Raw genomic sequence first — 230686 nt, 5'->3', positions numbered from 1 at the left:
CAGTTGACAATAATCCCCAAATTCGCTAAAATCTTCATCATGGAGGAAAGCATTTAAAGTCACATAAACTTTAGCCCCCCGTTCATGGGCAAATGTGACACCCCTCTGTAATTCTTCGGGGCTAAAATTATCAGCCCTAGCTCGCAATCCATAATTTTGACCGCCTAGATAGACAGCATCTGCGCCATAGGTAATGGCAACTTGTAATCTTTCTAAATTCTTGGCTGGGGCTAATAGTTCTGGTTTCCACATAATCAAAAAACTGCTTAACTAACTGGTGTCTGATTAACTTCTAAAATCTCTCTAACGGTTCGCCCATCTCCTTGAAATCCAAAATACCATAAAGCTGTCGCTGCTTCCGCCCTGGTGACAGTTTTTTGCGGTTGAAATAGGGTAGTAAACCCAAACACTCGCCGAATATTAGCATTATCTCCGTTATCAAAATCTGCTAAAATCGCCCTGATGGCATTACTATTAATTTTGGAGGCATCCTGAAATCCCCAACGTTGTTCAACGGCATCTACAGTCCCTTGGGGTAAGCCTTGGCGGATATCTAAGGGGACTTTCCAAAGGATTAAATACTCGCGGGTTAAGGGGGCATCTGGGCGGAATTGAACGGCGGTAGTATCCCCAGATAAAGAACTAGGAATTAAGCCAGCTTCAGCTAATCCTTGAATTTCGGAATAATAGGGATGATTAGCGGGAACATCGGTAAATACAGGTTGACTACTAGAAATGGCTAAACGAATTTGTCTACCTGGAATATCAGCATAAATTTTATTGTTAGCTTGGACTAAAGCGCGGGCAAATTCTCCCCTGGTAATAGCTTGGTTAGGATTAGGAAAATTTTGCTCAAAAACACCTAGTTTGGCGACATCCATAGCAAACTGTTTTAATTCCTGGGGAATGTCGCCAGTTGTAGAAGGGGTGGGGGTAGGGGTGGGAGTAGTTTCAGGTTCTGGGGTAGGACTTGAAGTTGCGGCTGTAGGGTCAGGAGACTCTGGAGACTCGGAAGGGGTAGGTTGGGGTTGAGAGGCGATCGCTTCTGGGTCGCGAGAATAATCTATAGAAAACTTAGTTTTTCCCTCTAATACTTGGTCTAATTTCAGGTTAATTGTTACCTGTAAATCCTGTTTGGTCGCCACCAACAAACCATCACTTTCTTGGTCAGCATTGCTAACTATTTCCCAGCCATCTGATGCCAATCTATTTTGGTAGTAGGTTCTGACTAAATCAATGGGGTCGGTGGTTCGCCAAACTGTTGAGGTTTTTTGTGTATCGCTGGCGGCGAGGGTGACATCTTGTAAGTTGGAACCGGGATAAATGGCGATTTCCTGGGGGAAATTTTCGGGTAATTTCAGAAAATCATCGGGGGGTGAAATCGGTTGATTTTCGGTGGCAGCCGATTCCTGAAAAGGGGGATTTTCTTGGAGTTGTGAATCTGCTTCTAAAGATTGTTGTAAGGAGTCTCCTAGGGTACTGTTGGCACAACTACTTAATAGGGCAGTTATGCCGATGATGGGGATAAGTTTGATTAAATATTGGCTGATAATTTTCACGATTTTTGGTTCTAAATGGGTTGATAATTACTCAAAAAATGGCTGATAATTTAATTGGGAACAGTTACGGGAACCCCATTTTGTTTGGGGCTAAGTCCTAGAATAAAGGGAACTGCTTTTTTTACCCATTCCTGTGGGGAAGTAAAAGCTACTGCATCTTCCCCATAGCAAATTTCTAACATATCTGTGTGAATAATTCCCGGACTCATGGGAATGGCTGCTAACCCTGGGGGAAGTTCCTGGGCGAGGGCTTGGGTTAAACCTTCGATCGCCCATTTTGAGGTACAATAGGGGGCTACCTGGGGAGAAGTAGATCGCCCCCAACCGGAACTCAGATTAATGATGATACCGGTACCCCGTTTCATCATGGCGGGGACTAGATAGCGGATCACATTTGCTACTCCTTTAATATTGACATCAATTACCTGATTAAATTCATGGGGTGGCACTTCCCACAGGGGCGCAAGTGGATTAATTATAGCGGCGTTATTAATGACTATATCGGGGGCTGGATAATTTTTAAATAGGTGATTAATCCAATTTTCTACGGCTTGAGGTTCTTCGACATTAACTACTTGAAAATTATGGGGTTTTCCATATTTTTGGGTCAGCAGGTCTATGGGTTCCCGGGAACGGGCGCAACCAATAACGGTATGTCCTAAATCAATAAAACTCTCGGTCAAAACTCTACCTAAACCTCGACTTACTCCAGTAATTAAAATAATCTTACTCATCATTAACTCCTATTTAGCCATTAATTAGTGTAACAGATAATCGTTTAAATTGCCATAATAAACTCTATCAATTTGTCAATATGTTCTGGTTCATGGGTTGCCATTAAGGAAATCCGCAGCCTGCTGGTGGTGACGGTGGGGGGGCGAATGGCGGGGGCAAAAATTCCCTGCTGTTGTAATTTTTGGGCTACCTGTAAAGCGATCGCTGCATTTTTTAGGGGGTAGCATAAAATGGGGGAAGTAAAACTGGTAAAGCCGGAAAAATTGGGATTTTCAGAATTATCAATATTCTTTAATTTTGCCTGAATATTTGCCACATTTTCCCATAGTTTGGCGCGTCGTTGGGGTTCTTGTTGGACAATTTGAATTGCTGTTAAAGCGGCTGCTGTATCGGCTGGAGTTAAACCCGTTGTATAAATCCAACTAGGGGCGCGGTTTCGCAAAAAATCAATGGCTGTGGCTGAACCTGCTACATAACCTCCCAAACTTCCTAAAGCCTTACTTAGGGTTCCCATTTGTAACAGGGGAGTCCCGGTCAAATGGAAGTATTCGACACAACCCGCGCCATTTTTTCCAAAGACTCCGGTAGCGTGGGCTTCATCGACTAATAACATACTATCAAACTCTTGGGCGAGTTCTACTAATTGTGGTAGGGGGGATAAATCACCGTCCATACTAAACAGAGTGTCGGTAATAATTAGACCTCTGCGGTGTTGGTGGCGATGATTTTTTAACAGGTTGGTTAGGTGATTAATGTCGCTGTGGGGATAGTTAAAAACGGTCGCGCCGCTGAGTTTTGCCCCCATTTTTAAACTGGAGTGGTTATACTCATCAGATAGAATGATATCTCGCTGATTAACGAGGGCGCTAATAGTGCCAATATTAGCTAAATAACCGGAACTAAAAACTATGGCATCTTCAGTATTTTTGAGGTTGGCGATCGCCAATTCTAGCTGTCTGTGCAATTCCCGATGTCCGGTTAAAAGTCGCGAGCCAGTGGTTCCTGTCCCCCACTCACGGGTCGCATTCATGGCGGCTTCTATTAAACGTTTATCCCCTGCTAAACCCAAGTAATCATTACTGGCAAAATTGAGCATTTCTCGCCCATTTACAGTAATGATAGGACCGGGAAGACTAGCAATGGGTGTAACGGAACGATACCAATTAGCCTGGTGAATGGTATTGAGCGATCGCTGCATCCACCCATAAGCATCTTTAACCATAACTCGTTTTTTTAATCGGGGAAATTCATCAATGTTCAGAGGGGTTAATAGTATCGATATCCGCACTATTTCCGCGCACGGAAGGCAGTCTTTCCACTAATCCCATATCAAAGGCAATATCTGGCAACTCCCCCACCATATATTGTCCGGCTTGCCAAATGCGATTAGGGGTAAAACACATCTGGCGCAGTTCCACCACTTCCGTGGGTTCAAACATTTCCCTACACATTCTTCTTTCTAGTCCCATTCTTCTATAATCTCCTCTTTTTTGATTCGATGACGGGCGTGTTTTAGGTCATTACTATTAATCATTTTACCACAGTGGGGGCATATAAATGTAGTGACTTGATATTTTTGGGCTTTTCTTTCCTCAATGACCTCCGCAAAGCCAGAGGCGATAATACCTGCGGGAAGTGCAATAATACCAATACCAGTGATGGCGAGAACCGCCCCCAATAATCTCCCCCAGGGGGTAATGGGATAAACATCACCATAGCCAACGGTGGTCAATGTGACTACCGCCCACCACATGGCTAAAGGAATATTAGCAAACTGTTCTGGTTGGGCTTCATTTTCCAAAAAATAGATGATACTCCCGGAGAAAAATAACATAATTAGTACCATACCCAGAGTCATAATTAACTCTTCTTTTTTATTGTTTAAGACACTTTTAATCATGTTAAATGATTGGAGATATCGAGTCAGTTTAAAAAACCGCAAAAATCGAATCAAACGAAATAAACGCGCCGCCCTCATATCGGGAATCATCATCGGCAAGAAAAAGGGTAAAACTGCGATTAAATCAATTAAAGCCAAAGGGGTAAACATATATTTAATTCGTCCCCATAATGGATGCTTGTAATGTTCATCTATGGTACAAGACCACAGCCTTAAAAGATATTCGATGGTAAAGGACGCAATGGAAAAATATTCAAAGTTTTGGAATAAAACATAATATCTTTGTCTAAAATTAGCGACAGTAGCCAAAGAAACTGCGATGACATTGAGGACGATTAAAGTAATAATAAAAAAATCAAAAATTTTACTAAATGAATCATGGATAGTCCAGACTTCTAAAATGAGGAAAAGTCGTCTTTTGAATTTTGGTAGCATTATTCATAAACCCAGCTAATGTGATAACTTTATTATAAAACACGAAAAGTGGCGATCGCGTAATGATTACCCGATCGCCACTTTCACAATTGTCAACTTAGGGAATAGCCCCAGTCTTACCGACTCAAGTTAGCATCCTGTAGTTCCCCAGGACGCACCGCGATTTGTTCCGTAGCATTTCCTCGTCTAACTTCCAGTCTTAAAGGCTTCCCAATTTGGGCTTTTTCGACAACCTTCTGTAGCTGGTCTGCTTCAGTAATGGATTTACCATCAATTTTAGTCACCACATCACCGCGACGTAAACCGGCGTTGGCGGCTGGACTGTCAGGAATAACCTGAACTACCAAAACTCCATCAATTTCAGGAATCATCACCATGGAGTTAGGATCACTATTAAATTCCTGAGCTAATTCTGGTGTTAAAGTAATCATCCGAATACCAATAAAAGGATGAGGGATTCTTTCACCCCTGGCTAAATTGTCTTTAATAGCCTTAGCGGTATCAATAGGAATGGCAAAACCAATCCCTTGACCATCAGCGCGAATGGCTGTATTTATGCCAATTACTTCCCCTTGTTCATTTAACAAAGGTCCCCCAGAATTACCAGGGTTAATAGCCGCATCTGTTTGGATAAATTCTAGGCGTTTATCAGGGATTCCTACCTGAGAACTAGGGCGGTTTAAAGTGCTAACAATTCCTAAAGTCACGGTATTATCTAATCCGAGGGGATTACCAACAGCGATCGCCCAATCTCCTACCTGTACTTCCGCCGAATTTCCCAACTTAGCCACTGGTAAATTATTACCATTAATCTTAACCACCGCTAAGTCAGAAGGTTCATCAGCGCCTTTAACTTCTCCTTGAAATTGGCGACCATCTCGCAGGGTGACGGTAACTTTATCCGCACCTCGGACAACATGGGCGTTAGTTAAAATCATCCCATTACTGTCCACAATAAAACCCGAACCTTGTCCCCGTTGTTGATATTCCCGGGGAAATTGTGGCATATCTTCCCCAAAGAAACGCCGGAAAAATGGATCATCAAAAAAAGGTTGAGGAATATTAGTAGAAACAGTCCTTTCTGTATCCAATCGCACTACCGCCGGACCCACACGATTGACAGCATCGGAGACAAAATTTCCGACCCTTTGGGGGACACGCGCCACCGTTTCCGGTGGCGTATTTGATGCCATTACTACTTCCTGCTTAATGGTCGCCTGGGCTACAGGGGTTAACCAATCAGGAAACAATCGCAGGAATCCTAAAGTTAACCCTACACTCAACACAATGGCGATCGCATAACCGCCAAACTGACCAAAATTAGATCCTTTTTTGTCTTGCATTAACCAGTCTCCCAACAAGCATTTGATTATATTTTAGATTGCCGGCCACAAAATATCACTAGCTGTTTTAAACCAGCCATTCACCTTGCGCCATAACCTTTCTGGTCTATCATCTACCACCTCAGAGGCGATAGTTTCCACATCTATAACTGTGGCATTTTCCCAATCATCCCGTTCAAAATTCCGAATCGGACGGGTATAAGATGCCATATTTTCCGATTCAATTAATTTCCTTTTCACCCAGTCACGAACTTCTCCGGTTTGATTGATTACCAAATTTTCCCAGGTAGTTTGAGAGTTCATAGCTTCTCCTTTTAGTGAGTGGTTATACATCTTACTTAATTAAGCCAATTTTCTAGATTTTTGCGAGGGTTAAAACTGCTGATTTGTTGTAGTTCTTGGTATAGTTGTCGTTGGCGATCGCTTAAAGTTTTCGGTGCTACCACCTTGAGCCGCACAATCTGATCACCTTGTCCCCCTTTAGGAATCGGCCAACCCTTACCTCGCAGCCGCAGAGACTGTCCCGATGCCACCCCTGGGGGAACCTTCATTGTCACCTTACCCGAAGGGGTAGGAACCTGAATTTCCGCCCCTAAAACCGCCTCCTCTGGAGTAATTCCCACCTCACAAATTAAATCATTTCCATCAAACTGAAAAAACGGATGTGGTTCCAGTTCAACAGTCAAATATAAATCCCCTCTTTTTCCAGAAGTCGGACTAACTCCCCCCTTTCCTTTTAAGCGAATCCGACTATCAGGCTTCGCGCCTGGGGGAATTTTAACCTTAATTGTTTCTCCATCCAAGTTAAATTTCTTTTCCACCCCCTTAAAAGCCTCCGAAAAAGTCAGAGGCAATGTGGCCGTAAAATCGCGGGGCGGGACTTGTTCATAACCCCTACTACCGCCGCCAAAAAAGTCACCAAACTCATCAAAACCACTATAACCGCCACCATTGGGATAGCCGTAGGGCTGGCGAGGATTACCGCCAAACCTGCCTAGTAACTCATTAATAAAGTCATCAAAATTACCATATTGGTCAAAGTCAAAATCACCTACCCCTCCCGGTGGTGGTCCCGCACTAGAAGGGTCCCAATATTTCCCAAATTGATCATACTTCTGTCGTTTATCGCGATCGCCAAGAACCTCGTATGCTTCATTAATATCCTTAAATCTTTGTTCCGCAGTGCGATCGTTAGGATTCACATCAGGGTGATATTTCCGCGCTAAGTTCCGGTAGGCTTTTTTGATCTCCTGTTGACTGGCATTCTTATCCACCCCCAAAATCCCATAATAATCTTTATAGTTCATTTTAGATGACATCAGCAAGCACCTCCTTCTTAGCTTATCTACAAGATAACAAAATTGGGAATTGGGTTCAAAGCCAGATCACCTTTACTTCCCCATTCCCAACTATATTAACTCTTATATTAGCAGTCTAGTTGCTGGTTTGGTGGGTTCAGAGTACATATCAGCCAGCCAGATCAGCATTCACTTCACCTACATTGTAACTGATTTAAGCCAGATTGACCTTAACCACCCGATTTTTTTCTTCCTCAGCTTTAGGGAGAGTCAGGCTAAGAATGCCATCTTTATATTCTCCATGAACATTAGTATTTTGGACCCGAATTGGTAGAGGAATCACCCGGCGGAATTTACCATAGCGAAACTCACTGCGGGTTACTCCTTTTTCTTCCGTGTGTCTTTCTAATTTCCGTTCCCCACTGATAGCAATAGAATCCGCTGTTACCTGTACATCAATATCTTCGCGATTCATTCCGGGAACTTCTAATTTCAGATGTAAGGCTTCCGGCGTTTCCTCAAGTTCCGCTGGTGGTACAAATGCCGAACCCACATCTTCCGAAGTAGTAGTCAAGCTATCAAACAAGTGATTCATTTGACGTTGCAGAGTGTCAATTTCCCGGAAAGGTTCCCAACCAAAACGAACGAGTGCCATAATCTTTGCTCCTGTTTTATATCTTGGTTTACTGGAGGTTATCTCTTACCTCTTGTCTTACAGAATAGTCAATTTATCTTAGTTGTGGATTCGGTTTTAAACACTGAGAATATGGCAATAACCGAACTGCTTTAGTTTCCCTTTATGGTACGTTAAACCGTACCTTAATGGTCGTGAAAAGTGAACCCACCCCCATCATTCATTAATCCAGATATTACCCCTGTCTCAGTCTGATTTCCGACTTGCCTTGCCTTTTCCCCTCCAGCAGCGTTATATTTAGACAATCCACACTCTGAGGGTACTGAGGGTACTATGAAAATTTGGGTCAACGAACAGCTAGATCCCAATGGTATTGTCTATTCTTGCATTGCTTGTTGTGACGAAACTCAAGCTATGGAATGTCATGAGTCTTTCCAAAACAATCTCACCGAAACTCAAAAGCAAATGGGTTGGGTCGCCAAACTCCGCACTGTCGAGTCTTGGGATGATGTCCCTGTTAGCGCCTTAAAACTCAATTAGCACCCCCATCAAATTAAAATCCAGCCCCAAAGTACCGGGCTGGATTATCTAAATATTCTCCGTGATACTTCCTACAAACCCATTAACCTAGTCAGTCTTTTCAAAGTCTAGGGAAGCCGAATTCATGCAGTAACGCTTTCCTGTCGGTCTTGGTCCATCCTCAAAAACATGACCTAGGTGAGCATCACACTTAGCACAGAGTACCTCTACCCGGCGCATAAACAAACTATTATCCTGTTCATATCGGACACTATTTTCGGAAACCGGTTCCCAAAAACTTGGCCATCCCGTACCGGAATCATATTTGGTTTCTGAGGTGAATAACTCATTACCACAGCAAACACAACGATAAACACCCTTTTCTTTGTTATCGTAATATATGCCAGTAAAAGCGCGTTCAGTCCCCTTTTTCCGGGTGACTTTGAACTGTTCTGGTGTTAGCTGTTGCTTCCACTCTGCCTCAGTTTTTTGTACTTTCTCAACCATAAATGAGTCACTCCGATTTGTGTTCTCCCAAAGCCTAACTTAAAGCCTAACTTAAAACCTAATTCAACGCCAGCCATTTTTGAGCATTCAGGCGCTGAACCACCCCAAACACCAGCAAATCTAAAGTAATCCGGCGCTCATCTCCCAAAAATCCCTCGATCGCCGATGGTTGAGTACCATTAGCCGCCCAGGAAAAAAACTTTGGACCCTTAATATCTTCTTGGGGAAAGTAGATATTAAACTTCCGTGCGCCACCTTCCCAGCTTCCCGTCACCTGCCAACAATCTTCTGCAATTTGTAGGCTAGGCGGAAACTTAGCCTTGACTAATACCACATCGAGATCTGTAATTCCCTGTTCCTCCAGGGCTTTCTTAACCGCCGGAATATAATGATTTTCGATAAACTCTGGAAACGGCTTATCCTCCACTGCGGGGGGTTTCTCCTTTTTCGCCTTGGCGGCCGGTTTTTTCTTTTCTTCTTCTGACATCGATAGTTCCTGAGTTACAATTCACCCAAACGTATTCTATCGCTATTCGATCGCGATCGCCTTCCCACAACAAACCTCCCCACCTTCCACAACAGTCAATTTCCCCACCCTCAAATAATCACATCAGTTTTGCTAATCTATGCCCCTCCATCTATTTAATATTCCAAAGATTGTTAAGAATTAATACATTTTTATTGCTAATCTCTCGCAAAAAGTTGACGAGATTCTGGGGGTTATGGTATCCTCAGATAAATCGCATCCAAGGGTTTCCTGTGTCTTGATGCCAAAATAGAGGCTACAACCCTGATTATATCGTCGCCTAAATTATTCTCTCACCACAAGTTAAAATTCACGATGCACGAGTTTTGAAGCCAAAAGCGATCGCCATTTTCTGAGATGTTGACAAAATCGACATTATGTGCATAGGATGCAATTTTCCGCAGTGAGGGAATTTAAAGGATGTTAGCGAGTGCGATACTAATCCTAGTGATGGGTTTTTTTGCTGGGGAACTTGCCCGCCGATTAGGTGCGCCGCCTCTAATTGGGATGATTGGGATTGGCATGATCATGGGTAAGGAATTTGGCAACTTAATTAGTCCAGAAGTCCTAGGGGCTGCCGATGATCTGCGACTGGTAGCCGTAATGATCATTTTAATGAAAGCAGGTCTAGGACTCGATCGCTCTAAACTAGCGCAACAAGGAACAGTCGCCCTCCGGCTAGGATTTTTCCCCGCAGCCATAGAAGCCTTAGTAGTAGCGATCGCCTCAATGTTCCTATTCAATTTTGACTTCATGACAGGTCTACTATTAGGCTGCGTAGTCGGCGCAGAGTCACCCGCCGTTATTGTCCCCGGAATGTTGCGCCTAAAAAGCCTAGGCTGGGGTGTGACCAAAGGCATTCCCGACGCGATTTTAACAGGTAGCGCCTTATCAGATGTCCTGCTATTATTAGTATTTAGCCTACTGCTAAACTTCCTGAGTTCAGGAAGTACAGAAGCCATTAACCTAGGGTTCATCAGCCTATCATCCTTACAAATTCTACCATTCCAAGTAATCCTAGAAATCGTCCTAGGATTAGTAGCCGGTTTCCTAGGCGCGCGATTATTAGTATTTGTATTAGTCAAGCAGACCTGGACGCGCAACGTAGTTCAAGACATAATCATCGTCGCCAGTTTAGGACTGTTTCTGGTAATTTTCAGCAACACCTTTCCCTACTACTCCGGCTATCTAGCCGTCATGGCGATGGGATTCTTTTTAATCGAATTTGATGCCCCCCTAGCGCGATTAATCCGCAATGGTTTTGATGTATTGTGGATAGTAGCGGAAATTGTTTTATTTGTAATCATGGGGGCTACCATTCAGTTACAGGTTTTAGGGGATGTTTTATTACCGGGTTTATTATTAATAGTAATTGGTCTGGTAATAGGTAGAGGAATAGGCTGGTATTTATCGACATTAGGGAGTAATTGGAATCGCCAAGAAAAGCTGTTTTTATTGCCGGGAAATATGGCAAAAGCCACCGTACAAGCGGCTATTGGTGCTTTACCTTTGGCGGCGGGAATTGAGGGCGGGGAAATAATTTTAGCGATCGCCGCCTTATCAATTCTAGTAACCGCCCCCTTGGGCGCTTGGTCTACCCAAGTATTTGCGCCGAAACTCTTAGAAAGGGGAGAAGTAGACCCCACCAAAGTAGCCGTTAAAGGTCATCCAGTTTTATTAGCTGCTGTAGACCCGTCACCCCTATCAACTTCCGTATTGCTAAAAGCCGCCGACCTAGCGCGGCGCAGCCATGGTAAAATCATCGTTTTATATGTAGATAATGTCGGAGACGAACCGGGAAGATTACAACTAGAAAAACAAGCGCACCAACTTCTAGCAGATATCCGCTTTGAATTTCTGGTATTATCAGGATTAGTACCGGAAACCATTGTCAAGACCGCCGCCAGTCGCGGGGTGACTGATGTAGTAATTGGTACCAAATCCATGAACGGTAAAAAGGTGATGGTTAACTCAGTCTCTCAAGCCGTTTTAGAGATAAGTACAATTCCGGTAATTACCGTATAAGGAAACCAGAGCAAGTAGAGACAAGGCGGGTGTCTTATCTCTACAATTGGGTAGTGTTAAATCTCAGCGTAAGCACGTTCAATTAAACGTCGCGCCAGAGTTTGAATACCGGTATGAGTGTAGTAGTTAGTGGTCATGTCGAGGAAAGCCGCCACATAATCCAACTTATCGTCAGCGATATCGACAAAACTCTGAAGGTTGCTAACCACCTTAGAAGGTGTCAAATCATGATCGCTGACAAAACCACTCATCCAACCTGTGACGGAATTAAAACTGTCCTGAACAAAATGCAGCTTTCCGTCTGGGTCTCCCCCAGGAATCATGGGATTAATCCGTTTAAAACCCTCACTTTTCTCCAATTCAGAGGGAGTCAAATTCTCAATAATACTCAACCCCTTTTGAATAAAATCGGGACCCAAAGGGATTAACCCATCCAAACAGACCAAAGCCGCCATACGCATGATAGACTCGCCGCCATAGTTAGCGAGAGAGGCGACAAAATCGCCGATACTATCCCCAGGAATGCCATTAATTTGGCAAAAGGCGACCAATTCAGTGACCACCTTTAAAGATAAATCGATCGCCTGTGCTTTATCAGCTTTGGGGGTCAAGTTCCCCAGGAAACCAAGAAAACTGACATTCTGGCTAATTTTATTAGCCAGCGCCGCCGTCCCTAAAGCCGTCCCCGCACTGTCAATAGTTTGATATAGCCAAAGTGCGCGCTGGTAGCCCTGAGATTTATCATTATAAAGCCAGAGGGCGCGTTCACTGATATCCTGAATCAGACCCGGATCATCCTCGCCAGTGATAGTTTTAACGGTATTTTCAAAACCTACCAAATTATCCCACTGACCAGGAACTGCAAAATCTAGCCCCCGCAACACCATTACAGTTATCCCACCAGTAGGGAGTTCATCAACCAATTCAATAATAGACTTACTCACAATTCAGACTCCTTGCTCCCAAAAACTTGACAGATTAACGCAATTGTGCTATACCAGAGAGATTAAAATTTTGTAGCCAGACTTCGCGATCGCTGGGAGTAAAAGACTCAGAACTAGATTGAACCTTAACCTGAAAGCGATCGCCTACCAGTAGCGCCGTAGTGTTTCTACCCTGAGTAACTGCGGGATATCCACCAATTCTCTGGGTAGACTCCTGAAACTTGCGGGCGGCGCTAGGGTTATTAGCCAAATCATTAATCGATAGCAGCGCCAGAGCATCACCACCGCGAGAAAGTTGCGCTTGAGCAAATCCCTCTTTTTCTTGGCGGAAAGTAACACTATAACCATCGGCACTCCTAGGGAAATATCGGTTAAACTGACCCCCAGGGAGAGGTTGAGCATCTGCGACCTGTTGAACCGCCCCGGTAGTACCAGTATCAGGTGTGCTAGTGGTTAGATCTCCGCAGCCGGAAACCAGCACCGATAAACTGAGGACAACCGCGCAGACTAACTTGGGAAAATAGTTAATTTTGATCATGGTTCCCCATTTGTGGAAGGACAGCGAATGGGACATTAGCCAAAAAGCTAATCTGATTTTATGCTATCGGTGAACTACACAGGCATTATCTGGCTTTCCTGACTCAATGATGATTAAGTGAACTTGTATCAAACGAGATATCGAGATTTTCTCATAGCAAGCTAAAATCTACGGTTTAACTTCTATGGTTATTGCAGCATGGTCAATCTCACACCGAATCCAAGTTTTAGTGTCACCCTGCGCTTACAATTGCCCAATAGAGCGGGTAAGCTGGCCAGTGTTGTTCAGGCGATCGCCAATACTGGGGGCAATATGGGTCCGATTGATCTGATCGAACAAACTCTCCATACCACCGTCAGGGAGTTCACCGTTGATGCTTCGAGTACAGAACACGCCGAGGAAATTATCGAATCGGTCAAAAATCTGCCAGATTCAAAGCTGCTGGAAGTTTACGATCGCACTTTTAACCTACATCGCAGCGGCAAAATTAGCATTAATAGCAAAATTCCCCTCAAATCCCAAAGCGACCTAGCCATGGCTTATACTCCCGGTGTGGGTCGCATTTGTCGGGCGATCGCCGATGACCCGGAACAGGTCTACAACCTCACCATTAAACAAAATACCGTGGCTATTGTCACTGATGGTAGCGCCGTTTTGGGTCTGGGTAATTTGGGACCCGGAGGGGCTTTACCTGTCATGGAAGGTAAGGCTATGCTGTTCAAGGAATTTGCCGATATTGATGCGTTTCCCATCTGTCTGGATACTCAAGACCCTGATGCCATTGTGGAAACAGTCAAAAATATCGCCCCGGTGTTTGGTGGCATAAATTTAGAGGATATCGCCGCCCCTCGCTGTTTTGAGATTGAAGCGCGACTCCGAGAAATTCTCGATATTCCCATATTTCACGATGACCAGCATGGTACGGCTATTGTCAGTTTAGCTGCTTTAATCAATGCCCTGAAGTTGGTTAACAAACCCATAGAGGAGGTCAAGATTGTTTTAAATGGGGCCGGGGCTGCGGGAATTGCGATCGCCCGACTTCTCAAAAAAGCCGGGGCTACTCAAATTATGATGTGTGATTCTCGCGGCATTATCTCCAAAGGGCGATCGGACCTCACCCCCCAAAAACAAGAATTTGCTGTCGAGTTATCTGGAACTATTACTAATGCCATGAAAGGGGCTGATGTGTTTATGGGGATCAGTGTTCCCGGTGTGATCACCAGGGAAATGGTTAAATCTATGGCTAGTGATCCCATTGTATTTGCTATGGCTAACCCCATTCCCGAAATTCAGCCAGAATTAATCACTAATGATGTGGCGGTGATTGCTACCGGACGCAGTGATTATGCTAATCAAATTAATAATGTTTTGGCATTTCCTGGCATTTTCCGGGGCGCTTTGGACTGTCGGGCTTCCAGCCTCACTATGAGTATGTATTTGGAAGCGGCGGCGGCGATCGCTGCTTTGGTGACAGCTAATGAGTTGAGTCCTGAGAATATTGTGCCGTCCGTTTTTGATAAGCGTGTGGCGATCGCTGTAGCTGCAGCCGTCTCCCATACTGCGCGCCAAGAAGGAATTGCTCGCCGTTAGGGTTGAACTATTGGGGGAATTTTCCCCCACCCCTACTCACCATTCCCCAAATTGACATAAACAACCGCTCACAGGCTGGCCAACCTGTTTAATTTCATGATCAAAATGTCAACAACTACTCTATTATATTGGGCGGGGAGTTTTTTAGAGGCTCCACCTCTATGAGAAGGGGCGCAGATTTTAGCTCAATTATAATGTTGACAGGAGAAACTCAATCAATGGAGCAAAGAGGTGTAACAGTCTGGTTTACAGGCTTGAGTGGCGCGGGGAAAACCACCATTAGCCAAGCTGTAGCCGAAAAGCTGAAATCTCAGGGATACAAATTAGAAATTTTAGATGGGGATATAGTCCGCACTAACTTAACTAAAGGCTTAGGGTTTAGCAAAGAAGACCGCGATGAGAATATTCGCCGCATTGGCTTTGTTTCTCATTTATTAACTCGCAACGGTGTGATTGTATTTGTTTCCGCAATTTCTCCCTATCGAGAAATTCGTGAGGAAGTCCGTCAACGGATTGGTGATTTTGTCGAAGTCTTTGTTAATGCACCCTTAAATGTTTGTGAAGAAAGGGATGTGAAAGGACTGTATCAACGGGCTAGGGCTGGCGAAATTAAAGGCTTTACTGGTATTGATGACCCCTACGAACCTCCCCTAAATCCTGAGATTGAATGTCGCACCGACCTCGAAGAACTTTCGGAAAGTGTTGATAAGGTGATTCAAAGTTTACAAAAATTGGGTTATTTAGGAGCTTGAATAAATCACGATTATCAGGTAGGTAACAGAGACTAATCCGGCGCTGAGGGGAATTGATTAACTCTCCCCTAGCCGGAATCCTGATAGCTAACTTCTGGCTGCTGCTTTCCAATTAATCAGATAATTATCAATATATTAATAGTCAATTTGTGTCTATGAATGACTTATATATTTCTTGGTCGGAATATTACCAAAAAATCGAAGTTTTAGCAGCTAAAATATATCAATCTCAGTGGGAGTTTAATCAGATTATTTGTCTGGCTAGGGGAGGGCTACGAATTGGGGATATACTCTCCCGTATTTATGATGTACCCCTAGGGATTTTGGCGGCTTCTTCCTATGGGGGACCCGGTGGAAAAATTCGAGGAGAAATTCAGATCGCCCATCATCTTAGCATGACTACAGAAAATTTGGGCGATCGCATTTTGTTAGTAGATGATTTAGCTGATTCTGGGATTAGTCTTGAACGTTCAATTATTTGGTTAACAGAACACTACCCTGATGAAATTAAAAAAATTCGTACAGGAGTCATCTGGTATAAAAGTTCTTCTGGCTTTGTCCCCGATTATTATGTGGATTTTCTGAGTAATAATCCCTGGATTCATCAACCCTTTGAATATTACGAACAACTCCAGCCAGCGGATTTAGTCCACAAGGTGAATGGACTAGATTCTTAAACAAAATTAACGTTTAACGCCAAGGTATCAGATATTTGATACTCTATTAAGTTGTTAAACTGTACACTAAAGCAAACCACAGTTGAAAGCTAATGTCAGAGATTGAATCGAATCTCCAGATCTTGATGCGAACTTTGAGACGGAGACTGCATTTATCCCAAGAAGGGTTAGCCCAAAAGCTTGGGGTGTCTCGTGGTAGTGTCAATCGTTGGGAAAATGGTCGGGGTGAACCCTCTCAAGCCATTCTTAATAGTATTAAGCATCTATGGGAATCGGTATTTGATGAGGATGAATCCGAAGCCAGAACCTCTTACCTCAATAGTGTCCCCAAATTCCGACAGTCTGATGTGATGCGGATTTTAGGAGTATCTCACCAACGGGTTAGAACTTTGCGTATTCGCCAGACCTTAAAATTTTATTGGGATGAAGAAATGAATACTTGGGTAACATCAGACATCGAAATCAAACGTTATCTACGTCGCAAGGGAAAACGATTAAGATACAAGGGAATGTAGTAAGTCAAGCCCGATGTTTCCATGTTTGTAGTCCCAGACCATACGCCCAGAAACCTATCCCCGGGGCGGTGGGTTTTGGTCTGTTTACAGATACCTAAAGGGCTACAAGAAGCGATCGCCTCCTAGGGTAATGCCACTAGGATTGATTATAGCCTCAAATTCCGATAGTTCATCAACTCATAAGTATGCCTCAAAAAAGCTGGAAATTACTATTTATCTCCACCCCGGTCGGTCCCCTAGGTTCAGGATTAGGGGGGGGAGTCGAATTAACATTGTTGAATATGGCAAAAGCCTTAAACAGCCGAGGTCATGATATAACCGTTGTTGCGCCTTCTGGGTCAGTGTTAGAGTCCCTATCAGTTATAGAAATTTCGGGGAAACTACAACCGATCGCCCAAAATCAAGACCGAGATTCTCTGATTACCATACCGGAAAATTCTGTGTTAGGAAATATGTGGGAATATGGGCGACAGGTACAGACAAACTATCATGCAATTGTCAATTTTGCCTTTGATTGGCTACCATTTTATCTGACTCCTTTTTTCCCGACTCCGATCGCTCACTGGGTGAGTATGGGTTCCCTAATTTCCGCTTTAGATCAGATAGTTGTTGAGGTGATGAAACAGTTTCCGGGGACTGTCGGATTTTATAGCCATACCCAAGCCGCCACCTTTGGTTCAGACCTAGGCTATGCTTGTTTAGGAAGTGGCTTAGAAATGGATCGCTATCAGTTTTGTGATCAACCCCATCAACAACTAGCTTGGATGGGTCGTATTTCCCCAGAAAAAGGCTTAGAGGATGCGATCGCGGCGGCGGATCAAACAGGTATCCCACTGGCAATTTTTGGCAAAATTCAGGATGAGCAATATTGGCAAAATATCCTGAATACTTATCCGAATGCGCCCCTAAATTATCGGGGATTTTTGAATACAGATGAACTACAACAGGGTCTGCGTGAATGTCGAGGTTTATTAATGACTCATCGCTGGGTAGAAGCCTTTGGAAATGTCGCTATTGAAGCCTTAGCCTGTGGGGTTCCGGTGATTAGTTATCGACGGGGTGGACCCGCCGAAATTGTCCGAGATGGTGAAACGGGTTGGCTAGTCGAACCCGACAGCGTAACGGGTTTGGTCGATGCGATCGCCAAATTAGAGCAAATTGACCGCCGCCAATGTCGCGCTTTAGCCGAAAAGGAATATTCCTTAGCAGCTTTAGGCGATCGCTTAGAAAAATGGTTATCCGATGTGATCGCGCTTAAAAATTGAACTGAGGATGTATCCTAGGATTCAGTTTTTCCTGGACAGGTTTTCCCCCTTGTAAATGTTGGGTGGCGATCGCCTGAACATCCTCCGGTTGAACTCGATAGTACCAAGTCTCATCGGGAATTACCCGCACCGTCGGACCTATATTACACTGTCCTAGACAGCCACTAGCCTCCACCTTCACATTAGGGATATCTGCATCCTCAAAGGCTTTCAGAGTCCCCTCGGAACCATTCCGCAAGCAGGACTGATGCTGACAAACCAGGACACACCGAGATTGATCTGAAGTGGTTTGTGGTTGGGGTGGCTGGGTTTCTGGCATTTGGGAGGTTTTGCTAAAAATTTCCATACCCCCATTATGTACAAAACGCGATCGCAAAAGCCAGGGGATTACTGCTGAGAAGGTCTAACCTCCAAAACCCCCCTATCCGTAAATACCACCTCAAATACCACTGTTTTACCCGAAGTTTCCGCCGCCATAGCGTCAGATTCCACTAGAGTAGGTAGAGGAGTATTATCAACGTTTTCCGAAGCCTCAGAAGACTTAGGTTCAAATTCCGCGATCGCCCCCGTGGGAGTCACTGTCACCATGTAACTAACCGACGTAGGAACCGGGGTTCCTTTCACAGTCCAAGCCCGGTCAATTTTATCGTAAATAATATTATTCAATTCTTCAATATTGACCGTCTCAGGAACTGCCGCTACCTCGTTTCCTGTCGTCATCTCAGCCGTCGGAGTTGGGTCAGGAGTCAGAGCGGCTTCAGTTTCTGGGGACTCCGATACTTCTGTAGTTTCCGGTGTAGTTTCTGGAGTCGCAGTAGTAAGGTCCTCCGTAGTTTCTGGGGTCTGGGGTTCAGAAGCGATCGCATCAGGAGTTTCTGTTGTCTCCGTCGTCGTTGTCTCCTCTACCGTTGCGGGAGTCGTCGTCGCCGTTTCTGGTTCATCAGTAGTTGTCGCTGCTGTTGTTTCCTCTGGAGTCGTAGTCTCTGCTGTTTCTTCCACCACAGAGGTGGCGGGAGTAGTCACCACTTCCATAGTCACCTCTTCCGTAGCCACAGTTTCTTCTTCTGACTGACTTCCCGTTGTCGTAGCCGGGTCAGGACTAACCATCAGCGACCCCACCACCGCCATCATCACCACCGCAATTAGGGCTACAATAGACCCAGTTTTCACTGCCGGGGGTAGTTCCGAGGTAGTTGTCGAGTTATTGACATTTTGCTGAGGGATAAGTGGTTCATTTTCCGGGGTTTCCGGGGAATTATCTTTATGGGAATACATATTCAGACACCTCTGATGATATCAATGTAAATTCGCGCTATATTGTAGATGCTTTCCGTAGTCTTGCCAACCTCTGGCTGTCTTGCTTCAAATTAAACCAGGATTTTTAATACTTAAAAATATGGGTATTTTTGAAAGTAAGTGTGAGGCGATCGCCTCCATTTTATTAAAAAAGCGATCGCCAGCAACACCAAACCCCAAAACACAGATTAATTCTATAGTATCCCAGTCATCCTTAAAGTAACCGATTATACCAAAACCTAGCGTAGATTGAGAATTGCAGATGCCGCCGCCAGGCTTTCCTCATACAAAACATCTCGGCCCCAGCGTTGTAGCTGTTGCGCCATCAGATATTCTGCTTTTTGGTCTGTCACCGAAGTCACTTGTTCAGTCTGACACGACTGGGCGCTACCCCCCGCCTCCATACGCATACAGCCAGTAGTTTCCGAACAGAGAATAGTGCAGCAATTAGCCTTGGGATTAGTAGAAGTCAGGCGCAGACCCACCAAATCCCCCGGAATTTCCCCAGTATCTGCCATAGGAATAGCAGCCAGTTCCCCAATAATCTCCTGATTATCAGGACCACGGAACTTAACGTGCTTCAGGTCATAGTCTCCCCCCGACTCAGTAAACTCCACAGGTTCCCACTGCAAACGACTAGCAAACCAACCGAGGAACATCAAAGCCTGAGCCGCGTTACCCTTTTCATAGTCGAGAGTTATCTGGTCAATATCCCCAAGAGACATCCGACGTTCTGGGGGGTCAAAAGTAGCCGCCGCCAACTCCTGCCAAGGCGAGAGACGATGCCAATTCAAATCAGCAATGTAGGTTTCTTGGTCAACCAGTTCCTGCATTTTGAGTAATTCCGATTCAGGGTCGCTGAAATAACAGGAATCGACAATCACACAATTACTGCAACAGGACAAATGCTTAAACAATTCTTGTTCCGGGTTAGGGGTAGCCTTCCACCAGACAAACTTAGGCAAATCGGGAATTAATAACGATGTTACCAGATGACTAACCCTTTCCAAAGCCGCCTTAGTACCTCGGAGGGTGACATATTCACAACAGATCAAACCCTCTTCCTTGTTGTTTTGTAGGGGACAATAGGCAGAAACCTGGGCCGTAACTCCCGTATCTTCTCCCAAAGTCGGACAGAGGGTGATAATCCGACAGGGATTTTGGTTAGCAATAGTTTCGCTGATGCTAAATCCACGAGCATCAATATTTCTAATCACCCGCTGTGCTGGGGAAAGTTTAGCAAACTCAGTGCGTAGGTGTTCCAGGGTATCCGAATCTACCCGACCCGTAATCGGCAATTGATAAGCCTTTTGAGCATCACGAATAGCATCACGGGTCTCCGTACCATGAATACCATCGATCGCCCCTTTATAAAAGCCGAGACCCCCCAGGAGTTGCTGAAACTCCTCCGGTTCATAGATCACCATGCTAAAAGTAGCCGCCCTAGTAGCGATCGCCGCCGTTTTACCCTGACCGAAACTTTGACTAAGCCAGATGCTATTAAGTTCTGCCTCAATTTCACTCAGAGAAATATCCTTTGGTTTCTGGAGTGCAACAAGTGGTGTATTCATATTTAACTCAGTAGCTTATTGATTGAACGCGAACAAAAGTTATAGACAGACCCAAATATCAAAGCCTACGCCAACGGCGACCATCCCGGTTAAGCAATAGTTCCGCCTCCACAGGTTCCCAGGTTCCCGCCTCATAGAAAGGGATACTATCTGGCTTCGCCGGAGCATCCCAGGCTTCCAATACCGGAGTTAGAACCCGCCAGGACGCTTCCACCTCATCCCCTCGCGTAAATAGAGTTTGGTCTCCCAGCATACAGTCAATCAATAACCTAGCATAAGCATCAGTGCTAGGCTTACCAAAAGCCGTATCATAGCGGAAATCCATATCCACCGAGCGAGTTCTGAGGGAATTTCCCGGAGTTTTCACCTCAAACCGCATCGAAATCCCTTCATTCGGCTGAATTCGCAGCGCCAACACATTAGGATTAGCCTGTTTAGCAGCAGATTGGAACATTAAAAAAGGCACTTCCTTAAACTGAATAGCGATTTCCGTAACCTTCTTAGGCATTCGCTTACCAGTACGCAGGTAAAAAGGTACACCCTTCCAGCGCCAATTATCAACACTAAGTTTCAAAGCCGCATAGGTAGGCGTAGTAGACTCTGGTGATGCGCCATCTTCGTCACGATAGCCCGGAACCTGCTGACCATTCATCCATCCCTTGATATATTGTCCTCGGACTGCTGCTGCTTCTAGGTTATTAAAATCTGCCAGACGGGTAGCTTGTACCACCTTAACCTTTTCCGTGCGGATACTATCAGCATCCAAAGAGTTAGGGGGTTCCATAGCCGTGAGCGAGAACAACTGCATCAAATGGTTTTGTACCATATCCCGCAGCGCCCCAGCCGTTTCATAATATCCCGCTCGTCCTTCCAAGCCTACAGTTTCCGCCACCGTTATTTGTACATGATCAACAAACTGACGATTCCACAACGGTTCAAAAATAGCGTTAGCGAACCGAAACACCATCAAATTCTGTACTGTTTCCTTACCGAGGTAGTGGTCAATACGGTAAACTTGCTCCTCAGTGCAGACATTACGCACCACCCGGTTAAGGACTTGCGCCGAACCCAGGTCACGACCAAAAGGCTTTTCAATAACTAGGCGTTGCTTTTTGGGGTCTTCCAACATTCCGGCTTGTCCCAGTTGTTGAGCTGCTTCTCCAAAAAATCTAGGAGCCACCGATAGATAAAATACCCTATTTCCACGGGTTAGGCGTTTCGAGTCTAATTCAGCCAAAAGGGATTTTAGCTTTTGGTAGCTTTCCGGTTCGTCCATATTACCGGAACAGTAGTATAAGCCTTGGGCGAAGTTATGCCATATTTTTTCCGATTGTAGCCCGCCGCCAAATTCTTCAATACCCTGTCGAAGATGCTCACGAAAATAGTCATCAGTCCAGTCTCGGCGTGCTACCCCAACAATGGTTAATTCTGGGGGTAACTTACGTTCGAGGTGCATTTGATAAATGGCGGGAACTAGCTTACGCTGGGTTAAATCGCCGGAAGCCCCGAAAATTACTAAAATTTGGGGTTCGGGAATGCGGTCTTGTTGTAGACCAACGCGGAGGGGATTTTCTGAGAGTGTAACCATCTAGGCTGTCGTGAATAATTAAGTTAACAGAGGTTGCCGGATTTTATTATTGATCTAAGTTTCGGTTTCGCGACGTTTGCGATCGCTTATAAATGACTCCACTAAAGCTACATCCTCTTTACTACCAATAATCAGAGGTGTGCGTTGATGGAGTTTTTCGGGAACCACATTTAAGATATCCTGACTACCCGTACTAGCGCGACCCCCCGCCTGTTCCATTAAAAAGGCCATTGGTGCCGACTCATATAATAGGCGCAATTTACCATCAGGGTTTTTCACTGTTCCCGGGTATAGGAATACTCCTCCCTGACAGAGAATGCGGTGAATATCTCCCACCAAAGCCCCACTATAGCGGGCTGTGTAGCCATCATGGCGGTGAACATAACGGATATAGTCTCGGTAGCATTCCTCCCACTGCCAAAAATTACCTTCGTTCACACTGTAGACCGGACCATGTTCGGGAACTTGGATATTTTCCTGAGCCAGGATAAATTCCCCCAGACTGGGGTCTAAAGTAAAGGAATGAACCCCCCTACCAATTGAATAAACCAGGAGTGTGCTAGGACCATATAGGATGTATCCAGCAGCGATTTGTTTATGACCGTCTTGCAATAAGTCTAGGGCTTCTCCTTCTTCGTCGTAACCTTCCTGTTGACGGATCGCGAAGATGGAACCCACATTCATATTAACATCCAGGTTTGAGGAACCATCTAGGGGGTCATAAAGCAGAGTATAGCGTCCGATGGGGCAGTTTTCTGGGATGTAGTACGGTTTATCCATTTCTTCCGAAGCTAGGCGACACACTAAGCCGCTTTGTTTGAAGGTCGAGATAAAAACTGCATTGGAGAAAAAATCCATTTGTTTGACTTCTTCCCCCTGGATATTCACTTCTCCCGTAAATCCTAGGGTTCCTTCTACCAACCCCGCCCTTGACAGACGACGGGCGATCAGTTTCCCCGCTAGTCCAATGCGGTTCATCAGGGCGCTAATATCTTGAGCATCAGGACCGAAACTTTCGAGTTGCTGTAAAACGTGCCGCGATAGGGTTGTACAGTCGCGATCTAAGTAGTATCCTCTATCTGAGCCTAGGGGATCTGGCTGGATTTGACCGCTTGCTGTCTGTACCATAAGTTAAATTCTGCTCTATAAAACTTAAACAAAACCGGACATAGCCGGATATTGACGTTTATTTCTGGCTTCGTCCGGGACTGTCGGCAGCACCCCGTCCACAAGTGTAATCGTCTGAACCAGGCGATTTTTCTAAATTTCTACCGGCGTTCAAATCTCTATCAATCTTCAGGCCACAGTTTGGACATTCAAAAGTCCGACGGACTAGGGGCATTTTTTGACGATAACCGCAATTAGAACACAGTTGACTGGATGGATAAAATCTATCGGCAATAATCAACTTTGAACCATAACGTTCTGCCTTGTAACCTAGTTGCCGACGGAACTCATAAAATGAAGCATCAGCGATAGAACCCGCCAAACCATGATTTTTCAGCATACCTGACACATTCAAATCTTCAATGACTACTTGGCTGTGGTTTTTAGCCAAAAAAGTAGTTATTTTATGAATTGTGTCACGGCGAATATTAGCTACTCTTTGATGTAGCTTTTGAACTTTTAAGAGACATTTGGCCCAATTTTTTGAGCCTTTGACTTTGCGACTTAAATGACGTTGTAATCGAGCTAGTTTTTTGGTCGCTGCTTTATAAGCCTTGGGATTAGAGAATTGGGTCCCATCGGAGCAAGTCGCCAAATTGTTAATTCCTAGGTCAACCCCGATTCTCTCTCGGAATTTCGGTGTAATTTCTGGTGTGGTTTCTACAAAAAAGCTCATATACCAGTCACCTGCTTGGCGCGTTATAGTGACTTTCTTAACTAGACTGGGTGGTAGAGCCTCAAATGTAGAAACCCAGCCCACAAAAGGCAGCTTATGGCGAGTTCCTGACAACTTGAATGGTTTGCCGCCATTGTCAAGGGTAAAGCTATCATGGTAGCCTTTCTTCTTAAATTTAGGATAACTGCTTATTCCTTTGAAGAATCGCTTAAAGGCATCCCCTAGATTAATGAAGGCATATTGATCAACTTTAGAAGACAATTCAGACATCCAAGGATATTGAGGTTTTACATAATGAGTAAAAACCTTTTTGATGGAGTTGACGTGATAGCTGAGTCCCTCTTCATAAGCTAACATCCATAAGTGTAATCCCCAATTGAACACAAATCGAGCATACCCCGCGTGTTTGGCCATCAAGGTTCGATGACGGTCATTGAGTTTTAGTTTTGTCCGGAAAGCTTTGATTGGCACCATGATTTGATTTTACCATGAAGAATCCGACTTGATGAGTATGTCGTCAAGGAAATTTGGCATGGTCTGGGGTTTGACCGTATACTCATTATTGAGTTGCGAATCTTTTGAGGTATTGTACCTTATTGTCCTAAGATGTCAAGCAAATCTTGGATTAAATTCTGGCTCCCAACAGTTCCCTAAAATAGAAGCCAAGGCTAAAGTATCGATATGGACTCAGCCTGAACTCAACGGAGTTTCCGGTTCAGCCTTTAGGCAAACTTTAAGATCTCGATCGCTTATCCTGAATATTTGGATTAAACTGTTGAAAATTCCCTTATTCATGGTTTGCGGTTGTTTAGATGAAGTTAAAATTTACCCCGGTTTTGCTGTTGATCATGTTTGTGGTGGCTTTGGCGGTTCCTATGTTTTTGTCTACTGGGGGACTGGTGGTAGCCCAGGAAGTGGCTAATGTTACTTTAGAATTGCAGCCTACCTGTGGGGTTAGACCTACTACTAATGTGGCTGTGGCTTCTACCCAGGTGGGTCCCCCTATTGAACAACCAGCACCTTTGACGCGGTTTCGTCGTCCCTTAACTGCTCAAAGTTCCTCTGGCCATACTCCTCAAGAATATCAGGCGATCGCCAATCAGACTAACTACGGCCAACGGTTTGTCTATGATATTAATGGTCAACTGAACAATAATCAGCCAATTATTGTCCTCCACGAAACTGTTACCACCAGTCAAAATGCCATTAATTTTTTCCGTACCCGCCACACTTCCGAAGATAATCAGGCCAGTTACCATACCTTAATTACCCTCAATGGAGATATTGTTTATATTGTCCCTCCCGATTTAAGGGCTTTTGGTGCCGGAAATTCTGTGTTTGTTGGTAGTCGCGGTGAAGAAGCAGTCAGGACTCATCCTAAATATCCCGCTTCTGTCAATAATTTTGCTTATCATGTTTCCCTGGAAACACCACCAGATGGCATGAATAACGGTTCTAGCCACAGTGGATATACCATGGCTCAATATCAGTCTTTGGCTTGGTTAGTTTCGCGGACGGGGGTTCCTAATGACCGCATTACTACCCATCAAGCTGTTGATAGATCTGGTCATAGATCTGACCCCAGAAGTTTTAATTCACAGCTTTTTTATCAACTTCTCAATAATTATCCCAGAACCCAGGAAATTATCATTGGTTGTCGGGTTCCGGGTTATCAAGGATAATTGGGGTTTGATTGACTCTCAATAGTTAATGGTTGATTTGGCGGGTTAACTACCCGCTTTTTTTATTTCCTGATCTGTGGTTATTGTTGTTGGACTGAATAACCTTGGTCGCGCAACATTTGGACGATACCATCTTCTCCGACTAAATGACCAGCACCAACTACTACCAAATAGTTTTTATCATCTTGTAAAAAATTCTGTATTTCGGTCATCCATTTGAGGTGGCGATCGCGAAAAAGACGATTTCCCAACTCTGGATAATCTTTAAAGCCAGTAATTATCAAATCTTCTAAAGTCTGTTTATCTCCCGACTTCCAAGCCTGTAGCATTTCTTGAAATGAGTCTTCTAAGGTGTCAATTTCTTGGAGGGTTTGTCTTAGCATCTCATCCTGTTGTTCCCAGGACAGACTATCAAATATCTTGAGTTGATCCCTCATAGTTTCTAAACTCATGATGGTTTTGTCTTGGGCGATCGCTTGCTCAAAAAAGTATCTATCCACACCATAAAGCGGGTCAAAACCCAGATTTTGCAGTTGTAACGACATCAAAGACATCGACACAAACCACGGCTTAAAATTCGTAAATATTTGGATGGGATATTGCAACTTTTCCATGGTTTTTTGAACCAGATGATAAGTTTCATCACTGATTAGATCTAGCAAGGTTTTACCATCTGGCGGCGTAGCTATCTCTAGCATAATCGCTTGGCTTTCCAGACTTTCTAGGTCATTGATATTCAGTTCAAATACCACATTATCAGCCTGATTAAAAGCATCATTCATTACCTGGGGTAAAGGATAATCATCTGCACTCAAAACATGAATAGAACCCAACAAATAAACTTGATTTTGGGGAGTTTCTACAGACCAGAGGAAGTGTTTAGACTCCGCCGCGTGTAAATGTGTCACCTGGGAAACATAAATCACCACCAACGCAGTAATTAGACCCGTGGTTACTAATTTTCCCAAAGTAGTTAAAAACAGGGACTTGATGGATTTTGGCATAATTAACAAATTAATATGATTTCATGGTTATTATAAAGGTTGGTCGGGGTATCTGGTATAATTAGGGTATTTTTATATAGGGAGTGAGACACTCCCTAGGGATTTAGGGACTATTCCTCATAAGCCGCCTCGGTAACTTTCCCACGAAAGACAAAATATTGATAAATATTGTAAAACAACATGACCGGAATTAAAGCGCCGACAAAAATAATCATAACCACCATTGAACTGGGGTCAGCCGCAGCTTGATAAATGGTAATTGTTGGGGGGATAATATAGGGAAAAACGACCATTGCTAATCCCAAAAAAGTGAGGACAAAAATTAAAATTGTCCAGATAAATGGGGTTCTTTCTTCCTGACGGGTGATACTTCTTAGTAATAAGCCAATTAGCACTATTCCCAAAATCGGAATTAGTGAAAAGATATAAACTAGGGGTTGAGAAAATAAGCGATCGCGTGCTGATTCATAAAAAATCGGCGTTACCACAGTGATTAAAATCGCGCCAATTAAAGTAGTAATAGCCGCCAGTTTAGCCGTTTTATAGTGAGTTTTTTGTAACTCACCTTCAGTCTTCCAAATTAGATAGGTAGACCCAATCAAAACATATCCTTGAATCAAAGTTAATGCTACTACTATAGTCGGGAAACGTAACCAATCCCAAGTGGTGCCAATAAAATGACCGTTAGCATCAACCTTAATCCCTTCCAGAACCCCACCGAGGGCGAAACCTTGACCCAAAGCCGCCAAAAAACTACCCGCCCCAAAAGCAAAATTCCAGAATAACTTATTAGTCGCTTGTTCGCGAAATTCAAAGGCTACCGCCCTAAAAATTAAGCCAAAAATCATCACGAAAATCGGCACATATAGGGCGCTAAGAATAGTGCTATAAGCCAGAGGAAATGCGCCAAATAGACTACCCCCCATCAACACTAACCAAGTTTCATTAGCATCCCAAATATTACTAAGACTGGTCATCAGGATGCTGCGGCGTTTTTCGCTAGAGGAAGTGAGAGACAAAATTCCCACCCCCAAATCAAAGCCATCTAGCATCACATACAAAAACAGGAATAAAGCCAAAATTCCAAACCAGACTTGAGGGAGTAAATATTGCAAAGTTTCCATTAATTCTTCTCCGGGATGATGACTTGATGATGAGTGGGGCGATGTAGCGATCGCCCCTAATTTTCGGGTAAGATAAAACCAGAGTTAACCTTGAGTTTCTGCTGGTCTTTCGTCCGGGGAAAACTGACCGGGGCTAGTATCAAAAGCCGGGCGAACTCCACCGGGAATAGCCAACTCCAAATTCGGACCACGGCGAATAATTCGACTCCCAAAATAAATCGCCGCCACCAACAGCAAACTATAAACCACAGCAAAAGCCACCAAAGTAGTTAACACATTTTCCGGGGGTAAATTAGAAGCAGCATCAACGGTGCGAATTTCATTATAAACCGTCCAAGGTTGTCGTCCTACACAACGCACAGTCCAGCCAGCCTCAACCGCAATATAACCCAGAGGTGCAGAAATAATCCAACCCCACATTAACCAACCCTGTTGAGTAATATTGTCCGCTGAAAGTTTCCCCCGTAACCACTGAATAACGGTGACCGCCATGAGTCCAGCCAGAAAGAAACCAATAGCAATCATAATCCGAAAAGAGTAGTAAATCAAACCCAATAAACGCGGTCTATCTTCTGGTTTCCACTCTTTTAAACCCAAGACAGGTTCGGATAATTCTTTTTTAAATTCGAGAATATACCCTAAACCATTCGGGATAGTAATTTCCCAATCATTTTTTTGGGTCTGGGGGTTAGGAAAAGCCAACAAACTCCAATCAGCAGACTGTCCAGCGGGGATAGTTTCCCACTGCGCCTCCATAGCGGCTAATTTAGTAGGTTGGTAGTGATAAACTTGTTCGCCACTCAAATGTCCGATATAAAGCTGCATAGGTGCGACAGCGATAGTAGCTGCGATCGCAATTTTCAGAGATTTGGAGAAAAACTGATGATGCCGTTTTTTGAGGATATACCAAGCACTAATCCCACCAATCACAAATAGCGATGTTTCTAATGTTGCGAAGAACATATGCAGAAAGCTATTTAACATGAAGGGATTAAAGATAGCTTGAAAATAGTCAAGCACGATAAATTTACCCTCCACCATTTCCACTCCCGCCGGGGTTTGCAGCCAGGAATTAGCCGACAAAATCCAAAAGGTTGAAAGATTAGCGCCAAAAGCCACAAGAATCGTGGAAACAAAGTGAATAATAGGGTTGACGCGCTCCCAACCAAACACCATAATTCCCAAAAAAGCCGCTTCTAGCATAAACGCCCAGGAAGCCTCGAAGCCAATTACACTGCCAAAAAAGTTACCAATAGCCTCTGATAAAGGAGCCCAATTCGTGCCAAATTGAAACTCCATAGGAATGCCACTAGCGACACCTATTCCGAAGTTAAGGACGTAAAATTTAGACCAAAATCTGGCATGATAATAGTAGTCTGGGTTGCGAGTTTTTAGCCATAGTCCTTCAATAATAACTAGGTAGATACCTAGCCCGGTAGTAAGGACTGGCCACAACATATGAAAGATGGCTGTCAGTGCAAATTGCATTCGGGACAGTGCCACCGTGTTGGATAGAATATCCACGCTTTTCTCTCCGTTTTAACAATGTTATGGGATTATTCCCTACTACTTGAATAGGGGACGACTAGGAATGTCTAGTTGTGAATTATAGCTTGATAATTATGATTGATTATGCTGTCCTTGGCTGTAAGCAAGCCCAATTTGAGACTCTGGGGAATACCAAAAAGGTTGCTAGTCCAGGAAAAATGAGTTTGTTAATTTTTGTTAAGGCGGTGAGACCTAGGCGCTGGCCAATGTGGCTGAAAAACTCGACTGGCTGGGCTTTAGGGGGGCTATAGATTGATTGATTAGCAATTTTCAATAGTTTGGGAAAGGGTAAAATAAAAGAGGGTCGTTTTGGCAACATCTCCCGAAGCGTCCCCCCAAATCATTATTGTTTACCAGGTACTCCTAATGAGTAAAAAAACCGAAGCAGAAGCTATTATTCGCAATCACGTCCTTTGGTCAATGGGAGGTGGATTAATCCCTATCCCCATAGTGGATTTTATGGCAGTTACTGCTATTCAAATGGAAATGCTACAGGAACTTGCTAAACTGTATGGAGTCAACTATTCTGTTAGTACGGGAAAAGCATTTGTTTCGGCATTAACAGGTACAACTATTGCTCGTTTGGGTTCTAGTTTCATTAAGGCAATTCCGGGTATTGGTTCGTTAATTGGTGGGACTTCAATGGCTTTGACTTCTGGGGCTTCTACCTATGCGGTGGGACAGGTTGCTATTAACCATTTTTCTAGTGGTGGGTCTCTGAATAATTTTGCGGAAGAAGAGGTTAAATGGGCTTATGACTCGGCTTTTGAAAAGGGAAAAAACTATGTTTCTGACCTGGAAAAAGACAAGGCTGATGAGGCGGCTAATATCTATCAAACTTTAGAGAAATTGGGTCAATTGAAGCAGCAAGGTGTCTTGAGTGAGGAGGAATTTCAAGCGAAAAAACAAGAACTATTATCTCGGATTTAGGGAATATTGTATCTGGGTTAATTAACTGGCTGGTTAAATAATGACGGTTTCTGAAACCCGGTTTCTGGTCATGTTTCCCCCCTATTTTTCAGCATACGGGAGAAACTGGGTTTCTTAATTATCACGATGCACTACTATGGTCTAAAGATAGTCTAATTTTTACACTGATTTAGGAGTGCTATATAGTATGTTTTATCATATTCCTCAAGCTAAACTTACTACTTCGCCACAGGCGGTTTTAGAAATACTGAAGGAGTCTAAAGGTCTGGATCGCGCGCGCCATGAATGCACTGATTATGATGATTTACTGAAGAGGAATCGTTTGTCTGGTGAGTATTATAGGATTTTTAAAAACCAGACTAATGATATGCTGATGGGTGTGATTAGAAATTATTTGAGGGAAATTCAAGCGGCTGACAATGGGACTATTCCCAATTCTCCAGATGAGATACGGCGCGCAAAATTACAGTTATTTAATACAATTGTTGATGATATATATACCCAAATTAACAGGGTTCTGGATTTACAAAATCCTAATTATCTGGAAAGCCGAAAAGGTAGGGTTGAACAGGACATTAGGAAACTCTCGGGAAATATTAATGATGCGAAAAGATTGTTGGTTGAGTCTCTTTCCAAAAATCTCCAAAATATCAAAAGTTTGGAACAGCAAAAAAATATGATTGAATGCAGTATTCTCAGGCTAGAGATAGAGATAGATGATAGTGAAGGCTTTTATCATCATAACTATCAACTGCAACAATTATATGCAAGAAATCAAGGACGTAAACAAGGACTTAACCAGGAATTGACTAATTTACAACATCAGATAAATGTGATTAAAAAAAATTGCCAAGATTTAGACACACAGACTAATAATAAAATATATACATGGAACGAAAAAAGGCAGGATAAAATTCGGGAAAAACAGCAACTTTCGTTGGAAATTAGCGGGGAAATTCAAGAGGTTAAAAATCAGGTGATGAAGGGATTAAATGAACTACAAGAATTAGTGCAGCAAGAAGGTTCATTGGCTGGGAGAATCCCGAATAATTTACATGGCTTATTAGGGGATATAGGAATAAAATGGGGTGGTTGTTTAAGGGAATATGAGAATAGCAACCACCCTAGATAAAGTTGGGTTTAGTTGAACTTAAAGGCTTAATTTAAGCGCCGATTCCAATCTGTTTCAGCATCTACGATCGCCTGATCAACAGTTTTTCGATTTAACATGGCTGCTTGCAAATTGTTGTAAATAATGCTTTGCAATTCTTTGATGTCTTCTAGGGGGGGAATCAAAACTTGAGCGTTTGTCATCTGTTGGGCGCTAATTTTCCTGGCTTGGTCTTGGGGTGTGGCATCTGCGGGGATGTTTTGAAAGAAGGGATTTTCTAATGCTTCAATACTGGAAGGGATGACGTTTGAGGCTTTGGCAAAGTTTAATTGATTAGCACTATTAGTCACAAATAAGGCAAAATTTATGGCATCTTCTGGGTGGCGAGTATTTTGGGGTATAACTAGGTTCATGACAGCCACGGAGATTTTACCAGTTTCGCCGGTAATAGCGCTAGATGGTGCGGAAACTTTGGCGATATCAGGGGCATTTTCTGCGATCGCCCTAAAGAATTGAGGTCCGGTAGTCAATAGGGCAATTTCCCCAGCTTGATACAATTCGATCGCCCTTCGATGTCCCTGAGTTAAGACTTCTCTGGGTAACAGATCCCGTTGATATAAATCAACCCAATATTGAAAGGCGGCGCGACCTTCGGGAGTATTAAAAGCAGCCCTTCTATTATTATCAACCAACTGGACCCCCATCTGAACTAAGGACTGTAAAACTTGGGCGGAGTCGGTGGGTACAAAGGAAACAAATAGGGCATATTTTCCGGTTCTCTCGCGAATAGTTTGGGCAACTGTAGCGACTTCCTCATAGGTGGTGGGGGGATTTTCCAGACCGGCTTGATTGAGTAAATTCTGATTATAAATGACAATTTGGGTAGTCAAATACCAGGGAATGCCAAAGGTGCGATTCTGACAATTATCACCGTCGCAGGTTTGGATCATATTAGCTTCCCAGATATTGGGTAAATATAGCGATCGCACTTCTTCGGATAGGTGTTCATCCAAATTTAACCAAGCATCGCGACCCGCCAACATGGAGGCAAAATCGGGGTTTAAATTCACCAGGTCGGGCGCAGTTTGGGCGGACACCGCCGCCAAGATTTTACTCTCCATAGCTGACCAAGGTACATCTACCCAGCGAATTTTGACTTCGGGGTGATCATTTTCAAAGTTATCAATTAACTGATTAAAATAGTCATTAAACTGAGGTTGAAGCTGCATTGTCCAAAACTCCACCTGACGGCGATCGCTTTGATCAGCAGTTGGGGAGGCGCAACTAACCCCCCAAGTCAACAGCAAACCCAACAAAGCCCAACCTATAAACCGTTTCCAGGTCTTTGAACCCATATCATTTATATCAAGAATAAATAACCCAGTATACACTATTATTCAGATAACCATCTGCATCCAGCCATAGGGGGAAGGTGTCTGACCCTCCATTTCGGCTAGAGATAACCAGCCCAACTCCCAGAATCGAGATTTTCTGGAAGTTTCAAACATTTAACAGCCCTTTGGCATATACAATGCTAAATGGTAAATTTTAACAAAACCAATGAGGTCTGAAACTCTAAGTTTATGCTAACGCTAGTGATCATAAATACAGTTTGGGTAGTAGCTTCGGTGGTGTGGGTAGAATTAGTCCGAGACACCTACCACGCCCTCGCCCATGTTTGGCAACCCCTGTATCGCCTCCATTCTTGGCATCATCGGGTATTTCGTCCCGACTATAGCATTAAAAGTGAGGAGATTTATCGGAAAGCCCACTGGTATAATGATGTGCCAGAGGCGATGGTTATGTTAGTATTCAGTCTGGGGTTTTGGTTGGGTATCTATGGACTAACAGGAGATCCTCACTGGTTGACGCTGACGGGTTCAGTGTACACCCTCGGCTTTCTACTGCCTGCGATCGCTAGAGGTTCAGGAGTTCCCCACGCGGACACACTCACTGATTTAACCCACCTTCCGGGTCCTTTTTCTCAGCCACCGTCGCGGTTATTGGTGAACCAATCTTATCACTGGCGACACCATTTTGATAACCAAAATGCCTACTTTTGCGGAACTCTCACGGTTTTAGATAAAATTATGGGAACAGGACTTTCTCTAAAAGGTAAAACAGTGGCGGTGACTGGCGCTTCTGGGAGTTTAGGGCGCGCGCTACTTAAACACCTCCACAACTCTGGGGCGAAGGCGATCGCTTTATCATCAACTTCCCAAACTATCACCCTCACCATTGACCAGGAAGAATTACCCCTAAAAACTATCACCTGGCAAGTAGGAGAAGAGGAACAGTTAGCGAATCTGTTAGAAACCGTAGATATCCTGATTATCAATCATGGTATTAATGTACACGGGGAACGAACCCCAGAGGCGATCGGCAAATCCTACGAAATCAATACTTTCTCCAGTTGGCGACTCTTAGAATTGTTTTTAAAAACCGTTCGCACCAACACAGATATCGCCCGCAAGGAGGTCTGGGTCAATACTTCCGAGGCAGAAGTTAGCCCGGCCTTTAGTCCTCTTTATGAACTCAGTAAACGCACTTTAGGGGATTTAGTCACATTACGCCGCCTCGACTCTCCCTGTGTGATTCGCAAGCTGATTTTAGGGCCTTTTAAAAGTAATCTTAACCCCATTGGGGTGATGTCAGCCGACTGGGTAGCGAAGCAAATTATCAAACAAGCCAAGTCCAACGTGAGAACGATTATTGTCACCATTAACCCTATAACATTTGTGGCTATCCCGATTAAAGAGTTTTTGGTTTCTAGCTATTTCAGGTTATTTAGCAAATCTCAGCATACCTAGATCCATTTTATCATCAATCCAATGAGCTATCGTAATCCCGCGCCGACAGTAGATATCATCATCGAACTTATAGATAGGCGATCGCGACCGATTGTATTAATAGACCGAAAAAATCCCCCATTAGGCTGGGCTATTCCCGGAGGATTTGTAGACTACGGCGAGTCAGTAGAAACCGCAGCCACCAGAGAAGCCAAAGAAGAAACGGGGCTAGATGTCACCTTGATTCAACAGTTCCATGTTTACTCAGACCCTAACCGAGACCCTCGCCAACATACCCTAGCTGTGGTATTTATCGCTACAGCGAAGGGAGAACCCCAGGCGGCTGATGATGCCCAAAATTTAGACATCTTTGAGCCTTGGTGCATTCCACAGAATCTATGCTTTGACCACGATCGCATTTTACAAGACTATCTGCAATTTCGCCATTTTGGACTCCGACCCAGGCTAATGTGAGTCAGTAAACACCCAACTACCCCCAACTCGCTTCTTGTCAGAAAAAGAAAGTAAGAGACAGAGGTGGCCAACTAATATGGGGGTAATATCCACTTAATCAGCACTGGAATTGGGTTCTAAGCCCCACTGATACTTGAGAAAGTGCTGATACATATTCTCCCTAACCAACATTTGTTCGTAAAGATTAACCAAAAACTCCTGGGCTTGTTCCCGGCTCATTTGGTTTACCTGCATTCTAAATGAGGACAGGTTGAATTGTTGTTCCAAAGATAAGCTACTAGGTTCCATGATGACGTGAACTCCTTAAAAGTGGGTTTGGGTTAATTTTCTGGGGTGGCCACCCTTGTCCGGGCAATTATTACAAATTATAACAATTATTTGACAAAGTGCCTACCTTAATATACCCAAATCTTTGGATTTACCATAACAGATCTAACCCAAAAATTTGTCATCCACGATACGAGATGACTGGATAGTTGCGAAAAAACTATGGCTGTGGGGGGATAAGTGGCAATAATTAACCGAAACTGAGAGGGTCAACATCAATGGAGAAGCGAACAGAGGGGGGGCATTTTTCCGCCCAAGCAGCCAGAGAGGGAGGCGGGGTAGTCTGACCTGGGAGGAATTTTAATAAAATCTGCCAGCGGTATTGATTAGCAACACGCATAATGGGAGCGGGTGCGGGTCCCAACAGTTCGCAAGTTCCCGGAAGCAGATCAGAACTTAACTCTGAGGCGAGAAGGTGGGCGGTTTGTTCAACCTCGATCGCATTATAACCCCTTAACTGGAGTAAAATCAAGCCACCAGAGGGGGGATAATTAAGCTCTGAGCGGTGTTGTAGCTCGGTTTCGACAAAAGACTGATAAGCATGGTTTCGGACGGCTTCCACGACGGGATGTTCGGGGGTATAGGTTTGGAGAATTACCTGTCCGGGGTCGTTACCACGTCCCGCACGTCCGGCCACCTGTAGCAAAGTCTGAAAAGCACGTTCACTAGCGCGGTAGTCGGACAGGTGCAGAAGTCCATCAGCGGAGACAATACCCACCAGCCCTACAGAGTCTAAGTCTAAACCTTTGGTGAGCATTTGAGTACCAACTAATAAATCAGCCTCCCGGTTAGCAAACTGAGTTAAAAGAATTCTATGGGCATTTTTGGTGCGGGTGGTGTCACTGTCAAAACGGATAAACCGCAATTCTGGAAAAAGGCGGGTTAATTCCTGGGCGACTCGTTGGGTCCCACTGCCAAAATGTTTAAAATAGGGAGAGTCACACTGGGGACAGCGTTGGGGGTAGGATTGGGAATGGTTGCAGTAGTGACAGCGTAAGTATGGGATAGCTTCGGCGTGAATGTGGTGATAGGAGAGAGAAACATCACAACGGGGACATTCCATGACGTAGCCACAACTGCGACAGGAAACAAAGGTGCTATGTCCGCGACGGTGGATGAATAAAATGCCCTGTTGATTATTGTCTCGCAAAGAGGCGATCGCCAATTGTAGACTTCTACTGAAAATGGATCGATTCCCCTGCTTCAATTCCCGACGCATATCAACGACTTCTACCGGCGGCTGGGGGCGAGATAATACCCTTTCAGGTAAAGATAGATAATGAATGGATGGGTTATGATTGTGGCGATGATGCTGCCAAGTTTCCAAGGCGGGAGTGGCTGAACCCAAAATTAAGGGGCAGTTTTCCAGTTCCGCCCGCCACGCTGCCACAGTGCGAGCATGGTAGCATGGCTGCGGCTGGTCCTGTTTAAAGCTGCTGTCATGTTCTTCATCGAGAACAATTATGCCTAAATTGGGTAAAGGGGCAAAAATTGCCGATCGCGTTCCGATTACTACCTGGGGAGTACCTTGGATCATATTACGCCAGGTATCGTAGCGTTCACCTTCTGACAAACCACTATGATAGACAAACACCACCTCACCAAACCTCGCGCGAAAGCGATCGGTTAGTTGGGGAGTTAAGCCGATTTCCGGGACTAGGACTAGGGCTGATTTACCCTGGTCAATAATGGGGGCGATCGCCTGTAAATATACTTCAGTTTTGCCCGAACCTGTCACACCATGCAGCAGCAGTTGATGAAAACCAGATAACCCCAAAATTACGTCTAAGGCTTGTTGTTGGTGTTCCGTCAGAGATAAAGGCTGATCCGCTATTGTCGAAATACCCTGTTCCGTGCGTAGAATTTCGCGATCGCCAATTACTACACATCCCTTTTTCTCCAGAGTTTTGAGTAAGCTAGAACTGGTGTTGCAGGTTTGCAATAAATCAGTTACCCACATTTCCCCACCCCGCCGCCGCAAAATTTCCAGCACTTCCCGCTGACGGGTGGTTATGTCTATAAAGTCTAACTCTACCCAATCTATCACTAGGGTGATTGCTGGTCTGAGTTTAGGGCGCGGTGGTGTCGGCGGTTCGAGATAGCTTTCCACCCAACCCCGTTTGATCAGAGCCTGTAGTCCCCGAGAGCCTCCCTTAATTTGTCGTTGCAAATACTGCCAGGTATAGTCTCCCGTAGCTGACTGGCGCAAAAGTTGTAAAATCCTTTGGGCTTTCGGTTGCAAAAACTCTTCAGCACCGTCTGGAATAGCATTAGTAACTAAACGAATACGTCGCTGGCTACGGCGTAGGAGTCCGGGGGGGAGGGCAGTTCGGATCGCCTTAATTAGGGGGGTTTGATAATACTGGGCGACCTGTTGTAGTAATTGCCAATAATTGGGGGGGAAAAATCCCTTGACAGTGATATCTTCTACGGGACGCACTTTGATAGAGGTAGCCTTACCCGGTTCCCTCAGATTTTCTGGCAGTTCTGATGTTAACCTAATGGCGATCGCCCCTATCTGTTGAGCGCCAAAGGGGACACTGAGAATATCCCCCGGCATAATATCTAAGTGAGGCGGCACTTGGTAGGTATAAAGTTGTTCTATATCTTCCGTGTCTTCCGTCTGGCGGAGCGTGGGTATATCCACTAAAACCTCAACCAGTTGATGGTCACCATTACCGCCCAAATTTTCTGAACCGTAAGATAGACCACCTTCAGCCAGTTTTAGGGGAAGTGGGTCGCTTTTCGGAAATAACCTGCTGGAAACAGAGGGTGATTCGATTGCCCCCCCGTACAATACCACGGAAGATTTATGCATACAACCTACCAAAAAGTTATGAGGTGCTGAGAATATCTGCGATCGCCTGATGTTCTTCTGGGGGATCACCCACAGCCTGTCGAGCATCAGTAATCAGCCAATCCAAAGCCGCCGCCTGAACATCAATCGAAGCTCCCAGCTTATCCACACAGTAGCGACCAAACACCAATTTGTCTACCAGGCGCACCCCACGCCCCAACCGAGAATACTCGAAAATCACGCTATTACTCACATAGGAGTTGCTACATATTGAGCAACTCGGACCTATCATAGTCGGACCGATAATAGTTGCACCATCTTCAATGCGGGTCATACCACCGATATAGACCGGGCCTTCAATATGGACTTTATCCCAATTCACCGCCACATTTAGCCCAGTGTAAATCCCCGGAGCCACTTCTCTACCTGGGATAGGCACATTTTTCACCTCACCCAGTAACACACTGCGAATAGCCCGCCAGTAGTCGGGAACCTTCCCAATATCTACCCACTGAAAATCCATAGTAATCCCATAAAAGGGCGCGCCTATTTCCACCAAATGGGGGAACAGTTGGCTACCAATATCATACTCGCACCCAGACGGGATGTAGTCAAATATCTCTGGCTCAAAGATATAAATCCCCGTGTTAATGCTGGTGCTGAGAGCTTCTTCTACAGATGGTTTCTCCTGAAAAGCCCTAATCCTGTCCATTTCATCCGTAACCACCACCCCATAGCTGGAAACCTCATCTTTCGGTACAGATTTCATCACCACAGTAGCGATCGCACCTTTCTGTTTATGCCATTTTACCGCCTCACTCAGGTCTAAATCAATTAAGGCATCCCCGCACAACACCACAAACGTATCATCAAAAAATGGGTTAAAGTCCTGGATTTTTTTCATTCCTCCAGCAGACCCCAAAGCCTTACCTATCAGTTGACCATCTTCGATACTCCCCTCAAATGAGTAAGAAATCTCTACCCCAAACCGCTGACCATCACGAAAATAGTTCTCAATTTCATCCGCCAAATGGCTCACATTGACCATGATTTCCTTAAAACCATGGCGACGCAGCAAATCTACCAAAAACTCCATTACTGGCTTTTGGAGAATCGGAATTAATGGTTTCGGTATGGTGTAAGTAATAGGGCGAACACGAGTCCCCTTACCAGCAGCCAAAATCATCGCTTTCATATTCACACTCTACCCTCAGCTATTCTTATTCTTTAACACTCCCCGCCTACAAAGGCTAGGCTAGGGATTCTTCGTTGATCAGCCAGCGGGAGCTTAACCCCTGGCTAAATATCTTCCCTGTTTGCTTAATGGTTTTCCGTTCTACTTAGACAATGACCTGATCCACATTTAGTCTCGGTCAGCCCTCTGGTCCCGTTCACGTAAACCTCTTGGGAGCGTGGAAGCCCCGTGTCTTTAGACCGGGGAGGAAACGCGACAGGGGGACTTTAGTCCCCGTCAATCTTTCAAGCATAGGCGTAACCATCCTTCCTGTGAATGGGTTGGCAGTATTTGTGGCTGATGCCTGCCACCCTTCGAGAAGCGGTGGTAATATCAAAACTACCAGACGCACGGCAGAGAACCCGTCCTAGATATGAGCCAATTTTCTTCCCCGCTGTGACCAGTGCCGTCACCATGTCGCCAGTCTGAAAGCCTTTATGAATTTGCCTCCTGGAGCGGTGACGATTCGGGAATCCGTACTTATTCGTCCCGCACATCTGACGGGTTCCATGCCCCTTTGCTAAAATCAGCAACGGTTTTGAAGTCAGAACTTCGAGTGATTCGACTGGTCCAACACAGGCAGCATCAAGCCAGTGAGCTTTAGGTAGGTTGAGCCTCAGTCGATTGAACTTCGTTTGTCCGCCAGTTCCTGTGGTAACTGGGAGTCCTGTTGCTTTCAGAGCCTTGAACAAGGCCCATCGGGTCGAGTTAACGGCAGCCGCATCTTTAAGCGGCGATTTTACCTGCCTGAGAAGACGACTCAGGACATCAGGCTGGCCCGATAAAAAATCCCGAATGTCCCCATTGCCTTTGGCTTGATTGCATGAGTGGCAAGCCATCGTCAGGTTAGAAACCCGGTCAGAGCCACCCTTAGACCGAGGCTGGATATGCTCAACTTCAAGTGGTACATTTTGAGCCCCACAGTAAGCACAGGTTCTGCCCCACTTCTCCAACAGGTATTCCCTGACTTCGTAGCCTTGTAATGCTCCCTGCTGATACTCAACACCTGATATCTCAGGGTTTTCCATCAATTGCAGGTCGAACCGTACTAGCTCTTGAGCAATGCTGCCAACTGGGGCAAGTCTACGAAATCGGTGAACCCAGGTCATTAGAGTATCTACTCGATGCTGCCAGCTGGGAGCTAACCAACCTTCGGGACGAGTCCGATTCAAGAACCGAGCTGGTCGATATCGGGTCTTGCGGTTTCGTCGAGAACGTCGGAGTTGACGACGAGAGAGCAATGCTTCTTTAATCTGCTGTCCTCGGTGCTGCAACTCGGCAGCAAAGATAATATGATTCCCTTGCTTCAAGGCAATTCCAGTGACTTTAGAGCCTGGGTCTAATTTGAGTTCGAGGGGTTCAGGATTAGCGTCAACCTCCTTGTTTAGAATAATGGTGAATGGGTAGCGTCGAAATACCGATGCTTTCCCGGCTTTGAGCAGTGATCGTGCCATCCCTGGCTTGCACGGTGTCAGGGGCTTGCGGTTGGTATCTAAAACGAAAATATGGTTAGACATTGTTGCGTCTGTTCTGATTGCTCGTAACGTTTGCGCTTGCGCTAACGCGCACGCTGCGCGAACGCTAATGTTCAGAGTCGGTACTTTCCAAATCGCACTGTCTTAACCCCTTAGAACTGTTTAACGATTTGGTTCTAGGGCCTGGAACTAGCACGCATTCCAGGGTAGGAACTTTAACTCTTGCTCTGAACGTAGCCAGTTAAGGCTTAAGCTGGTCAGCTACCTGAAAGCGGGGGGCACGAAGCCCCCGTGCTTCAGCCGGGGGTGCTGACAGACACCATTAACCATAACTTAAAGACACTTACTTTCCCCTGGTGTATGAATATTCCACTACAGCTTTTACTAGCCTATCAATATTTCCCGATTTTACCCAAAACAGATTGACCCCCTACCTTCCCGGTTCCCTTTCCTGAGTTCTTATGCACCAAACCTAGTTTGTGCCAATATATATCACCAAGGACAGTAGCCCTGTACGGGCGGGTTTACCAATTATCTCGTCCATATAGCCAATAATCGGGAATTTTAATTTTTGCCCAGATAATATTTGGGGGGACGATAGAATCAGGGCGATCGCGTCTTTTTTTGCGTATAGACACAATAACCCCTTGGGTGCGATTTCTTCAATGATACCATAAGCCCTATAATATCGTCAACTTTTTGGCAGATATTTTGGCGAAAATTGCCACAATTGTTAACAGTCTTTGAAAAATCCCATCAATTAATCTGATTAACTCTCCTGCAAAGAAGTTCCGGTAGTGTTTGCTAAAGTTAGGGCATAATGAGCGATCGCCAAACTCAAGCGAGCTTGTTCTACGGGTGAGAGTTCATGCCATTGTTGGGAACCCACTTTTGTCAATATTGATTCTAGGGCGCGATTGTCATTTCCGCGCATAGCATTAACCATAGGACGAGCGAGAACCTGCAAATCTTCCGGGTCCCACTCAGGTAAAATTTGACTAACGCAAAATACAAGCTGTTCACCAAGACTCTGGAAAGTCTTATCCTGAGCAACTGCTTTAGATATTCCCCTAAGTATATTTTCAGGAATGCGAGATAGGAGACTTACCTCGCCATTAAGTGTTAATTTATCAACTAATAATTGATACAGAGAAATCCGCGGCCACCGATTTTCTATATGTTCAAAGAAGACTTGGGATCTTTGAGTTATATCATCGTCACTGAAACAGTCTGACAGAGACAAGTTTAGATCTGCCTCCTCAAAATAGCCATAAGATTCTGTTTGTTCATGGCTCCAGGGATAGGCAGAATTTTCCGAGTCATCTAACAGTAGTGACCAGAAATCCAATGCGGTCTCATCATTGTGGCAATTAAGTTTAGTCATTGAGTAACATCCTTTGTTGACAACATAATCCAAGGTTCGGGATAGCCGGATAATGGATAATTGTTCGGGATGGTATCCCGCACCCATAGCTACAAAACTGAGAGCAGCAATTCCGCAAGTTCTCTGAGGATAAGGATAGAGTGTTACGGGCTATCAATCAAAAATTCCCAAATGCGACCCTGGGAACTGCCAAATTTTAACTTAGTTCCCGATGAAAGTTGTACCTCTTGATGATGAATGCGGTGCCACTGCTGCTTCTGTTCCTCCCAAACTAGAGTACCGTAGCGAGAGAAATCTCGCAGAAAGTAGGTCGGCGGATTGGTGGGGGACCCGTTACCATTGCGACAGAAAATCTCGGCGTGTTGATTAGAAATCCATGATTCATGCCAAACAATATCATTTTGTTCCGATCGCCCTATCTGAACCCGTCCGGCTTCTATTAGCCAGCTTTTTGATGTGACTTCCTCAGTTGTTTGCTGGAGTTTCAGATAGGCGCGGGGGAGACAATATCCTAGCGCCGTGGGTGAGTTGGCGGGTAGTTGGGTGCGAATAGCGTCCTCGGTGGGGGCTAGGAAGCCATTAAACTCAGGGTGCATATATAATATGGGCAGAGTCCAAGCTGGCTGGTTGAATTTGTAGAGGGTCAGCAACTGTTGTCTGGCGATCGCTACAGCCCGATCAATGGGCATCCTTTCTGATAAGGCTCTAGCAAAGGTTTGAATAAAACTGAGGGCTTCGCTGTCCGTAATGGAGTCCCGCATTCCTAAAACCGCTGGGACTCCATGATGGATTAATACTTTAGCCAAGCTGCTGCTGGGAATGGTGGGAAGAGTGATGTTTTGTAGAGTCGATGATAATTCTATGGCTGGGACTGCACTCCAGCAGGCATTAAATACCGCTAGAGTGATACCACAGCGCACTAGAACTTGAGCTAATTCTGTACCATTAATGGTAGTTTGCTCTTGTAGAAATAGTAAACCACCATCAGGACCCGTCAAGCCATGACCTGCATAGAAGATCACGTTATAGGGTGTCTGACCTAGTTGTTGGGGGGTTTCTAGTTCGGTAATTAGTTGGGCTACACTGGGTTGGATTAGTGTTTTGATGAAACAGGGAAGGCGATCGCTTCTTGATGAGTCAGATCCTGGGTCGGTGGTGTTGGCTAAAACTTCCGCAATTTGTGAGGCTTCCTTTTCTAATTCCAGCCAATGGGAATTTGTGGCTGGTGGGGTTTGACATTGGGGGATGTCGTTATGACCTAAAACTAATAAGATGTTTAGGGCTTGGATTAAGGGGCGATCGCTTAATGGTTGGACATCACAGGTAGTGCGACTAAATAACAGCCTCGGACTTAGGGAGATGGCTGGTTGTCCCGCCTGTGATTGCATAATTTCCCATGGTAGGGGAATTAAATTGGGCGATCGCACATCTAATCGTATTCTCAGCGGACATTTTTGGCCTAGGGCTAGTCCTTGACAACGGTGGAAACTGCTTTGAATTGGTCCCTGAAACAGCCACTGCCATAAATCTATTCCCAATTGTTGCATTAGTCGGCTGCTGTAGCTGGGTTTGGTTTCCAGAGCGGCTGATAATGGTGGTAGACTAAATGGCGGGTCACTCATGGCTGGATCACTCACCGCTAGGGATAAGCTATCTGGGGAAAACATTTCTAACCAGGCTTGCCATAATTGTGAGAGGGATTCTGGCCATATACAGTCATGGTGGACATAATCGCTGGCATTGACAGAATTAAACACCCAGGTGGCGAAGTGGTTGCCTGTGGGTGAGTTCAAACGAGCGATCGCAATACTTAGGGTCGGACTGATACATTTACGCAACATTTATCCGGCTATTGCCTGACAATGCGACGATAGCACTATTACCCGTTAAGGTAACAGAGGCGGTATCCCGCAAAGCTTTTAGAAAGATTCCCAAAGCACCGTTCCAGTCCCTGGGTAGAGTGAACCCACACTCCGGACATCGGAACACTTTTGAGCCACCTAGCTGGGAATGCACATGACCACAGTGAGTACAGGTTTTGCTGGTGTATTCTTCCGTCACATCTACAACTGTGGTTCCAGTTATTTCCCCTTGATGTCTCAGGGTTAGTTTGAATCGATAATGCGCCCATGTCAGCATGGCTCGGGCAGTCTTAGACCTGATTAGACGCTTCACCTGACTGGCCATATCGGAAGTCTCGAAGGTGGGCAAAAAAATTAGGCTGTAGTTGTGAGTCAAGTAGTGAGCAATTTGTTTGTGGGCTTCATCAACTAGATTGCGGATTTTGGTTCTCATTCGTTGAGCCGCTTGCCTCATCCGTCGCCTTCTTGAACGACAGGGTTCCTTGGCGATTCGGCTCATCAAATCATCCAAATGTTGACATAGCCTAGTAATGCGTCCAATATCCCCGGAGCCCAATTCCAGAAACCGAGAGCCATCAAACCCGGTCATAAAAGTTCGGACGCCCGGGTCTAATGCAATTACGCCATTCGCTTCAGTTGGGGTAACGGCAACTGGTTCAGGGAAAATCGCCAACCATCGACCTTTGGTAAACACCAACTGAGTCCCTTGCCCGCAAGTTTTAGGGATGGGTTCGGAAACCATGAAAGTTAATCCTTTCGTTAGTCTTGGATACCAACTCCCTGAAGAGAAATTAGTATTATTGAACTTAATCCCTTGAGAGCTGTCACGACAACTTCTAAACCTGGCATCAGGACTAGCGGTCAAAGCCTGATAGGCATCAAAGATGGCATTTTGCCGAATGTGGCAGGGTGTTTCTTTGACCCATTCGGGTAAGTCACTCTGCATCACTTTATTGCGTAACTTTAACTTGCTTAGTCGTTTACCACTCCTAGATAATGCAATTGCTTGGTTGTAGCAATACCGACAAGCAGCCAGCCATTTACGCCAGACTTGATTTAGCCCTGGGCTGGGGTAAATCCGGATCTTCTTTGACCTGAGTTTTGTATTTACTCCGTCGGTATAATCGGGAACTGAAGCAGTGGAGGATGGCGAGGATGTCCTCAACCATTTCTGGTTCTGGACTGAGACTTGTCTCGTTGAGAACCATGAGTGAGCACCTGTTTTGCTCACAGAGCCATCGAAACAAGTCAAATCCAAACCTTGCCAGTCGGTCTTTATGGGCAACGACAACCATGCGGACATCTCCTGACAAGACTTGTCCCAGTAAGGCCAGCATTTTCTTTCCCTTTCCCTTGAAGTTGAGCCCGCCTCCGATTTCTGAGACGACTTCTGCTTCGGGGTAGAGGTTGGACAGTGCGGCCACCTGTCGGTTGAGGTCGGACTGCTGGGCGCGGCTACTAACTCTGGCATAGATAACGACTTTGCGTTTGTCACTGCCTGATATGGCAGCAGTATATCACTCAACGTTGTATCGTCGTTGCCCAGCGGGGGTTCTGATGGTGTCGATTGAGCCATTTTCGTCCCATCTGCGGAGTGTTCTTTCATGGACTCCAAGGATTTGGGCCGCTTCCTTGGGTTTGACATATCTGGCAATAGGTTTATCCTCAACCCTTCTCGCTTATTATACCGTATTGCCGTAAAATGTTAACCTAATTTGAGATTAAATCATGCTCTCATTCGGCGACATTGAAAATTGGCATTCCAACGAGATCACCCTGAACTTCAGAGTTGGTAGACTTAACAGTTTCGCCGAGTCTCATTTTACCATAAATCTGTCGCGAAATGTGTCGCGATCGCCTAAAATCTTAAAGGATTTCTTGACAACATCTTGGCCATAGCTGCCTCGATTGGGAACTAGGGGACATCCCTCATAGACTGAACATACTAAGAAAACACCCAAATCTAACTAAAAGTCAACGAGAAACAATTTCTCCCATTACAGCCTGGTTGCTACATACAGCCTTTGAGGACCAACCTCAACAGTTTCCGGTGAGAATTTGGCGTTCCACCTGAGAATATTAAAACCTCTAAGATTTTCAAAGGAGTCGATTAATTAATGAAGTCTGATATTGGGCGCGGTCAGAGTTTCCCCCTCGGTGCTACAGTTTATCCTGATGGGGTCAATTTTTGCTTATTTTCCAAAACCTGTGCATCTTTAGAGTTGCTGTTTTTTGATGCCCCAGATGATGCCAAACCTAGCCGTGTTATTAAGTTTGACCCTCAGTATAATAAAACTTTCTACTACTGGCATATTTTTGTCAAGGGCATTAAGGCAGGGCAAATTTATGGATATCGAGCCTATGGAATGTTTGAGCCGGAATTGGGCTATAGATTTGACGCGGATAAGGTACTGCTTGACCCCTATGCTAAAGCTGTGGTTAATACCGAAAATTATAGTCGGGAAGCGGCCTCCAAACGTGGTGATAACTGTGCCAAGGCGATGAAAGCCGTAGTCGTAGACCCCAAAACTTATGATTGGGAAGATGATAAGCCACTGGAAATCCCCTATTCTCAAACAGTAATTTATGAGATGCACGTGGGCGGTTTTACCCGCAATCCTAACTCAGGAATTCCTCCGTCTAAACGAGGAACTTATGCAGCCTTAATTGATAAGATACCTTATCTAAAAGACTTGGGAATCACTGCAGTAGAATTAATGCCTGTTCACCAATTTGATGAACAAGACGCTGTTCCGCCTCGAAAAAATTACTGGGGTTATAGTACAGTTTCCTTTTTTGCTCCCCATAGACAGTATAGTTTTCGGCGCGACCACCTTGGACCAGTTGATGAATTTCGCGATATGGTGAAAGCCTTTCATAAAGCGGGTATTGAGGTAATTTTAGATGTGGTTTATAACCACACCGCCGAGGGAAATGAGAATGGTCCGACTCTCTCATTTAGGGGTATTGACAATTCTATGTATTATATGCTGGAGGAGGAGAATCAGTCGTTTTATAGTAACTATAGTGGCTGCGGAAATACCATTAAAGCCAACCATGAAATCGCGGGACAAATGATTATTGATAGTCTGCGATATTGGGTGTCCGAGATGCACGTGGATGGTTTTAGGTTCGATTTGGCATCGATTTTTTCCCGAAATCGTGATGGTACACCCATGGAAGATGCGCCGATTTTATGGATTATTAAATCTGATCCGGTATTGGCGGGAGCCAAACTAATTGCTGAGGCTTGGGACGCAGGGGGACTGTATGAGGTGGGGTCTTTTGCAGGCGATCGCTTTACCGAATGGAATGGACAATTTCGGGATGATGTTCGCAGTTTTGTCAAAAGTGAACCCAAACAAATCCAACGCCTAGCCTATCGAATTATGGGGAGTCCAGATATTTACCCCAAACCCGATCGCGAACCTCATTGTAGCATTAACTTTATCACCTGTCACGATGGCTTTACCCTCAATGATTTAGTTTCCTATAACCAGAAACATAATCAAGCCAATGGTGAAAATAACCGGGACGGACACAATGATAATCGCAGTTGGAATTGTGGAGTTGAGGGCTTAACTAATGATACCTATATCGAAGCCCTACGCAATCAACAAATGAAAAACTTGTGGACAATTCTGTTGGTCTCCCTAGGAACTCCCATGCTGTTAATGGGTGATGAAGTCCGCCGCACCCAAAACGGAAATAATAACGCCTATTGTCAAGATAACGAGTTAGGTTGGTTTGACTGGAGTGATGTCGGTAAACACCCGGAACTATTGCGATTTGTCAAAAATCTGATCCGATTTACCCAAAGACTGCATATTTTTCGGATTGAAAGCATTTTAGTGATGGACCCCAATAGTAAATTACCTAACATTACATGGCATGGGGTACGCTTAAATAAACCCGATTGGGCAGATTATTCCCGCAGTATTGCCTTTAGTTTACGACATCCCGAAAAACAGGAATATCTTCATATTATGCTCAATTCTTATTGGGAACCCCTCCTGTTTGAGATACCTATTCTCCCAAAAGGTCAACGGTGGTATCGTATTGTGGATACAGCTTTAGCAGTCCCCAATGATTTCTGTACCGAGAAAACAGCCCCCCCAATTCAAGGGAATCACTATCGAGTCCAGGGACGCGGATCAGTTATTCTGATGGCACAGTCCCGGTAGCAATTACCAAAATACTAACTTAACCATCGCGCTATATGTCTGATATCTCTGACCGACAACAACTGTATGAAGGGAAAGCCAAAATCGTCTATACCACTGATGACCCAGAGGTGTTACTGGCTTACTATAAGGATGATGCCACAGCATTTAACGCCCAGAAACGGGGGACGATTAAAGGGAAGGGTGAAATTAATAACACCATGTCTGGTCATCTGTTCAAACTCCTAGAGGCGGCGGGTGTTCCCACTCATTACATTGATACCCCTAGTCCTAATGAAATGCGGATCAAACGGGTGAAGATTGTTCCTGTGGAAGTGATTGTTCGTAATATCGCCGCGGGGAGTCTGTGTAAACAGACGGGAATTCCCCTGGGAACAGTTTTGCAGCCCCCTTTGGTGGAATTTTGCTATAAAAATGACCAGCTAGGTGATCCTCTACTAACTCGCGATCGCCTTTTGGTGATGAATTTGGCAACCCCAGAACAGCTTAAATCTATGGAAGACCTCAGCCGCCAGATTGACCAGATTTTGAGTGACTTTTTCAGTGAATGTGGTATCACTCTGGTAGACTTTAAGCTAGAATTTGGCATTACCTCTGATGGTCAGTTAATATTGGCTGATGAGATTAGCCCTGATACTTGTCGCCTCTGGGACCAAGCCGAAACTGACCCTAACCTCCGGGTGATGGATAAGGATCGCTTCCGTAATGACCTCGGAAATGTCGAGAGTGCTTATCAGCAAGTATTAGCTAGGATTCTCAGTCGTCTGGGTTGAACTGCCGGGTTCTACCAAGCCCCCTTATAGGGACACGGCAGGAACCCGCGAAACCCGGTTTCTCTCAGTCTTCTGGCTTCCTCAAAAGATTGTGCCAAGAAACCGGGTTGTCTCTCCGAATAATTGGGCAAAATACCTGAAAATTTCGGATTGGGTCAGGTGTCTGGGACGGGAAAAGGAATTTTTCCACCTTGAGGTTGTAACATTATCGATGGCTGATTATTTGGTGTGTGGATGTCCAAGAATGTCAATAACATGGGCTTCTGTTCTTTCTGGGTTGCCTGTTTGGCAACTTCAGCAACGTTTGGGCTATCAAATTCTGCTAGTGGTAAAACCCCTCCACTGATTTTCAAGGACTATCAAGGGTCTTTGGCAGTTTCTGATCAGTCTAACGATGCTCATAAGGAGTCAGAAGCGATCGCTATCCCTTCTGTCCAATCGGGGACGACCAGCTCAGACCCGACCCAGTTTCCCCTATTTCAACTCAAAAATAACGACTACCAGAAACTGGCAGATTTTCCTCGGTCCGTAAGTTCCCCATTGGTAGCACTGGAAAACGTCGATGATAGCCTTGTAGCGTCCGACAGCACCGCCAGCGCCAGAACACAGGCACACAAGGAGCCTGCCTCGACCAAGGTGGAAATGGGTCTCGCCTCCTGGTCGGAAAATCCACCCACGCCAGTATATTCGCCTTTTGAACCCTCTCTGGGTAAGCCGGAGTCAAAACAGGCGAATTTTGATGTCATGCCGTCAGCAGACCAAATAGCCATTGCTAACCTTCAGGAAAGGTCAAAGTTTAGGCTCCCTCACTCTCCACAAGACTTGGATAGTTCCACCAAAAGCCATTTATTGACCCCTCAGACACCTTTGGCTGTGTCTCAGGAGCGCGCCGCCGGGGTAAGGCCATCAGAAGACTGGTCTAGGGAGCCTCAATGGGTGGTTAATTTGATGCAGGCGATCGCCTACGAGTGTGAACATTGCAGCCTCGACGGCACTAGGGGCCAGGAAAATCTGGAGTTAGCCCAAAATAATCTACCGCCATCAGTCCCCGGAACAGGCCAGCCGGGAGAACCTGATGTGCTAATTGCTGAAGTTCTCGTATCGGGAACTGATAATGAGCAGTTGGTGGATGTTGTCTATGGGGCGATCGCAGTTCAACCAGGACGCACCGCTACCCGTTCCCAACTCCAACAAGATATTAATGCCATTTTTGCCACCGGTCTATTTAGAAACGTCCGAGCTGTCCCAGAAGATACCCCCCTGGGAGTCAGAGTCACTTTTGATGTCGAACCTAACCCTCCCCTACAGCAGGTTATTATCGAAGGAGATCAGGTTCTCCCCTCCGAGGTCGTTGATGCTAGTTTTGCTAATCAATTCGGTCAAATTATCAACCTCCGACGCATTGAAGAAGCGATCGACGATATCCAAACCTGGTACCAACAAAATGGCTATGTACTCGCCCAGGTAATTGCCGCCCCAGACGTTACCACAGAGGGGGTAGTAACTTTAAGAGTCGCTGAGGGCGTAATTTCCGAGATTATAGTTCGTTTCCTCAATGCTGATGGAGACCCAACCGACCCTGACGGTAATCCCGTTACAGGTCGCACCCGTGACTTTATTATCACCCGTGAAATTCAGTTGCAGCCCGGAGATGTCTTTAACCAAGCAACTATTCAACAGGACTTAGGTAGGGTATTCAGATTAGGCATTTTTGATGATGTCCGACTTCAGCTTGAACCTGCCCCCGAAGACCCCACCAAGGCTAATATGATTGTTAATGTCATTGAACGTAGCACTGGGTCCGTCGCCTTTGGGGGTGGTTTCAGTTCCGCCACCGGTTTGTTTGGAACTCTTAGCTATCGTGAAGCCAACTTGGGGGGAAATAATCACCAATTAGCCGCCGAAGTGCAGGTTGGTGAACAGGTTTTACTCGTCGATTTGAGCTTTACAGACCCTTGGATTGCTGGAGACCCTTACCGCACTTCCTACACTGTTAATGCTTTTCGCCGCCGTGGGATTTCTCTAGTTTTTGAGGAAGGCTCCGAAGATGTTAGACTCCCTAATGAAGACCGCCCTAGGGTAATTCGGACTGGTGGTGGTATTAGTTTTACCCGTCCCTTTGCCGAAAATCCTTTTGTTGACCCCGACTGGGTGGCTTCCTTGGGTTTTCAATATCAACGCGCTCAGGTAACAGATTCTCGTGAGCGTATCACCCCCCGCGATGAGAGAGGTAAACTTCTTTCCGCTAGTGAGTCTGGCGAGGATGATTTATTTACCGTTCAGTTTGGGTTGGCCACCGATCGCCGTAATAATCGCCAAATTCCCACCAGTGGCTATGCTTTTCGCTTCGGAACAGAACAATCGATTCCCATAGGTTCCGGGAATATATTTTTTAATCGCGTCCGAGGTAGTTATAGTTATTATATCCCCGTTGATTTCTTACAGTTGGTTCCAGGCGCACCCCAAGCCTTAGCTTTCAATATTCAAGCTGGCACAATTATGGGCGATTTCCCACCCTATGAAGCCTTCCCCTTGGGGGGTGCTAACACTGTCCGAGGTTGGCGTGAAGGTGCTTTAGCCGCCGCCCGCAGTTTTGTCTTGGGTTCCGTCGAGTATCGCTTCCCAGTCTTTTCTGTTGCTAATTTTTTGATTGGCGGCGCTTTATTTATTGATGGTGCCCATGCTTTGGGTACTCAAAGCAGTGTCCAAGGAAATCCTGGCGGTATTCGTGGTAAACCCGGCAGTGGGATTGGTTTCGGGGGCGGCGTTCGCATTCAGTCTCCTCTCGGTCCAATTCGGATTGATTATGGGATTAATGATGAAGGCGGAAATCAGATCCACTTCGGTATTGGTGAACGCTTCTAAATCTCCAGTCAATTACATCTAGTTGGGTGCATCATAATTCCTAAATAGACACAGCACCCAATAACCCTACGCCGTGTTTTATTAAAGCGAGAAGGGGGGAAATTAATAAACGTTCTCGGTTCTGGATTAGACGAGCGATCGCTTCCCATTGTCCATCTCGGAAAGTAGCGTCAGGGTTATTGAGGGCGGTTTTTAAATAAGACAAGGCTTCTGATTTTAAAGATTCCATGATCAGTTAAACTCAGGCATACTAGAGACCATCATATTCATTGTAATCAAAAATATCTAAGTCAGCCCTCATAGCCTTATGCTATAATGCGGAAGCCTACATCCAGCTATAGTAGTAAGCACAAGTTCCTGTTCACACCCCAGCCGACCGGAGAAACAACGCCTATGACCTCTGACAAACCCCAGGACGCTTTAGCCAGCCTCTCAGAAGGAATTGCGCTTCTGATTGATTTGGCTAAACAGGGAGAAATAGATCCCTGGGATGTGCGGGTGATTGACGTGATTGATCGCTACCTCAGCCAACTGACTCCCGGGGTTGATTCCGTCTCCAATAATCAGTTTGTAGAACTTTCCCAATCTGGTCAAGCCTTTCTTTATGCTTCTATGCTGGTGCTACTCAAGGCGGATAGCCTCATGGATTCTGATGCGGCTGGGGATGATGATGCTATGATTACCGAAGAGTTAGAATTTTTGGGGGAAGATTCAGAAGCTGAGTGGCTGCGTCCTCAGAATTTGGAACGACAGTTACGCCGCCGCGCTGTGGCTAAGGTTCCCCAAAAGCGTAAAGTCACACTCCAAGAGTTGATTGATCAACTACAATTAATGGCGACTACGATCGCCCAACACCAGAGTCGTCCCCGTCCCCGTCGTAATGTTTCTGTTAACAAAAATAAAGCAGCTAAAGCGATCGCTGAATTAGCACACCAAGAAAACTTGGTCGAGATGGCTGGAAAATTAGAGGAACTTCTCTGGGCTGAAGGTGTAGACCCACAAGGCGATTGGTTAGATCTTGAACAATTATTAGTTCTCTGGTCTAATCTGATTGGTAAGCAGAAAACACACACCCCCAACCTGTTAGAATCCACAAATCTACTCCCAGAGTCAGCCGCAAATACTCCGCCTATTTCTAATTCTAAACATGACCGAGTTGGGGTTTTTTGGGCTTTGTTATTATTATCGGCTCAGTCTAAGGTAGAGTTATCCCAGGATGAATTTTATCAGGATATTAAAGTCAGGACTTTAAATATATCCCCCCAGCCTGAATTAAACAACATCCGATAATCAATTAATAATTAATAATTAATAATTAATAATTGTAGGGGCGCGCCTCCCCTAGGACCTCGGCTTTCAAGGAGAATATTAATAAACCTGCCCCACCCCACCCGGTAATTAATTGATAATTAATAATTAATAATTGTAGGGGCGGGTTCCTCTAGGACCTCGGCTTTCAAGGAGAATATTAATAAACCCGCCCCACCCCACCCGGTAATTAATTAATTAATAATTAATAATTAATAATTGTAGGGGCGGGTTCCTCTAGGACCTCGGCTTTCAAGGAGAATATTAATAAACCCGCCCCACCCCACCCGGTAATTAATTAATTAATAATTAATAATTAATAATTGTAGGGGCGGGTTCCTCTAGGACCTCGGCTTTCAAGGAGAATATTAATAAACCCGCCCCACCCCACCCGGTAATTAATTAATAATTAATAATTAATAATTAATAATTGTAGGGGCGCGCCTCCCCTAGGACCTCGGCTTTCAAGGAGAATATTAATAAACCCGCCCCACCCCACCCGGTAATTAATTGATAATTAATAATTAATAATTAATAATTGTAGGGGCGGGTTCCTCTAGGACCTCGCCTCCCAACGATAAGATAAATAAACCCGCTTTCTGGGGAGAGGGGGAAAGGGTAGGGCTACATCAATTATCTGGTTAGTTTACAGTTGTTGATTTAAGGCTCTAAAAACGCCGCGAGTTTGAGGTTATATTGTTGCTCAAACACATCTTTTTTGAGGTCTAAACTCCACAATTCTAAAGCACAATTATCCTGGGGATCAACCGGTTTCAGTATTAATTTGAACTCTTTTTTATCGCGATCGCACTCACAATTAACCTCAGCTACAGCCCCTATTTGACGACGGTCTAAAGCCACCGCTAACCGCATCAAAGGATTAAGACGGTCGATAATGTGACGGTTTTTCTTCGACAAGTTTTGATAATTTTCATGTTTCTTTTTTGGGGCACTTTTTCGGTGATAACGAGCCAAATTAGCAATCATATCAATTTCGGTTTCCGTATAACCCAAAAGTTCCCCATTACGGATTAAATAATAGGAGTGTTTATGGTGTGCAGAATGACTAATATATAGCCCGCAGTTATGCAAAATAGCCGCCGCCCAGAGCAATTCTCGTTCCGCCGATCCATAGTCATGGAGAATGCCATTAGTTTGGTCAAATAGGCTGAGAGAGAAGGCTGCCACCCGTTCACCATGTTCTAAATCTACATTATATTTTTGAGCAATTTTGAGGATGCTACGTTGTCGGATAGAACTTTCATATCGTAGGCGGTCTTCAATCAACCCGTGGGTAAGCATCCAATCAACAATTACCCCTTCCCGCAAACTTCTTTCACAAATAGTCAGAGACTCTATTTCTAATAAACTCATCGCCTCCTGTAAAATTAGAGCCCCAGCCAGGATAATTTCCGCCCGCCGATCATTTATGCCAGGAATTTGCAACCTTTCTTGGTAGGATAACTTCCGCAGACGACTAACGATATTATGTAACTCATTTAAAGTAATTTGGTATCCGGCTAAAGGTGTAGGTTCAGTGCCTAATTTTTCCTTAGCAATCATTACCGCTAAGGTTTCAATCGTACCGGAAGTACCGACTAAATGGGGTACTTTTCCGGGTTGTAGATGAAGACGCAACTCATCAACGGGACGTTCCAACATTCCCCGAATATAGGCTTGTACAAACAGAAATTCTGTGCGAGATATAGGGTCAGTTTTGATATATTCTTGAGTGAGACGGACAGCCCCGACCTTGGTACTACTGAGAAATTTAGGTTCTCCACCATCTCCCAAAATCAACTCTGTCGAACCCCCTCCGATATCAATAATAACGTGGGGTTCGTCGTGAAATTCCATAGCCGAGAGGACACCCAAATAAATTCTCCGGGCTTCTTCAGGACCAGAAATCAGGTTAATTTCGAGATCCAATTCGTCGGATACTCGTTTGATAAAATCCCGACCGTTGGGGGCTTCCCGGACTGCGCTGGTAGCGACAGCAACAACTTGCTCGACGTTAAAGGTTTTGGCTAGTTCCTGAAAGCGTTTGAGGGTGGCGATCGCCCTGTCCATGACTTCCGGCTTGAGTTGTCCTTTTGGTCCACAGTCTCCGAGTCTTACGGTATCTTTCTCTCGGGCAATAATCGTAAATGCGGGTAGACTCTTATCAATTCGCACTATGACCATGTGCAGAGAGTTGGTTCCTAGGTCAATAGAAGCCAAAATATGTTCGCCACTGGGCCTTAATTGCTTCCCTAAATGCGGAACTGATGTAGCCATAACAAATATATATTAAGCGATCTTAAATTCTATCTTAGATCAAAACTTGGCACTTCAATATCCCCTGTAGACAATCTTAGCCACCAGTAGGGGCGAACAGTAGGGGCGAAAAATTTTTCGCCCCAACAAATTGTCCTTTGTCTCCTTCTACCCCTTTCCCAGAGGGAGGGGGAGTTTCATGGTCCATTGTCGATTTGGGTTTGAGAATTTTTAAAGGCTTGTTTCATCACCGATTGAATTCGCTTAGGATCGGGTTTTTTTCCACCCATTAAATCCCCGAAATATACACAAGTAGCTTCACCTAAAGCTCCCGTATAAGCGAAAGCCCAAGAAGCGGCGATCGCACTTCCAAAAGCCGGAATAAACTTAATTAATTCCCGACCGACCGCCTGAGCGAGAAATCCACCAGCGATCGCACTAACAATACCCCCAGCTTGGGAGGGGGTAATAGTTTGACCGTAGAGTTTTCCCAGTAACCCCACCATAGACACTTGTAGGGCTGTTAAAACTGGCATAGTCGCAAAAGGTAGGGGAACCGCTGATATCGTAGCTGCCATAATTGAAAAAGCTAAAATATAGCGCCTTCCCACGTCTCGATATAAACTACTTAATTCCTGTCCCGCCTGTCCTTCCAAAAGCTGATCAATAGTCCTAGATTCCGCTTCTGGCAACAATTCTATCAAAGTATCCCTAAAAGTTTCTAACCCATAAAATACCGGGGTGTAGCCATCTTCTTCTAGGGTAAAATCAATGGCAACTAGGCGATTATATAAATTATCAAAATCCTCTTGTATGGCATCAAAACTTCGCTGAAATTCTGGAAAATCCGGCGGATAGGCGGGATGATTTGCCGTTCCTGTGGGGTAGACTTCATGGAGACAAGTTACCACCAATAAACAGGGTAAATCCGGGTATTTCTGGCGTAACTTTGCCGCAATAGTTCGCAGGGTATCTGTAGCGAAATCATTAATTTTCACCGTCAAAATTAGCACCCGTGCGCCGCGAGTTTCCTGCTGTAAATTCTCCACCAATTCCGCTACCAACTCATCCGTATCCTGATTAATATCCCCCAGTCCGACCGTATCCGTAAAAATCAGCAAAGGTAGATCCCCGGAAGGGTAAGCATATCGTTGAGTGTTTTGGGTGTGGGGCTTAAATCCCTGGCCGACAATTTCCGCCGAAACTCCTGTTAATCCCCGAACAATGGAACTTTTACCCGCTTGAGGTTTCCCAATTAGCAGCGCTTCTGTAGTTGGAAGTTCAGCCCGGACGCGCTCTAAAATCTCAGCAACTTCGCTCTCACTAACATTAAATAATCCCCCAATTTTATCAGTTATTTTCCCTAGAGTCAAGACTTTTTTCAATCCTTCGCCAAGAGATTCCCATGGCGCTTTATTGGGCTGTTTTTGATGATTCTGGGAAGACTGAGAAGGTTCTGGGGGTAAATTGCTATCAGTATCAGATGGTTCAGACATAATTAAAGGTGTGTTAAGCAATACTTCCGCGTTTGCGTGCTTCTTTGTAGGAGATACCGACGTTAGGGAGTCCGGCGCGAATCATTTGGTCTTCCAGCATAGCAAAAAACCGAGTCCGATCGCCTCCTCTCACCACCGCTTGATTGTGGGCTTCCGCTAAAGCCACCGGGTAACCATAGCCTTTATAAACTTGGGCTAACATAATTGATAAAGCTAACTCAAATTGTTCCGTATTTTCAGCTACCCAAGCCGGACATTCAATTCTAGCGATTTCCGTGCCAACATTCACATAACAGAAGTAGATGGAATCAAAATCATAATAATCCAAAATACGCGATCGCGATCGCCAGAGGGGGCTGCGTTGTCCTGGTTTCAGATAATTAGACCATAGCACCGTATCTCGCAGAGGTTCAGAAATTTGACAGGGGGCTTGTTTAATCTTGCCTTTTTTGTCCACTTGACCGAAATCTGGGCAATTTCGCGCACAATCAGGTTCATTATACGGACACCCTTGCAATCTCAGAAACGAAATAGTTTCGCTACTGCGAGAGGCGCTGACATAACCCATCATCGGAATACCAGACACTTTAATCATATCCCAGGCTTCTAAAATCGGTTCGATAATGCGATCGCGCGCTTCTGTTGGCAATGTTTCCAAAAACCAGTAAACTAGGGAACCATCTACTAAGGCGAGGGCCGGGTTAAGGTTGTCCCCTTGAATTGTAGCAATCTCCCGGGCTGTTTCCGCGAGGGCGATCGCTTCCGAAATGCTGCGTTGGTAGCCCATCCATTCCTCTGTGCGAATACCCCACTGGCGCGAAATATATAGGTCTTCGGGACGATAAAAAATTTCGGGAACACTATCAAGGATCGGGTGGCGACTTTGACCGTAATAGAGGACAACCCTACCGATGTTGATTAGGTAACAATAGGCGATTTCGTGGGCGTTAGGGGCGATTTGGGACCCGTCTGTGGCAAAAACTGTATGGGCGGCGGGTGGTGCTTGAATCGTGAAACAGCTATCTAATTGGTCTATGGGGATGGCGGGATGAAAGGGAATCCGATCTACCCAGTAATTCAGGCTTTCTATCAATTCTTCTTGATGCTTTTGGGCCTCTGTCAGCAGGTTTTGTGCTGCTTGTAGGCGATCGCGGGCGGCTTGGGCTTCACGGGTCAAGTGTTTACTCATCCCTTGCATTTGGCGGGCTAGTTGAGTTAGATCAAGCATAGGGAATCCTCTATACCCTAGTATTGGGCGCTAAAGTCACACTTAATTATAAATCTGAGAGTTGAACTTGATGTTGTTACGCTGAAATACTTATCACTGATTGCCAATATAAGTTGTTCGGTACATAATATATTAAGGTCTATGGGCAATTTTAGGATAAAAAATCATCTGGACTAATGCTTGCTTACTTTTATTATTAACAACTAGGAGTTAATTAGATAGTGGATACAGTCGAAAATTTTGCCTTAACATCTGTTGATCTCAGTAATTGCGATCGTGAACCCATCCATATTCCCGGTAAGATTCAATCTCACGGTTGTTTGCTAGTTCTCCAGGAACCAGAACTCATCATTTTACAAGCCAGTTGTAATACTAAACTATTTTTGGGGCGGGAAGTAGAGGCTGTTGTTGGCAAAACTTTAAGCCAAGTATTTACCCCGATCGCATTTCAAAAAATCTCCCTATCTCTGAACTCTCATAATCTCAAATATTCCAACCCAATTTACATCGAATTAAATAATCAAAATCACCCTCAACAATTCACCGCTATTGTCCATCGACATGAACATCTATTAATCCTGGAGTTAGAACCCCATGTTCCCACACAACCCCACCGCGCTTATAGCATCTACGCACAAATTCAGTCCTCCCTTCCTGGTATTGAAAATAAAAACAGTTTCGAGGAATCTGCCCAATTTTTAGCCCAGGAAATTCGCCAATTAACCGAATACGATCGCGTTATGATTTATCGGTTTGAAACTGATGGGAGTGGCATTGTCGTAGCCGAAGATAAAAAACCAGAATTAGAGCCTTTTCTCGGACTCCATTACCCCGCTTCCGACATCCCCAAACAAGCCCGACAACTCTATTATAAAAACTGGGTGAGGATTATTGTTAATGTTAATGATAATCCCGTCGCTATTTACCCTCTTCATAATCCCATTACTCAAAAACATATCGATTTGAGTAATGCCACTCTTAGGAGTGTTTCTCCTATCCATATTGAATATCTGCAAAATATGGGGGTTTCCGCTTCCTTGTGTATTTCTCTCATTAATGACCAAAAACTATGGGGTTTAATTGTTTGTCATCACTACAGCCCTAAATTTGTCTCCTATGAATTGCGACAAGCCTGCGAATTATTAGGGCAATTTATGTCCGTGGAACTGTTCCGTCAATATCAAAAAAATTGGGAAGCCTATCAGATTAAAGTCAAAAAAATTCAGCAACTATTTAGACAAGAACTCTCAGGACATGAATCGGATTTAATTAATCGAATTAGGACAATGATTGATTCTAGTGGTCAACATTTACTAGAATTAGTTAATGCTCAAGGTGTCGTCATTGGCTTACAGGGAGAATTAACTGAGTTTGGAGAAACTCTCCCTAAACCCGATTTAGATGATCTACTCTCCTGGCTGCGTAGCTATTACCCACAGGAAATTTTTTATACCGATCGCCTCGCTGAAATTTACCCACCTGCTCAAAATTACATCAACAAAGCCGCTGGGTTGCTGGCTATTTCCATTTACTTAGATCAAGCCACTTATCAAATAGTTTGGTTTCGTTCAGAAATTATCCAGACTGTTACTTGGGGGGGAAATCCTAAGAAAGCAGTCGTTATTGATGATCATAACCAAATGCGCCTATCTCCTCGCAAATCTTTTGAAGCCTGGAAAGAAACAGTTAGTGGTCATGCTTTGGGTTGGAATGAATTAGAAATTAACGCCGCCATGGAACTCCGCAATACTTTAATGTTGGCGGTTTTGCATTTCTCTCATTTCGCATTAGAAGAAGTCGCTAAACGTGCGGAAATGGCTAATCAAGCTAAAAGTGAGTTTTTGGCTAATATGAGCCATGAAATCCGCACACCCATGAATGCAATTTTGGGTTTTTGTGACTTACTCAAAGGATTGGTTGAAGATGATAAACAACAATCTTATCTCGATGCGATCGCCGCTGGGGGTCGAGCCTTAATTAGTTTGATTGATGATATTTTGGATCTGTCCAAAATTGAGGCGGGAAAACTTGAACTTGAGTATCACCCTATGGATTTGCATATATTACTACAGGAAATCCAGCAAATATTTTTACCCACAGCTATGGCTAAGGGTTTATCACTACAGATTAATTTTGAACCCAATGTTCCTAAAATTATCGAATTTGATGAAGTCCGACTCCGCCAAGTTCTCTTTAATATTGTCGGAAATGCTATCAAATTTACCGAAGATGGTTCCGTTACGATTTCGGTTCGCGCTGAAAGTTTTGAGCATAATTCTCACCTCACTCTCCAAATTGTGGTAGCAGATACTGGTATTGGAATAAATCCAGATCAGTATCAGCAGATTTTTGAAGCCTTTGTACAAAGTGAAGGACAAAGTAACCGTCGCTATGGTGGGACTGGACTCGGTTTGGCTATTACTCGAAGACTCACCCATCTCTTGGGAGGTAAACTAACTCTCGAAAGTCAGTTGAGCTTAGGAAGTGTTTTTACTTGTACCTTTCCTAATGTCAAAATTACACAATCTCATCAATTAAATAATCTACAACCCGCCATTGATTTGTCAGATTTAATCCCCTCTACTATCCTAGTGGTCGATGATGTCGAGTATAACCGCACGCTCATGGCTGGTTATTTCGAGACGACGGATCATCTGCTGCTACAGGCTAAAGATGGATACCAGGCGATCGCTATCGCTGAAACTCATCATCCTGATGTGATTTTGATGGATCTAAAAATGCCTGATTTAGATGGGATTGCGACCAGTAAACTCCTCAAAGAAAAACCCGAAACTGGCAATATTCCCATTGTTATATTAACCGCTTCTGTGGAGGCTAAAGATTTTGAATTAAGCCAAAATTTATGTCAGGGATATCTACGCAAACCTGTGAATCAGGAGCAACTCGCCGCTGTATTATCTGATGTTTTGCCACGAAAAATTGAGATTAAACCGCCTAATATGCCTCAACAATCGGCTGATCAACAGTCAATTGATACGGCTAAATTAGCCTTCAATAAATTGCAGGATTTAAAGCAAATCTTACAGGAAGAAGAAGAAAAATCATGGCAAGAAGTACGCGATCGCATGACTCAAAGACAATTGCGATCGTTTTTGCGACGCTTAAAAAAGTTAGCTAAAAACTATCCCTGGAAGCCTCTCCAAGATTATGTCACCATTCTCGATCAGCAATTTACAGACTTTGATTGGGATAACTTACCAGATACTATCAATAACTTCCCCACATTAAGGCGATCGCTTGAACAACTAGAGTCCCCCTAGTCCCCTCGGTCCTAAGTCATGGTTTGGTAAAGGTTTTGTAAAGAGTTGATGAAACTAGCCTCCAGATAATCTATAGAATCTTTTAATTTTGCCACCTTTCGGGTATATTTGAAATAGGGAATTTATCAAAATATCTCGGTGGTGTTAGGGGCAAAAGATTCTCAGTAAAATTACTGAATTACTCATGTAACTTGGTCTATTAGTTCAAGCCAAAAGCCAGTGATTTTACTTACATACTAACTCGCATTCATCTGGGGGAGGTCTATTATGACCGGTCTGGAACTGATTATTTTTATTTTTGGCCCGTTTATTTCATTTAGTTTGGCTTGTTTACTTGTATCTAACCAACGGGAGTTTGGCACCGAACCGGATACCAACAAATACTAACACTAACATATCATCAAAAATTTTCTTGGTGCAGCCACCTAGCGGACAACCGCCCCAAAGCGGACGGGTTGGGTTAGGGAATTGGGGCAGGTAATCATCTGCCAAAAAGGCGATCGGGGGGCATATATATCTATAGTCTCCGAGCATTGCTCAAAAGTTCCCGGAAACCACCACTAAAATCGGTACTCCCATGAGTGGTAGCTTCCTGGTGTCTAGTGCTGACCACTAGCTAGGTAGGTAGAGACCGACTAGCGCCGACCATCTCCTGGCTGAGGATAGGAGGGAGACTCCTCTGGGGACTTATTATCGACTGCCATAATCTGGCTATCAACAATGGTCGCCATCTCTTGGGTCAATTGTGTATGAAAATCTAGGGAAGCCACGGAGATGGTTTTTGTCTGCGCGGGGGAAGGGGCGACTAAGGCAGCAGCGCCTACAGAAGCGATCGCAGCACTAATAGCCAAGGAAGCCAAAGCATTATATAGCATTTTTAAAAACCCTATCGATATGTGGTAACAGAACTTGCTTAAAATACTTGGGTTAGATTTCCATATCCGGGAAAAAAATAGAATTTTTCCCAAAAATCTCTAGTATAGTTGGATGACAATCAGGATTTTCTGAAGACATGGGGGGACACAGTAAACGGAGTAATTCAGATAAATTCGGCGTAATATTAGCCAGAAGTTACGGTAATCACTCATTCTGGATACGCCAGCAGTATCACCCATGAAAATAATCCCTCAATTGACAAGGGTTAATTGAGGAGACTATCTGATATATTGCGGGTAATAAAGTATATTTACATGGTTGGATGTCTTAGCCTTTCCTGCCGCTACCTCGGTGGGGGGCAGGACTGGATTGACTCTCTGGTATTTGGTTTTCATTGACTTGAACTAGCTCATAAATTGATTCATGGGAAGACTCAGACGGGGTAGCTGTAGTCTCCAATTTGGGTTGATTAGCTAGATTAATGAGTGCCAAGCCAGATAGCAGAATTAAACAGGAAAGACGCATGAGGGAATTGTCCTTATGAAAGTTTCCACTATCTAATACCAGCGGGATATCAGCTATCCGGTAAAAATCGCAAAATGGGATAACTAGGAAATCATTAATAACTGGAAAATAGGGGATTTGACGGATTCATCAATTGCCCCTACCTTCCCCCCATTAGCTAGACCTATCTGGTAATAATGCTTAACTAGGGCTATAATTAACCTGAGTTCTAGGAATGCTGCTACGATGGACGATCGCCAACAGAAACACCCACAGTACAAAAGCGATCGCCGAATGGTTGATCAGCTTTTGGCCAATCAGTCACCGGGAGACTTAGAACTGGCGGAACTTGCGCGTCTGAAAATCCGTTACCAGGGGTTCCCCGGCGCTTGGGATATCCAAAAAGACCTAGATCGACTTTTGCAAATGTGGAATTACACGGAAGACAGCCTCTTCGAGAAAACTCGCGCCATTCATGCTGAGGGTCATGTTTACCGCGCTAAAAACCGAGATAGTGATGATTGGGTATAAATAAGATGCACAGAATTGCAGCGATACCAGGAGGCTGGAACCCCGATACAGAGGGGGTTATCTTTATTGAACAAACTGCCGCGCCAATTATTGTTTTAACTGCAGCGGATACAGAAATTCAAACCTTAGCAGCAGCCATAGCTGAGTTACCCTCAGACTTTCCCAATTTACGAGTAACTAATTTGCTGAACCTGCAACAGCAGCTTACTATAGACACCTATGCTGAGGAGGTCTTATCTCAGGCGAAGGTTGTAGTTTTGCGACTGTTGGGGGGACGTTCCTATTGGTCCTACGGTTTGGAAGTTTTGGCGGAAATCGCGGAAACTAAAGGGGTAGAATTGATTATTTTACCGGGAGATGATGGCGGCGACCCGGATTTAATTACTCAGTCTACGGTTCCCCTAACTGTAGCTAACCGAGTTTGGCAATATTTTAGTGAGGGAGGGGTAGAAAATACGATCGCAGCTTTGCAATATATAAGCGATCGCTATTTAGCCACTAATTACAACCCGCCGCCACCTGTAGCCATTCCCAGGGTCGGTCGTTATCCGTGGCGCGCGCTGTCCCCCGTCTCTAACTATCGGGAAGTGGGAATCTTATTCTATCGCGCCCATTATCTATCAGGAAATACTGCCCCCATTGATAGCCTTTGTCAAGCCTTGGCGGCTCGTCAACTTAACCCGGTTCCCCTGTTTGTTTCATCCTTGCGAGATCCAGAAATCCAACGGGAGGCGATCGCCTATTTAACCAAAGCCAGACTCTTAATAAATACCACAAGTTTCTCGATTTCATCCCTGGATAATTCCGACCTACCCAGCGCCCCCCTGTTTTCTTTAGATATCCCCACATTACAAGCCATTCTGAGTGGTATTAGCGAACAGAGATGGCAATCAAGTCCCCTCGGATTACCTCCCCGTGATGTGGCGATGAATATCGCTTTACCAGAAGTAGACGGCCGCATTATTACCCGCCCAATTTCCTTTAAAACTGTCAAAAATAGCGATACCAGACTAGAAACAGATATTGTTCATTATCAACCCAAAAGCGATCGCATAGAATTTGTAGCCGACCTCGCGGCCAACTGGGTCAAACTCTCAGAAACCCCCACCCACCAAAGGCGCATCGCCCTAATTTTAGCCAACTATCCCACCCGTAACGGTCGCCTCGCCAATGGTGTCGGACTAGATACCCCCGCCAGTTGTGTAGAAATTCTCCAGGCTTTAAAATTAGCCGGATATACCGTCAGCGATTTTCCCCTTACCGGAGATGATCTGATTCAGGAACTGACCAGGGGAGTGACTAACGACCCAGAAGGGCGAGATTTTCGGGAAGTTAAGCAGTTTTTAAAATGGCAAGACTACCTGACTTATTTTAACACTTTACCCGCCGTTGTGCAAGGGGGAATTAAAGAACGTTGGGGGGTGCATTTTTTTGAGAATCCGCCGGAGATATTACCGATTGCTGGGGTACAATTTGGCAATGTTTTTGTGGGGATTCAACCATCACGAGGTTATGATATTGATCCGAGTCTGAATTATCACGCGCCGGACTTGGAACCGACCCCAGAATATTTAGCTTTTTATGAGTGGCTAAGAAACCACTTTGAGGCTCATGCGGTGGTTCATGTAGGGAAACATGGTAACTTAGAATGGCTACCGGGTAAAGGGGTAGGACTGTCGGAGGAATGTTACCCAGAAATCGCCCTGGGACCTTTACCTAATTTCTATCCGTTTATTGTTAATGACCCTGGGGAAGGTTCCCAAGCGAAACGCCGATCGCAGGCGGTAATTTTAGACCATTTAACGCCGCCAATGACTAGGGCTCAATTATATGGACCTTTGCAACAATTAGAAGGGTTAATTGATGAGTATTATGAGGCTCAAGTATTAGATCCATCTCGGTTAAAAACTATCAGCGATCGCATTGTGGAGTTAATCCGCAAGGAAAAGTTAGACCGGGATTTGGGCATCTCTGACGGGGAAATGGTGTCGGAATTATTTGGCACAATTGACGGTTATTTATGTGAACTCAAAGAAAGTCAAATCCGCGACGGTTTACATATTTTGGGGCGCTGTCCAGAAGGGAGACAATTGCGGGATTTAATCATAGCCATAGCCCGTCATCCCAGCCAAAATCGATGGGGTTTAACCAGGGCGATCGCTCAAGATTGGGGTTGGGAATTAGACCCATTAACAGCTAATCCGGGGGATTTATGGGAGGTGGAAGGCGACCAGAAAAACAGTGAAATCTGTAGGACGGTCGGGGATGCGATCGCCTTAATCGAAGACCAAGCCGCGATTTTAATCGACCAATTAATCAGCCAAAATAGTCAGGAATTACCAGGGGAATTGACCCGCCAAGAATTAGTTTGGATCGAAAATATCCTTCTCCCCAATCTGAAAAAATGCGATCGTGAAATTCAGAACCTATTAAGGGGACTTGACGGCTGCTATATTCCCAGTGGATCATCCGGTGCGCCGACTCGTGGACGACCTGATGTTCTCCCCACCGGACGGAATTTCTACGCCGTCGATATTCGCGCCATTCCCACAGAAACCGCTTGGCGGGTCGGTCAGTTAGCAGCGGAAGCCTTGGTAGAAAAATACACCCAGGATCATGGAGAATATCCCCAAACTCTAGGGCTATCTGTGTGGGGAACTTCCACCATGCGGACGGGGGGAGATGATATCGCCCAGGCTTTAGCCTTGTTAGGGGTACAACCAGTCTGGGAGGGTGCGTCCCGGCGAGTGGTGGATTTTGAAATTTTGCCGATTTCCATATTGGGACGACCCAGGGTTGATGTCACCTTACGCATTTCTGGGTTATTTAGAGATGCTTTCCCCAATTTAATCGACTTATTCGATCGCGCTGTGGAGATGGTTTCTCAGTTATCAGAAACCCCCTCAGAAAACCCGATCGCCGCCACGGTCTATCAGGAAACTACCGCTGGGGTGGAGGAAGGTTTGACGGAAGATGAAGCTAAAATGCGATCGCGTTTGCGGGTATTTGGGTCAAAACCGGGAGCCTATGGTGCTGGGTTACAAGGATTAATTGAATCCCAAAATTGGACCGATGACAGCGACCTGGCGCGCGCTTATTTGAATTGGAGTAGTTATGCTTATACTGGCGGTCAGGGAATTTCTGCCCCCCAAGCCTTTGCTAACCGTCTCCAACAAATGCAGGTGGTTTTACACAATCAGGATAATCGAGAACATGATATTTTGGACTCCGATGATTATTATCAATTTCAGGGAGGGATGACGGCCGCGGTGCGGGTTCTCCGAGGCGAAAATCCCGATACTTATTTTGGTGATAATTCTCTCCCAGAAAATCCCAAAGTCCGACAGTTGCGGGAGGAAATCGCCAGGGTATATAGGTCGCGGGTGGTGAATCCTAAATGGATTGCTGGGGCGATGCGACACGGTTATCGGGGGGCTTTTGAAATGGCGGCTACAGTAGATTTTTTATTCGCTTATGATGCTACCGCCCAATGTGTTGATGATTTTATGTATGGGGGGATAGCTGAGGCTTATATATTAGATGCACAAGTCCAAAATTTTGTCCGCGAAAAGAATCCTTGGGCGTTGCGGGATATGGGGGAAAGGTTACTAGAAGCACACCAGCGAGGGTTATGGTCTTCCGTAGACAGAGATTTATTAGATAGACTACGCAACGTGGTTTTAGACGCGGAAGCTGCGATCGAAATGGCAGAATAAACAGTAGAGGCAGGGTGATAACCTGCCCCTAAGAGGCGATCGCGCCTTTACTGTTTTAAGCGAGAGATGATCTCACGAATTTGCTCCGATGCTACATCGCGACCTCCCAAACCAAAGGCGATCGCAATAGCAACAGCGATCGCACCCAGTAGCAAGCCAAAAGCCAAATTCACAATATCACTAGCAATTCCCATTTGCTGAAGTGCCATAGCACCCACAAAGATAATAATAGCAATGCGGGCAGCCTGAGCCAGCAATTTAGCCGAAGAAGTGCCGGAACTCGATATCAAATTATGAGCAAAGTTAGCCAAGTATAAACCAATTCCAAAAATGATCACACCCAATAGCACTCGGCCAGCAATGATTAACAACTGCTCAACAATCAAAGTTAAAGCAGTTAAGCCCAAAATGTCCGTAGCCGTCACTACCGCAAAGAACATCACACCTACCAAAGCAATCACACCCACGATTTCCGAAGGTGTTTGCTTCGTGGCACTGGTCACAGACTTATCATCTATCACCTCATCCTCTTCTGTGGTCTGAGTTGGGGTAGAAACCGGACTAGCCTTAGATTCAATTCCCAACCAAACAAAGATACTGTTAAAACCCAGATTGGTTAGCAGGTTAGTCACCAAATCTCGGACAATCACCCCAAACATATAAGCCAACACCAATATCACACCCGCAATGAAAACTTGGGGAATGACATTAAAGATCTGATTCAGCATCGAAATCGCTGGGTCAGAAATCGCATTAATCTGGAGCGCTTGCAGGGCTGAGATCGCAATAGGAATCATCAGCACAACATAAACAATTGTGCCTAGCACAGAAGATAGGGATGTAGTCCCCATCGCCCTTTCTAATCCCAACTGATTGCTGAGACGATCAAAACCAACAGCAGCCAATAAATTGGTAACAATGCGACTGACGATTTGAGCCAAAAGCCAACCACCTGCCGCAATAACTAAGGCTTTCAGGATATTGGGTAGACTCGACAGGATTTGATTGACCATCGTCTGCACCGGAGATAGCAACCCAGCTAACTCCAAAGTGCTAAGAATCATGGGCAGAAACAGCAGGAAAATAAACCAATAAATGGCATTTCCCAAGGTGTGACTCAGAGAAAAATGATTCTCGTTTTCCCCATGGGGAACCTGCTGGTTGAGTCGCTCATCCAGCCTGAACATATCCAAGAACCTAATCATCAAGGTTCGGCAAATGGTAGCCAATACCCAGGCCACCCCTAACAATCCGGCTGCTCCTAATATCCTAGGTATGTAGCGGGTGATTTCATTCAACAGGGTAGTCAGGGGAGCGGAAACAGAAGTTAACTGGAGTCGGTCAAAGAAACCAATAATCGCAAAAATAAAGATAACCCAGAAAACTAGGGTCCCTGCCCATTTTTCTACGGGAAAGTCCTCACCGCCTTCCGTAGACCCAGAAATCCAACTGACCAGTTTATTATCTATATCGGTCTTTTTGAGTAGCTTTTTGACCAATGAAGCCGCGAAAAGAGCAAGTAGGTAGCCAACTAACAGAATCAAAAGGGCTGTCCCAAAATCCACCAGGGATATATCCCCCATGCGAAAATTCATCAAGTCATCAACGGGATTCGGTGATGAACCCTCTTGAGCTAAACTTAAATGGGATAGGTTCCCTATCCCTATCCCCAAGGGATTGGGAATTATACACGAAGTTTCAATCATAATCTTTGTAGATGGGTTCTAAAGTTTTACAATCTAACAGAATCATTATCCTTTAACATCTCCCCACGGAAGGAAACTAGCAAAATTTGATCAACTCTGTTATTTTCCTCGGTGATGATGTTGAACTCAAATCCAGGTGAGATTCACCAGTAAATCTATGCTCATCAGTTTTCGTCACTGGTTCCGATTGTTATAAAATGCCTACAGATGAGTTAAACCTCTGTGTGTACAAACTTGTTTGATCTCACCGTTGGGGTGGACATTAGTTCGTTCAACGGATAACGTTCTGAATATAGCTTGAGGCTTAGGATGTCATCTCGTCAAGTATTTGAACAGTCTATTCACATTAAAGCGATCGCCACTACGGTTGAACGCTGTATTACCGATCGCCATTTGATGCGTCGTTGGTTAAATCCCGCCCTCCGTTGTGACCCAGTTGGTGATTGGGATACTGATGTAGGGGGACGTTCCCGGTTTGTTATTCAAATTCCCATTATTCAACCTACCTTAGAGAGTATTGTCCTGGAAAGAGAACCGGGGCTAATTGTCTGGGGATTTGATGGATTTTTCCAAGGATGCGATCGCTGGGAATGTCAACCCCAATCCCAGGGAACTTACTTATTAAATCGCTTTGAATTTGAGATTAATAACCCCTTAATTGCCTTTGGTTTTAATCGGTTCGCCGCCCCTTGGACTAAGGCGGACATGGAAGCTCAATTGCGACGGTTGAAGCGAGTAGCAGAAGAACAGCAAAACCTATAGCGATCGCTTCCCAGATAAAAAGGGAACCTCCCCCATACACGAGAAAGATCCCCCATTGTCTTCAATCTAATTACTCCGAGAGTATCCCCAGTCTCAAGCCTTGGGGATTCCTTCCTACCTAATCACAAATCAGTTGTCGAATTTCTGGTTGAGCTCTCAAAAACTCGATCGCTTGTTCTCCTAGTTCACTAACGTCATCATACAAACTCATCAGATTATTGACATCTACCGTGATCGTATCAACCGATTGGAACCCTAAAACCACGTCTAACATGGTTAACCGACCATCTCGAGTTGAATCTCGCAAAGCCGACAGTACATCATCAACAATGTTATCAATAGAACTACCAGGATTAATAAACAGACTAAAGGCCCCCACAGCTAATCGACCATAACTCGAACCTAACAGGCTATTAACTACATCTGTGGGAACATTTACCCCAAAATTCAGAGCATTGCGGAAAGTGGTAATTTGAGAATCACTCAGTTCCGCTAAAGTAAATAAAGAGTTCAGTTGGTTAGACCTTTCCCCAGTTTCAGCAAATGTCTCCAAATCTTGAAACTCTAAGGAAATACTAGCGGGGCCGTAAATTAATTGGATCGCTTCGACTGCAGGAGCCGGGCGACTCATGAAAATTGTCAGACTAGCAGTGATTCCTACAATCATCACTAAACTCAGGGATATATACTTAGATATCCCTTTGGTGAAGACACTGTAAGGGTTACGAAGTCCCTGACGAAAAGATTTTAGCGAAAAGTTCATGCAATATCTCCAGTAGCTTGGAAACCGCCTAGCTGATCGTCACTATTAAAAGGCGACTTAGCCGATTTGGCGGTTAGGAGGATCGGCTTCCCCCCAGAAGAGGTCAATTTATCAATCAGCCTAGGTTTTGACCGTGGGACACACGGCTGTAAGTTCAGGTTGATAACCCTATCTGTTTTATAGGTTTACTAGACAGGTTGAATGGTTCCCCAAATCCTTACTAATTAAACGATTCAGGTATCCAAGTCCATTCTATCTAGTAACTGCTGAATTATACCAGCATCCTGAGCAGTTGGAAGGTGGTTAAGATAATCTTCTAAGTCACAGCGAGCCTCTGACCAGCGATACAGTTGATAGTAAATAAGACCGCGATCGCGCTTTTCTTTAATATCATCAGGAGACAAGATCACAATCCTCTCCACTACCTTCAGCGCCTCCTCAAATTCCCCAACATTCATATAAATTGCCTTCAGATTTTGCAGCATCCGCCTTAAAAATTGCCGTGGTGCGATCGGATTGAGAAATTCCGGTTGTAATTTCATCGGCTGTCCATAAATTTCCGACAATCTCAGCTCACAGTCCTCGGGGAATAGCACTTCTCCCCGTCCAAACGCATCAACATAAATCCCCGCATCTTCAAATTCTGGCTTAATCAGAAAATGTCCCGGCATCCCAATTCCCACCATCGGAAAATCCATGCGTTTCGCTATCTCTAAATACACCAAGGACATCGTAATCGGAATACCAGTCCGACGGTCTATCACCTGATTGAAAAAGCTATTTTTCTGGTCATAGTATTCAGTCCGATTACCCCGAAATCCTAATTCATCATAAAGGTAATGATTAATCGCCTTAATTATCCGCAGGGGATAGGCCGGATTTTTCAGTCTCTCTAACACATCCGCCGCCATCCTATCTAAGTGTTGCAGATATTCTAAATGGTTAAAATATGGCTGATGTTCTTGAGCAATATATAGGGCAGCCTTAGCCAAATCTATTTGATTTTCTGGCTGGCTAATCTCCTCATAAAACTGTTGTCTTGGTTCCGCAAAAGTCATGTTTATATTAAGTAGCTTTTCGTCGATAATTACTCAGGGTCATTATCCCCATATCATCATAGGCCATGACTTTTGCCAATCACCCAACTGCGACGGAAAAATCGGGCTAGGGAAGATTCCTCTAAACTTAGGAAAATCGGACGACCGTGGGGACAAGTCCGGGGGGAGCGGGTAGTCACCCATTGATCTAATAGGGTTTGCATTTCGGTTAAACTTAGCGGCGTGCCGTTGCGAATGGCACTGCGGCAAGCGGTGGCTACTTGGGCAGCCTGTAAATCCCCGCCATGACTTAGTTCAATCAGCGCTTCTTGACAGTCAGGGCGATCGCACAGAATTTCTGGGGCGCTTCGGATGGCCCAGAGTCCCTCCCCAAAGGGGTCAACTTCCAAATTGAGGCGGGTTAGTTGTTCTAGTTGCGCCTCGGACAAATTCGCTAAGATGATCGGAGTTGACAGGGGGATTACTTGCCAACGCCTGCATAATTGTTCATAAATTACCCTTTCATGGGCAATGTGTTGTTCTACTAACCACAAACCCTCTGGGTGTTCGGCTACAATATAGGTATTGTGAATTTGACCGATCGCTTTTAGTTTGGGAACATCAATTCTCTGGGGGTTTTCCGCTGATTCTAGGGGGGTGGGGCGGGTTCGGTATGAGGCAGTATCTTCCGAGACGCGCAACAGCTTCTCGATGGGATTAACCCCCGCTGAGAGACTTTCTGGGTTCAGCTTGAGAGTCTGAGCAATGGCTAGGTGAATTTGATCTTGCCAGTGTTTGAGATAATGTAAATAAATCTCGGCTTTGCTAGGATGGCGATTCCAATCAATTAAGGCGGGGTCGATATGCAGATGCACAAAACAAATCGGATAGCGATCGCGCCCACAGGTACGAGCAAAAGCCGATAATATGGTAGGCTCCAATTCGGGCGATCGCACCATACGACCATTAACTCCTATCTTAACCCAATCCTTGCGGCCACGTGAAGCGCGATCGGGCAAGCCAATCACCACCTCTAACCATGATTTCGATAGGTTTTCATGGCACTCTTCTACCGATTCGGGGGGGTCTACATCCATTTTTAAATATTGCAGATCCCCCGCCCTGATACCCCTAATAAATTCTGGTAGCATCTGTTGGGTGGTCATCGCTGGCCCAAACCTGAGCCAGGGGCGATCGTTTTGGTGAATTTGCCATGTCACCTGGGGATGACACAGCGCTATCTGTTGTAACAACAGCTGCGCCCCCCGCAATTGTTGGGTCGCTGTCGGTCCAGCCGTGCGCCGCGAAGACCAGTTAGCAAACAGATTACTCACTCTTACTACAGTACCAGGTGCGATCGCCACCGCTTCCACCATTTCCGTCTCTCCCTGATGGTTATACACTACCCGCCATCCTGAACTTGGGGACGAGGAAAAACCAGGGCGACTGAGAATCTCTAAATCAGACAGTTGCGCGATGCTGTGCAGCGCTTCTCCCCGAAACCCTAAACTGCTAATCTTTAATAAATCCCTCGCTGTCGCAATTTTACTGGTACTATGAGCCAGGGCAGCTAGTTTCAGGTTGGCTAAATTCATACCCTCCCCATTATCTGCCACCTCAATTCGCCATTGTTGCGGCCATAGAGAAACTGATATCCGCGTCGCCTTCGCATCAATGGCATTTTCTACCAATTCCCGCACCACCGCCGCCACTGAGTCTATCACTTCTCCTGCGGCTATCAGGTCAACGACTTCTTCTGACAGGATTTTAATGGAGTTCACAGTTAGCCTCTCACGACCTTTGATCAGTTGTCCGGTGACTCCCCCTCTGAGGAAAAGTATTTAATCCAACCCCGCCGCATCCCTATCTCTACCATAATTCCCCCTACTGCAAACATCACTAAATTTTCTACCACCCAGAGGGCCATTTGTGCGAGAGGTTGGGGCGCTATATCCCATATAGCCAACCCCCGGACTAGACCGAAAGCAAACACCACCCCTAGTTTCAGTTGCGGGTTATTATCGCGGCGGACGGTGTAGCGATAAGTCACACCGAAGAGAAAGCCACTAATTATGGCGATCGCTCCCTTGACGATTAAATGCACATCCAAGGTTAGCCCCTCTCCTACGATACCACTAACGGTCAACTCCATCATTAGGGCGATCGTCCCTACAGAAACACCCGCCCAAATACCCGCCACTAGGGACTGTATGCGTTCAGCCGGACTAAAGTTAGAAGATCGATGCGACTGGCTCAATTTCAGGATATGATAGCCTCTGAAGTCAATTTTCATCTGGTTTTGTAACATACTACTATGGATATTCTGTCATTAGGTTGGGTTGGATTGTTAGTCGTCTTTACTTTCTCCATTTCCATGGTTGTCTGGGGTCGTAACGGCTTTTAGGCTATCCAGCATCACCAAAAACGAGGGCAAATTATCCTTTTCGCCCTCACTCACCAGTAGGGGCGAAACATTTTTTGCCCCTACAAGTTATTGAGCCATTAATTCCCTGGTCACATAGGGCGGGTTTATTAATAGCCCAACCCGGAGGGCGGGTTTATTAATATTGTCTGGGAGAGTTGAGTTGACAGCCCAACCCGGAGGGCGGGTTTATTAATATTGTCTGGGAGAGTTGAGTTGACAGCATAACCCGGAGGGCGGGTTTATTAATATGGTTTTGGAGAGTTGAGTTGACAGCATAACCCGGAGGGCGGGTTTATTAATATGGTTTTGGAGAGTTGAGTTGACAGCATAACCCGCCCCTACAATTATTAATTATTAATTATTAAAATGGCTTTTTTTAATATTCAAGTTAAACCCAATTCCCCACAGCAACTTATCCGAAAAGAAGCAGACGGTAGCCTAACCGTCTATCTCAAATCGCCACCAGTTGACGGGAAAGCAAATCAAGAATTAATTAAACTCCTCGCTAAAAAACTAGATGTTCCCAAATCTAACATTAAGATAAAATCTGGCTTATCTTCCCGCCGTAAATTAGTAGAAATTAGTTAATTTAACTGCCTTTATCCCAACCCACATCAATTATCCATTAATTACCGGGTGGGGTGGGGCGGGTTTATTAATATGGTCTTGGAGAGTTGAGTTGACAGCATAACCCGGAGGGCGGGTTTATTAATATTGTCGTCCGGAGGCGAGGTCACACCATAACCCGGAGGGCGGGTTTATTAATATTGTCGTCCGGAGGCGAGGTCACACCATAACCCGCCCCTACAATTAATAATTATTAATTATTAATTATTAATTATTAATTGATAAATCTATCATCTACTGAATTAGAGAATAATGGCACATCATTTATGATACCATACTTCTCGAATTTGGCAGCCATACTTTGCCAGCGATCGCTATTTATTTTCCCTAAATCCTTATCTGTAAGTCCCCCATTTACATAATTGGCTACCTGTTTCAGAGAAGCTATTTGATAATCTAAATCGTCATACTCTCCACCGGGTTCTGCATAATTATTAACAATAATTTTCGCCGCCTTTTCCACATCATCCAAAGCCAACCGCCAACCCGCAAATGTCACCTCTAAAAATTTCTGCACTATTTCCGGGTGGTATTGTAATAGTTCATTATGGGCAAAAATTACCTGAACATAGGCATCATAACCATAATCACTAAATTTAATAATGTTAGGTGTAATCCCGGTTTTGGCAGCAAATCCAATCGGTTCGTCTACAATATAACATTGTACAGCATCTACTTCACCCCTCAGTAGCAGATCATGTTTTTCCTCTCCTGAAACTAGGATAATTTTAATTTCATGGGAGGGGATGTTATCATAACCCATAGCCATTTGCATAATCGAGTAACTTTCCCCCTCCATTCCTACCCGTTTCCCGATTAAATCTTGTAGATCATAAATCTGACTATTTGGCATTGACATTAACCCCAAAGGGGAATTTTGGAACATCGTAGCTATAGCTTTTATCGGTTGACCCGCAATTTGGGCATTCATAATAATATCCTGTTCACCACAACCAATAATTCCCGGATTTTTGGCTACTTGATTAGTTACAATCATCGCCGTTTCTCCCGGTCTAATTTCTACCGCCAAACCACTGCTTTTATAGAGATTATAATAATCAGCCAGCAACACCCCAGCAAATTGGGCATTATATTTCCAGTCTAACTGCATAATAATTTTATCAGGGTGTGTAGCTAACTCATTAGCAGCTACAGCCGCCGGACCTCTCAACTTATCTAGCAGTAAAGACCCCCCCAGAAAAGCAGAAGTTTTTAAAAATTGGCGACGATTGATAATCATGGTCTAAATTACTGATATATAGCGATCGCTTTTAAGATACTCCCACCCTTGGTCAAAAATCAACCCCTCAGCATCACCCCCCACCCCCATAATTGATAACTCCCTATTTACTTACATTCGGTAATTTTGGGCGCGCGTCCAAATAATCCCGTCATTATTCGTAATGACAAATAACGCAAAGGTCGGATTTTTTTTAAGCCCCAAAGTCCCCAACGACGCAAGATAACTTTAGGTCGCCAATTCCCCGAAAACACCCGATCCATAAAATCCGTAAACCCCAAAATTAACAGGTTTTCTCCCCGCCGCCATTTCTGATATCGGTTGAGAGTTTTTAGGTCGCCAATATCTTCACCCCATTGATAAGCCTTTTTCACAATTTCGGCGATCGCACCTGCATCACGAATCCCCATATTTAACCCTTGACCTCCCACCGGGTGACAACAATGCGCCGCATCTCCTACTAACGCTAATCTATGATTAACATAGCGATCGCTTTGCATTAATTGCACCGGAAACACTATGCGATCGCTTAATAATTCTAAGCGCCCCAAAACTCCACCCGTCCGATATTCTAGCAATTCCAAAAACTCCCCTTTATCCATTTTTTGCCACTCATTCGCTTGGCTATGGGGCGCAGTTAACACCACTTGACAGCGATTTCCCGGTAGCGGCAAAACTCCCATCGGTCCGCTTGACCAGAATTTTTCAAATGCTACATTATTATGATGTTTTTCTGTTTGAATCGTAAACGCTATACAGGACTGCCAATATTTCCAACCTTTCGTCTTAATTCCAGAGGCTTCACGCAAGGGAGATTTTGCACCATCAGCCGCAATAACTAGCCGCGATTTAATAGTCTTAATTACCTCCCCAGTTTCTACCTCGATTTCGGCGCGATCACTATAATAATTAACTTGTTTAACTGTCGCTGGACACCACCAATGCACCTCGGCGCAATCTTCCAGAAACCTTTGCATTGCTGTTAGGATAACCGAATGTTCTCCCACATATCCTAATGCTTCCGTCCCTAAGTCCCTCGGTTCAAAATTGATCACATTTGGATGATCGCTATCACTCAGACTAATTTGATAAAATGTCGTTATTTTGGGGAGAATGTCTCCCCATACCCCGATATCATCTAAAATGCGCCCAGTTTGTAACGTTAAAGCATAGGCTTGGCGACGACTGGCGGCGATCGCTTTTGGCTGAGGTTCAATTAGTGCTATTCTTAACCCAGAATTTCTTAGGCTACACGCTACTGTCGCCCCCACAATACCACCCCCCACAATTGCTATATCATAGTCTCCCTCACCCTTCACCGATTCTGCTATTATCGATTCTGCTGCTAACAATTCATTTACTACCATTGGCCCGCTATTACACTCAATGCTCCACTTTCATCTATCATACATAGTATATTGTTAAGTTTTGTAACAAAAAATTAAGAACTGTTAAAAATTTTCGCTTTTTGGGGAGGGGGGTTGCTTTTGCGGCTGCCTTGCGCTATACTTTTATCATAATGGGATGGTTGCAATTGTTTTATTTTTTGCTATTTCTTATTATTCAGGATATGTCAATATCATAACAGAAAGCGGCGGTCGATGTCAACCCCTTGACCAGAAAAATTATGGGTGAGAATGGGGCTTAAAAGCAGCGATCAGCAAACAGATAATCCCGACATTAATAGAAATATCAGCGACATTAAACACAGGAAATTGAATCAGGCGGAAATCGAAGAAATCGACCACATGACCAGAAACAAAGCGATCGATACCGTTACCCAAAGCGCCGCCAAGAATCAAACCATATCCCCACTGTTCCCAGGAAATGAGCCGAGGGCCAAACCAAGCCCAAAGCATTAATCCCAGACTAACCAGCAGAGACAACCAACGCAGCCAATAAACACCGCCATTGCTGAACAAACTAAAAGCCGCCCCAGTATTAACGACATATGTAATATGAAAAATACCGGGTAAAATGGGGACAGTTTGGGGAGGGGTAGTCAACTCAAAAGTCTGCACGACCCAAAACTTAGTCAAATGATCTATCACCAAACTGATAGTTGCAGCTATCCAAAAAGTCGAGTTTTTTTTAAATCCCATGGAGGATAATTTTGAGTTAATAAAACATTAACCCCCGGAGGACATAGGATATAACAGTTACCGCACAAGCCACAGCCAACTGACCACCGAGGGGAGTAAGAGAATAGCTGTGAATAGCCGTCATGAGTGGAATTATGCGATCGCCCACATCATTCATCAAATGAGTAGCAACCAGATAAAGTATCCCCACCAAGTGAATAGTAATCAATCCACACAGACAGCTAAATCCCAGCAATTCCAACTTAGGATGATTACGAAAAGCCAAAAAACCACAGACCCAACCACCGGGAACAAAACCCAATAGATAGCCAAAGGTAGGCTCTGCGAGGTAGCCAAAGCCGCCGCCTTGGGAAAAAACAGGTAAAACCGTCAAACCCAAGGCTAGATAGGCAATTTGAGACATAGCCGCCGCATTTTTTCCCCCCATACACCCCACCAGTAGAACTGCTCCGATCTGATAGGTAACACCCAAGGAATGTATCTGAATGTTAGGCTGACTCCAAAGGCTAGAGGGGTCGGTGACAAACGCTTCCAAGAAGGTGCCACCGATAGTCAGAAGTACGCCAATGATCGCCCATAAAAATTCAACTGGTGGTATCAATTGTCAGGGAGTTATACTGAAGTTTTAGTCTGGTGTTTATGGTTGGGTTTTTGTCCGGGAATAGGAGCCTCTCCACCCTCAAGACCGAGAGACTCTAACATAGCCCGATCGCTTTCGGGAGGTTGACCCATAGTAGTTAGGTAATGTCCGATCAGCATGGCATTAATCCCCGCTTTCAGACCTAACCCTTGTAATTCTCCCATAACAGCTTCCCGTCCCCCTGCATATCGCAAAATTTGCTCTGGGAGGAGTAGGCGAAAAATAGCGATCGCTTTGAGTGCTTGATATGGGTCAAGACGGGAGCGCCCCCCCAAAGGGGTTCCTTCACGGGGGTTAAGTAGATTAATCGGAACCGACTCTACCTCAAGTTCCCGCAATGCTAAAGCCAGGTCAACACGGTCTTCCCAGCTTTCCCCCATACCGATAATGCCACCCGTACAGGCTTGAATACCAGCAGCCTTGATATTTTTCACAGTTTCAACGCGATCGTCCCAACTATGAGTCGTCACAATATTACCGTAAAAACTTTCGGAAGATTCCAGATTGTGATTGTACCTAGTCACACCTGCTTGCGCCAAAGCCTGAGCCTGTTCTGGGGTAATTTCTCCCAAAGCACAACAGGGTTTAATGGAAGTTTCCGCCTGAATACGGCGAACCGTCTCTAGGATCTGTTCAAACTCACTAGACTTGGGGCTATTGTACTTAATACCCCGTCCCTGAGAAACCAAACAAAACCGTTTAGCCCCAGCTTCTTCAGCAGCTTTCGCCTGAGCCAGAATTTCCTCTGGGGATTTTAGCCCATAAATAGGGGAATTTTCCCCAGGGTGGTGAACCGACTGGGAACAGAAACTGCAATTTTCCGAACAGTTCCCCGACTTGACATTAATAATGCTACATAAATCTACCTTATTGCCACAACAGGCTTGACGTACTCGGTCCGCCGCCTCACACAGCAGCAGAATGTGATCATTTCCTTCGATCTTAGTCAGTGCGATCGCCTCTTCTCGACCAATGCGATCGCCCCCAATTACCCGGTCAGCCAGGGAATTGAGCCACTGCGATAGTTGCTCTGTTGTCTGACCCGTAGGTGTAAGCGACCAAGACTCAGCATTGAGTTGGGACTGACGGTTAGTTGATGGCAGTGCTTGAACCACGATTAAGCCTTAAACTGCGTAATTACCTGAATCTCCCCATCGTACCATCATCTCACCCCAAGCTCAATGGCAACCCCACCCCGTGGCCATAGCTTAAAATTGTTAATTATTCATTAATTTTCCTCCCCCTGGTAAAGTTAGGTGCTACTAAAATTTATCAATCTCCCCACAGCTCAGACTAAATAAGCCGCCTTTCTTTGACATAAGATGTTCCCCCCAATTAGCATTTAATAAAAACCGCACCATACCAGCTACCTATAGTCAAGTTAACCTTGATTAAGATTAGTTTAAGGTTAGGTTATCCTTGACAGCAAAACCAAGTTAAGCTAAATCTGTAGATTTTTTTCTAACCACAAACTCCCCTTGTGGAGTCATCAATCTTGTGGTAATTTCTTGTGTAGGTATCGGGCTTAAAGTCTGTTTTTGTACCTGAGTATCAAATTAAACCAGAACCTTAATCGGTTATTGTTCATCTGATTTCCTAGTCGTTTCACCAAGTGGACGTATTTTTCATGGTTCTCAATCGCAAAGTCCTTTTAGCAGTAGCCTCCCTACCAATACTATTGGGAGCAACCGCCTGCGCTCCCGGTCCCCAAGAAGAAGAAACTCGCGGCCAAAGGATATCCATTAGCGGCGCTGGGGCGACCTTCCCCGCCCCCCTATTTCAACGTTGGTTTGATGCCTATAACCGCCAGGTAGACCCCAACGTACAAGTTAGTTATCAGTCCGTCGGAAGTGGGGCTGGTTTAGAGCAGTACATCAATGGCACAGTAGACTTCGGAGCCAGTGAAGCACCAATCACAGACTCCGCCGATCGCACCGCATCTTTCATCGCCGCCCACGGCCACGATCCGATTCAACTTCCCATGACCGGAGGGTTTGTTTCCTTCTCCTATAACCTACCCGGAGTTGAGAACCTCCAACTGAGACTATCTCGGCAAGCCTACTGTGGTATCGTGACCGGACAGATTACCCAATGGACTGATCCGGCGATCGCCGCCGATAACCCCGACCTCAACCTTCCTAACCTACCCATTATCTTCGCTCACCGTTCCGACGGTAGTGGAACCACCTTTGTATTTACTAACCACATCGATACAGTCTGTCCTGACTGGCCTGCTGGTGCTGGGACTTCCGTAGACTGGCCCGTAGGCATTGGTGGTCAAGGAAACGAAGGTGTTGCCGCCTCCATTCAACAAAACGAGGGAGCCATTGGATACCTATCTTATGCCTACGCAGCCCTCAACAACATTGACTCAGCTTTAATCGAAAACCAAGCCGGAAACTTTATCACCCCATCTCCAGAAGCAGCAGCTAAAGCCTTACTTGATGAACCCGTACCCGATAACTTTGCTTTGCTAGTTCCTGACCCCTCCGGTGCTGAGTCTTACCCCATTGTCGGTCTAGTTTGGGTAATGATCTATCAAAACTATGAAGACGATGCCAAATGGCAAGCTATGCGTCAGGTTTTTGAATGGTCTTTAGGTCCAGAAGGCAGAGCCTTAGCAGAAGAACTCCTTTTTGTTCCCACCCCCGATCCTTTAGTACAAAGGATTAAAGCTGTCTTTGACACCGTAAATGCCAACTAACAGATTCCCTTAGACAATTCAGGAGTGCCACATTTTTGGTACTCCTACTACCGAAACTTTTATCGAGTTGGGATATATAGCCCAGAGTGTGGGTGTGGTAACAAGACATTTTGGCGATCGCTCACCCCTCCCCCGTACATACCCAACTAATGATTCCAAGTAGAGAGATAACAACATCATGACCCTGGCTGATCCATCCAATCAATTAACTAGCCGTAGCCTGGAAAAACGAACCAGCACCATTAGAGTCATCGATATCGGCTTCTGGGGATTAACCCTACTCCTGGCTATTGGTGCCGGAGCCGTTTTACTTTGGGTAATCTTACAAACTGCGATCGAGGCTACCCCCGCCATTCGCGAATTTGGTCTCGGTTTTTTAGTCAATACAACCTGGAACCCTGTAACCAACGTATATGGCGTGCTACCCCAAATTTATGGAACCTTAGTTACCGCCTTTATCGCTCTAGTAATTGCTGTTCCCCTCGGCATTGGGGTCGCTGTCTTCCTCACCGAAGGATTTGCTCCCAAATGGGTGACAACTCCCATCGCTTTTGCGATCGAGCTAATTGTAGCCATTCCTAGTGTGGTTTTAGGCATTTGGGGCATTTTTATCCTCATTCCCATGATCAGACCCGTTTTTAGATTTCTCAACAGCAACTTCGGTTGGATTCCCCTTTTTGGTGGTGCTACCCCCTCCGGTAATAACCTCTTACTGGTCGGTTTAGTCCTATCCATTATGATCGTCCCCATTATCATCTCGATTACCCGTAGCACCTTTGAAGTTTTACCCAGAGACCTCCGCAATGGTTCCCTCGCTTTAGGAGCCACCCGCTGGGAAACTATTCTCAGAGTCCTTATCCCCGCTGGCTTATCTGGGATTATCAGTTCCGTCATGTTGGGAATGGGTCGCGCTATGGGTGAAACTATGGTAGCCGCCATGCTAGTCGGTAACGCCAACCGCATTAACATATCATGGTTACAGCCCGGATCAACCATTACAGGTCTCATCGCCTCCCAGTTTGGCGAAGCCGGACGCACCCAAGTAGCCGCTCTCATGTATGCAGGTTTAGTCCTGATGATCCTATCCCTGGTCGTCAATATCTTGGCAGAACTCGTCATTCGTCGATTTCAGAATATTGAGTAAGGTTTCTGACTTTGACCTGAGTTTTTTGTTCACTCAATCCCCGATTAAGTTTAGCAAGCATAAATTATGGATAATCTAGGTCGTCAGCCTTCCTTTCCTTCTGAAGGCGATAGTTTCGATATCAGCGAGAAAACCATGGCTCGCCATCGCCGTCTCGTGGGACGGGTCTTAACAGTCTTAACCATGGTCTTTGCAGCCACAGTTGTCATTCCCTTGCTGTGGGTCCTCGTTAGCGTCTTTCAAAAAGGCGTAGGCGCTTTAGTCTTTCCCGATATCTTCACTAAATTACCACCCCCTCCCGGCCTCTCTGAGGGCGGTTTTGGTCATGCCATTATCGGTAGCTTAATGACCCTCGGAATTGCTACCATGATTGCTGTTCCCTTTGGTGTCATTGCCGCTATTTATCTAGCCGAGTTCGGTCGCGGCACTAAGTTAGCCTACTTGGTCAAGTTCTCCTGTAACGTACTTACCGGGGTTCCCGCCATTTTATGTGGCTTATTTGCTTACTCCATTGTCGTCAGACCCATGGGAGGATTTTCCGCTTTTTCCGGTGGGGTCGCTTTGGCTGTCTTGATGTTACCCATTATTATTCGCTCTACCGAAGAGGCTTTATTATTGGTTCCTAATGAAATGCGGTTAGCTGCCACTGGTATTGGGGCTACCCGATTTCAAACTGTAGTGCAAATTGTCTTACCCGCCGCCCTAACTTCTATTGTCACAGGTGTTGTTCTCTCTGTCGCCCGCGCCTCTGGAGAAGCTGCACCCTTACTGTTTACCTCCTTTAACAATAACTTCTGGGCTGCTAATGTTTGGGAACCAGTTGCTACCCTACCTATCTTGATTTACTTTTTCTCGATTATTCCCTACAAAGCATCTCAGGCTTTGGCTTGGGCCGCCGCTTTGGTCCTGTTGTCACTTGTCCTTATTTTCAGCGTTTTAGCCCGGTATTTCAGCCGCCAAAAAACCTTTTAACCTACCCACCCCCCCCTTTTTTTGCTCACCTATTCTGCCTCACTGTTCTTTTAGCTTGACCAATTGGAGAAACCATGCAACAATATATTAGTGATGTGTCCGTAAATACTCGGCGCATTTTTGAGATTAAAAATCTATCGGTTTACTACAGCGGTGCGATCGCTCTCCGGGATGTTAATATGGATATCCTGGAGCGCAAGATTACCGCTTTTATTGGCCCCTCTGGCTGTGGTAAAAGTACCCTCTTACGCTGCTTTAACCGCACTAATGACCTGGTTCCTGGTGCTGAGGTTAAAGGGCTTTTGAATTACCGAGGTCAACCCCTCTATCATAAGGGAGTTGATCCCGTTGTTGTCCGCCGCCGCATTGGTATGGTCTTTCAGCAGCCTAACCCTTTCCCTAAGACCATTTATGATAATGTCGCCTATGGTTTGCGGGTAAATGGGATTAAAGATAACTTAGAGGAAAGAATCGAAAAAGCCCTACGCAGCGCCGCCCTCTGGGATGAGGTTAAGGATAATATGAAAAAGTTGGGGACTTCTCTATCGGGAGGACAGCAGCAACGTTTATGTATCGCTAGGGCGATCGCTGTTCAACCCGATGTTATTTTGATGGATGAACCCTGTTCCGCTTTAGACCCCATTTCCACCATGCGAATTGAAGATTTGATGGCTGAACTAAAGGAACATTATACCATTGTCATTGTTACCCATAATATGCAGCAGGCTTCTCGCGTAGCTGATTATACCGCCTTCTTTAACGCCGAAGCCCTAGAAGGTGGTAAGCGCGTTGGTTATTTAGTCGAAGTAGATACCACTGAAAACATTTTTTCCTGTCCCCAAGACCAGCGAACTCATGATTATGTTAGTGGTCGTTTTGGCTAAACCATAAACCTCCATATATAGCAATATTACATGATGATTGGTAAAATTAAACCTACTCCCCCCGAATCCCATACGGCGGGGATGTTCATGGTTATCCTTAACTCTCATCACCCCGCTATATATCCCATTAATTCCCCAACTGTATTAATCAAGTTGTGGGGGTTCGATTTGTACAATTGCTCAACAATTCAGGAGTTAACTGCTCATGATGGATGCTAGTATTCCCGATACTGCTAATGTGACTGATACCGATATAGTCATCCATGCTGAAAATATTGATGTTTTCTACGGGGATTTTAAGGCAGTTCGCGGCGTGACTATGGACATTCTCCAAAAACGAGTAACCGCTTTTATCGGACCTTCTGGCTGCGGTAAAACTACTATTCTCCGCTGCTTTAATCGCATTAATGATTTGATTCCAGGCTTCAGGTTGTCCGGGAATATTTACTATCAGGGTCAGAATTTATACGATCCCATTGTCGATCCTGTCCAAGTGCGACGACAAATTGGTATGGTATTTCAGAAGCCTAACCCCTTCCCTAAGTCTATTTATGAAAATATCGCCTATGGGGTGCGCGTCAATGGTTTGGCTAAGTCTAAAGCTGATCTCGATGAAATTGTAGAGCGATCGCTCCGTCAGGCTGTACTCTGGGATGAAGTCAAGGATAAACTCCGACAAAGTGGTTTGGCTTTGTCTGGGGGTCAGCAACAACGTCTATGTATTGCGCGCGCGGTTTCCGTTCAACCTGATGTAATTCTCATGGATGAACCTTGCTCCGCTTTGGACCCTATTTCTACCATGCGGATTGAAGAACTCATTGTTGAGCTAAAACAACAATACACTATCATTATCGTTACCCATAATATGCAGCAAGCAACTAGGGTCGCTGATATGACTGCCTTTTTTAACGCTAAAGCCGAAGATGGTAGCAAGCGTTTTGGCTACCTCGTTGAGTTTAGCGATACTCACAGTCTGTTCCAAAATCCCCAAGAAGAAGCCACCCAACAATATGTTAGTGGTCGCTTTGGTTAAGCACAACCTATCCCCAAGAGGTCAGAAGCTACTTAATTAGCCCTGTCTGACCTCCCTCTGGTTGTGGTGATTGGTTGATGGTGTTTTGACGCTATGCGCCTTTCATCCAGTTTTTCAGTAAGTTATCCTTAACCATCCCTTGGCGAAAAACCTCGATTAGATACTCCTGAGCTTCTTCTAAACTTAGGTGTTTGACTTGTTCCTGGAGAACCTTGAGCTTGAATTGTTGCTCTATGCTTAGATTTCCTGGGGTTTGCATTGTTCGCTCCTCCTCTGAAATTCTAGGATTGAGACTACGGTTTTGGATTAAACCGTAATTTTTGTTTACCTGGAATGTAAATTATCGTAACATACACTTGACAATCTGTCCATCATGGACATTTAGCCACTAATCTATTTAACAAAACTTTGGATTTTCGGATCTGATAGCCACAGACTCAGCCCTAACTGCCATAAAATAAACTGATAGCCGTCAGATTGGAGATTGAGTTAATGGATGCTATAGAATTTTTTAATATGAGTGCCGGAAGATGGCGATCGCTAAGGACTACCCATCACCTAGCTTTTCGTCAAGCCGAAAAAGGATTTTCTGATATCAATGTAACCTCCCTTACCGCTGATGACCCCCAGGTAGCCGAGATCTGCAAAATGCACGATATTGACCCGAGTTTGGCGGCGGGGGGCGCTCATGTCACCTGGAATGGCGAAATGGCTTGGGATAAGGAAGACGAAAATCATAAGGGTTCTACGGTATTTGCGATCGTACCAGACCCAGATGATCCGCGCCGGGGTCGAATGCTGCGGGAACGCGGTTATGCGGAAATTGTCCCGGTGATTGGACGTTTTGAGATGGACGAAGAGGACGGATTAACCTTAATAACCGAATATGAAACCATGAGTTCCATTGAGCGTTTTTGGTTTGTGGGTCCTCATGTAAGAATGCGATCGAGTGCCGTCAAGCGGTTCGGAGGCTTCAACACCTCCACCTTCTGCACAGAAATCCGCATCGACTCTGATTCTAACACAACCACAACTTCCGAAGCCGACAAACCATCTGCTGATTTTATCTCAGCTTTGGGTTGGTAAAACCGTAACCCCCCTGAAGTCCCAAGGTTTTCAGGGGAGTTAGTTGTTGTGTTTTAGCAGCTACTAACTGGCTGGCTTTCAATAAACCATCAAAAACCATTATACCATAGCCATGACATCTATAACCACGGACAAAACATATACTTTTGAAGACTACCTCAAATATGATGATGGCACAGACAACCATTATGAATTAGTCAATGGACAATTAGAAATCATGAACCCACCAACCATCAGACATTTGCTAATCGCCGATTTTATCCGGGATACTTTAAAAGCCGAAATAACTCGGATGAATTCACCTTGGTTGTGTTTGAAAGAAGCCGGGGTGAGAACCTCACCGAGGAAGTCGCGATTGATGGATGTCTGTGTCGTATCCAGAGAAAAAGTTGTAGAATTGTTGGATGAATCGGCAGTTTTTCAAACGCCACCCCTCCTAGTGGTGGAAGTGGTCAGTCCAGAATCGGTAAACCGGGATTATCGGTACAAAAGAACGGAATATGCGGCGGCGGAAATCCAGGAATATTGGATTGTAGATCCGATATTAAATAAGATATCGATTTTGCGGCTGGATGAGGGTTTATATGAAGAAACTGTGTTGACGGACAATCAACAAATAGTCTCTCAAGTTTTCCCGGAATTAAGGTTAAATATCGGAGACATTTTCGCAGCGGGCAATATTTTCACCTCCCCGGAAAATCCCCCCCAATCCTAAAAAGCGGGGTTATATCAGCCACGCAAACATTTAATAAACGGGGTTTCTAGTAGTTTCTAGTAGGTTGGGTGGAGCGATCGCTTTACACAACACACTCGGACTCTAGTAGGTTGGCTGGTGCGATCGCTTTACACAAGACAGTCGGACTCTAGTAGGTTGGGTGGAGCGATCGCTTTACACAACACATTCGGTTAGGCTGGGGGTAATTAAGTTTTTGTGGAGTTTCCTGGGTTCACATAACCTACTGATTTGTTGGGTTTACGGAGTTCACCCAACCTACTCCTAATGCTATAATTAGCTTAAATGGCTCAACTGTTTAAAACCGGGCGTTTGACGGTGGGCTATGTCAGTAAATGGGCATATATGCCCCTCCCTGCTTTTCAGCCAATTCTGAAACAGCAAGATATCCCGCTTGACTCTCAGGATGAGGTTAAATGACTACCAAAATAAGCGATCGCCAAATTTATGCTCGCCTAGGAATTACCCCTCAACAACTGGCTGAATTTTGCCAACGTTGGCAGATCGTTGAACTTGCCCTATTTGGATCCATTCTCCGAGATGACTTTAACGCCAATAGTGACGTAGATATTTTAGTCACCTTTCAGCCTAATCACTCTTGGGGTTTAGAGTTTATTCAAATGCGAGAACAACTCTCTACTCTTTTTAATCGTCCTGTTGATCTCATCACCCAACAAAGTATTCTCAATAGTCATAATGTTCTCCGTCGCCAGAGCATCCTCAATTCAGCAGAGGTCATCTATGGCCAAGGATAAACAGGCATTAATAGATATTCTAAAGGCTATCCAGCAGATTATTAGTTATGTTGAGGATATCAAAAAAGAAGACTTGCAACAAGATGATGAAAAACAGGCAGCTATTTTATATAGGATTATTATTGTTGGGGAAGCAACTAAACGATTATCCCCTGAATTTCGTCAACAATACCCCATGATTCCTTGGCGGGAAATGGCGGGTCTACGAGATGTGGTCATTCACGATTATGATGAGCTAGATTTTGACATTCTTTGGAATGTTATTCAGGTCAATTTACCTGATATATTACCTCAAATACAATTAATTTTTAACTCCTTGAACGACTAATTCAGAAACCCCGTTTCTGCCATAACCTTTGCCTCCTCACCCAAATCTGCCTCAGAAACCCCCTTTCTCAACCCCTCAACCCATCCCCCGCCGCCACTTTCTAGTAGGTTGGGTGGAGCGATCGCTTTACACAACACACTCGGACTCTAGTAGGTTGGCTGGTGCGATCGCTTTACACAACACACTCGGACTCTAGTAGGTTGGCTGGTGCGATCGCTTTACACAACACACTCGGACTCTAGTAGGTTGGCTGGTGCGATCGCTTTACACAACACACTCGGACTCTAGTAGGTTGGCTGGTGCGATCGCTTTACACAACACAGTCGGCTAGGCTGGGAGTGGTTAAGTTTTGGTCGGGTTTCCTGGGTTCACATAACCTACTCCTGGTACGATCGCTCTGGGTTCATATAACCTTGGCTATAGTGAATTTAAGCGTAATTATTCAAGGGGAAATTGTATGACCGGAAAACCACTAGAAATCGAGGGAATTTGGGAAGAAATTGTCAGCCATTCCGATGCCTTAGCAGGATGCCAAGTGCGGGTGACAGTTCTCTCTCGCCCACCCCAGTCCCCATCTCCAGACAACTCTGCCCCCTTTCGTCCGGCTGGCGATCGCTCTTTACTGAGACACGCCGGAACTTGGTCTGGTGATGACCTGGAGGATTGTCTAAACATGGTTTATGAGACTCGTCAGCCTCTGGAGTTTTAATGGTGTATCTGCTAGATACAAACGCCTGTAGCCGCGTGATTCAGGGAGATTTAACCGCGCCATCAACTCGATGGTTTAAGTGGGGGAATGGCAATCTGACAATTCTTGGTTCAGTTGTGCCAATGATATCCCGCCTTCTGTTTTGAGTCTAATTCGCGATTCTGTTAACATCTCGATAAAACTAGGATTCAAACTCAGACTCGCGGTTTCTAGATCCGCATCCCGAATCGGAATCAGGACAGCAGTGGCTTGAGCGTCAACGGTGATGATGATTGGTCGATCGCTCATCTGTTGGATATAATCAGCAAGCGATCGCCGGGAATGAACAGCCTCAACCCTGAACTCGCCGCCATTGGCTTCGAGATGTCCGGCGGCTTTAGCGATAAACTCAGGATGAGAATTAAAACTGTGGGTCAATTCATCAGCTAACCGAATCGACATTAGCGCCGCTTGAGGTTGTTCGTCAACTGTGATGATCAAAGGTTGGCGATCCAGGGTTGCCATATATTCGGTTAACGGGGCTGTAGCTTGCGATAAATTAAGAGTCTTCATCTGTTTCCCCTTGCCAAATCCCAGACTTGTACTTGCTTAGTTTATAGTAGGTTGGCTGGTGCGATCGCTTTACACAAAACAGTCGGCTAGGCTGGGAGTGGTTAAGTTTTGGTGGGGTTTCCTGGGTTCACCCAACCTACTCCTGGTCATATTAAATCATGAAATATATGCTACAATTAGGAATAAGATTAATCAGCCTCAATTTGGATAGAGTCAACTGCTTATGACTGTACTCATCTCAGACGAAATCCTGGAAGCCTCTCAGCTTACCCCAAGCGAATTTCGCCAAGAAGTAGCATTACACCTGTTTCAAACCGGGCGTTTGACTTTGGGCTATGCCAGTAAATTGGCAGATATGCCATCCGGTGCTTTTCGCCAACTTCTCAAACAACGAGATATCCCGCTTTACTCCTACGATGTGGAAGATTTTGCCTTAGATATAAAGAATTTACGGGAGTTGGGACGCTTGTGATTGTCATTAGTGATACATCAGTAATCACTAACCTGGCGGCAATTCACCACCTAAAACTTCTGTCTCAACTTTACCATCAAGTGACTATTCCTGAATCTGTGTATCGGGAACTCGTTGATATTGACCCTGCTGTACCCGGAACTCTGGAAGTTCAAGGTGCAGCCTGGTTAAAAGTCAGAGCATTAGTTAACCGTAGTGTGGTTGAACAGCTTCAAAATGAGGTAAGGTTAGATCCGGGAGAGGCAGAGGCGATCGCTCTTGCCATAGAGCTTCAGGCAGATTTGTTGTTGATTGATGAGCGTCGGGGTCGAGCGGAGGCTGACCGTTTAGGCATCAAGATTACTGGATTGCTAGGCATTCTGGTTGAAGCCAAGCAGAAAAATTTAATTACTGCGGTCAAACCTCTGATGGATGCTCTGATTGCTACGTCAGAGTTTAGAGTATCTTCGGCTTTATACAACCAGATTGTGAATATGGTCAATGAAACTTAATCGATATCTGATCAACCCCGTTTCTGCCATAACCTTTGCCTCCTCACCCAAATCTGCCTCAGAAACCCCCTTTCTCAACCCCTCAACCCATCCCCCGCCGCAACTTTCTAGTAGTTGGCTGGTGCGATCGCTTTACACAACACAGTCGGACTCTAGTAGGTTGGGTGGAGCGATCGCTCCACCCAACACAGTCGGCTAGGCTGGGAGTGGTTAAGTTTTGGTGGAGTTTCCTGGGTTCACATAACCTACTCCTGGTGCTATAATTAGCTTAAATGGCTCAACAAAACCATGAATACAACTCAACTACGCGAAAAAGTCGCCAGCCAACTCAACAACCTCTCACCGGAAAGACTTGCCCTCGTTAGTGAGTTTCTCGACTCCCCAGAAACCTCCGAACCTACTCAATCCTCTGGCTGGCAAAAATTGCCCCCGCTAAAACCAGGGAAAACCGCCACAGATTTACTCAAAGTTGCCGGAACTTGGCAGGGGGTATATGGCGGATAAGTCGGCGAAAAAATCCGAAAACATCAGAGCATCAGCATCCAGCATAGGCTCTGTTGGGACAAAAGCATCAAACCACCTCAAGTGTTTTCGGTTGAGGAATGACCTCACCTTCCGCCTGCCAAGCTGCTAGATACATTTCAATCACTTCTTCCCCATTGCGGATTGCCTCTTCCCGAGTTTTTCCGTGAGTACAAGGCATCACGACCTGCTCAGAAAACTCGGGAATGGTGACTAGGAAAAGCTCATCTTCATCAGACCATTGAACAATCATGCTGTATCGACTCATGAATCTTCCTCCTCTCTCAACCCTTCCAGTTCAGTTAGCAGTTTTTCCAGTTGTTTTTCTAGGTAACGGGGTACATCATCTCCATCCTGACCTGAAATGGTCAGGGTTTTTCCAATCAGAGGATGTCGCCAACGCTCATGGCTGCCCTTACCGCGCTTAGGCAAGTAAACAAAGCCATACTGTGCAATTTGAGCTTTCAACTCTCGAATCTTCCGGGGCATTAGTATGATTTAGGCATTTTGGTCTAGTTTATCACTTTTTCCGTTTTCATAAAGATAACTCAACTATGTGGGGTTTCCTGCTACTAATTTGGCAACTCAGAAACCCCCTTTCTCAACCCATCAACCCATCCCCCGCCGCCATTTTCTAGTAGGCTGGGAGTGCGATCGCTTTACACAACACAGTCGGACTCTAGTAGGTTGGGTGGCGCGATCGCGAAACCCAACACAGTCGGCTAGGCTGGGAGCGCGATCGCTTTACACAACACACTCGGACTCTAGTAGGTTGGGTGGAGCGATCGCTTTACACAACACACTCGGACTCTAGTAGGTTGGCTGGTGCGATCACGAAACCCAACACATTCGGCTAGGCTGGGAGTGGTTAAGTTTTGGTGGGGTTTCCTGCGTTCACATAACCTACTCCTGGTGCGATCGCTTTACACAACACACTCGGACTCTAGTAGGTTGGGTGGAGCGATCGCGAAACCCAACACAGTCGGCTAGGCTGGGGGTAATTAAGTTTTTGTCAGGTTTCCTGGGTTCATATAACCTACTGATTTGTTGGGTTTACGGAGTTCACCCAACCTACTCCTGGTGCGATCGCTTTACACAACACACTCCGCTAGGCTGGGAGCGCGATCGCTTGGCTTCACGCTCTTACCATCGAGCTTAATCCAGATTTGCTAAACTTGAGTTGCTACCATCAAACCTCAAATCTTTCAATAATCGCTAACCCTTATGACCTTCCAACAATTGCAAAAACAAGTCTTAGATTTACCTCTAGGCGATCGCTGGGTATTGCTCAAACTCCTGGTGGAATCTTTGCAGCCAACTCCGCTGCCTTTTCCAGAGGCAACACCTACACTAGAAGGCACCCCTGGAGACGAAGACAATTCCCTGGATCAATACTATGGCTGTATTGACGATGAAACATTTATCCGCCATCCCCAACCCGAACAAGGCGATCGCCAACCGATTCTATGAGATTTTTGCTGGATACAAATAGCTGCATTATCTATTTACGCGGCAAGAACTTAGCTCTGAAGAAGAGATTGGAGTTTTATCGCGAAGAAGTTGCTGTGTGTTCAGTCGTAAAAGCAGAGCTTTTTTACGGTTCTATGAAAAGTGCCAATCCCGAAAAAAATATCAGGTTACAAACAGAATTTCTCTCGCAATTTATCTCTCTTCCCTTTGATGATGTGGCGGCAAATTTATTTGGCATAATCCGATCGCAATTGGAATCTAAGGGGACTCCTATCGGGTCTTATGACTTACAAATTGCGGCGATTTCCCTGGCGCATCATCTCACCCTAGTAACCCACAATGTCCGTGAATTTAGTCGAGTAGAGGGTTTACAGTGGGAAGATTGGGAGCCAGAGAGATAGCGTTTCTTGCCCCCCTAACCGATCGTATAGAGATGATGGCTGCCTGTGATTCGTTTTAGCTGCCAACCCTGTTCACAATTTTACAGAGTGCTTTACCAGAAATCGATTTCATAAAGATAACTCAATTAACTGTTTTTCTGGGGTGACTTCCTGTTGTTCACTCGCCACTTCCAGCCAAAGAAAGAACTGCATCTGCAAGCATTTCTAACAACTCTTCATAGCTCGATGCCCAGGTGTGACAATTGGGAAGGGCGGGTACTGAACCTGGACTTCATCTTCTGGCCAAATCATTGCTTTAATCTTCATCGTTTGTCTCTAATGGCTATCTAATCAGGATTTTAGCCGATCTGTTAACACCTCACTCAGCAACCCACAGCCTAGAAACCGGGTTGCTGCGAACCGCACCTTTTTCCCGAAGCTGATTAGAGAAATCCGGTTTCTCACACCCCCTCCAACCGCAGGAAATGCACCACCCCCGACCCATCCCCCGCCGCCACCGTCACCCCATCCGGTGCAACCGCACAGGAAGACATCGCACCATCCCCGGTAAAGGTGGCTAACTCTTTCCCCGTCTCCAAATCCCACAGTTTCAGGGTATTGTCCCTGGATGCGGAAACCGCTTGTTGACCGTCTGGGGTGATGGCTACTGCATATACCTCGCTACTATGCCCGGTGAGGGTAGCCAGTTCCGTCCCCCTCTCCAAATCCCACAGTTTCAGGGTGTTATAGGATGCCGAGACGGCTCGTTTCCCGTCGGGGGTAATGGCTACTGAATTTACCCAGAAACTATGCCCTCTGAGGGTAGCCAGTTCCGTCCCCGTCTCCAAATCCCACAGTTTCAGGGTGTTATCCCCCGATGCCGAGACCGCTCGTTTCCCGTCGGGGGCGATCGCTACTGCATTTACATCGTCACTATGCCCGGTGAGGGTAGCCAGTTCCGTCCCCGTCTCCAAATCCCACAGTTTCAGGGTTTCATCCCCCGATGCCGAGACCGCTCGTTTCCCGTCCGGGGCGATCGCTACTGCATTTACCAAGCTACTATGCCCGGTGAGGGTTGCCAGTTCCGTCCCCGTCTCCAAATCCCACAGTTTCAGGGTGTTATCATCGGATGCCGAGACCGCTCGTTTCCCGTCGGGGGCGATCGCTACTGCCATTACCCTGCCACTATGCCCGGTGAGGGTAGCCAGTTCCCTCCCCGTCTCCAAATCCCACAGTTTCAGGGTGTTATCCAACGATGCCGAGACGGCTCGTTTCCCGTCGGGGGCGATCGCTACTGCCATTACCCTGCCACTATGCCCGGTGAGGGTAGCCAGTTCCCTCCCCGTCTCCAAATCCCACAGTTTCAGGGTTTTATCCCTGGATGCAGAGACGGCTCGTTTCCCGTCGGGGGCGATCGCTACTGCCATTACCCTGCCACTATGCCCGGTGAGGGTAGCCAGTTCCCTCCCCGTCTCCAAATCCCACAGTTTCAGGGTTTTATCCTCCGATGCCGAGACCGCTCGTTTCCCGTCCGGGGCGATCGCTACTGCATTTACCAAGCTACTATGCCCGGTGAGGGTAGCCAGTTCCGTCCCGGTCTCCAAATCCCACAGTTTCAGGGTTTTATAGGATGCCGAGACGGCTCGTTTCCCGTCGGGGGCGATCGCTACTGCATTTACATCGTCACTATGCCCGGTGAGGGTAGCCAGTTCCGTCCCCGTCTCCAAATCCCACAGTTTCAGGGTTTCATCATCGGATGCCGAGACCGCTCGTTTCCCGTCGGGGGCGATCGCTACTGCATTTACCCTGCTACTATGCCCGGTGAGGGTAGCCAGTTCCGTCCCCGTCTCCAAATCCCACAGTTTCAGGGTTTTATAGGATGCCGAGACGGCTCGTTTCCCGTCGGGGGCGATCGCTACTGCATTTACCCCGCTACTATGCCCGGTGAGGGTAGCCAGTTCCGTCCCCGTCTCCAAATCCCACAGTTTCAGGGTTTCATCATCGGATGCCGAGACGGCTCGTTTCCCGTCGGGGGCGATCGCTACTGCCATTACCCTGCCACTATGCCCGGTGAGGGTAGCCAGTTCCCTCCCCGTCTCCAAATCCCACAGTTTCAGGGTTTCATCATCGGATGCCGAGACCGCTCGTTTCCCGTCGGGGGCGATCGCTACTGCCTCTACCCAGCCACTATGCCCTCTGAGGGTAGCCAGTTCCGTCCCCGTCTCCAAATCCCACAGTTTCAGGGTTTCATCATCGGATGCCGAGACCGCTCGTTTCCCGTCGGGGGCGATCGCTACTCCTCTTACCCAGTCACTATGCCCGGTGAGGGTGCGAATCAGTGGCCCGCCGGGAGGGGTAAAGTTAGTAGTGAGGGGACGAAACCAGGGTTTTTTCTGGGCTTGTTTTGCCTGTCCCAATAAAGCCACAATTTCTGGATTCTCAAAGGACAACAACCGCCCCCAAAGCTGCTCCGCCAGTTGGGTTGTATCCGAGGCTAAAATATGAGCCGATAGCCGCAACGTCCCCGCGATTAATTGCAGGGTTTCCGTCTGTTCCGGGTTCAGCAAGACATCCGAACTCATCGCCAAATCGTAATCTTCTATTAACGCTTGCACCCCGCACTCCGCCAGTTTTGCCTGCATAAAGTCAAAATCCGTCAGCAATTGGTGCAGCCGTGCAGTTTTGGAGGCACGCCACAAACTTCCGGGCAAGGTTTCTAACAGCCACCGTCCGTCTTCTCTCGGTATTTTAGCTAATCGGTCTTTGAGTTCACCCATTGTTCAACTTAGGACTGGTAACGTTAACCAAGGTTAAAGGAATATCATGCAATACATTTTCAAAGTCTCTCTCCCCTTCTGGGATCCAGATTTAGGGTGAGGGCAATGTTTTAAGTGACTTCCCAACAAGCTGTATCCCCCCAACTTCTGGAAAAAAGAGGAGCTTTTTGGGGTTAATCCTGACCATAAAGCATTTCCCATGATTTATCCGCAATTTGCTCTTGTATCGGTGCCACCAAAGATTCAACCTCCTGCACGATATCCTGACGATAGAGGAAATCGTTAAAGCTCTTGTGGTAAATACTGTACAGTGGTTTTTCACCCGGTTTCCTTTGAATGCGGAGAAACTGCGACCACTCATCGAGTATCCCCTGCACCGTCAGCGAAATTTCTCCCGCCAATTGCGACAGTAACCGACAAGAAATCGGCTTATTGGTTTTAGTTAAAAAGTAGATAATCTTCAGCTTGGTTATCGGTAACGGCCTCGTCACCATTCCCATACGCCGCCAATGTTGCTCATAATATTGTTCCAAACCCTTGGGCAAATTTGCCAAGTTCAAATCGGCATATCTCCCCTTCTCAATGTCATTCAGAACATACTTTAAATACATGAAATTGCTTTCGCTATTCTCTGCCAAAAAGTCGATAAATTCCGCCTCTGTCACTCCTTGGGCAGTCAGCCAGCGTTGGATAGGTTCCCGTTGACAGCGATACCGAATAAACCGTCGGATATCTTCTAAATTGGCTTGATAATATTTATCGGACATCATATCAAACTCCTGCTGTGGTGCCGACACTACAAAAGGGAAAAACTCCGGGCGTTTGGTGAGGATAAAATAAACCCCCTTGGGTAAATTTTCGGGCAGATAAAGCACATTTGCCCTCGAATTTTGGGTGCTTAAATCTACTTCATCCAAGGCATCCACGGCAATCACTAAACGGTCAGTTTTGGCGGCAGCTTCGGTTAATAACTTGCTTAAAAAATTGCCATTGCGGGTATTATCAGGATGCAGGGGTAAGTCATAAGCTAACCCATACCTTGTCATCAGTTGCTCGCAAATATTTTTCAGGAAATCTTCGGTGCTGGTGCGGTTTTCTGACAGGATATTAAAATAAGCCAAACATCCCGTTTGCTGCACATATCGCGCTAACAAGGCGCTCTTACCCACGCCGGGGTCGGCTTCTATGATAAAATAACCATTGGCTTGTCTTCGGCAAAATTCCTCAATGGCATTAAAGACGAATTCCCTCCCCAAAAACTCCTGGGTTTTTTCCTCAATAAAAGCGGCAAAATCTGCGGGAACGGCGGCAGTCCCTTTTAAGGTTTTCAGCAATTGATTAAACCGTTCATCTAACCCCTGACAAGAGGCGATAAATGTATCCACACCCTCATCAATTCTCCCCCGAATTTGCTGGAGTTCCTGGTCGATATTCCCGACTTTCCCGCTAATGTCGGTCAGAATATCGTGGGTTAAGGTATTAAAAACTACCTGATTATATTTTATTTCTAAGCGGAAATAATGCACTAATCCGGGTAAATATAAGTTGCGAAATGTGTTCAGCAACACGGGGGGCGCTTCCCTTAGCCACTGGTGTTCGGCTTCTAGCCGCTGCATCAATTTAGTCCGAATTGCCTCCAGTTCACTGCCTTGCCAACTTCCCTCACTGCCTTGGGGCTGTTCCCCTTCAACGATTATTAAGATTTGTTGCCCATCCTGCTTAATCTGGGCAATTCGTGCTATAATTTCCGGTGTTTTCTGACAGCAGCCACAAATATCATTTAGGATGCGCTCATGGGCTGTTAGCAGTGCTTTTTCAATGTCATGATTACGTTCCCCAGCCTTACGCTGCGCCCACTTATGACATTCGGAACCGACGACTCCCAACCCAGCACTAGCAAATAGTGACAACATCTCAACAATCATGGTTTTACACCCCATCCCACACATCGGAGTTATTAATTAACATTGTAGCCAATTTCCCCCACGCAGTCAACGGCACGGCGACTAGATTATTGACAATCCCCCACCCGGTAAAAAGGGGGTTTCTTTGATGGTATAATTGGGGGGAGGTAAATATCAGTAGGGTGCTTCATAACCGGGATTTATGGGGGGAATATAAACACCATTTCCTCGGACGCACGGCGACTAATTACTGACCATCAATTACTAGGAATAAAGGGGGTTTCCGGGTGTGATTATCGGCGGCGGGAACGTCTCCGGGAACGAGACCGACTCCCGGAACTAGACGGACTCCGGGTAACTGTAGAAGGAAGACTTCTATAGTTGGCTTTGACCCGCCTTTGGCGATAAAGAATAATTGTCTCGGGTTCTTCGGGTTCCATTTCTTCTGCTACCATTGAGGATGAGGTGGCTGATTGTTCGGTTTCCACGGGGTCTACTTCCAAGGTGGCGCGGATATCTCGGGCGAGATTAAATGCCAATTGCTTGAGGGCGGGTTCTTGGCTGTCGTTCAATAATTCGGCAGCTTTGGTGAAGTCGGCGGCGGCTTTTTCCAGGTGGTCGAGTTGATAATGAATTAACCCCCTATCTAAGTAGGCATTGGCTCGATTTGGGTCTAGGTCGATCGCTTTATTGTAATCGGTCAAAGCCTCTTCAAACCTCCCTAATTGCAGGTATTCTTCCCCGCGAAAATAGTATGGTTCAGGGCTTGACGAATTCACCCGAATTGCTATAGTATAATTGGAGAGGGCTGATTGGTGGCTGTCCATGGCTGCGTAGGCAAAACCTCGATTTAGGTAAGCCTCCATCAGGGCGGGATTCAGTTCTACAGCCTGACTGAGAGTGACGATCGCAGCACTATAATTCCCGGCTTGGATTTTCTCCATGCCCCGATTGTTCAATTCTACCGCCTGGTGCGATCGCATGACATATTGGCTCACCACCGCCAGATTGTCCCGATATCCTGTGAGTTTCCCCTGGGCTTCTGCAAAGGTGGAGGAGTGCTGGGGGATGCTTTCCAATTGGGCGATCGTCTGCTGCCATTTGCGTTGCGCCTCTTCCCAAACCGCAGGGGGGTGGGGGGGGTTCTGCACGAGTTGGGAGGCGGACATGGCTCGCGTGATGGCTTCCTGGTAATTTTGGCGGGCTTTTTGTTCGGGTTCCAGCTTTTGTGCAACTACCTGTAACTGGGAACGTAAAAAAGTCAGTTCTTCCAACTCGGACTGTCTGGGAAATTTCGGGGCATTTTCTAGGCGTGCGATCGCCCCTTGTAGGTGGCCATGAGCGGCAGAAAGACTATCGTAACCGGAGAGGGTTTCCACCGCCCCCACGAAGTCTGTCAACAGTCGGGCTTGTGCGATCGCCTCCTGCTGCTGTTGTTTCACCCAGACCCCTGCACCGGCGACGATGGCGATCGCGATCGATACACCCAAAACAGTTCGGTTTGCCATGATATGATACCCCTACTATATGTCAATCCTACCATATCGGTTGTCCAGTAAGTCCCACCCCGAAATTGGGTAGAAAATCGACCGCCATTAATGATGGGGAAATCATGATTAATTGGATATATGATGGATTTGGTGCGTCAGTGACCCGACGAATCTTACCCAACTATCATAAATAATGGCTAAAGTCTCCCAAGAAGAACTAATTAAAGCAGCGATCGCAGGGGTTGCCGTGATCACCTTTCCCACAGACACAGTACCCGCCTTAGCAGCCCGTCCAGACAAGGCTGAAGCCATTTTTCAGACCAAACAACGCCCCCCCGATAAACCATTAATTTTGATGGGGGCTACAGCCGAAAGTCTATGGCAGTTTGTAGATAGCCTAGCCTGGGAATTAGAATGCTGGCAGCAAATCGCCCGTCAGTATTGGCCAGGAGCCTTAACCCTAGTGTTACCAGCATCTTCAGCAGTTCCCCCAGCGGTTAATCCCACCGATCCAACCACCATTGGTTTACGGGTTCCTAAGTGTGAAATTGCCCTAGAAATCCTCAAACGTACTGGGCCACTGGCTACCACTAGCGCTAATCTTTCGGGACAACCACCCCTATTAACCACGGCTGATATAGATAGGCAGTTTCCAGAAGTTCTGACCTTAAAGGACGCTCCCCCAGAGTCAGGGTCTGCCATTCCCTCAACAGTAGTGCGGTGGACAAAAAACGGAGATTGGGAAATACTGAGGAGGGGTGGGGTAGAGTTTGTCAGCCCCTTGCCCAAATCCAGATTTAAATAGGATATATCAACCAGCCAGAGTATGTCACAATTCAAGGGGGAGTGCTGTTGTTAGACTGATCTCAACTAATCGTGACAAACTCATGGGCTGGAATGAATTTATCTATTTGGGTGCAGGGCTGGGACTGGGTTGGTGGCTAGGTCAGCGCCAACTTTCCGGGGGGGGAATGAAACTCATGACCCCAAAACCGCCTTTGGCGAAAACTTCCCGATCGCCATTACCAGAGTCGGGGACCGGAGAATTGGATGCTATTAGCGATCCACAGGTGGCAGCCTTAGCCGAAAAATTGCAGCAGACGCGATTGGCTTATCATTTAGCCGTAGAAATGGCTCAGTTTAAGGCGGGTTTTTTAGCCCGTACCTCCCACGAGTTGCGATCGCCCCTAAATAGCATCATCGGCTTTTTACAGTTAATCCTTGCCGACCTATGCGAAAATCCAGAAGAGGAACGGGATTTTATCCAACAAGCCCATGATGCCACCCTGCGGATGGTAGCGTTAATGGATGAGGTGATTATGGTGGCTAAAACCGAACATGGTAGCCAACAGATGAACCTGCAACCCCTGAAACTGGCTGAAATGTTGGCGGAGGTGGAACAACTCACCCACTTACAAGCAGCTAACCGCAGCATCCGCCTATCAATTATTCCCCCCGATCCGCAGGTATATGTAATTGGCGATCGCCCTCGCCTCAAGCAAGTTTTACTCAGTCTGGTCGATGGTGCGATCGCTGGGATGGAGTCTGGGAAAGTCCAAGTTTCCACCCACGTCGCCTCAGAGTCTGGCTATGTTCACATTTGGATTGATGACCAACGCCCCATCAGCGCCTGGAGTGAGTCCTGGGATTTACTGGAGTCTACCCTAAAATCCCCAGCCAGCAACAGCACCAACATTGACCCAACTGATATAGCCCTTTCGCCGGGGATGCGTCTATTAATGAATCAGACCCTATTGGGATTGATGAAGGGGCGCTTAGAGGTGGTAGCAGTCCCCCCAGATGGAGAAAATCACAATTTCACCCGCACTCAATGTTCCCTTACCCTGGGTTCCCCTGATTTTTAGCAATTACAGCTTAATGCGATCGCGATCGTTGGCGGGGATGGGCTATCGGTGATTGAGGGACTCAACTTAGAAGAGTGCCGCCAATCATACCAGCCAGCAAAATCCAACCGATGATCACATTATCACGGAACATTTTGCCGTAAATCTCCCGAGAAATCTCTGGGTTTCGCAGTTGCCAATACTGACGCGCCCATAGAATCACCACTATAGCTAAAGCCAGCCAAGAAACAGGGTGCAGGTGCATTTGTAAGTCTACACCGAACATCAAAGCGGCTGTACCCAGGAAAAATAAACCCACCGCATTGGGTGCAAAGTCCCCAAAAAATAGGGCGCTGGAGTTGATACCCAATCGGCGATCGTCTTCGCGATCGCTCATAGCATAAACCGTATCAAACCCCAAAGTCCATAATACCGTCGCCCCCCATAGTAAACCCGTAGAGGCTTCTAGGCTACCATTGGCAGCACTCCAGCTAATTAAAACCGCAAATCCCCAGGCGATCGACAAAACCAATTGAGGGACTGGAAACACCCGTTTAGCTAAGGGATAGCAGATAATCACCGGAACCGCCGCCACAGACAACCAGAAACTGAGGGGATTAAGATATAGCGCCAACCCGAAAGCACAAGCAAACGCCACCAACCCCACCACAACACCAGTTTTAATCGTGAGGGCGCGACTCGCCAAGGGACGGTTACGGGTTCTTTCCACTTCCGGGTCAATGTTTCTATCCCATAAATCATTGACCACACAGCCAGCCGCACTGGTGGCTAGGCTACCAAAGACAATCACCAAAATCAGAGTTAAAGGCGGGGTTCCCCCTGTCGCCAAAACGATCGCCCATAGGGCTGGAATCATTAAGATTAACCGTCCGGCTGGCTTATCCCACCGCAGCAGACGGACAACACTGATCCAGGTAGGTTGTGGTTGATTCGCTTCTGTCACCATTATTATTTAAACCGCTCCAAAGCCAATTTTAATTAACATCGGGTAAATATTCCCTATCAAATATAATTGAAGCCTTGAAGGTTGTCTCCGCGTTGCTACAGTTGGGAGTATTGACCCGGAACTTGATGCGATCGCCTTTTGAGATATGTTGAGTATTTGTTCCGGATTTCTCCATGTTCCAGTGCTTTATTTGTTCAGGCGGCTTGCTCACTGACTTTTGTTGTTTTCCGCCCTTTAGCTGACTTCATTCTGGCGGGGTGCGCGACTATGGGTGAGCTAATTAAGAATTATTCTTGCATATTGGGCTACTGATGGTATAAAAAAGAAGACTCCCTCTCGTTTTTTCCCGAACTGGGGGTAAAGTGGGGTCGGTCCAATCGCTTATTCATACTCACACTGATAATAAACCGTGTTCAAGACAACTAAACTACTGGTTAGCAATGTTTTACTGGCGATCGCTGCCACTGTGTTTGTAGTTCCTGCCGTGGCACAACCTCCCCAGATTTTAGCTCAAGCCACCTCTCAGGCGAACATCAATGAACTTAATGACCTGCTCCAAAAGGGGCGAGATCTCGTTAATAGTGGCAATATGGATGAAGCCCTCAATGTTTACCTTCAAGCCGTCCAGCTAGACAGCAGTGATGCTAAAATCTATTCGGCTCTCGCCTATGTACAGGCCTTGCGGGGAGACTTTGAGGCGGCCGCTAAATTTTATCGGGATGCTATTACCCTAGATCCTCAAAATGCCGATTTTTACTACGGTTTGGGTTATACCCTAGCCCGGTTGCAAGACTACCCAGCAGCAGCACAAGCCTATCGGCGCGCTACCCAATTGCAGAGAGATAACATTAATGCTCACCTGGGGTTAGCAGCCAGTTTATTTAGACAGCAAGACTATAGGGGAGCCATTGAAGCCTATCAAACCGCCTTGGCTTTGGAACCTAATAGCTGGGAAGCTAACGCATCTATGGGAATGGCTTGGTTAAGACAAGGAAATGCTTCCCAATCTCTACAATTTCTACAACAGGCGATGGAGTTGGATCCTAATCAGCCTAATATTTATCTGAAACTGGGTATAGCTTATTTGGAACAAGGCGATCGCACCGCCGCCCTCGATGCTTTTCAAGAGGCGGCGCGACTGTCTCCTTTTAATGGTGAAATTCAGTTCCAAATTGGGGAAATATTCCGCATTCAAGAGAATTTTGAGGGTGCGCTTCAAGCCTATCAACAAGCCTTAGCTATGCAACCGGATCTGGTGGCAGCTAATGTGGCGATCGGTGAAATTCAGCTCAGATTAAAAGACTATATTGGTGCGATCGTCAGTTTCCGACGCGCCGCCGATCGCTTTGCTGACCAACCATCAGTTCACTATTATTTAGGTCTAGCCCTGAAAGAACGTGGAGGTCGAGAACCACAGGCGATCGCCTCCTTTAAAAAAGCCCGCGAACTCTATGAGAAACAAGGCGATCGTGAAGGTGTCAGACAAGCCGAAGCCGCCTTGAGAGAACTGGAAGCTAATTAACTTCAATTCCCAACCCAGGTAGGAGCCTAAGCGCCCCTACCTGTTGTATATGGTTGACTAATTCTGAGCTAATTAGTTATGATCATCCCATTTGATCGGAACCGAACAATCATTTCCACTGTCAAATGTAATAATTAGTTTTGGTTTTTGGTGAGGAAGCATCATGGGTAAACTGAATAATCTTCAACAGCTCTCGGAAAAAGTAGCACTAGCCAGCCTAGGAATTGGAATGTTGCTAGTGGGAGGACAACAGCCTTTAATGGCATCAAGTTCAACTGCTGAACAAACCCTTTCTGCTAGTGCTTCACCACCACGTATTTATCCTTACCAAAGTATTTTGAATCCTGATATACCTCCCCTCGATGACCCTTCCAAATTTTTACCCCTCGGAGAACAACAAGCACCAGTCAAAGTAGTTCTCCGTTTGGGAGAACGTCGGGTTTATGTATATCGAGGTGAGAGTCAAATAGCAAGCTATCCCGTAGCCGTGGGAAAACCCGGTTGGGAGACTCCCACCGGAACTTTCCAAGTTACTGAAAAAGTCGAAAATCCTCAGTGGCAAAATCCCTGGACAGGAGAAGTGCGCCCCGCCGGACCCAATAGCGCCCTAGGTTTGCGCTGGATTGGATTTTGGCATGATGGTAAGGATGCTATAGGATTTCATGGAACCCCGACAGTCAACTCCATTGGACAGGCGGCTTCTCATGGTTGCGTTCGTATGCGGAATGAGGATGTAGTGGCCCTATTTGAAAAGGTGGAAATGGGGACTGTGGTTATGGTGCTTCCCTAGGCTACTTTCGGGATCTTTCCTAGTTCCGGCGGCGGGTTGCTACTCCAAACGGAAACCGACCGCCCCCCAGGGGGAAGTCGGTAAGAGTTAGGATCAACAATGGAACTGTGGGATTTATTTGTTGATAAAGGCTTGGGCTTGACTGATGGCCGCACTACCGATTTTAAACAAAGCCCAGCCTCCAGCAACGATCAACGGTAACAAAACCACAACAATGCGAAGATCCAAATCCATTTGCTCTCCTCCTGAATTTTTAAAGAAATCTTTATATTCCTATTTGTACCGCATTTTTGCCAATGCCTCAAGGGGTTAGCCAGTAATTATCATTTTAGTCAAAATCTGTTCCAGTCCACAAAGCCCTGTTTGACATCCTCAGATCTCTGTTGGCACACTGGCACTGTGAAGGCCACCTTACTCTCTCATTCCTCAGAACTTGAGCATACTTTGAACAAAAATAGCGACTCACTCGGTCCACCTCGCTCGCAGGTTGGAAGGTTTAGAGTTAGACGTTCCACCCGATCGCAGTTGAATTTCGATAATCAGAATGGCTCAAACGATCGCCTTCTCCGTCGCAATTGATAGAACTGATGTAAACTTAGATTAGGCATAATTTCAGAATCAGACCACCAGGAGTTGATCCCAGAGGAGACTAATGCCTCGAAAATTGCCTGATTCTGTCGATGTGCATAATTGATCTATGCTTGAGGGGGTAATGGTCATGGCTACAGATCGTCGCGTTTCCCGCGTGGCTTCACTGATTAAACGGGAGGTTAGCCAAGTATTGCTCTACGACATCAAAGACGATCGCGTGGGAATTGGAATGGTCAGTATTACCGAAGTTGAAGTGTCCGGGGATTTGCAACACGCTAAAATTTTTGTGAGTATCTATGGGACAGAAGAAGCGCGCCGCTCAACTATGGAAGGGCTGCGATCGGCAACTGGCTATATTCGTTCCCATTTAGGAAAGCATATCCGTTTACGACGTACTCCAGAAGTGGTGTTTCTCGAAGATCGTTCCCTTGAACGTGGGGATAAAATTATTGAGCTGTTAAATCAGATTTCTCACGAACACAAAAACTCAGATACAGCCGGGGATACCACTCAGGAAGATGACCCGGAAGCACAACAGTAACTCACGCAAAGGTAATTCATAATCAATGAGTGTACTCTCGTCCCAGGTGGCTCAAATGGTGGTCGTGCGTGCTAGTGGTCATCTGTTTGACCACCAAATTCGCTATCCGGCTTGGGAACCGGGGCGCGATCGCCTCCAATACTGGTTACAGGAATTAGGGGTCGGTGGAGTGATTTTTGTTGATGGTAGCGCGGCGGAAATGGCTGCTAGAACTAAATTGCTTCAGTCCTGGGCGAAAGTCCCCCTATTTTTGGCTGCGGATATTGAGGAGGGAGTAGGACAGCGTTTTGCTGGGGCTACTTGGTTTCCACCACCAATGGCTTTGGGGTCGATCGCTAATCATAACCTAAGTCTGGCTGAGGATTATGCGGAAAAAATGGGGGCTATTACCGCCTCAGAAGCTCTGGCTATAGGCTTAAATTGGGTTCTGGGTCCGGTGGTGGATGTTAATAACAATCCTGATAATCCCGTGATTAATGTGCGCTCTTTTGGGGATAATCCAGAAACCGTTAGTAATTTAGCCAGCGCCTTTATCCGGGGTTGTCAAAAATACCCCGTCCTAACTACGGCGAAGCATTTTCCCGGTCATGGAGATACAGCCGTAGATTCCCATATTGAGTTACCAATGTTACCTCATTCGGCCGCTCGGTTGGCAAGGGTTGAGTTACCCCCCTTTCAAAGGGCGATCGCTGCTGGGGTTGATAGTGTCATGAGCGCTCACTTATTGATTCCGGCTTGGGATAGGGAACTACCTGCTACCTTATCCCCGAAAATTTTGACCGAAAAATTGCGACAGGAATTGTGCTTTGACGGGTTGATTGTTACTGATGCTTTGGTCATGGGGGCGATCGCCCGTGGTTACAGTTTAGCGAGTAGCTCCGTATTGGCAGTAAAGGCCGGGGCTGATATCCTATTAATGCCTGAAGATCCCGAAATCACTATTCGCGCCATAGTACAAGCCGTCGAAAATGGTGAGATTTCCCCAGAAAGGATAGCTGCTTCTTGCGATCGCATCAATAAAGCCAAGGAGAAAATTTCTACCCGTCAGGTTTCTGACCTAAATTTGGATTCTTTATCCACTCCAATCGCTGTTGAAACTGTAAGTTTGATTTTGCAACAGTCCCAGGTTAGCCGCCGGTTAGACCTTCAGCCACCACTTGCGCCACCAAACAATCTACAACCAGCCGAGTGGCGGAATTTGGTGATTGTCGATGATTTGCTTTCCTGTCGGTTTCTGGGACATCATACCCCGGCGATCGCTTATCCCGCCAAATTGGGCTGGAAATTACAACTTATCGATCGCAATAGTGGGACCAACCCAGCCGCCGAAACCGGATTTTCCCCCACTTTGCTACAGTTATTTATTCGCGGTAATCCTTTTGGCTGGACTGCTGGATTAACTGAAATAGCCAGGGTTTGGTTTAAAAAATTGTTAAAAACTGGGGAACTCAAGGCACTGGCGATTTATGGTAGTCCGTATACTCTCCAAGAGTTTTTGCCCGAAATTCCCGATGATGTGCCATTCGTGTTTTCATACGGCCAAATTCCCCCAGCCCAGGCGATCGCCTTAGAAAGTCTCTTCCCGTGCGTCAAAGCATAAAGCGTATCCTTTCCCCAATGGTTGATCCCGTGCGTGTGCACCCCACGCACATAATGAAAAATCTGTGCCATACTAAAACCGGGAAAACTAAATCAATGGTTTTCCCCGATTCCATAGACTCTTGTTTATAGAATGTGTAGTTTTGGACTAATGGGCGCACTGGCTATCCTGTGGGTTATGGCTTCCGTAACCCACTAACCAGTATCATCTCCTAGGTCAGACAACTTGCTGATTTAATCAAGTCCACCGTCAAGACTGCCCAGAGTCCCCCAAATCCGGGAGATTAGTCGTTTTGATTATATTTATCAAAATTTCCAGGTAAATTGTATTCACTTATACTGAAAAAAAACCCTTCCCTAAATCTCGATTTTGGATTATATTGATACCAATGCCAAAAATAATCAGGCAAGCAACCCCATGAGGGCGAAATATGACTTACACCACCGTTCAATACTCACTTGACGTCATTAAAGACGAAGTACGCAATCTCCTACATAAAGGTATGATCAGCCGTCAGCAGCCGATCTATACATTGTGCCAGTACATTCCAGCTAGGGAGTGGGCTTGCATCGAGTACGAACTGGAGGCGTTTAACTTCCTCCTGCGTGACCGCATAGGCGATCTGGTTGGCTGTGAAAAGTGGGACAACGACTAAGGTTTAACTAGCCTTCGGGTACAATGTTAGAAATTTACGTCACAGTCCGACCAGGGACTGAAAGTTTCGGCTCCCAGCCCTACCCTATTAGGGCGACTTTAAATAAAAGATATAACCAGTGGGTGGTTTGACCGAAATTCCAAACCGCCCAGTTAGCAAGCGATTTTAAGATCCAATCCGGTTCAGGATAAATAAACCCAGACCGCCAATATAATCCCAAGGCGGAACAGGCTGGTTTACCCTAACCCGTAGCAGAGACAAGTCATGGCTTGTCTCTACTATCATTGACTAGCGGGCTACAGCAGTTTTCTTAGCGTCTTCTGAGGCTAGGAATTTCTCCAACTCTGTTAATGCTTCCGCGTCTACCTTGGTTTGCATGGGGCAGAATTTCGGACCGCACATAGAGCAAAACTCAGCAGTTTTGTAGATGTCCGCCGGGAGAGTTTCGTCGTGATACTCGCGGGCGCGTTCAGGGTCTAGGGATAATTCAAACTGCTTGTTCCAGTCGAAATTATAACGGGCTGCGGACAATTCATCATCGCGATCGCGCGCCCCTGGACGATGGCGGGCGATATCTGCTGCATGAGCGGCAATTTTATAGGCAATCAAGCCATTACGGACATCCTCAGCATCAGGAAGTCCTAAATGTTCTTTAGGTGTCACATAACAGAGCATAGCAGTTCCATACCATCCCGCCATAGCCGCACCAATAGCAGACGTAATATGGTCATAACCGGGCGCAATATCTGTCACCAAAGGACCCAACACATAGAAAGGCGCTTCGGAACACTCTTCCATTTGTTTTTTAACGTTAAACTCAATTTGATCCATAGGCACATGACCAGGACCTTCTACCATCACCTGCACATCATGTTCCCAGGCGCGGCGAGTTAACTGTCCCAAGGTTTTCAATTCCGCCAGTTGTGCTTCGTCTGATGCGTCATGGGTACAACCGGGGCGGAGGGAATCCCCCAAACTAAAAGAGACATCATATTTTTTGAAGATTTCGATAATGTCATCAAAATGAGTATAGAGGGGATTTTGCTTATGGTGATGCAGCATCCACCGGGCAATAATACCACCGCCACGAGACACAATTCCGGTAATCCGGTTACGGACTAAGGGCAAATGTTCAATGAGAATGCCAGCATGGATAGTCATATAATCGACTCCCTGCTGGGCGTGTTTCTCAATGATATGCAGAAAATCGTCTGCAGTGAGTTTCTCAATGCTACCGTGAACGCTTTCTAAGGCTTGATAAATGGGTACTGTACCAATGGGAACCGGAGAAGCGTTAATGACGGCGGTGCGAATAGCATCGAGGTCTCCTCCACCTGTAGACAGGTCCATAACCGTGTCTGCGCCATATTTAACGGCTAATTTCAGCTTGTCTACTTCTTCTTCGAGGTTGGAAGAGTTGGGAGATGCGCCGATATTGGCGTTGACTTTACATTTAGAGGCAATGCCAATACACATTGGCTCTAGGTTGGTATGATTGATATTAGCGGGAATAATCATCCGACCCCGTGCAACTTCCTCGCGAATTAAATCAGGGCTTAGATTTTCGCGGGTGGCGACGTAGTGCATTTCCTCGGTGATGATTCCCTGGCGGGCATAGTGCATTTGAGATACATTAGCCTGTCCACGTCGGTTGGCAACCCATTGAGATCGCATAAGTATTTCCTCTGTTAGTTACAGCTTCCCTACGCCGGTACTAGCCGGACTCAGGTTCCAAGGGTGTCTCTCAGCCTGGACTTCGCAGGCACCCCTAGCTTGATGAATGTTTAGTTGATGATGTTAGCACTTATGTTGAGATTTGATCTAGGGTCTGTTAACAATTATTTATGTATTTTTCTGTAGAGTGCATCAGATTTGGCTATGGTCTGACGCACTCTAGGGGACTTCTGAAGGACTAGAGGATTTTGGTTAGGGTAAGGTTGAGAATGCCATTATTGTAGTCTACTTGAACGCGATCGCGGCAGACGCTTTGAGGGAGAGCGATCAGTTGACGAAAGGGAACTTGGGAATTATTAAGGGTTCCCGAAATGATGGCAGCTTCTCCGGTGATGAGAATGTCTAAATCATCTTCACATAAATCGGGAATGGTCATGTTGATCATCAGGTGATTGGGGCTGTCTTTAATGGCGATGATGGGTTGGAAATTACTGCCGCCATTGATGAGTTCATCTTCGCCATAAACTTGTTCGATGTTACGGCTAATTTCGGCAGATTTTTTAAATGTGTGTGAGAAGTCGATGACCATGGTTACAATTCCTAAAACGCGGTTTTATCTTCAGAAAAAAGGATTTTTTGAGGTTGACATACAGGGTTAAAAACCATAATTTCGGATGCGGAAATTTCGGATTTTTAAAGTTTTTTGTCAACCGGATTTAACTGTTGTTAAACACCAAGTAAATCGGCATCTGGAATAGGGGGCTGTTTCTGCCAAAATCCTGTATCCGCACGAGGCTCTTTGAGAACCTGCCGGGACTCAGTTGGTATGAGAATCAAAATTGATTCCCCTCCCCAAGGCTATGCCGATAATAGATGTTCAGATTAACTGAATTTATGATGAAGATTCATCCATGGGAAGAGTTGGTGCTGATGTAGGACTCACGGTGCGTCCAACGATCGCCTTATGACTTTCCCGTGAAGAAAGCATTTCAACAGCGATCGCTTCTACCTGTATCTCCAAGCTGCCATAGATAATGTCGAGGTCAACCGTTGCTTCAATTTGATCGAAGCCGTTAGGTGAGAACTCGGTGATCCAACGCGGCCCGTCTACAATATTGCGGGACTGCCGATCATATATCCATATTTTGACATATATGCGCGGTAAGTTGTCGGGGATTTGCACGCGAACTTTTAAAGACTTTCCGGCGGTAGGATTAGCGGTGAGGATATATAAAATCGGAACTGGAATTTCTTGGTCTTCAGGTATGACAGATGGTGTTGGGGTGATACTCGCTCCTCTGCTGGTAGTAGAAGGCCTCCCCATCCCTGAAAATTGCCTACTAGAGGGGGTTTCGGTAGTCAACCCCTTCCCTTGGGGAAATACCGCAGAATCCGCCCGAGTTTGGGGGAAGACAACAGGAGGTTCGAGGGATTCATAATCTACGACAATTTCCTCGGCTTCCAATTCTGTGACCAAGGGGCTGAATTCATAATTAGGTGGTGGGGTCTGATTCTCGTCTCGCACTAATGGTTCTGCTGGTGAGGAAACGGCTGTGTCATCAGAAGCTGAGGAAGATGCTTGTTTCATCCAGTGAGACAGATCTCGATCTTTGGCTAGGGAACTTAATCGACTCAAAAATCGCTCTTCTAAATTCAGATGAGGTAAAGCCTTTTTCGCTGCCGGGGAAGTGGCTGTGGAAGTATTGGTATGGGTCGCATCTGTTGGCTCTGGTGATGAGTCGATAGGGGTTTCTGGTGGGTCTGTATTGAGCAGGTCAGTATTGCTGTCTTCGTTGGGGTCTGTTTGACCGGCACCCTCCTCGGGTGTTTTGGCGACAGAACCCTCGGATGTAGAGGTGGCTAATGGTAGGGTAGGGGATGCTGGCGGTTTTGGGTTGACGAATGGAAGTGCGATCGCCTCTGAATTTGGACTCGAAGGGATGTTAAGGATATTAGACCAGGGGTGTGGTTCTGTCTGTTCCGGGTAGGAGATAAAATTACCAAAGCTGGGCAATTCCAGGGCAGTCTGAGGCTGACCTTGAGCATTTACAGGCTGGCTTTGTGTTTCTTGATTTACTACGGCTAAGGGGGCTGGCTCCGCCGCTGGGAGTGGTATAAATGAATTTTCGACTAGGGGTTCGTTGGGTTGAGCGTCAATTTCTAGCTCCTCTGGTAATGGGTCTAAAAACTGTTCGACCAACATGGTGATATTGAAAGAATTGCGGACGGGGGGATGCTGATCACTGTAAAAAACGACCTCTCCCAAAACTAATCGGGTTTTGCATTCAAAGGGTACATAAATAGCTGCGGAAAATGGCACAGGTAAAACAGACTGTGGTACGGGTTGGCGAACATCATAGAGAATTTCGGAGGCTTGAGGCGATCGCAAACATATCTGTAATTGAGGATTAGAAACTACCATAGAGGTGATAGCTTCCATATAAGGGTCAGAGTCCGGGTCAGATTTAATCCTAATCTGTCCAGATAGTAAAACGGCGCTACCAAACTCGACCACATAGCTATGGCGTTCTAGGATAAGTTCTATGGAAATATCCTCTGCGGTCAAGTCTGCGGTTTCGTTTATGGCGACACTACTGCTTAGTTCCTGTGCGATCGCGGTTTCTTGGTTGGCTTCTGGCTGAGGTTCCCCAGGGTAGAGGTCTGTAAGATTAGAATCACTGGTTTTTTCTGATGGTGTCGTGGGTGTCACCGACTCTAAATCCGTCTGTTGTGGTAGGCTATCTTGAATGGCTGACCCATCCTCCAATATTTCCTCAGAGTCAATCTCAGAGTCAATATCAGTGTTGGCTAGTACCTGTAGTTTCATTGTGGCACGCCAAGTATTTCCTAAAAGTCCGGCTCTTAAATCTGGCGAACAGGAAAACTCCCAAATTCCTGGTTTGAGGCTAGTATAGGGGATTACGACCATTAAACCCTCTGAGTTCATATAACTTTTCAGGGTCTTAATGCGGCGCACTGGGGGGTCTTCGTCTATAGCGTCATAAACAATCCTAATTTCAATTTCCTGATCTTGATGGGACCCACGACAAACAATGCGATACCGACCTTCTAACACCTGAACATCAGGAGACTCCAGGGGTAGCCAAGTGTTATCCCCTTCCCGTTGTAGTAGGAATTCTAGGTTATCCATCATTAGCACCTCTGCCAACATCCTGGGTATCATTTGCTGTTGAGACTAGCACTATGGGTGCTGTTGGTGATTATAGGTGCTTTTGGTGATTATAGGCGATCGCTTCAACCTAATCTTCAACCTAATATAGTATTAAGGTTAGATAGGCAGGGGCGAAAACCATAGGAGACCGACGGGAATTCTGGAGACGCTCTCCAGCGGTTAGCACAACGACACTTATCTTGACCCGTATCCCATGAACCTCCACGCACCACTCTTTCTTGATTGCTGTTGAGCAAATCCCCTAAATTCTCAAGATAGTTATCGTAGATTTCCTGAGCATCCCAAACCCTACCATCTGACGGCGCATTGTTATAGTTATCATGCCACGGGTCAGCACACCACTCAAAAACATTCCCATGAATATCACACAGTCCAAAGGTGTTCTCATGTTGAAAGTGATCAACTGGGGTAGTTTGTTGGCGGAAAACTCCCTTGCGATCATAGTAGTTAGCTATATCCGTGGTTAAGCTGTCCCCAAGATAAAATGCGGTCGTTGTTCCCCCCCGCGCTGCATATTCCCACTCAGCTTCACTGGGTAATCGGTAGGCTCTACCGACTTTCTGGGAAAGCCGCGCGCACCACTCTATTACATCATACCAGGACACTTTTTCCACGGGCAGTTTTTCCCCTTCAAAATCTGAAGGATACCATTTTAGATCTCGTTGGAGTTTAGCAAAGCTGGCTACTTGTTGCCATTGTTTCTGGGCGATCGGATATTTCGCTATCCAGAATGGTTCAATCGTCACTCGGTGCTGTGGTTTTTCTGTATGATTACCCTCATTCCCAGGTGAACCCATCAGAAATGTTCCCCCAGGGATAAACACCATTTCTAGGGTGACTCCATCTCTCAGATTTTCTATGAAATTTTGGGCTTGACTTCGGCGACGACTCATTCTTAGTTGATTTTTAAATCAAGTGTATAGCCATGTTACCCCCACGGTTTCAATTATAGCGATCGCCATCCCGGCTGTCAACCCCTCATCTCTTTAGGCGCGCCGATTTTTTGTTAAGTTTTGTTAAGTTGGGTGATAGTTGGGGGGCTATGAATCGTGGCTTAACCTGAAGGTAGGTTGAGGAAAAAATCAAGCATATAGCCATGTTACCCCCACGGTTTCAATTATAGCGATCGCCACCCCGGCTGTCAACCCCTTATCTCTTTAGGCGCGCCGATTTTTTGTTAAGTTTTGTTAAGTTGGGTGATAGTTGGGGGGCTATGAATCGTGGCTTAACCTGAAGGTAGGTTGAGGAAAAAATCAAGCATATAGCCATGTTACCCCCACGGTTTCAATTATAGCGATCGCCACCCCGGCTGTCAACCCCTTATCTCTTTAGGCGCGCCGATTTTTTGTTAAGTTTTGTTAAGTTGGGTGATAGTTGGGGGCGATGAATCGTGGCTTTACCTGAAAGTAGGTTGAATAAAAAATCAAGCGTATAGCCATGTTACCCCCACGGTTATAATTATAGCGATCGCCACCCCGCCTGTCAACCCCTCATCTCTTTAGGCGCGCCGATTTTTTGTTAAGTTTTGTTAAGTTCGGGGGCGTTTAAACGTAAGTTTGATAGTCCCATGATCGAAGTTGTCACTACAGAGGCTAACTTCTCCGTTGCCATTAATTCTGACAGACAATTCCACCTGGTCAAGCTGCATGGGAGATTTTTGGGAGTTTCCAGAGGCTTGCTGCATTTGAAACGCTTGCTGTTCCGCTTGTAGAAATACATCACCAATTACTAATAAAAATTGACTCATATTTTGCTGCATTTTGTGCGCCGGGACTGCTACCCTGTGGGTCTGTGATTCTGTAGGAGTGTCAGGGGATGTTGAGGGGTTAGGGGAATCTTGGGTAATAATCCAGATACTTTTGGGAATTTGGATAATTTCTGACATAGACTAATCGGGGATGATGGTTAATTATTAACTTAATGTGATGATTGTAGCTTAAATATGGTGGTTGATGTCTAATGATTGAGATATGAAGAAGGAAGCCGAAAAGATTAAGTTTCACTAGGTTAATGGGTCTGGTGGGGGCGGGTGCAAGATATACCAGGGGATACACGATAGGCTGGCAACAGGCGCGCCAGGGCAAAAATATCACGGTGGGGAACATCTCGAATTGGGGAATATTTAACTATTTTGGGTGTCAAAAAAAAGCGTCAGAAAAATCTTATATCTCTGACGCAGGCTAATTGGTGATGTATGAAACCCCCAACATTTAACGATTAATAAGGTAATCTGACTCGATAGGTTCAGCGTCACCCGATCGCACTAATACTTGATAAATCATGACAATAGCCTCCGCTTGACTGACGGACTGATGAGGATTAAAAGTATTGCGATCTGGATGACTGGCGACCAAACCCGCCTCAGTCGCCGCGGCCACTTGACCAATAGCCCAATCAGGAATTTGATCAGCATCGGAGTAAACTTTGAGAATTTCCTGGGGATTATTGGGGGTAGGTAAATCCAAACCACTGACCAAAGCCACCACGACCTCTGTATGAGTCATTTCTTGATTAGGCTGGAAGACTTCCCCAGGATAACCGTTGAGAAAACCCATTTTGGTAGCTTCTTGAATGGCTTGATTAGCCCAATGGTCCTGCGGTAGATCCTGAAACTTAATATCAGGTTGAATTCTGTCAGTTTTGAGGGATTGTTGCAACTGATGAGCAAACTGTCCCCGACTCACTGGCTGATCTGGGTTAAATGTACCATCTTCTGCACCGATCGCCTGATTATGGTCAGCAAAATAAACTACAAAATCCCGCGCCCAGTGTTCCTCTGGTACATTAGCCAGTATAGTTGTAGCCGAATCTGGAGTTACAGCGGTCTGGGTGGGAGTGGTTTCTGGTGTTTCGGCGGTAGTTACAGGGGAACTGGGAACCTCTGAGGTTTCGGTGGGAGTAGGAGTTTCAGGGGGTGATGTAACCGCCGCCTCTGTGTCTGTGGTCGTGGTTGTTTCGGCTTCTGTTGTGGGTGATGAAAATAAGGGGAGAGTAGCCGGAGTTGACTCGGTGGTGGGAGAGGCTATTTGTAAACCTTCCAAGTTTAGCCAGCTTAGTGTCAATCCTGTAGATTCGCTGCTGACTGTATCTGAAGGTCCAGACTTAGACTCTGGGGTGTCTGAGGAAGAGATTATAGAGGTTGTGCTGGAGGATGCTTGACGGACTATATCAGAGACATTGATTAAACTCCGATGATCTGAGATAGTTTCGGGTTTAGCTGAGAGTAAGCTAAAGCTGCTTTTGGGTTCGATCTTCCCAAATACCCAAAAGAAGACAAACCCCATAGTTGCGATCGCCAAAATAATCGCCAGCCATTCCTCCATAGTTGGGGGTGATTGTTTCCGTGGCTGTAAATCAGCCCGATCTGATTCTGACATAGGAATTTTTTGCTCTTGAACATTCCCCTCAAGGTTAACTGTTCTCGATGACCATGACAATCAAAAAAAGGGTGGCAGTTGAAATTTGGTTGCCACCCTGATAGATTAGTTAACTGCCATGGGATGAGATGGATCACCATTAAGAACTAAGATCGCCTTAGCATAGCCAGGATCTTGGTGAGTTCCAATCAAATTGGGATCACTAGCTAGTTGCTTTTTCTCTAACTGAGTCAATTCGATGGGAATATCGGGGGTGACACCTTTCTGGCTGATGTCTGTACCGTTAGGGGTATAATAGTGGGCGATGGTGACAGCCAAGCCGGAACCATCAGATAAGGAAAAGACGGACTGTACCAAGGCTTTACCAAAAGTCCGAGTTCCCATAACCATAGCCCGCTTGTTGTCCTGCATTGCTCCTGCTAAAATTTCACTAGCACTGGCTGAGTTATCATCAACTAGGACAACGGTGGGTAAGTCAGTTAAGGCTGTATGATTGGCGCGGATTTCCTGACTTTTACCGTGGCGATCGATTGTACTAACGATCGCTCCTGAGTCTACCCACATCCTAGCGATATCAATGCTGCTGCGTAACAGTCCCCCAGGATTTCCGCGTAAATCTAAGACAAATCCATCTACATTTTGAGCCAGGAGTTCTTTAATAGCTTGTTGCATTTGTTCAGCCGCATGGGAGTTAAACTCCTGTAGTTGAATGTAACCAATCTGGCGATCGCCTTCTGTATTGAGGCGATAGCGGACGGCTTCTAGTTCAATGCGAGCGCGGGTAAGGGTCAGGTCAAATTGTTGAGCTTCATCGCGACTGATGGTTAAAGTGATGGAAGTTCCCACCCGACCCCGAATTTTCTCGGCTGCTTTTTCTACGGTCATCCCTTGGGTAGACTCGCCATCAATGGCTAAAATGCGATCGCCTGATTGGATTCCCGCTTCCATGGCTGGGGAATTTTTAATAGGATTAACCACTGTAATTTGGCGAGTTTTCTCATCCAAAGTCAGTTGCATTCCCACCCCAGAAAGTTCTCCTGATGTTTGATTGGTGAGGCGTTCATACTGCTTAGGATCGAGAAATCGGGTATATGGATCGTTGAGTTTTTCTAAGGCGTTACGCAGTTCTGTATATGCTTCTTCTGGAGAGGAATATTCTTGACTGAGAAGCTGTTGTCGAACTTCCAGCCAGTCGATCCGGTTGAAACTGGGGTCTACATATTCTCGATTAACAATCTGCCAAGCCTCGTCAATGACGGCTTTCGGACTATTTTTTAAGGTAGCATTTACTGAACCACTGAGCCCTGGAATCGTTAAAGCGGAAATGGTGACTATGGCTCCACTTAAAACGGCGCGCAAGGGGGAAAAAGGTCTAGTAGCTTGATTCATCTAATCTTCCTCTGGCTGGATTCTCTGGCTGGATGCCTAAATGATATTTTTATAGGGTAGCAAAAGCCATCCCTATACAGTTGACATTAAATAATAGTCGATAGCTTTAAAATACACCTGGGAAGGTATGTTAAAAGTCAGCTATCATAAGGCTGTTGTCCAGGTATGATACCCGGATGGTGTGATCATGATACTGGATTTGATGATACGAAACTCCGGGAGCGATTGTGTGTCTGAAGACATTATACAAGCATAATTTATCTATTGTCATCTTTTTGTACAATAAGTTTTAGGGAAATTTTAGATTTGGGGGAACCTCCCATGTCATCTTTGGCTGTGAAACGGTTTGAGGGTCTTTTTCCAGTGGCGATCGCGGTTGTCGCCCTAGGTGCTATCATTGGGGTGCAAATCTATGCACCGGGTGGGGCTAGGTTGGGCGATCGCTTTTCTGAGGAAAACGGTCTGCAGTTGACCCAATTGGAAGCCGAAAGGCAGGAGCAGAGACTGGCTGCTAATCTGGAGATTGTCAAAAATTTACCCACCTTAGGCTTTGATAACCTCCTTGCTAATTGGGTATTTCTGAACTTTCTCCAGTATTTCGGAGATTTGGAAGCGCGGAATTTGACGGGTTTTCAACTCAATGACAATTTTTTTGATGTGATTTCCCGCCTCGACCCTAGATGGATAGATATGTACTTATTTTTATCTACCTCTGTTGGTTATTACCAAGCTCAACCCGAACTTTCCGTAGAATTGATGCGGCGGGGAACTGAGGCGCTGTCTCCAGAATTCCCCGGTGCTTGGCGATTATGGCGGTTAAAGTCTCTGGATGAACTATTACTCCTGGGCGACATTCCAGCAGCCATAGAATCCCTAGAAACCGCCTCTGAGTGGGCGCAGGCTAGTGGATATGAGCCAGCAGCAACCTTATTTCGGGATGCGGCTAACACGCTCCGGGACAATCCCGATAGTGTGCCGATACGCATTAACGCCTGGCTAACAGTATACTCGCAAACTATGGATACTTTGGTTAGGGAGAGAGCGCTAACGGAACTGGAAGCGTTGGGGGTGGAAATACAGGAGGGAGAGGACGGAGAGTTACGATTTTTTGTTCCCCCACGACCGGAGCCGGAAAATTAAGGACTGGTTGAGGTTTTAGGGGTTGTCCTCGAATTTGTAGCCAACTCCTGTTACAGTTTTGATGAAGGTGGGATGAGATGGGTCGGGCTCAACTTTTTTCCGTAGTCTAGCTACATGGGTATCAACTACTCGCTCATCTCCAAAAAAGTCATCTCCCCATAATTTATCGATTAATTGGGTACGACTCCACACGCGACCGGGATAACTTAGAAAGGTGGCTAATAAGTTAAATTCTAAGGTGGTCAGGTCTAAGGGTTCGGTATTACCATGGTTTTGAAAGTTGGCTTTCCTTTGGTCAATATCAACGGTAAAATGAGCGGTTTGGTAGGTTTGGGTCTGTCCTCCCTGGCGGAGACTGCGACGCAATAAAGCTCTAACTCTGGCTACTAATTCCCTAGGACTAAAAGGCTTGACCATATAATCGTCGGCTCCGGTAGATAGACCGACTATGCGATCTATTTCTTCTCCCTTGGCGGTTAACATTAAAATATACGGGTCTTTTTGTCCGGGTTGTTGACGAATACGAGCGCAGACTTCTAAACCGTCTAAACCGGGAAGCATGAGGTCGAGAATAATTACATCGGGTCGTTGTTGTTGAAATATCTCTAATGCGCTTAATCCATTCTGGCTAATTTGACAGGAAAATCCTTCCGCCTCTAAAGTCCGACGGATAAGGAGAGCAATTTCTGGTTCATCTTCGACAATTAAAATATTCATAACTTACTCCGATATTGGCACAGTGGAAAGGTTACAATACAGGTTACAGACTAGCCCGCCAAAACATATAAATTGAGAGTATTCCTAACAGTGTCCTAAAGGCTAAAGTGACAATGCGATCGGGTAATTTTGGTAAAAATCTGGTGCTAATTTGTACTCCGACTAATCCTCCTAAGCCTAACATAAATCCCTGCCCCCACAGCACATTTCCCTGTATAGCGTGTCCGATACAAGCGGAAGCAGCAGTAATAATAATTACGCCGAGGCTGGTTTGAATAGAGACTTTAATGGTTTCCCCTAAGAGGAGAATTTGCAGGGGAACAATAATCACGCCGCCCCCAACCCCAAAGAGTCCGGCTAGGAGTCCGGCGAGACTCCCGGTAATCATAAAGGCTAGGTATGGGTTAATGGTTTTTTCGGGCTGAGTAGAACCGGGGTTAAGTTGTTCATCTAGTTGCTTTTTGGCGATGATATCCTGGCGGACTTTGACTAAGTAAATATTCAAAAGCAGTAAACATCCAAAGCCGAATAACAACCAAGATGAGGGTAATAAATCAGCGATATAAGACCCGATTATGGCAGTTATGACGGCGGAAAATCCAATTGATATTACCCGATTAACTCGCAGAAAACCCATCCGCCAATTTTGGATGCTTCCTGATATGGCGGTAATTAGTACCGAGAAAATACTGGTGGCTACTGCTTGATTACTCACATAGCCAAGGGTGACTAAAATAGGCACTAATACTGTGCCGCCTCCAATTCCTAAAAATCCGGCTAATATTCCAGCTAAGAGTCCGGCGAGGGCGAGGGTTAAAAGTTCTGTGGGGGATAAGGATAAGAGTTCCAAAATCATTAGTTAAGGATTAGTTAAGGGGAAATTGGAAAGTTTCTGGTAAGATGGATTTGGCGATCGCACCATGAACCCCTTTTTGGGGGCTATTAACTACTTGGGTAATGCGGAAGTCAACCCCTAGGGAACAGAGAATATAGGCTTCTTCTGGGGAAATTCCTAGGATTTGCACTAATAGGTTAATGGTACGTTCTAGGGTAGACTGAAAGGCATCATCCAGGGTATGACCAAAACCCATGGTGATTATATCAGTTGCGGTTTCTGCTAGGGGGACATCTAGGGAACAGTTTTTGTGCAGAATAATTTTAATTGTGCCATTCATGGAAGTTTCGATCGCTGTGGTGTTGACTTCACCGCCTCCCTGGGCTGCGTGTCCGTCTCCCAGGGAAAATAGGCCACCGGGAACCAGTACGGGAAGGAAAATGCGCGACCCGGCTTGTAATTCTGGGTTGTCGATGTTTCCCCCATAGACTCCTGGAGGTATGGAAGACTGGGAGGTTTCGCTGGCGACTCCTAAAATTCCGAAAAATGGGCGCAGGGGAATTTTTACCCCACTTTGGGGGGGAAATTCGGCTAGATTTCGGGTAAGATCGAGGTTGATAAATCGCAATTTCGGCTGGCTAAATCGTTGCGGTAGGGCTCCCCAACCGGTTCTGATAGCATTAAACCCTACATTTAAACGGGGGTAAATTGACTCTAACTGGATTTCTAAAATATCTCCCGGTTGGGCATTTTCGATGTAAATGGGACCAGTGAGAAGGTGAGGACCAGGACCGACAATTCGTTCCGGCGACAGGCGGCGACAAAGTTCGATAAATTCTGGGGTCAAAAATCCTTCTGGGGCTTGATTATAAAGGTAATAGCCTGTGTAGGTTTCTACCTGAATGCGATCGCCTGATGCGATGACTAAGGCTGGCTCTAGTTCCGGAGAAAAGCCTCCTACATGGGTGGTGTTGGCTGTGGCTTTCAGAGTATAATTAACCATCTTAATATGAACATTATTCAGGATTTGATAGGGTTCTTTTGGGAGGCGTTCACTCGACCGATAAAGTTGGGTGAAATTTCTCTTTCTATTCAGTTAATTGTCACGGTTATTTTAGCTTTCGTTGCCGTTTTTTTTGTTTGTACCTTTCTGAGTAATTTACTCAAAGATAAGATTCTTGTCAAGTTAAAGTTTGATGAGGGCAGTCGAGAGGCGATCGCCACCATTTTCCGCTATTTTACCATTACTATCGGCTGTTTACTAATTCCCCAAGCTGCCGGAATTGATATGAGTTCCTTTACTTTCCTCGCTGGTGGTTTAGGTATTGGTTTAGGTTTTGGTTTCCAGGGACTCGCCCAAAACTTTGTCAGTGGTTTAATTTTATTATTAGAAAGACCCATTAAAGTTGGCGATTATATTGAACTTGATAAATTGGAAGGAACTATCCGCAAAATCTCCATTAGGTCTACTGTAATTGTGACTAATGATGATATTTCGATTATTGTTCCGAATCAGATTTTAGTGAGCAATAAAATCATTAACTGGAGTCATGGTAATGTACTTAGCCGCATTCATATTCCGGTGCGAGTCGCCTATGGAAGTGACCCAGTTTTAGTCACCGAAGTTTTGCTATCGGCCGCCCGTCAAGAACCGAGAGTATTACGCCACCCCAAGCCACAAGTTTGGCTAAGAAATTTTGGCGAAAATTGTATTGATTTTGAATTGTTAGTTTGGATAGAACTTCCTAAAGCTAGGCTACCTATTCAAAGTTCTTTAAATTATATCATCCAAAGCAAACTGTATCAAAATAATATCAACATTCCCATCGCCCAGCGAGACCTATGGATTAGAAATACTGAGGAACTTAAACAGGTATTTGCACCAATTATCGCTTCTTCCCAGTCCGCCAAAATCAAAGCCGCCGCCACCACTGAACATCAGGAATTAGAAAGGCAAAATATGTCCCTACAAGCCTTATTACGGAAGGTAGTTTATTTTGAGGGTCTGAGTGATTTAGCATTATTAGGGTTAATTGAAATGGGCTACCGAGAAACTTTCGCACCTCATCAATTTATTTTCCATGAAGATGATCCAGGTGATGCTTTTCATATTATCTTATCTGGGGTGGTGGAAATTTTAGCAGAAAAGGCTAATAAGCATATTCGTGATTTATCAGCGGGGGATTTTTTCGGGGAATTAGCATTAATTATGGGGATACCTAGAACGGCGGCGGTCAGGGCGAAGGAAACCACTATTTTGTTTGTGGTTAGTCGTGATGTATTTCAGCGTTTTTTAGGGAGTTATCCCCAGGTATCTGACCAAATTGCCGAGAAAGTAGCTGAACGAAAAGAGGAGTTAGTACAACGTCAAAAAATGCTCCGAGAAATGGGTATTTTAGGGGATGATGATTTAGATAATAATCCCTTAGTATGGATTAAACAACGCATGAAGTCTCTATTTGGTATTTGAGATCAAAGCATCTGTAGGGGCGGGTTCACCAGGCTATATCATAGTCACAGATAAACCACATAAACCCGCCCTATCCCCGCCCAATCAAAGTATCTGTAGGGGCGGGTTCACCGGGCTATATCGTAGTCACAGATAAACCATATAAACCCGCCCTATCCCCGCCCAATCAAAGTATCTGTAGGGGCGGGTTCACCAGGCTATATCCTAGTCACAGATAAACCATATAAACCCGCCCTATCCCCGCCCAATCAAAGTATCTGTAGGGGCGGGTTCACCGGGCTATATCCTAGTCACAGATAAGCCATATAAACCCGCCCTATCCCCGCCAGATAAACCCGAAATATCCTAATTATCGGTGGGTGGGGGCGGGTTTATCAAAATTCCGGTGGGGAAGTTTCATTGACGGCAGAACCCGCCCCTACATTATCGGTGGGTGGGGGCGGGTTTATCAAAATTCCGGTGGGGAAGTTTCATTGACGGCAGAACCCGCCCCTACATTATCGGTGGGTGGGGGCGGGTTTATCAAAATTCCGGTGGGGAAGTTTCATTGACGGCAGAACCCGCCCCTACGGCTTTTTCGGGTGGGGGTGGTGAAGTTTAATTAACTAGGGAATGGCAGGATTTTTGTGTGAACGATAATTGCTGTTTTTGATATGCTAAGTTAAGGCTATATTCCTAAAGTTTTAGCAATCCGATCGCGACTTTTGGCTAAATGTGCTATACTATAGGCATCTAGTTGATCGCCACGACGTTTAACTAGGTAATCTAGGGATTCTTCTAACTGCTTAAACTGAAACCAGGCTAAGGTCTGTGCATCTTTGGGGGCGGGGGTATTTCCTAATACTATATTAGTCATTAAATCTAGATAAACTTGTTGTAGCGATCGACGCACCGGACCGATAGATATTTGTTTTTCGCTAGTCCATAGTTCCGACCAGATACTATTTGTTAGCATTTCCAATAATTCGGGTATGGTTAAAGCATTACCAGGAGAGGTTTTAAATTCCAAATCCCGCAACCGAGTTAACCTCGCCGGTGAAAGTAGTTCGGATAAAATGCGGTTTTGGACCCACCCAATGCGATCGCTAATAGGATAATCTAAGGAAGCAAAACGATTAGGATTTCCCCAATCAGACCATCGAGAAGGAACTAAGCGATTTAACAGGTTCGGAGAAAAATTAAAAGCATCTTCAGCAAATACATATTTGGCTAAAAGTTGCAAAGCCTCCCGTTGCTGAGTTACTGGAATCGGCTCTAAAGGTAAAGAACTGCCACTATTACCAATGCGGTAACGATGGAAAGACTGACCACCTATATATGGTATAGCATTAGCTGCATTATTAGCATAATAACTCAAAATTGTGTTAAAAGCTATCAGCAGTTGGTCAGATTCTTGGCTGCTAGGAAATGAACGAGTTTCTAACCTATCCCAGATAGATTTGGCATTGTCTAATTGCCATTGGGAATAGCGTAACATATCACTACTAAGATCCCATGGTAGCGCCTCGGGGTCAAGAAAAATTCCCCATACATCCTCATCGGTTGCAAATGCTAGGTCGGAAACAGTTGCTCGTGCTACAATTTCCTGTAATTGGCGAGACTCTAAATAGGGTGTATTTTCTAAAATGGGTTGATATCCATATTGAATCGCCCATTGATCATAAGCGCCTAAAACCACGGGAAAATAATCGCCCTGGGGTTGTCCAGGGGGGGCTAAATTAACTGGTAAATAATCCATTACTGAGGCGGTCATTCCCCTAGTCCGGGTAATATGGCGATCGTTTAATTCTTCTGGTGTTAGCATGGTACTACCCCGGAAATTGTGTCTTAACCCCAAAGTATGACCAATTTCATGGGCGGTTAAATAACGCAAATATTGATTAATATACTCATCTATAGAATCTTGGTGAAATCTAGGGTTAACGGACATGGCGATCGCACCAATAGCCAATTGGCGAGTAGATTCTACCTCAAAACAAAAATGCTCCAATGCTATTAAATATTCCTGATTATCAGGGTTTGGTTGTTGCCAATTTCGCCCTAATAAACCATCCTGACATTGTGCAGAACTACCCTCGACTAAAATTTCCTGTCTTTGTCGCAAGCTGTCAATGGCTTGACTTTCAATCACCATATCTGCATCTAAAATTTGACCGGTTAAAGGGTTAACATGGGAAGGACCGTAACCACTGAAAGGCGAGTTAAAAGATGTAGACCAGCGAATGGTATTATAACGGACATCGGCGGGGTCCCAGGTAGCATTATCCGGCATTTGTCGCACTTCGATCGCATTCATAAAACCCACCTTTTCAAAGGCTTTATTCCACATCAAAGCGCCTTCTCCAATAGCTTCACGGTATGCTAAAGGAATGGTATTTTCTAGCCAAAATACAATCGGTTCTACTGGTGCTGACAAGGGCGCACTAGGGATTTGTTTGTGTAAATTCCATCGGTTAATATAGCGCACCATTGCCCCTGTTCGGGTAGGGTTAGAAACATCCCGATAAATCGTTGTAAAATAGCCGATTCGTTCATCAGCTAGGCGAGTGCGGTAGCTGTGATCATCAGGAAGGGCGAGAAAACTGTAACGAATTTTTAGGTTAAATGCACGCCTATCAGAAATAGCTGGGCTATGAGGTACTAGGTTTCTCCCCACGGCTGTAAACCCTAATACTGATGCGACTTCGACATTATTGGGAAATGCTTTGAGACCCGAAATATAGGATTTATCAGCATCAAAATTGTAGTTATTTTGTAAACTGAATAACAGTTGAGAAACGACTCCCGAAAATTCGTTATTTCCTACTAAAACTGGGCTGAAATCTACTAAAATACTCTGTCTTTCAGGATGGGTAGCCATGACAGGTAGGGAGTATAAAACTGAATCCCTAAAAGCGCGGTCTATGGCTGCGGCTTGGGGTTCTTGGGGATTGAACCGAAAGTTGATATTAGGAATTAATAATTCTATCCGGTTGGAAACAGAACGCAGTTTAAACAGGAAACTTCCTAAATCTTGACCACTCCAAAAGTTACTATTTTCTAACCCAGACTCAAGGCTAATAAAACACAGAAAATTTTGCTCAAGCTGTTGGGGTTGAATTTCCAGATAAACCTGTCTAGTTTCGGGTTTGTGATAGAGAGTCAACAACCCGACCAATTGTTCTGTTCCCTGGATGATACCATCAAAATTAGCAGGTTGTGTCTGTTGCTGTGATATCTGAAATGGAGCGATCGCCAAAGGTTTGGGGATTTGTGCGATCGCTTTATTCCACCCCATTGTCACCATAACAAATGAGAGCAACAAAATTATCAGATATCGGCTTAATCTTCTCATCAACCATTAGGTGTTCTGAGATCGTATTGTTCTAACTTCTGCTCAAAAATCTCAGACGCTTGTTCAGCAGGTATATCCAACATTTGCCACAAATGGGTCAAAAACTCTCGTTCCTTAATAGACAAGACCCCATCAACTAATAACAAATCGCTAACTACTGTAAACACAGTTTCCTGAAGTTGTACAGGTAAAAACTCACGAGCGATCGCCAACAGAGAGTAAGTCCCCTTGAGAGATAGTAACTCAAATAACTTTTCGACTAAATTAGTCAGCTTGGGCTGAGAATATCCGTTAAACAGGGGAAGTTCCGACAATAAAACTATAATCCGTTCCCTTTCCTGGGCGCACAGATAGCCGTCAGCACAGATAGCACTAACTGCGATCGCCGCAAACGCCTCCGGGGTAGACAGAGAAATCCGCGTTTCATCCTGTCCTTTAAAGATTTTGTTGAGTATGCTCATCAGAAACCCACTGATACATTTACGCGACATTTTTCCGGTTGTTCCCGGACAATGCAACGATAGCACTATTACCCGTTAAGGTAACAGAGGCGGTATCCCGCAAAGCTTTTAGAAAGATTCCAAAAGCACCGTTCCAGTCCCGTGGTAGAGTGAACCCCCACTCAGGACATCGGAACACTTTTGAGCCACCTAGCTGGGAATGGACATGACCACAGTGAGTACAGGTTTTGCTGGTGTATTCTTCCGTCACATCTACAACTGTGGTTCCAGTTATTTCCCCTTGATGTCTCAGGGTTAGTTTGAATCGATAATGCGCCCATGTCAGCATGGCGCGGGCAGTCTTAGACCTGATTAGACGCTTCACCTTGGCAACCATATTGGAAGTCTCGAAGGGGGGCCAAAAAATCAGGCTGTGTTATGGGATGGCCAGGGATGCGACCCAATCAACTAAGGGGTTGAAGTCCTCACCGGGTAGTCCCCACGCCCATTTCAGCTCTATTTCATACCCGAAGGTCTCGCACCATACTTGGTATTATACCGTATTGCCGTAAAATGTTAACCTAATTTGAGATGAAATCATGCTCTCTCAACAACGAATAAAGGGTTCATTGTAACACAACTTAGATTTTACCACTGCCCCCTACTCCGTGAATCCCCGGAGCAAGGAGCCTCCCGATTATCGTGCGTTACCCCTAGGAAGAGTCAAACCCTCAGCGGCTGCTCGATATTCTTCCACCGCTTCGCTAAAGTCAATAGGAAGCACAGCCACGACATTTTCATGGGGACGGGGAATAATTACCCAAGTTTCCAAAGCCCCCCCATATACCTTCTCTACGGCTGCAATACCAGCATCCATAGCGGTTTTCACCTCAGAAACATCCCCTCGTATCATCACTGTAAACCGAGCGCTACCCGCCCGGATATAGCCCACCAGGGTGACACGACCCGCTTTAACCATTGCATCTGCTGCCGCCAAAATCCCTGGAAACCCCTTAGTTTCCAGTGCGCCCACTGCTTGTTGTGACATCGAAAACTCTCCTGAGTGAATAATAACCCGTCGCTGCACTTGAACTTGAGTCTAGCGACAATTGTTGACAAATTTACCATAATATGCTATGCGTACATACTCCCAAGTTAGACTCGGAAGGGTTCGCTCTTGGGGGTATGGTGAATAGGAAGAACATCAACAATATTAGGCGGGGGGTTAGGAATGGTGTAGTGGGTAATAATTGTACACCCAAAGGTATTTTCCGCCGCTGCAATACCTGCCTCCATTGCGGGCTTAACTTCCGAAACTCCGCCCCGAATGGCGACCATAAACTCTCCCCGTTCTGCTAAATCAAAATAGACCAAAGTCACCCGTCCAGCTTTAACCATTGCATCAGCCGCCGCCAGTACACCCGGAAAACCCAAGGTTTGAATTACACCCACCGCCTCTGGCATGGAATGTCTCCTCGCTCATTGATATTGCTCAAGCTAATTTTACGCCGAAAATAGCACTTAAACATACTATTGGTTTAGAAAACTTTAGGAACAGTGGACCGCCGAGTGATGATGGTTAACAGTAACCAGACCTCTGGTTCCCGATTCCCGATCGCTGGTATATATAAAATTAGATGGGTTAAGGGACAGACAAAATGGCCACAGGACGTATAGCGGAAATTTTGCGGACAGGTAAACCGGGTGAAGCGGTAACGGTTCAGGGTTGGGTGAGAACTAAACGGGAACTAAAGGAGTTTACCTTTGTTGAGGTTAATGATGGGTCTTGTATGGCTAACCTTCAGGTAGTCCTCAACCCGGATTTAACTGATTATGCAGCAATTTTACGACAACTGAACACCGGCGCATCGGTGGAAGTGACGGGAGAAATTGTCTCCTCTCCTGCTAAAGGTCAACGTATTGAACTGAAGGCTGATACAGTACAGGTCTATGGTGAGGCTGACCCTCAGACCTATGTTTTGCAGAAGAAGCGACACTCTTTTGAGTTCCTACGCACGATCGCCCATTTGCGATCGCGTACTAACACCTATGGCGCAGTCTTTCGGGTTCGTAACGCCTGTGCGGCGGCGGTTCACCAATTTTTCCAAGAAAGAGGCTTTCTGTGGATACATACCCCTATTATCACCGCCAGCGACTGCGAAGGGGCGGGAGAATTATTTTCCGTCACCAGTTTAGATCTCAATCATCTACCCCTCACGGAGACGAAAACTGTCGATTTCTCCCAAGACTTCTTTGGAAAACGCGCATTTCTTACCGTTAGCGGTCAACTCGAAGCTGAAATTATGGCTCTGGCTTTTGGTAATGTTTACACTTTTGGCCCCACTTTTCGGGCGGAAAATTCTAATACTTCTCGCCACTTAGCCGAGTTCTGGATGATTGAACCAGAAATGGCTTTTTGTGACCTTGATGGTAATATGGATTTGGCTGAGGCTTTCCTTAAACATATCTTTAAGTCGGTTTTAGAACAATGTCCAGAAGACCTGGAATTTTTTAACCAAAGAATTGATAATTCCGTCTTGGCTACGGCTGATAATATTATCAATAATGAATTTGAACGCATTACCTATACGGAGGCGATCGCACTACTAGAAAAAAGCGATCGCACCTTTGAATATCCCGTCAGTTGGGGCTTAGACCTACAATCCGAACATGAACGCTACCTAGCTGAAGAACTCTTTAAAAAACCCGTAATTGTGACCGACTACCCCCGTGAAATAAAAGCTTTTTATATGCGCCAAAACGACGACGAAAAAACCGTCCGCGCCATGGATGTTCTCGCCCCAAAAGTTGGCGAAATTATCGGCGGTTCTCAACGGGAAGAACGCTTAGATATCCTCCAAAAACGTATGGAAGCCTTACAAATTAACCCCGATGAATTATGGTGGTATTTGGATTTGAGGCGCTATGGAACTGTTCCCCATGCGGGTTTTGGTTTAGGCTTTGAACGGGTAGTTCAGTTTATGACAGGGATGGCTAATATTCGTGATGTAATTCCTTTCCCACGCGCTCCCCAAACCATTGATTTTTAAATAGTCATTTACAGGGGTGTGTCAGTTTTTAAGTATCCTGTCATCATGACTACAGCCTGTTCAGAAATCATCTGATCACCTCTCAAAGTCCCTCTCCCTCTCTGGGATCCAGATTTAGGGTGAGGGGAATGTATTAAGCGACTGGTGAACAAGCTGTATTTCACAGTCGCTGGCGCACCCTACTAATCAAAGTCCCTCTCCCTCTCTGGGATCCAGATTTAGGGTGAGGGGAATGTATTAAGCGACTGGTGAACAAGCTGTATTTCACAGTCGCTGGCGCACCCTACTAATCAAAGTCCCTCTCCCTCTCTGGGATCCAGATTTAGGGTGAGGGGAATGTATTAAGCGACTGGTGAACAAGCTGTATTTCACCGTCGCTGGCGCTACTAAATGTAATTAACAATATTGATTATTTGGAATTAAAGTTAAATAGGGATTTTTGCAACAGTTTAATACCTTTGTTGGCTACATCTGAATAACTCAACTCTCCCGCAAATATGCGGCTCATAGTGGCTGTGGCTGAAGGTTTTTTGACAGCTATTTGATAGCCTAATTGAGGAAAACGGTAAAATATTTGAGCTAATTTCTGAGCCCACATCATCTGATTACCCCATTCCTCATTCATGATTTCTGTGTACTTATCTAAAGCATTAATATCCCCCCCTAGGGCTTGATTAATGGCTTCAGCAGCTTTTAAGCCACTAAAAATAGATGGACGAATACCCTCAGCCGTAAATGGATCAACCACACAGGCTGCTTCTCCTGCTAAAACTGCATTTTGGGTATGTAATTTTTGTTTACCATCCCACAGAGAAATTGGATGTCCGCACTCGGTAGCATTATCTAAATTCAGGTGAAAAAATGTCGCATAATCTTCTAATATTCGTTTGAAATTTTGTGCTTTGCGTTGTTTAGAAAAAGCTCCAGCCCCCAGAGAATAGCCGTCAGCTTTAGGGAAATTCCAGCCATAACCACTATTGACTAAACCAAATTCAAAATAGGTCTTCATATCCACAGGTTTAGATGTCGGTATTTCTAATTCTAACGCCCCCGCTACCAGTTTCTTTTGTTTGGTAAATCCTAACCATTTGGCTAGAGGACCTTTAGCACCATCCGCACCAATTAAATAACGACCAGTGTAGGTATCTTCCGGGGTTTTAACTAACCAGCGATCGCTTTGAAATTCTATCCCCAGAACCTCCGTATTATCTCTAACTGTAGCCCCTTTACTGATAGCCTGTTTGAGAATAAAATAATCAAAAACCTCTCGCCTGACCATCCAAATCGGATTTATTTTTAATTCCACCTCTATGGGTTCCGATTTATTCCAGGTATAATAAACCATAACAGTTTTCAGGGAAATTGCCGGAGAAAAATCGAAATCAAACCAATCCTGAACTATCGGAGAAACTCCACCCCCACAGGGTTTATATCGTGGCAAAATCGCCTTATCAATAACTAAAATCGAATGACCTTTTTTCGCCAAATGATAGGCTGCTGTCGCTCCCGCTGGACCTGAACCTACAATAATACAATCAAAAATCATTAATTTATCCTTAAAATTAAAAGCAGGGAATTAAAGATTAGTCGGTGTTTTGACAATCTTCTCCCCCTGCTGTCTAACTATATTAACCTGGGCGGATTTATATCGCCGAGATAGGGCGGGTTTATGATCACAGGTATATGGCGGGTTTATGTGCATTCATCTGTTACTAGGATATACCGGGCGTGAACCCGCCCCTACCAATTACCATATACCCACATTGATTAAGGTTTCGGTTGGCGAACTGCTGGAGCCGCCGCCCCATAGTTGATCCGACACCCCACGTTAAAGATGCTTGAACCGCATTCTAAGGGTACTATTTGCTCATTGAGGATGGCGCTACAACTGACATACTCATCGCCATTGGTATCTCTGATCATACACCTAATCGGAGTCGCTCCAGAACTCTTGGACCAAGCCTTCATCCCTAACTCCGCTACCATATGAGACCAAAAAAATGACAGGAAACCGATCGCCACTACTACGGACAGAACTATTCCTACTTTCAGTTGCCAACTATTGATAATTTTAAGGAATTTATCCTTGAGGCTACTTACCGCCTCCACAGCATTATTGCTCGTTTCTGTTGAATTATCTGTCATTTGTCTATTCTGATACATTTACGCGACATTTTTCCGGTTCCGGACAATGCGACGATAGCACTGTTACCCGTTAAGGTAACAGAGGCGGTATCCCGCAAAGCTTTTAGAAAGATGATCCAAAAGCACTGTTTAGCTTGGTAGTCTCAGACCTGATTTTTCGCTTCACCTCACTAGCCATATTGGAAGTCTCGAATTGGAGCCCAAAAATTAGGCTGTGTTATGTGGGATGGTCAGGGATGCGACCCAATCAACCAAGGGTTGGAAGTCCCACTAGGAGTTTATTTCAGGCATCTCAGCCCTATTTGGTCTCCTAAACGTCTCGCACCCATACTTGGTATGGTAGCGCATCGCCCTAATTGGTTCAACTAATCTGCGATTAAATTAAGCTCCCCCGTTAATATTATTGCCGATTATGTTAAGTTTTGTTACAAATTGTCACGATCGCCATAGTAATGGGAGATAACCATTGACTTAGGGGGTTGGCTATGATACCATTTTAGATAATGGGAGGCAGGACTCAAAAATTATTTAGGAATATATTTCCATTATAAAGCGTAATACTCTAATGTTACCCCACATCCCCCCATCTTGTCAACCCCTTTAGGGGGGCGGGCCATTTTTTTGGGAAAATTTAGAGCATTAGAGGAATGGAATGGGGGCGATTGTGGCATTATTAATTAGGGCTTTAACAAGCGAATAAATTCGAGGGGTAAGCCGTCAGCATCAGCAATAAAAGCGACCTCATAAACGCGGTTGCTGATTAGCTGTTGGGTAGGGGGAAGGAGAACCTTTAAAGAGGGGATGCGATCGCTCAAATGATGAATCCAAGTAGGTAAATCAGGAGTAATATCAGTCAAATCAAAAGAGAGATGATAGTAACCGACATAATGTTCATCTCCAAAGGGGTCAGGGGGTGGTGATGGTTCAGGAATTTGGATAAGTTCAAGGCGGCCCAAATCTCCTTGCATCCAACAGGCGAGGGTGTAGCCAGTAGTAAAGCGATCGGTGACGGAGAACCCCAACTGCTGATAAAAAGCGATCGCGCGATGAATATCAGCGGTGCGAATAGAAGCATGGTGCATGAAATTATCCCCATCTATTCCAATAAGCGGAAATAAGGATAAGACACAGGAGAGCCTTTTTCCTTTTCCAGACTAAAGTTAATCACATCCCAACAGGGTTCAACCTGTGGCGAGGGACTAAACTCTACAGGAAGACCATAGAGACGAGGTTCCCCCACCTCAGACTGATCACGCCAGGGGGTGTTACGTTCGAGATAAGAACTAATTAACTCCTGGTAACGCTGTGCGATAATCACTCGTGTGGCTCGATATCCTTGAGTATATAAGCGATCGAGGGCTTCGTGTATTTCAAAGCGGATACCGTCAGGATGGGTATGCTGTCGATACCATTCATCCTCCCATAAACGCCATTGTCGCCCGGACTGAAGATGTACCAATTCGCCAGTTTGAGGATCAGCTTCAAAAGCCCCATGTCGAGGACATAGGTAAGTATCCGTCAGGGTTAAAGCCGGAATTTTTTGGCGACAGTGAGGACAGCGAATCTCCGCCCCAAAAATAGGGTACTGCAAGGCAGAATTTATCATGAAACCGTTTTCCGAGCCAGTAGTGGTCTATTATAGCGATGGGTTTTGTATATGTATCAATCAGCCATCCGTTTAAGCTATGAACCTACCTGATCAAGCTCCCATTTGTCCAGCAGTCGGTCATTTTCCGCCACCGGATTTGTCTAAGGCTGCATTTGTCGCCCCAGGTGCGGTGGTGGTTGGTGATGTACAAGTGGGTTCAGGGGCGAGTATTTGGTATACTGCGGTAGTGCGGGGGGATGTTGAACGGATTATTATAGGCGATCGCACTAACATTCAAGATGGGGCTATTCTCCACGGCGACCCCGGATATATTACCCATTTAGAACATGATGTTACCGTAGGTCATCGAGCGGTGATCCATGCCGCCCATATTGAACCGGGAAGTTTAATCGGCATTGGGGCAATTATACTAGATGGGGTGCGAGTCGGTTTCGGTAGTATTATCGGTGCGGGTTCTGTAGTGACCAAAGACGTACCACCGCGATCGCTAATGGTGGGAGTCCCCGCTAAACGTATCCGGGAAATTTCCGAAGCCGAAGTCACAGAACTTATTGAGCACGCCCAACGATACGAGAAACTGGCACGATTTCACGCCGGAGGTGGCACGGAGACCGGATTTGAACTAAAATAGGGACGCACTGATACATTTACGCGACATTTATCCGGCTATTGCCGGACAATGCGACGATAGCACTATTACCCGTTAAGGTAACAGAGGCGGTATCCCGCAAAGCTTTTAGAAAGATTCCCAAAGCACCGTTCCAGTCCCTGGGTAGAGTGAACCCGCACTCAGGACATCGGAACACTTTTGAGCCACCTAGCTGGGAATGCACATGACCACAGTGAGTACAGGTTTTGCTGGTGTATTCTTCCGTCACATCTACAACTGTGGTTCCAGTTATTTCCCCTTGATGTCTCAGGGTTAGTTTGAATCGATAATGCGCCCATGTCAGCATGGTGCGGGCAGTCTTGGATTTGATTAGACGCTTCACCTTGGCAACCATGTTGGAAGTCTCGAAGGTCGGCAGAAAAATTATACTGTAGTTATGAGTCAAGTAGTGAGCAATTTGTTTGTGGGCTTCATCAACTAGATTGCGGATTTTGGTTCTCATTCGTTGAGCCGCTTGCCTCATCCGTCGCCTCCTTGAACGACAGGGTTCCTTGGCGATTCGGCTCATCAAATCATCCAAATGTTGACATAGCCTAGTAATGCGTCCTATATCCCCGGAGCCCAATTCCAGAAATCGTGAACCATCAAACCCAGTTATGAAAGTTCGCACACCCGGGTCTAATGCAATCACGCCAGTAGCGTCAGTTGGGGTAACGGCAACTGGTTCAGGGAAAATCGCCAACCATCGACCTTTGGTAAACACCAACTGAGTCCCTTGCCCGCAAGTTTTAGGGATGGGTTCGGAAACCATGAAAGTTAATCCTTTCGTTAGTCTTGGATACCAACTCCCTGAAGAGAAATTAGTATTATTGAACTTAATCCCTTGAGAGCTGTCACGACAACTTCTAAACCTGGCATCAGGACTGGCGGTCAAAGCCTGATAGGCATCAAAGATGGCATTTTGCCGAATGTGGCAGGGTGTTTCTTTGACCCATGCAGGCAAGTCGCTCTGCATCACTTTATTGCGTAACTTTAACTTGCTTAGTCGTTTACCACTCCTAGATAATGCAATTGCTTGGTTGTAGCAATACCGACAAGCAGCCAGCCATTTACGCCAGACTTGATTTAGCTCCGGGCTGGGGTAAATCCGGATCTTCTTTGACCTGAGTTTTGTATTTACTCCGTCGGTATAATCGGGAACTGAAGCAGTGGAGGATGGCGAGGATGTCCTCAACCATTTCTGGTTCTGGACTGAGACTTGTCTCGTTGAGAACCATGAGTGAGCACCTGTTTTGCTCACAGAGCCATCGAAACAAGTCAAATCCAAACCTTGCCAGTCGGTCTTTATGGGCAACGACAACCATGCGGACATCTCCTGACAAGACTTGTCCCAGTAAGGCCAGCATTTTCTTTCCCTTTCCCTTGAAGTTGAGCCCGCCTCCGATTTCTGAGACGACTTCTGCTTCGGGGTAGAGGTTGGACAGTGCGGCCACCTGTCGGTTGAGGTCGGACTGCTGGGCGCGGCTACTAACTCTGGCATAGATAACGACTTTGCGTTTGTCACTGCCTGATATGGAATCAGAATATGACTCAACGTTGTATCGTCGTTGCCCAGCGGGGGTTCTGATGGTCTCGATTGAGCCATTTTCGTCCCATCTGCGGAGTATTCTTTCATCGACTCCAAGGATTTGGGCCGCTTCCTTGGGTTTGACATATCTGGCAATAGGTTTATCCTCAACTCTTCTCGCTTCTTATACCATATTGCCCTAAAATATTAACCTAATTTGAGATTAAATCATGCTCTCCTTGCTTAACATAGCGACGTTCCCTGAATGACACTTGGGGAGCGTAGCAGGTGGCGCAGCAAGTCTAGAACCTGGTAATGACCGGAAAACTCAGGAAAATTTATACAAATAGCCATCTCTTCTCAAAACCGGTTTCAAATCTATTGGTTTGACTGAAAACTGAGTTTGGTCAGGTTTGGTTAAAACCAAACTGCCGCGACTCGACGGGGTGATTCTACCGATTCCATGAGTTCTATGCTTGGCTATGTGGCCGGTAAGCCATCCCTTAATTGGTTTTAATGGGTTATGGCGAATCGGAAGCCTCTTGTTAGGAGCCGCTTTTTGACGGCTACCGCGCCCAAAACAAGTAATTAGTAGTGGCTGATGAGTTTTGATTTTCAACCGGGGGGTGGTGCTTTTTCCCACACAAGCCGCATCTAGCCAATGGGTTTTCGGTAGTCCTTGAACCGTCCGATTATATTTTGTTAAACCTCCGGTGCCCATTTCAATAGGTAATCCTGTTTCCTTTAGACGGCTAAACAATGCCCATCGTGTAGAGTTGACGGCGGCCGCATTTTTCAGGGGGGCTTTGGCCTGCACGCTACACCGCTTCAAGATTTCGGGTTTCGGCAAAAGAAACTCACGGGCGGGCTGAGAACCTTTTTTCTGATGGCATTTATGGCAAGCAATAGCCAGATTGCTAACTCGGTCGGAACCACCCTGGCTTTTTGGCTGAATGTGTTCGATTTCTAAAGGGATATTTTGGGCACCACAGTAGGCACACTGGTGTTGCCATTTCGTCAAGAGATATTCTCTCAACTCGTATCCGAACAAAACCCCTTGCTGGTATTCAACTCCAGATATTTCCGGGTTTAGCAGTTTTTGGGTGTCAAATCGTACTAACTCCATTGATATGTCGGTTATCGGGCTAGAATAAATCAGTCGATTGACCGAGGTCAAGGTGGTTTCAACTCGATGTTTGAGGCTGGGAGCGAACCATCCTTCTTGGCGCTTTCTGTTATTGAATCGGGCTTGACGGTAACGAGTTTTTCGGCAACGACGGTGGCGGCGAACCACGCGACGTTGAGCGCGCCTTGGCTCGGATTCTATCTCCTCTATGAGTCAATTCAGCCGCCCAGATAACTGTGTCCCGACTCTGATTAACTAAGGCAATACCCGTCACTGATGCCCCTGGGTATAACTTAATCCGTAATGGTTCATTGACCGGGTTCTCAACGGTTTTCTTGAGTATAATTGTAAATGGATAAGTCCTAAACACTGCAGCCAAACCCTGCTTCAAAAACTTTCTGGCTCTGGCTGGATGAGTGGGACTTAACGGTTGCCCCAGTGTGTCAACCACAAAAACGTAATTTGGGTAATTTGGCATTTAAGCCATCTCCCAGATGGGGTAATGTTGGCTTCGGTCATGTTAAAGGGGCTTTTTAGGTCTAGCTCACTCGATAGCACAAATCCACTCATCTCGTTCTTTAAAGATAGACGACGGAGCAACAGGCTGGCGTTCACCGGATGGTGTCATAACCCCCTTAACATAAGTCTAATCCTGGACCTGCATCTTACATCTCCTTTGAGGAGTAATTTCTGGCTCCTTCCGGAAATTACCGGATTTTATGCAAGAGTTAATGGGTGTCTATAAGGGGAGGGGTTGTTCAATCCAATATTGAAGACTCTGCATTTTCATTTGGGATTTAATCAAGACCCCTGGTTGGCTTTGGATGGGTAGCACGGTTACAATGTCTGTGTCAGCGCAATATTTCAGGTCGTGGTAGCATTCGAGACGTGCTAGACGTTGACCATGGCTGGCGATATTCATGAGTTTGTATAGTTGATTTTGCCACTGGTAATAAAGGGCTACAGCACCGAAAACTTCGTCATTCCCCCCGAGGTTGTCTATGGGATAACCCATTTCTGAACACAAGCTATGAATAATGGCCCCGGCACAGGCTGTGTCTTCTAGGGAAAAGCTACCTTCCCAACCTGATGCTACTATCCAGATGGTTTCTGGTTGGGTGGTCATTAGATATTCTACGACGGTTCGGCGATTGACTAAGGCTGATGTGATTACTACGGGGGCATTCTGAACCTTCTGGAGGGCGCGGGTCCCGTTAGTGGTGGTCATAAAGAGTCGTTTACCTTCAACTACTTCTGGGGTACAGTTGAGGGGAGAATTACCGAGGTCGCAACCTTCGACTTTTTGCCCCCCCCTTTCACCAACTCGTAGGCGTTTGTCGGCGGGCCATTTTTCGCTGACCTCGATGAGTTCATCGATATCGCTGAAGACTTGGACGGCTTCGGCCCCGGCGTTGAGGGCTGTGGCTATGGTGGTAGTGGCCCGGAGTACATCAACGACGATCGCACAATCAGGAATGCTGTCTGTAGGAGTTAATTCGGGGGTATGGTAAACAAAAATTTTCACGACGGTTATATGTATTAAATTAATACTGACAGTTTATATATTTCCACATATTTGCGGCAATTTTCTGAATAAGGACTATGAAATCAATTGCGATCGCTCTCATTTCTACTCTGCTTAGTTTCTCTGTGCCAGTTATGGCCAACGAACCTAGGTCTATATGTCCAGCGGTACTTGAAGCTGAAATTAATGCGATCGCCCTTGACCCCAAATTCTCTCGTTCCCGCTGGGGAATTATGGTTGAGTCCCTAGACTCTGGCCAAGTTTTATATAGTCTGGACTCGGAGCGTTTTTTTCTCCCGGCCTCGACGATTAAACTCTTAACTACGGTGGCGAGTATAGAAACACTAGGGCCAGATTTTCGCATCCGTACTTCTGTTTATAGTAGTGGCAATGGCAATGTTTATATTGTGGGAAGAGGCGACCCGACCATTACTAATACTGAACTGGAAAGTTTAGCCGAACAATTGCGCGATCGCGGTATTTCCCAAATTGATACGTTGGTGGCTAAGGACGGATATTTTCCGGGGATGACTCTGAATCCTAACTGGGAATGGGAAGATGTACAAGCGGGTTATGGAGCCCCGGTTAATAGTCTGATTTTACATCAAAATTCCCTAGATTTAAAACTCTGGCCGACTGAAAATGTGGGGCAACCTTTACGAGTAACCTGGGTTAGACCTGAACAAGGAATCGGCTGGCAAATTGATAATCAAACCCGGACTGTTAGCACTACAGAACCTGAATTTGTAGCGATTGGGCGCTCTTTTACGGAACCGATTATTCGGGTGTCTGGGCAGTTGCATATTGGGGCGGAACCAGAAAATGTTTTTGCGGCTGTTGTTAATCCGGGCGCCAACTTTTTGGAGGGATTCACAACCATATTATCACAACAAGAAATATCTGTCAATAGGGGGATACTGGCTAATTATTCTCAGCGTTCGGAACCGGAAGTTGCCTGGGTGGAATCACCGCCATTGTCGGAATTGGTGAAGACTTTAAATATGCAAAGTAATAATGTATTTGCTGAGGCAATTGTCAGAACTTTGGGAGTCCAAAGACCTAGTTTGGATGCAGCCAGTTCGGGATTAAATATGATAGTAGAAGTGCTAGATAATTTAGGGGTTAGTCGCGATGGGTATGTGCTGCGAGATGGTTCTGGGTTGTCTCGTCATAACCTGGCTACTCCCCAAGTGTTAGTGGAAACTTTGCGGGTAATGTGGAACTCTCCCCACTGGGAAATTTATGAAGATGCTATCCCGTTGGCGGGGGTCAGTGGCACTCTGGAAAGACGCTTTCAAAATACGCCCGCACAGGGTCAGGTATGGGCAAAAACTGGGACTATGAGGGGTATGTCTTCTCTGGCGGGTTATGTAAAATCTGAGAGTTATTCGCCGTTGGCTTTTGCTATTATAGTGAATCAGTCGAATTTATCAACTCAGGAATTACGAGAAGCTATTGATAGAATAGTAGTGCTTTTAAGTAGTTTACAATCCTGTGATTAGTCCATTAAATTAGAGGTAAAATTATGGCAAAAAGTCTGGGGGAACTGAAACAGGAATGGGATAGCCTTAATCTGAGATTAAATGAGGCGATCGCTGAATATCATGCCGTCCGCCGTATCCGGTCAGCTTTTCAGGTAAAGTTGATATTTCCTGAAGATAAATCAGGGTCAGCCATGACCGAATTTCATCACCAAGAACAACAAGCGATCGCTGACCTAAAAGTGAACTTACAGCATCTTGATCAAGATATTAAAGTGGCTGTAATGAAGGTCAAAAATCTGCAAGCAACTCTGGCGGTAAAGCAATCTCAAATGTATCAAGCCCAAGCCCAAATTATCTGGGAAAAATTAATCAAGCAATCGGCAAAAATAAACAAATTATCCGATAGCCTAGAGACAGAAATTAAGGCGTTGATGGAAATCAACAACGAATTTGATGCTAGTTCCATCCACATACTTCCGGCACCTCCGGTATTGGTGAAGATTTCATCGACGACAGTTCCTTATATTTATCAGCATCATAACTATGTAGAAATTGGCGATAAACAGCTAAATATACAGCCGGAGTCAAGGGAGTAAACATTCCCGGATATGGTAAAATATTATAGCTGCATAACGGGCTGATATCCTCAATTGGTTGCTATCCAGATATCCGACTAATTATCAATAATTAATTAGGGCTTATAATTGCACCTAATTAAGATATATTGTCCAGCCAGTTACCATCTGATTATTACGGTAAATTTTGCCCATGAATAGTAAACAGTATCTGCATCAAAAATTACTAGACCTCGACAACCGAGGTTATAAAGCCTATAAAGATATATCGGGTGAATATGAATTTCCCGACTTTACCCTAATTATTGATTATGTCCAGGGCGATCCCTTTGCTTCCCCCAGTAAATTTCGGGTACAAATTCCACCAGCGATCGCCAATTTTCCGCCGCAACTATACAAAAACCCGATCCGAGAAGTAGCCCTAAGAGACTATCTTACCCGACAGTTTGACCGCGCGGCTTATGAAATTAGCAGTCGTCGGGGTACGGGTAAAAGTGGTATGATTGCGATTACCAGGGTTGGTCAGGAAGTGCTGGCGCGGACTTCCGCCTACCTAGTGGAGGTCGCTAACCGAACCCCGAAAACCATAGGAGGAAACCCGGCGCTACAACGGGGGAAACCGATAGCCGCCGCGTCGGAAAAAGGCATCGAAATTCGCTTTTTTGTGGGACTCCCAGCCAGGGGTCGCAATATTCTGGGTCGCCAAGCGGTGGCTATGTTATGTGAGGATATTCCGGCTATTGTCGATCGCGCCCTCAAATACGAAAACCTAGACCAAGCAGCCTGTCAGCGTCACGTGGAAACGGTGGAAGATACGGAAAGTCTGCGACAACAATTAGGCGATCATTCCCTGGTAGCTTTTATTGCTAATGATGCTATTTTACCGCGCCAAAGTGGGGTGAATGACGGCCCCTTATCTCGGGAAAATGCGATCGCTTTTCAGTCTCCGGGTTCGTTAGAAGTTGAACTAAACCGACCCAACGCGGGACCGATTAGGGGTTTGGGTATTCCTAGGGGAATTACGCTAATTGTGGGGGGTGGATATCATGGAAAATCGACTCTTCTTAAAGCTATTGAAAGGGGAGTTTATAACCATATCCCTGATGATGGCAGAGAATTTGTGGTGACGGAGGCGGCTGCTGTGAAAGTGCGCGCCGAAGATGGTCGCAGTGTGGCGGGGGTGGATATTTCACCTTTTATTAATCAGCTTCCCCAAGGGCGATCGACTACTGATTTTTCGACGGAAAATGCTAGTGGTAGCACGTCCCAAGCGGCTAATATTATGGAAGCCTTGGAAGCATTAATTTTAGGAGAACAACCGACTCCTCCGGTGTTACTGGTAGATGAGGATACGGCGGCGACTAATTTTATGATTCGCGATCGCCGCATGCAGGCTTTAATTGCGAAGGAACAGGAACCGATTACGCCTTTTATTGATAAGGTTAAACAATTATACCATGATTATGGGGTGTCTACTATTCTGGTGATGGGGGAAGTGGCGACTATTTTGATGTGGCTGATACGGTGATAGCTATGGATAATTTTCAGCCAGTGGAATTGACGGAAAAAGCTAAGGCGATCGCTGCTGAATATACCACGGGTCGCACCTCAGAAGGGGGTCAAAAGTTTGGTAATATTAAGCCACGGGTTCCCCTAGCAGAAAGTCTTGATCCTAGTCGTGGAAAGCGAGATGTGCGGGTGAAAGTGCGAGATGTGGATGAGGTAACTTTGGGGTCGGAGGATGTGGATTTATCGGCGGTGGAACAGTTGGTTTCTAAAGACCAATTAAAGGCGATCGCTGAGGCGATGGTTTACGCTAAAAACAGATACATTGATGGGGTAAAAACTCTCCCAGAAATTCTTGATCAAGTTATGGCAGATCTTGATGAAAAGGGTTTGGATATCATTAGTCCTTTTCCCCAGGGAGATTTAGCTATGTTCCGACGTTTTGAATTAGCGGCAGCTATTAACCGCCTACGAAGTTTGGAGGTTAAATCAGACGAGTTATCATGACACTAACCATTGTTACTGGTCACAGAAATGCCGATCAACCCGGTTTCTAGTTGACATCTTGGGGAAGATAGAGAAACCCTCACATCAGCCAGGTTTCTGAGTCTCAGGCGATATGGTATCCGCAATTGGAAGGCGATCGCTCCTACCAAAGAAACCCGGTTTCAGGGTTCAAGGAGAGGGAAAAAATAGGGTGCGATCGCGTAATTCCCTAACGCAATCAAGCGACAAATCCAGCTTGTTCAAAATGTTTATCATAAGCCAGTGCTTCTAATATATTTTGTTGTTACATAATTTTAAATGAGGTGCAATCTGTGTGACTCCATGCTTGATCGGGTCGGCTATGATATAACTCAAGTGCGCTTTTAAAGAGTTCATTGGTTTGACTGACGACTTGAATTTCAGAATTATCCAAGGCGTGATTAATAAATATCACAGATTTTTCTCTATAAAAACGTCCCTTTCCCGAAAAAGCATTGAGTAATTCAGTAAACACCATTTCACTGGTGACAATAGACACATTTTTTAGATAAATTGCCATGTTTCTAGCTTGGGGATGTAGATCGTCATCGGGATTTAGTAAGGCAATCCAATAGCCTGTATCCGCCAAGATTTTTTTCATGCTTATTCCTTGGGCGATCCATACAAATAGTGGTCTATATTCTTGGAGAAGTCCGTTGGTAGCTTGGTGTTTTCTTCTGCGATAATTTCAGAATTAATTTTATCTATAAACTTTAAAAAAGATGGTTCTTCTTGAGTTTCTGAATTTGATGCCGCCGAATCATCTTGTTGATTTTTGGCTTTGATGAAGAGTAAGAAGTTTAACACTTCTGTTACTAAAGGATCCGGGATTTGGGAAATCTCACGAATTAATTGTTCTCTTGCAGACATGGTTATATTCTCCTCAACGTTAATGCTTCTACGCTGCATTCAGCCTTACGGTCTATGATAATTCTAGCATGGGCGATCGCTCTGACTTATGCCAAGAAACCGGGTTTATAGCAAAATCTCTGTGAGGATGCAGAAACTCTGACAGAAGGTTTCTGAGTCTAGGGGATATGTTATCTGCAATTGGAAGGCGATCGCTTTTACATCCCGGAGAGAATCGTTGAGTTTCTAGGGTAAATATTTGTGGGCATCGGGTTTCCTTCCTCAACCCAACCTACCCCTATAACAAAAAGCGATCGCCTTGCTTTTACTCCGGTTGCCCAAACCGACCTGTGACTCGTTCGTATTCATCTTCCAGCAACCACATTTGACTTTCTTCGTAAGTATCACTGGTAAAGATAGATTTATAGTTTTCTGCCGGATTTTGAATCGAGAATTTACCGGATTGTTCTTTAACTAACATCAGAATATGAGGGGGTGAAAGCCAAGGGTCTACCCAGATTTCGGCAAACTCCCATTGTTTTTCTTCTCTGGTCGTAATTTGCGTTTTGGCGTTTTCAGGATTTTGTGGTGCGCGGTCTGGTGCGAGGTATGACATGATATTTCCCTGTGCTTTTTTTTATTTTTATTTCTCCATAGTGGAGAGGAATTCTCGTTCCATCTAATTTGAGGATATACCCAATTGGTTCGGCAAAAAATAATCCATAGCGTTCGTATTTGTCTTCTGAATCTTCCGCTCCCGTCCTTTCTCCTCTTTGCTTAATTTCCTCTCCCACCCTCTCCATTGTCTGGCGATCGTTAAATAAATAGACCATTCCTTCGGTTTTCAGTTCTCTTTGGGATTTTTCGGTTTCGGGTAAATGTTTGTCAATCAGACTGGTTCGGTTTTCTATATATATTTCTCTGTCAATACCACTCATCTGATTTGCTGTACTAGCTATCTCTCTATAATAAAAACCGGGTTGGCGTGTTCTAGTTGAGTGGCTAATTAAACGGCTTTACCATGATGTTGGTCTGTAATGGAAGATAAAGCAATGGCAAAAGATGTATCTAAAAAGACTTCAATCATCCTCAGTAATGGAGTTTCCGTATAGATACTGGTCAATGTTCTCGGACCAATCGGGCTTCCCTTGTAACTGTAAGGACTGGGCTGTTTGTAGAAATGTCTTGGGGGTGTCTTTAGGGGCAAATAGGGTTTCCACAGTAATTTTCACGTAAAACTCCTGGGAGGGTTGGAAGCTCCGTGATTTATCGCGGAGAGGAAAACCGACTCAAGCGGCTGACCGCCGCCAGCACCCCCTTGCGGGGTGGAGGGGTATGGTTGCCCCTCCATGGAGCTATGGTTGGCTCCGACTCCCTTGCGGGGTAATGTTTGCTATGCGCTAACGCGCACGCTGCGCGAACGCTAATGTTCAGAGTCGGTACTTTCCAAATCGCACTGTCTTAACCCCTTAGGACTGTTTAACGATTTGGTTCTAGTGCCTGGAACTAGCACGCATTCCAGGGTAGGAACTTTAACTCTTGCTCTGAACGTAGCCAGTTAAGGCTTAAGCTGGTCAGCTACCTGAAAGCGGGGGGCAGGAAGCCCCCGTGCTTCAGCCGGGGGTGCTGACTCTTGTTCCTACTTCTAGGTTTAAGGGCGATTCTAATTGCAAGGATTGACCATCAAATATGGCAGTGATTTCTTGACTGTTCATATAGATATTGTCTGGACAAGCAGGGTTGAGATTTTTGGTTTACAGCAATTGTACCTCAGAAACCGATTTTCTGGCACAATCTCTGTGAGGATGCAGAAACTCTCACAGAAGGTTTCTGAGTCTAGGGGATATGTTATCTGCAATTGGAAGGCGATCGCTTTTACATCCCGGAGAGAATCGTTGAGTTTCTAGGGTAAATATTTGTGGGCATCGGGTTTCCTTCCTCAACCCAACCTACTTCCTGACTAACTCTTTAAGATTCGCAGAGGAAATCGCCTTTTTCGTTCTTGGGAGAGGAAATTTAAGGAGCGCGACGCAGACATTAAAACCGATGATATAATTGGGTAATATCCCTGAGTTTCATTATGCACGTTATCACACGCAAACGGCTCAATGAATTTGCAGCAAAGTACCCGGACACAGAAAGCGCATTGGCTCGTTGGTATCAACTGGTGAAATCAGGAACATTTAATTCCTTTGTTGAACTTCGTAACGAGTTTCCCAGTGCTGACCAAGTTGATAACCTCACAGTGTTTAATATTGGTGGTAACAAAGTACGGTTAATAGCGGCGATTCACTATAATCGACAAAAAATTTAGATTCGGGCAGTTTTGACTCATGCAGAGTATGATCGAGGAAAATGGAGAGAGTAAAAATGTTGAGCATTGATGAAACTCAAAAATTGTGGCAGCCCCTAGCAACTAAATTAGTCATTCCCCGCGATGAAGCCAGTTATCAAGATCTGGTTGATTGGCTCGATCGCCTGATTGATGAAGTTGGCGAAGATGAAGCACATCCTCTGGCTTCACTGATGGATATTCTCGGTGTTTTAATTGAACAATATGAAAGCGATCGGGTTCCTGAACTTCAAGACTGATGGTTTACTCTGAAGCAATGAGTTAAATCGGTCCATTTCTGATAATCGATCGCCCCTCTATTTCTCGATAAAATCACCCTGGGGATTTTTCACCACAGGGACACAGAGAACACCGAACAATGAGAGCGATCGCCTAGATTTGAAGAGTCATTTAATAAGAGCGATCGCTATCTACATTCCCCTACTTCAAATTGTCCAATTTTCTATTGCTAATCCTGCCACTTTGCTAAAGTCTCGATGATTACGAGTTAATCAAATCATTGGCTGAGAAAGCGCGATCGCCGCCATTCGCGCATCCATCTGAGCCAGTTGAATCCGTTGTGAGTTTAACTGGTCTAAGGTGTGGGAGGCGATCGCATCAAAAGGGAGAATGGGTAATCGTTGAAAGTCAGCTACTAGCGGTTCCATGATTTCATAACCTTTAACCAATTCATTGGGATAACGAGGGCGGTTAATCTAGGCATGACAGCCCAGCATTGGTTCCTGAATTGTGATAATTGAAATCGCCAAATTATCGAGGGGATATTGAGCCATTGGTGCCACAAGATTGTGATAATATGCCCCAGATTGACGTTGCAGAATGCTCAGATCATCTGTATCTAATAAATATCTCATTTTATTTCTGAGGGATCTAATACCGACTCATCCCCTCGGCGAATGGCTTGCCCTAATGCGAGGATTTCTTCAAAAGCCGGTTCATCCTTGAAAGATCCGCTAATTTGCTCTAACCAGTTGCTCGATTTGGGATGGGCAATCTGTTTTTGCATCTGACAGAAGGTTTCTGAGTGTAGGCGATATGGCATCGGCAATTGGAGGGCGATCGCTTTCGTGGCTGCTAAGATTTAAGCAGATGTAGGCTGTGTCACCCTCTGCCAAAAATGATGGGAATAACCCAAATCTCCTATAGCGTTTCTCATCTCCATAAGGTACGGCCCTCACCCCAAACCCCTCTCCCAGAAAGGGAGAGGGGCTTTGAAACGTACCTCATGAGTCCGGGAACTGCTATAGCTTAGAGTCACAGCCCCTTGACCGGGGTAAAGGCGGGTTCGGGAGAATGGCAGTATTTGGCAAAAATTAGCCTGGGTATTTTCCTGGTAACGCCCCTACTTTTGGGCTTGAATTGCATCGTTGCCATTTGTATGGATTAGAGTTAAAATCGGAGCAGGTTAACTGAGTAAAATTATGTCAGAACATACCCTGATTCTATCTGAAAAAACTTATCAAGCCATCCTAGAAGTCGCCCAAAAACAAGGGTTAACTCCCGCAAGTTGGATTTTATCTCAACTTGAAAAACCCCAGCCTGAAGCGGAACCGTTATCTGAAAAAATCGGTGACTTAATTGGGGCGATCGATAGTCAAGCTGAACCATTACATCAGTTTGATTCAACTTATTTTGGCGCACATATTGATAAGAAAAACAGGGTTTATGACTGACCTCATGTCAGGGTTTTGTCTCATCACCCTTTTCAGGCGATCGCATCGAAGCCCCTAAAAATACACCTTGACAGAGCTAGAGAAAAAGCACCAAGCCCCTACTCCAAGGAACGGACTACCGTTAATACAGTCTGCTCAAAATTGGCGGCTTGGGTACAAAGTCCTTTGACTTGTGTCCAATGCTGGGTAATGCTTGGCGCATTGACTTGGTACTCTCGCTTGTTTTTCTTGATGCGCTGTCCCTTGGGTAGGGTTGCCAGTCTATTCTCTAGATTGACATCGCACTCGCCCTTGGCTAGGAGAGGATGCCCTGGAGCGAGTACCGCCGCTGCTAACCAAGTGCCGGAGGATTGGGCAGGCAGGCAGAACACCGTCCGATCGCCGGGAGTAGCGCCTCCTAACCAGCTTTGGATCGCCATCATCAGAGCATCCACCGTATCAGCTACGGGAGGACAGGGCTGTGAGCAGGGGAGAGTTCCCCACTTGTTCTGCTGCGCTAGTTCTGTCACTGCGGGTCCACAATTGTCATATTCACCCGTCGATACATCCACATCCACATGAATAATCAGCACATCAAAGCTCATCAGGGTGGGGTCCGTATCCAGGGAGCCATGATGCCTCTGTTGCGCCGCGTCACACCATTTCAGCACACCGCCCCAACCGCCTCCCATTTGCGGTTGAGTCGCTTCCGGTTGCACCAGGGTCATGATAAATGGATCGGGTAACACGGCTTTAAGGGCGGCTTGAATCACTTCAAAATCCGTTGGCCCTTCGGCTACTAGGGCAATTTTTAACGGATCAGACATTGGGGACCGCTCCTAGATGCCCCATAATCCAGAGGCGTGAGAGGGGATATTGCTGGTTCAGTTGAGTGAGTTCAGGGGTGAGAGTGAGGCGACGGATACAGGTTTGACCGTTGCTATTGCGCTCTACCACAAACAGGCGCACCTCAGAATCCAGTAAATCCAGACCATCGAGGGCCGCAGGATTATGGACCGTTAACAGCAGTTGGCGATCGCAGTCATTATCCTGAAGCCAGCCCGCAAGACGGGAAATCAGCCGGACCAGCAGTCGGGGATTCAGGGCTTGATCCAGATTGTCGATCGCCAGCAGTCGGGGAGCTTGGGGTAACAGGCAAAGCACCGCCGCCAAGATGACATAAAGTGCGCCTTCGCTGGCATCGTAGGCGGTGAGTTCGTTGCGGCTTTGGTTCATAAAGCGATCGCTGAATTTTAGGAGTAGCTTAGTCCGAGGCACCTTGGGCGAGAGCAGATTTGTTCCATAGCTGGTGGTTTGGATATCAGCCACCCAGTCGATCAACTCCAGCACTTGCTCCAGAATCTCCTCACCTTCTTCCCCTCTACCCTCTAAATATTCGCGCAGGGAGGCAAACCCTTCAGCGAGTAGTCCACCGCTCACACCCAGGGGGAGGCGCGATTGTTGGTCCGGGACAATGCCACGCAGAGTGGGAGTGTTCGGGCAGTAGATGGCAAATTCCTGGAGGCGCTGCATCAGTTGAGCCGCCGGATTCTTGGGGTCTAGCTCCACCAACTGCAAGGCAGCCAAGCCCGCTTTGGGGTTGAGGTTCTTCTTGTTGCGAATGCCATCAGAAAGGATTTCCTGATTGCCATCGCTGAGGACTTCGGTTTTATACGACCAAGCCGGTTCAGGGGAATCGAGGGGGTTGAGCAGAGAAACGCGATAAGCTTCGTTACCTGAGCCGGTGACCTCAATGGCAATATGGGCAGGAGTGCGATCGGTCGCAAAAGAGCTTTTATACAGCCTGGGTAAGCCTGCGCGCACCCCACGACGCAGCAGGCTTTCATCATCAACCACGCCATTAGCTGCGGCTCCTAAGACTCCCAGGGCTTCCAGCAAGTTACTTTTGCCCGCTCCATTGGCCCCAATGAAGCAATTCACTCTGCCAAGTTCTAGGGTGGCGGAGTAAATGGACTTGAAGCCTCGAATTGTGACCTCGCGAATCATCGTCATCAGTATCTTATCCCATCCTCTCCTCCCATCGGGGCAGCAACCTCTCCCTCACGGGTTCAAATAAAACCATTATGGCACAGGAGATGTCAGGATGATTGCTGGGTAATTGAATCCGGGTCTTTTTTCACAATTCATCCTCTAGGAGACTGGCTACTTTCATCAATGCCTTTAAAGTGCCAATATTTAAGTCCTGATTACTATGGACAGGAATAGAGAGAATTTTTTATTCTGGGGGATTGTCGTAAATCTACAGGATTCCTGTAATTCTCTGTAAAAACCAGCCCTGTTTTTACACAATTTCGTCGGTGGTATCTGTTTTTTTCAGACTATTATTCGCAACACTCAGCCAACCCTCAACGGCGTCTTGTAAATTCTGCGTAACCTCTTCCCAGGTATCGCCTTCGGTAATGCAGCCGGGAAGGGCTGGGACTTCTGCCCAATAGCCCCCTTCTTCTGCTGGATGAATAATGGCTTTAATTTTCATAAACTTAGCTTCATCACTTTTTTTAGTGCAATATAGCAGGATTCAGGGATTGACATGATCTGCCAAAAGTAGCATAATTGAGGTATGAGTGAATTACTAAAACCAGTTGAGTGGGTTGGCAGTTCTCTTGAGGATTTAAAGGAGTTCCCGGAGGAGGTTCGGCAAGGTGTTGGTTATGCGCTATATCTGGCTCAATGTGGTGAAAAGCACCCGTCTGCGAAACCACTCAAAGGCTTTAAGGGGGCTGGGGTGCTTGAAGTTGTCGAAGATTTTGACGGAGACACTTATCGAGCCGTTTACACTTTAAAGTTAGCGGGGGTGGTCTATGTCCTCCACGCTTTTCAGAAGAAGTCAAAAAAAGGGATTGCCACGCCTAAGCAGGATATTGAGCTAATCGAGGGAAGGCTTAAGCGTGCCAAAGAACATTACTCCGAACATTACATCAATCAGCAGTAAAAATATGAATCACCCGATTAAAGTACAAGCAGGAAGTGGCAATGTATTCGCCGATTTAGAGTTAGAAAATTCTGATGAATTACTGGTCAAGGCAGAACTTGCCCGGAGAATTAGCGGTATTATCGCCGCCCAAAATATGACTCAAACTGAGGCGGCAGAAATGTTGGGAATTGACCAGCCTAAAGTGGCGGCATTAGTGAATGGCAAGCTATCGGGTTTTTCCACGACTCGGTTGTTTCGTTTTTTAAATGCGTTGGGTCGGGATGTGGAAATCGTAGTAAAACCCAAGTCTTTCAGACAAGCTGAAACACGAGTGGTGGGGTTGTAAGGGAAGATTAAAGGCGATCGCTCCTAACTATCGCTCCTAACTGGGCTTGTTTTTCTGGACTTCACCATCAAAATCTCGTCCACTCCAACGGGTTTTTAAACCGGGTTTGTGCGACAAACGGACAAATTCTCAGCCGCTTTCTGCTTCCTTTTTGCGGAGGTCTTCAAATTTTGAACTAAACGAAAGTCCATGTTGCTGACATTGATGGCCGGGATGTGTTATCTTGACAACAAGAAAACTAGGATTAAGTGGGTAAAAATCACTAGCTATAGTCCATTGGTTGGGCTTCCATAAAACCCCCGGCTGGACTGCCCCACATCAAATCTCGGCGTCTGGAAAAGCCAGATATGAGAGTTAATTGATTCATAGAGAGGCAGATTTTCAAGTAAAAAAATGATAGAAAATGCGATTTTAAAAAATGTGGAAAAACTCCCAGAATCTGTAAAGCAGTCAGTTTTGGACTATACAGAATTTTTGGTGAACCGATATGCGGCAGACGCTGCTCAAACCGCCAAAGCAACCCCGCGAGGCGGACTGGGGATTTGGCAGGGTCAAATCTGGATGTCTGATGATTTTGATGAACCTCTGGAAGATTTAAAGGATTATATGTAAGATGAATTGCCTACTGGATACCCATACTTTACTGTGGTACTTGCAAAACAGTGAAAATTTAAGTGATAGAGCCACCGAAATTCTGGAAGATGCCAATAATAATCTCTCGGTAAGTATTGCCAGTTTATGGGAAATTTCAATTAAATTGGGTTTAGGCAAACTTAGGTTACAGAAATCATTCTCAGAATTAGAGGAAGTGCTACAACAACTAAAAATAGGCGTTCTGCCCATTACATTCGCTGATACGGAGTTCTACCTGAGCTTACCCCTCCATCATCGCGATCCGTTTGATCGGATTTTGGTAGCACAAGCCATGAATAATCGCTTGGTTTTGATTAGTCGCGATTTGGCTTTTGATGCCTATTCCATTCATCGACTCTGGTGATAAGTTGGCAGGGTGTGAATATGGGGAATAATCGTTTCAAAATCTCTATTAACGATTCCGGTAATCATTTCTCTTCGTTCGTCCCCCGAAGCGACGGACATAGCCCGAACCGATTCGCACAATCCAGATTTGAGCATCAGGGTGAGTGGCTTCAAGGCGATCGCAGGCGGCAATTTCACTAGCATCGACTTCAAAATCTCCAGTTTCTAAATCAATCGCCACAATCTTGCCCTCATTACCTGCCTCTATTTGTGGGCGAACCTTATATTCATAAATTTCATCCCCAAGACGAGCGAATTCCTCTTTACTGTAGCGAGGTTGTTTAGTGGTCATAGCTTTAACTTTCCTAAAATCGCTTCAACTGATTAATTTTATCATACCAACCTACGAGGGTTCTGATTGATGGTAATTGGACCTGAGAAACCGGGTTTATGGCAAAATTTCTGTGATAATGCAGAAATTCGGGTAGAAGCCCGGTTTCTGAGAGTAAGCGATATGGCATCCACAAACTTGGGCGATCGCTCTAAACTTGGTAGGTTGGGTTTCACTGCGTTTCACCCAATCTACTACACTCCATCACTTTTCCTCTATTATAAGTCGTCGGCTTTGAAAATCGGGCTTAGTGCTAAAGTTTTTTCGTTATACAAAAACCATTTAAATAAAGGGCATCTAAACCAGAATTCAAGAAAAAATTAATTGCATCAAATGGAGTTTCTACAATCGGTTCTCCTCGACCATTTAAAGAACTGTTCAAAACTACAGGGCAATCATTTATTTCCTTTAAATATACCAGTAATTTATAAAATTCTCCACAACTTTTATCGACCGTTTGTATTCTTGCCGTATTATTAACATGAGTAACTGCTGGAATATCAGGAGAAATAACCCGAGCAGTAAAAAGCATATATGGGGATGGTAATGGTACTTCACTAAACCAAAATGAGGCTTCAGATACAAGCACAGATGGTGCAAGAGGTCTCCAGTTTTCACGTTCTTTAATCCGATTAACCCTATCCCAATTTTCTTTGTAACGTGGATTTGCAAGTATTGAACGATGACCCAAGGCTCTAGGGCCAAGTTCGCTTCGCCCTTCAAACCAACCTATAATCTTATTTTGGCTAATGTCAAATGCCGCCATTTTTGCCGAATCTGTTAAAAAGTAATAATCAATTTTATTCGCAAAACTTTCTAAAACTGTAAGCATTTTTTTGCCAGAAATTTTTTCACCTAAATAAGGGAAAAAACTGCTTTTATTTGAGCTATTACTATTGGACCGCTTGCCGTTTAGCAAGTTATGATAAAGCCATAATGCTGCACCGACTGATAAACCACTATCATCACAAGCTGGCTCCACAAAAACATTAGAAAAATTGCTTTCTTTCCATACCCTTGTGTTAGCTGGACAGTTAAGCATTACTCCACCTGACATACAGATATTTGGTGTATGAATTGCAAGATTATCTAATATTTTCTTTACCGTATCACAAGCTTTTAAAATTGTCTCTTCACAAAGTTTTTGTGTACTTGCTGCAATATCCGCATTTATAGGGGCAGTAGGGGAATCATTTTGAGCCAATTTACTAAGATCATAACCAATCTTTGTAGCTTGAAATAGACAGTGATTTAGCCAATCAACTACTTGGCTTTTCTTTCTTAATGGTAAGTAATCAAAATAGTTTCCGACAAACTCTTGGGTAAAAAATGTGGGTTTACCATAGGGTGCAAGGCCCATCATTTTGCCGGGTCCACTTGCCCAACCTAAAGATAATGACATACTTGCACAACGGTATAGCATTCCAATCTCCATAAAATGTGGAGTAAGTGGAAATATTTGTTCATTAATACCCAACCAAAACATCCCACTTTGCTCTTTATGTAAACCGTCGTGAGTTAATATTGCAGCCTCATTATAATCAGATTGAAAATACGTTGCTGCTGCATGAGAAGCATGATGATTTATAAAGTAACTTGGAATAGTACGACCCAGCAAAGTGACTGTAACAGGATAGTGAAAGCCAAGCAAGGCTTTCTTACTATTTACAAAAGAATCAAAATTAATATTTTGTATTTTATTAAACGTAAAATCTTTTCCCAGCCATTCTTTCTGAAGTGTGTAATAGTTCAGCCATTTAATAACCTTTAAGTCAGACCTAAGTTTTCCTTTTGCATAGGGAAAAGATTCTTTAAATTCGTGCCTTGGTTTTCCACTAATGTAGGGATATTTTTCTTTTTGATAATTTTTGCTAGAATCCGAGGAAAATATTTCAGACAAAATTATTTCTCCAAAAGCATCATCTGGATTTACTTCAAGGGACTCCAGTCGATCTGCAATAGTTGATTCTAATTTGTAATCTGGCAAATATTGTAGACTTATATCTAATATACTTGGGTCTAAAAGAATGATTTCATAATATTGAGTCGATGTGATTGCACAATAATCTATTTGGCTGATATTTACATTTGCTTGTTCAATAGCCTTTAAGACAAGATTTGGATGAAGAGAAATACTATGTTTTACTCTCTCATGTCTCTCTGCAACAAGAGTCACAAGAATCACTCCGTCTTGAATAACAGTTACGGAAGCATCATGACCAAAGTGTAAACCCAGAATAATCATTGTCTAGTATTTTATGCTGTATTTTACATGGAAAATAAAAAGTCTTAGAGCCAAATGCTGACTCCAAGACTCAAGTTTCTAAATTTTGAAATAGAAAGTTGCACCCATTAGGTGTGTCCACCACGTCCACAAGCACCAACTACTACTACAGATTCAGATTCAGAGTCCCATGCCCATGCGACTGGTTCTGCATCTGATGCTTTGGATGCCTCTACAAACGAAACCTGTAGGTTAGACTCATAAGATATTATGCCTTTTGGAAGTGGAGAAAATTCTTCCTCTGCATTTGCATCGTGCATATGGGGCATACAAACACCTAAACCATAGTCAGCGAGTTCTTTAATCATTGCTTGCACTTTTGGATCTTGAACCGCTTTTGTTGCAGTTGTCACCATAGACATAATTGATTCTCCTTACGAAAGATTAAATGTTGTCTTGAATCTGTTCCCTATCATAGAATTTTTTACTCCTTACATCAACCCCATAAAAGTGAGATTTAGGGGGGTATTTATGAAAGAATTAAAAGTAAAAAAGTGTGACAATGGGGGACTTTGTGGGAAAAAGTAGGAAAAAGTGGGATAATGGGGGTGAAGTACACAAAAGTATACAAAACCACAACCCCCTGTAGCAGCTATGGAAATTCAAGAAGCCTTGCAGTGAACTGATTAATTGATTTTTGCCAGAACTGGGAAGCGTCTGGACTCCTTGCAACGCGCTATTTTGGAGGGGGTCTGGGAACACAAGGGATATCAGGATATTGCTGAGCAATGCCACTATAGGAGCGATCGCGTTAGGAAATCAGCATCCCACCAATCGAAACTTCTCTCGGAACTACTGGGAGAGGATGTAAATAGAGATTTCACATCAAACTCCCCTTCTCCTGTTTTGGCAGAAGGGAAGCCGGGGGATGAGGGGAACCCGCGCCGAAATGTACCCCGCACAGTACTAGGCTGGCTGACGGTTTTTCCTCAGGGAAGTCAGACCCACTATCCCCAGTACCAAAAGTGCGATCGCACTGGTGGGTTCGGGGACGCTTTGCGAGTTGTCATCCCTGGACGGATTGTAATTTGATAAATCCAGATACAGGTCTCGACTGCCAGATGAACCGTGTCCCGCAACAGTGAAACTGGTTCGCACTTCTCCTAGATACAGATTGTGCATATCTTGGATAGAAGTTATCGTTGAATAGCCCAAGCCCAGATAGTCTTGCTTGACCCATTCAAACAAAGCGTCTATATCCAAAGTTCGCACCCCAACCTCCATGCTGAGAGTTCTCCCAAGTGACCAGTCAACAATCCCGGCTGTCGTTTCTCCGCCAGGAGTGTATCGAGCCGACAGGGGACGATAACTAATCCTTGCATTTTCTCGGATACCAATGCGGGAGATAGCATCATTGGTAATGCTGTACTGCTTACCGTCGCTGGATTCTTCAAATAATGAGTCCTCTACAAACTGCAACGCACCCCAGTAGAGATCATCAAATCTCCATTCAATAAGCGCGTTATATTGCCTAGATCCTGAGACCTCGTATGACCCTCGAACTGTGCTAGTTTCGCCCGGAGTTAGGTAGAGTGGCGATGCGATCGCCTCTCCGGCAACACCGACCAGTGAAAGGGTTGCAGCCGTTGCAGTTATGAGAGGATGTCTGAAAAGGGTGGGGGTATAGAAAACCAGAAAAGCTAGCAAGGGTGTAACCTGTCAAGTATCAACAAAAACAGACCCTCACTAGCCATGACTCCATCTTATCCTACAGACCTCAGCGAGGCTCAATGGGAAATCTTAGAACCCTTACTACCAAAGGCCCGTCCGGGAGGTCGTCCCAGAACCGTCAATGTACGGAGGGTCATTGATGCTATCCTCTACGTTCTCAGTTCGGGAGGGGCTTGGCGCTTACTACCCCACGACTTTCCCAAATGGAAGACCGTCTACCACTACTTTCGACAATGGCGAAACGAAGGCATCTGGCAACAAATCCATGAACGGTTGCGGCAATGGGTTCGAGCCGTCGAGTGTGACCGTCCTCCTTCCCCAAGTGCTGGGGTCATCGATAGTCAGTCGGTCAAAACTGGCACGATGGTTTCCAAGGAAGTTGGCTATGACGGCGGCAAGAAGGTTCGAGGACGCAAACGCCATCTCCTTGTCGATACCCTCGGATTGATGGTAGTCGCCGTCGTGACGGCGGCTAACGTCTCGGAAGGGGCGGGATTACAAAAGCTGTTGCTCGCGGCCCGGGAGTTTCAGGTCAACCTCGAACGATTGATTGTTATCTATGTTGATGGGAGCTATAAGGGCGAAAACTTGTTCGCTTGGGTGATAGCCACCTTTCGCTGGGTTCTCGAATCGGTGTTGCGTCCACAAGAGTGTCATGGATTTGTTCTCTTGCCCAAGCGTTGGGTCGTCGAACGGACTTTTGGTTGGTTAACTTGGTGTCGCCGCTTAAATCGAGATTATGAGTATTCCCCCGAGAGCGCTGAGGCTTGGATTTATCTGGCCTCGATTCGCCTTTTGTTGAGACGTTTAGCCTAATGCCCGACTTTTCAGACATCCTCTTAGGAGTTCCAGGTTGAAGTGCTTTGCGAATCTGAACTTAAGCCATACGATACTTCTTTTTCGGGATAAAATCAATATTTCATTGACAACTATTATGTTCTAATTGCCGGGTCGTCTCCAATAAACGAACATGCCATTCTTATATTTTCCTTTAAAGGTTTTACTGAATCCAAAATTAGGCGTCTTTCCTTCCATGGCGAATATATTCTTTTAAACGACTCTACTCTTTCCCAAGTTACTTCATGCCAACATGGAATATTCCGATGACGATTTAAGACACGTTGTTTATGCAATATCTCATTAGAACAAATACATTCAATGACATGCCAATGAGCATCATAGTCTATTGACAATTTTCGCCATCTTTGTCGAAGTGGTTCTTTTTGGACAACACCTTCAAGAATAACCGACTGCCCCATTTCCAATTGTCGCATAGCTAGCATTGACATAACTTCATAACCATCCTCGCTTATAGTTTCTACACTATTATCTAACGCCTTTTCGCCTAGCGCAATATGTCGCAAAGTCGCTTCTATCCAGTCTTTTGTAAAAAGAGGTATAGAATATGTTGTGGCTAATGCTTCGGCGATAGAACTTTTTCCTGTGCATGGCAAGCCTGAAACAACGACCAATTTCATAGTATGTATCATTCTCTATCAATGCCCTTTGAAAAATACATCTTAAGGCGATCAATTGCTTCGTTGTATCTTTTATTGCAGAAACTTAAACGCAATCCGTCAGGAATGCCGAAATCTGCGCCAGGAACAGTAGCCACGTGAGTATTCTCTAAAATATCCTTGGCCAAACGAATAGAGGATTGCAAATCATTTTTTCTAATCCATTTCTTGCAATCCAATACGATATAAAACCCTCCGTGAGATCTAATCGGATTACACCCCGTTCCTTTCAATGTTTCATACGAATACTCTGCACGATCCCGGTAGATCTTCATAAGCTCATTTGGGCCACTTAAATCCTTTAATGCCTCAACCGCCCCATACTGATTCACAGGGTCACATGTCAATAACGTATGTTGCTGGACAATCCGCATAGGCATAATTAGTTTTGAGGGAACAATCGCATAACCGACTCTCTTGGTATACATCCGAAATCCCTTAGAAAATGAATTTGTGAAGATATGACAATCCTGATATTCATCTAAGTAAGACAATGGAGATTCATGCTTAGCGTAAAATGCCACATTGCTATATATTTCATCGTGAACTATGTAAGCACTTCCTCTGACAAACTCATTTATTTTAATGATATCCTCTTTGGGGATTACATTTCCAAGAGGATTTCCAGGATTATTTATAACTATGACTGATGTTTTATTAGGATTAAACGCTTTCTTAAAACTATCAAGATTGATTTTTCCAGTTTCTAAATCAATATCATAATATTTAATTGTAGCATCTGCTAGAGTTGCGCTAAGCAAATAAAGGCAATAGTAAGGACTCGGAAGTAAAACTTCTAATCCCGAGTGACTAAATAGTTGAAACAGATTTCTAAAAATCGCACTTGTCCCAACATTGATGAAAATATTATTGGAGTTTATTTTTGAATTGAACTGAGTATTGTAATAATTAGCAATCGCTTCTCTTAATTCGGGAATTCCTTCGGGATAAACAGCGTGAGTTTTTGTATGATCAAAAATGGCTTCTGATAAAACATTAGTGATCCGATCAGATAAGGGTAACTCAGATATCCCGATAGTTAGCTTAATGACATCCTTACCCCTATTGATCAAATCATTGCTCAATTCATCAAAGACAAACATTTGGAATTCCAAATGTTTAGCTGGTAATTCTCTTATATAGTGTGTCATAATGTCTTCAAGAGTCCCAATCTATGGTAGTCGGCTTGATTGTGATGCTTAAATCCTGTGAAGATATTTCACGAAGTGTCTCATAGATTTGCAATGACTGACTTTGTTTCATCTTTTCAATTCCTTCTGGAGAAAGATAGTATTTGATGTTTTCAGTTGATCTGAAGCTATAGCCTATGCTTGTGGAACTTTTGATTTTTTTAAAGAAGTCTGTATGGTAGTAATGCTTCGGTTCATATAACCAAAACATATTTGAAAGTCCATCCTCTATGGACGACAGGCTTTTCCAGCCTAACAAACCTTCAGGTAGAAATTTAATTCCCAACCTCTCAAAAAGCTTTTGAACAACAATGATGGGATCATTATCACGCCAAGCTTCATATGCAAAAGTGGTTGTCTTGATCCTTATTGCTTCAGCATACATCCTTGTATTATAAATAGACTCGTAGCACAAAATACAAATATCAATTAAATCTTCACGTTCACTAAAGCTGGCGAAATTTTCAATTATTGAAGAAGCTGTAGAGAACGGTTCACGAATAATGGGGACTAAGTGAATTTTTTCTTTTGGAACTCCAGCGTGCATCAATATTTTAATTGGATTAAACAAGGCTTCGTCTTTAATATATGCCCCAAGTGTTTCCTTGATAAAGATTTGTTTTTCATTAGTAATATGAAGACAGACATTATTGTTGTGCAAAAATCCCCTCAATATTGCTTTAAACGGCTGGTACCATGTCGGTATCCCTAACTCTGAAAATATTCTAGCATATAGTGTTGTGCCACTCCGGCTAGGTCCAACACCGATTACAATATCGGGACATACTCCTTCAATGTGTATACGCTTAGCAATTTCTCTATCTGTGACAATTTTATCTTGTTCCCTGTTCATAACTCCTAACTATTTATTAGACCGCAACTGCAAAATAGCTCACCCTGGAGGGTGTTGTCAAGCATTGGCGTCTAACTCCGATATTATGGGTGTTATCCCGCACGTGCGGGATAACACCCCTTTATTCGCCGTTGTCACCAACGCATAAAACCAATCCTAATTAAGTCAGTCAGGAGAGGATTTATTCATGTCTCTTATTCTGTCAACTGATTTCTAGTTAGTCAACCCCATAAAAATGGGATTTAGGGGGGGATTTCTGAGGTATTTACAAACACCAAAATGGGATAATGTAGGATTTTGTTGCAAAAAGGGGGAAAATGTGGGATAATGAGGGGCCAGAGCCAACAAAACCACAACCCCCTTTAGCAGCTATGGAGATTCAAGACGCTTTGCAGTGGACCGATGAGTTGATTTTTGAACGAACTGGGAAGCGTCTGGACTCGCTGCAACGCGCTATTTTGGAGGGTGTATGGGAAGGTAAGGGATATAAGGATATCTCTGAAGAATACCACTGTACGAGCGATCATGTGAGAAAGTCGGCATCGGAATTATGGAAACTCCTGTCGGATCTGTTGGGGGAAGATGTTAGAAAAAAGAACGTGCGATCGCTTATCGAAAATAAAATATTCTCTTATTACGAGGATTCAGTCCATATTGGTAATAACATAAATGTCTGTAACGATTTATACAAAAACTTAAAAAACCCGAAAAGACGATCGCCCTCTACCCCCAAAACCCAATCAGAACCTCGCCACGACCTCAGCCAAGCCCCTGACAACCTCCGCTTCTACAACCGCACCGACGAACTGGCGACCCTCAAACAATGGATCCTGACCGAACAAAGCCGGATTATCACCCTCACTGGACTCTCCGGTATCGGTAAAACTGCCCTGGCTAGACAACTGGTGGAAGAGATTAAAGACGACTTCGATCGCATCCTGTGGCGCAGTCATCGCAAATTCCCCACCTTCAACGCTCTGCAAAGCCATATCATCGAATTTATCGCCCCAACTTCCCCCATCCAAAATCAATCACTCATCAACTATTTAAACTCTCGTAACTCTTTTTTAGACCATCTCAGAAACCATCGTTGTTTAATCATCCTCGACGACTTTCAAGAAACCTTAAACCCTGGAGAATTAGTCGGCAATTATCGCCCAGAATACCAAAACTATAGTCATCTCCTCCATGAAATTGGCAGATGCTCTCATCAAAGTTGTCTGTTGCTACTCGGTTGGGAACAACCCCTAGAAATCGCCACCATGGAAGCTGAAGAAAACTACGGCAAAACTCTACAAATTGCCGGGTTAGGGAAATCAGCCAGCCAACTCCTCACCGCTAGAAAACTCAAAGATAAACCTGAATGGTCAAAGCTGATTGAACTGTACAATGGCAACCCTTTATGGTTAAGTATAATCGCCACTGATATCCTAGAACTATTTAACGGTAGTGTCCAAAAATTCCTATCCTATCCTACTCTATATTTAGGAAGTCTAGAAACTCTCATCAAACCACATTATCAACGGTTGTCCGAAGTCGAGAAAATCCTCATGGGGTGGTTAGCTAACCAAGAAAAAGCGGTAGATATCAGCCAGAAACCACCCGAACTTTTATCAGATGCCGATTTTCTGAAAGCGATACAATCTTTAAACCGACGAAATTTCCTGAACAAATCATCCGGTTTCACCCTACAACCAGTGATTAAACAATATGTGAAAAATTTAATTTCCTAGGCTGGCGTTACGGGGCGGATTTTTCGGCTAATTATTAGGTAATTAAATTCTCGTCGCCCCTAACACTACCCCTTAGGCTATTTATGGAGAAACCGGGTTTCTTTAATAAATCTTGGCAGAAATGCGCTGTTGTAGAAACCCAGTTTCTTTTCCTGACCATAGTCCACCCATTAAGGTAAGTCAGTGCTAAATTTAGCCTGTAATTGCCGAGCCAACGTTAGCAAGCGTAACCCATCAACCTTCCCAGTTGCTGCAATAATCGCATCGGGCAACTTCACATTATGGTTGCGTCGAAAGTGAAACCCAGAAATTGGGTAGGTTGGGTGAAACCCAACATGAATTTATTTGTTGGGTTGGGTGAAACCCAGAAATTGGGTAGGTTGGGTGAAACCCAACATGAATTTATTTGTTGGGTTGGGTGAAACCCAGAAATTGGGTAGGTTGGGTGAAACCCAACATGAATTTATTTGTTGGGTTGGGTGAAACCCAGAAATTGGGTAGGTTGGGTGAAACCCAACATGAATTTATTTGTTGGGTTGGGTGAAACCCAGAAATTGGGTAGGTTGGGTGAAACCCAACATGAATTTATTTGTTGGGTTGGGTGAAACCCAGAAATTGGGTAGGTTGGGTGAAACCCAAGATTAATCAGAGATAGTGGTGTTAGGTTTGGTGACTCCACCCAACCTACTCAACTTGGTGAAGATACACAAACTCTCACAGAAACCGGGTTTTTTAGTTATGGTATTTCAATTGATGATAAAATGAGGGATTGTTACTGGTCAGAGTTAAAATTTGTATCGATCGCCCGCCCCTAGTGAGATTATTGGGGGCGGTTAATCTTGGCGTTTTATGGGTAGAAATATTATGAAAAAAGACATTCCGCCTTTGTTTGGTAAAACTAAATTTATCGAAGGTCAAATAGATGAGTTTCTGGATAAGATATCTGAAGGATGTCTATATTTTGAGATGGGAATTTCCGCTTATTTAGATTCTCAATATGTGACGGCAAGCTGTGAGAATAAAATGCAGCAATTGCGGGATTTAAAGAGGCGATGCAATGAACTTAGGCGGGCGATTGAATCCCAACTATATACGGAAATGTTGATTCCTGACTCCCGGGGTGATGTTTTAAGTTTGTTGGAGGATTTATACTATTTAATTGATTTGTTTGGCGACAGCTATCAAAGTATTATTATTGAACATCCAGATATTCCAGAAGACTATGATCAAGACTTTAAAGAATTGACGGGAATGGTGGTTAAAAGTGTGGAAACTGTTGTCATTGCGGCGCGGGCTTTTTTCCGTCATCCTGATGCGGTTCGCGATCATCTTTATCGCGTCCGAGTCTATGAAACAGAAAGCGATCGCATTGCTATTAGACTCAAAACAAATATCTTTAATTCTCAACTCCCTTTGGAACGTAAAATGCAGTTACGCGACGGAGTTGATTTGATTGACCGTCTCGCTGATGCTGCTGAAGATGCTGGGGATGAGTTATCAATTTATGCGATTAAGCGAGTCCTCTAAAACTGCTTAATTATCTCCTATTTCCGGGAAAATTTAGTTAAATTTCCTATGGTAAGCCAGTCATAAATCAGGTAAACATGGACGCGATCGCAATTTTAATTTTTCTATCCAGTGGCTTATTTCTAGGCTGGTCTTTGGGCGCAAATGATGCCGCCAATGTCTTCGGGACTGCCGTTGGTAGTCGCATGGTAAAGTTTAGTACAGCAGCCTTTATCTGTAGTATATTCGTAATTATCGGCGCAGTAGTGGGGGGGGCTGGTGCCGCTGCTGGACTCGGAGAATTAGGCGCTGTTAATACCATTGCTGGTGCTTTTACTGCTGCTTTTGCTGCTGCTTTAACCGTCTTCTGGATGACCAAAATTGGTTTACCTGTTTCCACCACCCAAGCCGTTGTCGGTGCTATTATTGGCTGGAATCAATTTAGTGGTTCCATAACAGATACCGATACCCTCATAAAAATTCTCGGAACCTGGGTTGCTTGCCCCATCTTGGGCGCTATTTTCGCCGCCGGTCTTTATTTGGTGGTAATAGCTATTCTCGACCGTCTGAGACTGCATTTGCTGCGGTTAGATCTTTATACCCGCGCTGGGTTAATTTTAGCAGGCGCTTTCGGTTCCTATGCCCTCGGCGCTAATAATATTGGTAATGTTATGGGGGTGTTTGTGTCTTCTTCACCCTTCACTAACTTTAATATTGGGTCCGTGAGTATTTCCTCAGTTCAACAACTGTTTTTAATGGGGGGAATTGCGATCGCTATTGGTGTTTACACTTACTCAAAACGGGTAATGATGACCGTTGGTAATAGCTTAATGCCTCTCTCTCCCGTCGCCGCGTTTGTCGTCGTTGTCGCCCATTCTTTAGTATTATATATATTTTCCTCCACTGGGTTAGAAAGCCTCTTAGCTAATGCCGGCTTACCGACTATTCCCCTCATTCCCGTTTCTAGTTCTCAAGCCGTCGTTGGGGGGGTTATTGGCATTGGACTTTTGAAGGGTATTAAAAGCGCCCGCCAAATTCGCTGGCGTGTTTTATTGGGTATTGCTTCCGGCTGGGTTTCCACCCCTATTATAGCAGCCATTATTAGTCTAGTTATGCTATTTATTTTACAAAATGTCTTTAATCAACCCGTCTATCAAAGTGTAGAATATCAGCTATCCCAAACAGTTTTAAACAAATTGGAACAGGTGGGAATACCTACCGAACCCCTACAAGATATCAGCGATCGCACTATTAGCGGCGGGGTCAATTTTCGAGATGAAGTTAGGGCGCGCATGACCCTAGATAAAGAACAGGAAAAACAACTGCTTTCCCTCGCCCAAATTCACCTAATATATATCGACCCTTTCCAAATTAAAAACCTGAATACAAGCTATCTCAATTCCGACCAAATTCGTGCCATTGGGCGGTTATCTGGGCGGACATTTTTTCACCGTTGGCAGTTAGCAGAAGCCCTCGCCCAAGAATCAGAGTCCTGGCAATTTCAGCCGCCCATAACCCGCTATAAAGATGATAACACCAAACTACAGCAACAACTTAATTATGTAGGCGATCGCTTTCATGCACCCCTGAGAATGGTTAACTAGGCTGACCGTCTAACTGTCAATGGCGGGATTTTTCACAGCATCTAAAAGCCCTTGTAATTCCTCCCCTTCGATAACCTCAGTTTCCAAAACTTTTAGGGATATCGTATCTAATAAATCTCGGTTAAATTCCAGAATATCCAAGGCTTGTTGATAAGCATTTTCCACAATTTCCCGAACTTCTGCATCAATAGCCTCCGCTGTTTTTTCACTAATAGAACGTCGTCTATTACCATCACCCATTCCCAAAAAGTTAGGTTTTCCCCCTTCCTCATAAGCCAAAGGACCTAGGACTTGACTCATACCGTAAGTAGTCACCATTTTTTCCGCCAAATTAGTAGCGCGGCGCAGGTCATCAGAAGCCCCATTAGTCACCCTTTCAAAAACAATTTTTTCCGCAGCCCTCCCCCCTAATAAAGTGGCAATTTGTTCCCGAAATTCCGTTTCATCCATTAAAAATCTATCCTCAGTCGGCATTTTTAATGTATAGCCTAAAGCACTTAAACCACGGGGAACAATCGAAATTTTAGCCACCTTTCCACCCCCCGGCATTAACGCCCCAACTATCGCGTGTCCGACTTCGTGATAAGCGACAATTTTCTTTTCTTTCTCACTTAAAACCCGGCTGCGTTTTTCCAGCCCAGCAACCACCCTTTCTATGGCTTCATAAAACTCTTCTTGTCCGACCAGTTTCCGATGCCTTCTCGCCGCCAACAAAGCCGCCTCATTCACTAAATTGGCTAGGTCTGCACCCCCAAAACCAGGAGTACGAGTAGCGATCGCTTGCATATCCACATCAGAGGCTAATTTAACCCGTTTCGCGTAGATATCTAAAATCGCTTTTCTACCTGCTAAGTCAGGACGATCAACCAACACTTGACGGTCAAACCTTCCCGGACGTAATAAAGCCGCATCTAAAGCCTCTGGGCGGTTAGTAGCAGCTAACACAATCACCGTTTCCGCCCCCGCTGCAAACCCATCCATTTCCGTCAATAATTGGTTAAGGGTTTGTTCTCTTTCATCACTGCTACCACTTTGAAAACCGCCACCCCCGCCGCTTCTGGATTTGCCGATCGCATCTAATTCGTCAATAAAAATAATACAAGGTGCCTTCGTTTTTGCCTGTTCAAATAAATCCCTAACTCGCGCCGCCCCAGTCCCTACAAATAACTCCACAAATTCCGAAGCCGAAATGCTAAAAAACGGGACTCCCGCCTCTCCAGCCACTGCTTTCGCCATCAGAGTTTTACCAGTCCCTGGCGGTCCTACTAATAATAAACCCTTGGGAATTCTCGCGCCAATTTCGAGAAATCTTTGGGGATTTTTGAGGAAGTCTACCACCTCCGCTAGTTCAGCTTTGGCTTCCTCAACTCCCGCAATATCATTAAAGGTAATTTTTTCCGACTCTCCCTCCACATATACCTTCGCTTTACTTTTGCTAATTGATAAAGCACCTTGGGGGTCTCGTTTCATAAAAAATTGAAAAGCCGCCACTAAAATCAATGGCGGAACCACCCAATTTAACAAGACATTAAACCAGGCATTTTGGGGAGGTGGCGGCGCACCGAAATCTATTCCTTGCGCTTGTAAACGTCTGGGAAGTTCCGGGTCAAAAACTGGAGTAGTCGCTAAAATTCGGGGGGGTTCGTCTCCTTCCGATCGCAGTTGATAGCGAATTTCATTATCTCCCAGCAACACCGCTTTAACCTCCCCCCTTTCAATTTGTTGGATAAACAAACTATAGGGAACTTTGGGAATTCTGGGTCGAGTAATTTGCGGCACTAACCAATTGCCAATTAAAATCAACCCGGCTAGAATTAAGAGTAAATTAGCGATTTTTCTGGATTTAGGAATTTTCGGTTTTTTCTTAATACTCATAGGTTGATACCACAGTGGAGATCTATTATCTATTCTACTGCATTCTATCTAATGTGCGATATTGAATAGCCTCGCCAATATGGTTAGGTTTGATGTTGTCCTCTCCCGCTAGGTCGGCGATCGTCCTGGCTACTTTCAAAACGCGATCGCTTCCCCGCGCAGACAGTCCTAGACGGCGGATAGCTGCTTCGAGAAGTTGACAACCTGCGTCGTCCGGTTGACACCACCGCTGAATTTGGCGACTTTGCATCTCTGCATTACACTGTAAATGGGGTTCATCTTGGAATCGATGATAAGCCCTTTCCCGTCCTTTTTGGACTCTTTCTAGTACAGTTTCTGATGATTCCGCGTTGGAATGGCGGGTAATTTCTTCCGGCTTTAGTCGGTTTACTGCTACTTGCAAATCAATCCTATCCATCAGAGGACCTGATAGTTTTGCCCAATATTGTTCCCGTTGACGAGGAGAACAGGTACAGGCTTGTATGGGGTCGCCATAATATCCACAAGGACAGGGATTTGTACTCGCAATTAAGGTGAATTGGGAGGGGAAAACGACTGATAAACGGGTGCGGGTGACGGTGACAAATCCATCCTCTAGGGGTTGTCTTAAAAACTCTAAAACATTCCGGCGAAATTCCGTTAATTCATCGAGGAACAAAATGCCGCGATGGGCTAAAGAAATCTCCCCCGGTTTGGGATAACTTCCACCACCCACTAAAGAGGGTCCAGAGGCGGAATGGTGGGGGCTACGAAAGGGGCGATCGCTCACTAAAGTTCCCCGATTTTTTAACAGTCCCGCTACGGAATGAATGCGGGTAACTTCTAGGGCTTCTTCAAAGTTTAACGGCGGTAAAATACCTGGTAAACGTCTGGCTAACATGGTTTTACCACTACCTGGCGGACCTACAAAAATGAGGTTATGACCCCCGGTGGCAGCTATTTCTAAGGCGCGGCGGGCGTGGGATTGTCCTTTAACATCTTTTAGGTCTAAATTAGTGGATTTTGGGGTAGCTAAAATCCGCGAACTATCTAACTTGAGGGGCTGATAATTTTCCGGATAATTCAGAAAATCTACTACCTCGAAAATCGACTTAAAACCATACACCGAAACCCCCTGAACTACCGCCGCCTCCCTAGCGTTGTCTTCGGGAACTACTAAGCCAGTAATTCCCATATTTTCCGCTTCGGCGGCGATAGGTAATACCCCCGCTACCGGACGCAAACTTCCATCTAAGGATACTTCCCCTAAAAACAGAAAATCTCCCAATAAATCGGCTTTTATCTGTTCGGAAGCTGCTAAAATACCAATACTTATCGGGAGGTCAAAACAAGGTCCTTCCTTCCGCAAGTCCGCCGGAGTTAGGTTAATTACTATATTTCCCATGGGGAAACTATAACCAGCATTTTTTAGGGTGGCTTTCACCCTTTCCCGCGACTCCTGAACCGCTGTATCAGGTAAACCTAAAACAATGATTTTGGGGAGTCCTCCCGAAAGATCTACCTCAACTCCGACTTTTACCGCATCAATACCAACTACGGACGCACTCCAAACTCTCGCTAACATAATACAATTATTGATGACTTGTAGAATGGCTATTTTATGGTATATTAGTAGGATAAGTATTATCCTAAATTTCAGAAAATCTTAACTAACTGCTATGTCTTTCTATAAGCAAAACCTAGAAGCGTTTATTAAACTTCTGAAAACTCAGCCTAAATTGTTCACTGATGCTAAATGTCAAGAATTGCTGACTTTAATTGAACCTTTACCAGATGATATCGAAACTTTATCAACGGCGATCGCTAGTTGGTACGAAAAATATGATCCCATTGTTGACGCACAATTGGACATTCTCAATCATTGGAATTTTACCGAAACTCCCCATTTCCCAGCCGCTACGGCGCGTCCTGGCGCTAATTCTGCGGCGGCTACACCCACAACAATTAATAAAGAACTCCTGAAAAGTGCGATTCTCAAAACTCAACCGAAATCGCCTCACTAACCATCCTAATTAATGGCTATAAGGGGTAAGCCATTCCCATATAGCCACTAATTTTTCAGTTGACCTATCTCTTTAAATCCCTAGATTTCCGAGAACTTCGTATAAAATAGAGTTAATGAAACTCAAAGCCAAAGCACCAATTAAAGCACTCAAAATCCCCCAACGGAGATAGAAGCCACTCACCAGCCAAGCCGCTAGTCCAAAAATCACCATATTCAGCAATAAGGTGAGAATGAAACTCGAAAAAACCACAGACAGAGGTAAAGTAAACAGCCCTAAAACTGGTCGGACTAAAAGATTTAATAACCCGAAAACAGCGGAGGATATTAAGGCTTTTTTAAAGTCTTCAATTTCTACCCCGGTAAATTGGCTGAGTTGAGCAATTAAAAATAAGCTGACCGCAGTCACCAACCAAGCAATGATTAAATCCATAATTTAGACCTCAGTATTAAGTTGTATGGTCGGAGGATTTCTTGATGAGATGTGTTACTAATTAATCAGCTATGACCCGCAAGCCTTGAGTTGAGTAATTCTACGTCACCCCTTAAAGAAATCTCCCGCCAACTCTATTAAACATTAAATCGGAACAACATGACATCCCCCTCTTGGACGATATATTCCTTACCTTCACTGCGGACTAAGCCTTTATCCTTAGCCGCATTCATAGACCCATGAGTAACTAAGTCTTGATAAGCTACAGTTTCGGCGCGGATAAAACCCCTTTCAAAATCAGAGTGAATGACTCCGGCGGCTTGGGGTGCGGACATTCCCTCATGGATAGTCCAGGCGCGAGTTTCTTTGGGTCCGGTGGTCAAAAATGTTCGCAGTCCTAAGAGTTTATAGGTAGCCGCAATTAGGGATTTTAAACCGCCTTCTTTCACTCCCAGAGATTCCAAAAAGTCCTGCTTTTCGGAGTCGGAAAGTTCTACAAGTTCTGATTCTACTTGAGCGGATATAATCACAACTTGGGCATTTTCTTGGGAAGCGATCGCTCTCACTTTTTCCACCCATTCGTTACCGGTAGCCAAATCATCTTCGGACACATTAGCAGCATAAATAATCGGCTTTCTGGTCAATAAACCCAAGCCCTTAATCGCCTCGGCTTCTTCTTCGGATAAATCGACCAAACGGGAAGATTTTCCCTCGTTTAAGACGGCGGCAATTTTCTCTAAAGCACCCAATTCTAACTGAGCTTCTTTGCTAGTGCGGGCTTGTTTGCGGGTGCGTTCTATGCGACGTTCTACCTGAGACAAATCAGCTAAAGCCAATTCCAGATTAATAATTTCAATATCCCGCACCGGATCGACGGAACCGGACACATGAATAATATCATCATTTTCAAAGCAGCGGACGACCTGAACGATCGCATCTACCTCCCGAATATGGGAGAGAAACTGATTACCCAATCCCTCCCCTTGACTAGCACCTTGCACGAGTCCAGCGATATCAACAAATTCAATTCTGGTAGGGACAATTTGTTCGGAATTAGAAATTTTAGCTAATACCTGTAAACGTTCATCAGGAACCGCGACGACCCCGACATTAGGTTCAATGGTACAAAAGGGAAAATTAGCAGCCTGGGCTTTAGCATTAGCAACTAGGGCATTAAAAAGAGTAGATTTTCCGACATTAGGTAATCCTACAATTCCGGCGGTAAGCATACAGTTCTATAAAAGTTTTATAGTGGTTAGATATATGTTATAATACCAGTAAACAGTCAAAATAGAAATAATAGATCAGCCCGAATCTGCGACCTGTGTGGATGTGGATCAATTATGGATCAAAATCAAACTCCCCTATTAACAGCCCTTAAACAAGCGGCGGAAACACCGGGTGCGGCTTTTTATACCCCAGGACATCGGCGGGGACAGGGAATTCCCGAATCTTTGGCCGCGGTTTTCGGGTCGCAAGTATTTAGGGCGGACTTGCCAGAATTGCCAGAATTAGATAATCTATTCGCACCGGAGGGAGTGATTAAACAGGCTCAGGAATTAGCAGCGGCAGCGTTTGGGGGCGACCTGTGCAGATTTTTGGTCAATGGTTCAACGGTGGGGATTATCGCGTCAATTTTAGCGACCTGTGACCCAGAAGACAAAATTCTCCTACCGCGAAACATTCATAAATCGGTAATCTCAGGATTAGTGATATCGGGGGCGCGGGCTATATTTATTAATCCTGAATATGACCAGGATTGGCATTTACCGCTGAGTCTGACCCCAAAAGCGATCGCCCGCGCCCTAGATGAACACCCAGACATCAAAGCCGTGATGGTAGTATATCCCACCTATCACGGCATCTGTGGTAATTTAGCAGCCATAGCCACCATAGTTCATAACTATAACATCCCCCTACTGGTAGACGAAGCCCATGGCGGACATTTTCACTTTCATCAGCAACTACCCCCAAGCGCCCTACAATGCGGGGCTGATTTAACGGTACAATCTACCCATAAAGTGCTAGGGGCAATGAATCAAGCCTCAATGGTACAGATTAAAGGCGATCGCATCAACCTCGCCCGCCTCGATAACGCCCTACAAATGCTACAAACTACCAGCCCCAGTTATCTGCTGTTAGCTTCTCTTGATGCAGCCCGCCATCAAATGGTCAATCAGGGTCAAAAAAGGCTCACAGAAGCGCTAGAATTAGCACAGAGGGCAAAAACTCAATTAGAAAACTTACCCGGTTTACGGGTCTATCATCCCCCGGTAACTGCTGGGTGTGTTGCTTTAGACCCAACCCGGTTAACGGTTAAGGTCAGCGACTGCGGGTTAAGTGGTTATGAAGCAGACACAATTCTGCATCAACAGTTTCGGGTAACTGCTGAGTTACCAGATCTCGAACACTTGACGATGATCATCAGTCCCGCCAACAGCCAAGCCGATATCGATCAGATGATTAAGGGATTCGCATTTCTCAGCCAACAGGCTGTATCTGGAGAACTAGAAAATTCCCCCACACTAAACCAGCAGGACTGGCAGATGATCGATACTATATCAGCCTTTGCTACCCCCATAGCTGAGGTTTCCGCCATGTCTGTCCGAGATGCCTTTTTTGCCAAAACTATCTCACTACCAACTCCAGACTGTCCGGGTAAAATTAGCGCTGAGTGTGTTTGTCCCTATCCCCCAGGTGTGCCAATTTTGTGGCCGGGGGAAGCTATATCTAAAAAAGCGATCGCATTTTTGCAACAGGTACAAGCCTTGGGGGGAGAAATTACCGGATGTAGCGATAATACCTTAGCAACCCTGCGGGTAATTGAGCATTGAAACTCCCGCCCTGGCTTTCTTTCAAGTCCCCTAGCAGCACAAGTCACCAATTATTTTATGTCTTCCCCACTTTGGCCTTATATTACCCCAGGCATTCCCGATGACCTATTTGAACGTTTACCAGGAATTCCCATGAGTAAACGGGAGGTAAGATTGCTGTTGATTTCCTATCTACGGCTACAGCCAGATTGTATAGTGTGGGATATTGGGGCGGGAACTGGAACCATTGCGGTAGAAACTGGTTTATTATGTCCCCAGGGTAGAATTATGGCGGTGGAAAGAGATGGGGAAGTGGCTAATCTGATCCGCACTAATTGCGATCGCTTCGGTGTCACCAATGTAGATGTCATTGAAGGAAACGCCCCCGACTGTTTGCATGGACTCAAGAACCTTCCCCACCGCGTCTGTTTAGAGGGAGGAAAAGCCATCAAAGATATTCTAGTTACGGTGTGGCAATATTTACAGCCCCAAGGCCGTATTGTAGCCACTGCGTCAAATTTAGAGACCTTGTACCTAATTTCGGAAGGGTTTGCTCAATTACAGGTGCGGAATGTGGAGGTAGTCCAATCTTCCATTAACCGCCTGGAGAGTCGAGGGCGATCGCAAAGTTTAGTAGCAATTGATCCTATGTTTATCCTTAGTGGTGAGAAAATCAGTTAATGCGGAAATTACCCCTTATTCTACCCTAGGCGGTCAGGGTAACTTCTCTGTCATCTTTTGCCAATTTGCTATTCAGTTCACTTGTTAATCAACCATGTCTTGGTCTCGTGTCATCAGTGGAATTGTGGCGATCGCCCTCGCCTTGCTCATGCTAACCCTAGGGGGATGGTACTTTACCCTCGGCTTTGGGGTGATTGTGTACCTAGGTCAGTTAGAATACTTTCAACTGGTGCGGGCTAAAGGCATCGAACCAGCCGGGAAAACTACCCTAGTTGTCAGTCAAGCCCTATTAGTTACGGCGGCGATCGCCCCCAACCTAGTAGATGCTATCTTCGCCTTAGCCGGAACCCTGATCTGCTTCTACTTGCTATTTCAACCCAGAATCTCTAGCATTGCTGATATTGCCGCCTCCATTTTGGGTCTGTTTTATGGTGGATACTTACCCAGTTATTGGATTAGGCTACGGGTAGGGCTAGATGGTTCCAGTCCCCTGTTAACCCATGTCACCACTAACCTACCTCAACTCAGATACTTTCCGCCATCGTGGGATTTATCCTATACCCTCACTGAAGGATTGACCGCCAGTATGCTGGCTTTTGGGTGCATTTGGGCGGCGGATATTGGCGCATACATTTTTGGGAAATTTTTGGGGCGGACCCGACTTTCTGATATTAGCCCCAAAAAAACCGTAGAAGGCGCTATATTCGGGATTTTAGGTAGCATTGGAGTGGCGATCGCTGGTGCTTGGTTTCTGCAATGGCCGCAGTTTCTCTGGACAGGTTTCGCCCTGGGTATTATAATTGGCATAGCTAGTCTTTTGGGAGACCTGACCGAATCAATGATGAAGCGCGATGCTGGAGTCAAAGATTCCGGTCAACTCATCCCCGGTCACGGCGGCATTCTCGATCGCGCTGATAGCTATGTTTTTACCGCCCCCCTAGTCTATTACTTTGTCACCTTGGTGCTACCTTTATTCAAAACCTAGGGATTGACCCAAATTTTCCCCCGTAGGGTAAGCTGTTCCTCACTGATACTCAGATCCTCAATATCTACATCAGTTCCTAACTCAATCGGAATTGACTCTAGCACAGTGGCACTAATGAGGGGATCGGCTTTGATATAGGGCTGGTGTAGTAATAGTTGGGTGGAACTGATCCGCTGTAATTGGCTATCTAAACTAAGGGCGATCGCCCCATGGGAATCTGTGATTAAATCAGCATTTAACGTCAGGCGATCGCTATTGAGCCTTAATTGCAGATGTTCGAGGGTTCCCTCAGTCAGTGGTAAGTGAGACTGTAGCAGTTGGGTAATGGCATTGGCTAGAAGTGGCGAACTCACCGAAGCATTAAGATCCGAGGCGAGAATTTGCAAATCACAATCAACCGGGATCGCTTCCAGAAGCTGTAAAGGCTTACCCTGGAGAACCTGACGTAAATTGATACGGATACCGGAACTACTCAAAGCCACTTGGGAAAGATGCAAGCCCTGATAAATCACAGCCTTGGCTGAGACGGACACCGTGGGAATAGACCCCCTTAGTAGCGATCGGTTACCACCTCCCACGTGGACTTTTAAAGATTCTACCCCCTCCACTTGCGATCGCAACCAAAGCTGTAGCGCCGCCGATAGAACCGTTGCGATCAGTTTCTTTTCCTCAGTTTTAGTCCCCGTCATAATCTCGCTGTTAATTTGTTATCAAAAAATCAAGAATTGCTGTAATATTTGTACATAATCTAGGAAAATCAGTGCCTTCTGCCAAGCAAATCACCCCATTGTCATCGAACATCCACCGGGCAAATAAGGGATGCCCTGTCCCCAACCTCTATGAATGAAAGGCTACAGAAAATCATATCTCACTGGGGAGTTGCCTCTCGTCGTCATGCCGAGGAGATGATACTCTCGGGAAGGGTCAAAGTAAATGGCGATCGCGCTTATTTAGGCCAGAAAGCAGATCCCAAATGCGATCGCATTGAAATTGACGGACGCGCACTGCACCCTTCCAGTCAACCCCAACCCCTATACCTACTGCTAAATAAACCCCTAGGCGTAGTTTGCACCTGTGCAGAACCCCAAGGCCGAAAAACCGTTTTAGACCTGCTGCCGCGTCAAATGCGAGTCGGACAGGGACTGCACCCCGTAGGTCGCTTAGACAGCGACTCAACCGGTGCATTACTGATCACAAATGATGGTGAACTGACATTTCTTTTAACCCATCCCCGTTATCATGTAGCTAAAACCTATCAAGTTCTAGTCCAAGGCTGTCCTCCAGAATCTGTTTTAGAACAGTGGAGACAAGGTATCCTACTATCTGGTAAAAACACATTACCAGCTAAAGTTAGGCTCATCGGGAAACCGGGCCGCTCTCAGACTTTGCTAGAAGTGGTTTTACGAGAAGGGAGAAACCGACAGATTCGGCGAGTAGCAGAGGCTCTCGGTTATCCTGTGGTTCAACTGCATCGGACAGCAATTGGGCCTATTTATCTCAACTCGACTGGGAAACCTGAATTAGCTTCAGGTGAATATAGATCCCTGAAAACCTCTGAAGTGCATTTGCTAAAGAATCGAGTCTGTGTCTGGAAATCTGGCAGTTGTTCTTGAGGAGCATGGCTTATGAAATTAACTCTTACTCACCCAATTTTTAAAAATAGATCCGAAAATCACAAGCAACCACAAAATCGAGTTGATCATGACCAGGCACAACGCCTATCAGATATTGGTCAACAGTTGCGTGATGCCAGGATGAAACATTCCTTCTCCTTGGATATGGTGGCAGCTTATACCCGTATTCGCACCCATTTACTGCAAGCGATCGAAGAGGGTCAAATAGATAACCTACCTGAACCTATTTATACTCAGGGTCTGATTCGCCAATATGCGGATGCTTTGGGGTTAAATGGAGAGGAGTTAGCCAATTTCTTTTTACCGGAACCTGGGGAAAAGACTCTGGCGCGATCGCTTAAATTGCTGTCTCTGCCACAATTACGGCCAACTCATCTGTATCTAACTTATACTCTACTGATTATTTGTGCCGTTAATGCGCTGTCTTATCTGGTTCCCCAATCCGGTGAATTAGCAGTTACACAGACAGAATCAGCTAGTGAGGATGCTGTGGTCACCCCACAGCCAAATCCGCCAACCACAACACCATCCCCCCCACAGGGTCAGTTAGTGTCTCAATCTTCTACTACCGCAGTAGTAGCAGAATCATCAGCACCCGCACCCGCACCGACACCTGGCACCGACACCCGCACCCGCACCACAACCTATTATTCAGGATGTTGAAGTGGGAATAGTGGTTAAGGATGAGTCTTGGGTATTGATTGAAGTAGACGGAAAAACCGAATTTCAGGGAATATTACCCGGTGGCACTCAAAAAACCTGGACAGCTAAAACTCAAGTGGTGATAGTGGCGGGAAATGCCGGAGGCGTATTGGTGAAGGTCAACAACGGCGAAGCCAGACGCTTGGGAGAACCGGGAATGGTGCAGGAAGCGGTATTTAAGGCTGGGAATAGCGACGAAACCGCCGATATTCCCAGTTCCTAGTTCACCTTTTATCTAGGCGCGCGTCCATAGGTATCTGTCCAGAACTTCAGGCGATCGCCAATTTCATCAGTTAGCAACCCAGGCTCACAACGCCAAGCCCAGTTACCCTCAGCGGTACTGGGTTTATTCATTTTAGCCTCACTTCCCAATCCCAACACATCTTGTAGGGGTAAAATTGCCTGATTAGCCACTGATGACAAAGCCAGCCGAATCATATCCCAGTGAATGCCATCATTTAGCACCTCACCTAGATAACCTAAATAACGAGTTACATGGGCTTGTTGTTTGAGCGATCGATTATTAAACCAACCCACAGTCGTATCATTATCATGGGTTCCCGTATACACCACCCAATTAGGGGAAGTGTAGTTATAGGGTAAATAGGGGTTATCCCGTCCTGAATCAAATGCAAAATGCAGCACCTTCATACCCGGTAACTCAAATTTATCCCGCAAGGCTTCCACCTCTGGCGTAATAATCCCCAAATCTTCAGCAATAATCGGCAGTCGCCCTAACTTTTCCTCAATGGTGTGGAATAGATCCTCTCCCGGTGCATTTACCCACTCACCATTGATGGCAGTAGTTTCCCCCTGGGGAACTGCCCAAAAAGACTCCAGACCCCGGAAATGGTCAATCCGAATAAGGTCTACATAATCCAACATTGATTGAATACGATGCACCCACCAATCAAACCCATTTTGTTGAAGGCGATCCCAGTTATAAACCGGATTACCCCACAGTTGCCCACTTTCGCTAAAATAATCGGGTGGGACTCCTGCCATTAACGCCGCCTCTCCCGTTTCTCCGTCTAAACAGAAAATTTCGGGATGAGACCACACATCCGCACTATCATGGGCTACATAAATCGCCAAATCTCCAAAAATCTGGATTCCCTGTTCATTGGCGTAGCGCTTCAAATTTGCCCACTGACGATTGAAGGTAAATTGCAGATACTTATGGAAAAAGATTTCTTCGCTCAGTTTTTCCTGCCATTTTTTCATCGCTTCTGGCTTGCGCCGGGAAATTTCATCATCCCAAGTGTGCCAACTCGCCCCGTCTTGGGCATCTTTGAGAGCCATAAAAAAGGCATAGTCATCTAGCCAGTAGCTTTTCTGGCCACAAAATTCATCAAATTCGCGATGAAGGTCTGACGGTTCCTGTTTCCGAAAATTCTGGAAGGCTTTAAGAAATAGAGGGGTTTTCAGTTCTCTTACCCGGTCAAAATCCACCATATCTGTGGGTAGGGTGGGGATTTTGTCTAAATCTTTTGCTGTCAGTAGTCCGGTCTCGGCTAACATATCAGGACTGATTAACAGAGGATTTCCCGCAAAGGCGGAATAGGAAAGGTAAGGAGAATTTCCAAACCCGGTTGGACCTAGGGGCAGGATTTGCCACAGTTGTTGGTGACTGTCTCTGAGAAAGTCCACAAACTGATAAGCATTCGGCCCTATGTCCCCGATGCCATATCGACCTGGTAGGGAGGTAGGGTGTAATAAAATGCCGCTAGATCTGGGCTGAAATGACATAAGAAACCTAAAAGATATAATTGTTTCCACTGGTGACAGGGTGGCTTGTCCTCTCGGCACAGCTTCTTGATCCACCTGCCATCAGGAAAATACCATCCCCTGTCCTACATTTTACTCCTGCTAGGGACGGATTTTGCATAATTAAAAGCTGATTCTGTCCAAACTCTAGGGCGATCGCTCTCGGTTCTGTTAGTGGGACTCTCCATAATCACTATCATCTTACCTACTCTTTCATGGGTTGATATTACCGGATTTCCGGAATTATGAAACCTCGATTAAACCAAGATGATTAATTTATGAAATGCCCTATTTATTAACCGTAAATTGCGACGAAAATTGGATTTTTATGATACAATGCTTAGGGCGCTAATTATCGGCTCTATGTCCTATTTATTCAAGGGGAGGAAACACTGATAATATGTTAACTGCATTTACGGCGGGACTTTTATTGATTAGCTTGTCGGAATTAGGTGATAAAACCTTTTTTATTGCTGCTATTTTGTCAATGCGATACCCCAGAAGGCTGGTTTTTGCCGGGGTCATAGCAGCTTTGGCATCTATGACAATTATTGCTGTCGTTATGGGTCGATTGGTGGCTTTCTTGCCGCCAAGTTATCTGCACTGGGCGACAATTTTCCTGTTTAGTTTATTTGGAATTAAATTGTTATACCAAGCAAGTAAAATGCCATCCTCTCAGTCCGGTGGTGAGGAAGAAGAGGAGGCTATGAAGGCGGTAGCCGCGTCGAATTTAGCTAAGAATAAGTCGAAGCTGGGGATATTGCTGGAAGCATTTACTTTAACTTTTATCGGGGAGTGGGGCGATCGCACTCAAATTGCTACCATTGCTTTAGCAGCCACTTATCACCCCGTGGGAGTAATATCAGGGGTGATTTTAGGGCATAGTATCTCAACTGCGATCGCCGTTTTGGGAGGCCGCATAATTGCGGGTCGCATTTCCGAACGCACCATTACCGCCGTTAGCGGATGTTTATTTATTGTTTTCGGCTTGGTGGCTTTAATTAATGGTGTCGAAAACGTTTCCGTTTAATCAGTTTTGGGAACTATCATGACTGGATTTTGGGGCTGTTTCTAAAGGTTTATTAACCGTAGTTTTGCCATTGCCATTGCCATTGCCATTGCCATTGCCATTGCCATTGCCATTGCCATTGCCAGTTATGATAGTGTAGCCGTTACCATTAGCATTTTCTGGGGCATAATACACAGGTTCTGAAGCCTGACGGGTGGCGGGGTGTTTATCGCCCACTAAACGGGACTGTAAAGTGGTAGCAATGATATAAAACACTGGCACAATATACAAACTCAGTAGAGTGGAAACCAGCATTCCTCCCATGACGGACATACCAATAGAAACCCGACTAACTGCACCCGCACCCGTGGCAAAAGCCAGAGGCATGACCCCAAAAATAGTCGATAAAGCCGTCATCAAAATGGGTCGAAAACGGACTTTTCCCGCCTCGATCGCCGCCTGAGTAATAGACCGCCCCATTTCTCGCAGTTGGTTAGCAAATTCGACAATGAGAATCGAGTTTTTAGTCGAAAGTCCGATTAACATAATCAAACCAATGCGGCTATAAATATTTAACTCCAATTCAGCCAACCATAGCGCCCCAAAAGCACCTAATAGGGATAGGGGGACCGCTAATAAAATCACAAACGGATCCACAAAACTTTCAAACTGCGCCGCCAAAGTTAGGAAAATAAAGGCTAGGGATAACCCGAAAATGTAAATTGTCGCGTCTCCAGCTTGACTAAACTCGCGGGACTCTCCAGCTAGGTCTGTTCTCATGGTCTCAGGAATAGTGCGATCGGCTAGATCTTGGAGTGCTTCTAAGGCTTCACCGAGACTATATCCTGGGGCGGCACTACCTTCTAAAGTCGCCGACCGGAAGCGGTTAAAGTGGTTAATTTGCGGTGGTAGAGTCGAGTCACGGATAGTCACCAAATTACTGAGGGGGACCATTTGACCGGACTCCGATCGCACAGATATTTCCCCAATATCTTCAGGACTAGCCCGAAATTCCGACTGTCCCCTAACTATCACTTCATAACGTTGATTTCCCTGGTTAAAATTGGTAATTTCCCGACCACCCAGCATAATTTGCAAAGTCCGGGCTATTTCTTGCACAGAAACCCCCAAATTTCCGGCTTGGGATCTATTTACCTCTAAGACCAATTCCGGCTTATTCAGCTTTAAATCAGTGTCCATATTGACCAACTGAGGTAATTCATTCGCCGCCATAGCCAATTGTTCGGAAACTTGTGCCAACTCGCTAATATCATTTCCCTGAAGCACAAATTGTACAGGTTGACCGAGGCGACTTCCTGGTAGTGAACTCGGATTAATTGCAAATACCATGGCATCGGTAATTTGCGAAAACTTGCCAAATAAACGTCGCACGATCGCCTGTTGAGACTGTTCCGGTTCTGTACGTTCTGACCAGGGGACAAGGCTAGTAAAAGCAAAGCCTCGGTTAGCTTGGGCTGCGCCTCTCCCAAATCCGGTTAGGGTAAAAAATGCCCGCATTTCTGGCACATCAGCCAAGATTTCTTCAACTTCCTGAACCACATTATTAGTATAGTTTATACTCGCACCTTCGGGAGCATTAATCGGCACAAAAATCCGCCCCCTATCTTCCGTTGGCAAAAACCCTTGAGGCAATTGTACAAATAGCCAAGCTGTGAGACCCAGAGATGCTACAAATCCCAGCAAAATCACAGGTTTAAATGAGATCAACAATCGCAAACTGGCATCATAGATATTCGTGATGCGATCGAGCAGCCAATCAAAGGCATTCAGAGGGGCTGATAGCAGCCTCATCAACAGGTTTTTACTGCTGTGGGATGGTTTTAAGATAATCGCCGAAACAGCGGGCGCTAAGGTGAGAGCAACGAAGGATGAGAAGACGACAGAAATGGCTAGGGTGATGGCAAATTCATTAAAAATCTGTCCGGTTGCTCCCCCGGAAAAACTGACTGGCACAAATACGGCAATTAGCACCACAGTAGTGGCAATTACAGCAAATACCACCTCCCCCATGGCATGAATGGCAGCCTGGAAAGGGTGCATTTTCTTCTCGTCAATATAGCGGACGATATTTTCTAAAACCACAATGGTATCATCTACCACTAATCCGGTAGCTAGGGTTAGGGCAAATAGGGTCAATACATTAATGGAAAATCCCAGAAAAAACATGGCACCAAATGCGCCAATTAATGAAACGGGAATGGTGATGGTGGGAATTAGGGTAGCCCGCCAGTTTTTCAGAAATAGGAAGATGACTAACACCACCAGGGATATGGCTAACAGGAGACTTTGCCATACTTCATCAATGGCAACTTGCACAAATTCCGAGTAGTCTACTGCTACGGTATAATTCATGCCTTCGGGGAAGTTTTGGGAAAGTTCTTTCATTCTTTCCTTAACCCCTGTAGCCACTTCTAAAAGGTTCGCGTCGGAAAGTCTACTAACTCCTATGGTAACGGCGGGTTGACCCCTAAATCTGGCAATGGTGCGATCGCTTTCTGCGCCGATTTCTGCATAGCCAATATCTCCGATGCGTATTTGTGTACCGTCGGGGTTGCGTCTGATAATTAGGTCTTCGTATTCAGGGGGGGTTTGTAGTCTTCCTAGGGTGCGGACGGGAAATTCCATGGTCTCACCTTCGATGCGACCGCTAGGGATTTCTACGTTTTGTCTCTGTAGGGCATTTTCTACATCTAGGGGGGTCACATTGCGGGCAGCCATCCGTTTAGCATCTAGCCAAATTCTCATGGCGTAGCGACGTTCCCCACCTATGAAAATACTACCGACCCCGTTAACGGTTTCTAGGGAGTTTCTCAGGAATTGGTCGGCATAATTACTGAGTTCTAAGGTGCTAAAGCGATCGCCATATATGGCAATCCACATAATGCGATCGTCGTCGCTACCATCCTTAGAAACTACCGGGTTATTCACATCAGAAGGTAGTCGCCCCGTCGCCCTAGACACACGGGAGAGAACATCCTGGACGGCTACTTCTAAATCCCGTTCCAATTCAAACTCAACATTGATAGAACTTAGCCCTTCTCGACTAGAGGAGGTCATGGTTCTTAATCCTTGAACCCCGTTAATAGCCGCCTCCAGAATCTCCGTAACTTCCGTTTCTACTACTTCCGCATTCGCCCCCGGATAGGTAGTCCTAACTCTCACAATCGGAGGATCAATGCTGGGAAATTCTTGCACAGGTAGTCGGGTGAATCCCACAAAACCGACTAGGATAATTACCAGGGAACAGACCGTAGCAAAAACAGGACGTTTGATAAAGAAATTGGTAAACACAATTGACCCTCACTACTTATTGGCTATGATTCTCGACCCCAGTTAATTTTGAGGATTGATAGCTGCACCATCTGACAGTCTTTGAATACCGGAAACTATCAGTTTTTCACCCGGTCGTAAACCTTCCACCACTTCCGCATATTGCTCCCTAATTAAACCTAACCGAATTACCTGTCTTTTGGCGGTGGGATTTTCTCCCCCTTCCGTGGTAAATACAAACCTTTCATCTCCCGAAAATTGTACGGCGGTCATGGGTACAACTACTGTGTTTGGTTTTTCATTCCAAATTACCCGCGCCCTCACGAATTGACCAGTACGGAGGAGTCCGTCAGGATTAGTAAATGTCGCCTTCGCTAAGATACTTTGAGAATTAGGATCTACCGTCGGGGAAATAAAGCTAATGCGTCCGGTTCCGATAGGTTCACCTTGGGGGTCTTGCATTTCTACTGCTAGTCCCTCTCGTAGGTCCCCTTGGCGTTCTAGGGGAATAGATAATCTCAATTCTAGGCGATCGTTTTCTGTGAGGGTGGTTAAGGTCCCACCCCGGCTCACAAAGTCTCCCGGTCTCGCCGTCACATCACCAACTATCCCCGTAAAAGGCGCTTGTACAGTCGTCTCTTGTAGCTGCACTTCTAACTGGCGAACACGGGCGGCGGCTTCCGCTACTTGGGCTTCGGCTTGGTCGATTTCTTGGGGTCTCGTGCCGCTTTCTAATCGTCTTAACGCCTGTTCTGATTGTTCGACTCCCGCTTGTCTCAGGGCTATTTCTGATTGGCGATTTTGCTGCAATTGTTCTAGTCGTCTTTCGGATGCTCTCAGGTTGGCTTGGGCGGTTTGTTTTTGCGACACTAAAGCATCAAATTCATCTCGGGAAATTGCCCCGGCTTCCGTGAGTTCTTGAAATCTAGTTACCCGTTTTTCCGCTAATTCTGCTGCTGCTATATTGGCATCTATTTGGGCTTGGGCTTGATTTATTTCTGCCAGTAAACTACCCGATTCCGCATCACTTAGGCGGGCGAGAGATTCCGCTAATCTCGCACGGGCTTCCGCAATTTCTTCCGGGCGACTTCCGGCTTGTAATTCTGATACTCTGGCTTGGGTTCGTACTAGGTTGGCTTGGGCTTGTCGCAGTTGCGCTTCTAGGTCATCAGTTCTTAAACGGGCGATCGCCTGCCCTTGATTTACCATTTCCCCTGACCTAACATATACTTGGGTGATTCTCCCGTCTATTTCCGATCTTACTTCCACCGACTCCCGCGCTTGTAGCGTTCCCACAAATTCCCCAGCGTCCTGAAAGTTCCTAGTTTCTATGCTGCTGACTCTCACCGGAACTCCCCTCGGTCTTTGGGGGGAATTAGTCGCCGCCGCTGGGGTAGTGTCCGCTTGCGCTTTACTAGAGTACCACCACTGACCCCCAGCAAAGCCTACTCCTAGGGCGAGTAATATTCCTACCGTGGCTGATACCCAATTGGATTTATTACTAGGTTCTGATTCCGAATGGCGATCGCTTTCTATCTGCTTTTGGTCTTCTCTTTGTGACTGTTCAGGTATCCCCTCAACTGCCACGACAGACTCATGATAATTCGGGTTTGATGATTCTGATGATGGATAAGACATAATAAATTGTAGTATGATTATAAGATTTTCTCGAAAATTAGCGACCAGATAAATTTACCTGGTCTACCGCCATTGTACCTGACAGCTATTTAAATTTGTGATCTATCTTCCGACAGAGAATCCACTCCCTCTATTTCCTGCTGCAAATTATCGTAGGTTTGACTCAGCCATTTTACCTCCGATTCCAACACAAACTTCGCCCTTTTCCAGATATCTGATTGATAGGAATCAATCGGCACATATTCAACCTCTTTATGATTAAGATATTTCATCCTTTCCTCACAAGCTCTGAGGCGATATTCTAGCAACAACAGGCGGTTTTGTAGATTTAAGTCACTAAAAAAGAAATACTTAATTAGAAACCTAGAACGGCTTTTAACCCAGCTCTCTTGTGGCTGTTCTAGCATTTTGTATAACCATCGCTCACGTCCGGCCGCGGTAATACCATAAACCTTCCGACTCGAACCCGCGTCCCCTGCCTCTTCTAGGATAACTTGAATATATCCCCGTTCTTCCAAACGTTTCAGCAAGGGATAAATTGCACCATAGTTAACGCTGATACAACTTCCCATAAACAGCTCTAGGCGCTGCTTCAGTCGATAGCCGTGTAAAGGTTCCCGCTGTAGTAGCCCTAATGCAGATAGTTCCAACATTATATCAAATTGATACTTGTGTTGACAATATAGCCAATTTTCGCCTACCAGTCAAGAAATAGGCTAAAAAAGTTGGCGATCGCCTTTAGTCTCAGGTTTTCTCTCCCCCTCTGTATGGCAGATCCACCCATACCAACCACCAAAAAACAGTATCAATCATCTCATAAAAAGGTGCTGACCTCCCAGCCTGGTGGATAAACTCAAGGTTTTATGGAACCCATAACCAAACCCCAGGATTTAATCGAGGTTTAAGTTTTATCAGTTGAGGGTTGACAGTCTAAGGTTTAAGGGTTGAGGATTAAAGATTAATCGTTGACCGCTAAACTTTAAGCCAGATAACCGAGATGGTATGCTTCGCCAAGAAGATCCATCTCTGAGCCATAAATTTAGAGTTTTTCGAGAGACCAGCACCTAATTATTGATGCTCGATAATAAATAGGCTAATCAGGAATGTTAATCAAAGTGCGGGCGTTGCTAATAGAAAGCACCCGGTCTACAGTAGATTTAAACTCCTCCACAAACTCTTGGCGGCGATCGCATTCCCAAGTCAAATTGGTAGGGTCAAGTATTTCTACTCCCTCCCGCCCCAAAAAACTATCAGCCAGGGATTGATACTTTTCCGAAGCCGCATTTTTGCCTAATACTTCCATCGCCAATTTATCCAGTCTTTCCTTTACCCGCGCCTGCGCTATGTCAAAATCTTTGCGCGCCGAAGTATAAGCCGATTGCATCGTATTCAGAACTGACTCATAATAGGCGATAAAGTTTTTCATCTCGATCGCTTCAGCCACAGTCATTTCTTCCCCCGCTACCGATACCATGGTCACCGCATTAGACAAAACCACTGCCCTTTTAATTGTACGCCGACGGGCAATTAAAGCATCCACTTTTTGCACCGCCGCCCGTGCTTTAGTGTTATACTCATCCCGGTTTCTGTAGCCCACAGGAGTTTTTCCCACTTCTACCACAGTGATTAATGTATTACCTTCTAAAGCCGTTCTAGCTGATTCTATGCGCTTACCCAGTAGCGTTAATTCTGCCAAAGCATCTGTTACCGTCATTTCAGCCATTGAACTCACCTCTGTAAAGATTGTCGCCCCTTACCAGATAGACAGAATCCCGAATTAACAGCCCCATAAAAATTAGTAGCTAACCCATTATATACCAACATCGCAGTAAATTAACTCATGAATCTTAATGATATTATTGATGCGATCGCCATTCAGCGTAAATTGCTGTCACCTCAGCAAGCAATCCTAGTCGCCATTTCGGGAATTGATGCTTCTGGAAAAGGCTATATCGCCGCCCAAATTGTCAAAATACTTAGCCAGGGAAATCTGCGGGTAGCCAGCATCAATGTTGATGGGTGGCTTCATCTACCCCACCAAAGATTTAGCCAGACTAACCCCGCAGCCCACTTCTATCAATATGCCATTCGCTTCGACCAGTTATTTAGCCAATTAATCTTTCCCCTGCGTCAACTGCGATCAGTGTCTATTGACGTTGATTATACTCAAGAAACCGCCACAGAATATCAAAAGCATAGATATAAATTCGACAATATTGATATAATCGTCTTGGAAGGAATCTTTTTGTTAAAACAAGAGTTCCAGTCATACTATGACCTTTCTTTTTGGGTTGAATGTACTTGGGAAACCGCATTAGAACGAGCTATTGTGCGATCGCAAGAGGGTTTATCTCCACAGGAGACAGTTCAAGCATATCAGGCCATTTATTTTCCCGCCCAAAAAATTCACTGGAAACGAGATCAACCTAGACAAGCAGCCACAGCAAGTATTAATAACGATTTTCGACTAGCATCGCCGGGACTCAAGCCAGACCCTAGCCCTTGAGTTCATCTATTTAGCCTGAATCTCAAATATTTTAACTTGCTGATATTTCCAGAGCCTATATATCTCCAACATCCCTATATAGGCAAGTTTATGATATATATTACCCAAGTCCAGAGCCCAACAGCAACCTTTTGAACTATGGGCTTGTGATGAACCAACCTGAAAGCCTTTTATTTCCCTGTTAATGTTTTATACACCACTGATTAATGATTGAATCTAAACGACAAACCATCAAACTACAATGGCGCATATTGATAGGATATGCTGTACCGATTTTACTCTCTTTTGGAGTCGTATCAGTAATCTACTACAAAGCTACTAACGTCGTCGAACTCACCGCCGCAGTCGAGACCACTCAACTGCAAATGGAAGGAGTTGATCAAATAATTGTTGGCATTTCTAAAATGTTGCGAAATGTGCGAATGAGCCTTTTATTTCCCCAGTCAGAAGACTACGAAACTCTCTATCAAGAAGGCTTTGAGCAGTTCACCACTAATTATGAAAATTTGATGAGGCAGATTGATAATCCCAGTTTGAGGGATGAATTAACCAGAATTAGACGAGCTGGTAATGAGATTGATCGCATTTCCAGAAACGTATTTGATCTGATTGAGAACAATCAATTACCCCAAGCCCAAGCCCAAGCCCAAGCCCTCAGTGTCAGTGAGTTAGCAGCTACCGGAGAAAATCTTGACCAGCAAAAGCAACAGCTTCTCAATGCTAAATATAGAGAGTTGGAAAATGCCATGAATACTCTCACTATGATCGCTGCATTGGGAATGTTCATAGCTGCGACTTTAGCTATTATTTTGGCTCTGGTAATTTCCTCCCGCATTAGCCGGACTATTAATGATAGTATTAGTATAATTGCCAGTTCTTCTAATCAGATTGCTAGTACCACAGAACAACAAGAACGCAACGCCAGCCAACAGGCCGGAGCAATTAATCAAACTACTGCTACAATGGATGAGTTAGGGGAAGCAGCCCGGTCAATGGCAGAACAGGCAGAATCCTCCGCTGAAAGCGCCCGTAAAGTCTTGGGTCTCGCTCAATCTTCCATCGAAAGCGCCCAGCAAGTCCTCACTCTCGGTCAGTTTTCTTCTGAAAGCGCCCAGCAGGTGTTAAAACTTGCTCAGTCCGAAACGGAGGCGGTACAGCAAACCCTAGAGAAAATGTTAAATCTCAAGGAAAAAGTAGAGGCTATTGCTGATCAAATTGTTCGACTCAGCCAGCAAACTGAACAAATTGGCATGATTACTAATATGGCTGCTGATTTGGCTAACCAGACTAATATGTTAGCATTGAATGCGGCTGTAGAGGCTGCCCGTGCTGGCGCTCATGGTAAAGGTTTTGCAGTGGTAGCCACGGAAATCCGCAAATTGGCAGACCAGAGTAAACAGTCAGCCGAAAAAATTACCGTTTTAGTTAATAATATTCAAAGGGCGATCGATAGTACCGTATTAGTCACTAATGAAGGTAGCAAGACTACAGAACAAACTATCGAACTTTCCCAGGGGACTGTTAATGCCTTTGAAAAAGTTACCGAAGCCATTAACCCCGTTTTAAAAGCCTCTACAGATGTCAGTGATGCCATTAATCATGTGATTATTAGCAACCAGGAAGCCACCCTAGAGGCTGTTAATGAAGTGGTTTTAAATTCCCAACAAATCTCTCTGAGTTCCCAACAACAAGCCCAAGCAATTCACCAAGTCTTCCAGGCTATGAATAGTCTTAATCAAAGTGCCGCTGAGACTGCTAACGGCTTGCGAGAAACTAAAATCGGTATTCAACGACTTAATCAAGTTGCCCAAAATCTCAAGTCGGAAACCTAGAAATCAACCTCAACCAGGGGGCCACTGCATGGCCCGACCTCCCAAAATATGAATGTGAAGATGATCTACAGTTTGTCCACCATCAGAACCATTATTAATGACTACACGATAACCATTAGTTAACCCAGCTTCCTGGGCTACTTGTTTCACCTTCAGCAGTAAATGTCCCATCAGCCCATGGTCATCGGGGCTGGCTTCCTCTAATTTAGGAATTGGTTTTTTGGGAATTACCAAAATGTGAACGGGTGCTTGGGGTGCAACGTCTCGGAAGGCTAACACTAGGTCATCTTCATAGACGATATCCGCTGGAATTTCCCGCCGGATGATTTTCGTAAAAATTGTTTCTGAATTGCTCATAATTTGGTCCCCGCCTGGGCGCGTGTTTACAGATTGGCACGACCACAAACTGTCGTATTATACAATGATACCCCCGAATTGACAAGGGCAAATTAGCTCTGAACTCTTAAAAAAAGTTTAATTTTGGGCACTCTAATTAATACACCTAAATGAGCTTGAATTTCTGAGCCAGGAAAGGGGCTGATCAACTCCAGAACTGAGCCAGCTTGGGCCAGAAAACCAGACTATTAAATTCTACTTTGTCCCACTTAATCCTACTTAATCCTACTTTTGCCTACCTAATGTAGGTATCCAAGCATATATAAGGACAAAAACTGGATACTAAATCCTACTTTTTACTATTTACAAATACTGTATTTTTAGTTATTAATAGTAGAAGAGAAAGAAAAGGTTGGTCAGCAAATAGCTCTGTATTCGTTAAATTTCAATCCAAAAATCCGTCGTAGGTGGTGATTGAAAATTACTGCTAGAAAGAAAAATAACACCTGCGACTGTCCACTAGATTTCCCGATTAACAACTATATAGGAAGTACAACCACAGTCATATAGCGGTAATTGTTTAGTCTCAAGACCTGTAATTTTCTGGTCATGTCTATTCTGCCAACTATATAGCTTTTAGTTGTGGATACTGCCCCATCTGTGAACTGTTTTGGTAAAGGTAAATTACCAACAGATTTGGGGGGTGTTTATCGGGGAATATCTGGTTGCTAATTTGTGAGACTGCCTCAACCCCAAAGAACTGAACAAGAGGAAACTTAAAGATATGGTTTCAACTGTAGAAAGACCCACTAAACTGACATCACCTACAGACAACAGTAGTGGTAATATAACTCCCGAATGGAAAGGATTTAAACAGGGTAAATGGACAAAAGAAGTAAATGTTCGTGATTTTATCCAAAAAAACTACAGTCTTTATGAGGGAGATAGCGGGTTTTTAGCGAATGCTACAGAACGCACCAATAACCTCTGGGATCAGGTCAAGGAACTGATGGCAGAGGAACGCAAAAAGGGCATTTTAGACGCAGAAACTAAAATTCCTTCTGGGATTACTGCCTATGGTGCGGGCTATATAGATCGCAGTTTAGAGCAAATCGTGGGTTTGCAAACTGACAAACCTCTGAAACGAGCGATTATGCCCTATGGTGGTATTCGGGTAGTGAAAAAATCCCTGGAAGCCTACGGCTACGAACTAGACCCAGAAACAGAAAAAATCTTTACTCAGTATCGCAAAACCCACAATGATGGTGTTTTTGATGCTTACACGCCGGAAATTCTCCTAGCGCGCCATTCTGGACTGGTGACGGGATTACCAGATGCTTATGGTCGCGGTCGCATTATTGGTGACTATCGGCGGGTGGCGCTGTATGGAGTCGATCGCCTAATTTTAGACAAGAAGGAGCAACAAGCGTCTCTGGAATTAGACGCAATGGACTCAGAAACCATCGCGCGGCGCGAAGAAATCTGCGAAGAAATCCGAGCGCTCCAAGAACTCAAAGAAATGGCAGCATCATACGGGTTAAACATTGCACGACCCGCCGCCACCGCCCAAGAAGCGGTACAGTGGACTTATTTTGGCTATTTAGCAGCAGTCAAAGAACAAAATGGCGCGGCTATGTCTTTGGGACGGGTATCTAATTTCTTAGATATCTACTTCGAGCGAGATTTGCAAAATGGCACTCTCACGGAAAGTGGCGCTCAGGAAATTATCGACCATTTCGTGATGAAATTACGGATGGTGCGGTTCCTGCGGGCTCCTGAATACAACCAACTATTTTCTGGTGATCCTACCTGGGTAACAGAATGTATTGGCGGTATGGGTGAAGATGGTCGCCCCTTAGTCACAAAAAACAGTTTCCGGTTCTTACACACACTCTACACCTTGGGTGCTGCTCCTGAACCCAACCTGACTATTTTATGGTCGGAACGTCTCCCAGAGAACTTTAAGCGCTACTGTGCCAAAGTCTCCATTGAAACCTGTTCTACCCAGTATGAAAATGACGATTTGATGCGGGCAGAATATGGGGATGATTATGGCATTGCTTGCTGTGTTAGCGCCATGAAAATCGGTAAGCAAATGCAGTTTTTCGGCGCACGGGCGAATTTAGCCAAGGCGCTGCTGTATGCGATTAATGGCGGGAAAGACGAGACCACAGGCGAGCAAATCGGCCCCTCATGGCTTCCAGTTCAGGGCGATTATCTGGAATATGATGATGTGGCGGAAAAATTCGATCGCTGTTTAGAATGGTTGTCTCGGTTGTATGTCAACACCCTGAACATTATTCACTTCATGCACGATAAATACGCCTACGAGCGGATTGAATTGGCACTGCATGATCGTGATGTATATCGGACGATGGCTTGTGGTATGGCGGGTCTGTCTGTGGTGGCTGATGCTTTCTCTGCTATTAAATATTCTCGGGTCAAAGTTATCCGCAATGACCAAGGTTTGATAGTGGATTATGAAATCGAAGGGGATTATCCCAAATTCGGTAATAATGACGATCGCGTTGATGATATTGCTGCCAATTTGGTTAAGCAATTTATGAACAAAATCCGTCAGCACAAAACCTACCGCAACTCAGTTCCTACCCAGTCAATTCTGACCATTACTTCTAATGTGGTTTATGGTAAGAAAACTGGTAATACTCCAGACGGTCGGAAAGCTGGCGAACCTTTTGCACCGGGTGCTAATCCTATGCACGCACGGGATACACAAGGAGCGATCGCCGCTTTGGCTTCCGTCGCCAAATTGCCCTATGAGCATTCTCAAGACGGGATTTCTTACACCTTTTCCATTGTACCACAAGCATTAGGAAAACAGGAAAGCGATCGCATCGGCAACCTCGTGGGAATGTTAGATGGTTACTTCGCCGACGACGGTCATCATATTAACGTCAACGTCCTGAACCGGGAAACCTTGGTCGAAGCCATGGAACATCCCGAAAAATATCCACAACTGACCATTCGTGTATCCGGTTACGCCGTCAACTTTATCAAGCTGACCCGCGAACAACAATTAGATGTGATTAATCGTACTTTCCATAGTCGCATCTAGGGATTTATACACCGGGTTAATCAGCAGTAAAATGTGATTAACTCGGTGGCTGTCCATCATTAATTAGTCTGTAATAACCCGGTTTTAATCAATCCGGGTTTCTGTTGTCTCTCATCGCAATTATGTCTGATTCTTCAACTCAAATATTCGGTAAAATTCATTCCTATGAAAGTTGCGGCACCGTAGACGGTCCAGGAATTAGATTTGTGGTGTTTACCCAAGGTTGTCCCCTGCGCTGTCTTTATTGTCATAACCCCGACTGTCAAGAAGTAGCAGGCGGTAAACAAGTCACCGTCGAAGAAATCATCCAAGAAGTAGTCAAATATCGCTCCTATATGCGGTTTTCCAATGGCGGTATTACCGTCACTGGCGGCGAACCCTTAATGCAGCCAGAATTCGTGGCTGAAATCTTCCGACGCTGTCGGGAATTGGGGATTCATACAGCCTTAGATACCTCTGGTTATATCCCCCTTAATGTAGCTAAACCAGTGCTAGATTATACCGATTTAGTGCTTTTAGATATCAAATCTTATCACAGCGAAACCTATCGGAAAGTCACCTGTGTTTCCGTAGAACCCACCCTGAATTTTGCCAAGTATTTACATGAGATTAATAAACCGACATGGGTGCGGTTTGTGTTAGTACCAAATTTAACTAATGACATCAATAATATGGAAGCATTAGCTAAGTTTGTGTCCGGCTTCACCAATGTAGAAAAAGTCGAGATTTTGCCATTTCATAAAATGGGTGAATATAAATGGGAGGAAATCGGCTACGAATATAAACTTAAAGATACTGAAGAACCCACCCCAGAACAAGTCAGCACAGCTATAAACATCTTTGAAAAGTATGGTTTGGCGGTGGTAGCTTAACACTTACTACCAGCGTTAATCTGACTTAATTTTAAAGCGATCGCTCCTCATTCACCCCCCAAATCAGTCACCCTTTTTTCCCGATTAGAGAAACTTTGAGTAATTTGATAGAGCAGAAATAAAGATACAATAATCCCCACAAACTCCGCCGCCATAGCATTAAGAGCAGCCTGTAGTGTAATCATATCCATAGGTACAATAATCGGACCGCTGCGACTTAAAATAGTCGCTCCCTCACTCGGATTATAAATCGTGGCGGCTCCCGGTGGCACAGACAGCATTCTAAATAATAGAGCCCCCACCTTCCACATTGCCACGACCATAGCACAAATCATACCCGCTATATTAGTTCCTAACCCAATCCAAAGAGAGCGAGTTACACTAGCCTTACTCGGACGACGGTCTGGGTCAGTCAGTTGATCACCAATTCGGGTATAGTGAAAACACCAGTAAATGGTAAACCCTAGAGCCAACAAACAGCCATAAGCCAGAACTAAACCCACAAATGATTGTCCGAGTCTATTTCTGGCGGGACTGAGAAATAACGCAAACAACAACAGAAAAATGGGTACAACCCCAAAAAAAACCTGCAAACATAAGCCGATCAACCCTCCCTTTTGAAAAGCCAAGGCAATTTGATTAATATGGGACGGAGATGATTGGAAATTAACTTGCTCAGACATTGCCCATAAATTCCTAGTGAATCACAGTATTCTAGCGGTTCGATTAAATGGAGGCAATATGAATTTTTCCGATAAACTAATTAGCAGCATTGAGCGCAACCAAAGTTTGCTCTATGTGAACCTTGACCCGGACCCGGAAGTATATCCGCCTAACTTTGAGAATGAGCAGGGCCTAGGGTTGGTCGATGATGGTAAACTCGTGGAGGAGTGGTATCGATGGTTAAAGGCGATCGTACAGCAAACCGCCCACTTAGTTTGTGCCTATAAACTAACTTTAAATACCTATTTAGGACTTGGCTTGTCTGGGTGGCATCTTTTACAGCAGATTTTAGACCAGATCCCCTCTACAATACCCGTCATTCTCGATGCTAAACACGCTGATCTCAATAGCGCCAGCCTGTTTGCGCGCATGATTTTTACAGAATGGGGGGTTGATGCTTGCACCGTATCCCCCTACACCGGACAGGATTTGGTCACACCCTTTCTGGTCTATCCTAATAAAGCAGTATTTGTCCTGTGTGCGACTGCTAACCCCTCCGCTAACCTACTCCAAGAATATCCTAACCCGGCACATCCTCTTTACTTGGAATTGGTGCGAGCTACCCAAACCTGGGGAACTCCAGAACAGGTCGGGTTAGAGGTCGGGGTCATGGCGGATATGTTAGCACGAATTCGTCGCCAAGCTCCAGAGCGTTTGATTTTGGTTCAGGGAAATAGTGCTGAGGAAAACGATCTAACCGAACAAGATGATCTGATCCAAATTCTGGCCGCGGGTTTGGGTGCTGACGGTGCGGGTCTATTGCTACCTCTACCACCACGTTTATTGCAACGGGGAACTGTCACAGAGGCGGTGCGGTCTTTGCGAGATGCTATCAATGACGAACGCCTGCGGGTTATGCAAGGTAGTCCTAGCTGTGACCTGTGGCTTCCTGATGTCTGTTTCTTGGAAAATGAACCCCACCGCGACCTGATTCTGCAACTTTATGATATTGGTTGCATTATGTTTGGCGATCATGTGCAATCATCAGGAGAGGTTCTCCCCTATTATATTGACTTGCGCCGGATTATTTCCATGCCCCAGATTTTTCATCAGATTGTGGGAGCATACGCAGAAATTCTCCAAAATCTTAATTTCGATCGCATTGCGGGTATTCCCTATGGGTCTCTACCTACAGCCACTGGTTTATCTCTCCGTTTAGGACGACCTATGGTGTTTCCACGAAAGGAAGTCAAAACCTATGGCGCTAAAAGGGCGATCGAAGGGCATTTTCAGTCAGGGGAACTCGTTGTCGTTGTCGATGATATCCTCATTACTGGCAATAGTGTCATGAAAGGAGCCGCCACATTACAAGCTGCAGGACTAAGGGTTGAGGATATTGTGGTATTTATCGATCATGGTCGCCAGGTCATGGAAAGGTTGACAGAAAATGGCTATCGTGGTCATGCGGTATTAAGTCTCGATGAAATTTCCCAAACCTTATACCAGGCTAACCGCATTTCATCTCAACAATTTGAACTGTTGCAACAGCACATCTAGTTGACTATTATAGTCATTTATTCCCCCCCATTGGGCTATATTGACATTACTTATCAATAAACTTAATGCGATCGTTTCTGATATAATAGTAATTTTTTTCTACCAACCAAGAATCTATTAACACCTATTAACACCTATTAACCAGCCTCTGACCTCCGGGTTATGGCTGTATTGCCGTTTGTTTATTAACAAAAATTCTTGTTTAACTCCCCACCTGGTGATATAGTTTATCTGGAATTAGATGCAATTAATTCTTAATAACTGTCCCTAACAAAAACTATATGAGGGTAACAAATGTTCAAACGTAGACATTTTTTAGCGGGGATGCTCACCCTAGCCTTAGTTCTGGGTATAGCCCAAGTTAGCCAGTCTCAGAATCAGACTTTAACTATTTACTCTGGGCGACAAGAGGCTCTGATTGGTCCATTAATCAAACGAGCCGAACAGGAGCTAGGTATTAATATTAGAGTCCGCTATGGTGACACTGCCGAATTAGCGATCGCTATTATTGAAGAAGGACGCAATAGCCCTGCTGACATATTTTTTGCTCAAGATGCTGGAGCCTTGGGAGCCTTACAAAAAGCCGGTCGAACTCGCGCCATTCCCGCACAAATCATCAGTAGAGTAGATTCTCGTTTCCGTTCCCCTAACAACCACTGGGTAGGGATTACAGGTAGAGCGCGGGTACTAGCCTACAACACCAACCAGGTCAACCGCAACGAACTACCCAACTCCATCTCCGAACTCACCCAACCCAAATGGCGGGGGAGAGTTGGCTGGGCTCCCACCAACGGTTCTTTTCAGTCCTTCGTTACCGCCATGCGCCTAGTAGAAGGTGATGCTCAAACCATGCAATGGCTCCAAGCCATGAGAAATAATGGGGCTGTAGTTTACCGGAACAATACGACCATTGTTGAAGCCGTAGGTCGAGGAGAAGTAGATATGGGGTTAACCAATAACTACTACCTATATCGCTTCTTAGCAGATGATCCTAACTTCCCCGTCGCTCACCACTACACCCGTGGCGACGCAGGATCATTAATTAACATAGCCGGAGTAGCTATTCTCGACACAGCCAGAAACGCCCAAGATGCACAGCGATTTATCCAGTTTTTACTCACCAATAACGCCCAAAACTTCTTCGATCGAGAAACCAAAGAATATCCCCTAGTCGAAGGGATACCAGCCCCAGAGCGACAGTTATCTATTGAGCAAATCAATCCCCCAAGAATTGACTTAGCCAATCTAGCTGACTTACAGGGGACCATGGTACTGCTACAACGGGCGGGCGTGTTATAGAACTAGACTTTAGGGTGCGAACATATTGGCGATTGACGCACCCTAGCTGTTGATGATGAGAGGGCGATTAAACGCTAGTTTCGTGATATTTTCGTAAATATGTTGGTAAGTATGATGATCATTATTCCACTTCAGGTCAACTATAGCAACCAATTTGTAGAGCCGGATTCTGAATCATAGCAACTCGAACTGGTAAGCTGACATAATCTTGATAGGGTTCTCACCTGTTCCCGATGGATAGGGGTAAACCACTGTAAGTCAATCACCATAACTTCTAGTGTCAATGTAACCGGGTCAAGACAAATTCCCGCCGCCCGTGTTTCGTCAATTTGGGTAGTCCAATATTCGATACCATCGATTTGGTCGGCTCTACCCTGACGAACTAATTCTAACAAAAGCTGTTCTTTGGGATTCGCCCAATTAGCATCCACCATGGACAAAGCGCGATCGATGCGACTTTCCAGAGTTTCAGGTTCCCAATTCTGAGTTTGGGCTAGATGGTAAATCTGTCTAAGTTCTATATTCCCGAATTTGGTGGACAGAGGCAGTTCTGCGAGTGAGCCATCTGGGTTGATATAAGTTTTGGTAGATGTAGTCATCACAATCATATTTCTCTCCAGGACAAGTAAGCGGCCAACCTTTTAGTATCTTCATCATCCCAAAGGTTTCGGAAAATCTCAGTGATTTCTCGGAGTGATTCTCGTGATGTTCATAGGGTTTCTAGGTGAGACTACGCAAATTAACTGATGACCCAATCAACTAAGTTGTGGTGATGGTGATCACTTTTCGGAGCCAGTTGGGGTAATCTTAGGGACTGATAGACAACCGTAGGTAATTAATCCCGGCTTTCACTGCTTCATAGCCAAACAGTAAAATTAAACCGGAAAGGACTGCTCCCATGAGACAAACTACTAATCCCCCCAAGGTAATCGCCCCATCATCATCTAACAGCCCAAATCCGGTAATAAAAATCCCGATCGCTGGTAGTGTATTAGTTAAGGGAATAGGCAGCATCATGGAGACTGCCATAATTGCGATCGCACAACCAATCACAACCCTTCCCACGGGATGAGTACAAATAAAACTCAAGCGGGGACGGCAAAACACCTCAATTTTCTGTAACCAAGGAATCCCCACTTTTAAAATTCCCTGTACCTTTTCCAAAGGCAATTGACGGTTGAGCCATGAATTCGGAAACCAAGGCGTTTGTGAACCCGCAATCAATTGAATAGCTAACAAAAATAATAAAATCCCAAAGGGAATCGAATAGCCAGGAGCCGGAATGGGAAGGGCGGAAGGCAGCGCCAGCACCACAAACAAAAACCCAAAAATCCGCTCTCCTGCCAGAGTAATAATATCACCCAGCGTTACCTGAGAGGAACGGGACTCTTCCCAAAAATAGCGCTGAAGTTCAACAGAAAGTTTTGCCACAAGCCACAGCTAAAGATAAAAAAACTAACCGGAATCAATCAACCAGAATATATTTAGGCAACCGTCTCCGGTTGCCTTGACAGATATTGCCTAAATCCAACCCCAAGAAAAACTGGAGAGATTAGTCAGTGCCAACAGTCCAGGAATTCATATACTCAATCTGTTCTGATGTCAAGGTATCAATAGCAATACCCATGGCTTTCAATTTCAGACGAGCAATTTCCTGATCCACGTCTTGGGGGATAGAGTGCAGACCGGGTTCGAGTTTGCCTTGATTTTTGACCAGATATTCACAAGCCATGGCTTGGTTAGCAAAACTCATATCCATAACGGCACTAGGATGACCTTCAGCAGCCGCCAAGTTGATCAAACGTCCTTCACCCAAAACCACAACAGATTTACCGTTTTTGAGCTTATATTGTTGGGTAAAATTACGAACTTCCTTGATTTCGGTAGAACGTTCCGCCAGCACTTTCAGGTCAATTTCAATATCGAAGTGACCAGAGTTGCAAACCATAGCCCCATCTTTCATCACATCGAAATGTTCCCCACGAATAACGTGCTTATTACCAGTCACAGTAATAAACAAATCTCCCACGGCAGCGGCTTGTTCCATAGGCATCACGCGGAAACCATCCATGACGGCTTCAATAGCCCGGACTGGATCAACTTCGGTAACAATGACATTAGCACCCAATCCACGAGCGCGCAAGGCGGAGCCTTTACCACACCAACCGTAACCGACAACGACGACATTTTTACCGGCGAGCAGAACATTAGTAGCGCGGATAATACCATCAAGGGTAGATTGACCAGTTCCGTAGCGGTTATCAAAAAAGTGCTTAGTATCTGCGTCGTTAACGTTCATAGCCGGGAAAGTCAGTTTCCCATCATTAAACATAGCCCGCAGACGGACAATTCCGGTAGTGGTTTCTTCAGTAGTACCAATAATTTCAGGTAGTTGATGCTGACGGTTTTTAACGAGGGTAGCGGTAACATCACTACCATCATCAATAATAATATTGGGGCGGTGATCAAGGGCAATCTCGACGTGGCGCAGATAGGTGGCTGTATCTTCCCCTTTCATGGCGAAAACGGGGATGCCATAATCAACCACCAAACTAGCGGCTACATCGTCTTGGGTTGACAGGGGGTTACTAGCAATAAGTATAGCATCTGCGCCCCCAGCTTTGAGAGCGATCGCCAAATGTGCTGTTTCTGTGGTGACGTGACAGCAAGCAATTAAACGGATACCATCAAAGGGCTTTTCTTGGGCAAAACGTTCTTGAATTTGGCGCAAAACTGGCATTTCACGCCCCGCCCATTCAATCCGTTGTTTGCCTTTTGGGGCAAGTGTTGGGTCTTTAATTTCATATTTGGCTTGGACGGTTGTTGAACTCATGCAGTTATTTCCTTTATAAATCGCGTTTTGGCTGCCAAGTGTTTGGCAAATTATAGGGGCACCCAACTTATGGACGACTGGCCTTTACGATTCTAGCACCATTAACCGCAAGATATTATATATCATCGAGGTAATTCGGGCTGATATCGGTAGGCATATCGATAATAGCGGTAATATCTCAGAGCGGCTCTGAGTAGATGAGACTGGGAAGCCACCCCGGCTAGTTCCAGATGGCTAGTATCTCCGGCTAGTTCCAGGTTCCAACCATGATCATCAGCTACTAACTTGACTAGACAGCAAAGAGAGGTTTTGAGTTTCTGCTTTCGCGTAATTAATGCTTGGGTGAGTCCTTTCACTGAGGCTGCATGACCTACCAGTACCAGATTTTCGGGGTATTGTGTGGTTAAGCGTTGGATAGTGCTGGTCATGCGTTGTTGAGCCATGGACCAGGTTTCGGGATACTGCCAACCTTGGGGCGATTCATAGTTAAGATTGATGCGGGGAAAATCGGCTTTTAGTTCTGATGACGATCGCATTTTCGGCAAATAGGGGAAGCTGTAACCACTTAAAAACTCTCCCAGTCCCGGTTCTAGTTGCACTGGTAAATCCAGAACTTCGGCTACGGCGTGGGCGGTAGCAACGGTTCGCAGAAATGGGGATGCGAAAATGTAGTTAATCTTTTCTCCCCCTAGACGTTGGGCTAGGGCGATCGCTTGCTTTTCCCCTTTGGCTGACAAGGGCGGGTCAAAAGGATTGCTACTGCTACGATACCAATTAGAATCGGCATGGTCTTGGCGATCGCCGTGTCGGGCTATCCACAGGGTTTGATTCATCTTAATGGCAGGTTGTCACGCTTTTCGGGTTCAATCATAACCCGATAGTCATCCCATCACCGACGCTTCCGGCTTTCCTATTACCTAGGTATCGATGAGCGATTATCAATTTTTATCCCTACTGGGAATATCCGTGTCGAGTGTGGGGCGCAACTGAATCAAGCGATCGCCTTGATGACTGCGAGGAATCACCACCAACGCAGGGCGGCGGGTTTCATCCCGTTCCGGTAGGGCTGGGAATATATAATAATCCCCATCCACATCAATCAGCAACCGCCAGACCCGATTCTGGCTGGGGTTATTAATCGCCGCACTCAGCAGTTGCTGGTAGCTGCTTGCGTCACCAATAATGCGGATCTGACTGATCTAGTTCTCTGGGTGTTACCGTTGTTAACATCTTCCATAGATTCCGGCGACAGCCATTTCTGTTGTTTTTGAGTTCTGCTATGTTCCCAGTAATACACGGCAAAAATTCGGGAGTTTGGTAGCTCCGTCTTTTTAAAGCGGGGCGGAAAAACGACTCGGCGGCTTTAGCCGCAATGACTATGATAGAATGGTATCGCCTTCTCTATGACCCAAATGAAAGGGGCTTAACATCCCGTGAGGGCAGACTTGCATCATGCAGAAATGTCGGCAGCAAAGACGTTTCATTGGCGAGAGACAAAAGGTGATTGAATGAAAATAAGTAAAAGGAAGCCTTCGGGCAACCTATAGAGGCGTATTTGACTTCGCCTAGGAGTCCGACTTGTCGGAAGTTCTGAAATCCCTCCGGGGAATCCCCGTCGCTTTAGCGCGGGGAGTAGTCAATTTGATAGGACGAGCCATGACTATGGAACCTTCACCAATCACCCCTTGGTCATCCATGCAGTGGTATAACCCCCCTGCGGCATGGCAGAATCGCGGCGATCGGCTTTGGGTTAAAACCGGGTTGAAAACCGATTTCTGGCGGACAACTCACTACGGTTTTATTCGGGATTCTGGTCACTGTTACTACCGTGAAGTATTGGGCAACTTTCGAGCCCGGGTCTGTTTTTCGGGGCAATACCAGGAACTCTATGATCAAGCTGGATTGATGGTTAGAGTCAGTAAAACCCATTGGCTCAAGTGTGGCATTGAATATGTAGATGGTGTCCAATACGCCAGTGCAGTTGTGACACGGGAGCGATCGGATTGGGCCGTTGCTCCCTTGGCAGGTCAACCCGATCGGGTTTGGTTTGAAGTACGGCGCAGAAATGAAGCCATTGCAGTTCTCTACTCCCTCGATGGTGATAAATTTGTCCTATTACGTCTGACGGATTTTCCCGAAGAACCTACGGCTTGGGTTGGCCCGGTGTGTGCATCCCCAGAACGGGAAGGATTTGAGGTAACTTTTGAGTCTTTCACGGTAGAACTGAGTACAGCACCAGTGGTTGATTAGAACTGAGTTTGTAGGTTGGGTTATGCGATCGCATAACCCAAAAACTCACCAGATTGCACAGCTAGGGGTGTATAAAACTGATGCGTCTATTTACTATTAGTCGGCTGATTATCTTTAGCTTGAGTGGGAATATCGGTGTCGAGTGTGGGGCGCAACTGAATCAAGCGATCGCCTTGATGACTGCGAGGAATCACCACCAACCCAGGGCGGCGGGTTTCATCCCGTTCCGGTAGGGCTGGGAATATATAATAATCCCCATCCACATCAATCAGCAACCGCCAGACCCGATTCTGGCTGGGGTTATTAATCGCCGCACTCAGCAGTTGCTGGTAGCTGCTTGGGTCACCAATAATGCGGATACCTTGAGGATTGCGGATATCATCGGGGTTCACCCCCAAGGGAAAACTATCCTCTCGCACAACCACCGTCACCACCGGGAGAGAGGAGGTTTCATTCACCGCATCCCGCCACGCATCCGCTTCTCCCTGCCATTGTGCCAGCCAGAAACAGCCCGCCAGCACCCAACAGATAATCAATGTTTCATCCAAAAGCGATCGCACAAATCGCAGGGATTGATACTCCAACAGGTGGAACTCCAGAAACGATTTTAGCAGTTGCAACAGTCCCCGATACAACCGAAATAGCCAGCGTTTCCAGAATGTTTGAGGCGGTTGACTGGCTAAACGATTATTGAGGGAAGCCAATATCCCCCCATGGATGTTCTCGAGTCCAGCTTGGAACCGGAGTGAGGGTTGCCCTTCCAGTAACCACAGACTGCAATAAACCCCCACCACAACCAACGCCGCCGTTATAATAGTATGGAAAATGGCTCGGAAGCTGCCAAAAAACACTTGAAACGCAGCAATATAAAACGACTCTAGGGGCAAAGGCAGCGTGGTAACTTCCAGTTGGAAAAACGCGAAATAGATCCAGCGATAAGTCCACCCCGTGAAGTATAGCACCGCCCCCAACATCACCAGCAAACTGGCAATTCTTCCCAGGGCAAAAGTTTCCGGGGGTAAACGCTGTGACTCACTCATCTCAACCTTATCCCAAAGATGACAACAAACCCTCTCGGGGCTACCTCTTACCGTTTAGCCAGTCGGCCCTCATCCGCCCTCACCCCAGCCCTCTCCCAAAATGGGAGAGGGAGCAAGAGGGGGCTTTGGATTCAAAGTCCCTCTCCCAGAGAGAGAGGGAGCAAGAGGGGGCTTTGGATTCAAAGTCCCTCTCCCAGAGAGAGAGGGAGCAAGAGGGGGCTTTGGATTTAAAGTCCCTCTCCCAAAATGGGAGAGGGATTTAGGGTGAGGGTCCCCCCATCGAGTTCTACACCAGTCTAAGCTGTTATGAAACATCCAACTTGCCATATCTTGTCACTGGTTTTAATGGTTTCCTCCCTGGGAATAGGGGGATGTGCCATTAGCCCTCCTTCCCAAACGGCTGAAGTTACCCCTACTGGGCAACTCAATCCATTACCCTCACCGCCAATTATTCAAGTGATGCTCCCGGTGAATATCAAAATTGAGTTAAAAGCGGGGGGGAGTGGCAACCATGAATTACTGGGATTTAACCCAGAAACTCGCCAACTGCAATTGGCGGGACGCTCCCAAGGATTGCCCCTGACGGAAGTTGCGAAAATAGAGCGCGATCGCCTGACAAATCAGGGGTTAGTTGTCAGAGGGCGGCCCAACATTCGCGGGGAGGATATGAGTACCCCAGAAACTTGGCGGGTTCCCTTCTCTGCCCTAGACTATGAGGAGGAAAAAATGATGATTCGGGGTCAGCAGGCTTGGGAGAATGATGAGTTACAGGGGAAACTGGAAAACCAGAACGATTTTGATTTTCTGTTGGATCAGCTTATCCCCCTGTCAGAGGATGAGATGGAAATTGTCGTGAGTAAAGTACGTCGTGACCGGGAGGAGTAAGTCATCCGAGTTGGGGTGGGTTCGGTGAAGCCAAGGGCAAAACCCAACCGGAGCAAATCAGCTTCCCCGTCCTCTGACCTATGATAAGACAAAGAATGAATCGAGAGAGCGACATCAATGCCCAAGATGAGATGCTCGATTTGATTTATTGAAAAAAAGGGATAAATTTCTTGAAACTACCGAATTATGAACAAGCGATTGTTACCCAGAAAAAAATTACCGAATATTTACTGTCCCTGACTCATCCTGACGGCAAAAGTAAAGCCAAGTTTTTTATCAAATTTGGATTTAACATTGAGTCGTGGGAAATTATGGCAAATGCCTTGCTAAATCATGTGGCTGACCATGAATTAGCTAAAATAGAATCATCCCCTTTTGGGACAAGGTATGTTGTTGAAGGTAGAGTAATCACGCCAGATGGCAGAAACCCAGAAGTGCGTTCTATTTGGTTTATTTCTACTGGAGATGATATCCCTAGACTGGTCAGCGCCTATCCACTCACTTAAAATTTAGTAAACCATGATTAGTGAATTAGACCGAGTTGTTTTAACCGCCGACTTACCGGAATATGATTTAAAATCCGGCGATATGGGCACCGTTGTGTTAGTCCATCAAGAAGGTTTGGGCTATGAAGTAGAATTTATGACCATCGCAGGAGAAACCATTGCCATTGTTTCTCTCTTGAGTTCTCAAGTGCGGGGAATTGGAGACAGAGAAATTGCTCAAGCGCGGGTTCTAGCATCATCATGAATGGGGGCCTGAGAAAACTAGAAACGGGTTTTTTTCGTGGAAAACCCGCGATTCGCTCCAACTGACCAAGCTCTAGGTAAGTGCTATCTGTAGGTTGGGTGCAGAAAAGCGCGCAACCCAACAATTCACCAGAAGACTGTAGCCAACATTGAGTTATTTCATATAAATAAATTTCATCCCAGAACTTTTGGTGCAGCATATCTGGAAAATTAATACCCAATCCGGAGTTCAAAAATCGTTTTACTCTTTAGCCCGCGCAGGCGGGCTTTGTCCGTATAGCCCCACCCTTTAGGGTGCGGTTTTTAACAGATATATCAATACCAGATTCCGGATAAACTAGGGATTGACTCGTTTTACTCTTTAGCCCGCGCAGGCGGGCTTTGTCCGTGTAGCCCCACCCTTTAGGGTGCGGTTTTTAACAGATATATCAATACCGGATTCCGGATAAAATAGGGATTGACTCGTTTAATTCCTAATATCATCATCAAAAATTTCATCAAAAATTTCTCGCTTGACTCGAAAATTGATTTCTGTGATTTTTTGGTACAAAACATCAAAATCATAAATATTAATCCGACCTTCTAGGTGTAATTTACGAACCACTGCCAAAGTTCCTTTAACATTTAAACCTAATCTTTTTGCTTCCTTTCTAGCCGCAAAATCATCAAGGATTATATAATCTGTTTGCAAGTCTATTGCCAACGAGATTGCCTCTGATTCACCTCGACCCAGCCGCTCATTTAAACGATTTGCCAAAGATAGTAATTTAATTTCTCGAACGACTAATTGCTGATTTGAAATTAGTCTATTAATGCATCCTGATGCTTGATCCGGTTTGGCATTGATTTCTAATTGCACACTTGGGGGGATATAAAACTGATGGTTGTCATTGATGAAAATTTCTAGGAAGTCTAATCGGTACAGGAAAATTAACGGAGAACAATTAAAAACAATTTTCATCAGTCTTACCAAGTTTTTTCCGCTTTAATATCTTCAGGAGTAAGATAAGAAAACTCGATGCCCATCATTTCCAAAATCTTTAAAAGCATTTCCGGTTCCATCTCCATGATTTCTGCTCCTTTCTGAAGGCTAATTAATCGAGAAACTAAAGCACCCACGACAAAAACAAACTTTTCCTTTTGTTCGATATCATTAAACAGTTGCACTTCCGCAGCAATTTCTTGGAATTGGGTTGTGTTTTTCATGATTTTTCTGGGTTTTATTTTGAGTGATTTTAAATCCCGATACCCATTGAAAGTCTGAGCAATATCGATGCTATCGGGTCGAGAAAAAATTATGTAAACGGTTGAGGATATGAGCGCAGACCTGTTCTCCGTCTATCACTTGTCCCTGTTCAATTTGAGTGGCATCAATCGCGATTTCCTGACGCAGTTCAGTCAGGTATTGCTGGCGTTGGTCCAAAAGTTCTAGGGCGGCTAAGATGACCTCCTGGGCGGATTGGTAATGTCCTTGGTTGAGTTGATCCGCAATCCGTTGTTCTATTTCTGGGGTGAGTGATAGCTTCATGGCACCAGTAGGGGCGTTATAGATTACTTTGATTATAGTGGTGGAGAAACTGGGCGGCGATGAGACTTATATCGTGGCTCTGCCGTCCTTGGGGGGAGACTCAATTTCTGCGCCTTCGGGCAATAATAGAAGAGATGGAGTCACAGGGAGAGTTGAGCCATGACTGGACGCTGGATGAGTTCGCTGTTGACGGTTTCGCTGCTGTTGGGCATGGGTTCTCTGTCGCCTTGGGTGGAGGCACAGACGGTGTTGGTGCAGGCGAGAATGTCGGAAAAGGAGGTTATTCACTTGTTACAGCAGAGTGGTCAACAGATACAACAGGGGCGACCTGTGCAGGCGATTGAGACATTGGAGCGTGTTCTAGGGGCTGCTCGACAATTGCAAAATCGGCAGTTGGAAGCTGTAGCCCTTTTAGGGATTGGTCGAAATTATGACCAGATTGGACAAAGGCAACAGGCTTTAGAGTCCTATGAACAAGCGCTGATTATTTTTCGAGAGACCAATGACAGATCAGGAGAAGCCACCACTCTCAATAGCATTGGTACAGTGTACCATGCCTTGGGCAACCGGACTGAAGCTCTGAATTACTACAATCAGGCTTTGCCAATGAGGCGAGAGGTGGGCGATCGCTCAGGGGAAGCCAAAACTCTCAATAGCATTGGCACAGTGTACCATGCCTTGGGCAACCGGACTGAAGCTCTGAATTACTACAATCAGGCTTTGCCAATGAGGCGAGAGGTGGGCGATCGCTCAGGGGAAGCCACCACCCTCAATAGCATTGGTGGAGTGTACAATGCCTTGGGCAACCGGACTGAAGCACTGAACTACTACAATCAGGCTTTGCCAATTAGGCGAGAAGTGGGCGATCGCCCTGGAGAAGCCGTTACTCTCAATAACATTGGCTTGGTGTACCATGCCTTGGGCAACCAGACTGAAGCCCTGAACTACTTCAATCAGGCTTTGCCGATTCTGCGAGAGGTGGGCGATCGCCCTGGGGAAGCCGCCACACTCAACAACATTGGCTTGGTGTACGATGCCTTGGGCAACCGGACTGAAGCCCTGAACTACTACAATCAGGCTTTGCCGATTCTGCGAGAGGTGGGCGATCGTCCTGGAGAAGCCACCACTCTCAACAACATTGGTGCAGTGTACAATGCCTTGGGCAACCGGACTGAAGCCCTGAACTATTACAATCAAGCTTTGCCAATTCACCGAGAAGTGGGTGATCGCTCAGGGGAAGCCAGGACTCTCAATAACATTGGTGCAGTGTATCATGCCTTGGGCAACCGGACTGAAGCCCTGAACTATTACAATCAGTCCTTGGAAATTGACCGAGAAGTGGGCGATCGCCGTGAGGAAGCCGCCACTCTCACTAACATTGGTGCAGTGTATCATGCCTTGGGCAACCGGACTGAAGCCATGAACTACTACAATCAAGCTTTACTTATTATGCGAGAGGTGGGCGATCGCTCAGGGGAATCCGCCACCCTCAATGGTATTGGTGTAGTGTACGATGCCTTGGGCAACCGTAGTGAAGCCCTGGACTACTACAATCAGGCTTTGCCGATTCGGCGAGAGGTGGGCGATCGCTCTGGGGAAGCCACTACTCTCAATAACATTGGTACAGTGTACTATGCCTTGGGCAACCAGACTGAAGCCCTGAACTACTACAATCAAGCCTTGGCAATTCACCGAGAAGTGGGTACTCGCCCTGAAGAAATCACCACTCTCGCAAACATAGCCGCCGTCTACCGAGACACCAACCAACCCGACAAAGCCATCACCTACTTGGAAGACTCCCTCAAGATTCTCCTTGAACTCCGTAGTGAACTGCAAAAAGAATTCCGCGAGACCTTCCTCCAAACCAATCGCGGCAGAGCCGTTGCTCTCGTTGACCTGCTCATCGACCAAAACCAGCCCCAACGCGCCTTTGAATGGGCGAACCGCGTCACCACCTACGAACTCGCCGACTATAACCGTCTCATCGGTGTGAGAGTCGCCAACCCTGAAGCCCAAGCCGCCCTTGATGACTGGAACGACCAATCCCAACAACTGCAAGCCCTCCGCCAACAACTGCAAGACAACTTCAGCGCCGCCCTCGTGGACCAAATGCGCGACTTAGAAGCCCAAGTCAATCAACAAGCCGAAACCCTCGCCAACTCCTACCCCGAAATCGCCGAACTCTTTGAAATTCAACCGGAAGACCTCAGCCAACTGCAAGCCAGCCTCCCCCCGGGAACCGTTGTCTTACAACCCGTTCTCCTCACAAATATCCAAAACGTTCCCAACACCCTCGCCCTCTTCCTCCTCAGCCGCGACAGCCTCAGCGTCCAGAAAGTCCCCATCGATGCCGACCAATTCAACGATTGGGTCACAAAGTATCGCCAAATGCTCCAAAGCGGCGATTCCGGCTATCGTCGGCTTTCTGCCAACCTCTACGACCACCTGATCCGCCCCGTTGCCCAGGACATTGAGGCACTCAACCCCCAACAACTCGCCATCATCGCCACCGGGTCTCTGCGCCAATTCCCCTTTGAAACCCTCCGGGACTCGGAAACCGACACATTCCTGCTGCAACAGTACCCCATCCATTACCTGACTCGTCTCTCCAGTCGTTCCCTCCTCGCCAGTCCCTCCCCCTCCCCATCCCCAACTTTCCCCCTGTGGTCGATTCCCCTCTTCCTGGGAGTCATGGGCGTTGGCGCAACAGTCAAACACCATTGGAAACTGGGGGGAACTTTGCTCACTGCCGCCCTAGTCACCGCCACCCTTTCCCCCCGCTTCTCACCGGGCTACCAAGTGCTAGGCTTTGCCAATCCCCAACCCCAAGACCCCTTCAACCTGCCGGGAACCGAAGCCGAAGTCGATGCCCTCCTCCGCCTCGCCCCGGAGAGTGAGATTTACCGCCACCAACAGGCGACGTTGGAACAGTTCAAACGTCAATCCCCCCGTCATCGCTATCTGCATCTAGCCACCCACGGCTGTTTTCAGCAATTGGGTTGTTGTTTGCAAGACAATTGTGCGGATTATGCTCCAGACATGAAAGCCAACACCCTGTTATTTGCCGATGGAGAATATCCCCTAGCAGACGCGGCGTTACTGGGGTTACAGAACACCGAATTGGTTGCGTTAACCGCCTGTCAGACAGCGTTACAGACCAATATCGACGGGGATGCGATTATGGGGATGGCTTATATCTGGGAACGAGCCGGGGCCCGGGCTTTGATGGCGACCTTGTGGAATGTGGATGATGCGGCAACCGAGGCAGTGGTGACCGAGTTTTATCGCCTGATGATGCAGGAGAAGTTAACGAAGGTGGAGGCATTGCGTCAGGCGAAGTTAAGTCAGTCTCACCGTCATCCGTTTTTCTGGTCGCCGTTGGTGTTGATTGGCGACCCCCGTTAGTCCAGACGCTGGGTCAGGACTCGGGGAATTTCTAGTAAACTAAAATTAAGCTATGCGGCATTTACATTATTTTTCACGATTCAGGAGGTAACAAATGACAGAAATTACGACCAATGAACTGCCCCAACTTCTCCAGAATCTATTTATAGAAGTCGAACGCACTAAAACCCCCATTACGGTCATCCATGAAGGCAAACCCTTAGTGATTATCTATCCCGCTACCATCCCAGATGCCCGCCCCGCTTTTGGGGCAATGAAGGGCATCGGTGAAATTTTAGGAGATATAATTGCGCCAGAGCCTCAGCCCTGGGAGGTGTTAGAATGAAACTGCTGCTAGATACCCACATTTGGCTTTGGTATTTACTGGGAGACAACCGCTTATCAAGCCAAGTTTAAACTGCACTTGCTGCTCCTAATCCTTAACTGCATCAATATCGAAAATTTGTAAAATTTCTAAAGATGAGAAATGGAGACTCTGCCGGTTGCCAAAGTTCCAGAGGAGGAGTATCATAGAATGGATGTCAATTTTTCCTCCGGGATGATGAGCATGAATCCACTCTCTAATCTAATAGCCAGTGATACCTGGGTTCCTGCCACCTGGAATGAGTACCTGAGTGCTTTGGATGACCCCGCCCATGCTAAATCCAAAGGCTATTACAGCAATGGGCGAATGAGATTAGAAATGCAACTACCCGTAGGTTTTGACCACAGCAAACATCATGGAACTATTGCCCTTGCCATTAATCTCTATGGCATTGTGAAAGGCATTCCGTTCACGATTTTAGACAATTGTTCCTTCCGTAAACCGGGATATGCCGAATTTCAGCCCGATTTAGCGTATTATGTTGGCAACAAAGCAACCGCCATCCCTAGCGGCACGGATATTGTGAATCTGGAAGAGTATCCCGTGCCAGATTTGGTGGTGGAGGTGGCAAAATCATCCCTGCTTGACGATCGCACCGTTAAGCGAGTGCTGTATGAAGATGTCGGGATTGCTGAATATTGGATTGTGAACGTCGAAACTGGGGAAGTATTGGCTTATCAAATGAGCGATCGCGGGAGTCAGCGAATTGATATCTCTGTGATGTTTCCAGGACTAGAGATAGCCACCCTAGACCAAGCCCTGCAACGGAGCCGCAATCAAGACCAGTCACAAGTTGGAGCCTGGTTAATGGCGCAGTTTCAGTCCCCTGGAAATTGACATTTAACATGAGAATATAGCAACCCTAAACTGAGCAACGAAAGTTACTGCGATCGCCCTTAAATGTCTGGCGGTTATTTATTTTTGAATTTTATCGACAAACTCCTCGGCACGCTTTATTAAGGGTGAACCTTTTTGGGTAAATTCATTTAGATAATCTAGCATTTCTTTGATGAGTTTGTCTTCATTTTTGATGGTTTCTGCGTTTTGGGCGATCGTGTCGTTCTGTTGATCAATTTTTCCTTTATTTTGGTCAATTGTTTTTTCCTGACCATCAATTATTATGTCATTTTGTTCAATTGTCTCTCTTTGCATATTGGGAATATTAGTGTAGTATAGGTAATGTCCAACTATCCCAATTAATGAACCGATTACAAAAGCGATAATAATCGGCATCCATTTTTTCAGGGGAGAATCTTCTGGAGTTCTTTGATCATTTCTTCGAGAGGGCGGAGGAGGTGTCGGTAAACCCGAAGCAGGCGTAGAATCAGTTCCAGATTGCGGTTTTTGGGATTTTGAAGGTATATTAGTATCACGATTAGAAGAAGAAGATTGACGGCGAAAGTTGTCACTTTTATCATCCTCCCCAGGCAAGTCTATCCAGCCATCATCAGAAATTTGATCCGACAAACCTCGCCAAACTCGCTCTTCTTCAAGGCTGGATTTCGAGACCGTTGAGCCAACTACAACTAACATCCCGTCATGTTTCGGCAAAGCATATTTTTTCAGGTCGCCAATTAGCTCATCTTTTAGGGCGGATAAGTTGCCGATTTTCTCCGAATCAGCCGGGTTATTTTGCACGGACACAACGCCAATATTCTTAGGTTTTAAGAGGTCGAAGTTTACCGTAAACCCTTGCTCATTATTTTCCGAAATAACCGCTGGATCGACTTTCGCCGCTAACTCCCCATTTAATGCTTGAATCGCAAGCGATCGCAATATGGCTTCATCAGAATCTTGACCAACCCAGCCCGCCCACACAACCGAATTACAAATTTTGCGAGTTTGGTTATCGATGCGATTTTGCGATTTCAACGCCGTAACCAACAAAGATAACTGACCATTGGCACGATAAATAACCAGGGAAAAATAATCCCCATCCACCATTTTTAGCATTCGCTTAAAATTCTCCGGCAGATCGGAAATTTTCCTTTGATTTTGATCTAACCAGCAGTAGTCTTTAGAAATCCCACGGCTTTGTACATAAGTATCCATGTTTAATCCTCTTATAGTTTCAACCACTCTATTCCTTGAACAATCTCCGCTTCATCGTTTCTCGGTTCCGCAAAGCGACTCACCGCATTGATCAGCCGCTCATTATTTGACAGCCCCACCTGTTGACCCAAAAAATCGGGAATTATGGTGAATATAGAAGCCCGTCTCCTATCCAGATGTAATTTCAGCAAAAACCGCAATAGATACCGTAAAGGAACTTCCGTATTTTGCGGCTGATAGGGGTCGGTTGGCTGTGGTTTTCGATAGTAAAAAATTGGCTGTTCATCAATTTCTTCAAATCGTGAAAATACTACACTGCCAACGGTTTGTACTGGCGTAATCGCCACCGCCACTTTTGGCAATAAGTTCTCACTGGCAAACTGATTCAGCATTTTCTGATAACCCTCTCTCACCTTTCTAAATAACTCTGGGGGGTTTTTAATGTATTTTTCACATTTGACCGGTGCCAGGATTACCAGACGGGGTGAATCTAAATCCTTGTAGATATTTTTGAACAGATCATTTAATTGGGTTGGCTGATTAAACTTCTCATGGTATTTTCCCTCCCTTTCCATTAAAGGGGGGGTATTAATAGGAATCAACACCGCTACCGAGTCTCGAATCAAGTCTTTCACCTTGTTTTTGTGTTCATCTTCTTCTAACCATCCTCCTGGATAATCTTGGAAATTAATTTCTAAAACTGGAGCAGTTCCGGTTTGTCCAAACTCAAACTTAAATGATCGGGGTTTACTTTTCGTTCCGCTAACCCCATCTTGCACTTTAATACTACTGCTGGATTCCACCATACTTTTAAGTTCTTTGAGTCTTGTATCTAACTCAAATTTACTTTGTCCTACAGCCAGCAGTTGTAAATCCTGACTGACGTTATCAAACTGGTCATACATGGCTGCTAGTAAGCTAGTTTTACCTACACCACCCGGCCCCAGCATGGTGACATTTAGCTTTTGTAGTTCCTGGCGAAATGGGTTTTTCCAAACAGATGTCATTGACTATCCTCACAAAGTTACTCTGGTTTTTTGATGGTTCTACAAATTATTTAAGGATGCTTCTAAGTCATCGATATGACCATAAGCAGACTCTAAAAGTCTTGACCATTTTTGACTGGCATTACTTTGTTTTTGCAGGTTATCAAAATCTTCCCAAATCTGACCCCGCTTGCGGCGCAAAAATCGTTTCCATTCCTTCTTGGCGCTTTTGGCTCGGAGAACGCGATCGGCAAACTCTTCTACTATAGCAAAAGAGGCTTGGCTCGGTTCAGATAAAAATCCCTTCAAAGCATCTTCACAATTGTAAATTGTTTGTTGATACAGTTCGTTTAACTGGTCTAAAATATCTTGAGCCTTCACACCTTCTGTTTTCAATCCTGCGGTTTTATCCGGGGTTAACGGATCCAATTGCAAGCGAATCCGATGCTGAATTAATCCTCGATAAGAGAGATTAAATTCTGAGAGAATCTCAAACCCTTTTTTCAGTTCCGTATAGTCTGGCGGAATTTGACTAGCAACTTCCGCCAAAAACTCTTCCCCACTAACTTTTGCCAGCCCACCTAAATTGCATTTTTCCACTAAAACAGCAGCCACTTTATTTTTGGTGCGTTCAATGGTTTTTTTCAATCCTTTATCCATGTCCAGGAATTTTAGCGATAGATTGGTTCTCATTTCTATCAAATATTCACTGTAAGTGCTGGCGTAAGATTCCAGTCGGTTCCGACGTTTCTCTATTTCTTCAATCGTCGGCATTTCCACTTTCCGACAGGCTTCCAGTACCGTTTCAATTTGAGTTTTTAGGTTTTCATCTTGGTCTTCGCGAGTTTTAATCAGTTCCTTTTGCAAATCGGTCATTTCATTGGTTATATTCTCCCAAAAGTCCTCAAATAAATCCTCATACTCATTGGCTATTTCATCTTCATCGATATCTGGTAAGATTCCCTGGGCTAGTTGCAATTGCTGCTTTAATTCGGTGAGGCTGGCTTGCAAATCGGCGATTTTTTGTTGGGTATAATTCCGGTCTAGTTGCGTCACGTTCGATCGCAGATTATCCAGAACCGCCTGAAGCACTTTGTTATTTGCTTCTTCCTGGGAAGAACAGTCAGCAATCACACAATCTAACACGGGCATTTTCACCGTTTCAGAATCAATATCCCGTTTCAGAGAAAGGCAACTTTCCTGATTTTCCCCATTGCTATCCGCATTCAGTACCAATATAGACCGAGAGGGCAAATCGTTTAAGGCTTTATTCGCCAAAGCATATAATTGTGTATCATTCTGCTCGAAGTTTGCCCTGTCTTTGGAAGGTTTGCGAATAAACAGAATAAAATCCACTTCTTGAGCGAGGGCTTCAATCACTAAACTCTCATCTCCTAAGCGGAAATCCCCTAAACCGGGAACATCTACTAGAGCGATCGCCCCTATTTCATCCAGGGGAAACGGACAAGAGATTTTAACGTGCTTAACCGCCAAACATTGATGGTTAGTTAGTTGATAGTCCCGATTATATTTTGAGGCTACATAATCAGAAATCTGTGACTCGTCTTGAACAGTTAAAGAACCCCTCCCCAAGTATTCTTGATATTTCTTAGCATGGATATGATAATCGTCTTTCAAGCGGTTATAAATGTTAATGTCCGTTTGATCCGCCTTAGTGGGTAAAGTGGGAATCGCGCTATGGGCAAACTCTTCAAAAGAACGCGGCACCGGGGTCAATCCGAGTTTCTCGTAGTAGGGAATAATCACCTCTTTTAAAAAAGACTCGCGATCGTGAAATTGAATTTCGGCGGTGGTGGAATTTCCGGGTTGATGACAAATGGTGCTACGCGCTGCCGTGCAAGCCTTCCCCTGCATTGCCGGAATCACGTCATTTGTCAGCCCACTTAAACTCTGCAACAACGTGCTTTTGCCTTGTCCCATGCGCCCAATCACCCCAATATTAAGGGTTTGGCGGGAAAATCTGCCCTGGAGTCGGTGCAATGATGCGAGAGAAGAACGGGCAATTTGCTCAAATTGGGCAAAATCCAGATTTCGGAGTTTTTCCTGGGTTGCCGTATTCCCCGACCAATATTCAAGCTGGCGATCGCGTTCTTGTTCGCAACTCTGAATCAAACCATACAGCGATGATAAACCGGTTTCGATGTCTGCCAGCTTTTGGGCCAGAGGTTGACGTTGGGCAATAATACTCTGTATTTCTTGGCTTTTGTTCATGCCAATCTATCTATGATATTCAATGGTAAACTTTCTGGGATACTATAGCACAAAATATCCCCCAAGTCTCCGCAACCGGATTTCTTAATTAAATTTTCATATCCCATGCCCAAATCAGCACCTAAATCTAGTTGAGAGATGGGCGCGAGATGGTTTGGGACTAAGGCGATCGCCTCCCCAATATCTTAATGGCTATGATTTTACCATTCTAAAAGTTCAATTAATTCGGGGTTACACAACTTGGGAAGTTTTGAGGATTTGATATTGCCAAAGGTTCTGCATTTCACCTTTCATCAACAGCACGCCAGATATCCGATACCAAATCCCCCGTATACTGAGTTTAAATCATCTACTCTAATTCTCCCATTTGTTTTTCTAGGGATTGCCTCACCAACCCTAAAATATAGGGTAATTCCTCAAGAGATGCTAGAGCAAGTTCAACATCCCCATTAGCCCAGTGCCTCAAACCCGATACATCTCGGCCAATTCCCTTGGGATCATTAATTATAGGGGTGATCTTGTATCGTGTAACCTGATTTCTGAGGGTTAAGTTAATCACCATCAAGCACATCATATTCTAATTTTGGCGCAATCCAAACATCTAGCGCCATTTGAGAGAGTCGTTCTGCCCGTTGGAGAATAGCATTTTCATCCCACTGCTCAATCTGTCCCAACCCTTGATTCAACTTCAAGGGACTTTCTTTAAAGCCTTTTTCCATATCACGCTTCTCAAGAAAGGATTTATCACTATATTTCGAGTTGTATGCAGTCAGGGTTAGATTTCCCAGGGTATGCAAATAAGTTTTGTGAATACGTTGCCAGTCTGGACCCAGTGAATCCTTCCATGCAGGAGAAAGATTTTTATTCTGGGGCATAATATGTTCAATGGTGTATTCATCTACTGCTACTCGTTCTTTGCGATCGTGATTTTCCAACCGTCGCAGCCAGTAATTGTAATGGCGAACATTATAAAGGTCTTTGGTTTGCAGCGATCGCTTAAATTCATCATCATTAGGAAACCGTCGATAAGACGGCAGTACCAGAAAATTAGTCTGAATGCTTTCGAGATAGCGATCTTTTTTGATGGCTTTCGTAAAGTTAGCAAAAGTTTTGTTTAATGAATTAGCAGGAATACCACAAATCGCACGGCGAAAAACATAAGATTCCACCAGTCTAACCGCTTGCAAAAAATCTGTTATAGGCAACTCACCTGAAGCATAATCATGATACAGCTCTAAGAGGAATGGGTAAGTTACATCTACCCTTAATTCTTGCAGGTCTTGAAAGGCTAGTTTAAGTTCCGGGTTCTGCTCATAACCCAAAGCCATCGCACAGTAGTACCGAGCAAAGGTATGAATATCCTTGACCAACGCCTCCACACCCGCTTGATCAACTTGTGGCTCTCTTGAATAAGTTTTAAACTTTTCATACACGGCACTTTGCTTAGGAATACTACCAGTTTTTACCGTCAAAAAATGGCGAATAAAACTATCGAATTGTTCTCCATAAGCCTCCTGTCCAAACTCCACTTCCATAAGTCGCCAATACTTCTCATAAAGCCTGGTTTGAAGTTCGGGTTCAAGTCCCATCAGAATGTAATTACGGATTAAGTCTGCTTGGGTTAACTCACGACCCGTGGAGTTCATACTCTCAAAAATCAGTTGGGGATTGTCCTGTTCACGGCTCAGGGCAACATCTACCACCAGTAATTTCGCTAATCCTTTACAGATAGTCTCCAGATGGTTTTGAGACTCCTTAATGAGTGACTCAAATAGACTGAAATTTTGTGTGACCCGGATAGAAGAGTCTTTGGGCTGCTGGTCTTGGTCGAGAATGGCAATCAATGAAGATTTATCAGTTTGCGAGAGAATCAGCTTATAGTGTTTTTCTCCATCCTCTTCTGGATTAAGCAAATAATAGTTTCGCAATTTGCGCGGGGAAAACCCTTCCACGGGTTCAGTGTCCCCCAGGGCATTCGCCAGGGCTGCAATTATTAATGTTACTGTGGTTAGGCGTTGCTGTCCGTCAATAACTAGGAGGGGAGACTGACTAGAGACTTGATAAAGTCCTTTTTCAATATAGACAATAGAACCGAAAAAGTGAGAAGTGATTTCATTATTGGAGCCAGTACGCAGGATGTCACTCCACAACTCCCGACATTCTTTTTCTGTCCATGAGTAGGTACGCTGGTAAATCGGGATGGCGAACTGCGGTGACTTCTTAATAAAGGCGAGTAGCTTGGTTTCGGAGGCTTTCATTGGAGTAAGGGTAGATTTACTGGATAGGCTAGAACACAGGGGTGTTATTTCCAATCCCCTTTAAGTTAGCGATCGCACTGCGACTAAATTACTGGTTTAGCCATTTGACAAATAGGAGCGATCGCGTTCTTGTTCGCAACTCTGAATCAAACCATACAGCGATGATAAACCGGTTTCGATGTCTGCCAGCTTTTGGGCCAGAGGTTGACGTTGGGCAATAATACTCTGTATTTCTTGGCTTTTGTTCATGCCAATCTATCTATGATATTCAATGGTAAACTGTCTCGAATACTATAGCACGAAATATCCCCCAAGTCTCCGCAACCGGATTTCTTAATTAAATTTTCATATCCCATGCCCAAATCAGCACCCAAATCTAGCTGAGGGATGGGCGCGAGATGGCTGGGGGTTAAGGCGATCGCCTCCCCAATATCTTAATCGCTATGATTTTACCATTCTAAAAGTTAAATTAATTCGCGGCTCCACAACCCGGGAAGTTTTGGGGATTTGATGTTGCCAAAAGTGCTGTGTCTCCCCTTTCATTAACAGCAAACTACCGCTGGTTAAATCAATATTAAATTTCCGGTCTTTGCTGATTTTGTGCTTCCCAGAAAATCGACGGGTTCCCCCTAAGCTGACTGAGGCGATTATCGGATTTTTCCCTAGTTCGGGTTCATCATCGCTATGCCACGACATACTATCTTTTCCATCCCGATACAGATTAATTAGAACACTATTAAAAGTCACTTCCGCTATATCTTCAACCTGGGATTTGATTGATTTAAGTGTCGGGTTCCAGGGTTGTGCATGATGTTCGATCCCTGAATATGTATAGGATTTACCTTCATCTGCATACCAAGCTGTGAGTCTCGGTATGGGTCTGATTTTCCCAAATATTTTAATCTGTTCTTGTCTCCAATTAATGGATTTATACAACTCCCCAAATAAGCGATCGCTTTCTGCCAACGTCAAAAAATTGCCATACAATATGACCAAACCATCAGTATCAATAATCACTTGTTTGTCTAAATCATTCACTGAACCAGGATGGCTGATATCTCGCTGATTATCCCACAGTTTCATTTGCTGATATTACCCCCAAAAATTAATTACAGCCTGTTCAGAAATCATCTGATCACCTCTCAAAGTCCCTCTCCCTCTCTGGGATCCAGATTTAGGGTGAGGGCAATGTATTAAGCGACTGGTGAACAAGGTGTCAAAAATTAATTACAGCCTGTTCAGAAATCATCTGATCACCTCTCAAAGTCCCTCTCCCTCTCTGGGATCCAGATTTAGGGTGAGGGCAATGTATTAAGCGACTGGTGAACAAGCTGTAGTTAGAAATGCTGCCTTTATCTAATTACCGATATTTGGGCATAAACGCCGCTTTCCGGCTGCCAATTATCAGGATTAAAGCTGAGATTTGGGGTCGAGTGCATCTCGTAATCCATCGCCAATATAGTTGATACTAATCACTGTTAAAAAAATAGCTGCACCAGGGAATATAACCATGTGGGGGGCTGTTTCTATGTAGTTTTGGGCATCATATAACATCCTTCCCCAGGTGGGAATATCCGGGGGAAATCCTAACCCTAGAAAACTTAGGGTTGATTCCGTGATAATTGCTGTTCCTACTGATAGGGTCGCTGCGACAATAATCGGAGTCAGAACATTCGGGAGAATATGAACTAAAATTAAACGGTGAGGTTTAGCCCCGATCGCCTTAGCTGCTATCACAAAATCCATCTCTCTCGTTGACAAAAAACTTGCCCTCACCAACCGCGCTACAGACATCCAATTAAGTCCCCCGACTACTAATACAATTAAGATGAAAATTCCCGCTTCTGAACCGGCGATCGCTCTCATGGGTTCCCGAAATAGGTAAATTACTAATAATAAAATCGGCAGTTGCGGTAAAGCTAAAAATAAATCCGTGAATCGCATTAATACACTATCTAAAATCCCTCCATAAAATCCGGCGATCGCACCTACAGCAGTTCCTAAAGCGATCGCCACTAACATCGCCGCCAAACCCACCGCTAAAGAAATGCGTCCACCCCTCAGAATCCTCGCTAATTGGTCTTGTCCTAAATCATTAGTACCAAAGGGATGATTCCAACTAGGAGGTAACACAGAATTACCAAAATCAATCCGATCCGCTGGTGTCGTATAAATCATCGGACCCAACACAATAGACACTATAATCAGTAGCAACACACAGCTACCAATTACCGCCATTTTATCCCGACGAAATCTCACCCATATATCTAACAATACACTGCGGGTTTTCAACACATCATTATTCATATCACCTTTGATTTTTGTTGGATTTTGGGCCCATTCATTGATTAATCTTGATTTGATCTTATCAAGTTGATGTTTTCGTCAATTAAAAAAAAATTGTTCATCCAGATCATGGCTGAGGGTTGACAAGTGCCGGGAGCTAATGATAGTATATTGACATATTCGTTACATAATCGAGTATTAACATAAATAAAAATTTTGCAACTATTCCCATTATCTAAAATGATATCACAAGTCAAGCCAAAAAGCCACCAACCCCCACCAAAAAAAATTTTCGCAACAATTCTTAACACAACTTAACATAACTTAACAATCATCCGGGACTATTTATACTGAACTCGAGGGTCTAAAAATCCATAGAGTATATCAGCAATGAGGTTAAAAAACACGACCAAAACCGCATAAACAAAGGTAATACCCATGACGACTGGGGTATCACTACGATAAATAGAATTGACCAAAAGCGCGCCAATTCCGGGGACTCTAAACACCTGTTCTGTAACCAATGCGCCCGTAAAAATTTCCGGGATATTTAAGGCCATTAAAGTGATAACAGGAATTAAAGCATTGCGTAAGATATGAAAGTTAATCACCTGAAAATCAGGTAATCCTTTAGCGTGTGCGGTCCGGACATAATCGCGGTTTAACTCCTCCAAGATAGCCGACCTAATAAATCGCATTAACACGGCTGACTGAAATAATGCTAATACAGAAATTGGCATGATTGACTGTTGAATCTGTTGCCATAATGTAGATAAATTAGTGACCTGTAGGTTACTATTATATATAAACGGCAACCAGTTGAGATTCACACTAAAGATGATAATAAATAACAGACCCGTAAAAAAGGGGGGTAGTGAGAATCCCAAAAAAGCGAAGGTAGTAGCTACTTGGTCAAATAGTGAATAGCGCTTGATGGCGGAAATGATACCCAAGGGAAAAGCGATAATGACTGCTAAGATATACGCAGAACCAGCTATCCAGATGGTGGTTGGTAGTCGTTGGCTAATTAGCTCACTGACAGGAACTAGGCTGGTAAAAGAGTAGCCCATATCCCCTTGTAAAAATGACCAAGCCCACTTAAAATACCGAATCAGTATCGGTTGATCTAAACCAAGCGATCGCCTAATATTTTCGCGAACTTCCGCCGTAATAGAAGGGTTAGAGGCGAACTCTCCCATAGGGTCGCCGGGGGCTAATGCCAAGACTAGAAATAATACAACACTGATAGCTATCAAAGTAGGGATAGCAGTTAATAGGCGATTAATAATATATCTAGTCATCGGTTAAGGGTTTGATGATGGATCAGATAGATTGAGTGATATCGACAAGGTAAGCCTGGGGTGAGGTTTACCTTGTCTGAGGGATATTGTTCCCAACTTAGTCAATCAGAATATCCTCAGAGGATTGATCTTCCCGGTGTTGCCAGTTGATACTGGGAATGTGTTCAAAAGCCTGTTTAAGGGAGTCTTCCCACATTTTACGAATTTTGGCTAGGTAGGGGTCTCCGAGACGCAGACGCAGCCAGTTATCAATTACAAAAGTATCTCGTTCATACATAGCCAGATTGATAGGGGGACCCACAGAGATATTAGACTTCATGGTAGAGTCAATAGACAAAAGGGCGCATTTAGCCGCCGCCTCTAATTGGGTATCAAAACTGAGGGTACGATCTAAAATGGGTTTACCATATTTGGTCTCTCCAATTTGTAGGAAGGGGGTGTCCTTGGTGGCATGGATGAAGTTGCCTTGATTATAGATCAGGAATAGGGCGGGGTCTTGACCTTTAATCTGACCAGCTAACAGTAAGGTGCAACTAGCATCAATGCTATGCTTTTTGAGCCAGGCTTCATCAAATTCTTGCATTCGCCGCAGTTGACCACCCACATAACGAGCCACATCATACATGGATTCGAGGTTATGGAGATTTTGATTGTCGTTAAATTTGAGGTCTTTATCCAGGGTGCTGATAATTCCCTGGGTGATAGATAGATTTCCGGCGGTAGAGAGTAAAATCACTCTTTCCCCAGGATTAGAAAAATCAAATAGTTTGCGATAGGTAGAAATGTAATCAACTCCTGCGTTGGTGCGGGAGTCGGCGGCCATTACAAAGCCGGAGGAGGTAATTATACCGAGACAGTAGGTCATAAGGGGAGGAAGTGATAACGGCATATTGACATTCCCCGCGCTTCATGGAGACGGGGATGATTAGGATTGGTAGGGTGCGTCAGATTGAGAAAAATAACCGGAAAACCGAAAAAAATCAACAACTGACGCACCTTACAGACAGACCCAGTTGACTGAGATTTCATTGCTGGCCACCTCTATAGGGTGGGGCTTTAAACTCAAAATTATTGGTCACTTCTGACGATACCTCACTATCGAACTTAGAAACAATGCAGCTTGTGGCTGACTACTCCCTGGGACGAATATGGCGAGGGGGCTAAAATTATCTGATCTTGAGCCGATTTTGTTTTCCATGATGCAATTGCCGGATTGATTACGGGCTACCCTCAAAACAATTGATTTGCCAAATTAGAAAAATTCAATCGAAAAAAGGATGGTCATTTGGTCTCATAAATGTTAACATTCGTAACATAACGTTGAGTAATGTAAACGCCTTGGCGTTGATCAAGGCTGGGCTAATAAAAGTGCCTGGCTGCTACATCGGAGAAAAGCGTGATTGCCCGTCGCTTTTATTTCCAGTTCAAGTTATGGGCTTAATTTGTCAGAGCTATCGGGGAGATGCCATGAAAACTGCTAAAACCTCGGACACAGATTCGGTGCGGGCCTACCTGCGAGAAATTGGTCGTGTTCCTCTGCTGACCCATGAACAAGAAATTGTCTATGGTAAACAGGTACAACAGGCAACTTTATTGCAGGAAAAACGCAATGAGTTGGCTAAACAATTAGGCTATGAACCTACTGAGGCTCAATGGGCCGAATTAGTTAACTTGTCTGTGGCACAATTGCAACATATCTTGCATCAGGGTCAATTAGCCAAGCGTAAGATGGTAGAAGCTAATCTGCGTCTGGTGGTCTCTGTGGCCAAAAAGTATATCAAGCGCAATGTGGATCTGCTCGATCTCATTCAGGAAGGTACTATCGGGATGCAGCGCGGAGTCGAAAAGTTCGATCCTACTAAGGGTTATCGGTTCTCTACCTATGCCTATTGGTGGATTCGACAAGCAATTACCCGCGCGATCGCTGAAAAAGGCCGTACTATTCGCTTGCCCATTCATATCACAGAAAAACTTAATAAAATCAAAAAGGCACAGCGTCAACTTGCACAACAGTTAGGCCGAGCAGCTACTATGAATGAATTGGCTGCTGAGTTGGATCTCACTCCTAAGCAAATTCGTGAGTATCTCGAAAAATCACGTCTTCCTTTATCTCTGGACCTGCGGGTTGGTGATAATCAGGATACCGAATTGGTTGACCTTTTGGAAGATACCAGCAACTCCCCTGATGAGTTTGCTCTTAATTCTTCTTTGCGATCAGATTTAGAATCTTTGATGACTGATCTTACTGACCAGCAACGACAGGTTTTAGCTCTGCGCTTTGGTTTGGATGATGGACAGACTTTAACTCTCGCTAAAATTGGCGATCGCCTTAATATCAGTCGTGAACGAGTCCGACAGATTGAACGGGAGGCTTTGACTAAACTTCGTAAGCGTAAGCAGGATGTTAATGATTACCTAGCTAGTTAATAATCTACTTCTTTTGATTCTACTCTGGGGAAATCAACCATTTCCCCAGTTGTTTTCACTATCACTCCATCTCTCATGTCTCAACTATTATCTGCTTTTCCCCATAAGTCTATTGGTGTTGCTGTGATCTGGAACGATGACGGACAGATTTTGATTGATAAACGTCTTCCTCAAGGTGCTATAGGCGGACTTTGGGAGTTTCCTGGTGGTAAAATTGAACCCGGTGAAACTATCCAAGATTGTATCCGACGCGAAATTTATGAGGAAATTGGTATTGCGATCGCTGTCCAAGACCATCTGATCACTGTTGAACATTCCTATAGCGATTTTCGGATTACACTTGAGGTCTATAACTGCACTCATCTCTACGGAGTACCTCAAACACTAGAATGCCAAGAAATTCGCTGGGTCACTTTGGCAGAAATTGATCAGTTTTCCTTTCCTCAAGCTAATCAGAAGATTATTACCGCTCTCCGACAGCTACATTGTTAAGTTTTGTAACGGAAAATTAAGAAATGTTAAAATTTTTGCTTTTTTTGGGGGAGGGGTAGCTTTTTGGCACGGGTTGCGGTACTATTTTTATATAATTGGATGGTTGCACTTTTTTTATTTTTGCCAATATTCAATTATTCAGTGTATTGTCAATATTATACCGCCAATCCCCGCCCCTGTCAACCCCCCAAATCGGGAATTTTCGGGTTAAAATTGAACAAAAAATCAACAATTCCACTTAAAAGCTAGGGTAAGTTTCATAGACAGGTAGGGTAAAGTGAAAACAGCTACCGCCGGTGGAAGAGGTGGAACTGACCCAAATCTGACCATAGTGAGCATGGATAATTCTCTGACAGAGAGATAAACCAATACCATAACCATCCTGGGACTCATCGCGTTCGAGACGGAAGTGCTCCTGAAAAATGCGATCGCGATTTTCTTCAGGGATACCAGGGCCACTGTCACAAATACTGACCTGTATTTTTTGGGTAGTGCGATGCAAGACAGACACCCAAATAGTTCCGCCCTCTGGGGTATATTTAATCGCATTATCCAACAAATTAACAATAACTTGACGAATCCGTTCGCGATCGGCATAGACAGAAGGGGTATCAGTAGGTAAATCAGTTTTGAGTTCCAGAGATTTGGCCTGTAACTGATCATGAAACTCTGGTAGTATCTCGTGAAAAAATGCCAACAGTGACAATGGCAAAGGTTGCAGTTGTAACCGAGAACTCTGACCCGTTGCAGCCCTTAATATATTAGTAATCATCCTATCGATCTGACGGATCTGAGTACGAGCTTGTTGGATTAAGCGAGATTTGAGAGCCGGTGTAAATTTCTTAGAGTTAGCCACACCAGCCATTTGGCTATTTTCCAAAGTTTCCAAAGCCAGAGAGGCGGCGGTCAAAGGGCTACGGAGGTCGTGAGCCAAAATTTCAATAATGCGATCCTTAAAACTTACCTGTTGTTGCAATTGTTCTTTTTCTTGCTTGAGGCGGAACACCTCATCACTAAGTCGGATCAGTTCAGCAATATAGTTCAGGTCAGCAACAGAGCGATAATTTTTAACTGAACCGTTCACCTCAAATGGCTGCTGACTGCGATACTGTTCAAGAGATTGCTGCCACCGTAGCCAAAATTCATTAAGCTGCTTAACAATATCAGTACCCGCTAGAATATGTCGGGGTGAGGGGTGAATTTTGACCAAAGCCGGGGTCGCAACTAACTTAAAGTGTTCGGCTAGATAGGGTTGCTCTCCCACATCAATAATTTGCAAATCAAATCTGTCCTCAGATTTAAGGACTTCGAGATATTCACATATTTGTTGGACTTGCTCTCTGGAGCTAGGGCGACCATCGACAAACAGCAAAAGCTGTAAGCATTCTTCAGAGTTGGTCTTGCTATGGGTAGTTCCGACTTCCATGAATGACTTTCAAGGGGGACAAAAGACCTGATCAATTCGACACTGCTGCTGGAATATGAAGGGCTAGAGGATGATACTAGCGCTTACTTGTTGACTCAATTTAATATCTGCTTTAGATTCTAGCCTGTGATTTGACATCATGGCTAATCAAGTTGACCCCTACCTGCCCTAAATATGAGATATTAATCATTTGAGCTAATTAAGATGGAGTGGTTATCTTGGTCAACTGGCATAAAAACCCGTCCCTGAAACTGTTGCTAGGTAGTGCGATCGCATTTTTTGGCATCTGTATGGTTTTGTTACTGCACCGCTACTTCACCTTTTATGCTTCCTATGATCAGGGCATTTTTAACCAAGTCTTCTGGAATGGTATCCACGGCCGTTTTTTTCAGAGTTCCCTATCTTCCGCCCTGTCTACTAATGTTGTCCACCAAGGCCAGTTCCCCGACGTTTCCTATCACCGCCTCGGACAACACTTTACCCCCGCTTTGCTGCTATGGCTACCCCTGTACGCAATCTTTCCCTCTCCTGTCACCCTCAGCGTGTTACAGGTAACTTTGGTCACCGCTGCGGGTTTAGTTCTTTACCTCCTAGCCAGACAATATTTAGAACCGCCTCTATCTGCCTTAATTGTAGTTAGTTTTTATGGCGCTAATGCCGTTATCGGTCCCACTTTAGCTAATTTCCACGATGTCAGCCAAATTCCTTTATTTGTGTTTACCCTTCTCTTGGCTATGGAGAAGGGTTGGTGGTGGTTATTCTGGATATTTTCCGTTTTAATTTTAGGCGTGCGAGAAGATGCGGGCGTGGTTTTATTTGGGGTGGGAGTTTATATGATTCTCAGCCACAGATTCCCCCGCCGTGGCTTGATTGTCTGTGTTCTCAGTTTCGGTTATATGCTGGTTTTAACTAATCTGATTATGCCCTTGTTTTCGGCGGATATCTCCCAGCGTTTCATGATGGAACGGTTTGGTCAATACGCCGAGGGAGATGAAGCCTCCACTTTACAAATTATTTGGGGAATGGTCAGTAATCCCTTGCGGTTTATTCAGCAGTTATTTACTCCCTTTGGTCGTACTGTTACATATCTTTTCGGTCAATGGTTGCCTTTGGCTTTCATTCCCGCGATCGCTCCCGGTTCTTGGATGATTGCAGGCTTTCCTTTATTAAAGTTATTTTCCGCTCAGGGAATGTCCGTTTTGGCTATTACAATTCGCTACGCTATGACCGTAGTTCCCGGATTGTTTTATGGTAGTATTTTGTGGTGGTCTAAACAACAAGAAAAATCCCCCGAAGCTGAGTTGCCTTCTCCCAAATTCCGACGTTTTTGGGTAGCTTGTATCTGTCTGTCTTTGATATTTACGGTAACTTCTAATCCCAATCGAACTCTGTATTTTTTAATCCCTGATTCCATTCAACCTTGGGTTTATGTTTCTTTGGCTGAACAATGGCCAAGGTCTCAAAATATGCGATCGCTTTTAGCCCAAATTCCCCCAGATGCTAGTGTGGCGGGGACTACTTATTTAATTCCTCATCTGTCCAGTCGCCGCGAGGTTTTACGCTTCCCTCTGTATCAATTAATCAATGATCAGGGTCAGTTGGTGGCTATGGATTATATTATTGCTGATTTGTGGCAACTTCAACGCTATCAGGTCGCTTTTAGTGGCGATCGTGATGCTTTACGTGCGATCGTCGAAACTACCGATCGCTTGACTTCTACTCAAGAATATGGTATTTTGCATTTCCATAATGGCTTGCTTTTAATGCGCCGAGGTGTCACTTCTAATCCTGATGCTATCGAAGCCTGGGGGGAATTTAGACAAGAGGTTATCAAGAAACTGGGTCTCAAACCCCGTCCTTCTAGGACGGCTTGAATTGTAAATTTGTGTGGCAATATCGAATATTTTGTGCTGATGGCGTTAGCCTAAGATAGGAGGTAAAGCCATGCTAGTTTTTGAGTTCAAAACCTACGGAAAACCAAGTCAGTTCATTGCAGTAGCTGAGGCAATTCGTACAGCACAGTTGGTCCGCAATAGCTGTTGGCGCTATTGGATGGATAATCCTCAAAAGAATAAGTACGATTTGAACAAATACTGTGCGGTGCTGACAGCAACTTTTCCATTTGCCGACGAACTCAATTCTCAAGGGAGACAAGCCAGTGCGGAAAGAGCTTGGTCAGCTATCTCTCGATTCTATGAAAACTGCAAGAAGAAGATTCCCGGTAAAAAGGAATATCCGAAGTTTCAGAAAGATTGTCGCTCAGTTGAATATAAATCAAGCGGCTGGAAACTTGCAGACGACAGAAAATCAATAACTTTCACAGATAAAAAAGGAATTGGTAAACTCAAAATCAAAGGTACACGCGATTTACACTTTTACCAAGTCAGCCAGCTCAAACGGGTCAGACTGGTGAAACGTGCTGATGGTGTGTACGTTCAATTCTGTATTAACGTTGACAGGAAAGAAAACACAGCGCCGACAGGCAATACCATTGGCTTAGACGTTGGACTGAAAGAGTATTACACCGATTCAAACGGAGTCACCGTTGAAAATCCTAAATTCCTGAGAAAAGGCGAACGTCTCTTAAAACGTAGTCACCGTCGCGTATCGAAGAAGGTTAAAGGTTCAAAAAACAGAGGCAAAGCTAGACAGATTCTAGGTAAACACTATCTCCAAATAAGTAGGCAACGTAAAGACCATGCTGTGAAGTTGGCAAGGTGCGTAGTTCAGTCAAACGACTTGATAGCCTACGAAGATTTGAGAATTAAAAATATGGTGCAGAATCATTGTTTAGCTAAGTTTATCAACGACGCTTCTTGGTATCAATTCCGTGTCTGGCTTGAATACTTTGCTAAAGTATTTGAAAGAGTGCGAGACGTTTAGGAGTGAAATAGGGCTGCGATGCCCGAAATAACCTCCTAGAGGGGATTCAACCACCCCTTAACTGTTTATATGTTCCAACGCTTGGGGCTGACACCAAGCAAGGCAGGAGACTCAAGGTCAATCCCATTTTAAGAAATCGCAATTCACCGTCCAGGTATACCTAGGAGGAGTATTAAACCCACTTGGGGCGATTATGGGAAAGAGTAACGGCGATAGCCACCCCCAGTTTGAGGATACACAACCCTGGGACTGAAGCGGGGAACGGAAGGCGTGAAGTAGAACCTACTACCAAAAGCGACCACTGCCAACCATCCATGATTAGGGAAACCGAATGTCCGGCTTGAACCATCGTCAACACTTAGTAGCGAAATAGGTTGATACGCTGCGTTCAAAAGAATAAGGGGAAAAGTGGGGGGTTCTTTCACTACCCAGAAACAACGAAAGTTGTGCACAGACCTTTAAAGTACCCCGGTGGACAGGACAAATCTAAAAGATGGAATGCCCGTATAAACGGAACGTTTAAACCCCTTTTAGGTTCTCGGCAAGTAAATCTTGTAGAGTAGTGAAAAGTGTAAACGTATACCTTTAAGGGGAAAGGATGTGACTGAAAGCTAATGCCTAACTGTAATGGTTAGGATATGCCCACTAGTCACGGTGTGGATATAGAGACTGCAATAAATAGGAGTATAGTGGCGAAAGCGAGTTTAAAGACTACGTGTTGCATAAAGCTCCAAAAGTTGAAGTCATAAAGCGAGGGGTCGTAACCTTGTTCCTACTGACAATAGGGTATCCACATCAGGAGCCGTGTGATGTGAAAATATCAAGCACGGTTTTGAATTGGAGTTGGGGAAGGTGACTTCCCTTTCGACCATAACGTAACGGTTGCGGTAAATCCGCAATACACTAGCCAAGAATGCTCTAACTGCGGTGCAATTGTGAAGAAAACGCTATCCACAATCCGCGCACGTTTGTAAGTGTGGTTGCTCAATGGATAGGGATGAAAACGCAGCTAGAAATATTCGGAGTCGAGGATTGAGTACGGTAGGGCATACCGGAACTTTCGGTGTGCCGAGCAACGCTTTGGGAGACAAGTCCTCTACTGTTGTTGGAGAAATCCTGCATCAGCAAGTCGTGTCGTAGAACAAAGAATCCCCGTGCGTTCACGCCGGGGAGTGTCAATAGTTAACTGTCCGACAAAGATACTTCCCAAAACTGTTGGGTTCAAATTTCGCCTGTTTTCCATCTGAATCTACCCGGAGGCGATCGCGACAATTATAAATCCACTCTCCCTGTGCTACCCCGTCAATACTCAGTTTCGCCCTATATTCCCAATGATATTTGGCGCTGCGTTTAAGGCTAATTATACATATCTGGTGATTATCGATCATTCGACATATCGCCGCCTCTGACACTGGTACTATCATCACTGACAATAAACCAAACCACACTAAACCTAAGACTATCAATCTCATCAAACCACCCTCTTCGAGACTCTCCCTATACCTGTACTCAGGTTAGCGATCACAGGAAAACAGGGGCAGGATTTTTCTGGCATATCAGTTACTCTCAATTCTTAACAAACTTACGAAAATCAAAACTATCCCCAGCTATACATTAGCTAAACTTAACTAAGTCCGCCCATTTTTGCCAAATTTAGTGTTACCTAAGATACGCCTATTGAGTAGAAATTAATAAACTAGCCAAAAAGAGAAACCGGGTTAATCGCCGAGGGTATCCCAGGCTTTGCATCTAGCTGGTCTGACCACACATCATCGAGGATAGCTATAGTATCATCCGAGGGTTTTACGAGGGTTATATAGCAATTTGCGGCTTATTTATTAATAGTATTAGCCACTAATTCAAATAATACAATTATTCAATCCAAACGGAGCGCATCCGTAGGCAAATCGCCGCCATGTCGCTCAGTAGTAAAGGACTCAATTCTGCCTTCAAAAGAGTTAAAAATCACCCGAATTTCATCATAAGCCACAGCAGTAGAAACCCCTCTGGGTGTCCGACAATTAACCTGAAGTAGCCAGCGAAAACCGTCAACATCCTGATAATAACTTTTGCCACAATCAAAGCCAATAAAGCCTTCGATCGCCAATTGATTTAATCCAGCGATACCCATGGGGCTACCAAGTATGGCATCAATAGTATCACGGGTTTCCTGTTGATTTAGCCTGCGCCATACTATATCGCTGCTAGTATTCTGAGCCAGGATGATATCTTCAGAAAAACCAGGGTTTATTTGACCAGGAGCCGGACTCGCAAAAGTTGCTAATAATCCCGCCAGCCACAGCATTTTACAGCCTTTCCAAACCGACAAGTAATGTGTAGCAGCCATAATTTTATCTCTCCATAATTGTTGCCAGACTCATCTTATCATCAAAGCAGCAATAGTCGAGGGACAGTTGTGGGAAGTTGGGAAGGGTGAAATAATGAGGATGATATTTGATACAATTGTGGGGGACACCTTAGTTATCAATAATTTACCAGTGAACTTTCAATCAGTTATTGCCACCCTGAACCAATTTTGGAGCGATCGCGGTTGTTTAATTGCCCAACCCTATGATACCGAAAAAGGGGCAGGAACCATGAGCCATCATACATTTCTACGGGCGATCGGTCCAGAACCGTGGTCTGTGGCGTATATAGAACCCTGTCGCCGCCCTACAGATGGACGTTATGGGGAGAACCCTAACCGCTTTCAACATTATTATCAATATCAGGTACTAATCAAGCCTTCTCCCAACAATATCCAAGAGATTTATTTAGACTCTTTGCGGGTACTAGGAATCAATCCCGAAGACCATGATATTAGGTTTGTCGAGGATAACTGGGAGTCACCCACTTTAGGTGCTTGGGGTGTAGGTTGGGAAGTGTGGTTAGATGGTATGGAAATTACTCAGTTTACCTACTTCCAACAATGTGGAGGAATTGATTGTCGTCCGGTTTGTATTGAAATCACCTATGGATTAGAAAGGCTGGCGATGTATTTGCAAAATGTAGATGCTATTGTCAAAATTGCTTGGACTGATGAGATTAACTATGGTGATATTCATCTACAGGGGGAAATAGAACAATGTACCTACAATTTTGAAGCATCTAACCCGGAGTTACTGTTTAATTTATTCTCGTTGTATGAACAGGAAGCGGAACAGTTGATTGATCAAGGTTTAGTTTTACCGAGTTTAGATTACGTCCTCAAGTGTTCCCACAGTTTCAATCTATTAGATGCTAGGGGGGTAATTGCGGTGACTGAACGTACTAGATATATTGGCAGAATTCGGAATCTGGCGCGTCGGGTGGCTCACTGTTATTTGGAACAGCGAGAAGGTCTGGGTTTTCCCCTCCTCAAATCTCCTCAAGCGGCTTGAAATTCCTCCGAGTCATGCCAGATAGGTATAGAGACAAGTCCAGCCTTGTCCCTTCCCTAGGGTTAATTTCATGGTGTAGGGGGTAGGGGTTGATGTGATCCGGGAAAATCCTTGTCGGTTGGGTTGAAAAAATGACCAAAGGATGTCATAATGAGAGATTGTGAGTTTTAAACGATTGCCATGCAAGCCCAGGAAATTATCCGCGCCATTGAGCAAGAAGAGATCGAGAGTATCAAAACCAACGTCCAAAAAGAGAGTATCCCTAAAATCTATGTAGGAGATACGGTGAAAGTAGGTGTGAGAATCACTGAAGGTGGAAAGGAAAGGATTCAGCCCTATCAAGGGACGGTAATCGCTATGCGTAATGGTGGTATCAACGAAACTATCACCGTCCGTCGTATTTTCCAGGGGGTTGGGGTAGAACGGGTGTTCTTGCTCCACTCACCCCGGATTGCTAGTATTAAGGTAATCATGAGAGGGAAAGTCCGTCGGGCTAAATTGTACTATCTTCGCGATCGCGTTGGGAAAGCGACGCGAGTTCCTCAGCGTTTTGATCGTCCTCTGTAAGTCCCTTCCGGTGAAGGTTTCCGACAAAAACTTCAAATTTCCACAAAAAGCACTTGCATCTATCAAGACACCGTGCTATACTAGCAAACGGTTATGGCATAAAAGCCCCATGCAGGGTGCGTCCTTAGTTCAGTTGGTAGAACGCAGGTCTCCAAAACCTGATGTCGAGGGTTCAAGTCCTTCAGGGCGCGTTAACTAAGCAAAAGTGAACCAGGTTAAGTTGTTGTTAACCTGGTTTTTGCTAATGAAAGCGGGCGACATCAATTAACTAAAACTCAAAAAGTATTAGGGCAATGTTTCAGTATGGCACTGAGGATGTTACAATAAGTAGTTTGAGCCAGCGTGCCGCAGTTGTTAAAATCGACTGTTAAGTTAAAAATCACGAGGGGGAAAGCTGTGTCAAAGAAAGAAGAAGCAGGGATTCAGGAAGTCCCGAAGGGGTTTAGTGTTGGTGGTTTTTTGAAAGAAACCAAGGAAGAGCTAGATAAGGTGGTCTGGCCGACTCGCCAGCAACTGCTGAGTGAATCGGCGGGAGTCTTGTTAATGGTAATGCTTTCAGCAACACTAATCTATTTAATAGATAACTTCTTTCGTTGGTCGTCGGGGCAGGTATTTGGATGACTTTTGGATCAGATGAGTCAGAACAACTCAATGTAATGTCTGAAATAGACAGTGAGCCAGAATATGCGCCAGGACAAGTCCGCTGGTATGCTGTTCAGGTAGCATCTGGCTGCGAAAAGCGGGTGAAACTGAACTTAGACCAACGGGTTCAAACTCTGGATGTGGCTGACCGGATTCTCAAAGTGGAGATTCCCCAGACTCAGGCGATTAAACTCCGTAAGGATGGCAGTCGCCAGCATAGTCAGGAAAAAGTATTTCCGGGCTATGTGTTAATCCAGATGAAACTCAACTGGAATAATGAGTTAAACCAGTGGGATGTTGACGATGAGGCTTGGCAGGTTGTCAAAAATACCCCTCATGTGATTAACTTTGTCGGGGCAGAGCAGAAACGTCACTCCGGGCGAGGGCGGGGCCATGTTAAACCCCTGCCATTAAGTCCATCAGAAGTTGATCGGATTTTCAGACAAACCCAGCAACAGGAAGCTGTTGTGAAGGTAGAGATGGCGAGTGGGGATCATATCCTGGTGCTATCTGGCCCGTTCAAAGACTTTGAAGGGGAT

229 protein-coding genes, 1 tRNA gene, 7 pseudogenes and 1 riboswitch (2 of these 238 only partly in view) are annotated in these 230686 nt (G+C 45.2%); of the genes and pseudogenes, 102 read left to right on the top strand and 135 right to left on the bottom strand.

Annotated elements, in window-relative coordinates; translation table 11 throughout:
• The 6 genes in view from NLZ44_RS17210 to NLZ44_RS17185 are tightly spaced (at most 50 nt apart) and all read right to left on the bottom strand, a layout consistent with a single transcriptional unit that may run on beyond the window.
• Window positions 1-252, bottom strand: partial view of a U32 family peptidase gene (locus NLZ44_RS17210; RefSeq protein ID WP_493750569.1) — the start only. Its footprint begins 999 nt before the window's first position; only the first 252 of its 1251 coding nucleotides appear in the window; its start codon is at window positions 250-252; its stop codon lies beyond the left edge, outside the window.
• 14 nt (window positions 253-266) lie between these two features.
• Window positions 267-1559 (bottom strand): S-layer homology domain-containing protein, encoded by a 1293-nt coding sequence (locus NLZ44_RS17205; RefSeq protein WP_493750568.1) that lies wholly within the window; start codon window positions 1557-1559, stop codon window positions 267-269.
• A 50-nt stretch (window positions 1560-1609) separates the two neighbouring features.
• Window positions 1610-2293, bottom strand: a complete 684-nt coding sequence (locus NLZ44_RS17200) for an SDR family oxidoreductase (protein WP_493753024.1) — start codon at window positions 2291-2293, stop codon at window positions 1610-1612.
• Between the two features lie 44 nt (window positions 2294-2337).
• A complete protein-coding gene (bioF, locus tag NLZ44_RS17195; RefSeq protein WP_493750567.1) occupies window positions 2338-3516 on the bottom strand; it encodes an 8-amino-7-oxononanoate synthase in 1179 nt (392 codons plus the stop codon).
• 28 nt (window positions 3517-3544) lie between these two features.
• Window positions 3545-3763, bottom strand: coding sequence for a hypothetical protein (locus tag NLZ44_RS17190; protein WP_006622453.1), 219 nt, complete (start codon window positions 3761-3763; stop codon window positions 3545-3547).
• Entirely contained in the window at window positions 3754-4578 is an 825-nt protein-coding gene (locus NLZ44_RS17185; protein ID WP_493753023.1) for an ion transporter, read from the bottom strand. Before NLZ44_RS17185 ends, NLZ44_RS17190 begins: the two co-directional genes overlap by 10 nt.
• On the opposite strand from NLZ44_RS17185, the gene NLZ44_RS17180 reads away from it, so the two are divergent.
• A complete protein-coding gene (locus NLZ44_RS17180) occupies window positions 4514-4648 on the top strand; it encodes a hypothetical protein (RefSeq protein WP_493750566.1) in 135 nt (44 codons plus the stop codon). The genes NLZ44_RS17185 and NLZ44_RS17180 overlap by 65 nt on opposite strands.
• Window positions 4649-4745: 97 nt before the next feature.
• On the opposite strand, the gene NLZ44_RS17175 is transcribed toward NLZ44_RS17180, so the two are convergent.
• The 4 genes from NLZ44_RS17175 to NLZ44_RS17160 all read right to left on the bottom strand — a co-directional run bounded on the left by NLZ44_RS17175 (window position 4746) and on the right by NLZ44_RS17160 (window position 7925).
• Window positions 4746-5972 carry an HhoA/HhoB/HtrA family serine endopeptidase gene (locus NLZ44_RS17175; protein ID WP_493750565.1) on the bottom strand — a complete coding sequence of 409 codons (1227 nt, stop codon included), beginning with the start codon at window positions 5970-5972 and terminating at the stop codon, window positions 4746-4748.
• A 33-nt stretch (window positions 5973-6005) separates the two neighbouring features.
• Window positions 6006-6275, bottom strand: a complete 270-nt coding sequence (locus tag NLZ44_RS17170) for a hypothetical protein (protein ID WP_493750564.1) — start codon at window positions 6273-6275, stop codon at window positions 6006-6008.
• Between the two features lie 35 nt (window positions 6276-6310).
• Window positions 6311-7291, bottom strand: coding sequence for a DnaJ C-terminal domain-containing protein (locus tag NLZ44_RS17165; protein WP_493750563.1), 981 nt, complete (start codon window positions 7289-7291; stop codon window positions 6311-6313).
• A 193-nt stretch (window positions 7292-7484) separates the two neighbouring features.
• Complete coding sequence (locus tag NLZ44_RS17160; protein WP_493750562.1) at window positions 7485-7925, bottom strand: Hsp20/alpha crystallin family protein; 441 nt, start codon at window positions 7923-7925, stop codon at window positions 7485-7487.
• A gap of 312 nt (window positions 7926-8237) precedes the next feature.
• On the opposite strand from NLZ44_RS17160, the gene NLZ44_RS17155 reads away from it, so the two are divergent.
• On the top strand, window positions 8238-8444 hold the full coding sequence (locus NLZ44_RS17155; RefSeq protein ID WP_006622460.1) for a hypothetical protein: 207 nt from the start codon (window positions 8238-8240) through the stop codon (window positions 8442-8444).
• 87 nt (window positions 8445-8531) lie between these two features.
• Here NLZ44_RS17155 and msrB read toward each other — a convergent pair whose 3' ends face one another.
• Both msrB and NLZ44_RS17145 read right to left on the bottom strand, forming a co-directional pair.
• Window positions 8532-8930, bottom strand: coding sequence for a peptide-methionine (R)-S-oxide reductase MsrB (gene msrB, locus NLZ44_RS17150; protein ID WP_008056400.1), 399 nt, complete (start codon window positions 8928-8930; stop codon window positions 8532-8534).
• A gap of 58 nt (window positions 8931-8988) precedes the next feature.
• A complete protein-coding gene (locus NLZ44_RS17145) occupies window positions 8989-9417 on the bottom strand; it encodes a DUF2996 domain-containing protein (protein WP_008056402.1) in 429 nt (142 codons plus the stop codon).
• A 459-nt stretch (window positions 9418-9876) separates the two neighbouring features.
• Here NLZ44_RS17145 and NLZ44_RS17140 point away from each other — a divergent pair, with 459 nt between their 5' ends.
• Window positions 9877-11481 carry a cation:proton antiporter domain-containing protein gene (locus NLZ44_RS17140; RefSeq protein ID WP_493750561.1) on the top strand — a complete coding sequence of 535 codons (1605 nt, stop codon included), beginning with the start codon at window positions 9877-9879 and terminating at the stop codon, window positions 11479-11481.
• A 56-nt stretch (window positions 11482-11537) separates the two neighbouring features.
• On the opposite strand, the gene NLZ44_RS17135 is transcribed toward NLZ44_RS17140, so the two are convergent.
• A complete protein-coding gene (locus NLZ44_RS17135; protein ID WP_046319021.1) occupies window positions 11538-12425 on the bottom strand; it encodes a hypothetical protein in 888 nt (295 codons plus the stop codon).
• A 34-nt stretch (window positions 12426-12459) separates the two neighbouring features.
• Complete coding sequence (locus NLZ44_RS17130; RefSeq protein WP_493750560.1) at window positions 12460-12963, bottom strand: hypothetical protein; 504 nt, start codon at window positions 12961-12963, stop codon at window positions 12460-12462.
• A gap of 198 nt (window positions 12964-13161) precedes the next feature.
• Here NLZ44_RS17130 and NLZ44_RS17125 point away from each other — a divergent pair, with 198 nt between their 5' ends.
• The 5 genes from NLZ44_RS17125 (at window position 13162) to NLZ44_RS17105 (ending at window position 17762) form a co-directional block, all read left to right on the top strand.
• The gene (locus NLZ44_RS17125; RefSeq protein WP_493750559.1) at window positions 13162-14553 is read left to right on the top strand and encodes an NAD-dependent malic enzyme; all 1392 of its coding nucleotides are present in this window, start codon (window positions 13162-13164) and stop codon (window positions 14551-14553) included.
• Window positions 14554-14771: 218 nt separating this feature from the next.
• Window positions 14772-15305 carry an adenylyl-sulfate kinase gene (gene cysC, locus NLZ44_RS17120; protein ID WP_046319043.1) on the top strand — a complete coding sequence of 178 codons (534 nt, stop codon included), beginning with the start codon at window positions 14772-14774 and terminating at the stop codon, window positions 15303-15305.
• Between the two features lie 155 nt (window positions 15306-15460).
• Window positions 15461-15982, top strand: coding sequence for a phosphoribosyltransferase (locus tag NLZ44_RS17115; RefSeq protein WP_008056410.1), 522 nt, complete (start codon window positions 15461-15463; stop codon window positions 15980-15982).
• 92 nt (window positions 15983-16074) lie between these two features.
• A complete protein-coding gene (locus tag NLZ44_RS17110) occupies window positions 16075-16497 on the top strand; it encodes a helix-turn-helix domain-containing protein (protein WP_493750558.1) in 423 nt (140 codons plus the stop codon).
• A gap of 185 nt (window positions 16498-16682) precedes the next feature.
• Complete coding sequence (locus NLZ44_RS17105; protein WP_493750557.1) at window positions 16683-17762, top strand: glycosyltransferase family 4 protein; 1080 nt, start codon at window positions 16683-16685, stop codon at window positions 17760-17762.
• Here NLZ44_RS17105 and NLZ44_RS17100 read toward each other — a convergent pair.
• Both NLZ44_RS17100 and NLZ44_RS17095 read right to left on the bottom strand, forming a co-directional pair.
• Window positions 17752-18108 (bottom strand): (2Fe-2S) ferredoxin domain-containing protein, encoded by a 357-nt coding sequence (locus NLZ44_RS17100; protein WP_493750556.1) that lies wholly within the window; start codon window positions 18106-18108, stop codon window positions 17752-17754. The genes NLZ44_RS17105 and NLZ44_RS17100 overlap by 11 nt on opposite strands.
• Before the next feature lie 41 nt (window positions 18109-18149).
• Window positions 18150-19037: a ferredoxin-thioredoxin reductase catalytic chain gene (locus NLZ44_RS17095; protein WP_493750555.1), complete on the bottom strand. Its 888-nt coding sequence runs from the start codon at window positions 19035-19037 to the stop codon at window positions 18150-18152.
• A gap of 121 nt (window positions 19038-19158) precedes the next feature.
• On the opposite strand from NLZ44_RS17095, the gene NLZ44_RS17090 reads away from it, so the two are divergent.
• On the top strand, window positions 19159-19281 hold the full coding sequence (locus NLZ44_RS17090; RefSeq protein WP_493750554.1) for a hypothetical protein: 123 nt from the start codon (window positions 19159-19161) through the stop codon (window positions 19279-19281).
• Window positions 19282-19297: 16 nt separating this feature from the next.
• Here the strand turns inward: NLZ44_RS17090 and opcA are convergent, their stop codons facing one another.
• The 4 genes from opcA to NLZ44_RS17070 are packed head-to-tail and all read right to left on the bottom strand — an operon-like array spanning window position 19298 to window position 24531.
• Window positions 19298-20629, bottom strand: a complete 1332-nt coding sequence (opcA, locus tag NLZ44_RS17085; protein ID WP_493750553.1) for a glucose-6-phosphate dehydrogenase assembly protein OpcA — start codon at window positions 20627-20629, stop codon at window positions 19298-19300.
• 58 nt (window positions 20630-20687) lie between these two features.
• On the bottom strand, window positions 20688-22217 hold the full coding sequence (gene zwf / locus NLZ44_RS17080; protein WP_008053231.1) for a glucose-6-phosphate dehydrogenase: 1530 nt from the start codon (window positions 22215-22217) through the stop codon (window positions 20688-20690).
• A 54-nt stretch (window positions 22218-22271) separates the two neighbouring features.
• Window positions 22272-23345: a class 1 fructose-bisphosphatase gene (gene fbp, locus NLZ44_RS17075; RefSeq protein WP_008053232.1), complete on the bottom strand. Its 1074-nt coding sequence runs from the start codon at window positions 23343-23345 to the stop codon at window positions 22272-22274.
• Between the two features lie 58 nt (window positions 23346-23403).
• The gene (locus NLZ44_RS17070; RefSeq protein ID WP_493753022.1) at window positions 23404-24531 is read right to left on the bottom strand and encodes an RNA-guided endonuclease InsQ/TnpB family protein; all 1128 of its coding nucleotides are present in this window, start codon (window positions 24529-24531) and stop codon (window positions 23404-23406) included.
• 341 nt (window positions 24532-24872) lie between these two features.
• Here NLZ44_RS17070 and NLZ44_RS17065 point away from each other — a divergent pair, with 341 nt between their 5' ends.
• Window positions 24873-25742: a peptidoglycan recognition protein family protein gene (locus NLZ44_RS17065; RefSeq protein ID WP_006622482.1), complete on the top strand. Its 870-nt coding sequence runs from the start codon at window positions 24873-24875 to the stop codon at window positions 25740-25742.
• An 80-nt stretch (window positions 25743-25822) separates the two neighbouring features.
• Here NLZ44_RS17065 and NLZ44_RS17060 read toward each other — a convergent pair whose 3' ends face one another.
• The 3 genes from NLZ44_RS17060 to NLZ44_RS17050 form a co-directional block, all read right to left on the bottom strand.
• A complete protein-coding gene (locus NLZ44_RS17060) occupies window positions 25823-26746 on the bottom strand; it encodes a TraB/GumN family protein (protein ID WP_046319015.1) in 924 nt (307 codons plus the stop codon).
• A 110-nt stretch (window positions 26747-26856) separates the two neighbouring features.
• A complete protein-coding gene (gene cydB, locus NLZ44_RS17055) occupies window positions 26857-27870 on the bottom strand; it encodes a cytochrome d ubiquinol oxidase subunit II (protein WP_493750552.1) in 1014 nt (337 codons plus the stop codon).
• An 84-nt stretch (window positions 27871-27954) separates the two neighbouring features.
• Window positions 27955-29394: a cytochrome ubiquinol oxidase subunit I gene (locus tag NLZ44_RS17050; protein ID WP_111891018.1), complete on the bottom strand. Its 1440-nt coding sequence runs from the start codon at window positions 29392-29394 to the stop codon at window positions 27955-27957.
• Window positions 29395-29471: 77 nt separating this feature from the next.
• On the opposite strand from NLZ44_RS17050, the gene NLZ44_RS17045 reads away from it, so the two are divergent.
• The 3 genes from NLZ44_RS17045 (at window position 29472) to NLZ44_RS17035 (ending at window position 31480) form a co-directional block, all read left to right on the top strand.
• On the top strand, window positions 29472-29669 hold the full coding sequence (locus NLZ44_RS17045; RefSeq protein WP_493750551.1) for a hypothetical protein: 198 nt from the start codon (window positions 29472-29474) through the stop codon (window positions 29667-29669).
• 115 nt (window positions 29670-29784) lie between these two features.
• A complete protein-coding gene (locus NLZ44_RS17040; RefSeq protein WP_008056253.1) occupies window positions 29785-30348 on the top strand; it encodes a DUF697 domain-containing protein in 564 nt (187 codons plus the stop codon).
• Between the two features lie 187 nt (window positions 30349-30535).
• The gene (locus tag NLZ44_RS17035) at window positions 30536-31480 is read left to right on the top strand and encodes a hypothetical protein (protein WP_493750550.1); all 945 of its coding nucleotides are present in this window, start codon (window positions 30536-30538) and stop codon (window positions 31478-31480) included.
• Between the two features lie 26 nt (window positions 31481-31506).
• On the opposite strand, the gene NLZ44_RS17030 is transcribed toward NLZ44_RS17035, so the two are convergent.
• Window positions 31507-32814: an ABC transporter substrate-binding protein gene (locus tag NLZ44_RS17030; RefSeq protein WP_493750549.1), complete on the bottom strand. Its 1308-nt coding sequence runs from the start codon at window positions 32812-32814 to the stop codon at window positions 31507-31509.
• 228 nt (window positions 32815-33042) lie between these two features.
• Between NLZ44_RS17030 and NLZ44_RS17025 the strand changes: the two genes are divergently transcribed.
• Together NLZ44_RS17025 and NLZ44_RS17020 are read left to right on the top strand one after the other, a co-directional pair.
• The gene (locus NLZ44_RS17025) at window positions 33043-34269 is read left to right on the top strand and encodes a bifunctional sterol desaturase/short chain dehydrogenase (RefSeq protein ID WP_111891015.1); all 1227 of its coding nucleotides are present in this window, start codon (window positions 33043-33045) and stop codon (window positions 34267-34269) included.
• A 21-nt stretch (window positions 34270-34290) separates the two neighbouring features.
• The gene (locus tag NLZ44_RS17020) at window positions 34291-34722 is read left to right on the top strand and encodes an NUDIX domain-containing protein (RefSeq protein ID WP_006622492.1); all 432 of its coding nucleotides are present in this window, start codon (window positions 34291-34293) and stop codon (window positions 34720-34722) included.
• Window positions 34723-34815: 93 nt separating this feature from the next.
• On the opposite strand, the gene NLZ44_RS17015 is transcribed toward NLZ44_RS17020, so the two are convergent.
• From NLZ44_RS17015 to NLZ44_RS16980, 8 genes and pseudogenes are all read right to left on the bottom strand, one after another.
• Window positions 34816-35010: an NblA/ycf18 family protein gene (locus tag NLZ44_RS17015; RefSeq protein ID WP_008056258.1), complete on the bottom strand. Its 195-nt coding sequence runs from the start codon at window positions 35008-35010 to the stop codon at window positions 34816-34818.
• A 229-nt stretch (window positions 35011-35239) separates the two neighbouring features.
• Window positions 35240-37867 (bottom strand): primosomal protein N', encoded by a 2628-nt coding sequence (priA, locus tag NLZ44_RS17010; RefSeq protein WP_493750548.1) that lies wholly within the window; start codon window positions 37865-37867, stop codon window positions 35240-35242.
• 16 nt (window positions 37868-37883) lie between these two features.
• Entirely contained in the window at window positions 37884-39041 is a 1158-nt protein-coding gene (locus tag NLZ44_RS17005) for a nucleotidyltransferase family protein (protein ID WP_006622496.1), read from the bottom strand.
• Window positions 39042-39325: 284 nt separating this feature from the next.
• A complete protein-coding gene (iscB, locus tag NLZ44_RS17000; protein ID WP_493750547.1) occupies window positions 39326-40597 on the bottom strand; it encodes an RNA-guided endonuclease IscB in 1272 nt (423 codons plus the stop codon).
• Window positions 40598-41324: 727 nt separating this feature from the next.
• The gene (locus NLZ44_RS16995; RefSeq protein WP_228116433.1) at window positions 41325-41939 is read right to left on the bottom strand and encodes a hypothetical protein; all 615 of its coding nucleotides are present in this window, start codon (window positions 41937-41939) and stop codon (window positions 41325-41327) included.
• 143 nt (window positions 41940-42082) lie between these two features.
• The gene (locus NLZ44_RS16990) at window positions 42083-43780 is read right to left on the bottom strand and encodes an FHA domain-containing protein (protein WP_493750546.1); all 1698 of its coding nucleotides are present in this window, start codon (window positions 43778-43780) and stop codon (window positions 42083-42085) included.
• Window positions 43770-44879, bottom strand: a complete 1110-nt coding sequence (locus tag NLZ44_RS16985) for an RNA-guided endonuclease InsQ/TnpB family protein (protein ID WP_493753021.1) — start codon at window positions 44877-44879, stop codon at window positions 43770-43772. Before NLZ44_RS16985 ends, NLZ44_RS16990 begins: the two co-directional genes overlap by 11 nt.
• Window positions 44842-45456: pseudogene (locus tag NLZ44_RS16980) on the bottom strand (IS607 family transposase). Before NLZ44_RS16980 ends, NLZ44_RS16985 begins: the two are co-directional and overlap by 38 nt.
• 73 nt (window positions 45457-45529) lie before the next feature.
• On the opposite strand from NLZ44_RS16980, the gene NLZ44_RS16975 reads away from it, so the two are divergent.
• From NLZ44_RS16975 to NLZ44_RS16960, 4 genes are all read left to right on the top strand, one after another.
• Entirely contained in the window at window positions 45530-45700 is a 171-nt protein-coding gene (locus NLZ44_RS16975) for a hypothetical protein (RefSeq protein ID WP_158536370.1), read from the top strand.
• A gap of 218 nt (window positions 45701-45918) precedes the next feature.
• Window positions 45919-47985, top strand: a complete 2067-nt coding sequence (gene glgX / locus NLZ44_RS16970) for a glycogen debranching protein GlgX (protein WP_493750545.1) — start codon at window positions 45919-45921, stop codon at window positions 47983-47985.
• A gap of 35 nt (window positions 47986-48020) precedes the next feature.
• Complete coding sequence (gene purC / locus NLZ44_RS16965; protein WP_006622504.1) at window positions 48021-48758, top strand: phosphoribosylaminoimidazolesuccinocarboxamide synthase; 738 nt, start codon at window positions 48021-48023, stop codon at window positions 48756-48758.
• 234 nt (window positions 48759-48992) lie between these two features.
• Entirely contained in the window at window positions 48993-51623 is a 2631-nt protein-coding gene (locus NLZ44_RS16960; protein WP_493750544.1) for a BamA/TamA family outer membrane protein, read from the top strand.
• Between the two features lie 40 nt (window positions 51624-51663).
• Here NLZ44_RS16960 and NLZ44_RS16955 read toward each other — a convergent pair whose 3' ends face one another.
• The gene (locus tag NLZ44_RS16955; RefSeq protein WP_493750543.1) at window positions 51664-51852 is read right to left on the bottom strand and encodes a hypothetical protein; all 189 of its coding nucleotides are present in this window, start codon (window positions 51850-51852) and stop codon (window positions 51664-51666) included.
• A gap of 164 nt (window positions 51853-52016) precedes the next feature.
• Between NLZ44_RS16955 and NLZ44_RS16950 the strand changes: the two genes are divergently transcribed.
• Window positions 52017-52913, top strand: coding sequence for a segregation/condensation protein A (locus tag NLZ44_RS16950; protein WP_008056275.1), 897 nt, complete (start codon window positions 52017-52019; stop codon window positions 52911-52913).
• Between the two features lie 678 nt (window positions 52914-53591).
• Here NLZ44_RS16950 and NLZ44_RS16945 read toward each other — a convergent pair.
• The 3 genes from NLZ44_RS16945 to NLZ44_RS16935 form a co-directional block, all read right to left on the bottom strand.
• Complete coding sequence (locus NLZ44_RS16945) at window positions 53592-55208, bottom strand: Ppx/GppA phosphatase family protein (protein ID WP_493750542.1); 1617 nt, start codon at window positions 55206-55208, stop codon at window positions 53592-53594.
• Between the two features lie 176 nt (window positions 55209-55384).
• The gene (locus tag NLZ44_RS16940) at window positions 55385-56683 is read right to left on the bottom strand and encodes a YcjF family protein (protein ID WP_493750541.1); all 1299 of its coding nucleotides are present in this window, start codon (window positions 56681-56683) and stop codon (window positions 55385-55387) included.
• A gap of 13 nt (window positions 56684-56696) precedes the next feature.
• Window positions 56697-57911: a DNA double-strand break repair nuclease NurA gene (locus tag NLZ44_RS16935; protein WP_315644872.1), complete on the bottom strand. Its 1215-nt coding sequence runs from the start codon at window positions 57909-57911 to the stop codon at window positions 56697-56699.
• A 221-nt stretch (window positions 57912-58132) separates the two neighbouring features.
• Here NLZ44_RS16935 and NLZ44_RS16930 point away from each other — a divergent pair, with 221 nt between their 5' ends.
• A complete protein-coding gene (locus NLZ44_RS16930; protein WP_493750540.1) occupies window positions 58133-61192 on the top strand; it encodes an ATP-binding protein in 3060 nt (1019 codons plus the stop codon).
• Window positions 61193-61827: 635 nt separating this feature from the next.
• On the opposite strand, the gene NLZ44_RS16925 is transcribed toward NLZ44_RS16930, so the two are convergent.
• Together NLZ44_RS16925 and patX are read right to left on the bottom strand one after the other, a co-directional pair.
• A complete protein-coding gene (locus NLZ44_RS16925; RefSeq protein ID WP_006618292.1) occupies window positions 61828-62067 on the bottom strand; it encodes a hypothetical protein in 240 nt (79 codons plus the stop codon).
• 328 nt (window positions 62068-62395) lie between these two features.
• Window positions 62396-62593 (bottom strand): heterocyst-inhibiting protein PatX, encoded by a 198-nt coding sequence (gene patX / locus NLZ44_RS16920; RefSeq protein WP_493750539.1) that lies wholly within the window; start codon window positions 62591-62593, stop codon window positions 62396-62398.
• 225 nt (window positions 62594-62818) lie between these two features.
• On the opposite strand from patX, the gene NLZ44_RS16915 reads away from it, so the two are divergent.
• Window positions 62819-63103 carry a DUF3288 family protein gene (locus tag NLZ44_RS16915; protein ID WP_006618290.1) on the top strand — a complete coding sequence of 95 codons (285 nt, stop codon included), beginning with the start codon at window positions 62819-62821 and terminating at the stop codon, window positions 63101-63103.
• A gap of 5 nt (window positions 63104-63108) precedes the next feature.
• Entirely contained in the window at window positions 63109-66819 is a 3711-nt protein-coding gene (gene cobN, locus NLZ44_RS16910) for a cobaltochelatase subunit CobN (protein ID WP_493750538.1), read from the top strand.
• A gap of 47 nt (window positions 66820-66866) precedes the next feature.
• On the opposite strand, the gene NLZ44_RS16905 is transcribed toward cobN, so the two are convergent.
• Window positions 66867-68525, bottom strand: a complete 1659-nt coding sequence (locus NLZ44_RS16905) for a mechanosensitive ion channel (RefSeq protein WP_493750537.1) — start codon at window positions 68523-68525, stop codon at window positions 66867-66869.
• A 309-nt stretch (window positions 68526-68834) separates the two neighbouring features.
• Here NLZ44_RS16905 and NLZ44_RS16900 point away from each other — a divergent pair, with 309 nt between their 5' ends.
• Complete coding sequence (locus tag NLZ44_RS16900) at window positions 68835-69287, top strand: SRPBCC family protein (RefSeq protein ID WP_006622517.1); 453 nt, start codon at window positions 68835-68837, stop codon at window positions 69285-69287.
• 118 nt (window positions 69288-69405) lie between these two features.
• On the opposite strand, the gene NLZ44_RS16895 is transcribed toward NLZ44_RS16900, so the two are convergent.
• From NLZ44_RS16895 to NLZ44_RS16880, 4 genes are all read right to left on the bottom strand, one after another.
• Complete coding sequence (locus NLZ44_RS16895; RefSeq protein ID WP_111890963.1) at window positions 69406-70050, bottom strand: alpha/beta hydrolase; 645 nt, start codon at window positions 70048-70050, stop codon at window positions 69406-69408.
• A 233-nt stretch (window positions 70051-70283) separates the two neighbouring features.
• Window positions 70284-71108 (bottom strand): SirB1 family protein, encoded by an 825-nt coding sequence (locus NLZ44_RS16890; RefSeq protein WP_493750536.1) that lies wholly within the window; start codon window positions 71106-71108, stop codon window positions 70284-70286.
• Between the two features lie 56 nt (window positions 71109-71164).
• Window positions 71165-72868: a DNA mismatch repair endonuclease MutL gene (gene mutL / locus NLZ44_RS16885; protein WP_273249933.1), complete on the bottom strand. Its 1704-nt coding sequence runs from the start codon at window positions 72866-72868 to the stop codon at window positions 71165-71167.
• A gap of 23 nt (window positions 72869-72891) precedes the next feature.
• Window positions 72892-73380, bottom strand: coding sequence for a hypothetical protein (locus NLZ44_RS16880; RefSeq protein ID WP_493750535.1), 489 nt, complete (start codon window positions 73378-73380; stop codon window positions 72892-72894).
• Window positions 73381-73401: 21 nt separating this feature from the next.
• Between NLZ44_RS16880 and petN the strand changes: the two genes are divergently transcribed.
• Both petN and NLZ44_RS16870 read left to right on the top strand, forming a co-directional pair.
• Window positions 73402-73491 carry a cytochrome b6-f complex subunit PetN gene (gene petN / locus NLZ44_RS16875; RefSeq protein ID WP_006615846.1) on the top strand — a complete coding sequence of 30 codons (90 nt, stop codon included), beginning with the start codon at window positions 73402-73404 and terminating at the stop codon, window positions 73489-73491.
• Window positions 73492-73878: 387 nt separating this feature from the next.
• Entirely contained in the window at window positions 73879-74100 is a 222-nt protein-coding gene (locus NLZ44_RS16870; protein ID WP_006622522.1) for a DUF167 domain-containing protein, read from the top strand.
• A gap of 253 nt (window positions 74101-74353) precedes the next feature.
• On the opposite strand, the gene NLZ44_RS16865 is transcribed toward NLZ44_RS16870, so the two are convergent.
• The 5 genes from NLZ44_RS16865 to bioB form a co-directional block, all read right to left on the bottom strand.
• A complete protein-coding gene (locus NLZ44_RS16865; protein WP_493750534.1) occupies window positions 74354-75379 on the bottom strand; it encodes an ABC transporter substrate-binding protein in 1026 nt (341 codons plus the stop codon).
• A 107-nt stretch (window positions 75380-75486) separates the two neighbouring features.
• Window positions 75487-76746, bottom strand: a complete 1260-nt coding sequence (locus NLZ44_RS16860) for an FAD-dependent hydroxylase (protein WP_493750533.1) — start codon at window positions 76744-76746, stop codon at window positions 75487-75489.
• Window positions 76747-77004: 258 nt separating this feature from the next.
• Window positions 77005-77481 carry a signal peptidase II gene (gene lspA / locus NLZ44_RS16855; protein WP_369299207.1) on the bottom strand — a complete coding sequence of 159 codons (477 nt, stop codon included), beginning with the start codon at window positions 77479-77481 and terminating at the stop codon, window positions 77005-77007.
• A gap of 16 nt (window positions 77482-77497) precedes the next feature.
• A complete protein-coding gene (locus tag NLZ44_RS16850; RefSeq protein ID WP_006622526.1) occupies window positions 77498-78082 on the bottom strand; it encodes a biotin transporter BioY in 585 nt (194 codons plus the stop codon).
• An 11-nt stretch (window positions 78083-78093) separates the two neighbouring features.
• Window positions 78094-79236, bottom strand: a complete 1143-nt coding sequence (bioB, locus tag NLZ44_RS16845; RefSeq protein ID WP_493750532.1) for a biotin synthase BioB — start codon at window positions 79234-79236, stop codon at window positions 78094-78096.
• A 512-nt stretch (window positions 79237-79748) separates the two neighbouring features.
• Between bioB and pstS the strand changes: the two genes are divergently transcribed.
• The 5 genes from pstS to pstB (NLZ44_RS16820) all read left to right on the top strand — a co-directional run bounded on the left by pstS (window position 79749) and on the right by pstB (NLZ44_RS16820) (window position 84858).
• Window positions 79749-80825: a phosphate ABC transporter substrate-binding protein PstS gene (pstS, locus tag NLZ44_RS16840; RefSeq protein ID WP_493750531.1), complete on the top strand. Its 1077-nt coding sequence runs from the start codon at window positions 79749-79751 to the stop codon at window positions 80823-80825.
• A 178-nt stretch (window positions 80826-81003) separates the two neighbouring features.
• A complete protein-coding gene (gene pstC, locus NLZ44_RS16835; RefSeq protein WP_008056308.1) occupies window positions 81004-81969 on the top strand; it encodes a phosphate ABC transporter permease subunit PstC in 966 nt (321 codons plus the stop codon).
• A 66-nt stretch (window positions 81970-82035) separates the two neighbouring features.
• A complete protein-coding gene (gene pstA, locus NLZ44_RS16830) occupies window positions 82036-82941 on the top strand; it encodes a phosphate ABC transporter permease PstA (RefSeq protein ID WP_008056310.1) in 906 nt (301 codons plus the stop codon).
• A gap of 74 nt (window positions 82942-83015) precedes the next feature.
• Window positions 83016-83825: a phosphate ABC transporter ATP-binding protein PstB gene (gene pstB / locus NLZ44_RS16825; RefSeq protein ID WP_111891132.1), complete on the top strand. Its 810-nt coding sequence runs from the start codon at window positions 83016-83018 to the stop codon at window positions 83823-83825.
• Window positions 83826-84030: 205 nt separating this feature from the next.
• Window positions 84031-84858 carry a phosphate ABC transporter ATP-binding protein PstB gene (gene pstB / locus NLZ44_RS16820; protein WP_006622533.1) on the top strand — a complete coding sequence of 276 codons (828 nt, stop codon included), beginning with the start codon at window positions 84031-84033 and terminating at the stop codon, window positions 84856-84858.
• A 91-nt stretch (window positions 84859-84949) separates the two neighbouring features.
• On the opposite strand, the gene NLZ44_RS16815 is transcribed toward pstB (NLZ44_RS16820), so the two are convergent.
• On the bottom strand, window positions 84950-85117 hold the full coding sequence (locus tag NLZ44_RS16815; protein WP_006617869.1) for an NblA/ycf18 family protein: 168 nt from the start codon (window positions 85115-85117) through the stop codon (window positions 84950-84952).
• A 233-nt stretch (window positions 85118-85350) separates the two neighbouring features.
• On the opposite strand from NLZ44_RS16815, the gene NLZ44_RS16810 reads away from it, so the two are divergent.
• From NLZ44_RS16810 to NLZ44_RS16790, 5 genes are all read left to right on the top strand, one after another.
• Window positions 85351-85944: a phycobiliprotein lyase gene (locus NLZ44_RS16810; protein ID WP_111891130.1), complete on the top strand. Its 594-nt coding sequence runs from the start codon at window positions 85351-85353 to the stop codon at window positions 85942-85944.
• A 112-nt stretch (window positions 85945-86056) separates the two neighbouring features.
• A complete protein-coding gene (locus NLZ44_RS16805) occupies window positions 86057-86659 on the top strand; it encodes a Uma2 family endonuclease (RefSeq protein ID WP_006669413.1) in 603 nt (200 codons plus the stop codon).
• 303 nt (window positions 86660-86962) lie between these two features.
• Window positions 86963-87097, top strand: a complete 135-nt coding sequence (locus NLZ44_RS16800; protein WP_493750530.1) for a hypothetical protein — start codon at window positions 86963-86965, stop codon at window positions 87095-87097.
• On the top strand, window positions 87094-87432 hold the full coding sequence (locus NLZ44_RS16795) for a nucleotidyltransferase family protein (protein WP_006669404.1): 339 nt from the start codon (window positions 87094-87096) through the stop codon (window positions 87430-87432). Before NLZ44_RS16800 ends, NLZ44_RS16795 begins: the two co-directional genes overlap by 4 nt.
• Window positions 87419-87760, top strand: coding sequence for a HepT-like ribonuclease domain-containing protein (locus NLZ44_RS16790; protein ID WP_006669403.1), 342 nt, complete (start codon window positions 87419-87421; stop codon window positions 87758-87760). Before NLZ44_RS16795 ends, NLZ44_RS16790 begins: the two co-directional genes overlap by 14 nt.
• Here the strand turns inward: NLZ44_RS16790 and NLZ44_RS16785 are convergent.
• Entirely contained in the window at window positions 87757-87897 is a 141-nt protein-coding gene (locus tag NLZ44_RS16785) for a hypothetical protein (RefSeq protein WP_493750529.1), read from the bottom strand. The two genes, NLZ44_RS16790 and NLZ44_RS16785, sit on opposite strands and share 4 nt — an antisense overlap.
• A gap of 320 nt (window positions 87898-88217) precedes the next feature.
• Here NLZ44_RS16785 and NLZ44_RS16780 point away from each other — a divergent pair, with 320 nt between their 5' ends.
• Window positions 88218-88469, top strand: a complete 252-nt coding sequence (locus NLZ44_RS16780; protein ID WP_006669408.1) for a hypothetical protein — start codon at window positions 88218-88220, stop codon at window positions 88467-88469.
• A 75-nt stretch (window positions 88470-88544) separates the two neighbouring features.
• On the opposite strand, the gene NLZ44_RS16775 is transcribed toward NLZ44_RS16780, so the two are convergent.
• The gene (locus NLZ44_RS16775) at window positions 88545-89021 is read right to left on the bottom strand and encodes a hypothetical protein (protein WP_046318960.1); all 477 of its coding nucleotides are present in this window, start codon (window positions 89019-89021) and stop codon (window positions 88545-88547) included.
• A 223-nt stretch (window positions 89022-89244) separates the two neighbouring features.
• On the opposite strand from NLZ44_RS16775, the gene NLZ44_RS16770 reads away from it, so the two are divergent.
• The 4 genes from NLZ44_RS16770 (at window position 89245) to NLZ44_RS16755 (ending at window position 90488) form a co-directional block, all read left to right on the top strand.
• A complete protein-coding gene (locus NLZ44_RS16770) occupies window positions 89245-89493 on the top strand; it encodes a UPF0175 family protein (RefSeq protein ID WP_006622539.1) in 249 nt (82 codons plus the stop codon).
• Window positions 89490-89984, top strand: coding sequence for a PIN domain-containing protein (locus tag NLZ44_RS16765; RefSeq protein WP_493750528.1), 495 nt, complete (start codon window positions 89490-89492; stop codon window positions 89982-89984). Before NLZ44_RS16770 ends, NLZ44_RS16765 begins: the two co-directional genes overlap by 4 nt.
• The gene (locus tag NLZ44_RS16760; RefSeq protein WP_493750527.1) at window positions 89974-90183 is read left to right on the top strand and encodes a hypothetical protein; all 210 of its coding nucleotides are present in this window, start codon (window positions 89974-89976) and stop codon (window positions 90181-90183) included. Before NLZ44_RS16765 ends, NLZ44_RS16760 begins: the two co-directional genes overlap by 11 nt.
• Window positions 90184-90272: 89 nt before the next feature.
• Window positions 90273-90488 (top strand): hypothetical protein, encoded by a 216-nt coding sequence (locus tag NLZ44_RS16755; RefSeq protein ID WP_008056336.1) that lies wholly within the window; start codon window positions 90273-90275, stop codon window positions 90486-90488.
• Window positions 90489-90555: 67 nt separating this feature from the next.
• Here NLZ44_RS16755 and NLZ44_RS16750 read toward each other — a convergent pair whose 3' ends face one another.
• Both NLZ44_RS16750 and NLZ44_RS16745 read right to left on the bottom strand, forming a co-directional pair.
• Entirely contained in the window at window positions 90556-90774 is a 219-nt protein-coding gene (locus NLZ44_RS16750) for a type II toxin-antitoxin system HicB family antitoxin (protein ID WP_006669412.1), read from the bottom strand.
• A complete protein-coding gene (locus NLZ44_RS16745) occupies window positions 90771-90995 on the bottom strand; it encodes a type II toxin-antitoxin system HicA family toxin (protein WP_006622545.1) in 225 nt (74 codons plus the stop codon). The genes NLZ44_RS16750 and NLZ44_RS16745 overlap by 4 nt, the downstream gene beginning before the upstream one ends.
• An 88-nt stretch (window positions 90996-91083) precedes the next feature.
• Between NLZ44_RS16745 and NLZ44_RS16740 the strand changes: the two genes are divergently transcribed.
• The 3 genes from NLZ44_RS16740 to vapC all read left to right on the top strand — a co-directional run bounded on the left by NLZ44_RS16740 (window position 91084) and on the right by vapC (window position 92377).
• The gene (locus NLZ44_RS16740; RefSeq protein ID WP_493750526.1) at window positions 91084-91320 is read left to right on the top strand and encodes a hypothetical protein; all 237 of its coding nucleotides are present in this window, start codon (window positions 91084-91086) and stop codon (window positions 91318-91320) included.
• A 410-nt stretch (window positions 91321-91730) separates the two neighbouring features.
• Complete coding sequence (locus NLZ44_RS16735; protein ID WP_493750525.1) at window positions 91731-91976, top strand: hypothetical protein; 246 nt, start codon at window positions 91731-91733, stop codon at window positions 91974-91976.
• Window positions 91973-92377, top strand: coding sequence for a type II toxin-antitoxin system tRNA(fMet)-specific endonuclease VapC (gene vapC / locus NLZ44_RS16730; RefSeq protein ID WP_493750524.1), 405 nt, complete (start codon window positions 91973-91975; stop codon window positions 92375-92377). The genes NLZ44_RS16735 and vapC overlap by 4 nt, the downstream gene beginning before the upstream one ends.
• Window positions 92378-92817: 440 nt before the next feature.
• Here the strand turns inward: vapC and NLZ44_RS16725 are convergent, their stop codons facing one another.
• The 3 genes from NLZ44_RS16725 to NLZ44_RS16715 all read right to left on the bottom strand — a co-directional run bounded on the left by NLZ44_RS16725 (window position 92818) and on the right by NLZ44_RS16715 (window position 98545).
• Window positions 92818-95133, bottom strand: coding sequence for a hypothetical protein (locus NLZ44_RS16725; protein ID WP_493750523.1), 2316 nt, complete (start codon window positions 95131-95133; stop codon window positions 92818-92820).
• A gap of 173 nt (window positions 95134-95306) precedes the next feature.
• Window positions 95307-97058 (bottom strand): P-loop domain-containing protein, encoded by a 1752-nt coding sequence (locus tag NLZ44_RS16720; protein WP_493750522.1) that lies wholly within the window; start codon window positions 97056-97058, stop codon window positions 95307-95309.
• Window positions 97059-97330: 272 nt separating this feature from the next.
• A complete protein-coding gene (locus tag NLZ44_RS16715; protein WP_493750521.1) occupies window positions 97331-98545 on the bottom strand; it encodes a tetratricopeptide repeat protein in 1215 nt (404 codons plus the stop codon).
• Window positions 98546-98720: 175 nt separating this feature from the next.
• On the opposite strand from NLZ44_RS16715, the gene NLZ44_RS16710 reads away from it, so the two are divergent.
• The gene (locus NLZ44_RS16710; RefSeq protein ID WP_006622554.1) at window positions 98721-99332 is read left to right on the top strand and encodes an L-threonylcarbamoyladenylate synthase; all 612 of its coding nucleotides are present in this window, start codon (window positions 98721-98723) and stop codon (window positions 99330-99332) included.
• A gap of 82 nt (window positions 99333-99414) precedes the next feature.
• Window positions 99415-100392, top strand: a complete 978-nt coding sequence (locus tag NLZ44_RS16705; RefSeq protein ID WP_493750520.1) for a sensor histidine kinase — start codon at window positions 99415-99417, stop codon at window positions 100390-100392.
• A gap of 61 nt (window positions 100393-100453) precedes the next feature.
• Here the strand turns inward: NLZ44_RS16705 and NLZ44_RS16700 are convergent, their stop codons facing one another.
• Entirely contained in the window at window positions 100454-101338 is an 885-nt protein-coding gene (locus NLZ44_RS16700; RefSeq protein WP_493750519.1) for a 4-hydroxybenzoate solanesyltransferase, read from the bottom strand.
• A 28-nt stretch (window positions 101339-101366) separates the two neighbouring features.
• Entirely contained in the window at window positions 101367-101513 is a 147-nt protein-coding gene (locus NLZ44_RS16695; RefSeq protein ID WP_157234575.1) for a hypothetical protein, read from the bottom strand.
• Window positions 101514-101747: 234 nt separating this feature from the next.
• Between NLZ44_RS16695 and NLZ44_RS16690 the strand changes: the two genes are divergently transcribed.
• Entirely contained in the window at window positions 101748-102860 is a 1113-nt protein-coding gene (locus NLZ44_RS16690) for a tetratricopeptide repeat protein (RefSeq protein ID WP_493750518.1), read from the top strand.
• A 163-nt stretch (window positions 102861-103023) separates the two neighbouring features.
• Complete coding sequence (locus NLZ44_RS16685) at window positions 103024-103650, top strand: L,D-transpeptidase (protein ID WP_111892827.1); 627 nt, start codon at window positions 103024-103026, stop codon at window positions 103648-103650.
• 114 nt (window positions 103651-103764) lie between these two features.
• Here NLZ44_RS16685 and NLZ44_RS16680 read toward each other — a convergent pair whose 3' ends face one another.
• The gene (locus NLZ44_RS16680) at window positions 103765-103884 is read right to left on the bottom strand and encodes a photosystem II protein Y (protein ID WP_493750517.1); all 120 of its coding nucleotides are present in this window, start codon (window positions 103882-103884) and stop codon (window positions 103765-103767) included.
• Window positions 103885-104368: 484 nt separating this feature from the next.
• Between NLZ44_RS16680 and rbfA the strand changes: the two genes are divergently transcribed.
• From rbfA to NLZ44_RS16665, 3 genes are all read left to right on the top strand, one after another.
• Window positions 104369-104782, top strand: a complete 414-nt coding sequence (gene rbfA, locus NLZ44_RS16675; protein ID WP_008056353.1) for a 30S ribosome-binding factor RbfA — start codon at window positions 104369-104371, stop codon at window positions 104780-104782.
• 25 nt (window positions 104783-104807) lie between these two features.
• Window positions 104808-106382 (top strand): glycoside hydrolase family 3 N-terminal domain-containing protein, encoded by a 1575-nt coding sequence (locus NLZ44_RS16670; protein ID WP_493750516.1) that lies wholly within the window; start codon window positions 104808-104810, stop codon window positions 106380-106382.
• 430 nt (window positions 106383-106812) lie between these two features.
• Window positions 106813-107037 carry a DUF4327 family protein gene (locus NLZ44_RS16665; protein WP_006618998.1) on the top strand — a complete coding sequence of 75 codons (225 nt, stop codon included), beginning with the start codon at window positions 106813-106815 and terminating at the stop codon, window positions 107035-107037.
• A 288-nt stretch (window positions 107038-107325) separates the two neighbouring features.
• On the opposite strand, the gene thiC is transcribed toward NLZ44_RS16665, so the two are convergent.
• The 7 genes from thiC to ctpB form a co-directional block, all read right to left on the bottom strand.
• Window positions 107326-108711 (bottom strand): phosphomethylpyrimidine synthase, encoded by a 1386-nt coding sequence (gene thiC / locus NLZ44_RS16660; protein WP_493750515.1) that lies wholly within the window; start codon window positions 108709-108711, stop codon window positions 107326-107328.
• A 9-nt stretch (window positions 108712-108720) separates the two neighbouring features.
• Window positions 108721-108817: riboswitch (TPP riboswitch) on the bottom strand.
• 132 nt (window positions 108818-108949) lie between these two features.
• Window positions 108950-109300 (bottom strand): Hsp20/alpha crystallin family protein, encoded by a 351-nt coding sequence (locus NLZ44_RS16655; RefSeq protein WP_493750514.1) that lies wholly within the window; start codon window positions 109298-109300, stop codon window positions 108950-108952.
• A 303-nt stretch (window positions 109301-109603) separates the two neighbouring features.
• Window positions 109604-111865 carry a hypothetical protein gene (locus tag NLZ44_RS16650; protein ID WP_493750513.1) on the bottom strand — a complete coding sequence of 754 codons (2262 nt, stop codon included), beginning with the start codon at window positions 111863-111865 and terminating at the stop codon, window positions 109604-109606.
• Between the two features lie 113 nt (window positions 111866-111978).
• Window positions 111979-112797, bottom strand: a complete 819-nt coding sequence (locus NLZ44_RS16645; RefSeq protein WP_008055321.1) for a formylglycine-generating enzyme family protein — start codon at window positions 112795-112797, stop codon at window positions 111979-111981.
• A 635-nt stretch (window positions 112798-113432) separates the two neighbouring features.
• Entirely contained in the window at window positions 113433-113789 is a 357-nt protein-coding gene (locus NLZ44_RS16640) for a Pepco domain-containing protein (RefSeq protein ID WP_048895319.1), read from the bottom strand.
• Between the two features lie 325 nt (window positions 113790-114114).
• Window positions 114115-115281: an S-layer homology domain-containing protein gene (locus NLZ44_RS16635; RefSeq protein ID WP_493750512.1), complete on the bottom strand. Its 1167-nt coding sequence runs from the start codon at window positions 115279-115281 to the stop codon at window positions 114115-114117.
• Between the two features lie 105 nt (window positions 115282-115386).
• A complete protein-coding gene (gene ctpB, locus NLZ44_RS16630) occupies window positions 115387-116670 on the bottom strand; it encodes a carboxyl-terminal processing protease CtpB (RefSeq protein WP_493750511.1) in 1284 nt (427 codons plus the stop codon).
• Between the two features lie 321 nt (window positions 116671-116991).
• Between ctpB and NLZ44_RS16625 the strand changes: the two genes are divergently transcribed.
• Window positions 116992-117810 (top strand): hypothetical protein, encoded by an 819-nt coding sequence (locus tag NLZ44_RS16625; protein ID WP_111893542.1) that lies wholly within the window; start codon window positions 116992-116994, stop codon window positions 117808-117810.
• Window positions 117811-117825: 15 nt separating this feature from the next.
• Here NLZ44_RS16625 and NLZ44_RS16620 read toward each other — a convergent pair whose 3' ends face one another.
• From NLZ44_RS16620 to NLZ44_RS16610, 3 genes are read right to left on the bottom strand one after another with little or no spacing between them, the layout of a single operon-like run.
• Window positions 117826-118527 (bottom strand): response regulator transcription factor, encoded by a 702-nt coding sequence (locus tag NLZ44_RS16620; RefSeq protein ID WP_006622569.1) that lies wholly within the window; start codon window positions 118525-118527, stop codon window positions 117826-117828.
• A gap of 43 nt (window positions 118528-118570) precedes the next feature.
• Window positions 118571-119383 (bottom strand): sulfite exporter TauE/SafE family protein, encoded by an 813-nt coding sequence (locus tag NLZ44_RS16615; RefSeq protein ID WP_008056202.1) that lies wholly within the window; start codon window positions 119381-119383, stop codon window positions 118571-118573.
• A gap of 10 nt (window positions 119384-119393) precedes the next feature.
• Complete coding sequence (locus tag NLZ44_RS16610; RefSeq protein ID WP_006622571.1) at window positions 119394-120365, bottom strand: acetamidase/formamidase family protein; 972 nt, start codon at window positions 120363-120365, stop codon at window positions 119394-119396.
• 6 nt (window positions 120366-120371) lie between these two features.
• Here NLZ44_RS16610 and NLZ44_RS16605 point away from each other — a divergent pair, with 6 nt between their 5' ends.
• Window positions 120372-121832 (top strand): mechanosensitive ion channel domain-containing protein, encoded by a 1461-nt coding sequence (locus tag NLZ44_RS16605; RefSeq protein ID WP_493750510.1) that lies wholly within the window; start codon window positions 120372-120374, stop codon window positions 121830-121832.
• Window positions 121833-122499: 667 nt separating this feature from the next.
• Here NLZ44_RS16605 and NLZ44_RS16600 read toward each other — a convergent pair.
• The 5 genes and pseudogenes from NLZ44_RS16600 to NLZ44_RS16580 all read right to left on the bottom strand — a co-directional run bounded on the left by NLZ44_RS16600 (window position 122500) and on the right by NLZ44_RS16580 (window position 127070).
• Window positions 122500-125109, bottom strand: a complete 2610-nt coding sequence (locus NLZ44_RS16600; protein WP_493750509.1) for a zinc-dependent metalloprotease — start codon at window positions 125107-125109, stop codon at window positions 122500-122502.
• 56 nt (window positions 125110-125165) lie between these two features.
• Window positions 125166-125627, bottom strand: coding sequence for a tellurite resistance TerB family protein (locus NLZ44_RS16595; protein ID WP_008056207.1), 462 nt, complete (start codon window positions 125625-125627; stop codon window positions 125166-125168).
• A gap of 19 nt (window positions 125628-125646) precedes the next feature.
• Window positions 125647-126042 (bottom strand): annotated as a pseudogene (locus NLZ44_RS16590) (zinc ribbon domain-containing protein); the annotation flags it as partial.
• 261 nt (window positions 126043-126303) lie between these two features.
• Window positions 126304-126654: a carbon dioxide-concentrating mechanism protein CcmK gene (locus NLZ44_RS16585; RefSeq protein ID WP_006670274.1), complete on the bottom strand. Its 351-nt coding sequence runs from the start codon at window positions 126652-126654 to the stop codon at window positions 126304-126306.
• A 107-nt stretch (window positions 126655-126761) separates the two neighbouring features.
• Window positions 126762-127070, bottom strand: coding sequence for a carbon dioxide-concentrating mechanism protein CcmK (locus NLZ44_RS16580; protein ID WP_006622579.1), 309 nt, complete (start codon window positions 127068-127070; stop codon window positions 126762-126764).
• Window positions 127071-127264: 194 nt separating this feature from the next.
• Between NLZ44_RS16580 and asnS the strand changes: the two genes are divergently transcribed.
• Complete coding sequence (gene asnS / locus NLZ44_RS16575) at window positions 127265-128656, top strand: asparagine--tRNA ligase (RefSeq protein WP_369299204.1); 1392 nt, start codon at window positions 127265-127267, stop codon at window positions 128654-128656.
• A gap of 409 nt (window positions 128657-129065) precedes the next feature.
• Here the strand turns inward: asnS and NLZ44_RS16570 are convergent, their stop codons facing one another.
• From NLZ44_RS16570 to NLZ44_RS16555, 4 genes are all read right to left on the bottom strand, one after another.
• Window positions 129066-130202 (bottom strand): geranylgeranyl reductase family protein, encoded by a 1137-nt coding sequence (locus NLZ44_RS16570; RefSeq protein ID WP_493750508.1) that lies wholly within the window; start codon window positions 130200-130202, stop codon window positions 129066-129068.
• 221 nt (window positions 130203-130423) lie between these two features.
• On the bottom strand, window positions 130424-130801 hold the full coding sequence (locus NLZ44_RS16565) for a hypothetical protein (RefSeq protein ID WP_493750507.1): 378 nt from the start codon (window positions 130799-130801) through the stop codon (window positions 130424-130426).
• A gap of 677 nt (window positions 130802-131478) precedes the next feature.
• Complete coding sequence (locus tag NLZ44_RS16560; protein WP_035759996.1) at window positions 131479-131883, bottom strand: VOC family protein; 405 nt, start codon at window positions 131881-131883, stop codon at window positions 131479-131481.
• Window positions 131884-131897: 14 nt separating this feature from the next.
• Entirely contained in the window at window positions 131898-132407 is a 510-nt protein-coding gene (locus NLZ44_RS16555; RefSeq protein ID WP_493750506.1) for a TIGR02652 family protein, read from the bottom strand.
• A 79-nt stretch (window positions 132408-132486) separates the two neighbouring features.
• Between NLZ44_RS16555 and NLZ44_RS16550 the strand changes: the two genes are divergently transcribed.
• Entirely contained in the window at window positions 132487-133041 is a 555-nt protein-coding gene (locus NLZ44_RS16550; RefSeq protein ID WP_493750505.1) for a gamma carbonic anhydrase family protein, read from the top strand.
• A 16-nt stretch (window positions 133042-133057) separates the two neighbouring features.
• On the opposite strand, the gene NLZ44_RS16545 is transcribed toward NLZ44_RS16550, so the two are convergent.
• The 4 genes and pseudogenes from NLZ44_RS16545 to NLZ44_RS16530 form a co-directional block, all read right to left on the bottom strand.
• Window positions 133058-134167 (bottom strand): RNA-guided endonuclease InsQ/TnpB family protein, encoded by a 1110-nt coding sequence (locus tag NLZ44_RS16545; RefSeq protein WP_493753020.1) that lies wholly within the window; start codon window positions 134165-134167, stop codon window positions 133058-133060.
• Window positions 134130-134744, bottom strand: a complete 615-nt coding sequence (locus NLZ44_RS16540) for an IS607 family transposase (protein ID WP_493753019.1) — start codon at window positions 134742-134744, stop codon at window positions 134130-134132. The genes NLZ44_RS16545 and NLZ44_RS16540 overlap by 38 nt, the downstream gene beginning before the upstream one ends.
• A 171-nt stretch (window positions 134745-134915) precedes the next feature.
• Window positions 134916-136191: pseudogene (gene iscB / locus NLZ44_RS16535) on the bottom strand (RNA-guided endonuclease IscB).
• Window positions 136192-136452: 261 nt separating this feature from the next.
• On the bottom strand, window positions 136453-137238 hold the full coding sequence (locus NLZ44_RS16530; protein ID WP_493750504.1) for a 2-phosphosulfolactate phosphatase family protein: 786 nt from the start codon (window positions 137236-137238) through the stop codon (window positions 136453-136455).
• A gap of 77 nt (window positions 137239-137315) precedes the next feature.
• On the opposite strand from NLZ44_RS16530, the gene dacB reads away from it, so the two are divergent.
• The 4 genes and pseudogenes from dacB (at window position 137316) to NLZ44_RS16510 (ending at window position 141310) form a co-directional block, all read left to right on the top strand.
• On the top strand, window positions 137316-138740 hold the full coding sequence (gene dacB, locus NLZ44_RS16525; protein ID WP_493750503.1) for a D-alanyl-D-alanine carboxypeptidase/D-alanyl-D-alanine endopeptidase: 1425 nt from the start codon (window positions 137316-137318) through the stop codon (window positions 138738-138740).
• Between the two features lie 23 nt (window positions 138741-138763).
• Entirely contained in the window at window positions 138764-139318 is a 555-nt protein-coding gene (locus NLZ44_RS16520; protein WP_493750502.1) for a hypothetical protein, read from the top strand.
• Between the two features lie 172 nt (window positions 139319-139490).
• Window positions 139491-140884 (top strand): annotated as a pseudogene (locus NLZ44_RS16515) (ABC-ATPase domain-containing protein); the annotation flags it as partial.
• Between the two features lie 105 nt (window positions 140885-140989).
• The gene (locus NLZ44_RS16510; RefSeq protein WP_493753018.1) at window positions 140990-141310 is read left to right on the top strand and encodes a hypothetical protein; all 321 of its coding nucleotides are present in this window, start codon (window positions 140990-140992) and stop codon (window positions 141308-141310) included.
• Window positions 141311-141593: 283 nt separating this feature from the next.
• Here the strand turns inward: NLZ44_RS16510 and NLZ44_RS16505 are convergent, their stop codons facing one another.
• From NLZ44_RS16505 to NLZ44_RS16485, 5 genes are read right to left on the bottom strand one after another with little or no spacing between them, the layout of a single operon-like run.
• Window positions 141594-141929 (bottom strand): type II toxin-antitoxin system VapC family toxin, encoded by a 336-nt coding sequence (locus NLZ44_RS16505; protein ID WP_493750501.1) that lies wholly within the window; start codon window positions 141927-141929, stop codon window positions 141594-141596.
• 2 nt (window positions 141930-141931) lie between these two features.
• Window positions 141932-142198: a hypothetical protein gene (locus NLZ44_RS16500; RefSeq protein ID WP_006622801.1), complete on the bottom strand. Its 267-nt coding sequence runs from the start codon at window positions 142196-142198 to the stop codon at window positions 141932-141934.
• A gap of 52 nt (window positions 142199-142250) precedes the next feature.
• Window positions 142251-142463 (bottom strand): hypothetical protein, encoded by a 213-nt coding sequence (locus tag NLZ44_RS16495; protein ID WP_493750500.1) that lies wholly within the window; start codon window positions 142461-142463, stop codon window positions 142251-142253.
• 39 nt (window positions 142464-142502) lie between these two features.
• Entirely contained in the window at window positions 142503-142793 is a 291-nt protein-coding gene (locus tag NLZ44_RS16490) for a hypothetical protein (protein ID WP_006622790.1), read from the bottom strand.
• Complete coding sequence (locus NLZ44_RS16485; RefSeq protein WP_006622789.1) at window positions 142753-143115, bottom strand: DUF6972 family protein; 363 nt, start codon at window positions 143113-143115, stop codon at window positions 142753-142755. Before NLZ44_RS16485 ends, NLZ44_RS16490 begins: the two co-directional genes overlap by 41 nt.
• A 1142-nt stretch (window positions 143116-144257) precedes the next feature.
• Between NLZ44_RS16485 and NLZ44_RS16480 the strand changes: the two genes are divergently transcribed.
• Both NLZ44_RS16480 and NLZ44_RS16475 read left to right on the top strand, forming a co-directional pair.
• Complete coding sequence (locus NLZ44_RS16480) at window positions 144258-144491, top strand: type II toxin-antitoxin system HigB family toxin (protein ID WP_493750499.1); 234 nt, start codon at window positions 144258-144260, stop codon at window positions 144489-144491.
• A 56-nt stretch (window positions 144492-144547) separates the two neighbouring features.
• Entirely contained in the window at window positions 144548-144769 is a 222-nt protein-coding gene (locus NLZ44_RS16475) for a hypothetical protein (RefSeq protein ID WP_006622783.1), read from the top strand.
• A 252-nt stretch (window positions 144770-145021) separates the two neighbouring features.
• Here NLZ44_RS16475 and NLZ44_RS16470 read toward each other — a convergent pair whose 3' ends face one another.
• A complete protein-coding gene (locus tag NLZ44_RS16470; RefSeq protein ID WP_199456263.1) occupies window positions 145022-145177 on the bottom strand; it encodes a hypothetical protein in 156 nt (51 codons plus the stop codon).
• A 203-nt stretch (window positions 145178-145380) separates the two neighbouring features.
• Entirely contained in the window at window positions 145381-145572 is a 192-nt protein-coding gene (locus NLZ44_RS16465; RefSeq protein ID WP_152343996.1) for a hypothetical protein, read from the bottom strand.
• Window positions 145573-145951: 379 nt separating this feature from the next.
• Between NLZ44_RS16465 and NLZ44_RS16460 the strand changes: the two genes are divergently transcribed.
• Entirely contained in the window at window positions 145952-146203 is a 252-nt protein-coding gene (locus NLZ44_RS16460; RefSeq protein WP_493750498.1) for a hypothetical protein, read from the top strand.
• 98 nt (window positions 146204-146301) lie between these two features.
• Here NLZ44_RS16460 and NLZ44_RS16455 read toward each other — a convergent pair whose 3' ends face one another.
• From NLZ44_RS16455 to NLZ44_RS16445, 3 genes are all read right to left on the bottom strand, one after another.
• Window positions 146302-147009: a hypothetical protein gene (locus NLZ44_RS16455; RefSeq protein ID WP_493750497.1), complete on the bottom strand. Its 708-nt coding sequence runs from the start codon at window positions 147007-147009 to the stop codon at window positions 146302-146304.
• Complete coding sequence (locus tag NLZ44_RS16450; protein WP_493753017.1) at window positions 147002-148189, bottom strand: AAA family ATPase; 1188 nt, start codon at window positions 148187-148189, stop codon at window positions 147002-147004. The genes NLZ44_RS16455 and NLZ44_RS16450 overlap by 8 nt, the downstream gene beginning before the upstream one ends.
• Before the next feature lie 295 nt (window positions 148190-148484).
• Complete coding sequence (locus NLZ44_RS16445) at window positions 148485-148679, bottom strand: type II toxin-antitoxin system HicB family antitoxin (protein WP_493750496.1); 195 nt, start codon at window positions 148677-148679, stop codon at window positions 148485-148487.
• Window positions 148680-148763: 84 nt separating this feature from the next.
• Between NLZ44_RS16445 and NLZ44_RS16440 the strand changes: the two genes are divergently transcribed.
• The 4 genes from NLZ44_RS16440 to NLZ44_RS16425 all read left to right on the top strand — a co-directional run bounded on the left by NLZ44_RS16440 (window position 148764) and on the right by NLZ44_RS16425 (window position 150460).
• Window positions 148764-149135, top strand: coding sequence for a type II toxin-antitoxin system RelE/ParE family toxin (locus NLZ44_RS16440; RefSeq protein ID WP_006622773.1), 372 nt, complete (start codon window positions 148764-148766; stop codon window positions 149133-149135).
• A gap of 4 nt (window positions 149136-149139) precedes the next feature.
• Window positions 149140-149463 (top strand): helix-turn-helix domain-containing protein, encoded by a 324-nt coding sequence (locus tag NLZ44_RS16435; RefSeq protein WP_006622772.1) that lies wholly within the window; start codon window positions 149140-149142, stop codon window positions 149461-149463.
• Window positions 149464-149856: 393 nt separating this feature from the next.
• Window positions 149857-150075 carry a type II toxin-antitoxin system VapB family antitoxin gene (gene vapB / locus NLZ44_RS16430; RefSeq protein ID WP_111890892.1) on the top strand — a complete coding sequence of 73 codons (219 nt, stop codon included), beginning with the start codon at window positions 149857-149859 and terminating at the stop codon, window positions 150073-150075.
• A gap of 1 nt (window position 150076) precedes the next feature.
• Window positions 150077-150460, top strand: coding sequence for a type II toxin-antitoxin system VapC family toxin (locus NLZ44_RS16425; RefSeq protein ID WP_493750495.1), 384 nt, complete (start codon window positions 150077-150079; stop codon window positions 150458-150460).
• A 48-nt stretch (window positions 150461-150508) separates the two neighbouring features.
• Here the strand turns inward: NLZ44_RS16425 and NLZ44_RS16420 are convergent, their stop codons facing one another.
• The 4 genes from NLZ44_RS16420 to NLZ44_RS16405 form a co-directional block, all read right to left on the bottom strand.
• The gene (locus NLZ44_RS16420) at window positions 150509-150793 is read right to left on the bottom strand and encodes a hypothetical protein (RefSeq protein ID WP_493750494.1); all 285 of its coding nucleotides are present in this window, start codon (window positions 150791-150793) and stop codon (window positions 150509-150511) included.
• 96 nt (window positions 150794-150889) lie between these two features.
• Entirely contained in the window at window positions 150890-151018 is a 129-nt protein-coding gene (locus NLZ44_RS16415) for a hypothetical protein (protein ID WP_493750493.1), read from the bottom strand.
• A 67-nt stretch (window positions 151019-151085) separates the two neighbouring features.
• Window positions 151086-153077, bottom strand: coding sequence for a carbamoyltransferase C-terminal domain-containing protein (locus tag NLZ44_RS16410; RefSeq protein ID WP_493750492.1), 1992 nt, complete (start codon window positions 153075-153077; stop codon window positions 151086-151088).
• A 107-nt stretch (window positions 153078-153184) separates the two neighbouring features.
• Window positions 153185-153478, bottom strand: coding sequence for a hypothetical protein (locus NLZ44_RS16405; RefSeq protein WP_493750491.1), 294 nt, complete (start codon window positions 153476-153478; stop codon window positions 153185-153187).
• Between the two features lie 268 nt (window positions 153479-153746).
• Between NLZ44_RS16405 and NLZ44_RS16400 the strand changes: the two are divergent.
• Window positions 153747-153872 (top strand): annotated as a pseudogene (locus NLZ44_RS16400) (helix-turn-helix domain-containing protein); the annotation flags it as partial.
• 150 nt (window positions 153873-154022) lie between these two features.
• On the opposite strand, the gene NLZ44_RS16395 reads toward NLZ44_RS16400, so the two are convergent.
• Entirely contained in the window at window positions 154023-154763 is a 741-nt protein-coding gene (locus NLZ44_RS16395) for a PEP-CTERM sorting domain-containing protein (RefSeq protein ID WP_493750490.1), read from the bottom strand.
• Between the two features lie 45 nt (window positions 154764-154808).
• Between NLZ44_RS16395 and NLZ44_RS16390 the strand changes: the two genes are divergently transcribed.
• Entirely contained in the window at window positions 154809-155603 is a 795-nt protein-coding gene (locus tag NLZ44_RS16390) for an IS5 family transposase (RefSeq protein ID WP_493750489.1), read from the top strand.
• Window positions 155604-155719: 116 nt separating this feature from the next.
• Here NLZ44_RS16390 and NLZ44_RS16385 read toward each other — a convergent pair whose 3' ends face one another.
• From NLZ44_RS16385 to NLZ44_RS16375, 3 genes are read right to left on the bottom strand one after another with little or no spacing between them, the layout of a single operon-like run.
• Complete coding sequence (locus tag NLZ44_RS16385; RefSeq protein WP_493750488.1) at window positions 155720-156265, bottom strand: P-loop nucleotide/nucleoside kinase family protein; 546 nt, start codon at window positions 156263-156265, stop codon at window positions 155720-155722.
• An 8-nt stretch (window positions 156266-156273) separates the two neighbouring features.
• A complete protein-coding gene (locus NLZ44_RS16380; RefSeq protein ID WP_493750487.1) occupies window positions 156274-157455 on the bottom strand; it encodes a pyridoxal phosphate-dependent aminotransferase in 1182 nt (393 codons plus the stop codon).
• Between the two features lie 7 nt (window positions 157456-157462).
• A complete protein-coding gene (locus NLZ44_RS16375; protein ID WP_493750486.1) occupies window positions 157463-158347 on the bottom strand; it encodes a hypothetical protein in 885 nt (294 codons plus the stop codon).
• Between the two features lie 371 nt (window positions 158348-158718).
• On the opposite strand from NLZ44_RS16375, the gene NLZ44_RS16370 reads away from it, so the two are divergent.
• The 3 genes from NLZ44_RS16370 (at window position 158719) to NLZ44_RS16360 (ending at window position 163190) form a co-directional block, all read left to right on the top strand.
• Window positions 158719-160080, top strand: coding sequence for a helix-turn-helix domain-containing protein (locus NLZ44_RS16370; RefSeq protein WP_493750485.1), 1362 nt, complete (start codon window positions 158719-158721; stop codon window positions 160078-160080).
• A gap of 864 nt (window positions 160081-160944) precedes the next feature.
• Window positions 160945-161607: a DUF47 domain-containing protein gene (locus NLZ44_RS16365; protein WP_008056024.1), complete on the top strand. Its 663-nt coding sequence runs from the start codon at window positions 160945-160947 to the stop codon at window positions 161605-161607.
• A gap of 77 nt (window positions 161608-161684) precedes the next feature.
• Complete coding sequence (locus tag NLZ44_RS16360; RefSeq protein WP_008056022.1) at window positions 161685-163190, top strand: inorganic phosphate transporter; 1506 nt, start codon at window positions 161685-161687, stop codon at window positions 163188-163190.
• 9 nt (window positions 163191-163199) lie between these two features.
• On the opposite strand, the gene ftsH is transcribed toward NLZ44_RS16360, so the two are convergent.
• Window positions 163200-165065, bottom strand: coding sequence for an ATP-dependent zinc metalloprotease FtsH (gene ftsH / locus NLZ44_RS16355; protein ID WP_493750484.1), 1866 nt, complete (start codon window positions 165063-165065; stop codon window positions 163200-163202).
• Window positions 165066-165099: 34 nt separating this feature from the next.
• Window positions 165100-166629 carry a YifB family Mg chelatase-like AAA ATPase gene (locus NLZ44_RS16350; RefSeq protein WP_493750483.1) on the bottom strand — a complete coding sequence of 510 codons (1530 nt, stop codon included), beginning with the start codon at window positions 166627-166629 and terminating at the stop codon, window positions 165100-165102.
• A gap of 94 nt (window positions 166630-166723) precedes the next feature.
• On the opposite strand from NLZ44_RS16350, the gene NLZ44_RS16345 reads away from it, so the two are divergent.
• On the top strand, window positions 166724-167068 hold the full coding sequence (locus NLZ44_RS16345; protein ID WP_008052902.1) for a hypothetical protein: 345 nt from the start codon (window positions 166724-166726) through the stop codon (window positions 167066-167068).
• 72 nt (window positions 167069-167140) lie between these two features.
• Here the strand turns inward: NLZ44_RS16345 and NLZ44_RS16340 are convergent, their stop codons facing one another.
• Both NLZ44_RS16340 and ychF read right to left on the bottom strand, forming a co-directional pair.
• Window positions 167141-167500 carry a phage holin family protein gene (locus tag NLZ44_RS16340; protein ID WP_369299182.1) on the bottom strand — a complete coding sequence of 120 codons (360 nt, stop codon included), beginning with the start codon at window positions 167498-167500 and terminating at the stop codon, window positions 167141-167143.
• A gap of 137 nt (window positions 167501-167637) precedes the next feature.
• On the bottom strand, window positions 167638-168729 hold the full coding sequence (gene ychF / locus NLZ44_RS16335; RefSeq protein WP_493750482.1) for a redox-regulated ATPase YchF: 1092 nt from the start codon (window positions 168727-168729) through the stop codon (window positions 167638-167640).
• A 114-nt stretch (window positions 168730-168843) separates the two neighbouring features.
• Here ychF and NLZ44_RS16330 point away from each other — a divergent pair, with 114 nt between their 5' ends.
• From NLZ44_RS16330 to NLZ44_RS16320, 3 genes are all read left to right on the top strand, one after another.
• Window positions 168844-170334: an aminotransferase class I/II-fold pyridoxal phosphate-dependent enzyme gene (locus NLZ44_RS16330; protein WP_493750481.1), complete on the top strand. Its 1491-nt coding sequence runs from the start codon at window positions 168844-168846 to the stop codon at window positions 170332-170334.
• A gap of 57 nt (window positions 170335-170391) precedes the next feature.
• The gene (cbiT, locus tag NLZ44_RS16325) at window positions 170392-170994 is read left to right on the top strand and encodes a precorrin-6Y C5,15-methyltransferase subunit CbiT (protein ID WP_369299185.1); all 603 of its coding nucleotides are present in this window, start codon (window positions 170392-170394) and stop codon (window positions 170992-170994) included.
• Window positions 170995-171088: 94 nt separating this feature from the next.
• Window positions 171089-171979 carry a phosphatidate cytidylyltransferase gene (locus NLZ44_RS16320; protein ID WP_493750480.1) on the top strand — a complete coding sequence of 297 codons (891 nt, stop codon included), beginning with the start codon at window positions 171089-171091 and terminating at the stop codon, window positions 171977-171979.
• Here the strand turns inward: NLZ44_RS16320 and NLZ44_RS16315 are convergent.
• Window positions 171976-172668 carry an LmeA family phospholipid-binding protein gene (locus tag NLZ44_RS16315; RefSeq protein ID WP_493750479.1) on the bottom strand — a complete coding sequence of 231 codons (693 nt, stop codon included), beginning with the start codon at window positions 172666-172668 and terminating at the stop codon, window positions 171976-171978. The genes NLZ44_RS16320 and NLZ44_RS16315 overlap by 4 nt on opposite strands.
• Window positions 172669-172818: 150 nt before the next feature.
• Here NLZ44_RS16315 and NLZ44_RS16310 point away from each other — a divergent pair, with 150 nt between their 5' ends.
• Genes NLZ44_RS16310 through NLZ44_RS16300 form a run of 3 tightly spaced genes read left to right on the top strand, consistent with a single transcriptional unit; the run spans window position 172819 to window position 174538 of the window.
• The gene (locus NLZ44_RS16310; protein ID WP_493750478.1) at window positions 172819-173592 is read left to right on the top strand and encodes a pseudouridine synthase; all 774 of its coding nucleotides are present in this window, start codon (window positions 172819-172821) and stop codon (window positions 173590-173592) included.
• Window positions 173593-173604: 12 nt separating this feature from the next.
• Window positions 173605-174276, top strand: coding sequence for a helix-turn-helix domain-containing protein (locus NLZ44_RS16305; protein ID WP_493750477.1), 672 nt, complete (start codon window positions 173605-173607; stop codon window positions 174274-174276).
• A gap of 1 nt (window position 174277) precedes the next feature.
• Entirely contained in the window at window positions 174278-174538 is a 261-nt protein-coding gene (locus tag NLZ44_RS16300) for a DUF4115 domain-containing protein (RefSeq protein ID WP_493750476.1), read from the top strand.
• Between the two features lie 8 nt (window positions 174539-174546).
• Here NLZ44_RS16300 and malQ read toward each other — a convergent pair whose 3' ends face one another.
• Window positions 174547-176064 (bottom strand): 4-alpha-glucanotransferase, encoded by a 1518-nt coding sequence (gene malQ, locus NLZ44_RS16295; protein ID WP_493750475.1) that lies wholly within the window; start codon window positions 176062-176064, stop codon window positions 174547-174549.
• Window positions 176065-176482: 418 nt separating this feature from the next.
• On the opposite strand from malQ, the gene NLZ44_RS16290 reads away from it, so the two are divergent.
• Window positions 176483-177112, top strand: a complete 630-nt coding sequence (locus NLZ44_RS16290) for a TMEM165/GDT1 family protein (protein WP_008056003.1) — start codon at window positions 176483-176485, stop codon at window positions 177110-177112.
• On the opposite strand, the gene NLZ44_RS16285 is transcribed toward NLZ44_RS16290, so the two are convergent.
• The 4 genes from NLZ44_RS16285 to NLZ44_RS16270 all read right to left on the bottom strand — a co-directional run bounded on the left by NLZ44_RS16285 (window position 177113) and on the right by NLZ44_RS16270 (window position 183743).
• Window positions 177113-180403: an efflux RND transporter permease subunit gene (locus NLZ44_RS16285; protein WP_493750474.1), complete on the bottom strand. Its 3291-nt coding sequence runs from the start codon at window positions 180401-180403 to the stop codon at window positions 177113-177115.
• A 42-nt stretch (window positions 180404-180445) separates the two neighbouring features.
• Window positions 180446-182020, bottom strand: a complete 1575-nt coding sequence (locus tag NLZ44_RS16280) for an efflux RND transporter periplasmic adaptor subunit (protein WP_493750473.1) — start codon at window positions 182018-182020, stop codon at window positions 180446-180448.
• An 89-nt stretch (window positions 182021-182109) separates the two neighbouring features.
• A complete protein-coding gene (locus NLZ44_RS16275; protein ID WP_111894137.1) occupies window positions 182110-182673 on the bottom strand; it encodes a PadR family transcriptional regulator in 564 nt (187 codons plus the stop codon).
• A gap of 440 nt (window positions 182674-183113) precedes the next feature.
• Window positions 183114-183743 carry a hypothetical protein gene (locus NLZ44_RS16270; RefSeq protein WP_006622702.1) on the bottom strand — a complete coding sequence of 210 codons (630 nt, stop codon included), beginning with the start codon at window positions 183741-183743 and terminating at the stop codon, window positions 183114-183116.
• A 117-nt stretch (window positions 183744-183860) separates the two neighbouring features.
• Here NLZ44_RS16270 and NLZ44_RS16265 point away from each other — a divergent pair, with 117 nt between their 5' ends.
• Entirely contained in the window at window positions 183861-184526 is a 666-nt protein-coding gene (locus NLZ44_RS16265; RefSeq protein ID WP_493750472.1) for a uridine kinase family protein, read from the top strand.
• 206 nt (window positions 184527-184732) lie between these two features.
• Window positions 184733-186358 carry a methyl-accepting chemotaxis protein gene (locus NLZ44_RS16260; protein ID WP_493750471.1) on the top strand — a complete coding sequence of 542 codons (1626 nt, stop codon included), beginning with the start codon at window positions 184733-184735 and terminating at the stop codon, window positions 186356-186358.
• A gap of 9 nt (window positions 186359-186367) precedes the next feature.
• Here the strand turns inward: NLZ44_RS16260 and NLZ44_RS16255 are convergent, their stop codons facing one another.
• Window positions 186368-186715: a histidine triad nucleotide-binding protein gene (locus NLZ44_RS16255; RefSeq protein WP_006622699.1), complete on the bottom strand. Its 348-nt coding sequence runs from the start codon at window positions 186713-186715 to the stop codon at window positions 186368-186370.
• A 763-nt stretch (window positions 186716-187478) separates the two neighbouring features.
• On the opposite strand from NLZ44_RS16255, the gene pflB reads away from it, so the two are divergent.
• A complete protein-coding gene (gene pflB / locus NLZ44_RS16250) occupies window positions 187479-189770 on the top strand; it encodes a formate C-acetyltransferase (RefSeq protein ID WP_493750470.1) in 2292 nt (763 codons plus the stop codon).
• 122 nt (window positions 189771-189892) lie between these two features.
• Window positions 189893-190642: a pyruvate formate-lyase-activating protein gene (pflA, locus tag NLZ44_RS16245; protein ID WP_493750469.1), complete on the top strand. Its 750-nt coding sequence runs from the start codon at window positions 189893-189895 to the stop codon at window positions 190640-190642.
• A 47-nt stretch (window positions 190643-190689) separates the two neighbouring features.
• Here pflA and NLZ44_RS16240 read toward each other — a convergent pair whose 3' ends face one another.
• Window positions 190690-191325, bottom strand: a complete 636-nt coding sequence (locus tag NLZ44_RS16240) for a DUF3611 family protein (RefSeq protein WP_006622696.1) — start codon at window positions 191323-191325, stop codon at window positions 190690-190692.
• 58 nt (window positions 191326-191383) lie between these two features.
• On the opposite strand from NLZ44_RS16240, the gene NLZ44_RS16235 reads away from it, so the two are divergent.
• Together NLZ44_RS16235 and NLZ44_RS16230 are read left to right on the top strand one after the other, a co-directional pair.
• The gene (locus NLZ44_RS16235) at window positions 191384-192862 is read left to right on the top strand and encodes a bifunctional orotidine-5'-phosphate decarboxylase/orotate phosphoribosyltransferase (protein WP_111893102.1); all 1479 of its coding nucleotides are present in this window, start codon (window positions 191384-191386) and stop codon (window positions 192860-192862) included.
• A 294-nt stretch (window positions 192863-193156) separates the two neighbouring features.
• Entirely contained in the window at window positions 193157-194161 is a 1005-nt protein-coding gene (locus tag NLZ44_RS16230) for an iron ABC transporter substrate-binding protein (protein WP_493750468.1), read from the top strand.
• A gap of 140 nt (window positions 194162-194301) precedes the next feature.
• On the opposite strand, the gene NLZ44_RS16225 is transcribed toward NLZ44_RS16230, so the two are convergent.
• The 5 genes from NLZ44_RS16225 to NLZ44_RS16205 form a co-directional block, all read right to left on the bottom strand.
• On the bottom strand, window positions 194302-194760 hold the full coding sequence (locus NLZ44_RS16225) for a hypothetical protein (protein WP_493750467.1): 459 nt from the start codon (window positions 194758-194760) through the stop codon (window positions 194302-194304).
• Window positions 194761-194968: 208 nt separating this feature from the next.
• Window positions 194969-195592 carry an exopolysaccharide biosynthesis protein gene (locus tag NLZ44_RS16220; protein WP_315642359.1) on the bottom strand — a complete coding sequence of 208 codons (624 nt, stop codon included), beginning with the start codon at window positions 195590-195592 and terminating at the stop codon, window positions 194969-194971.
• Window positions 195593-195713: 121 nt separating this feature from the next.
• Window positions 195714-196994 (bottom strand): adenosylhomocysteinase, encoded by a 1281-nt coding sequence (ahcY, locus tag NLZ44_RS16215; RefSeq protein WP_315638790.1) that lies wholly within the window; start codon window positions 196992-196994, stop codon window positions 195714-195716.
• Between the two features lie 122 nt (window positions 196995-197116).
• Window positions 197117-197827, bottom strand: coding sequence for a histidine phosphatase family protein (locus NLZ44_RS16210; RefSeq protein ID WP_111893692.1), 711 nt, complete (start codon window positions 197825-197827; stop codon window positions 197117-197119).
• 105 nt (window positions 197828-197932) lie between these two features.
• The gene (locus tag NLZ44_RS16205) at window positions 197933-198100 is read right to left on the bottom strand and encodes a hypothetical protein (RefSeq protein ID WP_493750466.1); all 168 of its coding nucleotides are present in this window, start codon (window positions 198098-198100) and stop codon (window positions 197933-197935) included.
• A gap of 472 nt (window positions 198101-198572) precedes the next feature.
• On the opposite strand from NLZ44_RS16205, the gene NLZ44_RS16200 reads away from it, so the two are divergent.
• Window positions 198573-199244, top strand: coding sequence for a DUF1349 domain-containing protein (locus NLZ44_RS16200; RefSeq protein ID WP_006622687.1), 672 nt, complete (start codon window positions 198573-198575; stop codon window positions 199242-199244).
• A gap of 86 nt (window positions 199245-199330) precedes the next feature.
• Here NLZ44_RS16200 and NLZ44_RS16195 read toward each other — a convergent pair whose 3' ends face one another.
• Window positions 199331-200284, bottom strand: coding sequence for a hypothetical protein (locus NLZ44_RS16195; protein ID WP_493750465.1), 954 nt, complete (start codon window positions 200282-200284; stop codon window positions 199331-199333).
• A gap of 306 nt (window positions 200285-200590) precedes the next feature.
• On the opposite strand from NLZ44_RS16195, the gene NLZ44_RS16190 reads away from it, so the two are divergent.
• The 3 genes from NLZ44_RS16190 (at window position 200591) to NLZ44_RS16180 (ending at window position 201919) form a co-directional block, all read left to right on the top strand.
• Window positions 200591-201169, top strand: coding sequence for a hypothetical protein (locus NLZ44_RS16190; RefSeq protein ID WP_006622684.1), 579 nt, complete (start codon window positions 200591-200593; stop codon window positions 201167-201169).
• A gap of 170 nt (window positions 201170-201339) precedes the next feature.
• Complete coding sequence (locus NLZ44_RS16185; protein ID WP_006622683.1) at window positions 201340-201675, top strand: DUF6883 domain-containing protein; 336 nt, start codon at window positions 201340-201342, stop codon at window positions 201673-201675.
• Between the two features lie 13 nt (window positions 201676-201688).
• On the top strand, window positions 201689-201919 hold the full coding sequence (locus NLZ44_RS16180; protein ID WP_006622682.1) for a DUF4926 domain-containing protein: 231 nt from the start codon (window positions 201689-201691) through the stop codon (window positions 201917-201919).
• Window positions 201920-202384: 465 nt separating this feature from the next.
• On the opposite strand, the gene NLZ44_RS16175 is transcribed toward NLZ44_RS16180, so the two are convergent.
• From NLZ44_RS16175 to NLZ44_RS16165, 3 genes are all read right to left on the bottom strand, one after another.
• Window positions 202385-202879, bottom strand: a complete 495-nt coding sequence (locus tag NLZ44_RS16175; RefSeq protein WP_493750464.1) for a PIN domain-containing protein — start codon at window positions 202877-202879, stop codon at window positions 202385-202387.
• A 5-nt stretch (window positions 202880-202884) separates the two neighbouring features.
• Window positions 202885-203124: a hypothetical protein gene (locus NLZ44_RS16170; RefSeq protein ID WP_008055979.1), complete on the bottom strand. Its 240-nt coding sequence runs from the start codon at window positions 203122-203124 to the stop codon at window positions 202885-202887.
• 70 nt (window positions 203125-203194) lie between these two features.
• Complete coding sequence (locus NLZ44_RS16165) at window positions 203195-203446, bottom strand: ribbon-helix-helix domain-containing protein (protein WP_493750463.1); 252 nt, start codon at window positions 203444-203446, stop codon at window positions 203195-203197.
• A 159-nt stretch (window positions 203447-203605) separates the two neighbouring features.
• On the opposite strand from NLZ44_RS16165, the gene NLZ44_RS16160 reads away from it, so the two are divergent.
• From NLZ44_RS16160 to NLZ44_RS16150, 3 genes are all read left to right on the top strand, one after another.
• Entirely contained in the window at window positions 203606-206851 is a 3246-nt protein-coding gene (locus NLZ44_RS16160) for a CHAT domain-containing protein (RefSeq protein ID WP_493750462.1), read from the top strand.
• Between the two features lie 94 nt (window positions 206852-206945).
• Window positions 206946-207176, top strand: coding sequence for a type II toxin-antitoxin system Phd/YefM family antitoxin (locus tag NLZ44_RS16155; protein ID WP_254564796.1), 231 nt, complete (start codon window positions 206946-206948; stop codon window positions 207174-207176).
• Window positions 207177-207398: 222 nt separating this feature from the next.
• Entirely contained in the window at window positions 207399-208052 is a 654-nt protein-coding gene (locus tag NLZ44_RS16150) for a Uma2 family endonuclease (protein ID WP_493753016.1), read from the top strand.
• A gap of 78 nt (window positions 208053-208130) precedes the next feature.
• On the opposite strand, the gene NLZ44_RS16145 is transcribed toward NLZ44_RS16150, so the two are convergent.
• The 11 genes from NLZ44_RS16145 to NLZ44_RS16095 form a co-directional block, all read right to left on the bottom strand.
• Window positions 208131-209267, bottom strand: a complete 1137-nt coding sequence (locus NLZ44_RS16145) for a hypothetical protein (protein WP_493750461.1) — start codon at window positions 209265-209267, stop codon at window positions 208131-208133.
• An 11-nt stretch (window positions 209268-209278) separates the two neighbouring features.
• A complete protein-coding gene (locus NLZ44_RS16140) occupies window positions 209279-210274 on the bottom strand; it encodes a P-loop NTPase family protein (RefSeq protein WP_006669001.1) in 996 nt (331 codons plus the stop codon).
• A gap of 39 nt (window positions 210275-210313) precedes the next feature.
• Window positions 210314-212485: a dynamin family protein gene (locus NLZ44_RS16135; RefSeq protein WP_493750460.1), complete on the bottom strand. Its 2172-nt coding sequence runs from the start codon at window positions 212483-212485 to the stop codon at window positions 210314-210316.
• Window positions 212486-212834: 349 nt separating this feature from the next.
• Window positions 212835-213047 (bottom strand): hypothetical protein, encoded by a 213-nt coding sequence (locus NLZ44_RS16130; protein WP_493750459.1) that lies wholly within the window; start codon window positions 213045-213047, stop codon window positions 212835-212837.
• A complete protein-coding gene (locus NLZ44_RS16125; protein WP_493750458.1) occupies window positions 213037-214743 on the bottom strand; it encodes a DUF262 domain-containing protein in 1707 nt (568 codons plus the stop codon). The genes NLZ44_RS16130 and NLZ44_RS16125 overlap by 11 nt, the downstream gene beginning before the upstream one ends.
• A gap of 96 nt (window positions 214744-214839) precedes the next feature.
• Window positions 214840-214992: a hypothetical protein gene (locus tag NLZ44_RS16120; protein ID WP_493750457.1), complete on the bottom strand. Its 153-nt coding sequence runs from the start codon at window positions 214990-214992 to the stop codon at window positions 214840-214842.
• A 192-nt stretch (window positions 214993-215184) separates the two neighbouring features.
• Window positions 215185-215826, bottom strand: coding sequence for an alpha-ketoglutarate-dependent dioxygenase AlkB family protein (locus NLZ44_RS16115; RefSeq protein WP_493750456.1), 642 nt, complete (start codon window positions 215824-215826; stop codon window positions 215185-215187).
• A gap of 327 nt (window positions 215827-216153) precedes the next feature.
• A complete protein-coding gene (locus tag NLZ44_RS16110) occupies window positions 216154-217050 on the bottom strand; it encodes an ABC transporter permease (protein WP_048895310.1) in 897 nt (298 codons plus the stop codon).
• Window positions 217051-217370: 320 nt separating this feature from the next.
• Window positions 217371-218330, bottom strand: coding sequence for an ABC transporter permease (locus tag NLZ44_RS16105; protein WP_493750455.1), 960 nt, complete (start codon window positions 218328-218330; stop codon window positions 217371-217373).
• Window positions 218331-218427: 97 nt separating this feature from the next.
• A complete protein-coding gene (locus NLZ44_RS16100; RefSeq protein ID WP_111891058.1) occupies window positions 218428-219195 on the bottom strand; it encodes a proteasome-type protease in 768 nt (255 codons plus the stop codon).
• A complete protein-coding gene (locus NLZ44_RS16095; protein ID WP_158536327.1) occupies window positions 219192-219359 on the bottom strand; it encodes a hypothetical protein in 168 nt (55 codons plus the stop codon). Before NLZ44_RS16095 ends, NLZ44_RS16100 begins: the two co-directional genes overlap by 4 nt.
• Window positions 219360-219797: 438 nt before the next feature.
• On the opposite strand from NLZ44_RS16095, the gene NLZ44_RS16090 reads away from it, so the two are divergent.
• Window positions 219798-220757 (top strand): RNA polymerase sigma factor, RpoD/SigA family, encoded by a 960-nt coding sequence (locus NLZ44_RS16090; protein WP_048895481.1) that lies wholly within the window; start codon window positions 219798-219800, stop codon window positions 220755-220757.
• A gap of 75 nt (window positions 220758-220832) precedes the next feature.
• Window positions 220833-221249: an 8-oxo-dGTP diphosphatase MutT gene (gene mutT, locus NLZ44_RS16085; RefSeq protein WP_006622656.1), complete on the top strand. Its 417-nt coding sequence runs from the start codon at window positions 220833-220835 to the stop codon at window positions 221247-221249.
• 238 nt (window positions 221250-221487) lie between these two features.
• Here mutT and NLZ44_RS16080 read toward each other — a convergent pair whose 3' ends face one another.
• Complete coding sequence (locus tag NLZ44_RS16080; RefSeq protein ID WP_493750454.1) at window positions 221488-222675, bottom strand: histidine kinase; 1188 nt, start codon at window positions 222673-222675, stop codon at window positions 221488-221490.
• A 215-nt stretch (window positions 222676-222890) separates the two neighbouring features.
• Here NLZ44_RS16080 and NLZ44_RS16075 point away from each other — a divergent pair, with 215 nt between their 5' ends.
• From NLZ44_RS16075 to NLZ44_RS16065, 3 genes and pseudogenes are all read left to right on the top strand, one after another.
• A complete protein-coding gene (locus NLZ44_RS16075; protein WP_493753015.1) occupies window positions 222891-224549 on the top strand; it encodes a DUF2079 domain-containing protein in 1659 nt (552 codons plus the stop codon).
• Window positions 224550-224619: 70 nt separating this feature from the next.
• Window positions 224620-225546, top strand: a pseudogene (locus NLZ44_RS16070) (RNA-guided endonuclease InsQ/TnpB family protein); the annotation flags it as partial.
• Window positions 225547-226433: 887 nt separating this feature from the next.
• Window positions 226434-226698, top strand: a pseudogene (locus tag NLZ44_RS16065) (zinc ribbon domain-containing protein); the annotation flags it as partial.
• 35 nt (window positions 226699-226733) lie between these two features.
• On the opposite strand, the gene NLZ44_RS16060 reads toward NLZ44_RS16065, so the two are convergent.
• Window positions 226734-226982 (bottom strand): hypothetical protein, encoded by a 249-nt coding sequence (locus NLZ44_RS16060; RefSeq protein ID WP_493750453.1) that lies wholly within the window; start codon window positions 226980-226982, stop codon window positions 226734-226736.
• Window positions 226983-227434: 452 nt separating this feature from the next.
• Window positions 227435-227905 (bottom strand): hypothetical protein, encoded by a 471-nt coding sequence (locus NLZ44_RS16055; RefSeq protein WP_493750452.1) that lies wholly within the window; start codon window positions 227903-227905, stop codon window positions 227435-227437.
• A 151-nt stretch (window positions 227906-228056) separates the two neighbouring features.
• Here NLZ44_RS16055 and glyQ point away from each other — a divergent pair, with 151 nt between their 5' ends.
• The 5 genes from glyQ to nusG form a co-directional block, all read left to right on the top strand.
• Window positions 228057-228938 carry a glycine--tRNA ligase subunit alpha gene (gene glyQ / locus NLZ44_RS16050; RefSeq protein ID WP_111891064.1) on the top strand — a complete coding sequence of 294 codons (882 nt, stop codon included), beginning with the start codon at window positions 228057-228059 and terminating at the stop codon, window positions 228936-228938.
• Between the two features lie 180 nt (window positions 228939-229118).
• The gene (gene rplS / locus NLZ44_RS16045; protein WP_493750451.1) at window positions 229119-229505 is read left to right on the top strand and encodes a 50S ribosomal protein L19; all 387 of its coding nucleotides are present in this window, start codon (window positions 229119-229121) and stop codon (window positions 229503-229505) included.
• Window positions 229506-229623: 118 nt separating this feature from the next.
• A tRNA-Trp gene (locus NLZ44_RS16040) sits at window positions 229624-229696 on the top strand.
• A 205-nt stretch (window positions 229697-229901) separates the two neighbouring features.
• Window positions 229902-230126 carry a preprotein translocase subunit SecE gene (secE, locus tag NLZ44_RS16035; protein ID WP_006622645.1) on the top strand — a complete coding sequence of 75 codons (225 nt, stop codon included), beginning with the start codon at window positions 229902-229904 and terminating at the stop codon, window positions 230124-230126.
• Window positions 230123-230686: the 5' portion of a transcription termination/antitermination protein NusG gene (nusG, locus tag NLZ44_RS16030; RefSeq protein ID WP_493750450.1), read on the top strand. The gene runs 108 nt beyond the window's last position; 564 of the gene's 672 nt are visible here — the first part of the coding sequence; the start codon lies at window positions 230123-230125; its stop codon lies off the right edge, out of view. Before secE ends, nusG begins: the two co-directional genes overlap by 4 nt.

The sequence above is a fragment of the Arthrospira sp. PCC 9901 genome, assembly GCF_059013425.1.
The sequence above is the reverse complement of the archived record's forward strand: the minus strand, read 5'-3'. Positions and strand labels throughout refer to the sequence as shown.

Bases quoted from the DNA above. Each gene is read 5' to 3' on its own strand.
- NLZ44_RS16110 (WP_048895310.1), bottom strand. From the start codon at position 217,050: ATGAATAATGATGTGTTGAAAACCCGCAGTGTATTGTTAGATATATGG.
- NLZ44_RS17030 (WP_493750549.1), bottom strand. From the start codon at position 32,814: ATGGGTTCAAAGACCTGGAAACGGTTTATAGGTTGGGCTTTGTTGGGT.
- lspA (WP_369299207.1), bottom strand. From the start codon at position 77,481: ATGGGATTTAAAAAAAACTCGACTTTTTGGATAGCTGCAACTATCAGT.
- NLZ44_RS16260 (WP_493750471.1), top strand. From the start codon at position 184,733: ATGATTGAATCTAAACGACAAACCATCAAACTACAATGGCGCATATTG.
- pstA (WP_008056310.1), top strand. From the start codon at position 82,036: ATGGATAATCTAGGTCGTCAGCCTTCCTTTCCTTCTGAAGGCGATAGT.
- NLZ44_RS16345 (WP_008052902.1), top strand. From the start codon at position 166,724: ATGTCTTTCTATAAGCAAAACCTAGAAGCGTTTATTAAACTTCTGAAA.
- NLZ44_RS17090 (WP_493750554.1), top strand. From the start codon at position 19,159: ATGGGTATTTTTGAAAGTAAGTGTGAGGCGATCGCCTCCATTTTATTA.
- NLZ44_RS17160 (WP_493750562.1), bottom strand. From the start codon at position 7,925: ATGGCACTCGTTCGTTTTGGTTGGGAACCTTTCCGGGAAATTGACACT.
- malQ (WP_493750475.1), bottom strand. From the start codon at position 176,064: ATGTCATTTCAGCCCAGATCTAGCGGCATTTTATTACACCCTACCTCC.
- purC (WP_006622504.1), top strand. From the start codon at position 48,021: ATGTCTGATATCTCTGACCGACAACAACTGTATGAAGGGAAAGCCAAA.
- NLZ44_RS16520 (WP_493750502.1), top strand. From the start codon at position 138,764: ATGGCAAAAAGTCTGGGGGAACTGAAACAGGAATGGGATAGCCTTAAT.
- NLZ44_RS16280 (WP_493750473.1), bottom strand. From the start codon at position 182,020: ATGTCTTATCCATCATCAGAATCATCAAACCCGAATTATCATGAGTCT.
- NLZ44_RS16780 (WP_006669408.1), top strand. From the start codon at position 88,218: ATGACCGGAAAACCACTAGAAATCGAGGGAATTTGGGAAGAAATTGTC.
- msrB (WP_008056400.1), bottom strand. From the start codon at position 8,930: ATGGTTGAGAAAGTACAAAAAACTGAGGCAGAGTGGAAGCAACAGCTA.
- NLZ44_RS16925 (WP_006618292.1), bottom strand. From the start codon at position 62,067: ATGCTATATAATGCTTTGGCTTCCTTGGCTATTAGTGCTGCGATCGCT.
- NLZ44_RS16095 (WP_158536327.1), bottom strand. From the start codon at position 219,359: ATGAAATCTCAGTCAACTGGGTCTGTCTGTAAGGTGCGTCAGTTGTTG.
- NLZ44_RS16210 (WP_111893692.1), bottom strand. From the start codon at position 197,827: ATGAATCAAACCCTGTGGATAGCCCGACACGGCGATCGCCAAGACCAT.
- NLZ44_RS16380 (WP_493750487.1), bottom strand. From the start codon at position 157,455: ATGACACACTATATAAGAGAATTACCAGCTAAACATTTGGAATTCCAA.
- NLZ44_RS16365 (WP_008056024.1), top strand. From the start codon at position 160,945: ATGAAAAAAGACATTCCGCCTTTGTTTGGTAAAACTAAATTTATCGAA.
- cydB (WP_493750552.1), bottom strand. From the start codon at position 27,870: ATGGAAACTTTGCAATATTTACTCCCTCAAGTCTGGTTTGGAATTTTG.
- asnS (WP_369299204.1), top strand. From the start codon at position 127,265: ATGGCCACAGGACGTATAGCGGAAATTTTGCGGACAGGTAAACCGGGT.
- pstB (WP_111891132.1), top strand. From the start codon at position 83,016: ATGCAACAATATATTAGTGATGTGTCCGTAAATACTCGGCGCATTTTT.
- NLZ44_RS16680 (WP_493750517.1), bottom strand. From the start codon at position 103,884: ATGGATTTGGATCTTCGCATTGTTGTGGTTTTGTTACCGTTGATCGTT.
- NLZ44_RS16455 (WP_493750497.1), bottom strand. From the start codon at position 147,009: ATGTCTGATCCGTTAAAAATTGCCCTAGTAGCCGAAGGGCCAACGGAT.
- NLZ44_RS16500 (WP_006622801.1), bottom strand. From the start codon at position 142,198: ATGTCTGCAAGAGAACAATTAATTCGTGAGATTTCCCAAATCCCGGAT.
- NLZ44_RS16705 (WP_493750520.1), top strand. From the start codon at position 99,415: ATGGGCTGGAATGAATTTATCTATTTGGGTGCAGGGCTGGGACTGGGT.
- NLZ44_RS17175 (WP_493750565.1), bottom strand. From the start codon at position 5,972: ATGCAAGACAAAAAAGGATCTAATTTTGGTCAGTTTGGCGGTTATGCG.
- NLZ44_RS16120 (WP_493750457.1), bottom strand. From the start codon at position 214,992: ATGAACAAAAGCCAAGAAATACAGAGTATTATTGCCCAACGTCAACCT.
- NLZ44_RS17005 (WP_006622496.1), bottom strand. From the start codon at position 39,041: ATGAAAGCGATGATTTTGGCTGCTGGTAAGGGGACTCGTGTTCGCCCT.
- NLZ44_RS16265 (WP_493750472.1), top strand. From the start codon at position 183,861: ATGAATCTTAATGATATTATTGATGCGATCGCCATTCAGCGTAAATTG.
- NLZ44_RS16810 (WP_111891130.1), top strand. From the start codon at position 85,351: ATGGATGCTATAGAATTTTTTAATATGAGTGCCGGAAGATGGCGATCG.
- NLZ44_RS16480 (WP_493750499.1), top strand. From the start codon at position 144,258: ATGCACGTTATCACACGCAAACGGCTCAATGAATTTGCAGCAAAGTAC.
- NLZ44_RS16595 (WP_008056207.1), bottom strand. From the start codon at position 125,627: ATGAGCATACTCAACAAAATCTTTAAAGGACAGGATGAAACGCGGATT.
- NLZ44_RS16685 (WP_111892827.1), top strand. From the start codon at position 103,024: ATGGGTAAACTGAATAATCTTCAACAGCTCTCGGAAAAAGTAGCACTA.
- NLZ44_RS17190 (WP_006622453.1), bottom strand. From the start codon at position 3,763: ATGGGACTAGAAAGAAGAATGTGTAGGGAAATGTTTGAACCCACGGAA.
- NLZ44_RS16425 (WP_493750495.1), top strand. From the start codon at position 150,077: ATGAATTGCCTACTGGATACCCATACTTTACTGTGGTACTTGCAAAAC.
- NLZ44_RS16470 (WP_199456263.1), bottom strand. From the start codon at position 145,177: ATGGAACCGCTAGTAGCTGACTTTCAACGATTACCCATTCTCCCTTTT.
- NLZ44_RS17130 (WP_493750560.1), bottom strand. From the start codon at position 12,963: ATGATCAAAATTAACTATTTTCCCAAGTTAGTCTGCGCGGTTGTCCTC.
- NLZ44_RS16055 (WP_493750452.1), bottom strand. From the start codon at position 227,905: ATGGCTGCTACACATTACTTGTCGGTTTGGAAAGGCTGTAAAATGCTG.
- glgX (WP_493750545.1), top strand. From the start codon at position 45,919: ATGAAGTCTGATATTGGGCGCGGTCAGAGTTTCCCCCTCGGTGCTACA.
- NLZ44_RS17105 (WP_493750557.1), top strand. From the start codon at position 16,683: ATGCCTCAAAAAAGCTGGAAATTACTATTTATCTCCACCCCGGTCGGT.
- NLZ44_RS16105 (WP_493750455.1), bottom strand. From the start codon at position 218,330: ATGACTAGATATATTATTAATCGCCTATTAACTGCTATCCCTACTTTG.
- NLZ44_RS16620 (WP_006622569.1), bottom strand. From the start codon at position 118,527: ATGAATATTTTAATTGTCGAAGATGAACCAGAAATTGCTCTCCTTATC.
- NLZ44_RS16975 (WP_158536370.1), top strand. From the start codon at position 45,530: ATGCTCTCATTCGGCGACATTGAAAATTGGCATTCCAACGAGATCACC.
- NLZ44_RS16865 (WP_493750534.1), bottom strand. From the start codon at position 75,379: ATGATTATCAATCGTCGCCAATTTTTAAAAACTTCTGCTTTTCTGGGG.
- NLZ44_RS16795 (WP_006669404.1), top strand. From the start codon at position 87,094: ATGACTACCAAAATAAGCGATCGCCAAATTTATGCTCGCCTAGGAATT.
- dacB (WP_493750503.1), top strand. From the start codon at position 137,316: ATGAAATCAATTGCGATCGCTCTCATTTCTACTCTGCTTAGTTTCTCT.
- NLZ44_RS16270 (WP_006622702.1), bottom strand. From the start codon at position 183,743: ATGGCTGAAATGACGGTAACAGATGCTTTGGCAGAATTAACGCTACTG.
- NLZ44_RS16180 (WP_006622682.1), top strand. From the start codon at position 201,689: ATGATTAGTGAATTAGACCGAGTTGTTTTAACCGCCGACTTACCGGAA.
- NLZ44_RS16475 (WP_006622783.1), top strand. From the start codon at position 144,548: ATGTTGAGCATTGATGAAACTCAAAAATTGTGGCAGCCCCTAGCAACT.
- NLZ44_RS17065 (WP_006622482.1), top strand. From the start codon at position 24,873: ATGAAGTTAAAATTTACCCCGGTTTTGCTGTTGATCATGTTTGTGGTG.
- NLZ44_RS17095 (WP_493750555.1), bottom strand. From the start codon at position 19,037: ATGTATTCCCATAAAGATAATTCCCCGGAAACCCCGGAAAATGAACCA.
- fbp (WP_008053232.1), bottom strand. From the start codon at position 23,345: ATGGTACAGACAGCAAGCGGTCAAATCCAGCCAGATCCCCTAGGCTCA.
- NLZ44_RS16240 (WP_006622696.1), bottom strand. From the start codon at position 191,325: ATGTCTGAGCAAGTTAATTTCCAATCATCTCCGTCCCATATTAATCAA.
- NLZ44_RS17040 (WP_008056253.1), top strand. From the start codon at position 29,785: ATGAGTAAAAAAACCGAAGCAGAAGCTATTATTCGCAATCACGTCCTT.
- pflA (WP_493750469.1), top strand. From the start codon at position 189,893: ATGTCTGATTCTTCAACTCAAATATTCGGTAAAATTCATTCCTATGAA.
- NLZ44_RS17180 (WP_493750566.1), top strand. From the start codon at position 4,514: ATGACATTGAGGACGATTAAAGTAATAATAAAAAAATCAAAAATTTTA.
- NLZ44_RS16670 (WP_493750516.1), top strand. From the start codon at position 104,808: ATGAGTGTACTCTCGTCCCAGGTGGCTCAAATGGTGGTCGTGCGTGCT.
- NLZ44_RS16165 (WP_493750463.1), bottom strand. From the start codon at position 203,446: ATGAAGCTATCACTCACCCCAGAAATAGAACAACGGATTGCGGATCAA.
- NLZ44_RS16800 (WP_493750530.1), top strand. From the start codon at position 86,963: ATGGCTCAACTGTTTAAAACCGGGCGTTTGACGGTGGGCTATGTCAGT.
- NLZ44_RS16130 (WP_493750459.1), bottom strand. From the start codon at position 213,047: ATGGTGATTAACTTAACCCTCAGAAATCAGGTTACACGATACAAGATC.
- NLZ44_RS16290 (WP_008056003.1), top strand. From the start codon at position 176,483: ATGTTAACTGCATTTACGGCGGGACTTTTATTGATTAGCTTGTCGGAA.
- NLZ44_RS16625 (WP_111893542.1), top strand. From the start codon at position 116,992: ATGTCATCTTTGGCTGTGAAACGGTTTGAGGGTCTTTTTCCAGTGGCG.
- NLZ44_RS16640 (WP_048895319.1), bottom strand. From the start codon at position 113,789: ATGTCAGAAATTATCCAAATTCCCAAAAGTATCTGGATTATTACCCAA.
- NLZ44_RS16230 (WP_493750468.1), top strand. From the start codon at position 193,157: ATGTTCAAACGTAGACATTTTTTAGCGGGGATGCTCACCCTAGCCTTA.
- NLZ44_RS17100 (WP_493750556.1), bottom strand. From the start codon at position 18,108: ATGGAAATTTTTAGCAAAACCTCCCAAATGCCAGAAACCCAGCCACCC.
- NLZ44_RS16420 (WP_493750494.1), bottom strand. From the start codon at position 150,793: ATGACCACTAAACAACCTCGCTACAGTAAAGAGGAATTCGCTCGTCTT.
- NLZ44_RS16955 (WP_493750543.1), bottom strand. From the start codon at position 51,852: ATGGAATCTTTAAAATCAGAAGCCTTGTCTTATTTAAAAACCGCCCTC.
- NLZ44_RS17165 (WP_493750563.1), bottom strand. From the start codon at position 7,291: ATGTCATCTAAAATGAACTATAAAGATTATTATGGGATTTTGGGGGTG.
- NLZ44_RS16460 (WP_493750498.1), top strand. From the start codon at position 145,952: ATGTCAGAACATACCCTGATTCTATCTGAAAAAACTTATCAAGCCATC.
- NLZ44_RS16720 (WP_493750522.1), bottom strand. From the start codon at position 97,058: ATGATTGTTGAGATGTTGTCACTATTTGCTAGTGCTGGGTTGGGAGTC.
- NLZ44_RS16960 (WP_493750544.1), top strand. From the start codon at position 48,993: ATGTCCAAGAATGTCAATAACATGGGCTTCTGTTCTTTCTGGGTTGCC.
- NLZ44_RS16190 (WP_006622684.1), top strand. From the start codon at position 200,591: ATGAAACATCCAACTTGCCATATCTTGTCACTGGTTTTAATGGTTTCC.
- NLZ44_RS16225 (WP_493750467.1), bottom strand. From the start codon at position 194,760: ATGACTACATCTACCAAAACTTATATCAACCCAGATGGCTCACTCGCA.
- NLZ44_RS16570 (WP_493750508.1), bottom strand. From the start codon at position 130,202: ATGATTTTTGATTGTATTATTGTAGGTTCAGGTCCAGCGGGAGCGACA.
- NLZ44_RS16320 (WP_493750480.1), top strand. From the start codon at position 171,089: ATGTCTTGGTCTCGTGTCATCAGTGGAATTGTGGCGATCGCCCTCGCC.
- NLZ44_RS16915 (WP_006618290.1), top strand. From the start codon at position 62,819: ATGGACGATCGCCAACAGAAACACCCACAGTACAAAAGCGATCGCCGA.
- NLZ44_RS16115 (WP_493750456.1), bottom strand. From the start codon at position 215,826: ATGAAACTGTGGGATAATCAGCGAGATATCAGCCATCCTGGTTCAGTG.
- NLZ44_RS17015 (WP_008056258.1), bottom strand. From the start codon at position 35,010: ATGGAACCTAGTAGCTTATCTTTGGAACAACAATTCAACCTGTCCTCA.
- NLZ44_RS16505 (WP_493750501.1), bottom strand. From the start codon at position 141,929: ATGAAAAAAATCTTGGCGGATACAGGCTATTGGATTGCCTTACTAAAT.
- pstB (WP_006622533.1), top strand. From the start codon at position 84,031: ATGATGGATGCTAGTATTCCCGATACTGCTAATGTGACTGATACCGAT.
- NLZ44_RS16585 (WP_006670274.1), bottom strand. From the start codon at position 126,654: ATGTCACAACAAGCAGTGGGCGCACTGGAAACTAAGGGGTTTCCAGGG.
- NLZ44_RS16060 (WP_493750453.1), bottom strand. From the start codon at position 226,982: ATGATAGTACCAGTGTCAGAGGCGGCGATATGTCGAATGATCGATAAT.
- NLZ44_RS16550 (WP_493750505.1), top strand. From the start codon at position 132,487: ATGAACCTACCTGATCAAGCTCCCATTTGTCCAGCAGTCGGTCATTTT.
- NLZ44_RS16775 (WP_046318960.1), bottom strand. From the start codon at position 89,021: ATGAAGACTCTTAATTTATCGCAAGCTACAGCCCCGTTAACCGAATAT.
- NLZ44_RS16170 (WP_008055979.1), bottom strand. From the start codon at position 203,124: ATGAAAAACACAACCCAATTCCAAGAAATTGCTGCGGAAGTGCAACTG.
- NLZ44_RS16145 (WP_493750461.1), bottom strand. From the start codon at position 209,267: ATGGATACTTATGTACAAAGCCGTGGGATTTCTAAAGACTACTGCTGG.
- NLZ44_RS16125 (WP_493750458.1), bottom strand. From the start codon at position 214,743: ATGAAAGCCTCCGAAACCAAGCTACTCGCCTTTATTAAGAAGTCACCG.
- NLZ44_RS16860 (WP_493750533.1), bottom strand. From the start codon at position 76,746: ATGGTAGTAAATGAATTGTTAGCAGCAGAATCGATAATAGCAGAATCG.
- NLZ44_RS16195 (WP_493750465.1), bottom strand. From the start codon at position 200,284: ATGAGTGAGTCACAGCGTTTACCCCCGGAAACTTTTGCCCTGGGAAGA.
- NLZ44_RS16615 (WP_008056202.1), bottom strand. From the start codon at position 119,383: ATGATTTTGGAACTCTTATCCTTATCCCCCACAGAACTTTTAACCCTC.
- NLZ44_RS17125 (WP_493750559.1), top strand. From the start codon at position 13,162: ATGGTCAATCTCACACCGAATCCAAGTTTTAGTGTCACCCTGCGCTTA.
- NLZ44_RS16895 (WP_111890963.1), bottom strand. From the start codon at position 70,050: ATGAACTTTTCGCTAAAATCTTTTCGTCAGGGACTTCGTAACCCTTAC.
- NLZ44_RS16340 (WP_369299182.1), bottom strand. From the start codon at position 167,500: ATGGATTTAATCATTGCTTGGTTGGTGACTGCGGTCAGCTTATTTTTA.
- petN (WP_006615846.1), top strand. From the start codon at position 73,402: ATGGATATTCTGTCATTAGGTTGGGTTGGATTGTTAGTCGTCTTTACT.
- NLZ44_RS16490 (WP_006622790.1), bottom strand. From the start codon at position 142,793: ATGTCATACCTCGCACCAGACCGCGCACCACAAAATCCTGAAAACGCC.
- NLZ44_RS17035 (WP_493750550.1), top strand. From the start codon at position 30,536: ATGTTTTATCATATTCCTCAAGCTAAACTTACTACTTCGCCACAGGCG.
- NLZ44_RS17170 (WP_493750564.1), bottom strand. From the start codon at position 6,275: ATGAACTCTCAAACTACCTGGGAAAATTTGGTAATCAATCAAACCGGA.
- rbfA (WP_008056353.1), top strand. From the start codon at position 104,369: ATGGCTACAGATCGTCGCGTTTCCCGCGTGGCTTCACTGATTAAACGG.
- mutT (WP_006622656.1), top strand. From the start codon at position 220,833: ATGTCTCAACTATTATCTGCTTTTCCCCATAAGTCTATTGGTGTTGCT.
- NLZ44_RS16790 (WP_006669403.1), top strand. From the start codon at position 87,419: ATGGCCAAGGATAAACAGGCATTAATAGATATTCTAAAGGCTATCCAG.
- NLZ44_RS16635 (WP_493750512.1), bottom strand. From the start codon at position 115,281: ATGTCAGAATCAGATCGGGCTGATTTACAGCCACGGAAACAATCACCC.
- NLZ44_RS16770 (WP_006622539.1), top strand. From the start codon at position 89,245: ATGACTGTACTCATCTCAGACGAAATCCTGGAAGCCTCTCAGCTTACC.
- NLZ44_RS16100 (WP_111891058.1), bottom strand. From the start codon at position 219,195: ATGACCTACTGTCTCGGTATAATTACCTCCTCCGGCTTTGTAATGGCC.
- NLZ44_RS16945 (WP_493750542.1), bottom strand. From the start codon at position 55,208: ATGGCTACATCAGTTCCGCATTTAGGGAAGCAATTAAGGCCCAGTGGC.
- NLZ44_RS16370 (WP_493750485.1), top strand. From the start codon at position 158,719: ATGGAGATTCAAGACGCTTTGCAGTGGACCGATGAGTTGATTTTTGAA.
- NLZ44_RS16155 (WP_254564796.1), top strand. From the start codon at position 206,946: ATGACAGAAATTACGACCAATGAACTGCCCCAACTTCTCCAGAATCTA.
- NLZ44_RS16580 (WP_006622579.1), bottom strand. From the start codon at position 127,070: ATGCCAGAGGCGGTGGGTGTAATTCAAACCTTGGGTTTTCCGGGTGTA.
- NLZ44_RS16745 (WP_006622545.1), bottom strand. From the start codon at position 90,995: ATGCCCCGGAAGATTCGAGAGTTGAAAGCTCAAATTGCACAGTATGGC.
- patX (WP_493750539.1), bottom strand. From the start codon at position 62,593: ATGCGTCTTTCCTGTTTAATTCTGCTATCTGGCTTGGCACTCATTAAT.
- NLZ44_RS16555 (WP_493750506.1), bottom strand. From the start codon at position 132,407: ATGATAAATTCTGCCTTGCAGTACCCTATTTTTGGGGCGGAGATTCGC.
- NLZ44_RS16890 (WP_493750536.1), bottom strand. From the start codon at position 71,108: ATGACTTTTGCGGAACCAAGACAACAGTTTTATGAGGAGATTAGCCAG.
- NLZ44_RS16305 (WP_493750477.1), top strand. From the start codon at position 173,605: ATGAAATTAACTCTTACTCACCCAATTTTTAAAAATAGATCCGAAAAT.
- NLZ44_RS16435 (WP_006622772.1), top strand. From the start codon at position 149,140: ATGAATCACCCGATTAAAGTACAAGCAGGAAGTGGCAATGTATTCGCC.
- NLZ44_RS17110 (WP_493750558.1), top strand. From the start codon at position 16,075: ATGTCAGAGATTGAATCGAATCTCCAGATCTTGATGCGAACTTTGAGA.
- NLZ44_RS16350 (WP_493750483.1), bottom strand. From the start codon at position 166,629: ATGTTAGCGAGAGTTTGGAGTGCGTCCGTAGTTGGTATTGATGCGGTA.
- NLZ44_RS16935 (WP_315644872.1), bottom strand. From the start codon at position 57,911: ATGCTTGATCTAACTCAACTAGCCCGCCAAATGCAAGGGATGAGTAAA.
- NLZ44_RS16330 (WP_493750481.1), top strand. From the start codon at position 168,844: ATGGATCAAAATCAAACTCCCCTATTAACAGCCCTTAAACAAGCGGCG.
- NLZ44_RS16375 (WP_493750486.1), bottom strand. From the start codon at position 158,347: ATGAACAGGGAACAAGATAAAATTGTCACAGATAGAGAAATTGCTAAG.
- NLZ44_RS16940 (WP_493750541.1), bottom strand. From the start codon at position 56,683: ATGTCTGAACCATCTGATACTGATAGCAATTTACCCCCAGAACCTTCT.
- NLZ44_RS16080 (WP_493750454.1), bottom strand. From the start codon at position 222,675: ATGGAAGTCGGAACTACCCATAGCAAGACCAACTCTGAAGAATGCTTA.
- vapC (WP_493750524.1), top strand. From the start codon at position 91,973: ATGAGATTTTTGCTGGATACAAATAGCTGCATTATCTATTTACGCGGC.
- NLZ44_RS16725 (WP_493750523.1), bottom strand. From the start codon at position 95,133: ATGGGTGAACTCAAAGACCGATTAGCTAAAATACCGAGAGAAGACGGA.
- NLZ44_RS16485 (WP_006622789.1), bottom strand. From the start codon at position 143,115: ATGAGTGGTATTGACAGAGAAATATATATAGAAAACCGAACCAGTCTG.
- NLZ44_RS16565 (WP_493750507.1), bottom strand. From the start codon at position 130,801: ATGACAGATAATTCAACAGAAACGAGCAATAATGCTGTGGAGGCGGTA.
- NLZ44_RS16695 (WP_157234575.1), bottom strand. From the start codon at position 101,513: ATGGAGAAATCCGGAACAAATACTCAACATATCTCAAAAGGCGATCGC.
- ftsH (WP_493750484.1), bottom strand. From the start codon at position 165,065: ATGAGTATTAAGAAAAAACCGAAAATTCCTAAATCCAGAAAAATCGCT.
- NLZ44_RS16390 (WP_493750489.1), top strand. From the start codon at position 154,809: ATGACTCCATCTTATCCTACAGACCTCAGCGAGGCTCAATGGGAAATC.
- NLZ44_RS17025 (WP_111891015.1), top strand. From the start codon at position 33,043: ATGCTAACGCTAGTGATCATAAATACAGTTTGGGTAGTAGCTTCGGTG.
- NLZ44_RS16665 (WP_006618998.1), top strand. From the start codon at position 106,813: ATGACTTACACCACCGTTCAATACTCACTTGACGTCATTAAAGACGAA.
- NLZ44_RS16235 (WP_111893102.1), top strand. From the start codon at position 191,384: ATGAATTTTTCCGATAAACTAATTAGCAGCATTGAGCGCAACCAAAGT.
- NLZ44_RS16645 (WP_008055321.1), bottom strand. From the start codon at position 112,797: ATGAGTCGTCGCCGAAGTCAAGCCCAAAATTTCATAGAAAATCTGAGA.
- NLZ44_RS16710 (WP_006622554.1), top strand. From the start codon at position 98,721: ATGGCTAAAGTCTCCCAAGAAGAACTAATTAAAGCAGCGATCGCAGGG.
- NLZ44_RS16360 (WP_008056022.1), top strand. From the start codon at position 161,685: ATGGACGCGATCGCAATTTTAATTTTTCTATCCAGTGGCTTATTTCTA.
- NLZ44_RS16600 (WP_493750509.1), bottom strand. From the start codon at position 125,109: ATGGGGTGGAATAAAGCGATCGCACAAATCCCCAAACCTTTGGCGATC.
- NLZ44_RS16150 (WP_493753016.1), top strand. From the start codon at position 207,399: ATGAATCCACTCTCTAATCTAATAGCCAGTGATACCTGGGTTCCTGCC.
- cobN (WP_493750538.1), top strand. From the start codon at position 63,109: ATGCACAGAATTGCAGCGATACCAGGAGGCTGGAACCCCGATACAGAG.
- iscB (WP_493750547.1), bottom strand. From the start codon at position 40,597: ATGTCTAACCATATTTTCGTTTTAGATACCAACCGCAAGCCCCTGACA.
- NLZ44_RS16880 (WP_493750535.1), bottom strand. From the start codon at position 73,380: ATGAAAATTGACTTCAGAGGCTATCATATCCTGAAATTGAGCCAGTCG.
- NLZ44_RS16995 (WP_228116433.1), bottom strand. From the start codon at position 41,939: ATGACTAAACTTAATTGCCACAATGATGAGACCGCATTGGATTTCTGG.
- ychF (WP_493750482.1), bottom strand. From the start codon at position 168,729: ATGCTTACCGCCGGAATTGTAGGATTACCTAATGTCGGAAAATCTACT.
- pstS (WP_493750531.1), top strand. From the start codon at position 79,749: ATGGTTCTCAATCGCAAAGTCCTTTTAGCAGTAGCCTCCCTACCAATA.
- NLZ44_RS16715 (WP_493750521.1), bottom strand. From the start codon at position 98,545: ATGGCAAACCGAACTGTTTTGGGTGTATCGATCGCGATCGCCATCGTC.
- NLZ44_RS17155 (WP_006622460.1), top strand. From the start codon at position 8,238: ATGAAAATTTGGGTCAACGAACAGCTAGATCCCAATGGTATTGTCTAT.
- NLZ44_RS16465 (WP_152343996.1), bottom strand. From the start codon at position 145,572: ATGCCATATCGCCTACACTCAGAAACCTTCTGTCAGATGCAAAAACAG.
- NLZ44_RS16760 (WP_493750527.1), top strand. From the start codon at position 89,974: ATGAAACTTAATCGATATCTGATCAACCCCGTTTCTGCCATAACCTTT.
- NLZ44_RS16385 (WP_493750488.1), bottom strand. From the start codon at position 156,265: ATGAAATTGGTCGTTGTTTCAGGCTTGCCATGCACAGGAAAAAGTTCT.
- pflB (WP_493750470.1), top strand. From the start codon at position 187,479: ATGGTTTCAACTGTAGAAAGACCCACTAAACTGACATCACCTACAGAC.
- cbiT (WP_369299185.1), top strand. From the start codon at position 170,392: ATGTCTTCCCCACTTTGGCCTTATATTACCCCAGGCATTCCCGATGAC.
- NLZ44_RS16905 (WP_493750537.1), bottom strand. From the start codon at position 68,525: ATGATTGAAACTTCGTGTATAATTCCCAATCCCTTGGGGATAGGGATA.
- NLZ44_RS16135 (WP_493750460.1), bottom strand. From the start codon at position 212,485: ATGAACAAAAGCCAAGAAATACAGAGTATTATTGCCCAACGTCAACCT.
- NLZ44_RS16310 (WP_493750478.1), top strand. From the start codon at position 172,819: ATGAATGAAAGGCTACAGAAAATCATATCTCACTGGGGAGTTGCCTCT.
- NLZ44_RS16175 (WP_493750464.1), bottom strand. From the start codon at position 202,879: ATGAAAATTGTTTTTAATTGTTCTCCGTTAATTTTCCTGTACCGATTA.
- NLZ44_RS17115 (WP_008056410.1), top strand. From the start codon at position 15,461: ATGAATGACTTATATATTTCTTGGTCGGAATATTACCAAAAAATCGAA.
- zwf (WP_008053231.1), bottom strand. From the start codon at position 22,217: ATGGTTACACTCTCAGAAAATCCCCTCCGCGTTGGTCTACAACAAGAC.
- rplS (WP_493750451.1), top strand. From the start codon at position 229,119: ATGCAAGCCCAGGAAATTATCCGCGCCATTGAGCAAGAAGAGATCGAG.
- NLZ44_RS16805 (WP_006669413.1), top strand. From the start codon at position 86,057: ATGACATCTATAACCACGGACAAAACATATACTTTTGAAGACTACCTC.
- NLZ44_RS16445 (WP_493750496.1), bottom strand. From the start codon at position 148,679: ATGAAAATTAAAGCCATTATTCATCCAGCAGAAGAAGGGGGCTATTGG.
- thiC (WP_493750515.1), bottom strand. From the start codon at position 108,711: ATGCGATCTCAATGGGTTGCCAACCGACGTGGACAGGCTAATGTATCT.
- NLZ44_RS16560 (WP_035759996.1), bottom strand. From the start codon at position 131,883: ATGCACCATGCTTCTATTCGCACCGCTGATATTCATCGCGCGATCGCT.
- NLZ44_RS16655 (WP_493750514.1), bottom strand. From the start codon at position 109,300: ATGGTCATCGACTTCTCACACACATTTAAAAAATCTGCCGAAATTAGC.
- NLZ44_RS16755 (WP_008056336.1), top strand. From the start codon at position 90,273: ATGAATACAACTCAACTACGCGAAAAAGTCGCCAGCCAACTCAACAAC.
- NLZ44_RS17145 (WP_008056402.1), bottom strand. From the start codon at position 9,417: ATGTCAGAAGAAGAAAAGAAAAAACCGGCCGCCAAGGCGAAAAAGGAG.
- NLZ44_RS16410 (WP_493750492.1), bottom strand. From the start codon at position 153,077: ATGATTATTCTGGGTTTACACTTTGGTCATGATGCTTCCGTAACTGTT.
- priA (WP_493750548.1), bottom strand. From the start codon at position 37,867: ATGCATAAATCTTCCGTGGTATTGTACGGGGGGGCAATCGAATCACCC.
- NLZ44_RS16950 (WP_008056275.1), top strand. From the start codon at position 52,017: ATGACCTCTGACAAACCCCAGGACGCTTTAGCCAGCCTCTCAGAAGGA.
- NLZ44_RS16255 (WP_006622699.1), bottom strand. From the start codon at position 186,715: ATGAGCAATTCAGAAACAATTTTTACGAAAATCATCCGGCGGGAAATT.
- NLZ44_RS16140 (WP_006669001.1), bottom strand. From the start codon at position 210,274: ATGACATCTGTTTGGAAAAACCCATTTCGCCAGGAACTACAAAAGCTA.
- NLZ44_RS16650 (WP_493750513.1), bottom strand. From the start codon at position 111,865: ATGATGGATAACCTAGAATTCCTACTACAACGGGAAGGGGATAACACT.
- NLZ44_RS16750 (WP_006669412.1), bottom strand. From the start codon at position 90,774: ATGAGTCGATACAGCATGATTGTTCAATGGTCTGATGAAGATGAGCTT.
- bioF (WP_493750567.1), bottom strand. From the start codon at position 3,516: ATGGTTAAAGATGCTTATGGGTGGATGCAGCGATCGCTCAATACCATT.
- NLZ44_RS16900 (WP_006622517.1), top strand. From the start codon at position 68,835: ATGTCATCTCGTCAAGTATTTGAACAGTCTATTCACATTAAAGCGATC.
- ahcY (WP_315638790.1), bottom strand. From the start codon at position 196,994: ATGAGTTCAACAACCGTCCAAGCCAAATATGAAATTAAAGACCCAACA.
- NLZ44_RS16815 (WP_006617869.1), bottom strand. From the start codon at position 85,117: ATGCAAACCCCAGGAAATCTAAGCATAGAGCAACAATTCAAGCTCAAG.
- NLZ44_RS17060 (WP_046319015.1), bottom strand. From the start codon at position 26,746: ATGCCAAAATCCATCAAGTCCCTGTTTTTAACTACTTTGGGAAAATTA.
- NLZ44_RS17200 (WP_493753024.1), bottom strand. From the start codon at position 2,293: ATGAGTAAGATTATTTTAATTACTGGAGTAAGTCGAGGTTTAGGTAGA.
- NLZ44_RS16990 (WP_493750546.1), bottom strand. From the start codon at position 43,780: ATGTTGCGTAAATGTATCAGTCCGACCCTAAGTATTGCGATCGCTCGT.
- NLZ44_RS16405 (WP_493750491.1), bottom strand. From the start codon at position 153,478: ATGTCTATGGTGACAACTGCAACAAAAGCGGTTCAAGATCCAAAAGTG.
- ctpB (WP_493750511.1), bottom strand. From the start codon at position 116,670: ATGAATCAAGCTACTAGACCTTTTTCCCCCTTGCGCGCCGTTTTAAGT.
- opcA (WP_493750553.1), bottom strand. From the start codon at position 20,629: ATGAATACACCACTTGTTGCACTCCAGAAACCAAAGGATATTTCTCTG.
- NLZ44_RS17140 (WP_493750561.1), top strand. From the start codon at position 9,877: ATGTTAGCGAGTGCGATACTAATCCTAGTGATGGGTTTTTTTGCTGGG.
- NLZ44_RS16315 (WP_493750479.1), bottom strand. From the start codon at position 172,668: ATGACGGGGACTAAAACTGAGGAAAAGAAACTGATCGCAACGGTTCTA.
- NLZ44_RS16160 (WP_493750462.1), top strand. From the start codon at position 203,606: ATGACTGGACGCTGGATGAGTTCGCTGTTGACGGTTTCGCTGCTGTTG.
- NLZ44_RS17020 (WP_006622492.1), top strand. From the start codon at position 34,291: ATGAGCTATCGTAATCCCGCGCCGACAGTAGATATCATCATCGAACTT.
- NLZ44_RS16450 (WP_493753017.1), bottom strand. From the start codon at position 148,189: ATGATTCGCGAGGTCACAATTCGAGGCTTCAAGTCCATTTACTCCGCC.
- vapB (WP_111890892.1), top strand. From the start codon at position 149,857: ATGATAGAAAATGCGATTTTAAAAAATGTGGAAAAACTCCCAGAATCT.
- NLZ44_RS16700 (WP_493750519.1), bottom strand. From the start codon at position 101,338: ATGGTGACAGAAGCGAATCAACCACAACCTACCTGGATCAGTGTTGTC.
- pstC (WP_008056308.1), top strand. From the start codon at position 81,004: ATGACCCTGGCTGATCCATCCAATCAATTAACTAGCCGTAGCCTGGAA.
- NLZ44_RS16735 (WP_493750525.1), top strand. From the start codon at position 91,731: ATGACCTTCCAACAATTGCAAAAACAAGTCTTAGATTTACCTCTAGGC.
- NLZ44_RS16605 (WP_493750510.1), top strand. From the start codon at position 120,372: ATGAACATTATTCAGGATTTGATAGGGTTCTTTTGGGAGGCGTTCACT.
- NLZ44_RS16870 (WP_006622522.1), top strand. From the start codon at position 73,879: ATGGCTTTTTTTAATATTCAAGTTAAACCCAATTCCCCACAGCAACTT.
- NLZ44_RS16275 (WP_111894137.1), bottom strand. From the start codon at position 182,673: ATGTTGGAACTATCTGCATTAGGGCTACTACAGCGGGAACCTTTACAC.
- NLZ44_RS16610 (WP_006622571.1), bottom strand. From the start codon at position 120,365: ATGGTTAATTATACTCTGAAAGCCACAGCCAACACCACCCATGTAGGA.
- cysC (WP_046319043.1), top strand. From the start codon at position 14,772: ATGGAGCAAAGAGGTGTAACAGTCTGGTTTACAGGCTTGAGTGGCGCG.
- NLZ44_RS16090 (WP_048895481.1), top strand. From the start codon at position 219,798: ATGAAAACTGCTAAAACCTCGGACACAGATTCGGTGCGGGCCTACCTG.
- NLZ44_RS16440 (WP_006622773.1), top strand. From the start codon at position 148,764: ATGAGTGAATTACTAAAACCAGTTGAGTGGGTTGGCAGTTCTCTTGAG.